Here is a 202,496-nt window from a genome sequence, read left to right on the forward strand (position 1 = left end):
GGAAGCACAATGGGCCGTTCGATCAATCTGGAAGGCAAGGTCGCGCTGATTACCGGCGCGTCCAGTGGACTTGGAAAGCGTTTTGCGCAAGTACTGTCGCAAGCCGGCGCGAAAGTGGTGCTGGCGAGCCGTCGCACCGAGCGTCTCAAGGAATTGCGCGCGGAAATCGAGGCATCGGGTGGCGCGGCGCATGTCGTGTCGCTGGACGTGACCGACTATCAGAGCATCAAGTCCGCGGTCGCGCATGCGGAGACGGAAGCCGGTACCATCGACATCCTCGTGAATAATTCGGGTGTTTCGACGACGCAGAAGCTGACCGACGTCACGCCCTCCGACTACGAATACGTCTTCGGCACCAATGTGCGCGGCGCGTTTTTCGTGGCGCAAGAAGTGGCCAAGCGCATGATCATGCGCGGCAGCGGCGCGGCCAAGCCGGCGTATCGCATCATCAACGTGGCTTCGGTGGCGGGACTGCGCGTGTTTCCGCAGATCGGCCTCTACGCCATGAGCAAGGCGTCGGTCGTGCAGATGACCAAGGCCATGGCGCTCGAATGGGGCCGCCACGGCATCAATGTGAACGCCATCTGCCCGGGTTATATCGACACCGAAATCAATCACCATCACTGGAAAACCGAGCAAGGCCAGAAGCTCGTGTCGATGCTGCCGCGCCGCCGCGTGGGTTCGCCCGGCGACCTCGACGGCCTTCTGCTCTTGCTCGCCGCCGACGAATCGCAGTTCATGAACGGCGCGGTCATCTCGGCGGACGACGGTTTTTCGCTCTGAGCGCGCGCGCTTTCTCGAACAGGCAAACATGAGCAACAACCCTTTTCACACCGTCTTCGAACTTTCCATGCCTATCCGTTGGGGTGACATGGACGCCTTCGGGCACGTCAACAACACCGTCTACTTCCGCTACATGGAGCAGGTGCGAATTTCGTGGTTCGAAGAGCTCGGCATCGTCGGATCGAACGCCGAGGGACAAGGGCCGGTGATCGTCAATGCGTCGATGGAATTCCTGCAGCAACTGCATTATCCGGGCAACGTGATCGGCCGCATGTCGGTCGGCAAGCCCGGACGCAGCAGCCTGGAAACGCACTTCGAGCTGTATCGCGACGACGCGCCCGGTGAGCTCTTTGCAAAGGGCGCGGCCAAGATCGTGTGGGTGGATTACAAGGCGGGCAAGTCCGTGCCGCTGCCGGACTTGCTTCGTCAGATCATCGAGACGGCTGCGCCCGCACTATGAGCGTGCGCGCTCAGTTGCCGAGCAGGCGCTGCAGCAACTCCGTCGCGTTGCCCGTATCGTATTTGCGCATGAGCCGCGCGCGGTAGATATCGACCGTGCGCGGGCTGATGTCGAGCACGCGGCCAATTTGTTTGCTCGTCTTGCCGGTCACGAGTTGCGCGGCGATCTCCCTTTCGCGCGGCGTCAGTTCTATGGCCACACGCCGCGTCGCGCTCAAATCCTCGAAAGTCCAGACGCCTGCCGCATGCGGTGCGTCGCGCTCCAGCGCGCGGCCGGTGACGTGGCACCAGAACATTTCCCCATCCGAGCGCTTCATGATGCGATCGTCGCTGTAGGTGCCTTGCGTGCTGATATGCGCGGCAATACGCTCGCCGATGCGCGCAAACTCGTCCGGACTCGGATAAAGCACCTGAAACGACTCGCCGATGAGCGCCGCGCGCTCGAAGCCGAACATGGCGCAGACCTGCTCGTTGCAGTCCTCGATGATGCGCTCGCGCGAAAGCACGAGGCCAACGGGCGCGAGATGAAACGCGGTTTGGTAGTCCAGTTCAGGCATGAGGAAAAGGTGCGCCCGTGCTTCGCTCCCGGACGGAACCAAAGGGCGCGGGCAGAGACTTATGTATTTTTGCGTATTGTGCCGGATGGATCGCTAAGCGTAATCTTTGCCCAAGTCTAAACGCCGCCTTGCTTGCCACGGCGGCCAAGAAAAGCCGGTTTTCAGTCGGGTTCACAAATGGAAGGGACAATCAGATGAACAAGGTCTATCCCAGCGCGAAGTCGGCGCTCGATGGCATCGTCAAGGACGGGCAGACATTCGCCGTCGGCGGTTTCGGGCTGTGCGGCATTCCCGAAGCGCTGATCGCGGCGTTGCGCGACTCGGGCGTGAAGGACATCACCTGCATCAGCAACAACGCGGGTGTCGACGGCTTCGGGCTCGGCCTCCTGCTCGAAACACGTCAGGTCAAGAAAATGATTTCGTCTTACGTGGGCGAAAACAAGGAATTCGAGCGGCAATATCTGGCCGGCGAACTCGAACTCGAATTCACGCCGCAAGGCACGCTCGCCGAAAAACTGCGCGCGGGCGGCGCGGGCATCCCGGCGTTCTTCACGAACACGGGCTACGGCACCGTGATCGCGGACGGCAAGGAAACGCGTCAGTTCGGCGAAAACCATTACGTGCTCGAGCATTCGCTGACAGCGGACGTCGGTATCGTGAAGGCATGGAAAGCCGACAAATCGGGCAATCTTATCTATCGCCGCACGGCGCGAAACTTCAATCCAATGTGCGCCATGGCCGGCAAGATCACCGTGGCCGAAGTGGAAGAGATCGTCGAAGTGGGCGAGCTCGACCCCGATCACATCCATACGCCGGGCATCTTCGTGCAGCGGCTCGTCCTGAATGCGCACCCTGAAAAGCGCATTGAGCAACGTATCGTCCGCGCGAAAGGAGAATGACCATGGCTTGGACTCGTGACCAGATGGCCGCGCGCGCGGCGAAGGAATTGCAGGACGGCTTCTATGTGAACCTCGGCATCGGCTTGCCGACGCTCGTTGCCAACCATGTGCCGGACGGCATGGAAGTATGGCTGCAATCGGAGAACGGCCTGCTCGGCATCGGCCCGTCGCCGACCGAAGAAGAAGTGGACGCCGATCTCATCAACGCCGGCAAGCAGACGGTGACCACGCTGCCGGGCTCGTCGATCTTTTCGTCGGCGGATTCATTCGCGATGATCCGCGGCGGCCACATTAACCTGGCGATTCTCGGCGCCATGCAGATCAGCAAGACGGGCGACCTCGCCAACTGGATGATTCCCGGCAAGATGATCAAGGGCATGGGCGGCGCGATGGACCTCGTAGCGGGCGTGAAGAAAGTCGTCGTGCTGATGGAACACGTCGCGAAGGGCGACCAGCACAAGATTCTCGAAGAATGCTCGCTGCCGCTGACGGGCGTGGGCGTGGTGGATCGCATCATTACGGACCTCGGCGTGATCGACGTGACCGAGAATGGTCTCAAGCTCGTCGAACTGGCCGATGGCGTCAGTGCCGAGGAGATTCAGCAAAAGACCGGCGCGCCGTTGGATGTCAGCGGCGTGAAGTAATCGGCTTGAGTAAAGCGGCGTCTTTCGACGAGGAAAGGCGGGCGGGGCTGCGAGGCTTCGCCCGCTTTGTTTTTGATCACCGTGGTCAAGGGGTCGTCCGTTCGGCCGATGTTCAGTCGGTTTCGCGCGCGGCGCTTACAATCGATTCGACATCTTCCTGCGAGGAATACCCATGAGCACATCCATCGTCGTCGAAGCGCCACATCCGGCGGCCGCCGTGCCGCGCCAGCGTTTCGTGCAGTGTGCGAGCCCGGCCGGCCTGCATCGCATGGCCTACACCGAATGGGGCGATCCCGCCAATCCGCGCGTGCTGATGTGCGTGCATGGCCTGACGCGCTCGGGCCGCGATTTCGACAAGGTGGCGCAGGTGCTCGCAAACGAGTATCGCGTGGTGTGTCCGGATGTCGTCGGGCGTGGCCTGTCGGACTGGCTCGCCGACCCGCGCCATTACGGCGTGCCGCAGTACGTCGCGGACATGGTGACGCTCATCGCGCGTCTGAACGTGGAAACGGTGGACTGGTTCGGCACCTCGATGGGCGGACTCATCGGCATGGCGCTCGGCGGCTTGCCGAATACGCCGATTCGCAAGATGCTCATCAACGACGTGGGACCGCATATCGAGCCCATCGCGCTCACGCGTATCGGGGAATATCTCGGCAAGCCCACGCGCTTCGCCTCGCTCGATGAAGGCGTGCGGCACGCCGCCGCGCTTGCGGCTTCGTTCGGCAATCTCACGGACGAGGAGTGGGCAAGCATCAATACGCCGCTTCTGCACGAGAAGGACGGCGCGTGGCGCTTTCGCTACGACCCGGACATCGCGAAGCCGTTCAAGGCGTCGACGCCCGAACAGAACGCGGCGGGTGAAGCGTACTTGTGGCATGCGCTGGCCTCGTTCAAGACGCCGGTGCTCGTCGTGAGAGGAGAGCATTCGGACTTGCTGTCGCGCGAGACGGTCAAGCGAATGGTGTCGAAAGGGCAGGCGGTCACGAGCGTCGAAGTGGCGGATACCGGACACGCGCCGGCCTTCCTCGCGGCGGACCAGATCGCCACCGCGCGCGCCTTCTTTCTCGGAAATGACGCGGGCGCGGCATAATATCGGGCTGAGCGCCTGGCGCTTTATCCCAATTTGCATCTTTATCGAACAGGAACGCATATGGCAGTTACTCGTCATCACGTCGGCGCACGGCTTTCGGAAATCGCCATCCACAACGGCACCGTGTATCTCGCGGGCCAGATCGCCGAGGACACCGACCAGGACATCACCGGCCAGACGCGCGAAGTGCTCGGCCATATCGACCGTTTGCTCGAAGAAGCGAACAGCGACAAGTCGCATCTGTTGTCGGTGCAAATCTACGTCTCCGACATGGTGCACTTCGCCGCGATGAACGCCGTGTGGGACTCGTGGGTCGCCGCGGGCAACACGCCGCCGCGCGCTACCGTCGAAGCGAAGCTCGCGAACCCCGCATGCCTGGTGGAAGTCGTCGTCGTGGCGGCGCAGCGCTAAGCAGATTCGCCGAAGAGCAGTCATTCGCGCATGACCGAGTCCGCCGTTATCGCCGACACCTTGCCGGAGCCATCCATCGATGATGCGCTCGCGTTCATCCGCGAGCACGCGAAGGATGCGCGCGTCTCGACGGGCGAACTGCTCACCGAGCACGCGGAAGGCACGGCGCGCATCATGCAGACGCTCAACGTCGACGCTCACGCGATCGCCGCTGCGGCGCTCTTCGTGTTGACGCCGCATCTGGACGACCCGGAGAAGGTCATCGAGGAGCGCTTCGGCGCGGAAGTGCAGCGGCTCGTCGGCGATGTGCGCAAGCTCTTGCGTCTCGGCTCCGTCAGTTCGCGCGCCACGCTCGCGGACTTGCCCGAGAACACGCGCGACGCGCAGGCCGCGCGGCGCGCGCAAGTCGAATCATTGCGCAAGATGTTGCTTGCTTTCGCGCAGGATATTCGCGTGGTGCTGATTCGCCTCGCGTCGCGCCTGCAAACCTTGCGCTATCACGCGGCCAACAAGATCGATCCCTCGCCCGATGTGCCGCGCGAGACCATGGAAATCTACGCGCCGCTCGCAAACCGTCTCGGCATCTGGCAACTCAAGTGGGAGCTCGAAGACCTGTCGTTCCGCTTCGAGGACCCGGTCACGTACAAGCGCATCGCGAAGTTGCTCGACGAGAAGCGCGTGGAGCGCCAGTCCTATGTCACGGACGCCATCGCGCGGCTGCAAACTGAACTCGATACCGCGCAGATCAAGGCCGAAGTCAGCGGCCGGCCAAAGCACATCTACAGCATCTGGAAGAAGATGCGCGGCAAGCATCTCGACTTCTCCGAACTGAACGATGTGCGCGCGTTTCGCGTGATCGTCGGGGACATCAAGGACTGCTATACCGTGCTCGGCATCGTGCACAACTTGTGGCAGCCGGTGCCGCGCGAGTTCGACGACTACATCTCGCGGCCCAAGCCGAATGGCTACAAGTCGCTGCATACGGTCGTGATCGGCGACGACGGGCGCGCGTTCGAAGTGCAGATCCGTACCTACGAGATGCATCAGTTCGCCGAGTATGGCGTGGCGGCGCACTGGCGCTACAAGGAGGCGGGCACGCGCGGCTACGCGGGCCAGGTCACGGCAAGCGAGAAGTACGACGAGAAAATCGCCTTTCTGCGCCAGTTGCTTGCCTGGAAGGACGATGTCGAAGGCGAGCAGCCCGGTTGGCAGCAGTTGCGTGACGCCACCCTCGACGACGACCACATCTATGTGCTGACGCCCCAGGCGCGCGTAATCGCGTTGCCGCACGGCGCGACAGCGGTCGACTTCGCGTATCACCTGCATAGCGAGCTTGGGCATCGCTGTCGCGGCGCACGTGTCGATGGCGTCATGGTGCCGCTCAACACGCCGCTGCAGAACGGGCAGACGGTCGAGATCGTCGCGGTGAAGGAGGGCGGCCCGTCGCGCGACTGGCTCAATCCGCAGCTCGGCTATCTGCACAGCCCGCGCGCGCGGCAGAAGGTGCGCGCGTGGTTCAACACGATCGATGCGGCGGAGAACATCGCGGAAGGTCGCGCGATCGTCGAAAAGACGCTGCAGCGCGAAGGGAAGACCTCGGTCAATCTCGATCAGCTCGCGAGCAAGCTCGGCTTCAAGGCGCCCGAGGATCTCTACTCGGTCGTCGGCAAGGACGAATTCAGCCTGCGCAATATCGAACAGGCCTTGAGCGATACGCCGCCCCCCGAGCCCGAACTCGAGACGCCCGAGCAGTTCGAAAAGCGCAGCAGCGGACAGAGCGTGGCGCTCGGGGCATCGACGGGCGTGCTGGTCGTCGGCGTCGATGCGTTGCTCACGCAGCTCGCGCGTTGCTGCCGCCCGGCGCCGCCGGACCCTATCGCGGGGTTCGTCACGCGCGGCAAGGGCATGTCCATTCATCGGTCCGATTGCGCGACGTTCCAGCGCATGGCGCAGCGTTCGCCCGAGCGCGTGCTGCATACGACGTGGTCGGCGCAGGTGATGAACGGGCGTGGGTCGTCGGTGTATCCGGTGGATTTGTCGGTCGAGTCGGCGGATCGGCAGGGACTATTGCGCGACATCACTGAAGTCTTCGCGCGCGAGAAAATCAACGTGATAGGCGTGAAGACGCAAAGCCGGCGCAACGTGGCCTACATGCAGTTCACCGTGGAAGTATCCAACGCGATGCAGATTCAACGTGCGTGCACCTTGCTCGGGGAAGTCGTGGGCGTGATCCGCGCGGCGCGCCGAGCCTGAACGCAAGCTACGGCCGGGAGCGTCGCTGCGCGAAAAGTTGAACGGATCGACGAATAATTTTTCGATTCATCGCACAGATGCACTTGCCAAAAATCGAAACGCTCCATATAATCTCACTTCTTTCAGGCTCGTAGCTCAGCTGGTTAGAGCACCACCTTGACATGGTGGGGGTCGTTGGTTCGAGTCCAATCGAGCCTACCAACGAAAACGAAGCCTCGGTCCGCCGAGTCTTCAATCCGCAAGAAGCGCATTGCGCACAAGGCGAAAAAATATGGCACGTCGAACGTTGACCGAAACAACTTCGGAGCGACGCTAGTCGAGGACCTAATTCGCCTTCTGCCAATCTGTTTGCGGTATGTGTGAAAAGTGAATGCGGCCCCTCGATAGCGGGGCCGCATTTTTTTTGTCTCTCGGATTTTGCACGGTATCGAGCGGCATGTTTTAGTCGAACTCGCCTGGCGTGAGCTGGCGTCTTGGAGAACGAAATGGTTTCGGTACGTTTGCCTGATGGGTCGGTCCGTCAATACGACCACCCGGTGACCGTCGCGGAAGTCGCGGCATCGATCGGCGCGGGTCTCGCCAAGGCGGCGCTTGCCGGCAAGCTCAACGGCGAGCTCGTCGACACGTCGTTTGTCATCGACCAGGATTCGTCGCTCGCCATCGTCACGGACAAAGACCCGGAAGGCGTCGATGTCGTTCGTCACTCTGCCGCGCACTTGCTGGCCTACGCGGTCAAGGACTTGTTCCCCGAGGCGCAGGTGACCATCGGGCCGGTCATCGACAACGGCTTCTATTACGACTTCGCGTACAGCCGTCCCTTCACGCCCGAAGACCTCGAGAAGATCGAAAAGCGCATGCAGGACCTCGTCAAGAAAGACGAGCCTGTGTCGCGGCGCGTGGTGTCGCGCGACGAAGCGGTCGAGTACTTCAAGAGCATCGGCGAGAAGTACAAGGCGGAGATCATCGAATCAATCCCGGCTTCGGACGAAATCAAGCTCTATTCGCACGGCGGTTTCACCGACCTGTGCCGTGGTCCGCACGTGCCGTCCACCGGCAAACTGAAGGTTTTCAAGCTCATGAAGGTCGCGGGCGCGTACTGGCGCGGCGACTCGAAGAACGAGCAGTTGCAGCGTATCTACGGCACCGCCTGGACCAAGAAGGAAGACCAGGAAGCGTATCTCCACATGCTCGAAGAAGCGGAGAAGCGCGATCATCGCAAGCTCGGCAAGCAGCTCGACCTGTTCCATTTGCAGGACGAAGCGCCGGGCATGGTGTTCTGGCATCCGAAGGGCTGGTCGCTGTGGCAGCAGGTCGAGCAGTACATGCGCCGTCGGATCAATGAGGCCGGCTATCTCGAGATCAAGACCCCGATGGTCATGGACCGCTCGCTGTGGGAAGCGTCCGGTCATTGGCAGAACTATCGCGAGAACATGTTCACGACCGAGTCCGAGAAGCGCGACTATGCCATCAAGCCGATGAACTGCCCGGGCCACGTGCAGGTGTTCAATCACGGGCTGAGGTCTTATCGCGATCTGCCGCTGCGCTACGCGGAGTTCGGATCGTGCCATCGCAACGAGCCGTCGGGCGCGTTGCATGGTCTCATGCGCGTGCGCGGTTTCGTTCAGGACGACGCGCACATCTTCTGCACGGAAGATCAGTTCATCGCCGAATCGATCGCGTTCAATACGCTCGCGATGAGCGTGTACAAGGACTTCGGCTTCGATCACATTGACATCAAGTTGTCGCTGCGTCCGGAGCAGCGCGCCGGTACCGACGAAACCTGGGATCGCGCGGAGCAAGGCCTGCGTGACGCGCTCACCGCGTGCGGCCTGCAGTGGCAAGAACTCGCGGGCGAGGGCGCGTTTTATGGTCCGAAGATCGAGTACCACATCAAGGACGCGCTCGGCCGGTCCTGGCAATGCGGTACGCTGCAGCTCGACATGGTGTTGCCGGAGCGTCTCGGCGCGGAGTACGTCGGCGAGGACAACAGCCGTCGCCGTCCGGTCATGCTTCACCGCGCGATCGTCGGGTCGATGGAGCGTTTCCTCGGCATTCTGATCGAGCACCATGCCGGTGCAATGCCGCCGTGGCTCGCGCCTGTGCAGGCAGTCGTGCTGAATATTGCCGAAAGTCAGGCCGAATATGCGGCTTCTCTGGCCCAATCGTTGCAAAAACAAGGGCTTAGAGTTGAGAGCGATTTGCGCAATGAGAAGATTAACTATAAAATACGCGAGCACACGTTGCAAAAGGTTCCGTATTTGCTGGTCGTCGGAGACAAAGAGCGTGATGCACAAACCGTAGCCGTGCGTGCTCGTGGCGGTGTCGATCTGGGCGTGATGCCGGTCGACGCATTCCTCGAACGTCTGCAGCAGGAAGTGCGGGCGTTCAAGTAAGTCACTCGCAGCGCGGCTTGTTTTTTCATTTTTAGAGGAAACGTAACATCGCTACTGATAAGTCGTCACATCGCATCAACGGTGAAATCACTGCGCCGGAAGTGCGCTTGGTCGGAGTGGACAACGAGCCGCTCGGAATCGTGAAACTGGCCGAGGCTTTCCGTCAATCGGAACAGCTCGACGTGGATCTGGTCGAAATCGCGCCGCAGGCTTCACCGCCTGTCTGCCGTTTGATGGATTACGGCAAGTTCAAGTACTCGGAAGCGAAGAAGCAGCACGAGGCGAAGCTCAAGCAGAAGATCGTGCAGGTGAAGGAAGTCAAATTCCGCCCCGGCACGGACGACGGTGATTACAACGTCAAGCTGCGTAACCTCACGCGCTTCCTCGAAGACGGCGACAAGACGAAAATCACGTTGCGTTTCCGCGGTCGGGAAATGGCGCACCAGGAAATCGGCATGCGCATGCTCGAACGTCTGAAGACGGATCTGGACGAATACGGCCAAGTCGAGCAAATGCCGAAGATGGAAGGGCGTCAGATGATCATGGTGCTTGCCCCGAAGAAAAAGGGTAAGTAACGAGCGTCGTAAAGCGTTGGATCGCGCGCCGTTGAAAAGCGTGAGCGCGGCATCGCAGGTGGTTTCAGGGCTGGCGTCACTTTGGTGACGCCGCTCATGAAAAGCGGTAGCCACAAAAGGCTGTCCGCACATAAGTGGAGCGTGGGTTTCGAAGGGCGGCAAGGGGTCCGATGTTTGTTTGACGGATCATCCGCACACCCATGACCATCTAATAAACTGGAGTAGTTTCATGCCGAAGATGAAGACCAAGAAGAGTGCTGCAAAGCGCTTCGTGGTGCGTCCGGGCGGTACCGTCAAGCGCGGTCAGGCCTTCAAGCGCCACATTCTTACCAAGAAAACCACCAAGAACAAACGCCATTTGCGTGGCACGACGGCCGTTCATGAGTCAAATCTGAACTCCGTCCGCGCAATGTTGCCGTTCGCTTAACCCTTTACCGACACTCATAGGAGCGCAACATGCCTCGAGTAAAACGTGGGGTTACCGCACGGGCCCGTCACAAGAAGATCATCCGTCTGGCCAAGGGTTACCGCGGCCGTCGCAATAACGTCTATCGCATCGCCAAGCAAGCGGTAATGCGCGCAGGGCAATACGCCTATCGCGATCGCCGCAACAAGAAGCGTGTGTTCCGCGCATTGTGGATCACGCGTATCAACGCGGCGGTGCGTCAGCACGACATGACGTACAGCGTGTTCATCAACGGCCTGAAGAAGGCTTCGATCGAACTCGACCGTAAGGTGCTGGCCGACATGGCTGTGTTCGACAAGGCTGCTTTTGCTGCGATCGTGAATCAGGTGAAAGCCGCCGTTGCAGCCTAATTGCGAAATTAGTACTGCGTGGTTCGCCTGAGCGTCGTCCGGTTGTTCGGGTGGCGCGAAGGTAGAAAACGGGGCTCTCACCGAGCCCCGTTTTTGTTGGTCGGACGGTTTTGCTTATCGCATGTGAGGCGTACGAACCAATCGTGCGCATAAGCCAAACCGTAATTCAGTTAGAACTTCGACGTTGAAAAGATGGGATCAATGGATCTGGACCAGATTGTCGCCGACGCAAAAAGCGCCTTTGAAGAAGCCTCCGACGCCGCCGCGCTCGAAAACGCGAAGGCCCGCTTTCTCGGCAAATCCGGCGCGCTGACCGAACTGCTGAAGGGTCTCGGCAAGCTCGATCCGGAGGCGAAGAAGACCGAAGGCGCGCGTATCAACGTGGCCAAGCAGCAAGTCGAAGCGGCGCTCAACGCGCGTCGTCAGGCGCTGGCCGACGCGCTCCTCAACCAGCGGCTCGCTGCCGAAGCTATCGACGTTACCTTGCCCGGACGCGGCGCGAGCACGGGCACGCTGCATCCGGTCATGCGCACGTGGGAGCGCGTGGAGCGTATCTTCGGCACGATCGGCTTCGATGTCGCGGACGGTCCCGAGATCGAAACCGACTGGTACAACTTCACGGCGCTCAATAGCCCTGAGAACCATCCGGCGCGCTCGATGCAGGACACCTTCTACGTCGACGGTAAAGATGCCGAAGGCCGCCCGCTGTTGCTGCGCACGCACACGAGCCCGATGCAAGTTCGCTACGCGCGCATGAACAAGCCGCCGATCAAGGTGATCGTGCCGGGCCGCACGTATCGCGTGGACAGCGACGCCACGCATTCGCCCATGTTCAACCAGGTCGAAGGCCTGTGGATCGAAGAGAACATCAGCTTTGCGGACCTGAAGGGCGTCTATACCGATTTCCTCAAGAAGTTTTTCGAGCGCGACGACATTCTCGTGCGCTTCCGCCCGTCGTATTTTCCGTTCACGGAGCCGTCGGCCGAGATCGACATGATGTTCGAACACGGCAAGAACGCGGGCAAGTGGCTGGAAATCTCCGGCTCGGGTCAAGTACATCCGACCGTCATCCGCAACATGGGCCTCGACCCGGAGCGCTATATCGGTTTTGCGTTCGGTAGCGGCCTCGAGCGTCTCGCCATGCTGCGTTACGGCGTGCAGGACTTGCGTCTGTTCTTCGAGAACGACCTGCGTTTTCTGCGCCAGTTCGCTTAAACGCCGCACGGCCCGCGGAGCCCGGTTTGGCAACAGCAACCGGGCGAGAGACACCACCTCATTCGAACGTAGACACACATGCAATTCCCAGAATCCTGGCTCCGAAGCTTCGTCGATCCCGCACTCACGACCGACGAACTTGCGCACGCACTCACGATGGCCGGTCTAGAAGTCGAAGACCTGAGGCCGGTCGCGCCGCCGACCAAGAAGATCGTCGTCGGACGAGTGCTGGAAGTGGCGAAGCATCCGGACGCCGACAAGCTCAACGTCTGTCAGGTCGATGCCGGCACGGGCGAGCAGTTGAACATCGTGTGCGGCGCGCCGAACGTGACGCCCGGCATCAAGGTGCCAGTCGCGCTGGTCGGCGCGGAGTTGCCGCCTGCCGAAGCCGGTGGCGCGCCTTTCGCGATCAAGCTCTCGAAGCTGCGCGGTGTCGAAAGCCAGGGCATGCTGTGCTCGGCGCGCGAACTGAAGCTCTCGGAAGACCATAGCGGCTTGCTGATCCTTCCGGCCGATACGCCGATCGGACAAGACATTCGCGAAGCGCTCAATCTCGACGACACTGTCTTCGAGATCAAGCTCACGCCGAACAAGGCGGACTGCCTTTCGGTTTTTGGCGTCGCGCGCGAAACCGCCGCGATCACGGGCGCGACGTTGAAGTCGCTCGACATGCCGCCGGTCGAGGTCAAGCTCGACGAAAAGCTGCCAGTGAAGATCCTCGCGCCGGATCTGTGCGGCCGCTTTTCAGGTCGCGTGATTCGCGGTGTGAACGCGCGCGCGAAGACGCCGCAATGGATGGTCGAGCGCCTCGAACGCGCCGGTCAACGCAGCATCTCGGCGCTCGTCGATATCTCGAATTTCGTGATGCTTGAACTCGGCCGTCCCTCACACGTGTTCGATCTCGACAAGATTCACGGCGGTATCGAAGTGCGTTGGGGCAAGAAGAGCGAATCGCTCAAGCTGCTCAACGGCAACACTGTCGAACTGGATGAAACCGTCGGCGTGATCGCGGACGGCGCGCAGGTCGAAAGCCTCGCGGGCATCATGGGCGGCGACAGCACGGCTGTCACGCTCGATACCACCAACATCTATCTCGAAGCCGCCTTCTGGTGGCCGGACGCCATTCGCGGCCGTGCGCGCAAATACAACTTTTCGACGGACGCCGCGCATCGCTTCGAACGCGGTGTCGATTACTCGACCACTGTCGAGCATATCGAACGCATTTCGCGACTGATCCTCGACATCTGCGGCGGCGAAGCCGGCCCGGTGGACGATCAGACCGTCAACGTGCCCGAGCGTCATCCGGTGACCATGCGCGTGTCGCGCGCGCACCGCATTATCGGCGTGGACATTAGCGTGGACGAGATCGCACAGATTTTCACGCGTCTGAATCTCGCTTTCGAGCGCGACGGCGATACCTTCAGCGTGACGCCGCCGGCTTATCGCTTCGATATCGAGATCGAGGAGGATCTGATCGAGGAAGTCGCGCGCATCTACGGTTTCGAGAAAATTCCCGCGCGCCCGCCGGTTGCTGCCAGCGAAATGCGGCGCACGAACGAAACGAGGCGCTCGATTCACACATTGCGTCATGCCGTGGCCGCGCGCGACTATTCGGAGACCGTGAACTTCAGTTTCGTCGATGCCGACTGGGAGAAGGATTTCGCCGGCAACGACAATCCGGTGAAGCTCATCAATCCGATCGCGAGTCAGCTTTCGGTCATGCGCACGACGCTGTTCGGCAGTCTGATCGACGTGCTGCGCTACAACCTGAACCGGCGCGCAGACCGTATTCGCGTGTTCGAAGCAGGGCGTGTGTTTCTGCGCGATGCATCGGTCACGGCGGGCGAATTGGCTGTCGAAGGTTTCGCGCAACCGAAGATGATCGGCGGTCTCGCCTACGGTCCCGCGCTCGACGAGCAATGGGGCGCGCCGTCGCGCAGCGTCGACTTCTTCGACGTGAAGAGCGACGTCGAAGCGCTGTTCGCTCCCGTCGTACCGCGCTTCGTGAAGGCGGAGCATCCGGCGCTGCATCCGGGACGCAGCGCGCGTGTTGAAGTGGCGGGCCGGGCGGTGGGCTGGATCGGCGAACTGCATCCGCGCTGGCAGCAAAAGTACGACCTGCCGCATGCGCCGATCCTCTTCGAAATCGAAGCGGACGCGTTGATGGATCGCGCGCTGCCGGCGCCTTCGGAAGTGTCGAAATTCCCGCCTGTGCGGCGTGATATCGCCGTCGTCGTGGATCAGAAAGTACCGCTCCAGGCGTTGCTCGACGAGCTTGAAAATGCCCGTTCGGAACCTGCCTGCAAGCACGTCACAAGGGTTGCGCTTTTCGACGAATTTCGTCCAAAATCAAATACTTCCGGAGGGTTGGCGGAGCACGAGAAAAGTCTTGCCTTCCGTGTTACGTTGCAAGATACTGGCGGCACGCTTCAGGATGAAACGGTCGATACGGCCATCAAAACGCTGGTGGATCGCCTGGCTCGAGTACACGGCGCGCGGTTGCGCGGATAGCCTGCGGTTGGGCATGTAGTTGGCCTGCAGTTGGCTTAGTCCGTCTTCATCGTCGTCCGCCGTTTTACCGATATGAACCAAATGAACTCGAGTGATTTCGAAGCCCTTCTTTCGGCGCAGCGTAGCGCCATGACCCGAGATATCCCGACTTCGGGCGCCGTGTCCAATGACACGCCCACGCTCACGAAAGCCGAACTGGCCGAGATGCTGTTCGACCACGTCGGCTTGAACAAGCGCGAAGCGAAAGACATGGTCGAAGCCTTCTTCGAAGTCATTCGCGACGCGCTCGAAAGCGGCGATAGCGTCAAACTCTCCGGCTTTGGCAACTTCCAGTTGCGCGACAAGCCGCAGCGTCCGGGACGCAATCCGAAGACTGGCGAAGCCATTCCTATCGCGGCACGGCGTGTCGTCACATTTCATGCAAGTCAGAAGTTGAAGGCGCTGGTGGAAACGGGAGCGGAGTCAGGTCTCACGCGTTGAATTCGCTCATGCGCTGAACATCGCGCGAATCGCTTTTGCTTGCCGTGCTTCATCGACATCACTCACCAAGATGGTTGATCGACGATGGAAAAAGTCGTCTTGCCTCCGATCCCGGCCAAGCGTTATTTCACGATTGGCGAAGTCAGCGAGCTGTGCGGTGTCAAGCCGCACGTGCTGCGCTATTGGGAGCAGGAGTTTACGCAGCTGAGGCCGGTCAAGCGGCGCGGCAATCGGCGCTACTATCAGCATCATGAAGTGCTGCTGATCCGGCGGATTCGCGAACTGCTATACGAGCAGGGATTCACCATCAACGGCGCGCGTAATCGGCTTGATTCGCAAGGCCGCCCGATCAGCGATGACGCCGAAGCCGAAGATATCGAGGGCGTAGCGGCTGCGCCTTCAGCGGGCGTCGATGTCGATCAGTTGCGCAAGGAGATCACGCAGGTGATCGATTTGCTCGGTGGCTGAATGCCGCTTGTCTTGTAGGAATGACCAATGCCGCGACGGACTCGCGGCATTTTTTTGGTTTGGGTGCATTGCGTTCCGAGTGCGACTGCGCGAAGAACATGGGCTGTATGGTGCCGGTCTACTCGCACAATGGCGAATCACAAAGCATGGGTTGGATCTATCAGCCGACGGTCAGGTTCGCGCTTGGCGCCTCTACACCAACCGACCAGTACACAAGGCTCGGCCCCATACCCATAGGCGGATAGATACGCCAGTCATCAGGTCCGTGATGGAAGAAGTACAGCGCAAAGCGCCCGCCATTCTTGTATGCGCTCACACATACATAGCGGCTCCCGCCCAGATAGATGCGGCCGAACCGTGTAACGCGCGCGGATGACACCGAAACGAACCATCTTGCGACTTCGAGACGCAAGCTGGAAGTTCGGGCTGACAGCGGTTGCCTTTGAACGACAGGCGCGAGAGCAAGCGAAGGCATCAGGCGGCGTTCCTTATACGTCACTTTAAGATTAGAGCTTAAGGGCCTGAGTTACAAGTGGTTTTTGTGCCTTTTAAGTCTGAGTAAAAGCGGGCAATTGCTTTAGGGAGAGGATACTTTCTCGTTTCTGATCTGCAGTGAGAGCCGATGAATCAATCGCTTCGAACAAACTACAGACGGTTTCGGCGAGCATACCGCAAACGTTTGCTTTGCGAACTACTTTTCAGCGTGCAAAGTCATGCGCAATTGAGAAAAGCAGCGACTAGCTTTCACGTGCTGTTAAGCAAGCGGTGCCATAGCGCTTTGGAAAGCTCGATTAGGACGACAGTATTGTCAAATGCGTCGACTGTTCTTCGTTATCCATACGCCGCAGAAATCGCGATGCATCGACCGGACAAAATAGCGCTTCTGTGCGGACTAACGGCGGATGAGTCCGTCGAGGTTCTAACCGCCGGTTCGGTGCCTTGCTTTTTTATGCGGTGAACGGGTCGCTGAGCGTCGCGTCAAAATCGCGTTAAGGCAGGCACGGCTAATCATCGCGAACGCCGCAAGTTCGGTGCTAATTGCATTGCATGCAGCGCGTGAACCTATCTGAAGGTTTTAGCGCGCCCATTTTCGCGTATGAACTTCGGCATGGCGACTGCCGCCCATTTTTCCGCGCACGTGCGGGAGAGCACGGTGAGAAGAGGATAAGCAACTCTCGGGTTTCGCACGACGAGTTGGCCCATCTCGAGCAGCACGGCAATTCTCTGGCGGCGATGCATTCGTAAAGTCCAGGATGTGCGACGGTGGTCCTTGCCCGACGGTCGATTGACAAAGGACGGTATTCGCTGAGCAAGAGGCTTCATCACTACAGGCGCCTGGCGCCGAGTGACCATTGCATTACGACAACGCTTGCAATCGCTAGATCAGCTCTGTTGAGCAAGACGGCACTGTCGACTGACCACCTGATGTGCGGCGTCGATAGCTTCCAGGAACTGTTGCATGCCTGCCTGACGTGCCTCGCCATTGGCGATGAATTGCAAGGCTTCAAGAGCATCCACTTGCAGCAGATTGCCGGACGTGTTCGCCAGGTCTTTGATTTCAGCTTGCTTGCGTTCTAGTTCCTCAAGCACGGCCTTGGGCCAAGGCCGTTCAGGATCAGTCTGATACATGACTCGGAACACAACGCCCGAAAGCTCGGCGAGCGTTCCGAGCACTTCACGATAGACATGTGCGAGTGCATCCGCTGTCACCTCCGGCTTCTTGTCTCGACGCCCGAGATAGTGGAGGCTGGCGGTGGCACCGCGGACGACAACTGAGAGAATGGCTGACACGGCACGCCCCGATTTTTTATTTAATGATCATGATCGGAATATGAGGCAGTCTGGTTAGAAGTTGAGTGCGCCACTTAACGAAACGCCGCAATCAGCGTCAGGTCTGTCGAAAGTTTGGCGTGATTTGCATGACACTCGCGTGCCTCGCAGTCTTTTAGGTGGCGATCAAGGTGCAACGGCAAACACTGCGTGTGCCTAACAATCGTGGCCGCTCGAACTGATCCGATGATTTGTCGATAGATTGCGCGAAGAAGCGGTTGTCCGCATCGAAGCATGGGTCAAATGATTTTTGGCATTAGGATCTGCTCGGCGATAACGGGCAAGGCGTTTCCGCACAAGAGAGTACAGCTAGGATCGGCAAAGCGTCGATGCCGCAAGCGGAGCCGGTATCGGACACGCCTACAGGAGTTTGTAGAGAGGGCAATGCGGCTTCATCACCCGTGGTCCTTTAGAGACGCATTCCTCATCGTTGAACGAGAAGCGAATGAACAAGACGCCAAACGAATTCGCCATCCCTCAAACCGAATTCTCAAACAGCATCAGAAAATCATTTATATCTGTGCTCTTCATCAAGAGCGGATTCAACGTCTCCGGATTGTGTTCCCACCAACGTGAGTCGAGTAATCGGGCTATCACGTCTGGCTCGAAGCGATAACGCAGAACGCGCTGCGGATTACCGACGACTATCGCGTAAGCAGGAACATCTTTGCTGATCGTGGCGCCCGCCCCGATGATCGCTCCGGTGTGGATCGTAACGCCTGAAACGATGGTGGTGTTTGCGCCGACCCAGACATCGTTGCCAATGACGACGTCTCCCTTCCATCTATTGGAAGCATTTATTTGATGCAGCGTCGTGTTCGTAGACAACGAAAGCTTCGGATGCTCGCCGCCTAACACGAATGTTGCTCCCTGAGCAATTGAGCAGTAATTCCCAACCTCAAATGCACACGGAGCCCCCCAGTAATAAACGGTTGGTCGGTTTATATGACTGTGGTTACCGACCGCGACTCTGATTTCCTGAACTGGGAAAAAGAACCGTCCGTCAGTCACTTCCGGTGGCGGTAACGGAACCTCGACTGCTGGTTGCGGGGCCTTTCTCGAAAAAAATTTAGATAGCGGCTTCATGCTTCATCACCTGTCTCGCGCGCTGGGGCCGTTGTGAAAGTCGTCGTTGTCAAGCCGATTAGCCGGACGGCGCTGTGCACACGAATCCTTCGTATCCACACTGTTGGCCCGTGCTAGAAGACACTTGAGCTTGGCTTGTGGCGCTACTACGAGCCGCCGTCACGCAGGCAGGCATGATAGCAAGCGGGCCGAAATGACTTTGACTTCCTTGATGTGCGGGACAGAGCGGATCTTCCTCTCGCCATGACAAAGCCCGCTGCAAAGCGTGAACGGTTCCTCGCTATTGCGGGCGAAAGTATCTGACGGTCGGTGGCGCACAAAACGATGCTGCGGAAGCGGCGCGGCGGAAGGTAAAGAGGCGTCTCACGCCTGGCTGGACGCGGAAGTGCGCAGGCATCCGACTATGAAACCGCTCATCCCGCTGCTAGTTATCAAATATGAGTTCTTCGAGGTTGATGGCTATCAGTCAGCTCGGGGGAGACTACGAACGCAGCGACTTGCTGATCTTCCGTCGCCCAACACAACGACTAGCCTTAAAGTTCGGAGGCCCGGGCCAGTGCAAGCGTGTCGATGTACTCGCGGATGCTCGCGACCTTGCCATTGCGAACGGTGATGGCAAAGATCCAGTGGTCTTCGAAGGTCTTGTTCGTGGCTTTGATTCTGCCCGTCGCGAAGCCGACGACCAGAACCCGGTCACCCTGAGCAACGAATTCGGGCGGGGCGGGGTAGGACGTATCCACCATCTCGGAAGCCTTCTGCAACAGGTTCGCCAAGTCCGCGTGCCCACGGTGGGTGCCGGCCAGCGCCCACTCGCCCGGAACGATCCACTCGATGTCCTCTGCGGAAATGGCCAGCAAAGCTTGCTTATCGCCGCTGCCCAGCGCGGCAAAGAAATCCTTCACGACCTGGACGTTCGCTTGTGTGCTCATCGGTATCTCTCCATGTTCGTGACACAGGCCCGCAACTGAAACAGGTCGCGCCCTTACGTCGGACGGCCTCTGCTCAGCGATGTGCCGCGCGTTTCGCAGTCCAACACGCGGCACTTAGGACCCACGCTTTCCGCCGTCGACCAACAAGCCCACTGAAGGGGCCCTGCGAAGGACGTTAGCCAGAGCCGCCACAACACATCAAAGCTGCGCCAAGCCGCCGTCGACGGCCACCTCGCTGGCGGTCATGAAGCTACTGTCCGACGACGCGAGAAAGGCAGCCACCGCTCCGATCTCGGCCGGATCGGCCATGCGCTGAAGTGGAGTCATCGAGGCGAAAGCCTTCTGGCCTTCCTCGCCCAGCGCTTCCTTCGCGAGTTCGGTTGCCGTCGCCCCGGGTGACAACACGTTCACACGGATGCCGGTGCCTTTCAGGTCCTCCGCCCACGTTCGCGCGAGGTTGCGCACGGCCGCCTTGCTCGCGCTGTAGGCGCTCATTCCAGGAGCGCCCGTAGTGCCGGCGCTCGATCCGGTCAGGATGATCGAACCGCCATCGCGCATCAGCGGCAACGCCTTCTGGACCGTGAAGATCGAACCCTTCACATTGGTGTCGAAGGCTTCGTCGATGTGCTCGGCGGTGATCTTGCCGAGCGCTAGCTGGCTTCCCGCGCCGGCATTCGCAAAGACGATATCGAGGGTCCCGCGCTCGTCCTTCACGGCAGCATAAAGTCGGTCGAGGTCGGCCTCATCCGAGACCGAGCCCTCTACCGCGCGGGCATTGGGCCCGAGGTCGGCCACGGCATCGTCGAGTGCGTCTTGCCGACGGCCGAAGATGAAGACGAAAGCGCCTTCCTCGATGAAGCGCTTCGCTGCCGCGCGGCCAATGCCCGTGGCGCCACCGGTGATGACAGCCGTCTTTCCATTGAGTCTGGTCATGTCGTGCATCCTTCTTTCAAGTTGTACGGAAGCAGGAATTGCTTGCTTGAAACAAGTATGCAGTTGGACTAACCTAAGAACAAGTATGCACCTTTTGGTAACCACGAAAATGACCGACTGTTCTCCGACCTGCGGTGGCCGCTACTCTTACGGGCTAGCCGCGACCCTCAGCATCATCGCGGGCAAATGGAAGCCACTGATCTTGTACTTCCTGCTCGACGGCCCGAAGCGCTACGGCGAACTCAAGCGCAATGTCCACGGCGTCAGCGCCAAGGTGCTGATCCAGCAATTGAAGGAACTCGAAGCCGATCGCGTCCTCGCGCGGACCGACTATCAGGAGGTGCCACCGCGCGTGGACTACACGCTGACGCCGCTCGGTCGAAGCCTGGCCGACAATATCGTCCCGCTGTGCACTTGGGGAACCGAGAATATGGCCGAAATGGTGAACATGCTCGCTGAGCGCGACAGGTTAAGATAAAAGACAGCCGACATCCACGTTCAACGCCATCAAAACGTGCCCGCGCTGTTTTCGCCACTCAAAGAGCAGGGAAGTAGTGGCCATTGTCGAGGTCCTCGATCAGGCCGGGCTGGGCAGGCTTCCAGCCGAGAGCCTGACGCGTGATGAGATTGGACGCCGGAAGGTCCAGCGTGACCAGGTTTGTCAGGAAGCCAAAGTATCCCGGCAGCATCAGCACATCGATGGGAATGCTCACGGCCGGCAGGCCCAGACGGCTGCCGATGGCCTCGGCGATCTCGCGCAAGGCGATGCCCTCGCCCTCGATGCCGTGCCAACTTTTGCCAGCCGGACCTTTCTCCAGCGCGAGACGGAACAAGGTGGCGAGGTCGCGGCCATGCACGGCCGGCCACAAGTTTGCGCCGTCTCCCGGATAACCGATGACGCCCTTGTCCTTTGCGAGCGCAATCAGCAACGGGAGGAAGCCTGCATCGCTCGTGCTGTGCGCGATGGGAGGAATCCGCACGACCGAAGACCGCACGCCCCGCTGCGCGAGTGCGATCACGGCGAGCTCCACGACGTTACGAACTCGCAGCGTTCCTTTGTATGCATCGCCGGCCGGAAGGGCAGGGTCATCCTCGCTGACGGGCCGGCCGAGGCTTTCCCATCCGGGTGAGCCGATGCTCGCCGACACGACCAGCGGCTTGCCGGTTCCGGCCAGTGCGTCGCCATACGCGAGCATGATCCGGAGTTCCGCGGCGGCCACGGCATCGAGCCCGCCAGAGGGAAGCAGGTCTTGTCTATGCGCGACATGGATGACACCGTCTGACTCCGACGCCGCGGCCTTCAGTTCACTGAGATCGGAGATATCGCCGCGACGCACCTTTGCGCCGAGCGCGGATACCGCCGCCGCGGATTTGTCCGACCTGGCGAGGCCGGTTACCTCGTGGCCGGCGGCGATGAGCTCGGGAATGATGTACGAACCGATATGGCCGGTCCCGCCCGTGACGAAAACGTGCATGTTATTGCTCCCTCCAGAAAATGTGATGCGAGATGTCGTGGCGCTGGTGCAATCAGCCGAACAGGCTGACGCCGATTGAGAAGTTGGCGTGCTTGACGGAGTGAGTGAGCAGTCCCAGCGACAGCAGGCTGACGTGCTCCAGCGTCTTCGCCATGAGCAGCGGCCCGGTATCCATCGGGCGCAGTCCGAGGCTCGCGACGAATGCCGAGACGCGTGCTTTCGCTTGTGCGTCGTCCCCAGCGATGAACACGTCGAACAGGCGGCCCTCTACTGGATCGGCAGCCAGGACGTGAGAAAACAGGGTGTTGAACGCCTTGACGATTTTCGCGTCGGTAGGCGCGGCCTTGGCGATCTCCCGCGCGCCGAAGCTGTCGCCCGGAGTCACGAAGCTCACGTGATCGGAGGCAATGGGATTGGTGATGTCCACGAGAACCTTGCCTGCAAGCTCGTTCCCGTATTGCTTCACCACATCGAGAACGGCTGGGTAGGGAAGCGCCAGGATGACCACGTCCCCGGCCGGGGCGACGCCGAACGTTCCTGTCGTCGCGTTGGCTCCAAACTCTTCGGCAAGCGCCCGCGCCTTGGCAGCGTCGCGACTCATTACCTCGACTGTGTGTCCCGCCTTGGCGGCAAGGCCGCCGATCGCTGCGGCCATGCCGCCTGTGCCAATGATGCTGATCGTGCTCATGCAGTCTCCTGGTGAGTTGGGTGGTGCTCGTAACCACTAGCAACCATCCTATTCACATAACTTGCAAAAAACAAGTAAACGAGGAAATTTACTTGCTTCATGCAAGCGATGTTAATATTTGGCCATGAAGACGACATCCAAAGAAGACCTTCGATCCCATTGCGCGGTGAACTACGGCGTGGAGATGTTTGGCGACCGGTGGTCGCTCTTGATCATTCGCGACATCGTTTTTGTTGGCAAGAAGACGTATGGCGAGTTTCTGAGATCGGAAGAGGGAATCGCGACCAATGTCCTTGCGTCCCGCCTTGCGTTTCTTGAGGAGCAAGGAATTCTCTCGAGGGCGCCCAGCCCCGACGATGGGCGCCGTGACTTCTACACGCTGACCGAGAAGGGCTTGGACCTCATCCCTGTCGTGCTGAACATCGTCCTATGGAGCGCGAAGTACGATTCAAAGTCGTACGTTCGGCGAAGTAAGGCTTTCATTGCCCGATTAAGACAAAGCCCCCTGCTGGTGAGCGAAGAGGTGAAGACGCTGGTTCGGAATGGCGGATGTATGTTTCCGGAGAGCAAGGAATAGACAGGGCGGCAGGCATGCCGTGCTACGTCGATAAACGATGCGCGCATGGCTAGCCGAGAGGTGCGGCGAATAGCGGCCCGATGTCGAGAACGGTTCTGGAGACCGTGACTGAGGTTCAGCGGCCTGAGCGGGCGAAAAATCGCGCCGGCTTCAGTTCCATTCCGTACGCGATCTAAGACATTACGGCGAAAGCGATAACGGATGCAGAGAAAGCGCGACCACTACATCGACGCTCGTCAGTCCGCCGTAGCACATGCCACGCGCGCGCAGGACGGAGATGACGATTCAGCCGCGCAGGAGTTTCATCTTGACTGTACGCAATGCGCTTCGGCGGCGTTCTTTTGGAAGCCGTCAGAATCGCTTCTTTCGCCATGGACATACAAATGAGAAAGCCCGCGTAATCAAAAGATTACGCGGGCTTAATTTGGTCGGGGCGAGAGGATTTGAACCTCCGACCACCTGCACCCCATGCAGGTACGCTACCAGGCTGCGCTACGCCCCGAAAGAGCGAAAGTATATCAGAGCGAAACGAATAGTAGAACTGCTTCGACGAAATTCGTGTTCGGACTCGTCGAATCTACTCGAAAATGCTCACAGCCTGAGTTCAGATTGCGTGTAAGGGGAAGTCTTGATCGTAACAGGCGCGTCATTGTTACGCAGCGTCGGCACGCGCCGCTTGCGCGCAAGCGCTGCGCGCTGACGCTTGCGAAAGCGCTGTGCCAACAACGCCGACACGACACAAGGAATCAGGTAACTCAGCACGCGTTCGCTCCACTTGCTCCGCGTTGCGATGCTTTCATACTGCGTGTGATCATGAAAACTCGCGGACGCAAAGACCATCGTCAGTACGAAGTCGAGAGCCATTGCCAGAAAGCAGAAGATGAAGAACACGAGTGCGCCATTCCACAGCAGCTTGCCGTGACTTGCGTTGATCGTGCGGCAGACGAACATCACCACGCACAGAAGCAAGAGGTTGAACAACAAGGGGAGCCAGGGAAAGAAGTCCATGTGCGCTAAGCCAATGATGATGCGTGAAAGAGCCAGCCTCCCCAGCGGCGATCGTCACAATCCGTGATAACCAGATCGTGGAAGGCCAAACCGGGAATTGGGCGCGATATTCACACACGGCAAGCAGCGCTTGAATACGAGTATTCTTAATCTACGACTAATCCGAATTCTGTCGTGATTCGGTCACTTCCTTGGTTCTTGATCGCTCAGCGAGTCCGACAAGAAATCGATGAAGGTTCTGACCTTCGTCGTCATGTACTTGCGGCTCGTGTACACCGCATACACCGACGGCGCGAACGCTTCGTAGCCCGGCAGCACGCGCAGCAAGTTGCCCGCGCCCAGTTCGGGATCGACGATCCACGCCGGCAGATACGCCATGCCCATCCCGGCGCGCACGAGTTGGAGCGCCATCGACGTATCGTTGGTCTTCAGCACCGGCTGATTTCTGACCGTGAACGCGCCGTCCGCGCCCGTCAGCGTAACCGTCTCGATATTGGTGTAAGTCGGCAGCACGACGCGATGCCGCGCCATGTCGTTGGGATGCCGCACCGGCCCATGCCGTTCGATATACGCAGGCGATGCCGCCAGCACGAACGGCATCCGGCACAACGGCCGTACGATGAGCGAGGGCGACGGCTCGGACGTCGCGCGCAAGGCCATGTCGTAGCCTTCCTCGACCAGATCGACGAAGCGGTTCTCAAGGCGCAGATCGACGAGCACATCCGGATAACGCGCCTGATAAGCCACCAGCAAATCCGCGAACTTACGATTGGCGAACCAGCCCGGCGCGGTCACCTTGAGCACGCCATGCGGCTGCGCCGTCTGCGTGCCGACCGCGGCTTCTGCCGCACGAAGGATGTCGAGCGCCTCGCTGCACTGTTCGTAATAAACGTTGCCGGCTTCGGTCAGGCTGAGATGCCGCGTCGTTCGATTCAGCAACCGCACGTTCAAATGGCGTTCGAGGTTGGCGACGTGTTTGCTCGTCATCGCGGTCGAGATGTCTAGCCGTTCGGCCGCCTTCACGAAACTTCCAGCTTCGACGACCTCGCGGAATACGCGAAGACTGGTGAGCGCATCCATCGATCATTTCCTTCGAGGAAACAAAACGCCAATGTTAGCCGGATTTATCCGCGGATGAGGGCCACTCGGACGCAAGCCGGAGCGGGCGTTAGACATCGCCGCACGTCGAGGAAAAGCTGCCCGTCACTTCGGCCATTCGTCGAGTGCGTCGTTGAAGAGCGAGGCGACGACGCCACGCAGCCAACTCGTGCGTGTATCGTTATGAAACTTGCGATGCCAATGCTGCCGCAGATCGAACCTCGGCAGCGCGAGCGGCGGCTCGGCGAGCGTGATCGACGCGTGTTCGGCCACATACGCGAAGCCGATCGCATGCGGCACCGTCGCGATGAGATCCGTACGCGACAAAATGAACGGCAAGCTCATGAAGTGCGGCGTCTCCAGCACGGCGCGGCGCCGCACGCGTTCCTTGTCGAGATGATTTTCGAGGATCTCCTGACTGCGTCCCTCGGCGCGCACGACGGCGTGGCCGCATGCGCAGAAGCGTTCGAGCGTGAGAGGCTCGTGCGCGAAGGGATGATCGCGCCGCATGAGACAGATGAACCGGTGCGAAAAGAGCCGCTGCTGGAAGAAGTTGTTGCCGCGCAGATCGGGAAAATAGCCGACCGCCAGATCGATCGAGCCGGCTTCGAGTCCGCGCTCGACATCGCCGTGTGAAGCCGACACAGACCGCAGATTCGCTTGCGGCGCCTCGGTTGCGAACGCCTGCAACAGGCGCGGCAGAAACACGATCTCGCCGACATCCGACAGCGCTATCGAGAACGTGTCGGTGCTCGATGAGGGATCGAAGTGCTGCGTATCGAGCAAACCGCGTTCGATCCGCCCGAGCGCCTCGCGCGCCGCCGGCACGAGCGCCAGGGCGCGCGGCGTCGGCTCCATGCCGCGCGAGGTCCGCACGAACAGCGGGTCGTTGAAATATTCGCGCAACCGTCCGAGCGCCGTCGACACGCGCGGCTGACTCACGCCGAGCCGCTCGGCGGCGCGGCTCACGTTGCGCGTCTCCTCTATCGCGACGAGGAACGGGATCAGATTCAGGTCGAGGTCGGTCATGCGGCCGTCGTTATCGTCCGGCGAAATAGTGCGTCATGCGGCATTCGCCTTCGCGGATAGTGGAGTGTCGCGCGGATCATCCACGCCGCGCAACCATGTCCGACACGCGCTGCGCCGCTTCCTGCAGCGGCGTCAGGAACGACTTCACCATTTGCTTCGCGCTCTTGCGCTGCGCGTTGCCGGAGAGGTTCAGCGCGGCGATCACGCGGCCTTGCCGGTCGCGAATGGGCGCCGATAGCGAGATCAATCCTTCTTCCAGTTCCTGATCGACGATAGCCCAGCCCTGGCGCCGCACGAGCGCGATCGATTCCCTGAGCGCAGTCTTGTCGACGATGGTGTGCGGCGTGCGCGCGACGAGTTCGCTGGCATCGAGTGCTTTGTCGAGTTGTGCGTCGTCGAGCGCGGCGAAAAGCACGCGGCCCATCGACGTGCAGAACGCGGGCAGACGGCTGCCGATCGACAGATTTTGCGTGATGATCTTGTGGGTCGGCACGCGCAGCACGTAGACGATCTCCGCGCCGTTCAACACCGCCGCCGAGCAGCTTTCGTGAACTTGCGCAACGAGCTCTTCCATGACCGGCTCGGCGAGATTCCAGAACGGCATCGACGTGAGATAGGCGAAGCCCAGGTCGAGTATCTTCGGTGTGAGCTGGAAGAGGCGGCCATCGGCTTCGACATAACCGAGCGTCTGCAACGTAAGGAGAATGCGCCTTGCGCCTGCGCGCGTTAAGCCGGTCGCGGCGGCGACATCGGTGAGCGTCTGCGCCGGGCGGTTCGCGTCGAACGAGCGGATGACCGAAAGCCCGCGCGCGAACGATTGCACGTAGGCGTCGCCGGGACGCGCGGGGTTATCGGATGAATCCGCGTCGGCATTCGTTGGAGTGGACATATTGAAAGCGTGAAGACCCGTACAAACCCGCACTTCGCGCATGCTTCGTTGACACGACAAAGAACCGGGGACTAACATGCCGATGTTCGCTTAACGAATCCATGTTCGCATATCGAACATTTCGAAGCAAGCTTGTCGGCGCACAGGTAAACCCCGAGATGCGTTTGCTTCAAGCAGCCGCTGACACGCAAGTCGGTTCGACACAGGAGAAAGTACGGCAATGATCAACAAGATTTTCGACTCGCTCGCGTCGGCGGTGGCGGATGTGCAGGACGGCGCGACCATCATGATCGGCGGTTTCGGCACGGCGGGCATGCCCTCGGAACTGATCGACGCGCTCATCGAACAGGGCGCGCGCAATCTCACCATCGTCAACAACAACGCGGGCAATGGCGACACGGGTCTCGCCGCCTTGCTGAAGGCGAAGCGCGTCAGCAAGATCATCTGTTCGTTTCCGCGTCAGACCGACTCGCACGTCTTCGACGCGCTCTACCGCGCGGGCGAAATCGAACTCGAACTCGTGCCGCAGGGTAATCTCGCGGAGCGCATTCGAGCGGCGGGCGCGGGCATCGGCGGATTCTTCACGCCGACCGGCTACGGCACGAAGCTCGCCGAAGGCAAGGAAACTCGCGTGATCGACGGCAAGCACTACGTGCTCGAAGCGCCGCTACACGCCGACTTCGCGCTCGTGAAGGCCTATAAGGGCGACCGCTGGGGCAATCTGGTCTATCGTAAGACGGCGCGCAACTTCGGGCCGATCATGGCGAGCGCCGCGAAGACCGCCATCGTGCAGGTGTCGAAGGTCGTGCCGCTCGGCGAGCTTGACCCCGAGAACATCGTGACGCCGGGCATCTTCGTGCAACGTGTGGTCGAAGTGCCGCAGGCGGTGCATGCCGCCGAACTCGAAGCTGAACTTGCATCCTGAAGGATCGAAGCCATGAAGAAACTTTCCCGTGACGAAATGGCCCGCCGCGTGGCCGCGGACATTCCCGAAGGCGCGTATGTGAACCTCGGTATCGGCGTGCCGACGCTCGTCGCCAATCATCTCGCGGCGGATCGCGAAATCTTCCTCCACAGCGAAAACGGCCTGCTCGGCATGGGTCCCGCGCCCGCGAAGGGCGAAGAGGACGACGAACTCATCAACGCCGGCAAGCAGCACGTCACGCTCTTGACGGGCGGCGCGTTCTTCCATCACGCCGATTCCTTCGCGATGATGCGCGGCGGCCATCTCGACTTCTGCGTGCTCGGCGCGTTCCAGGTCTCGGCGACGGGCGACCTCGCCAACTGGCACACCGGCGCACCCGATGCGATTCCCGCCGTCGGCGGCGCAATGGACCTGGCCATCGGCGCCAAGCAGGTGTACGTGATGATGGAACTGCTCACGAAGCAAGGCGAGAGCAAGCTCGTGGCCGAGTGTTCTTATCCGGTGACGGGCGTACAGTGCGTGGATCGCGTATATACGGACCTCGCCGTGTTCGACGTGACGCCGGAAGGCTTCGTCGTGCGCGAGATGGTGGAAGGTCTGTCGTTCGACGAACTGCAAAAGCTGGCCCAGGTGCCGCTGCAATACGTGCCGCTGTCCGAGGCTGCATAAACGCTTCGACTGAGAGATAACTGGAGTTGACCGATGAAAGAAGCTTTCGTATGTGATGCCATCCGCACGCCGATCGGCCGTTACGGCGGTTCGCTGTCTTCCGTGCGTGCCGACGACCTGGGCGCCGTGCCGCTGCGCGCGCTCGTCGAACGCAACAAGGAAGTGGACTGGGAAGCCGTCGAGGAAGTGATCTACGGCTGCGCGAATCAGGCGGGCGAAGACAATCGCAACGTCGCGCGCATGTCGGCGTTGCTTGCCGGCTTGCCTGTGGGCACGCCCGGTTCGACGGTCAACCGCCTGTGCGGTTCGGGCATGGATGCGGTCGGCATCGCGGCGCGCGCCATCAAGTCGGGCGAGGCGAGCCTTTTGATCGCGGGCGGCGTCGAGAGCATGAGCCGTGCGCCGTTCGTGATGGGCAAGGCGACGAGCGCGTTCTCGCGTCAGGCCGAGATTCACGACACGACCATCGGCTGGCGCTTCGTCAATCCGCTGATGAAGAAGCTCTACGGCGTCGACTCGATGCCCGAAACCGCCGAGAACGTCGCCGACGACTACAAGGTGAGCCGCGCCGATCAGGACGCGTTCGCGCTGCGTAGTCAGCAGAGGGCATCGCGCGCGCAGAAGGACGGCACGCTTGCGCAGGAAATCACGCCGGTCAGCATCGCGCAGAAGAAGGGCGACGCGCTCGTCGTGTCGCAGGACGAGCATCCGCGTGAGACGAGTCTCGAAACGCTCGCGAAGCTGAAGGGCGTGGTGCGTCCGGACGGCTCGGTGACGGCGGGCAACGCTTCGGGCGTGAACGATGGCGCCGTCGCCATGCTGATCGCCGACGAAGAAAGCGCGAAGCGTCATGGCCTCACGCCGCGCGCGCGCATTCTCGGCATCGCGACCGCGGGTGTCGAACCGCGCGTGATGGGTATTGGACCGGCGCCCGCATCGCAGAAGCTGTTGGCGCGCCTTGGCATGACGATCGACCAGTTCGATGTGATCGAACTGAACGAAGCCTTCGCCTCGCAAGGGCTCGCCGTGCTGCGCATGCTCGGCATTGCCGACGACGATCCTCGCGTCAACCCGAACGGCGGTGCGATCGCGCTCGGACATCCGCTCGGCGCGTCCGGCGCGCGGCTCGTGACGACCGCGAGCTATCAGTTGCAGCGCACGGGCGGGCGCTTCGCGCTCTGCACCATGTGCATCGGCGTGGGCCAGGGCATTGCGATGGTCATCGAGCGTGTCTAAGGACATGTTCGCCTCGACCGGTCGTCTCACGGATCTCATCTGCGGCAACGAGACCGCCAACGCGCTATGGTCGGCGCGCGCGACGGTGCAGGCCATGCTCGATGTCGAAGCGGCGCTCGCGCGTGCATCGGCGGAGCATGGCGTGATTCCGGCGAGCGCGGTCGATGCGATCGTCGCCGCGTGCAATGCCGACAACATCGACGCCGGCGCGTTGATGACCGGCGCGGCCGCCGGCGGCAATCTCGCGATTCCGCTCGTCAAGCAATTGACCGCCGTGGTGAAGGCCGGCGACGCCGAGGCCGCCAAGTACGTGCATTGGGGCGCGACGAGTCAGGACATCATCGACACGGGCGTCATGCTGCAACTGCGCGCCGCATTCGAACTGATCGATACGGATCTGCGCGAACTCGCCGCATCGCTCGCGCAGCAAGCGCAGAAGCATCACGCGACGCCGATGATCGGCCGCACATGGTTGCAACAGGCGCTGCCAATCACGCTCGGTCTCAAGTTCGCGCAATGGCTGGATGCGGTGACGCGTCATCGCGGGCGTCTGTACGAACTGAAATCGCGCGTGTTCGTGCTGCAATTCGGCGGCGCGGCGGGCACGCTGGCGAGTCTGCGCGACAAGGCCTTGCCGGTGGCGCAGTCGCTCGCCGATGAACTTCAGCTCGCCCTGCCCGCGCTGCCTTGGCATACGCAACGCGATCGCATCGCGGAGGCGGCGGCGTTTCTGGGCATGCTCACGGGCACGCTTGGCAAGATCGCGCGCGACATCTCGCTCATGATGCAGACCGAACTCGGCGAACTGGCCGAGCCGGCCGCGGCAGGCAAGGGCGGGTCGTCCACCATGCCGCACAAGCGCAATCCCGTGGGTTGCGCGGCGGTGCTTACTGCCGCGACGCGCGCGCCCAATCTCGTCGCGACGATTTTCGCGGGCATGGTGCAGGAACACGAACGCGCACTCGGCGGCTGGCAGGCGGAATGGGAAGCGCTGCCCGATCTCGCGCGGCTTACGGCGGGCGCGTTGTCGAATATCAAGGGCATCGTGCCGGGTCTCGAAGTGAACGTCGCGCGGCTCGCGCGGAATCTCGACGCGACCAACGGTCTCGTGCTCGGCGAAGCGGTCATGCTCGCGCTCGGCGACGCCATCGGCCGGCTGGATGCGCACAAGCTCGTCGAGCAGTCGTCGAAGGCGGCGGTGGCAAGCGGCCAGTCTCTCTTCGAAGTGCTCGCCGCGAACGAAACCGTCACGCAGCATCTTTCGCAACAACAGTTGAAATCCTTGCTCGATCCGGCGAATTACGCCGGTCAGGCACAGGCCTTCGTCGACGCCGCGCTCGAGCTTCATCGCGCGAACGCGTGAGCGCACAAGATTCAGGAGCGATACAGCATGCCCCTTGCCGCTATCAACGGTACCCGGATTCACTATCGAGTCGATGCCCGCGCGGGCCATGACGCCCCGTGGCTCGTGCTGTCGAATTCGCTCGGCGCCGATGTCTCCATGTGGACGCCGCAAGTCGAAGCGTTCGCCGAGCACTACCGCGTGGTGCGTTACGACACGCGCGGCCACGGCCATTCGGACGCGCCAGCGGGGCCGTACACCATCGATCAGTTGATCGGCGATGTCGTCGGGCTGCTCGATCATCTCGGTATCGAACGCGCGCATTACTGCGGTCTGTCGATGGGCGGGCTCACGGGCATCGGGCTCGCCGCGCGTCATCCCGAACGTTTCTCGCGCGTGGTGCTGTCGAACACGGCGGCGCTCATCGGCTCGGATGCGGTGTGGACGCCGCGCGCCGCGAAAGCGCGTGAAGCAGGCGGCATGTCGTCGCTGACCGACGCCGTGATCGCGCGCTGGTTCACCGCGCCGTTCATCGAGCGCGAGCAGCTCGTGCTCGCCAACATCCGCGATGTCTTCCGGCATACGGAGGGCGAAGGCTACGCGTCGAATTGCGAAGCGATCCGCGACGCCGACCTGCGCGCCGAAGCGAAGACCATCGCGCTGCCGGTGCTCGTGATCGCAGGCACGCACGATCTGTCGACGACTGCCGAGCAGGGCCGCGAACTGGCGGGTTATATCGAAGGCGCGCGCTACGTCGAACTGGACGCGGCGCATTTGTCGAACATCGAGAAGCGCGACGATTACACGCGCGCCGTGCTCGACTTTCTCGGAGAACAACCATGACTGATGACGAACGTTACGAAGCCGGCATGAAGGTGCGCCGCGCGGTGCTGTCCGATGCGCACGTGGACCGCTCGCTTGCCAACCGCACCGATCTCACCACGGATTTCCAGAACTTCATCACGCGCTATGCGTGGGGCGAAATCTGGACGCGCGATGGCTTGCCGCGTCATACGCGCAGCCTTCTCACCATCGCGATGATGGTCGCGCTCAATCGTGGCGAGGAACTCGCGTTGCATCTGCGCGCCGCGAAGAACAACGGCGTGACGCAGGACGAGATCAAGGAAGTGCTGTTGCAGACGGCCGTGTATTGCGGCGTGCCGGCCGCGAACTCAGCGTTCCATCTGGCGCAGAAGATCTTCGAGGAAGAGGCGCAGAAGAAGTAAGTAGCTTTCCGCCTGTTGCGGCATGTCAAGCCGAGGGCCGTTCATCGCGAACGGCCCTCGGCTTTTCAGAACGCGTAATACGGCCCGTTTCCTGCGGGCGTCGCGCGTCCTTCGAGCGCCGTGAACACGCGTCTCCCAAAGAAGAATGGCAAGCCCCAGTCGAAGTAACCGCTCGACGGTCCGGCGAGATTGCTGAACGCGAAATTGCCGCTTGCGATCAACGTGGTCGATTGCGCGACGCTGAACGAGACGTCGGTCGTGATGCCGCTCGTCGAACGCACGGTCGCGCTCAAGGCTTGCGTCGCCGCCGGGCAATACCACGCGCCGCATGTCGTGATGCTCGTCGAAGGGAAGAACAACCCATTCGATCCGCTGTCGATGAAGCTCGTCCCATACTGACTGCCGCCGAAGCTCGTCGACACATAGCCGGAAGACGAACTCGATTTCAACACCGTCGCCGAGCCAAGCAGATTGTTCGCCTGCGTACCGATGCCGAAGGTCATCGTCCCCGTGACCGCGGATGCGCCTGCGGCTGGAATGGCGGGGAGTTCGATCAGCACGCCGTTGTTGTCGGCGGCGAAATTGGCGACCGGATTGGTCACCTGCTGCGCAACCGGCAAGCTGCTCGCCGTGCAACCGCCGCCCGCGTTGCAGGTGTAGTACCAGCGCGGCATGGCGGAGGCGGCGCAGCCCGCGCCGCAATCGGCGGTGAACGGACCGACGCCGAGAATGCCGTTGCCGCGCAGCTTCGATGCGTCGAGCATCGGCAGGCCGGACTGTGCGCAATCGGCGGGCGCCGTGGGCGTCGATGCATCGGCGATCAACTGCACGGAGGTTGCCCCCGCGACTTGGCCAGCGAGCCGCACATCGGCGGTGCGCACGGCGCCCCATGTGTAGCCCGTGCCGAACACCGAGCATTCGGCGACGAACCCATTCGAACCGCTTGCCGCGACGAGCGGCAGCGCGATTTGCGAGTTCAGCGCCGACGCCAGCACGCGCAGCCCGTGCGAGCCGGTATCGACCTGGATGTTGTCGATGGTCTGGCAAGTATTCGTGCCCGGCACGCAGATAGTGACGCTCGTCTGCAGCATGTTGCGCGTGCGAGTTGGCGTGCTGGTCACGGTGATGGTTTGCACGTTCGGCGTGGTCGATTGCACGACGGTGGTGGAGTCGGCACTCGGTGCGGATGCCGCGCTGGCGCTGCTGGCGGCGCTTGCCGCGGCCGGGACGCTTGCCGGGCCCGGCGCGCTGGCCGTCGCGGGCGCGCTGGCTTGTGCAGGTGCCGCGGGTGCCGGCGTGGCGCTGTCGGATCCGCCGCCGCCGCATGCGGTCAAGGTCAGTGCGGTGACGATAAGAAGCGTGAGATGCGTGCGAATAGGCATGCGTGCCTCCATCGTCATTGAATATCGGCGGTGGATACGCCAACTGGAAGCGCGCTCACGAGCCATGCGCGGCCACTGAACTCACGCAGCCGCACGTGATTTTCGACGACGAGATCGCCATTCGCGATGCGCGTCGCGTGCAGACCGGCATCGCCCGACGAAGCGTTCGCGCCGTCCTTGAAGCGCTGAAAGTACGCGCCGAGCAGCGCTTCGGTGTCGGGCATGGCCGGTCCGCGCCAGGAGATTGCGTACACGGCGCCGCTGGCCGCGACGTATTCGCGCACGACGATGCCGTTCGCGTCCGTCGTTTCGACGTAATCGAGCAGGCCGTGCGTCGATCGATGCGCGACGACACCTGGCGAAAATACGGCGCTGCGCGCTATCGCGCCGAGTTGCGCTTGTGCAGGCGCGGCCATCGATCCGCCGAGCGCGATGCAGGCCGCCGCGAGGTAATGAGGATTTCTTAGCGTATGTCTTGGCGTAGTCACGTGTTCCTCTCTCAGTTTCACTCAGATAAGTCTTAATTTTGAGAGCGATTCTAGAGGGAAGAAGGGGATGGGCGATACCGTCGCCCGAGGCACTCGAAAGCCGCGAAAAGCCTTCGAAAGACGGGCGTGGTGCCTTGAAAATCAGTACGTTACGAAGCTCGAAAAGCCAAATCGCCTATTTTTGAGACTGTCATAAATTGTCATTTCGAGGCGAAGACGATTTAATGGCTTGGGTGCATCCATGCCTTTTGACCGCAACAAAAGCGCATTCGCTGCCGATGGCGAATTGCCAACAAATCTCGGCGACAAAAAGCATCCAGTTTCCGTGGATCAATATCGCGACGAGCGTCGCGGAAAACGAAACCGGCCTCTTTTTGCCAGAGACACCGCCAGACCGGTAAAATGCTGGGTTGATCCACGGAAGAACCCGTGGCGTTGCGGAAGGACTTTCCAGACATGACAGATTTTCGTGTAACCAGGCGGGTTGCTGCGGTCGTCGCAGTGGCAGGAATCGTGGCGGGTTGCGGCACGTCTTCACCTAACGCGATCAACTACAAGAGCGATCAGCGCTCCAAGCAGGAAACTCTCGCGAATCCGCCGAACCTGCTCGACGAAGCCGTCGATCAGCGTTCGCTGCCGCCACAGGGCGGGCAGACATCCCTTTCCGATCTGCAGCAAGTCCAGAAGGTCGCGCCCACCGCACCCACGGTGGTGCCGCCAATCACGGGCATGCGCATTCAGCGCGATGGCGCCGAGCGCTGGCTCGTCGTCGACGACCGCGCGCCCGATCAGGTCTGGCCGCAGATCCGCCGGTTTTGGCAAGAGCAGGGCTTCTTGCTCGTCGTCGATCAACGCGATAAGGGCGTGATGGAAACCGACTGGAACGAAACGCATCCGCAAATTTCAGATGGCCTGATTCGCGACACGCTCTCCAAGGCCACGGGCAATTCCTATGTCACGGCCGAGCGCAACAAATACCGCACGCGTCTCGAAGCGGCGCCCAACGGCGGCACGTACGTGTTTATCAGCCAGAAGGGCATGCGTGAAGCGTTGACCGGCGTGAACAACGACACGAGCCAGTGGCAGGCGCGTCCGAACGACCCCGCGCTCGAAAACGAATACCTGCGCCGTCTGATGACTTCGCTTACCAACGCGGACACGCGTCAAGCGGGCGGCACGTCTTTGCCGGGCGCGACCGCCGCGGCGGCGAGCGCCAAGGCTGGCGACAAGAAGGCTGCATCGGTTGCCGCGCAGAACGCGGTCAACGCAGGCAACAGCCCCATTCGCAACGAAGCCGTACCCGAAGCCACGACGTCGGAGCTGACCCTGCCCGAAGCCTACGACCGCGCGTGGCTGCGCGTGGGCATCGCGCTGGATCGGGCGAACTTCACCGTGGACGATCGCGACCGTGGGCGTGGCGTCTACTACGTGCGTTACGTCGATCCGAACGACAAGACATCGGCCGAGCAGGGCTTTTGGAGCCAAGTGTTCCACGGCCGCAAGGAAATGGTCGCGAAGCAATATCAGGTCAACGTGCGCGCGGTCACCGAACAGCAAACACGCGTCGCAATCGTCGACGACAAAGGTCAGCTCGATTCGTCGCCACAAGCGCGACAGATCATGGCCTTGTTGGCCGGTCAGATCGGCTGAACATCGCGTTCGCAGCCTTCGGGCTCTCATCGTGTGCAAACCGCCTCGTCATCGAGGCGGTTTTTTTTCGTCAACCTTTCTCGGCGCGACAAGTTAAGCCGATAGCGAAAAAATCGGTCGTGCGATTGAACGCATATGCGAGCGTTCCGCCCTTATTGCGCAGAGGATTCTTTCTATCGCGCTATGTGCGCAAAAGCTTATAGAAAATGACCGAGTGGACAGTACATTACGTCATCGGCGAACACGGCACCGCGAAGCGCCGAAACAGGACAAACGAATAATGGTTCGCGTTCTCGCGAACCCCGATGGCCCCGTCGCCTATCCTCGTAGGGCGACGGTTTTTACCCGCGTTTCATTCGGAACGCGGGTTTTTTCTTTGTGGATCGAAAACGGCAAAGTGCGCCGCGCGCGGTTATGCTTCGCGTTCCATCCCAACATTGAAACGAGGAGAACACTTATGTCGGAAGTCGCTGTCGTCGCTATTTTTGTCGCGAAGCCAGGCAAGGAAGAGGAACTCAGGAAAGCGCTCGAAGCGAATGTCGAGCCGACTCGCAAGGAACGCGGCGCGTTGCAATACGACTTACATCGCGATGTGAAGGAACCGCGCCGCTTCATCTTCGTCGAGCGTTGGGAAAGCGAAGAGGCGCTCGCCGAGCACGGCAAGTCCGCGCATATCCAGGCGTTTCGCGCCAAGTCGCCGGAACTGGCCGAGCACGGCGAGGTTCACGTCGCAGGCAAGATTCTCTGAACTGCGGCGTGAATGAACGGCGCGGATGCCGTTGGGTCGTTAGTGTGTTTCGTGCGGGACGTCGAGGATCAGAATGATGGTCCAGTCCGCATCGCCGTCGTGATGATATTGACGCTCGGCCACGATAAACGGTTGCTGCTTGCCTGACGGCCCAAGGAAAAGCACATCGCCTTCCATCGGCAAACATTCGACCGGCGGCAGTGCCAGATAGGCGTCCTTGCTGGCGTTGCGCGGCATCAGTTTCTCGATTTTGCGCGATGCCGCCTCGGTCCATTCGATATCGAGCTGGATATTGCTCATGCTGTCGTTCGCACGGTCAGTGCGCTCCACGGTTGAATCGTTAAAAAGACGATGCGCAATGTAGCACACGCCATGCGCGATTCGTTCGCCACGTCTCAATGAACAAACGGCCCGCAGGCCGTTTGTTCGCAATGCACGTTTCGCAATGAACGACTCAACCTTCGCGGGTCAGATCGCCTCGTAAAGCGGCAGGGTCAAAAATTCGGTGAACTGCGCCGAAGTCGACATCTCTTCGAAGATCTTGGCCGCGCGTTCGTAAGGCTTGGTATCGCTGCCCGCGCCGCCGACCAACTGCTTCACCTTCTCGAGTTCGTCGATGGTGATCTCCCGCACCATCGCTGCCGTGACCTTGCGGCCATCGTCGAGCTTGCCCTTCGGCGAACGAATCCACTGCCACACTTGCGAACGCGAAATCTCGGCGGTCGCGGCATCTTCCATCAGATTATGGATCGGCACGCAGCCATTGCCCGCGAGCCACGAACCGAGATAGTGGATGCCCACGTTCACGTTATTGCGCAAACCGGCTTCGGTGATCGGTTCTTCGGGACGGAAATCGAGCAGATCGTGTGAGCTCACCTGTACGTCGTCACGTTGCTTCGCGATCTGATTCGGCTTGTCGCCGAGCACTTTCACGAATTCTTCCATCGCAATGGGCACGAGTCCCGGATGCGCGACCCAGCCGCCGTCGTAACCGTCGGTGGCATCGCGCGCCTTGTCGGAACGTACGCCGCCCATCGCTTTTTCGTTCGCGGCGGGATCGTTCTTGATCGGAATCAGCGCCGCCATGCCGCCGATAGCCGGTGCATTGCGCTTGTGGCACGTCTTAAGTAATTCGAGCGCATACGCGCGCATGAAGGGCACGGTCATCGTGATCTTCGCGCGATCGGCGAGGCAGAAGTTTGGATCGTTCTTGAACTTCTTGATCGCGGAGAAGATGTAATCCCAGCGGCCTGCGTTCAGGCCGGAGCTATGTTCGCGCAGTTCGTACAGAATCTCGTCCATTTCAAAGGCGGCGAGAATGGTTTCGACCAGCACGGTCGCGCGAATCGTCCCGCGCGCAATGCCCACGCTTTCCTGCGCCGCGATGAAGATGTCGTTCCACACACGCGCTTCGAGATGGCTCTCCATCTTCGGCAGATAGAAGTAGGGGCCGCTGCCGCGCGCGATCAGTTCCTTCGCGTTGTGATACAGGAACAGCGCGAAGTCGAAGATGCCGCCCGAGACGCGCTCGCCATCGACCGTCACGTGTTTCTCATCCAGATGCCAGCCGCGCGGACGCACGATCAACGTGGCGACCTGGTCGTTGAGGTTGTATGACTTGCCGTTCTGTTCGAGCGAGATGGTGCGGCGCACGGCCTCCATCAGATTAAGCTGGCCGGTGATCTGGTTGTCCCAACTCGGCGCGTTCGAATCCTCGAAGTCGGTCATGTACGAATCCGCGCCGGAGTTGAGCGCGTTGATGATCATCTTGCGCTCGACCGGACCGGTGATCTCCACACGACGGCATTGCAGGTCCTTCGGCAACGGCGCCACTTTCCAGTCGCCTGCGCGAATCGATTCGGTCGATGCGAGGAAGTCGGGACGCTCGCCTGCGTCGAGCCGCCGGGTACGTTCGATACGCGCGGCGAGCAGTTCGCGGCGACGCGGCTCGAAACGGCGATGCAGCGATGCAACGAGCGCGAGCGCCTCGGGCGTGAGGACGGTTTCGAAGCCCGGCTTGATCTCGGCCGCGATGCGCATGCCCTCGGGCAACGACAGCGGATGCGATTGCGATGTCTGCGTCATGTTCAAATCTCCTTGGTCGGTCAGACGGTTTTGCTTGTAGCGGTGAAGCGGTAAATCAGTTGCGCGGCGCCCGGCGCGCACCACGTAAGGGAATGTCCTGTGGCTTGCATCCACCTTCGATGAATTCGATCAGTTCGGCCATGCCGCGTCCCGTTGCACGTGGCGCGAGCCCGAGTTCTTCAACCGGCAAGCCGGCGCGATTGATCCAGAACGTCGTGTAGCCGAACCAGGTCGCGCCCGCGATATCCCAGCCGTTCGACGACACGAACACGATCTCGCGCGCCGCCGCGCCGAAAGCGCGCGTGCCGAGTTCGTACGCGGCGGCGGCGGGCTTGTAGGCGCGCACCGCATCGACGGAAAGCACGTGGTCGAAGAGGCCCGTCATGCCCGCGCTTTTGATGGCGATATCGAGCATCGGCGGATTGCCGTTGGACAGGATCGCGAGGGGAATGCTTGCGCGCTCGCGCCATTGTTTGAGCGCGGTCACGGTATCGGGGAACGCGGAAAGGCAGGCGTATTCGTCCATCAGACGCTTCTCGGCGGCGCTGGTGAGCGCATCGGCAAGACCGAGGCGGGCGGCGGCGTGGCGCAGGGCATCGATCGTGATGTCCCAGAACGGCGCGTAATGGCTACCCGACGGATCGGCGAGCGTGCGCAACTGCGTGTATTCGATCTGCTTTTGCCGCCAGAGCTGCGAGAGCGGCTCGCCCTTGCCGGGAAACAGTTGCTCGGCCACGGAGACGACCGAGTGAACATCGAAGAGCGTGCCGTAGGCGTCGAAAATCACTGCGCGGGGAGATGGGTGTGTCGTTATGGCCGACATAGCCGTGCGCTCCATGTAGAGGTCGGGTTGGATTGTATTGGTGATCGTAGTGAAGGAAAAAGCATCGCCGGATCACTTGATCTTTTACTTTTTAATACCTAATCTGAGCGCGAGTCCCGCATTTGACGACAAAAACGCATGGATCGATTCAAGCAGATTGAGACGTTCGCGGCCGTCGCGGCAAAAGGCAGCTTGTCGGCGGCGGCGCAGGCGGAAGGCATCGCGCCCGCAGTGATCGGCAGGCGGCTCGACGCGCTGGAAGAACGGCTCGGCGTCAAGCTGCTCGTGCGCACGACGCGCAAGATCACGCTGACGTTCGAAGGCTCGGCGTTTCTCGAAGACTGCCAGCGCATCATCAACGACATGCAGAACGCGGAATCGAGCGTGTCGGCGGGCGGCGTGAAGGCGAGCGGGCATCTGCGCGTGTCGGCGCCGGCGGGCTTCGGGCGGCGTCACGTCGCGCCGCTCGTGCCGAAATTCACGTCGCTGCATCCGGACGTTTCCGTGAGCCTCGATCTCACCGACCGCATGGTCGATCTCGTCAACGAAGGCTTCGATTGCGCCGTGCGTCTCGGCGAGTTGCCGGATTCGTCGCTCGTGTCGCTCAAACTCGGCGAGAACCGGCGCGTGTGCGTGGCGTCGCCCGACTATCTCGCGAAATTCGGCGAACCCGCGGACCTCGCGGCGCTTGCGCATCACAACTGTCTCGCGCTTGGGGCATCGGCGAATCAGCAGCGCGGCTGGGTGTTTCAGCAAGATGGCAAGGTAGTGACGATCAAAGTCTCCGGCACGATGGAGTGCTCGGACGGCGCCGTGCTGCACGAGTGGTGCATGGAAGGGCGCGGGCTCGCGTGGCGGTCGTGGTGGGAGGTGGGCGACGATATCGGCGCGGGACGCCTCGAGAGCGTGCTCGATGCGTTCGCCGCGCCGCCTATCGGCATCCACGCCGTTTTTCCGCAACGCCGGCACTTGCCGTTGCGCGTGCGTCTTTTTCTCGATCTGCTCAAGCATACGTATAACGCTTCGGGATACTGGGGATGAACCGCCCTTGATCGCGCGTTTGCGGCACTAGAATGAAAGCACGCACCGACGCCCGAAGGAGGACGCCATGTTCAAACACATCCTTGTGCCGACGGACGGTTCCGAACTGTCGCAAAAGGCCATCGACGGCGCGATCGACCTCGCGCAATCCGTTGGCGCACGCATCACGGCTTACGCGTGCCTGCCGCAATACCCTTATTCGCCTTTCGCCGATGTCGCCGTCGAACCACCCGACGACTTCCACACGCGCGCCGAACGCGAAGCCCGCGATCATCTGCGCGCCGTCGAACGCGCGGCGATCGCGGCAGGCGTGGCGTGCGACAGCGTGACGAGCATCGACGCGGCGCCGTATATCGGCATCATCGAGGCGGCGGAGGGCAACGGCTGCGACGTGATCCTGATGGCCTCGCACGGCAGACGCGGGCTCGGCAGTCTCCTGATCGGCAGCGAGACACAGCGCGTGCTTACGCATACCAAGATTCCGGTCATCGTCTATCGGTGACAGGTCACGGTGAAATGAAAAACGGCGGCCATGTCGCCACGGCCGCCGTCGGTTTCACTGCGCTCCCTGATTCAGCCTGCCGCTTTTACGCGACCTTTTTGTCGAAGAACTGCTCGTCTTCCGTCGATCCATGCAGCGCGGTCGTCGATGCGTCGCGTTCGACCGTTTGCGTGACGGCATCGAAATAGCCGGTGCCCACTTCGCGTTGATGCTTGACCGCCGTGAAACCCTTGTCGGCGGCAGCGAATTCCGCTTGCTGCAGTTCGACGAATGCGCTCATCTGCGAGCGCGCGTAGCCGTGCGCGAGGTTGAACATCGAGTAGTTCAGCGCGTGGAAACCCGCGAGCGTGATGAACTGGAACTTGTAGCCCATTGCGCCGAGTTCGCGCTGGAACTTGGCGATGGTCGCGTCGTCCAGATTCTTCTTCCAGTTGAACGACGGCGAGCAGTTGTACGAGAGCATCTTGCCCGGGAACTGCTTGTGGATGGCTTCGGCGAATTTCTTCGCGTATTCCAGGTCCGGCTTGCCGGTTTCGCACCATACGAGGTCCGCATACGGCGCGTAGGCGAGGCCGCGCGACACTGCCTGATCCAGCCCCGGACGCGTGCGATAGAAGCCCTCCACGGTGCGCTCGCCGGTCAGGAACGGCTTGTCGTTGTCGTCGATGTCGGACGTGACGAGATCGGCGGCTTCGGCATCCGTGCGCGCAATGACGAGCGTCGGCGTGCCGCAGACGTCGGCGGCGAGACGCGCGGCCGTCAGCTTCGCGACGTTCTCACGCGTGGGCACCAGCACCTTGCCTCCCATGTGGCCGCACTTTTTCACCGACGCCAACTGGTCCTCGAAGTGCACGCCCGCTGCGCCGGCTTCGATCATCGCCTTCATCAGTTCGAAGGCGTTGAGCACGCCGCCGAAACCGGCTTCGGCATCCGCGACGATCGGCGCGAAGTAATCGACGTAGCCGGCATCGCCCGGATTCTTGCCTTCGGACCATTGAATCTGATCGGCGCGCGTAAGCGTGTTGTTGATGCGCTTCACGACGAGGGGCACCGAGTTCGCCGGATACAACGACTGATCCGGATACATCTCGCCCGCGACATTGGCATCGCCCGCGACTTGCCAGCCGGACAGGTAGATGGCCTTGAGGCCGGCTTTCACCTGCTGCATCGCCTGATTGCCAGTCAATGCGCCAAGCGCGTTGACGAACGGCTCTTCATGAATCGACGCCCACAGCTTTTCAGCGCCACGCCGCGCGAGCGTGTGCTCGACCGGCACGGAGCCGCGCAGACGCACCACGTCCTCCGCCGAATAGCTGCGCTTGACACCTTTCCAGCGCGAATCCGTTTCCCATTCCTGATGGAGTTGTTGGGCTTGCTGTTGACGTGAGGTCATGGCGTTTCTCCTTGAGATTGAACTGAGTTCCTTGGCGATTTGAGCTTCGGTGCGCCGAGGTCGGCGGTTTCGTTTGCTCAACTCTTATATAAGAGTCTAGGCAAATTGCCGCCCGCAACACAGTCCCTGCAGAGAGATTTTCGGATAATAATTTTCGTTAAAATACAATGAGATGGAGCAATATTTCCACGATGCGAAACACGGTTTTCCATCTTGCAACGCCCGACGTTGTGCCGCGCAGCACATCTTTTGCGACGCAAAAGATCATTGCACATCATGAAATATGGCGAGCGACGAAAAAAAACCGACGCGCGTGGCATCGGTTTTTTTTGTGCTATCGGGCAAAGTGGCTCGAAAGCCGCCTTGCCGTTTAAGCGATCAAGGCTTAGCTGCCGCGGCGCGGGGCGCGCGGACCATCGCTGCGGCGGGCGAAACCGTCACGCTGGCCACCAAAACCGCCATCGCGCGAACCGCCACGATAACCGCCTTCGCTGCCGCCGGCGTTGGCGCCGCGATAGCCGCCGCCTTCACCGCGATAACCGCCTTCGCGCGAACCGGTGCTCGGCTTGTTACCGTAGCCGCTGGCGTTGGACGCGCCGTAGCCGCGGCCACCGCCGTTACCGCTGCCGCCATTGCCACCGCCGCTGCCGAAGCGACGACCGCCGCCATTGCCGCCGCCCGGACGACCACGGCCGCCAGCGCCGCCACCGAAACCACCCTTAGGCGGCGACTTGCGCGGCTCGAAGCCGACCACGACGTTCACCGGCAGCGGCGAACGCACGAAGCGCTCGATACGCTTCAGCGCGCCGATTTCAGCGTAATGCACGAGGCTCACCGCGATGCCGCTGCGGCCCGCGCGACCCGTGCGGCCGATACGGTGCACGTAGTCTTCCGCGAACTTCGGCAGATCGTAGTTGAACACGTGCGTGATGCCGGGAATGTCGATACCGCGTGCAGCCACGTCGGTCGCGACCAACACGCGAACGCGCTTTTCGCGCAGCGCGCGGATCGTGCGATTGCGTGCGCCTTGCGGCAGGTCGCCGTGCAATGCGGCGGAATCGAAGCCAGCGTCCGACAGGCGGTTGGCGATCAGGTCCGCGTCGCTCTTGGTCGCCGTGAAGACGATTGCCTGATCGAGGCCTTCGTCGCGCAGCAGATGGTCGAGCAGACGATCCTTGTGATCGCGGTCATCGACGTAATGCACGTGTTGCGCGATGTTGTCGCGCGCTTCGAGCTTCTGAACGATCTCGATGCGCTCAGGGTCCTTCAACAGACGGCCGGTAAGTGAAGCGATCTTGCCGTCGATGGTGGCCGAGAACAGCAGCGTCTGACGCGAAGCCGGCGTGGCGGCAACGATCGTTTCGATGTCGTCGATGAAGCCCATGTCTAGCATGCGGTCGGCTTCGTCGAGCACGAGCATGTCGAGAGTCGACAGGTCGATACGGCCACGTTCGAGGTGATCGATCAAACGACCCGGCGTGGCGACGAGAATCTCAGGGTTCTTCGCAAGCAGCATCAATTGCTGGCCGTAAGCCACGCCGCCGAGAATGCTGACCGTGCGCAGACGCTTCAGATGACGGCCATAGGTCGTCGCGGCAGCGGAAACCTGCATGGCGAGTTCGCGGGTCGGCGTGAGCACGAGCAGACGCGGGCGCGCGACGGGTTGCTGACGGCGCACCGGCTTGGCATTCGGGTCACGCGGGGCGCGCGGTTGCTGCGCCTGGAGCTTTTCCATTTGCGCGAATTTTTCGATGGCGGGCAGCATGAACGCGGCCGTCTTGCCCGAACCGGTCGGGCTGGAGACGAGCAGATCGCGGCCGGCGAGCGCTGCGGGAATCGCGCGCTGCTGAACCGGCGTCGGCGACTGATAGCCTGCGGCGGTCAGCGCGGAGACGATGTCGGCGGACAGGCCAAGCGACTCGAACGTCGGGCCTTCGGGTTGTGCCACGGCTTGTACTGCGGGTGCTGCGGGGAGGTCTAGTGCTTGTGCTGCGATGTTGTCCAACGGGCTGGGGGTAATGCTCGAAGTCATGTCGATCCTTGAAACGGGAAATGAGGCGTCGGCGCCAATCGGCATACCCAGGTCGTTGGATTCAGCGAGCGAAGAAACAGCGAGCAAATCGAAAAACGGGGGCCACTCGCACGCATAAGCGGCGAGAATCTTTTTAGAAGCTGTATAGGATACGGCAGACCCGAGGGGCGCTGACGTCAGCCTGATGCATGACGGGCCGATAGATGCGAACAACACAACGCGCTAATACAACACGCAGACGGCCTGGCAGGGAGGGGACAGTTTCTAAACTGGATTGGAGCAAAACGCTACGAAACGCTTTGTTGCTCGGAGGATCACCGATCTTGCTTGGGTCTTTCTCGGGTGATGCAACTTACAGTCAAGCGCTGACCGCTAGTATATCGTAGTTTGTTGCACCGCGCCACATGATGAAGCACCTGCGCGCCAATTTCGGGCATTAAAGCGCGCCGGCATACTTGGTTCGTGAATTAGTCAGCGTCGCCGCGTCTGAGCGAATCGACCAATTCCACGTAACGCCGCTTGGCGTCGTCGGCGGGTGTGCCTTTGAGCGCGGCCCAGGCTTCGTACTTGTACTTGCCGGCGATATCGGTGAAGCCTGGCTTGTCGCCTTGAACGTCGCCGAGACTGCCTTGCTTGAATAGCGCATACAGGCGCAGCAGCGTGAGATTGCCGGGGCGCTCGGTCAACTGCGTGACATCATTCTGCGCCTGGGCGAATTGCTGATCGATCTCGGTCATGCGCGTTTCTCCTGCGAGTCTTTGGGCTGCCGATCTTAGCAAGCGCATTCTCCCGAATGGGTCGAGGTTTTCTTCGAACCGAGCGAAGCCTCCAGAGCCCACGCATCGCCGAAACGCGTCGCGCCGATTCAGATGGCGCGAAAGCGTCGCGGGTCCCGCATTACAATACCGGCTATGACACGCACCGTTCTGCTCGCCCTCGATACCTCGACGGAGTTCTGCTCCGTTGCGCTCTTGCTCGCCAATTCTTCTTCTCCTTCCGATACCGTCGCCCCGCAATACCTACACGACGATCTACGCGTCTGGTATCGCCACGAGGCGACGGGCGCGGTATCCAGCACGCGGCTGCTGCCCGCGGTGCGCGAGTTGTGCGAGGACGCTGGCGTCACGCTTGCCGAATGTTCGGCGATCGCGTTCGGCGCGGGTCCGGGCTCCTTCACGGGATTGCGCACCGCGACAGGCGTCGCGCAGGGTTTGGCGTTCGGCTTGAACGTGCCGGTCGTGCCCGTGAGCACGCTCTTCGCATGCGCACAAGCGGCGCGCCTGCACGACGCAGCGCTGCCAGCGCGCGTGCTCGTCGCACTCGATGCACGCATGGACGAAGTCTACTGGGCCGACTTCGAGTTCGACGATGCAACGGGCGCGTGGCGCACGCTGCATCCCGCATCGCTCGATGCACCGGCGGCCGTACCGCTTCCCGATGTCCCCTTTGCGCTCGCGGGCAACGCCGCAACGGCTTTTGGCGAGCGTTTTCCCGCGCTTGCAGCCGCGACGGTCGTCGATCGTCATGCCTTGCCGCACGCGCTTCCCGTCGCGCTGATCGCGTTTCGCGAATGGCGCGCGGGACGGGCGATTGCACCTGAACTGGCCGCGCCCGACTATATCCGCGACAAGGTGGCGCAAACGACGGCGGAGCGCATGCAGGCGCGCGCCGCATCGGGCGAGGGGGCGCTGCGGTGAGCGGCGTGCTGCTGGCGGACCGGTATCTGACGCCGATGACCGAGGCCGATCTCGACGAAGTCGCCGCCGTCGAAAAGATGGCGTACGAGTTTCCGTGGAGCCGCGGCAATTTTCAGGACTCGTTGCGCAATGGTTATTACGGCGTGTGCTTGCGGCATGTGACGGGCACGCTCATCGGCTATTGCGTGCTGATGCCGGTCGTCGATGAAATGCATCTGCTCAACCTGTGCGTCGCGCCGAGTGCGCAGCGCGCTGGAGCGGGGCTCACGCTGTTGCGCGAGGCGGTGCGCATCACGCGTACGGAAAAGCTCGAAGGCGTGTTGCTCGAAGTGCGGCCGTCGAACCCGCGTGCCATTCAGCTTTACGAGCGCTTTGGCTTCGTGGCCATCGGGCGCCGGAAAAATTATTATCCCGCGCGGCACCGTTCGCGCGAGGACGCAATCGTCATGCGTCTGTCGTTTCCGAAGGAGAGTGCGCATGGCGCTCGATGATCTGCTTGTGGAAGAACTCGGCTTTGGGCCGGTGTGGGTGCGGCGGCGGGTGAGCGAGGCGGGTGGCGCGTCTTCGGCTTCCTTGACGTTGCCATCGGAAGTTGCAGTCGAGGCGCGGCTTTCGCGTTCGTCGCGTGGCGAAGTGGCAAGTCCGGATGCGGACGAGGCGGCATCGTTGGCTTCGAAAACATCGGAGGCGCGGTTGACGCCTCTTCCGGCGGCCAATCCACGCGACGCATCAGCGACGCGTCGGGGAGATGTGGCGAGCCCAACCACTGGCGATGCGCTGCCGGATCAAGCGCCTGAGGGTCGTGCGCAAGACGCATCGCCTGATGCCTTGGCCCACCAACCGCGCTTACGCGAAGCCGAAGCCGAAGCCGAAGCCGTCACTCGCGCCGATCGCGAACCGGCACGCGCCGCACGCGAACCAAGCCCGCCTCAAGACCACGAAGCCCCTTTCGAAGCCTACGACGATCTCCCGTGGACCGACGATGCGCCGTTTTACGCACCGTCGCCCGCCGCAGCCGACGCCCCGAGCGACATCCATACGCTCGATTGGGACACGCTCGCCGCGCGCGTTGCCGATTGCGAACGCTGCCGCCTGTGCGAGCGCCGCACCAACACGGTGTTCGGCGTCGGCGACCGCGAAGCGGATTGGCTGCTCATCGGCGAGGCGCCCGGCGAGAACGAGGACAAGGAAGGCGAACCGTTCGTCGGCCAGGCCGGCAAGCTGCTCGACAACATGCTGCGCGCGCTCGAACTGTCGCGCGAGTCGAACGTCTTCATCACCAACGTGTTGAAGTGCCGTCCGCCCGGCAATCGCAATCCGGAACCCGAGGAAGTCGCGCGCTGCGAGCCTTATCTGCAACGTCAGGTCGAGCTCGTCAAGCCGAAGATCATCGTCGCGCTCGGGCGCTTCGCGGCGCAGAGTCTTCTCAAGACGGACGGCAGCATCGCGTCGATGCGCGGCCGCGTGCATGAATATCGCGGCGTGCCGGTGGTGGTCACGTATCACCCCGCGTATCTGCTGCGCAGCCTGCCCGACAAGGCCAAGGCCTGGGCGGATCTGTGCCTCGCGCGCGGCACGTACCGGGATGCGCTCGCCGCGCTCGGCGTCGAGGCGGGCGCGCAGGAAGGACGAAAGGGCGGCCGCTGATGTCGGCGCCATCGCCGGATTTCGCGCGCATCGTCGATGGTTTCGGCGACACGACGGTGCGGGATCTGGCGTGGCTGCTACTCTCGCCGGACTTGCTCGACGAGCATCATGCGGGCGCGCGGCTCGCTCATCCCTTCGACTCGGAAGCAATGCGGCGAACGACGCTCGCGTGGCTCGCCGAACTCGATGCCGCGCCCGACGCGCTCCACGCCCACACGCGCAACCCAAAGAGCACTCGGCTCGGCATCTATGCGGAAAGCCTGCTGGAATTCTTCCTGGCGCACGGGCCGGCGGCGCGCCTGATCGCCGCGAACGTGCAGATACGGCGTCAGCGTCGCACCATCGGCGAATGCGATTTTCTGCTCGAAACGGCGGACGGCGCGCGGCTGCATTGGGAACTCGCGGTGAAGTTTTATCTGCATATCGGCAAACCTGTCGCGCAAAGCGGTGGCGAGATCGACGCGCCGTCCGGTGCGCGTCTGCCGGATCGCTTCGCCGGTGAACACGCCGCGCAAGGCGGTGTCGATATCGACGCGTCGTCAGGCGCGCGTCTGCCAGGCCGCATTGTCGGTGAATGCGCCGCGCAAAACGTCGGCGCTGACGCCGCGTCGCCAAGTTCACGACTTTCCGACTACGTGGGACCGAACTTGCAGGATCGCTTCGATCTGAAACATGCGCGCTTGCTGACGCATCAGTCCACGCTGACGGCGCGTCCTGAGTTCATCGCGCTGGGTTACGAAGGACCGTGGGAGCCGCGCTTGTTCATCAAGGGGCGGCTCTTCTATCGCGATGAAGGCGTCGCGAGCGCGCCTGAAATCGGCGAGCAGCATTTGCGCGGCTGGTGGATGACGGTATCAGACTGGCGCGAGAAGCGTGGCACGGCAAGCAATGCCTGCGATGAGCGCGCGTGGATCGTGCAGCCACGACTCGCGTGGCTGGCTTCGCGGCGGCTCCGCGCAGACGATGCGAACGCGTTGTTGGCCGAGGCATCGGTGATTCATGCGCGTCTGCAAGAGATTGCCATGCCGACGATGATCGCGGCTTATCGACGCGATGATGCGGGCAACTGGCGCGAGGAATCGCGCGGCTTCATCGTGCCGGACGATTGGCCGGAGCGCGCGCGGATCTTTGCGGCGGCGCGGTTATAGAGCGTTCAGGCGCGCGCCGACCGCTACCACCAGCGATAAAAATGATGCACCGGCCCGACGCCGTGCCCGACATCGAGCCGCGCGCTCGCTTCGATCGCGCCCGTGAGATAGCGCTTCGCTTCAGCCGCCGCGCTCGCGAGATCGTCCGTTTGCGGAATCAGCGCCGCAATCGCCGACGACAACGTGCATCCCGTCCCGTGTGTATTCTTGAGCGGCACGCGCGCACCGTTAAGCCGCATCGAACCGCTTGCCTCGACGAGCCAGTCGGGACTATCGGCCGAAACAAGATGGCCGCCTTTCATCAGCACCGCGCGCGCGCCGAGCGAGCGCAACGCTTCGCCCTGACGGACCATTTCGTCTTCGGCGACGGCTGGCGTCGAGCCGAGCAGCGCCGCCGCCTCCGGCAGATTCGGCGTCACCAGCGTGGCAAGCGGAAGCAGTTCGTCGCGCAACGCCGCCACCGCTTCCGGCGCGAGGAGCGCGTGATTGCTCTTGGAAATCATCACGGTATCCAGCACGACATGCGTCGGCTTATGCCGCCTGAGCGCATCGGCGACGGCGCGCACGATATCCGCGTTCGCCAGCATGCCGATCTTCACCGCGTCGATGCGAATGTCGTCGAACACGGCATCGAGTTGCGCGGTGATAAACGCCGCTTCCGGCGCATGCACGGCCGTGACGCCGCACGTGTTCTGCGCCGTGAGCGCCGTGATGACGCTTGCGCCGTACGCGCCGAGCGCGGAGAACGCTTTCAGATCGGCCTGGATGCCCGCGCCGCCGCCCGAGTCGGAACCGGCGATGGTGAGCACGTTGGGGATGGTTTTCGTATCGGCCATAAGGTGACGGTGAGGTTCAGGCGCGTTCGATGATCTCGCGCAAGACGCGCGACGCGTCGCGGGGATCGGCCGCCTTGCAGATTGCGGAGACGACGGCAAGACCCGCGGGTTTCGCGCGCATGACATCCGCGGCACTGTGCGTCTGAATGCCGCCGATCGCCACCGTGGGCAAACACGCATCGGCGACGAGCGCAGCCAGGCCATCGATACCGCATGGCGCCGATGCATCGGTCTTCGTCGGCGTGGCGTACACCGGTCCCGCGCCGAGGTAATCGACGGTTCCTCGTAGCGCGTTCGCCGCGTCGAGTTCGGCGCGATCGGCCACCGACAAACCGATGATCGCATCCGCGCCCAGCAAGCGCCGCACGGCGTCGGCCGGCAGATCGCGCTGCCCGACATGCACGCCATCGGCCCCGACTGCAAGCGCGACATCCACCTGATCGTTGATGATGAGCGGCACGCCATGCGCACGCGTGAGCGGCAGCAGATCGCGCGCGAGCTCGTACCACGCGCGCTTGTGCCACTCGGGCGCGCGTAATTGCAAGATGGTCGCGCCGCCTTCGAGCGCCGCGCGCGCCACGGCAAGCGCCGCAGCGTGTCCGCCGCACTGCACGGGATCGAGCACGAGATAAAGCGAAAGATCGAAGGAAGGCCGCATTTGCCGAGCGATCAGGAAAGCGCGACGTCACGCGTGACGAGCGTCTGCCCGAACGCGTTCTCGTCGAGTGAGGCCAGCCGGTCGAGATACGCGACCGCGAAACTGCCGGGCAGGGCGGCATCGCGCGCGGCGAGTTCGCCCGCAATCGTCGTATGGGCGATGGCCGCGACCGTCGCCGCGAAGTGTTCATCGCGCGATGTCGCGGTGGCGATGAACGCCGCGACCGTCGCCGAGAGCGCGCAGCCCACGCCGGTTACGCGCGTCATCAGCGGCGAGCCGTTCGACAGCGCGACGACCTGCCGGCCATCGGTGATGTAGTCGGTGGCGCCCGTCACCGCGACGACTGCCTGTGTCCTGAGCGCGAGGATCTGGGCGGCGTCGAGCGCGGCGTCGGTGGCGGCGGTGCTGTCCACGCCGCGTCCGCTTGCAGCGCCGCCCGAGAGACTGATGATCTCGGATGCGTTGCCGCGTATGACCGCTGGCGTGAGATCGAGCAGTTCGAGCGCGAATTCCGTGCGGAACGTGAGCGGGCCGACCGCGACCGGGTCTAGCACCCACGGCTTGCCGGCGCCGTTGGCGGCATCGACGGCGGCACGAATCGCGCGGGACTGCGGGACATCGAGCGTGCCGAGATTGACGGAGAGCGCGCCCGCGATCGGCGCGAATTCACCGACTTCCTCGCGCGCGACGACCATGGCCGGCGCGGCGCCGATGGCAAGCAGCACGTTGGCCGTGAAGTTGGTGACGACGAGATTCGTCAGGCAATGCACGAGCGGCGCATGACCGCGCACGCGCGTGACGAAGGAATAGAGATCGGCGGAAAGCATGATGGAAGAAGATTAGCCGATGCTACGAGCAAAGCGTGCCGCGCGCCTTCAATGCCGCGCTTCGCCGATCAGCGCGACGGAATCGAACGCGCGCTGATTCGCCTGATGCCGCCGCATGACGAAGTACATCATCAGGCACACGAAGGTGCCGAACAGCACGATCACGAACTGGATCGGCACGTCGAGCCACACCAGCACGGCGTAGAGGCACAGCATGACGAGCACGGAGAGATTCTCGTTGAAGTTCTGCACGGCGATCGAATGGCCCGCCGACAAGAGCACGTGCCCGCGATGCTGGAGCAGCGCGTTCATCGGCACGACGAAGAAGCCCGACAAGCCGCCGACGATCATCAGGAACAAATAGGCGACGAGCAGATACCCCGGAAAGTGCATCTTGCCGAAGTAGATGCCCCAGTGCGCGGGAAAGAGGTGGCGCGTGTAGAACGCCATCAGCATGACGGCGATGCCCATCATGATGCCCACCGGCAACACCGACAGCGAGCGCTTGAGCGGCACGCGCGCCGCCGCGAGCACCGCGCCGACCGCGACGCCCACCGCGATCACCGCCTGCAAGATGGCGGCCTGCGAGAGCGTCATGCCGAGCGACACTTCGGCCCATTTCAGTACGATGAACTGCAAGGTCGCGCCCGCGCCCCAGAAGAGCGTGGTGACCGCGAGCGAGATTTGTCCGAGCTTGTCGTGCCAGAGCGTCACGAAGCAACCGGCGAAATCGGTGATGAGCTTGATCGGCCGCGTTTCCTGCTTCGGATAACGCGCGCCGGTGTCGGGAATGCGCAGGTTGAAGATCGCGGCGATCACATACATCAGCACGATCACGAGCATGGCGGCTTCGGCGGGCGTATTGACTTTCGGAATGTGCAGACTGAGCAGATGCCCGGCAATATGCGGACTGATGAGCGCGCCGCCCATGACCGTGCCCAGGATGATCGACCCGACCGTGGTGCCTTCTATCCAGCCATTGGCGGCAACGAGCCGGTCGGCGGGCAGCAGTTCGGTGAGAATTCCGTACTTCGCGGGCGAGTAGGCCGCCGCGCCGAAGCCCACGATGCCGTAGGCCAGTAGCGGATGTGCGCCCACCAGCATGGTGATGCAGCCGACGACCTTGATGGAATTGGTGACGAACATCACCCGGCCCTTGGGCCGCGAGTCCGCGAAAGCGCCGACGAAAGCCGCGAGTACCACGTAGGAGAGCACGAAGAACAGCTTCAGGAGCGGCGTCATCCAGTTCGGGGCGTGAAGGTCTTTCAGCAGTGCAATGGCAGCAATCAGGAGAGCGTTGTCAGCCAGCGATGAGAAAAACTGCGCGGCCATGATGGTGTAAAAACCTTTTTTCATCTGATCCGAAGCTTTCCTCACTGCGGGTGATCCGCCCCGCCCGCCGGACATGCCGCTTGTCTTGCGATCGGGCTTATGCCTTTCGAAATGGGTTGTGCGCACGGCTTTATAACACGAAAATAGGCGCATTCTGACTAGCAGTAATCTCGATGACGCTCGAAAAACAGACGATCGTCCGCGAGTTTGTTCTTAAGATACTGATTCGCAAGGCGTCTTTGAGACCCGCAGCACGCAATGCCACGCTGGCGTATGCTCGCCCTTCCGACTGCCCGAACCGCAATTCCACACACGCTCATGCCGCGCCCCCTTTCTGCCACCATTCACACCGCCGCACTCGCCAACAATCTCTCCGTCGCACGAAAGCACGCGCCGAAATCCAAAATCTGGGCTGTCGTCAAGGCCAATGCTTATGGCCACGGACTTGCGCGAGCGTTCCCCGGACTTCGGGCAACGGACGGCTTCGGGCTTCTGGACCTCGAAGAAGCCGTAAAGTTGCGTGAATTGGGTTGGGCCGGGCCGATTCTTCTGCTCGAAGGCTTCTTCCGGCCGACCGATATCGACGTGATCGACCGCTACAGCCTGACCACGGCCGTGCATTGCGACGAGCAATTGCGCATGCTGGAAATGGCGCGGCTGTCCAAGCCTATCAATATCCAGTTGAAGATGAATAGCGGCATGAACCGGCTCGGCTACGTGCCCGAGCGGTTCCGCGCCGCGTGGGAGCGGGCGCGGGCGGTGCAGGGCATCGGGCAGATCACGCTCATGACCCATTTTTCCGATGCCGACAGCGAACGCGGCGTGGCGCATCAGCTGGCGGCGTTCGAACGCGGCGCGGAAGGCATTGCGGGGGCGCGCAGCCTGTCGAACTCGGCGGCGGTCCTGTGGCATCCGGCCGCGCACTTCGACTGGGTGCGGCCCGGCATCATTTTGTATGGCGCGTCGCCGTCGGGCGTGACGGCCGATGTCGCGAATCTCGGGCTGCGTCCGGCCATGACGCTTTCGTCGGAGCTGATCGCCGTGCAGACGGTCGAGGCGGGCAGCAGCATCGGTTACGGTTCCACTTACACGGCGGGACAGGCCATTCGCATCGGCGTGGTGGCGTGCGGTTATGCGGACGGATATCCGCGCGTGGCGCCGGAAGGCACGCCCGTTATCGTCGATGGCGTGAGGACGAAACTCGTCGGCCGCGTGTCCATGGACATGCTCACGGTCGATCTCACGCCGGTTCCGCATGCGGGCATCGGCTCGCGCGTCGAGCTGTGGGGCCCGAATCTGCCTATCGACGATGTCGCCTCTTCGTGCGGCACCATCGGCTATGAGTTGATGTGCGCGATCGCGCAACGCGTGCCGGTGCGCGCGGAATAATCCAGGCATCGAACTTCAACCGGACTTATAGCAAGGCAGCGCGTGGCAAAAGCAGCGAAAGCAAAGACGCTCTATATCTGTAGCGAATGCGGCGGACAAGCGCCGAAATGGACCGGCCAGTGTGCCGCGTGCGGGGCGTGGAATACGCTCGTGGAGTCGGTGGAGCAGGGCGCTTCGGCGCATCGCTTCCAGGCGCTCGCGAAGAGTTCGCCGGTGCAGCGGCTCGCCGACATCGAGGCCTCCGACGTGCCGCGTTTCACCACGGGCGTCGGCGAATTCGACCGGGTGCTCGGAGGCGGTCTCGTGCCCGGCGGCGTGGTGTTGATCGGCGGCGATCCGGGCATCGGCAAATCGACGTTGCTCTTGCAATCGCTTGCGGAAATCGCCCGCGAGCGGCGCGCGCTCTACGTGAGCGGCGAAGAATCCGGCGCGCAGATCGCGTTGCGCGCGGCGCGGCTCGGCCTGACGGGCGCGCGGGACAGCGCCGTCGGCGACCTCGGCTTGCTCGCGGAAATCCAGCTCGAAAAAATCCAGGCGACCATCGACGAGCAACGGCCGGAAGTCGCGGTCATCGATTCGATTCAGACCATCTATTCCGAAGCGCTCACCTCCGCGCCCGGCTCGGTCGCGCAGGTTCGCGAGTGCGCGGCGCAGTTGACGCGCATCGCCAAGCAGACCGGCACCGCGATCATCATGGTCGGCCACGTGACCAAGGAAGGCAGCCTCGCGGGGCCGCGCGTGCTGGAACATATCGTCGATACGGTGCTGTACTTCGAAGGCGATACGCACTCGTCGTTCAGGCTCGTGCGCGCCTTCAAGAACCGCTTCGGCGCGGTCAACGAACTCGGCGTGTTCGCCATGACCGAGCGCGGCTTGCGCGGCGTGGCGAATCCCTCGGCGCTCTTTTTGTCGCAGCACGAGCAGAGCGTGCCGGGGTCGTGCGTCCTGGTGACGCAGGAAGGCTCGCGGCCCTTGCTCGTCGAGGTACAGGCGCTCGTCGACACCGCGCACGTGCCCAATCCGCGACGCCTCGCGGTCGGGCTCGAACAGAACCGGCTCGCGCTCTTGCTCGCGGTGCTGCATCGGCATGCGGGCATCGCGTGTTTCGATCAGGACGTGTTCCTGAACGCCGTCGGCGGCGTGAAGATCACCGAACCCGCGGCCGATCTCGCCGTGCTGCTCGCCATCCATTCGTCGATGCGCAACAAGCCGCTGCCGAAGGGCCTCATCACGTTCGGCGAAGTGGGACTCGCCGGCGAGATCCGGCCTTCGCCGCGCGGACAAGACCGGCTCAAGGAAGCGGCCAAGCTGGGCTTTTCGGCCGCGCTGATTCCGAAGGCCAACGCGCCGAAGCAGCCTATCGACGGGCTGAACGTGATCGCGGTGGATCGGATCGAGGAAGCGATCGACCGCGTGCGCGACCTGGAGTGAGCTCCTGGCGCGCTTGGTCAGAGCTTCGTAATGCGGCGTAAAAATGTCGCGTCGATATGTAACCTGATTCGCGCGCGATCTTCTTATCCTTACAGGGCTACGGAACCGGCCGGCTTCGTCTGCTGTCTCGACACAGGCGAAGTGATTGCAAGGATCGAGAGGACCACGCTTTGAACCACATCAAATCAACGCGGCCCAAGCCCGCGTTTCATCTGCGCGGGTGCCGTGTCTCCGCGCCGCTGCAGCAGCCTTTCGGTGGCGGATGCCGGATCGTCGAATGGATCGACGGTGAAGGGCAGATTTCGCGTCGTGTCGTCGCGGCCGATGCCACCGAGGACGAAGTCGTCGCGACTATCCGCCGCCATGTGACGGGGCGCAAGCACGTGCTCGTCGACGACGAACGGCAACCAAGGCAGACCTTGCCGCGAAGGTGAAATTCGTGGCGGCGGCGTGGGCGAACGTGTTGCGTGTCGATCAGTGAAGGGTTCGCGCTTCCTACGAAGCACGGTGGCGTTCGAAGGCTTGCGGCGCGCCAGGCACGCGAAGCTACGTGAGTCCGGCCGCTCGATCAACGCGCCGCAAAGTCATCACCCGATCTGCTCAAGCTCTTCATGCGCTTCCAGCCACTCCATTTCGAGCGCCTCCAGCCGCGCGCCGACTTCGCCTTGCCGGCGAATGGTGTCGGTTAGCTTCGTTTTCATCGCGGCCTCGTAACTCGCGGGATCGGCCACGAACGCATCGAGCGTGGCTTTCTCCGCGTTCAGCGCATCCATTTCCTTTTCTATCTTCGCAATGCGCGACTGCAGCGGCTTCTTCAGATGCGCGAGCTTCTGCCGCTCCTGCGCCTCCAGACGGCGCTGTTCCTTGCGGTTCTGCGCGCTGTCCTGCGTGTCTGCGTTCGTGGACGACGCGCCATTCGCGTCCTTTGCCGCCGCGCGCGTTTCGGCGGCGTGTTGCAGCAGCCAGTCGCGATAATCGTCGAGATCGCCGTCGAACGGACTCAGACGATGCTTCGCCACCAGCATGAAGGTGTCGGTCGTCGCGCGCAGCAAGTGCCGGTCGTGCGACACGAGGATCAGCGTGCCTTCGAACTGCGCGAGCGCCATGGTGAGCGCGTGGCGGGTTTCGAGGTCGAGGTGATTGGTCGGCTCGTCCAGCAGCAGCAGATTCGGCTTCTGCCAAATGATAAGCGCCAGCGCGAGCCGCGCCTTTTCGCCACCGGAAAACGGTGCGATCTTCGCGGTCGCCATTTCGCCCGAAAAGTTGAAGCTGCCGAGAAAGTCGCGCAGTTCCTGCTCGCGCGTGTCGGGCGCAAGCCGCGCGAGATGCTGAAGGGCGGAGTCGTCGGGACGCAGCGTTTCGAGCTGATGCTGCGCGAAGTAGCCAATCTGCAAGCCCTTGCCTTGCCGCACGCTGCCGGACAGCGCGGCAAGCGTGCCGGCGAGCGTCTTGATGAGCGTCGATTTACCCTGCCCGTTCGCGCCGAGCAAGCCGATGCGCTGACCGTTTTGAATCGACAGCGTCACGCCTTCGACAATCGGAATCTCGATGCCCTCGGTCCGATAACCGCAGCGCACGTCTTCCATGACCATCATCGGATTGGGCGCGGCGTCGGGCGCGCGGAACTCGAACGTGAACGGCGAGCTCGCATGCGCGGGCGCGATCAGCTCCATCTTCTCCAGCGCCTTGACACGGCTTTGCGCCTGCTTGGCCTTGGTCGCCTTGGCCTTGAAGCGGTCGATGAAACTCTGCAGATGCGCCACCGTTCTCTGCTGCTTTTCGTAGGCGTTCTGCTGCAAGGCGACCTGCTGCGCGCGCAGCACTTCGAACTGGCTGTAGTTGCCGCCGTAGCGCTTGATCTGACGATTCTCAAGATGCAGCGTGACATTGCAGACCGCGTCGAGAAATTCGCGGTCGTGCGAAATCACGACGAGCGTGCCGGGATAACGGCCGAGCCAGTCTTCGAGCCAGATGATTGCATCGAGGTCCAGGTGATTCGTGGGTTCGTCGAGCAGCAAGAGGTCGGACGGACACATCAGCGCCTGCGCCAGATTCAGGCGCATGCGCCAACCGCCCGAGAAGCTCGTCACCGGTTCGCGTGTCTGCGCGAGCGTGAAGCCCAGGCCGAGCAACAGCGTTTCAGCGCGCGCGGGCGCGGTGTAGCCGTCGGCATCGGCGAAAGCGGCGTGGGCTTCGGCTTCGGCCGCGCCGTCATGCGCCGCCGAAGCCGCCGCGATGCGTGCCTCGATAGCCCGCAGTCGCGTGTCGCCGTCGAGCGTGTAGTCGAGCGCCGTGCGGTCCACGGCGGGCATTTCCTGTGCGACATGCGCAATGCGCCACGAAGGCGGCAGCGCGAAATCGCCGCCGTCCGCGTGCAACTCGCCGCGCAACACGGAGAAGAGCGTGGATTTGCCCGCGCCGTTCGCGCCGACGAGACCGGCTTTCTCGCCCGGATTGAGCGTGAAACTGGTCTCTTCGAAAAGCGGCTTGGTGCCGCGGGAGAGGCTGAACTGGTTGAAGCGAATCACGGGAAATGGCGGCGCGACATGAGGGAAAACGCTATTTTAGACTGCGGCCACGAAGCGCCGGGGGTCGTCCGTTCGGCCAATGGCGGTAAGTGGCGCGCGGTAGTAGCATCGCCTTTCTTCGAATCTTTCCAGCGGGAGCAACTCATGACTGCAGCAAGCGACGACATTTACGCGTTCAAGGCCGAGACGCTGGGCGGCGAGACGGTGAACATCGACCAGTATCGCGGCAAGGTGCTTTTGATCGTGAACACCGCGAGCGAATGCGGCTTCACGCCGCAATACAAGGGTTTGCAGGAAGTCTATGAGCGCTTCGCGGCGCGCGGTTTCGAAGTGCTCGGTTTTCCCTGCAACCAGTTCGGCGCGCAGGAACCGGGCGATGCCACGCAGATCGGCAGCTTCTGCGAAAAGAACTACGGCGTCACGTTCCCGATGTTCGCGAAGATCGACGTCAAGGGGCCGCATGCGCATCCGCTCTTCAAATATCTGACATCGAAGGAACCGGGCGTGCTCGGCACCGAGGTCATCAAGTGGAACTTCACGAAGTTTCTCGTGAACCGCAACGGCGACATCCTGAAGCGCTACGCGTCGCTGACGAAACCGGAGTCGATTGCCGAGGACATCGAAAAACTGCTGTAGCGCCTTAGAGGATAGGCGAGAAGAGGCGCGCGACATGCATGGCCATGCGTCGCCAGGACGCCGCGCCGCGATAGTCCTCGCGGTCGATCTCATACGAGAGCGCGAAGTCGGCGAGCAGCATGCTTTCGACTTCACGCGCGAAAGCGTTGTCGACGGTCAGCACCATGACCTCGAAGTTGAGGCGAAAGGAGCGGTTGTCGAGATTGGCGCTGCCTATGGCCGCGCCGACATCGTCGACGAGCACGACCTTTTGATGCAGAAAACCCGGCTTGTAGCGGAAGATGCGCACGCCCGCCTGCAACAGATCGTAGGCATACAGCTTCGATGCCGCGAACACCACGCGATGATCGCGCCGGCTCGGAATCAGGATGCGTACATCGACGCCACGCATCACGGCAAGGCGCAGCGCGGAGAACACGGCTTCGTCGGGAATCAGATAGGGCGAGGTGATCCAGACACGTTGGCGCGCCGCGTTGATCGCCTCGACGAAGAAGAGCGAACAGGTCTCCTGTTTGTCGGCCGGGCCGCTCGACAACACCATGCAGTGCATGTTTTCGTCCGAATGCGGCGCGGGGCCGAGCTCGGGCAGGCGTTGCGTGGCCCAGTACCAATCTTCCGTGAAAACGAACTGGATGCTCGCCACGGCGGGGCCGCGCACCTCGACGTGGGTATCGCGCCAGGGTGTGAGGCGTGGATTGCCGCCGAGATACTCGACGCCCACGTTGTGTCCGCCGACGAACGCGCGCTTGCCGTCGACCACCACGATCTTCCGGTGATTGCGGAAGTTGATCTGGAAGCGGTGCACGAACTTGCGCTTGGCCGCGAACGGATGCGCCTGTACGCCGCTCGCACGCAGCGCATTCACGTAGCGATGCGGCAAGTCGAAGCTGCCGATGCTGTCGTAGAGAAAATAGACGCGCACGCCCGCTTTCGCCCGCGCGATGAGCATTTCCTTGAGCAACTCGCCGAGCGCATCGGCGCGCACGATGAAGAACTGCACGACGACATAGTGCTCGGCCGCTTCGATGGCGGAGAGAATCGCGGAGAACGTGGCGTCGCCGTTGACGAGCACGCGCACCGAGTTGCCGCGCAGGAACGGCATGCCCGAGAGGCGCTGCAAAGTGCGAATGGTCGGATTGCCGAGATAGCTCGCCGGTCCCGGCGCGATCTCGCCGCGCACGCCTGACGCGTCGAGCAGCGCGCCGGCTTCGTCGCGATGAATCGGGAGCGGCTGAGGCGCGTCGCTGCGATCCGTCGAGTCCCATTCGGCGGGTTTCGAGCGGCTGCGCAGAATCTCGATTTCGAGCCGACGCGCGTCGATATAACCCGCGAACTTGCTGCGGCCGAGAAACAGATAAGGAATGAGCGTGAAGTAAGGCATGGCCACGAGCGACACCGCCCACGCCACCGCGCCCTGCGAGGTGCGCGTATTGATGATGGCGTGAATCGCCGCGATCACGCCGAGCACATGCGCGGCTATCACGAGCGTGCCGAGGTGTAGCCAGTCTGCTGCTTGCATGGAATGCCGTTGGTCCGATGACGACGCGTGCAGCCTGCACGGCGCGACAGCAAATGCGCTGCCGCGAGGATGCGTCATATTACCGAACCTTGGGCGCAAGTCGCGGCCCGAAAAGGACCGCGCTTGCGTTGAAACAACGCCGCTGAAGGCTCAGGCCGGCAGGTCGGCGGCCTGGATCAGGAACACGTTGTCGTCGCCGGCGCTGGTCGAGAGCCAGATCAGATCGAGACCGCCGAGCGCCGCTTCGACATTGGCGCGTTCGTTGCCGATCTCGACGACGAGCACGCCGTCTTCGGTCAGCCACTTGCTCGCCTCGTGCACGATACGCCGCACCACGTCCATGCCGTCCGCGCCGCCCGCGAGCGCGAGTGCCGGCTCGTGGCGATATTCCTCGGGCAGCGACTGCATGGCGGTGGCGTTGACGTATGGCGGGTTCGTGATGATCACTTCGTAGCGCGCGTCTTGCGGCAGCGGCGCGTACAGGTCGCCTTCGTAAAGCGAGATGCGTTCGTCGAGTTCGTAGTCGTCGACGTTGCGGCGCGCGACCGCGAGCGCATCGGCGGAGATGTCGACGGCATCGATATCGGCGTTTTCGAACGCCTGCGCCGCGAGCACGGCGAGGCAGCCCGAACCCGTGCAGAGTTCGAGCACGCGCGTGACCTGGTCGGGGTCGGCCACGTAAGGCTGCAAGCCGTCCTGCAGCAATTCGCCGATGAACGAACGCGGCACGATCACGCGCTCATCGACGTAGAAACGGTGTCCGTGCATCCACGCTTCCTGCGTGATGTAGGCGGCGGGCACGCGTTCCTTCGCGCGGCGCTCGATCACTTTCATGACGGCGTCGATTTCGGTGTCGAGCAGGCGCGCGTCGAGAAACGGGTCGAGCGTGTCGAGCGGCAGATGCAGCGTATGCAGAATCAGATACGCGGCTTCGTCATAGGCGTTGGTCGAACCGTGGCCGAACGAGAGTCCGGCCTCTGTGAAGCGCGTAACGCCAAAGCGCAGCAAGTCGCGCAGGGTGGTGAAGGGCAGCGCCATCGAATGGCTCCTTGTGTGACGGGTAGAGGCTTTAAGCGACGAGTTGTTCGAGCACGCGGCGGTAGATGTTCTTCAGCGGCTCGATGAATCGCACTTCGACATGTTCGTCGATCTTATGGATGGTGCCGTTCGGCGGACCGAATTCGATCACCTGTTTGCAGATGCGCGCGATGAAGCGCCCGTCCGACGTGCCGCCCGTGGTCGACAGTTCCGTCGCCACGCCGGTTTCGTCGCGGATCGCTTTTTCGAGCGCCTCGGAGAGTTCGCCGCGCGGTGTCAAGAAGGGCAGGCCGCTCACCGTCCAGGTCAGGTCGTAATCGAGGCCGTGCTTGTCGAGAATGGCTTGCACGCGGCTTTGCAGACCTTCGACCGTGCTCGCGGTCGAGAAGCGGAAGTTGAACATCAGGTCCGCGTGGCCGGGAATGATGTTGGTCGCGCCCGTGCCGGAATGCAGGTTCGAGACTTGCCACGTGGTCGGCGGAAAATATTCGTTGCCGTCGTCCCAGCGCTCCGCCACGAGTTCGGCAAGCGCCGGTGCGAGCGCATGCACCGGATTTTTCGCGAGATGCGGATACGCGATATGCCCTTGCACGCCCTTGACGACGAGCTTGCCTGTCATCGAGCCGCGCCGGCCGTTCTTGACCATGTCGCCGAGCGTGGCGTTCGAAGTCGGCTCGCCGACGATGCAGTAATCGAGTCGCTCGCCGCGCGCCTTCAAGGCTTCGACGACCTTCACGGTGCCGTCGGTGGCGGGGCCTTCTTCGTCGCTCGTGATGAGAAAGGCGAGCGAGCCGCGATGCAGCGGATGGTTCGCGACGAACTCTTCGCTCGATACGACGAACGCCGCAAGCGAGGCCTTCATGTCCGCCGCGCCGCGCCCGTAGAGCTTGCCGTCGCGCTGCGCCGGGGCGAACGGCGGAGAGGTCCATTGTTCGAGCGGGCCGGTGGGCACGACATCGGTGTGGCCGGCGAAGGCAAGCAGCTTGCCTTGCGATCCGTCCGTGCCGCGCTTGACCGCCCACAGGTTCGTGACGCCGCCCGAGGCGATGGTTTCGCAGTGAAAGCCGATCGCGGCGAGGCGTTCGATCATCAGCGCCTGACAATGCTGGTCGTCGGGCGTGACGGACGCGCGTTCGATCAATGCTTCGGTGAGGGATAAGGTGCCGGACATGGTGTCTTGACGTTGATGCGATAAAAAATGCCGGCGCAGGAGGCCGGCACTCGTGGCGCGTCAGTGACTCGGAAGAGCGAAGTCACCGCACGCGATCATGCGAAGATCGTCTCGTACTGCTCGGCCGAAAAGCCGAGCGTCTTCACGCGCCCGTTCACGACGACGACCGGCCGCTTGATGATCGACGGCTTGTGGATCATGAGCGCAATGGCGCCCGAGGTGGTATCCGCTTCGGCCTTGTGCACGTCCGACAGCCCGCGCCAGGTCGTGCCGCGCTTGTTGATGAGCTGGTCGAGCGGCACGTCCTTCAGCCAGTCCTGCACCAGCGCGTTCGACACGCCGGCTTTCTTGAAGTCGTGAAACTCGAACGGCACGCCATGTTCCTCCAGCCACACGCGTGCTTTCTTCACCGTGTCGCAATTGGGAATGCCGTACACGACCGTTGTCTTCGCCACGATCAGTCGCCTCGCAGCAGTTCGTTCAGGCCAACCTTGGCGCGCGTCTTGGCGTCGACCTTCTTGACGATGACCGCGCAATACAGGCTATGCGAACCGTCCTTCGAAGGCAGGTTGCCCGCAACCACCACCGAGCCCGCCGGAATGCGGCCGTAGCTCACCTGACCGGTTTCGCGGTCATAGATCTTAGTGCTCTGGCCGAGATACACGCCCATGGAAATGACCGAATTTTCCTCGACGATCACGCCTTCCACCACTTCCGAGCGCGCGCCGATGAAGCAGTTGTCCTCGATGATGACCGGATTCGCCTGTAACGGCTCCAGCACGCCACCAATGCCCACGCCGCCCGACAGATGCACGTTCTTGCCGATCTGCGCGCACGAACCGACGGTGGCCCAGGTATCGACCATGGTGCCTTCATCGACATAAGCGCCAATGTTGGTGTACGAGGGCATCAGCACCACGTTCTTCGCGATGAACGAGCCGCGCCGCGCGATGGCCGGCGGCACCACGCGGAAACCGCCTGCCGCGAAGTCTTCGGGCGTGTAGTTCGCGAACTTCGAGGGCACTTTGTCGTAGAACTGCGAGTAGCCGCCGGCGGGCATCGGCGCGTTGTCTTCCAGACGGAACGACAGCAGCACCGCCTTCTTCAGCCATTGATTCACGACCCAGTCGCCGTCGCGCTTTTCGGCGACACGCAACGCGCCCTTGTCCAGTTGTTCGATGGCATGGGCAACGGCTTCGCGGACTTCCGCGGGCGCGGCCTTGGGCGACAGTTCAGGGCGGTTTTCCCAGGCTTGATCGATGATGCTCTGAAGTTGTTGCGACATAGTTGGTATCGAGGATGATGGAGAGATGGACTGGCCGCGCCCGTCACGGCGAGGCGGGTGCCGTGACCGGCGACAGCGTGCGGCAGAATTCGACGATGCGGCGGGCGCCTTCGACACATTCCTCGACGCCGGCGACGAGCGCGATGCGCACGAAGCCTTCGCCCGGATTTGTGCCGTGCGCCGTGCGGGCGAGAAAGGACCCCGGCAGGACCGTCACATTATAGTCGGCGTACAGACGCGCGGCGAACTCGGTATCCGTGAGACCGGTCTTGGCGACGTTGGCCCACAAATAGAACGCGGCGTCGGGCAGACGCACGTCGAGCACCTCGGCGAGCATGGGCGTGACGGTTTCGAACTTCCGCAGATACTTCGCGCGATTGTCGCGAACGTGCGTTTCATCCTGCCACGCGACCACGCTCGCTTTCTGAAACACCGTCGAAAGCGCCGCGCCATGATAGGTGCGATACAGCAGGAAACTTTTGAGGATAGCGGCGTCGCCAGCGACGAAGCCCGAGCGCATGCCGGGCACGTTCGAGCGCTTCGACAAGCTCGACAGCATGACGAGACGCTCGAAACCGCGATTCAGCTTGTGCGCGGCTTCGAGGCCGCCGAGCGGCGGATTGGCTTCGTCGAAATAGATTTCCGAATAGCACTCGTCGGAGGCAATCACGAAGCCGTGCTTGTCCGACAGCGCGAAGAGTTCGCGCCAGTTGTCGAGCGTGAGCACGGCGCCTGTCGGATTGCCCGGCGAACACACGTAGAGCAGTTGCGTGCGCGCCCAAATTGCTTCGGGCACCGTCGAGTAATCGCACGCGAAGTTGCGCGACGGGTCGCTATTGACGAAGTAAGGCTCGGCGCCCGCGAGCAGCGCCGCGCCTTCGTAGATTTGATAGAACGGGTTCGGACAGAGTACGATGGGCGGCTCGCCCGACGCCGCCGCGTGACTCGCGCCGCGGCTGTCGACAACGGTTTGCGCCAGCGCGAACAAGGCTTCGCGCGAACCGGAAACGGGCAGCACCTCGGTGGCGGGATTGATCGAAGGCAGACCGTAGCGCGTCATCACCCACTTGGCGATGGCTTCGCGCAAGGGCGCGCTGCCGAGCGTTGCCGGATAGCTCGCCATGCCGTCGAGCGAATCGATGACGGCGTCGCGTATCAGCGCGGGCGTGGGATGCTTCGGCTCGCCAATACCGAAGCTGATCGGCGTGAATCCGGCGCGCGGCTCGATGCCCTGAAAAAGCAGACGCAGCTTTTCGAACGGATACGACTGAAGTTTCTGGAGTAGTGGATTCACGGCGTGACCGGTTTTGCGGTTATGCGGTTATGCGTCTGTACGTATGTATGAGCGAACGGCATCCGACGCATGCGTGCAGCGGGCTTGAAGAAGAGCTTCGTCGCGACACGACGAACACGCGAAATGCACACGCAAGAGCACGAGATTATAGCGCGCGGCCTTATGCCGGACGCGTTGCAGCAAAGGACAAACGAATAATGAGCCTCATGAAAGGCGCACTGGTACAGCCGGTTGATCACGATGAGATGCGCGCAATCGCGCAGCCGGCCGGAGTAACACGATGAGCAGCCGCTTCCACGACGCCGGCCCGACGCTCGCCATCATGATCGGCGCATCGGTCTGGGGCCTCGTGTGGTATCCCATGCGCATGCTCGCCGCCATGGGCCTTTCCGGCACCGCCGCCAGCGCAAGCACGAGCGCGGTCGCCTGTCTCTTCGTGCTGCTGTTCCGGCATCGCTCGATCAAGAGCCTTTCGTGGCATTGGCTGCTCGTCGCGCTTGGACTCGCGGCGGGCGTGACGAGCATCGGCTTCGTCTGGGGCGCTATTCACGGTCAGGTGATGCGCGTGCTGCTGCTGTTCTATCTCACGCCCGCCTGGACCGCGATCTTCGCGCACTTCATCCTGAAGGAACGCCTGACTCGCGTGGATGCCGCGCTGTCCTTGCTGTCGCTCGCGGGCGCGGTCACCATGCTGTGGTCGCCCGAACTCGGCCTGCCGTTGCCCGCCAATCTCGCGGAATGGGCGGGGCTCGTGGGCGGCATGGGCTTTTCCATCAGCAACGTGCTGGTGGTGCGCATCACGCGCACGCTTCCGGCAATGAAGCCGGAGATGCGCACGGCGGTGATCTTCGGCGGCGCGGCTATCGTCGCTTCGCTCGTCACCGTGTTCGAGCCGATGCCCGCGCCGCCTTCAGCCGCGCAATTGGGCACGGTCGCGTCGATCGTGCTGGGCCTCGGCGTCGTGCTCGCGGTGAACAACATGATCGTGCAGATCGGCCTGGCGCGCGTGCCCGCCAATCGCGCGTCGATCATCATGCTGTTCGAACTCGTCGTCACCGCGCTGTCGTCGTGGCTCTTCGCGCATGAAGTGCCGGGCCCGCGCGAGTGGGCCGGCGGCGCGTGCATCGTGGCGGCTTGCGTGCTGTCGGCATGGGTGCATCGGCAGCGAAAAGAAGCCGCTGAAAATACATCGCGCGATGAAGGCGCAGGCAAAAAGAAATCGAGACGGGCGATGGTATGATGGTGACCGCTCGCCGGGTAGGGCTTTAAGCTCATGCCCGGGCCTCGACTGCCTTCAAGGCGAGCATGATCGACGGGCCGCTGTGCGGCCTGTCTGCTATTTACCTCCGTATTCATCTCAAACAGCGAAATCGCCGTGCGTCTGACCTCGATCAAACTCGCTGGCTTCAAGTCCTTCGTCGATCCCACGCATTTCCAGGTCCCCGGCCAGTTAGTCGGCGTGGTCGGTCCGAATGGCTGCGGCAAGTCAAACATCATCGATGCCGTGCGCTGGGTGCTCGGCGAATCGCGCGCGTCCGAACTGCGCGGCGAATCGATGCAGGACGTCATCTTCAACGGCTCCACGGCGCGCAAGCCGGGCAGCCGGGCAAGCGTCGAACTGATCTTCGATAACGGCGACGGCCGCGCCGCCGGGCAATGGAGCGCTTACGGCGAGATCGCGGTCAAGCGCGTGCTCACGCGCGACGGCACCTCCAGCTACTACATCAACAACCTGCCCGCGCGACGCCGCGACATCCAGGACATCTTCCTCGGCACGGGCTTAGGTCCGCGTGCTTACGCGATCATCGGCCAGGGCATGATCGCGCGCATCATCGAGGCCAAGCCTGAAGAACTGCGCGTGTTTCTGGAAGAAGCCGCGGGCGTGTCGAAGTACAAGGAGCGCCGCCGCGAGACGGAGAATCGTCTGCACGATACACGCGAGAATCTGACGCGCGTGGAAGACATCGTCCGCGAGCTCGGCGCGAATCTCGAGAAGCTCGAAGCGCAGGCGGTCGTCGCGACGAAGTACAAGGATCTGCAGGCCGAAGGCGAGGAAAAGCAGCGCCTGTTGTGGCTTTTGCGCAAGAACGAAGCGGGCAACGAGGCCGAGCGGCAGCAACGCGCTATCCGCGACGCGCAGATCGAACTCGAAGCGCAGACCGCGCGTCTGCGCGAAGTGGAAGCGCAACTCGAGACGCTGCGTGTCGCGCACTACAGCGCGAGCGACGCCATGCAAGGCGCGCAAGGCGCGCTCTATGAAGCCAACGGCGAAGTGAGCCGGCTGGAAGCGGAGATTCGCTTCATCGTCGAATCGCGCAATCGCGTGCAGGCTCAGATCGCCGCGCTCAACGCGCAGCGCGAGCAATGGCAAATGCAGGCGCAAAAGGCGCGCGACGAAATCGAGACGGCATCGGAAGCGCTCGCGGAAGGCGAAGAGAAAGCAGTCATCGCGCGGGAAAACGCTGCCGCAAAGCATGACGAACTGCCGGCGCTCGAAGCCCGCTGGCGCGACGCGCAGACGCATCTGAACGAAGAACGCGCAGGCATCGCGCGCGCGGAGCAGGCGTTGAAGCTCGAAGCGGCGCATCAGCGCAATGCGGATCAGCAGCTTCAGCAGTTGCAGCAGCGCGAGGAGCGGCTCAGGACCGAATCGAAAGGACTCGACGCACCCGACGAAGCACAACTCGAAGAACTGCGCATGCAGCTCGCCGAGCATGAGGAAGTACAGAGCGAAGCGCAGGCGCGTCTCGCCGATGCGCAGGAAACCGTGCCGCGTCTGGATGCCGAGCGCCGCGCGGCGCAGGAGCGTGTACAGGCCGAAAGCGCGCAGAACCACCAGCTCGAAGCGCGGCTTGGTGCCTTGCGGCAGCTTCAGGAAAGCGTTCAGACCGAAGGCAAGATCCAGCCGTGGCTCGACAAGCACGAGCTCGGCGCGCTGCCGCGCCTCTGGAAGAAGCTGCATGTCGAAGCGGGCTGGGAAGCGGCGCTCGAATCGGTGCTGCGTGAGCGTCTGGCGGCGCTCGAAGTATCGAATCTGGACTGGATCAAGGCTTTCGCCGCCGACGCGCCGCCCGCCAAGCTCGCCTTCTATTCGCCGCCCGTCGCCGGCAAGCCGCTCGACACGCCGCAAGGCTTGCGGCCGTTGCTGTCGCTCGTGCGCATCGACGACCCGGGCTTGCGCGCGGTGCTGAACGAGTGGCTCGCCACGACCTTCATCGCCGACGACATCGGCCAGGCGCTCGCGGCGCGCACGCAATTGCCGGAAGGCGGCGCGTTCATCGTGAAGGCAGGGCATGTGGTGACGCGTGTCGGCGTGCAGCTGTACGCCGCCGATTCCGAGCAGTCGGGCATGCTCGCGCGTTCGCAGGATATCGAAAATCTCACGCGGCAAGTGCGCGCGCAGGCATTGCTCGCCGACGAAGCAAAGGCCAACGCGGTACGCGCAGAAGCCGCGCATACCCAAGGCTCGCAAACTCTTGCCGATGCCCGCGCCGCCGCCGAACGCGCGACGCAACGCGTCCACGCGCTGCAACTCGATGTGCTGAAGCTCGCGCAGGCGCATGAGCGCTACACGCAGCGCAGCACGCAGATTGGCGAGGAACTCGAGGAAATCGTCGCGCAGATCGAGGAACAACGCGCGCTGCGGGCCGAATCCGAGGCGGCGTTCGAACATCACGATACGGAGCTCGCGCAATTGCAGGCGCGCTTCGAAGACAACCAGATGGCGTTCGAAGCGCTCGACGAAACGCTAACGGCCGCCCGTCAGGAACTGCGCGAACTGGAACGCGCCGCGAGCGACGCGGGTTTCGCCGCGCGCGGCCTTGCCGCGAAGATCGAGGAATACAAGCGCAATATCGACACGGCGCACGACCAAAGCGAACGCGTGGCGGCATCGCTCGAAGATGCGCGCGCCGAACTCGAAACCATCAACGAACAGACGGCGCAGACGGGCTTGCAGGACGCGCTCGAAGTCCGCGCGGCACGCGAGGAAGCGCTGCACGCCGCGCGCGTCGAACTGGACGATCTGACGGCGCGTCTGCGTGCCTCCGACGAACAGCGGCTACTCGCCGAACGCTCGCTGCAGCCGCTGCGCGACCGCATCAACGAATTGCAGTTGAAGGAGCAGGCCGCGCGCATCAGTGGCGAACAGTTCGTGGAACAGTTGCAAGCAGCGGGCGTCGACGAAGCCGAACTGCAGGCGAAGCTCACGCCGGACATGAAGCCTTCGTATCTGCAAGGCGAAGTCACGCGTCTGAACAACGCGATCACAGCGCTTGGGCCGGTCAACATGGCGGCGCTCGAAGAACTCGTCGCGGCCACCGAGCGCAAGCAGTTCCTCGACGCGCAATCGGCGGATCTGAACGACGCCATCGGTACGCTGGAAGATGCAATCCAGCGAATCGACCAGGAAACGCGCGCGCTGTTGCAAGGTACGTTCGACGAAGTGAACCGACACTTCGGCGAACTGTTCCCCCGGCTGTTCGGCGGTGGCCAGGCCAAGCTCATCATGACGGGCGACGAAATCCTGGACGCTGGCGTACAGGTGATGGCGCAGCCGCCCGGCAAGAAGAATTCGACCATTCACTTGCTGTCAGGCGGCGAGAAAGCGCTTACCGCGACCGCGCTCGTGTTTGCGATGTTCCAGTTGAACCCGGCGCCGTTCTGTCTGCTCGACGAAGTGGACGCGCCGCTCGACGACGCCAACACGGAACGCTTCGCGAATCTCGTGCGCGCGATGTCGGTCAAGACGCAGTTCCTGTTCATCTCGCACAACAAGATCGCGATGGAAATGGCGCAGCAACTGATCGGCGTGACGATGCAGGAGCAGGGCGTATCGCGCATCGTCGCCGTGGACATGGAGTCGGCGGCGGGCTTCGCCCAAAACGGCTGAAGCGCGCGACGCAGCACCAGGATTTGAATGAGTGGCAGGCCGGACGCTGATCCGGCCAGGCGCGCAGGCGCGGAGTGGTGCGCAAAAGACCCGAGGCGTGATGCCGGAACGCGGTCCGATGCGTGCGACAGATCGCGCGGCGCTTCGTAACCCAAAAGAACGATGGAGCGTGCATGGACGAGTTGACACTCGGTTTGATCGGAGCAGGAGCCGTGGTGGTGGGCGGCGTGGTGGTGTACAACGCGTGGCAGAGCGCCAAGGTGCGCCGCAAGATGCCGCGTCCGATGCCCGACGAGGCAGCCGACGCGCTCGCGCGTCAGGAGACGGACGACGAGCAACCGTTTATCGAACCGGTGCGCCAGCCGCGTCGCGAGCCGGTTTCGAGCGAGAGCGAAGCGCGCGTCGAGCCGAGTTTTGGCGGCGTGAGCCTTGCGGCCGAGCCGGCGCCCGTCGCGCCCGCGCCTATCGCTCCGGCTGACACCGCCGTCGATCTGCAGGCTGAAGCCACCGCCGCTGATGAAGCGGAACTCGCGAGCATTGACGAAGACGGACGCAACGAGCCGACCTTGCCCGCCACGAACACCATTTCGTCGGCGCCGCCGGCGCTGGTCGATCGCCGCATCGATTGCGTCGTGCCGATTCGCCTTGGTGGACCCGTTGCGGGAGACCGCGTGTTGCCGCTGGCGCAGCGTCTGCGTCGCGCGGGCACCAAGCCCGTGACGATAGAAGGCAAGCCCGAGGGCGATTCGACCTGGGAATTGCTGCGCAACGGCGCGCGTTATGAAGAGTTGCGTGCCGCCGCGCAACTGGCAAACCGCAGTGGCCCGCTCAACGAACTCGAGTTTTCCGAATTCGTGACCGGCGTGCAGCGTCTGGCCGATGCCATCGATGGTTCGCCCGAGTTTCCGGACATGATGGAAACCGTGGGCATGGCGCGCGAGCTGGACGCCTTTGCCGCCCAGTGCGACGCGCAGCTCTCCATCAATATCCTGTCCGACGGCGCGCCGTGGTCGGCCAACTACGTGCAGGCGGTGGCCTCGCAAGACGGGCTTTTGCTCTCGCGCGACGGCACGCGTTTCGTGAAACTGGATGCGAAGCAGAACCCGGTTTTCATGCTCCTTTTCGGCGATACCAACTTCCTGCGTGACGACCTCACGTACAAGGGCGGCCAGATGATCACGCTGGTGCTCGACGTGCCGGTGGCGGACGAAGACATCCTGCCGTTCAGGCTCATGTGCGATTACGCCAAGTCGCTGTCCGAGCGTATCGGCGCGCGGGTCGTGGACGATCAGCGCCGGCCGTTGCCGGAATCCGCGTTGCTCAACATCGAAAAGCAATTGATGACGCTGTACGCCAAGCTTGAGCAGGCGGGCATGCCAGCAGGCTCGCCCGCCACGCGGCGGCTCTTCAGCCAATAAGCGCGAGGTCTCACGGCGCGCTCGTCTTTTAGCGTGCAGCGGGCTTCGAAATTGCGCCCCCGACCGGGGCGCTTTCTTTTGCGCGCGCGGCATCGCACGTTTCGTCACATCCTGGCCGTTTGGCCGATGCCACGATTTACCGATCTTCTGAGACAATCGAACGGTCGTTGGCAGACTTAATTCACTTTCCCAAGTATTTGTCGCATGTCCGCTAAAACGAAAGCCGAATCCGCCGCTGCCAGAAAGTCGGGCGCAGCCGTCCCCAGTGCCGATCGTCCGGCCGAGCGCGCGGCGTGGTTGCGCTCGGAACTCGAACGCGCGAATTACGCCTACTACGTGCTCGACCAGCCGGATCTGCCCGACGCCGAATACGACACGCTCTTCAAGGAATTGCAGGGAATCGAGACGGACCGTCCCGATCTCGTCACGCCCGATTCGCCGACGCAACGCGTGGGCGGCAAGGCGGCGGAAGGTTTTGAGCCCGTGGTGCACGACGTGCCAATGCTTTCGCTCAACAACGGTTTCGCCGACGAAGACATCGCCGCGTTCGACAAGCGTGTGTCGGACGCGCTCGCGCACGCGCCGGTGCAATATGCGTGCGAACTGAAATTCGATGGCCTGGCCATTTCCCTGCGTTACGAGGACGGCCGCTTCGTGCAGGCGTCCACGCGCGGCGACGGCGCGACCGGCGAAGATGTGACGGCCAACGTGCGCACCATCCGCTCCATTCCGCTCACGCTCAAGGGCAAGGACGTGCCGAAGCGGCTCGACGTGCGCGGCGAAGCACTGATGTTCAAGCGCGACTTCGAGCGGCTCAACGCACGTCAGCGCGATGCCGAGCAGCGCGAGTTCGCCAATCCGCGTAACGCCGCGGCGGGCAGTTTGCGTCAACTCGATCCGAAGATGACCGCGCAACGGCCGCTATCCTTTTTCGCGTATGGCATCGGCGTGCTTGAAGGCGCGGAGATGCCGGATACGCACGCCGGTCTGCTCGACTGGTACAAGGAAATGGGCTTGCCGGTGAACGCGGAACGCGGCGTGGTCGATGGCGCGGAGGGTCTGCTCGACTTTTTCCGCAAGACGGGCGAAAAGCGCGAGCAGCTGCCGTACGACATCGACGGCGTGGTCTACAAGGTCAACCGGCGCGACGAACAGGACAAGCTCGGCTTCGTTTCGCGCGCGCCGCGCTTTGCGCTCGCGCACAAGTTTCCGGCGCAGGAAGCGCTCACGCAGCTGCTAGCCATCGACGTGCAGGTGGGTCGTACGGGCGCCATCACGCCGGTCGCGCGCCTGGCGCCGGTCTTCGTCGGCGGCGCGACCGTCACGAATGCGACGCTGCATAACGAAGACGAAGTGCGCCGGAAGGACATCCGTATCGGCGACACGGTGACCGTGCGCCGTGCGGGCGACGTCATTCCCGAAGTGGTGGGCGCGATTCTCGACCGCCGTCCGGACGACGCGCGCGAGTTCGTCATGCCGACCGAGTGTCCGGTGTGCGGCTCGAAGATCGAACGTCTGCCCGACGAAGCCATTGCGCGTTGCACGGGCGGCCTTTTTTGTCCGGCGCAGCGCAAGCAGGCGCTGTGGCATTTCGCCCAGCGGCGGGCGCTCGATATCGACGGCCTCGGCGAGAAGATCATCGATCAACTGGTCGAAGAGAATCTCGTGCGCACGCCCGCCGATCTCTTCAGCCTCGGTTTCTCGACGCTCGCCGCGCTCGACCGGTTCGCCGACAAATCCGCGCAGAACCTGCTCGATTCGCTCGACAAGGCGCGCCACACGACGCTCGCGCGTTTCATTTACGCGCTCGGCATCCGCCACGTGGGCGAGTCGACGGCAAAAGATCTCGCGAAGCATTTCGGCTCGCTCGACCCAATCATCGCCGCTTCGGTCGAGGAATTGCTGGAAGTGAACGATGTCGGGCCGGTCGTCGCCGAAGCCATCCATAATTTCTTCAGCGAAGAGCACAACCAGCACGTCATCGAACAATTGCGCGTCAAGGTGTCGTGGCCGGAAGGTCCGCCCGCACCGAAAGCGCCGCTGGGCGTGCTGGCGGGCAAGACCGTGGTGCTTACGGGCACCTTGCCCACGCTCACGCGCGAAGATGCAAAGGAGATGCTGGAGGCGGCCGGAGCGAAAGTGGCCGGTTCGGTATCGAAAAAGACCGACTACGTGGTGGCGGGCGCGGAAGCAGGCAGCAAGCTTGCGAAAGCGGAGGAACTCGGGGTTCCCGTTCTCGACGAAGACGGCATGAAGAAGCTTTTGGAAGGAGTCACCCCATGATCCGAGAAATCCTGAAGATGGGCGATCCGCGGCTGTTGCGTATCGCCGAGCCGGTCGAGCATTTCGACACGCCGGAACTGCACACGCTGGTGCAGGACATGTTCGATACGATGCGCGACGCCAATGGCGCGGGCCTCGCCGCTCCGCAGATCGGCGTCGATCTGCAAGTGGTGATCTTCGGCTTCGGACAGAATCCGCGCTATCCCGACGCGCCGTCGGTGCCGGAGACGGTGCTCATCAACCCGATCATCACGCCGAACGGTCACGACATGGAGGAGGGCTGGGAAGGCTGCCTGTCCGTCCCCGGCCTGCGCGGCGCGGTACAGCGCTTTTCGATGATCCGCTACCAGGGCTTCGATCAGTACGGCAACGCCATCGAGCGGCTGGCGGAAGGTTTTCACGCACGCGTCGTGCAGCACGAGTGCGACCATCTGATCGGCAAGCTTTATCCAATGCGTATTACCGACTTCTCGAAGTTCGGCTTCACGGACGTGCTGTTTCCTGGGCTCGATCCGGTTGGCGACGACTGAGAACGTGCGGACGCGCGAGGGCGCGTTCCGCATTTGCACACACTAAAAAGCCGCTCCTTGCGAGCGGCTTTTGTTCAGGCGAAGGACTTGGGCGTTCCGCTAACGGCCGGCTGGCGGAACAGCGCGACATGTTCAGGGTTCGCGGACGCTTGCAGACGTCCGTCCGGCAGGCGCGCAACCACGATTTCGCCGATGCCGGGGCTCATGACGACCACTTCATCTCGCAGGGCGAGCAAGGCGTCGAGCCGTCGACGGCCGCTGACGATTTCGAGGCCGCTTTTCGTTTCTCGGACAATGATCTCGACTGACATGGCGATTCTCCTTCGATCAGTTAAATGCTGAATCCTTGGTGCGCTGCAGGACGGTAAAAAAGTCTCTGCGTCACACTTGCCTAACGGAATAATGACTTATTTTCTTTAGGCGGTAATCAGCAAAAAAATAAAACTGGCGATCGATGTGGCGCCATCAGGGGTTGCAAGTCGAGACGTCGCTTTTTTGCGACGCAGCCGCGAAGCGGAGAGGATTGCGAGAACGGTCGTTCGTGGTTCGCTCCGAACGATGATCGTCCGGAGCGAAAACGCGCAATCAGAAGCTCTCGTCGGCGCCGAGATAGCGCCAGTGACCCGGCGGCAGCGCGCCCAGCGTGACGCGGCCCATGCGGATGCGTTTCAGACCGACGACTTCCAGTCCGACCAGTTCGCACATCCGGCGAATCTGGCGTTTTTTGCCTTCGTGCAGCACGAAGCGCAACTGCTCGCCGTTCTGCCAACTGACTTGTGCGGTCTTGAGCGGGACGTCGTCGAGCGACAGGCCGTGACGCAGCAGCGCGAGTTGTTCTTCCGGGAAGTGCTGATCCACATCGACTTCGTGTTCGCCGTAGCGCACGCGCACGAGGTACTCCTTGTCGACTTCGGAATGGTTGCCGATCAATTGCTTCGCGATGCGGCCATCCTGCGTAAGTACGAGCAGCCCGGTCGAATCGATATCGAGTCGGCCGGCCGGCGCGAGCGTGCGCAGATGACCCGGTGCGAAACGAATGCCGCTGCGGTCGTCTTGCCAGTGATTGGCCGGATTGATGAGCGTGACGGCGGGCTCGTAGCCGTCTTCTGCCTGACCCGATACGTAGCCGACCGGCTTGTGCAGCAAGATCGTGACGAGCAGCGACTGTGCGGAACGCGCGGCGGGCAGGACATCGATTTCCTGATCCGGGCGGATACGCGTGCCGAGCGTATCGGTGACTTCGCCATCGACGAGCACCCAGCCTTTTTCGATCCACTCGTCCGCTTCGCGGCGCGAGCAGAGGCCGAGTTCGGACATCACCTTCGACAGGCGGACGAGGCCGTCGTCGTGAGCGCGGGGCTTGTGGGCGGGTTCGGTGGATGCCGGGATGGCTTCGGCGTGGAGTGGGCGGTCGTCGCGTGATGCGGGACGACGGTCGCCCGCGCCGCGCTTGTCGAAGCTTGGGCGTGAATCGTCGCCACGCGGTTTGAACGTGCGTCGTTCATCGGTGCCGGGCGTGCGGTCGTCGCGCGTAAACGGACGGCGTTCGGAACGGTCGCTCGGGCCGCGCTTATCGAAGCTCGGACGCGAATCGTCGCGCGGCTTGAAAGGGCGTCGTTCATCGCCACCGGGCGTGGGGTCGTCGCGGGCAAACGGCCGACGCTCCGACCGATCGCTCGCGCCGCGCTTGTCGAAGCTCGGACGCGAATCGTCGCGCGGCTTGAAAGGGCGTCGTTCATCGCCACCGGTTGGGCGCTCATCGCGCGCAAACGGACGGCGTTCGGAGCGATCGCTCGCGCCGCGTTTATCGAAGCTCGGACGCGAATCATCGCGCGGTTTGAAAGGGCGTCGTTCATCGCTGCCGGGCGTGCGGTCGTCGCGGGCAAACGGCCGACGCTCCGACCGATCGCTCGGGCCGCGCTTGTCGAAGCTTGGGCGTGAATCGTCACGCGGTTTGAAAGGGCGTCGTTCACCGCTGCCGGGCGTGCGGTCGTCGCGCGCAAACGGCCGGCGCTCCGACCGATCGCCCGCGCCACGCTTATCGAAGCTCGGACGCGAATCATCTCGCGGTTTAAACGAACGTCGTTCATCGCCACCGGTCGGGCGCTCATCGCGCGCAAACGGCCGACGCTCCAACCGATCCCCCGCGCCACGCTTATCAAAGCTCGGACGCGAATCATCGCGAGGTTTGAAAGGGCGTCGTTCATCGCTGCCGGGCGTGCGCTCATCGCGCGCAAACGGCCGACGCTCCGACCGATCGCCCGCGCCGCGTTTATCGAAGCTCGGACGCGAATCATCACCACGCGGTTTAAACGCGCGTCGCTCGTCGCCGCCCGAAGAACCGGGCCGACGCTCCGACCGATCCCCCGCGCCACGCTTATCAAAGCTCGGACGCGAATCATCACCACGCGGTTTAAACGCGCGCCGCTCATCGCCGCCCGAAGAACCGGGCCGACGTTCCGACCGATCCCCCGCGCCACGCTTATCGAATCCCGCGCGCGAATCGCCCCCCGCACCGCGTGGTGTCGACGGCCGCTCGTGCGGCGTTTCAGGCCGCGTGGTCTTGCGGGCGGTGGAACTACCGGTGCGAACCGGCGACCGCGTCGACGATGTCGGACGCGGATGTTTGGCTGTCAGTTTGACGCGCATAAAATTTCAGGCTGCGATCGCGCGCAGCAGTTCGGTCTCGATCTGGATCTGGGTGCGATTGTTCGACAAGCTCTTGCCGTCGAGCAAAAACACGTCCTCGACGCGTTCGCCAAGCGTGTTGATTCGCGCTGCCTGCACGCCGATCCGGTGTTGCGCCAGAACGCGCGCGATCGAATAAAGAAGGCCCTGCCGGTCGTTGGCCGACACGGAAAGGATGTAGTACTGGCCACGCTCGTCCGGGCGCAAATCCACACGCGGCGTGACAGGAAAGGTGCGCACGAGCCGCGATACGCGGCCCTTCGACGGCTCGGGCAAAATGCGCTCGTCCGCCAAAAGCGTGCTCAATTGTTGTTCGACGAGATTCGCGATGTCGCGATAACTCCCATCGTGATCGGGATGCGCCACGAGAAAGTTATCGAGCGCGTAGCCATGTCGCGTCGTCGTCACGCGGGCATCTAGCACGGAAAGGCCATTGCGGTCGAAGTACGCGCAGATGCCGGCGAACAGATCCGGCCGGTCCTTCACGTACACCAGTACCTGCAGCGCCGCGCCGATGGGCGACGGGCGCGCGCGCACGATCGGCGCGTCGCTTTCGACATGCCGGTACAGCACACGCGTTTGCCACGCAATATCCGCGGCATCGTGACGCAAGAAGTAGCCGACATCCAGTTTGTCCCACAGCTCGCGCTGCGCATTCTCCGGCACGGTTTCCAGACGCAGGAGCGCGAGCGCCGCCTCCTGACGCGACTTGAGTTCCGAGTGCGCATCCGGCTGTGCGCCGCCGAGCACGGCGAGCGTCGCGCGGAACAGGTCTTCGAGCAGCTTGCCCTTCCAGTTGTTCCAGACCTTGGGCGACGTGCCGCGAATGTCCGCCACGGTCAGAAGATAAAGCGCGGTCAGCCGCCGCTCGGTCTTTACCACGGAGGCGAACTGCTTGATGACTTCAGGGTCGCTCGTGTCCTGCTTCTGCGCGACATGGCTCATCGTCAGATGCTGCTGCACGAGCCATACGACGAGGTCGGTGTCTTCCTGACACATGTCGTGTTCGCGGCAGAAGCGACGGGCATCGGCCATGCCGAGGGTCGAATGATCGCCGCCGCGACCTTTCGCGATGTCGTGGAAGAGCGCCGCGACGTAGAGCACCCACGGGCGCTCGAAATTGCCCATCAACTGACTGCAAAACGGATACTCGTGCGCATGTTCCGCTATCGCAAAGCGGCGCAGGTTGCGCAGCACCATCAGGATGTGTTGATCGACCGTATAGACATGGTAAAGGTCATGCTGCATCTGTCCGACGATGCGCCGGAAGTTCAGCAGATAACGCCCGAGCACGCTCGTCTGGTTCATGAGACGCAGCGCGTGCGTGATGCCCTCGGGCTGCTTGAGAATCTCCATGAAGAGACGCCGGTTCTCCGGGTCGCGCCGCCAGTCGCGGTCCATGAGTTCGCGCGCGTTGTAGATCGCGCGCAGCGTGCGCGCCGAGAGTCCCTTGATGCCGCGGGTCTGCTCGTAGAGCAGGAACGCTTCGAGAATGGCGTGCGGTTCGCGCTCGAAGACGTCGTCGCGGGCAATTTCCAGCATGCCCTGTTTCTCGACGAAGCGCCCCGAAATGACGCGCGTGATACCGCTCGTCGACGGGAACAACTGCGCCTCGACGTTCTGAATCAGAATGGTCGCGAGCTGCGTGACGGCCTTTGCCGCCCAGTAGTAGCGGCGCATCAACTGCTCGCTCGCGCGCTTGGCGGTCGTCGGTTTGAAGCCGAAACTCTCGGCGAGCGGCGTCTGCAAATCGAAGACGAGAATGTCCTGGCGACGTTTCGCAATCACGTGCAACCGCGCACGCAAGGTCTTGAGAAACGCTTCGTTGCGGCGCAGTTCGCGCGCTTCGCGGTCGGTAATGAGACCGCGCAGGTCGAGTTCGCGCCAGCTGCTGCCGAAACCGGCCGCGCGCGAAATCCAGAGAATGAGCTGAAGATCGCGCAGACCGCCCGGACTTTCCTTGATGTTCGGCTCGAGGCTGTACGGCGTGTCCTGAAACTTCGCGTGGCGCTGACGCATTTCCAGCACCTTCGCCTGGAAGAAGCCGCGTGGATCGAGCGTCTCCTTGTAGCGCGCGGAAAAGCGTTCGAACAGTTCCGCGCTGCCGAAGATGCGCCGCGCCTCCAGCAGCGACGTGAGGACGGTGACATCGCCGCTCGCTTCCGCGATGCATTGCTCGACCGAACGCACGCTGCTGCCGATATCGAGCCCGAGATCCCACGCCATGCCGATAAACCGCTCGACGCGCGCGTTGAGCGGGCCCACGTCTTCCTGATCGCCGCCGGCATCGGGCAGAAGCACGAGGATATCGACGTCCGAATACGGCGCGAGCTCGCCGCGCCCATAGCCGCCGACCGCGACCAGCGCCGCGTCCGCCGGCATCTCGCAGGCGGCCCAGGCGCCCTTGAGCGCGTCGTCGGTGGCGCGCCCGAGCGCGTGCATCAACGGTTCGACGTTCGAAGCCGTCTGAAAGCGTTCGATGAGCGCCGACTTCGCCGCCTTGTAGGCAGCGCGCAGCGTTTCACACGGCGTGGCGACAGGGACTGTGACGCTCATGGGCTCGGATTCAGGAAGGAAGAAGGCCGCGCACGCAAGCGCGGCCGGGGAGCGGCGGAGCTCAGGAAGCCGTGGCCGCGATCAAATGCGAGGGCGCCTGCGTGCCCGCGGACACGGTCAGGACTTCGTAACCGGTCGGCGTGACGAGAACGGTATGTTCCCACTGCGCGGAAAGGCTGCGATCACGCGTCTTGACGGTCCATTGATCCGGCATCGTGCGGATTTCGCGGCGACCGGCGTTGATCATCGGCTCGACGGTGAAGATCATGCCCGCTTCCAGTTCGATGCCCGTGCCGGCGCGCCCGTAATGCAGCACCTGCGGCTCTTCATGGAAGACCTGGCCGATGCCGTGACCGCAATATTCGCGCACCACGCTGTAACCTTGCGCCTCGGCATGCTTCTGGATAGCCGCGCCGATGTCGCCGAGGTGTGCGCCCGGACGAACCTGATCGATGCCGAGCCACATGCAATCGAAGGTGGTTTGCACCAGACGCTTCGCCAGAATGGACCCTTCGCCGACGATGAACATGCGGCTCGTGTCGCCGAAATAGCCGTTCTTGATGACGGTGACGTCGATATTGAGCGCGTCGCCGTTCTTGAGCACTTTTTCGCCGGGAATGCCGTGGCAGATTACGTCGTTGACGGAAATGCAGGTGGCTTTCGGGTAAGGCGGATAACCCGGCGGCTGATAGTTGAGCGGTGCGGGCACCGTGCCCTGTTCCTTCACCATGAGTTCGTGGCAAAGGCGGTCGAGTTCTTCGGTGGTCACGCCAGCAACGATATGCGGCGTGATGAAATCGAGCACTTCGCTGGCGAGCCGGCAGGCGACGCGCATTTGCGCGATATCGTGATCGTTTTTCAGCGTAATGGACATGACTAGGCTCAGAAATGCGAGTATGCGGCCGTGAGCCGCGAAATCGGCATTATCGCACCTTAGAGAGGGCGCCGCAGCCCGAATCAAAGGCATGCGGGGCATGGATCGGGCTTCCCCAAGCGCTTTCGGGCACCTGCAAGCGGCTTGAGCTAGTCAATCCTCACATGCTATAGTTACGGGCTAAGTCCTATCCACACTTTTATCTAGGTGTAGTAGGGCTTGGAAAGTAGGTTGAAAGTTAGGGTGGCGGGACGTCTCGCTTCTCTTACAGACAATCGTTCGATTCGCAAGCCGGCGCACCCAGGGTGTCCGGCGTCCGGTTAGCTAGAAGCACCGGGCGCGGGATGCGGCAGCCGGCTTAAGACCCAACCCTCGCGGAGAATTTCATGGCAGTCACGATGCGTCAAATGCTGGAAGCAGGTGTCCACTTCGGTCACCAAACGCGCTTCTGGAACCCCAAGATGGCCCCGTTCATCTTCGGTCATCGCAACAAGATTCACATCATCAACCTCGAAAAGACGCTGCCGCTCTACAACGACGCGCTGAAGTACGTGCGCCAGTTGGCAGCGAACCGCGGCACGATCCTGTTCGTGGGCACGAAGCGTCAATCTCGCGACACCATCGCTCAGGAAGCCGCCCGCTCGGGTATGCCTTTCGTCAACGCCCGCTGGCTCGGCGGCATGCTGACCAACTTCAAGACCTTGAAGGTTTCGATCAAGCGCCTGAAGGACATGGAAGCATCCGTCGAATCGGGTGAAACCGAGCGCATGAGCAAGAAGGAAGCGCTTCTGTTCGAACGCGAAATGCAGAAGTTGCAGAAGTCGATCGGCGGCGTGAAGGACATGGGCGGCATTCCGGACGCGATCTTCGTGATCGACGTCGGCTACCACAAGATTGCCGTGACCGAAGCCAAGAAGCTTGGTATTCCGGTCATCGCCGTGGTCGACACGAACCACTCGCCGGAAGGCATCGACTACGTCATTCCGGGTAACGACGACGCCAGCAAGGCCGTCGCGCTGTACGCCGAAGGCGTGGCCGACGCGATCCTCGAAGGCCGTGCGAACGCGGTGAACGACGTGGTCCAGGCTGTCCGCGAAGGCGACGGCGACGAGTTCGTCGAGGTCAACGCAGAGGCGTAATCGAGCCCTGCGGCCGACATAAAAGGGGGCTTTGCGAAAGGCCCCTTTTTTTTAAGCCGCGGCACTCGGGAGCGCGGCATTGCGTTCCCGCACGTCCAGTACCCTTTCCCGTGGCGGATTCAAGCGGCGGGACGTATCAAACAGACTCAAGGAGCGAATGATGGCGGCAATTACCGCAAGCATGGTGGCAGAACTGCGCGCGAAGACCGACGCGCCGATGATGGAATGCAAGAAGGCGCTGACGGAAGCCGACGGCGACATGGCGCGCGCCGAAGAGCTGCTGCGCGTGAAGCTCGGCAACAAGGCGAGCAAGGCGGCATCGCGCGTGACGGCTGAAGGCATCGTCACGTCGTATATCGACGGCGGCGTGGGCGCGCTCGTCGAACTGAACTGCGAAACCGACTTCGTTGCCAAGAACGACGACTTCCTGGCCTTCGCCAAGACGATCGCCGAACTCGTGGCCAAGAACAATCCGGCTGACGTGGCCGCGCTCTCCGCGCTGCCGCTCGAAAGCTCGACGGTCGACGCCGTGCGCCTCGCGCTCGTCGGCAAGATCGGTGAAAACCTGTCGATTCGCCGTTTCGTGCGCTTTGAATCCGCGAACAAGCTGGCCTCGTATCTGCACGGTGCGCGTATCGGCGTTCTGGTCGAGTTCACCGGCGCGGACGAGCAAGTCGGCAAGGACGTCGCCATGCACGTCGCGGCCATGAAGCCGGTCTCGCTGTCGTCGGACGAAGTGCCGGCCGACCTGATCGCGAAGGAACGCAGCATCGCCGAGCAAAAGGCCGCTGAATCGGGCAAGCCGGCTGAAATCGTCGCCAAGATGGTCGAAGGCAGCGTCCAGAAGTACCTGAAGGAAGTGTCGCTCCTGAACCAGCCGTTCGTGAAGAACGACAAGCAGACGATCGAACAGATGTTGAAGGCCGCAAACGCGTCGGTGCAGAAGTTCGCGCTGTTCGTGGTGGGCGAGGGCATCGAGAAGCGTCAGGACGACTTCGCGGCCGAAGTGGCTGCGCAGGTTGCTGCCGCCAAGCAAGGCTGAGTTTTGAAGTGAAGGCGCTCGGCGGTATGACGGCGCCGGGCATCGAAAGGCAGTGAGGCGGCAAGCATCGCGCGGGCGCGGCGAATTCGGGAAAACCCGTATACGTCGCGCCCGTCGCCCGATCCGGCCGCTTGCGGTAAATATTGTTTCACCCCTACAGTTCTACGTTGTTGCAACCCTCCTCGGCGCGATCGGAAACTCATATGCCCACAGCCTACAAACGCGTACTCCTCAAACTCTCCGGCGAAGCCCTCATGGGCGACGATGCCTTCGGCATCAATCGCGCAACAATCGAAAGGATGGTGGCGGATGTCGCTGAAGTAGTGCGGATGGGCACGCAAATGGCCGTCGTGATCGGCGGCGGCAACATCTTCCGTGGCGTGGCGGGCGGCGCGGCCGGCATGGACCGGGCGACGGCCGACTACATGGGCATGCTCGCGACCATGATGAACGCGCTGGCGCTGCAAGACGCCATGCGTCACGCCGGCATCGAAGCGCGCGTTCAGTCCGCGCTGCGCATGGACCAGGTGGTCGAGCCGTACATCCGCCCCCGCGCGATTCGCCAGCTCGAAGAAGGCAAGGTCGTGATCTTCGCGGCCGGCACGGGCAACCCGTTCTTCACAACCGACACCGCTGCCGCCTTGCGTGGCGCGGAAGTGGGCGCCGAAGTGGTGTTGAAAGCAACCAAGGTCGATGGCGTATACTCCGCCGACCCGAAGAAAGATCCGAGCGCCACGCGCTACAGCACGATCAGCTTCGACGAAGCGATCGGCCGCAATCTGCAAGTCATGGACGCCACGGCTTTCGCGCTGTGCCGCGACCAGAAGCTGCCGATCCGCGTGTTCTCGATCACGAAGCCGGGCGCGCTCAAGCGCATCGTGCAAGGCGACGACGAAGGTACGCTCGTCCACGTGTAAACTCTCGCGTTGAGAGTGGTCAACGAGAAGTTCAGCGACGTTGAAAGGGCGCCGCGCCGCGGCCGGTGTGGAGCACGCCGGAAGATCGCGCGAAGGCGCCTAGATTGCCAGTAACCCAAGGTTTCGGAGGTTCAAATGAGTGTGGCTGACATTAAAAAAGGCGTCGACCAGAAGATGACGCGGTCGATCGAAGCGTTCAAGGCCGATCTCGCGAAGATCCGCACGGGCCGCGCCCACACGGGTCTGCTCGATCACATCCAGGTCGACTACTACGGCTCGAATGTGCCCATCTCCCAAGTGGCGAACATGACGCTCGTCGACGCCCGCACGATCGGCGTGCAGCCGTGGGAAAAGAAGATGGTCGGCGTCGTCGAAAAGGCGATCCGCGAGTCGGACCTCGGTCTGAACCCGGCAACGCAGGGCGATTTGATCCGCGTGCCAATGCCCGCGCTCACCGAAGAGCGCCGCCGCGAGCTGACCAAGGTCGTGAAGAGCGAAGGCGAATCGGCGAAGATCGCTGTGCGTAACCTGCGCCGCGACGCGAACGAGCAACTGAAGAAGCTCGTGAAGGACAAAGAGATTTCGGAAGACGACGAGCGCCGCGCAAGCGACGACGTGCAGAAATTCACCGACAAGTTCGTCGCCGAAATCGACAAGCTCGTCCAGACCAAAGAAGCCGAAATCATGACGGTGTGAGGCCGTAGATACGGTCTTGCCAGCCTCGACCATTTAGATTGAGGCTGGCTCTCACTTCTGTCGATTTCAAGATTCAACGGCCATGACCTATACCAGCTCTACCGTTCGCGTGCCCGATGTCGCGGCTGTCCCGCGCCACGTCGCGATCATCATGGACGGCAACGGCCGTTGGGCGACCGAGCGGCGCCTGCCGCGCGTCGCCGGTCACACCCGCGGCGTCGATGCGGTGCGCGCCACCGTCGAAAGTTGCGCGCGGCGCGGCGTCGAATTCGTCACGCTGTTCGCGTTCAGTTCCGAAAACTGGCGCCGTCCGACCGAGGAAGTGTCGTTTCTCATGCGCCTGTTCGTGACCGCGCTCGAGCGCGAAATCGGCAAGCTGCACGCCAACGGCATCCGTCTGCGCGTGGTCGGCGACACCGCCATGTTCGACGACCGCATCCGCGCGCTCATTCAGCGTGCCGAGACCAAGACGGCGCGCAATACGCGTTTGACGCTCACCATCGCCGCCAATTACGGCGGGCGCTGGGACATCATGCAGGCGACGAAGAAGCTCATCGCGCAATCGCTTGAGCAGGGCGTGCCGGCGCGCGTGGACGACGAATCCTTCGCCGAGCATCTCGCCATGGCTTACGCGCCCGAGCCGGATCTCTTCATCCGTACGGGCGGCGAGCAGCGCATCAGCAATTTTCTGCTGTGGCAACTCGCCTACACCGAGTTCTATTTCACCGATACCTACTGGCCCGATTTCGACGCCGAAGCGCTGGATCGCGCCATCGCGTCGTATGGCGAGCGTGAACGCCGCTTCGGGCGCACCAGCGCACAAGTCGAAAACCAATCGCAGAAGGCCGACACCCTTTCATGCTAAGAACCCGTGTCATCACGGCAATCGTCCTGCTTGCGGTCCTCGTGCCGGTCACGTTGTTCGCGCCAATCGGCGTATTCGGGGCGTTGATCGGTTTTGTCGTCGTCTTCGCCGCATGGGAATGGGGACGGCTCCTCAAGCTCAACGGCGCGGGTCCGGTGGCCTACGCGCTCATTGCGGGACTTGCGCTCATTTTCAGCACGTTTCTCGGCGTCGCGCCCAAGGCGCTCTTCGAAATGGCCGCTATTTTTTGGGTGTTGGCCGGGCCGTATGCGCTTTTGCGCAAGCCCGCGCTTTCGGCGGGTGCGTGGCGCGGCTTCCTGCTTTTTGCCGGAATCGTCGTGTTCGTGGCCTGCTGGCACGCGGTGGTCGCGGCCCGCACCGTGGGCGTGGCTTTCGTGCTATCGCTTCTTCTAGTAGTCTGGCTGGCCGATGTGGGCGCATACTTCGCCGGCAAAGCCCTTGGCCGCCACAAGCTGGCCCCGTCCATCAGTCCGGGCAAGACCTGGGAAGGCGCGATCGGCGGCTGGGTCGCGGTGATGGTCATCGGCACGATTGCCGCCGCCACCGCTTTCGAGGCGCCGACCGTCTTCAGCGCGTTCGTCGAACATCTAGGCTGGGCGCGCGCGCTCCTCGCGCTGACCGTGCTGGTTGCGTTCAGCGTGGTCGGCGACTTGTTCGAATCGCTCCTTAAGCGCCAGGCGGGCGTCAAGGATTCGAGCGGTTTGCTGCCGGGTCACGGCGGCGTACTCGACCGGATCGACGCGTTGCTGCCCGTACTGCCGATTGCATTGCTGATGCTCGGCTAGAGAAGAATTCATGCAAAAACGTCTTACATTGCTCGGCTCCACGGGCTCGATCGGCGATAGCACGCTCGACGTCGTGGCGCGGCACCCGGACCGTTTCTCGGTCTACGCGCTCACCGCGCATCGCAACGGCGACAAGCTCGTCGAACAGTGTCTGCGCTTCACGCCCGAAGTGGCCGTGGTGGGCGACGCGGAAACGGCCGCGCACGTGGCGGGCGCCCTGAACGCCGCGGGCTGCAAAACCGAGGTGACGCACGGCGAAGCCGCGCTGGTCGAGGTGGCGCGGGCGTCGCAATGCGACACCGTGGTCGCGGCCATCGTCGGCGCGGCGGGCCTTGCGCCTACGCTCGCGGCGGCGCGCGCGGGCAAGCGCATCTTGCTTGCCAACAAGGAAGCGCTCGTCATGTCCGGCCAGATTTTCATGGATGCGGTGCGTGACAACGGCGCCATCCTGCTGCCGGTGGACAGCGAACATAACGCCGTATTTCAGTGCCTGCCGCCCTGCGCGGACAGCGAGGCAAAGCTGCACGGCGGCGTATCGAAGATCATCCTGACCGCATCGGGCGGCCCGTTTCGCACGCGCGAGCCGGCAACGCTCATCGACGTCACGCCGGACGAAGCCTGCAAGCACCCGAACTGGGCAATGGGCCGCAAGATTTCCGTCGATTCCGCGACCATGATGAACAAGGGCCTCGAAGTCATCGAGGCTCACTGGCTCTTCAATTTGCCCGGTTCGCGCATCGAGGTGCTGATTCATCCGCAAAGCGTGATCCATTCCATGGTCTCGTATGCGGACGGCTCCGTGCTCGCGCAACTCGGCAACCCGGACATGCGCACGCCGATCGCACATGCGCTGGCGTTTCCGGATCGCGTCGATTCAGGCGTCGCGCCGCTCGATCTCGCACAGATCGCCACGCTCAGTTTCGAGAAGCCGGACTTCACGCGCTTTCCGTGTCTCGCGCTCGCAATCGGCGCGCTGGAAGCGGGCGGTCTGGCAAGCGCGGCGCTGAATGCCGCAAACGAGATCGCGGTGGAAGCGTTCCTCGCGCGCCGCATCGGTTTCATGGCGATCGGCGATGTCGTCGATCGCGTGCTGAACTCCTTGCCAAACGGCAGCGCTGCATCGCTCGACGACGTCCTCGCCGCCGATGCGAACGCGCGCCGTCTGGCGCATCGGTTTGTCGCGGAACTCACCGCCAGCGCGCCAGGCGCCGAGTCCATCGCCCATTGAGGCCGTCATGAACTTTCTGACCGAAATCGTCGCCTTCGTCGTTGCGATTGGCGTACTTGTCGTCGTCCACGAATTCGGTCACTACAGCGTCGCGCGCATGTGCGGCGTCAAGGTGCTGCGTTTTTCCGTGGGCTTCGGCAAGCCGCTCGTGAGCTGGGTCAGCAAGAAGACCGGCGTCGAGTGGACCATTGCCGCGTTGCCGCTCGGCGGTTACGTGAAGATGCTCGACGAGCGCGAAAGCGAAGAGAGCATCGCGCCCGAGGACCTGCCACGCGCCTTCAACCGGCAGCCGGTCGCCAAGCGCATTGCGATCGTCGCGGCGGGGCCTGTCGCGAACTTCATTCTTGCCATCGTGCTGTTCGCGGCGGTATTCGCGGGCGGCGTGTCGGAGCCCGAAGCAATCGTCGCGACGCCCGTGGCGAACACGGCAGCCGCGCGCGCGGGTTTCGAAGGCGGCGAAAAGATCGTTTCGATGCGCGACGCGGACAACGGCGGCGAAACGCACGCTATTCGATCGTGGTCGGATCTGCGCTGGAAGATTCTGGATGCATCGTTCGATCATCGCCGCATCGTGCTTTCGGCGAAGACGCACGAAGGCACGTACGACTTTCCGCTGAGTGTCGGCACCATTTCGGATGCGGACGCCGAGCAGGACTTCATGGACAAGCTCGGCTTCACGCCGGGCGGCGGCACGCTCACGGTCGCGGGTGTGGAGGCGGGCAGCGCCGCGCAAAAGAGCGGTCTGCAGGCGGGCGACAAGCTGCGCGCAATAGACGGCCATAACGTCGATAACGCGACGAGCTTCATCGACTACGTGAAGGCGCACGGCGCGAAAGCGGTCACGCTCACGATCGAGCGTGCGGGCAAGCAGCAGACGGTGCAGGTGACGCCCGACGTCAAGCACGATGCGGCGAGCGGCAAGGATATCGGCCGTATAGGTGCTGCGCTCGCCAATCAGTTGCCTAGCGTCGACGTGCGTTACGGACCGGTGGAAAGTCTGCGTCTCGGCGTGAATCGCACGTGGGACATCAGCATGTATTCGCTGCGCATGTTCGGGCGGATGATCACCGGCGAGGCATCGCTCAAGAACCTTTCGGGACCGGTCACCATTGCGGACTATGCAGGAAAGAGCGCGCGTTTGGGTCTGACGGCTTTCGTTTCCTTTCTCGCGCTCGTGAGTATCAGCCTCAGTGTGTTGAACTTGTTACCGATTCCGGTTTTGGACGGTGGGCATCTGTTATATTATTTGGTTGAAGCCGTTACCGGCAAGGCGGTGTCCGATCGCTGGCAGCTGGTTCTGCAACGGGCGGGGCTGGTGTGCATCGTCGCTTTGTCGATGATCGCGTTGTTCAATGACCTGGCTCGCCTGATCCGTTTCTGATCCACTTTGACAATCTCTGGCGGCGTTGTTCGAGCGACCGCCGGAATGAATGCAGCTTTAAATACTGGGGAAGCACGTTGTTCAAACCTCATCGCTTTGTTCCTAAGACGGCTGTAGCCGCGGCGCTTGCCGCAACGGGTATCACGGCACACGCCGTTACGCCGTTCGTCGTGCAGGATATTCGGATCGAAGGTCTTCAGCGCATCGAACCGGGTTCCGTGTTCGCCTATCTGCCGATCAAGCAAGGCGACACGTTCACCGACGACAAGGCCTCCGAAGCGATTCGCGCCCTCTATGCAACGGGCTTCTTCAACGACGTTCAAATCGCAACCGAAGGCAATGTCGTGGTCGTGCAGGTGCAAGAACGGCCGGCCATTTCGAGCATCGATTTCGCGGGTCTGCACGAGTTCGACAAGGACACCATCACCAAGGCGCTGCGCTCGGTCGGCCTGTCGCAAGGTCGCTCCTACGACAAGGCGCTGCTCGACAAGGCCGAACAGGAACTGAAACGTCAGTACCTGACGCGCGGCTACTACGCGGCCGAAGTCACCACCACCGTCACGCCGGTCGACCGTAATCGCGTCACCATTCTGTTCTCGGTGGCCGAAGGTCCGAGCGCGAAGATTCGCCAGATCAACTTCGTCGGCAACAAGGCCGTGAGTTCGAGCACGCTGCTCGGCGAAATGCAGCTCTCCACGCCGAACTGGTTCTCCTGGTACACGAAGAGCGATCTCTACGCGAAAGAAAAGCTCACGGGCGACCTCGAAAATGTCCGCTCGTACTATCTGAATCACGGTTACCTCGAGTTCAGCATCGACTCCACGCAGGTGTCGATCTCGCCGGACAAGAAGGACATGTACCTGACCGTCGCCTTGCATGAAGGCGAGCCGTACAAGGTCAGCAGCGTCAAGCTGTCGGGCAATCTGCTGAGTCGCGACGCCGAGTTGAGCAAGCTCATCAAGATCAAACCGGGCGAACTGTTTTCGGCCGAGAAGCTGCAGTCCTCGACCAAGGCCGTCGTCGACAAGCTCGGTGAATACGGCTACGCGTTCGCACAGGTCAACGCGCAGCCGGAAATCGATCAGGCGCATCACACGGTGGCGCTTACGCTGCAAGTCGATCCGAGCCGCCGCGTGTATGTGCGCCGCGTGAATATCGACGGCAACACGCGTACGCGGGACGAAGTCGTGCGTCGCGAAATGCGTCAGCTGGAAAGCTCGTGGTTCGATTCGAGCCGCCTCGCGCTCTCGAAAGACCGCATCAACCGTCTCGGTTACTTCACGGATGTCGATGTCACCACCACGCCGGTGGAAGGGACCAACGACCAGGTGGACGTGGACGTGAAGGTCGCGGAAAAGCCGACCGGCGCCATCACGCTGGGTGCGGGTTTCTCGTCGACGGACAAGGTGGTGCTCTCGGCGGGCGTCTCGCAGGACAACGTGTTCGGCTCCGGCACGAGTCTCTCGGTGAACGTGAACACCGCAAAGACCTACCGTACCTTGACGGTCACGCAGGTCGATCCGTACTTCACCATCGACGGTATCAAGCGGATCACGGACGCCTACTACCGCACGTATCAGCCGCTCTACTACTCGACTGATTCGAGCTTCAAGATCGTGACGATGGGCGCGGACACCAAGTTCGGCATTCCGTTCTCCGAGCAGGACACGGTCTTCTTTGGCGTCGGCGCCGAGCAGAACACCATGGACGTCGACTCGGCCACGCCGCAGTCGTACATCAACTACGTGAACGAATTCGGTCGCGTGGTGAACAACTATCCGCTGACGGTTGGCTGGTCGCGCGACAATCGCGACAGCGCGCTCGTGCCGAGCCGCGGTTACTACCTGCAATCGAACGCAGAATACGGCACGCCTATCGGCAACACGACCTACGCTAAATTCGACGCGCAGTTCCAGTATTACTACTCGTTCGCGCGCGGCTTCGTGCTCGGCTTCAACCTGCAAGGCGGTTACGGCAAGGGCCTCGACGGCCAGACGTACCCGATCTTCAAGAACTACTACGCGGGCGGTATCGGCTCGGTGCGCGGTTACTCGCCGAGTTCGCTGGGTCCGCGTGACGCGAAAACGGGCGACCCGATCGGCGGTTCGCGCATGGCTGTGGGTAATATCGAACTCACGTTCCCGCTGCCGGGAACGGGTTATGACCGCACGTTGCGCGTCTTCACCTTCCTCGACGCCGGCAACGTCTGGGGCGACCCGAATCAGGGCGGCACGAGCGCCGGCGCGAACGGCTTGCGGTATGGCTATGGTGTCGGTCTTGCATGGATCTCGCCAATCGGCCCGCTCAAGCTGAGCCTGGGCTTCCCGCTGCAGAAACATGAAGGCGACCAGTATCAGAAGTTCCAGTTCCAGATCGGCACGGCGTTCTAAGCTGCGTCGCGACGAGAACAGAGGCTTCATTCATTTCGACGTAACGTGAGGAACACTTTGCGAACCGGTAAGCTTTCGAAACATATGGCGCTGGCGCTTGCGTTGTCGATGGTTCTCGGCCTGGGTGCGGCTGCGAGCGCGAGCGCTCAAGAAGCGCGCATCGCCGCGGTCAACTCCGACCGCATCCTGCGCGAGTCGGCGGCGGCGAAGGCTGCGCAGTCGAAACTCGAGCAGGAGTTCTCCAAGCGCGACAAGGCGCTGCAGGACATGGCGCAGCGCATGAAGGCCATGTCCGACAACATGGACAAGAATGGCGCCTCGCTCGCGCCAACCGACCGCGCCGCGCGCCAACGCGATCTAGCGCAGCTCGACGCCGACTTCCAGCGCAAGCAGCGCGAGTTTCGCGAAGACCTGAATCAGCGTCGTAACGAAGAACTCGCGGCGGTGCTGGATCGCGCGAACAAGGTCATCAAGCAGATCGCGGAACAGCAGCATTACGATCTGATCGTGCAGGAAGCGGTGTATGTGAGCCCGCGCATCGATATCACGGATCAAGTGCTGAAGGCGCTGGCTGCGAGCACGCAAAATGGTGCGAGCGGCGCGAGTGGCGCAAGCTCGAACTGACACGGAGTAATTGAACGCATGGCATCAGGCATGGCGATCACGCTCGACGAACTGGTCAGCCGCTTTGGCGGCGAGATAGTCGGCGCGGGCACGCAAAAGGTCGAGGCGCTTGCGCCGCTCGACAAAGCCGGCCCCGCGCAACTCGCGTTTCTCGCCAACCAGAAGTATCTGGCGCAAGTCGAGACGACGCGCGCCGGCGCGGTGTTGATCTCGCCCGCCGATCTGGAGAAGGTGGGCAATCACGCGGGCACGAATTTCATCGTCACGGCGAACCCTTATGCTTATTTCGCTCGCGTCGCACAGGCGTTTATCGATCTTGCAACGCCCGTCTCGAAGCCCGGCGTGCATCCAAGCGCGTATGTCGATCCGGCTGCGCACGTCGCGGCGAGCGCAGTGATCGGGCCGCATGTGACGGTGGAAGCGGGCGCGGTCGTCGGTGAGCGCGTGAAACTGGATGCAGGCGTGGTCATCGGACGCGGCGTGAAGTTGGGCGACGACGTGCATCTGTATCCGAACGTCACCGTGTATCACGGCTGCAAGCTGGGTGCGCGCGTGATCGTGCACGCAGGGGCGGTCATTGGCGCGGATGGCTTCGGCTTCGCGCCGGATTTCGTGGGCGAAGGCGATGCTCGCACCGGTACCTGGGTGAAGATTCCGCAGGTGGGCGCGGTGGACATCGGCGAGGACGTGGAAATTGGCGCGAACACCACGATCGATCGCGGCGCCATGGCGGATACCGTCATCGAAGAAAGCGTGAAGATCGACAATCTCGTGCAGATCGGGCACAACTGCCGCATCGGCGCGTACACGGTTATCGCCGGTTGTGCGGGTATCGCGGGCAGCACGAATATCGGGCGGCATTGCATGATCGGCGGCGCGGTGGGCATCGCAGGGCACGTCACATTGGCGGACTACGTGATCGTCACGGCGCAGTCGGGCGTCTCCAAGTCGCTAACGAAGCCTGGCATGTACACGAGCGCTTTCCCGGCGGTGAATCATGCCGACTGGAACAAAAGCGCAGCGCTGGTGCGCAATCTGGACAAGCTGCGTGATCGCATCAAGGCGCTCGAAACGGCGTTGGGCGAGAAGGCAGGTAAGGGCGACGCGGGCGGCGCGGAGTAAGCAAGCCAAGATCCGCTGGTTCAAAGCACTGGTGGTCAATCTTGATACGGGCAGTAAGCCGGCGACGTCAGCAATTTCAGCAGCGCAAGGGGTTGGTATTCTCACCGAGGCAGCGTCGAAACGTGCCGTGAGCAGGCCGAGTCAAGCAGTGTAAAAGCGTCGAGGGTTCGTATCATCGCCGGCGCATAAACGAAACGCGCAGTAAGCGAGCGCGGTTCAACGGTTTCAAAAGGCGTCGACGGTCCATCCCATCATCGAGGCAGCAACAAAACACGCAGCAAGCCGCATCGAAGATAAACACAAAGGCATTTCCGGCTGGCGCAAGATTCGTTCAACGCGTCCGCAGTCAATTTCCGCGCACAACACGCGCGCGAGCAGAACGACCATGAGCACAGAAAAAATCAACCTCGATATTCACAAGATCCTCACGCTGCTGCCGCATCGGTATCCGATCCTGCTCGTGGATCGCGTACTCGAACTCGAGCCGCACAAGAGCATCAAAGCGCTGAAGAACGTGACGATCAACGAGCCGTATTTTCAGGGTCACTTCCCGACGCGGCCCGTCATGCCCGGCGTGCTGATTCTCGAAGCGCTCGCGCAGACCGCGGCGCTCCTGACTTTCGCCGAGGAACCGCACGATCCGTCGACCACGCTGTATTACTTCGTGGGTATCGACGGCGCGCGCTTCAAGCGCGTAGTGGAACCGGGCGATCAACTGATCCTCAACGTCAACTTCGAGCGGTACATGCGAGGCATCTGGAAGTTCAAGGCGCGCGCCGAAGTTGACGGCGTGACCGCTGCCGAGGCCGAGCTCATGTGTACCGTGAAGAACACGGCCGCCTAAGGCCGCGTTCACCGTCAAGACACAGGCAGCACGAACAGCTTGAGGCGATAAGCGCATGAGCAAGATTCACCCTACCGCGATCATCGAGCCGGGCGCTCGACTCGACGATACCGTCGAAATCGGACCGTACGCGATCGTCGGCCCCCACGTCGTGATTGGCGCGGGCACGACGGTCGGTTCGCACAGCGTGCTCGAAGGGCACACGAGCATCGGACGCGACAACCGCATCGGCCACTATGCGTCGATCGGCGGGCGCCCGCAGGACATGAAATACCGCGACGAGCCCACGCGTCTCGTGATCGGCGACCGCAATACCATCCGCGAATTCACCACGCTGCATACCGGCACCGCGCAGGATCAGGGCGAGACGTCCATCGGCGACGATTGCTGGATCATGGCTTACGTGCACGTCGGCCATGATTGCCGGCTCGGCAACAACATCATCATGTCGAGCAACGCGCAACTGGCGGGCCATGTGACGGTCGGCGATCACGCTATCGTCGGAGGCATGTCGGGCGTGCATCAGTTCGTGCGTATCGGCGCGCATTCCATGCTGGGCGGGGCTTCCGCGCTCGTGCAGGACGTGCCGCCGTTCGTCATCGCGGCGGGCAACAAGGCCGAGCCGCACGGTATCAATGTCGAAGGGTTGCGCCGGCGCGGCTTCACGCCCGACGCCATTTCGGCGTTGCGCCAGGCGTATCGCATCGTCTACAAGAGCGGTTTGTCACTCGAAGAAGCGAAATTGCAACTGAAGGATCTGGGCAAGGCAGGCGGCGAGGGCGATGCTCCGGTCAAGGCGTTCTCCGATTTCATCGCGACGTCGCAGCGCGGCATCATCCGCTAAGCGCGCCCGATGACGCCAATCACCCACTCGCCACGCATTGCGATGGTCGCGGGCGAGCCTTCCGGCGACCTGCTCGCGGCGTCGCTGCTTCAAGGTTTGCAAGAAAGGTTGCCTGCCGATACGCGTTACAGCGGCATCGGCGGTCCGCGCATGACCGCGGCGGGCTTCGAAGCCCACTGGCCCATGGACAAGCTGTCCGTGCGCGGCTATGTCGAAGCGCTGCGCCATATTCCCGAAATTCTCGGCATTCGCAACGAACTAAAGCGGCAACTGCTCGCGGAGCCGCCGTCGGTGTTCATCGGCGTCGACGCGCCCGATTTCAATTTCGGTCTCGAAGAGCCATTGCGTGCAGCGGGCATTCCGACGGTGCACTTCGTCTGCCCGTCGATCTGGGCGTGGCGCGGTGGCCGCATCAAGAAGATCGTGAAAGCGGTCGATCACATGCTGTGCGTGTTTCCGTTCGAAATCGCGTTGATGGAAAAGGCGGGCGTGGCGGCGAGTTATGTCGGCCATCCGCTTGCCGATGAAATCCCGCTCGAACCGGATGTCGCCGGCGCGCGACGCGAACTCGGTATCGCACAAGGCGGTCCGGTGATTGCCGTGCTGCCGGGCAGCCGCCGCTCGGAGATCGCGCTGATCGGCCCGACCTTTTTCGACGCCATGGAACTCATGCAGTTGCGCGAGCCCGGCGTGCGCTTTCTGATGCCGGCCGCGAACCCCGCGCTGCGCGAGCTTCTGCAGCCGCTCGTCGATGCGCATCCGAGTCTCTCGCTGACGATTACCGACGGCCGTGCGCAAACCGCCATGACCGCCGCGGACGCCATCCTCGTGAAAAGCGGCACGGTCACGCTCGAAGCCGCGCTGCTCAAGAAGCCGATGGTCATTTCCTACAAGGTGCCCTGGCTCACGGGTCAGATCATGAAGCGTCAGGGCTATCTGCCCTATGTCGGCTTGCCGAACATTCTCGCGGGGCGCTTCGTGGTGCCGGAGATCCTGCAGCACTTCGCCACGCCCGAAGCGCTCGCCGACGCCACGCTCAAACAGTTGAACGACGAAGCGAACCGCCGTACCCTGACGGAGATTTTCACGGACATGCATATCGCGCTGCGTCAGAACACGTCGCAGAAGGCGGCCGACGCGGTCGCGCGAGTGCTGCAAACGCGGAGAGCCGGATAATGGCGCGTGAGACAAAGGCGGTGCGGGCGACACTCCAAAGCGGGCTGGACTTCAGTTCGCCTTTCGACATCGTCTGTGGCGTGGATGAAGCGGGGCGCGGTCCGCTGGCGGGGCCGGTCGTGGCCGCCGCGGTGATCTTCGATCCCGCGAAGCCGCGCATCAACGGTCTCGACGATTCGAAGGCCTTGAGCGCGAAACGCCGCGAGGAGCTTTACGAGAAGATCGTCGATCGCGCGCTTGCTTTTTGCATCGCGTCGGCAAGCGTCGAGGAAATCGACACCATCAACATCCTGCATGCTTCCATGCTCGCCATGAAGCGCGCGGTCGAAGGGCTTGCGGTTGCGCCGACGCTCGTGAAAGTGGATGGCAACCGCTGCCCGACGCTGTCGATCCGCTCGGAAGCCGTGATTGGCGGCGACGCACTCATCAAGCAGATTTCGGCGGCATCGATTCTGGCCAAGGTCACGCGCGACCGCATGCTGCTGGAATTGCACGACGTTCATCCTGTCTACGGATTCAATGCACACGCGGGCTACGGCACGCCGCAACATCTGAAAGCGCTTCATGAGCATGGGCCGTGCGAGCATCATCGGCGTTCGTTCGCGCCGGTGCGCGAGGCGCATATCCGTTTCGGCTCGATGCTGCCGGCCATCGCGCCCGAGGTGCTGCAAGCCGCCGCGACCATCAACGACGACCCCGATGCACGCGCGTTCTGAATCTTGAAATCGATCACCTCGCGGGACAACCCGCTCTACAAGCGTCTCAAGGCGCTCGCCGGTTCGACCGCGCAGCAGCGCCGCAGCGCTCACGCGCTCCTCGAAGGGCTCCACCTCGCTTCAGCCTTTCTCGACGCCGCCGGCCAGCCGGAAACCTGCGTCGTGACCGAAGGCGCGCTCTCCCATGCCGAAGCGCGGGAGATCGTCGCGCGCATCGAGGAAAAACGTGTGATCGTGCTGCCGGATGCGCTCTTCGGCCAATTGTCGAGCGTCGTGCACGGCGTTGGCATGTTGTTGCTCGTTGAGAAGATCGATGCCGCGCTGCCCGACCGCGTCGAGGCAACCTGCGTGATTCTCGACGGCATTCAGGACGCGGGCAACGTCGGTTCCATTTTGCGCAGCGCGGCGGCGGCGGGTATCACGCGCGTTTTCTGCGCGCCGGGAACGGCTTACGCGTGGTCGTCGAAGGTCTTGCGCTCGGGCATGGGCGCACACTTTTTGCTCGATATCTTCGAGGATGTCGAACCGGCAAACCTGATTGCGCGCCTGGATGCGCCCGTGACCATCACCGACTCACATGGCGCGGTCGCGCTTTACGATTGCGATCTCGTGGGTCCGCTCGCATGGGTCTTCGGCAACGAAGGCGCGGGCGTGTCGCAGGTCTGGCGCGATGCAGTCACGCATCGCGTGACGATTCCACAGCCGGGCGGCATGGAATCGCTGAACGTGGCGGCTGCGGCGGCAATTTGTCTTTTCGAACAATGCCGCCAGCAGCGGCGCTGATCAGTAGTACGACGGCCGCTCCGGCTTGATCTCCTGCAGAATCGTGGTGGCGATTTCCTCGATCGACTTGTGTGTCGACGAAAGCCATTTCACGCCTTCGCGCTTCATCATCGATTCGGCTTCGTTGATCTCGTAACGGCAGTTTTCGAGCGCCGCGTACTTGCTGCCCGGCCGGCGTTCGTTGCGAATCTCCGAGAGCCGCTGCGGGTCGATGGAAAGACCGAACATCTTCTCGCGATGTTCCAGCAAGGGCGTCGGCAGTTTGCCGCGCTCGAAATCTTCCGGAATCAGCGGGTAGTTCGCCGCCTTCACCCCGTATTGCATTGCCAGATAGAGGCTCGTCGGCGTCTTGCCGCTGCGCGAGACACCCACGAGAATCACGTCCGCTTCCGTGAGATTGCGGTTGGATTGACCGTCGTCGTGCGCGAGCGAGAAGTTGATGGCCTCGATGCGGTTCTTGTATTCCTCGGTGTCCGCGTTCTGGTGGACGCGGCCCATGGCATGCGTCGACTTGATTTCCAGTTCGTGTTCGAGCGGCTCGATGAAGGTCTGGAACATATCGAGCACGAGCGCATTGCAGCCCTTGACGATCTCGTTCGACGCGCTGTCGACGAGTGTCGTGAAGACAATGGGCCGCCGTCCGTCCAGTGACACCACTTCGTTGATCTTCTCGACGGTCGCATGCGCCTTGTCGATCGAGTCGACGAACGGCACGCGCACCAGCCGGAATTTCTGGTCGAACTGGGCGAGGATCGAATGCGCGAACGTCTCGGCGGTGATTCCTGTACCGTCGGAAACGATGAATACGGATGGCGGCATCGGCGATATGGGGAACGAGTTGGAAGGCACGTGCTCGAAGGTAACGCGCGAGCACGGGAGCGGAAAAGGCCTGTGTTAAGGTAACTGGATTCGGGGTGTGCGCCGCCGAACCATCGGGCGTCAAAGACCTCGATTTTGCCGTCTATTTGCTGATTATGCCGGGACAAAATTGAGAAATGGCACGGTAGAATAGCGGCAACCTGTTCGATAAGCAATTGCGTATGGATTGATTGGGATTTTCGTCAAAACGAGGTTGCTTCGCTTATTTTTGCTTCAAAGAAGCATGAATCCGAGCAGTTTCAGACGTCCCTATCCATACCGCGATGGCTTATCAAACAGGTTGTACGAGATGCGTCTCGCGCTTCCAATGAGCGCCGCCGCATATGAGCCCACTCGTGCGATCGTGAATTTCATCCACCTTAGGGGCTTGTATGACTAACGCAGTTAATGTTGCGAACGATGTCGCAAAGGATCAGGCGTATGTAGTTCCATTCGAGCAGTTGCGAATGACCGACGTGGAAATCGTCGGTGGCAAGAATGCGTCGCTCGGCGAGATGATCAGCCAGCTTTCCGAAGCCGGCGTTCGCGTGCCCACGGGCTTTGCCACAACTGCACTCGCGTTTCGCGATTTCCTGCATCACAACAATCTGACCGAACGCATTGCGAAGCGTCTGGAGACGCTCGACGTCGACGACGTGAAGTCGCTCGCCGAAGCCGGCAAGGAAATCCGCCAGTGGATCGTCGACGCGCCCATGCAGCCGCGTCTCGAAGACGAAATCCGTCGTGGGTTCGACGTCCTTCAAAACAGCTCGCCCGAAGAGCTTTCGTTCGCCGTGCGTTCCTCGGCGACCGCTGAGGATTTGCCCGACGCATCGTTCGCGGGTCAGCAGGAGAGCTATCTGAACGTCGTCGGCATCGAAGACGTGCTCGACCGCATGAAGCACGTGTTCGCGTCGCTATACAACGACCGCGCCATCTCTTATCGCGTCCACAAGGGCTTCACCCACGCCGAAGTCGCGTTGTCGGCGGGCGTGCAGCGCATGGTCCGTTCGGACGTGGGCGCGGCGGGCGTCATGTTCACCATCGACACGGAATCGGGCTTCAAGGAAACCGTGTTCATCACGTCGAGCTACGGTCTCGGCGAAACGGTGGTGCAGGGCGCGGTGAATCCGGACGAGTTCCACGTCTTCAAGACCACGCTCGCGCAGAACAAGTATCCGATCATCCGCCGTTCCATCGGCTCGAAGCTCATCAAGATGGAGTTCACGAAGGCCGGCGAAGCGGGCCGCGTGAAGACGGTGGACGTGCCGCACGAGCAGCGCAACCGCTTCTCCATTTCCGATGAAGACGTGATCGAGCTCGCGAAGTACGCGGTGATCATCGAGAAGCACTATCAGCGTCCGATGGACATCGAGTGGGGCCGCGACGGTCGCGACGGCAAGATTTTCATTCTCCAGGCGCGTCCGGAAACGGTGAAGAGCCAGGCCGCGGGCAAGGCCGAGATGCGTTTCAAGCTGAAGGGCCAGTCGAACGTGCTGACCACGGGCCGCGCAATTGGCCAGAAGATCGGCGCGGGTCCGGTGCGCGTGATTCACGACCCGTCGGAAATGGAACGTGTGCAACCGGGCGACGTGCTCGTCGCCGACATGACCGACCCGAACTGGGAACCGGTGATGAAGCGCGCATCGGCCATCGTGACGAATCGCGGCGGGCGCACGTGCCACGCGGCAATCATCGCGCGTGAATTGGGCGTGCCGGCAGTGGTTGGCTGCGGCGACGCAACGGACTTGCTGAAGGACGGCGCGCTCGTCACGGTATCGTGCGCGGAAGGCGACGAAGGCAAGATCTACGACGGCCTGCTCGAAACCGAAGTGACCGAAGTGCAGCGCGGTGAACTGCCGAAGATTCCGGTCAAGATCATGATGAACGTCGGCAATCCGCAACTTGCGTTCGACTTCTCGCAGTTGCCGAACGCGGGTGTGGGCCTGGCGCGGCTCGAATTCATCATCAACAACAATATCGGCGTGCACCCGCGGGCTATTCTCGAGTACCCGAATATCGACGCCGATTTGAAGAAGGCCGTTGAAAGCGTTGCGCGCGGTCATGCGTCGCCGCGTGCGTTCTACGTCGACAAGCTGACCGAAGGCATCGCTACGATCGCGGCGGCGTTCTATCCGAAGCCCGTCATCGTGCGTCTGTCCGACTTCAAGTCGAACGAGTACAAGAAGCTGATCGGCGGTTCGCGCTACGAGCCGGACGAAGAAAATCCGATGCTCGGTTTCCGCGGCGCATCGCGCTATATCTCGGACGACTTCGCCGAAGCGTTCCATATGGAATGCATCGCGCTGAAGAAGGTGCGTGAAGACATGGGACTCCACAACGTCGAGATCATGGTGCCGTTCGTGCGCACGCTGAAGCAGGCGGAGCGCGTGGTCGGTCTGCTCGACAAGTTCGGGCTCAAGCGCGGCGTGAACGGCCTCAAGCTCGTGATGATGTGCGAAGTGCCGTCCAACGCGATTCTCGCCGAAGAATTCCTGCAGTTCTTCGACGGCTTCTCCATCGGTTCGAACGACTTGACGCAGCTTACGCTCGGCCTCGACCGCGACTCCGGCATGGAACTGCTCGCCGCCGACTTCGACGAACGCGACGAAGCCGTGAAGTTCATGCTGAAACGCGCAATCGAGACGTGTCTGCGGCTCAACAAGTACGTCGGCATTTGCGGCCAGGGCCCGTCGGATCACCCGGACCTCGCCGAATGGCTGGCAAAGCAGGGCATCGAATCCATGTCGCTGAACCCGGACACCATCATTGACACCTGGCAGCAATTGGCGACTACTTTGTCAAAATAAGTAAGCCGTGCCTTTCCGTGTGCTGACGGAGAGGCGCATCATGCTATAAAAAACACCCCGGACCTTTCCGGGGTGTTTTTGTTTGGAGACGAGCATGGCGACGAATGGACTGATCTGGTGGATCGCAGCCGGTGCGTTGATCGTAACGGAGTTGTTTACCGGCACGTTCTATCTGCTGATGATCGCGCTCGGGTTGATCGCGGGCGGTCTTGCGCATGCAATGGGCGCGTTGCCGCACGTGCAGTTCGGCGTGGCGGCGGTCGTCGCGCTGGTCGCGGTCGCCGTGTTGCGGCGTTCGCGCTTCGGCAACTGGAAGCGGCGCGACGCCACGCGCGATGCGGCGGTGAATCTCGACATCGGCGCGACGCTCGAGGTCGACGAATGGCGCGATGGCCGCGCGCGGGCGATGTATCGCGGCGCGCAGTGGGACATCGTGCTGGCGCCGGGCGAGTCGGAAACGGCGCGCTGGTATCGCATCACCGCGCTCGACGGCAGCCGGCTCGTCGTTGCCGCAAAAGGCTCCTGAGCGCAAACCGGTCGAAACTCGATCAACAAGAACCCAAGGAGTAGAAAATGATTTTCGCGCTAGTCTTGCTCGTCATCGCAATCGTGATTGTGGTGAACACGGTCAAGATCGTTCCGCAGCAGCACGCATGGGTGCTGGAACGTCTCGGCCGCTATCACGCGACGTTGACGCCGGGCCTGAACATCGTGCTGCCGTTCATCGACCGCATTGCGTACAAGCACGTGCTCAAGGAGATTCCGCTCGAAGTGCCGAGCCAGGTCTGCATTACGCGCGACAACACGCAATTGCAGGTGGATGGCGTGCTGTACTTTCAGGTCACGGATGCCATGAAGGCGTCGTATGGATCGAGCAACTTCGTTTTTGCCATCACGCAGCTCTCGCAGACGACGTTGCGTTCGGTCATCGGCAAGCTGGAACTGGACAAGACTTTCGAGGAGCGCGATTACATCAACCAGAACATCGTCGCTTCGCTGGACGAAGCCGCGTCGAACTGGGGCGTGAAGGTGCTGCGCTACGAGATCAAGGACTTGACGCCGCCGAAGGACATCCTTCACGCGATGCAGGCGCAGATCACCGCCGAGCGCGAGAAGCGGGCGTTGATCGCGGCATCCGAAGGGCGCAAGCAGGAGCAGATCAACATCGCTTCCGGCGCGCGCGAGGCGGCGATTCAGAAGTCCGAGGGCGAGCGTCAGGCGGCGATCAACCAGGCGCAGGGCGAGGCAGCGGCCATTCTCGCGGTGGCCGAGGCGAACGCGCAAGCCATCGAGAAGATCGGCGCGGCGATTCAGACGGCGGGCGGCATGGAAGCGGTGAACCTCAAGGTCGCCGAGCAGTATGTCGGCGCGTTCGGCAATATCGCGAAGGCGGGCAACACGCTCATCGTGCCGGGCAACATGTCCGACATGGGCTCGATGATCGCATCGGCGCTCGCTATCGTGAAAGGCGAGGGCGGGGGCGGCATCATCAGGAAGAGCTAAAGCAGAAGGGGCGCTTTGGGGCGCCCCTTTTTGCATGCGGAATCAACGCGCGGCCGTTCGCATGAGACGCGCGCGTTCGCGGTCCCAGTCGCGCTTCTTCTCCGTCTCGCGCTTGTCATGCAGCTTCTTGCCCTTGGCAAGCCCGATCTCGCATTTCACGCGGCCTTCCTTGTAGTGGAAGTTGAGCGGCACGAGCGTATGCCCACGCTGCTCGACCTTGCCGATGAGCTTGTCGATCTGATCGCGATGCAAAAGCAGCTTGCGCGTGCGCACCGGGTCCGGGTTGATATGCGTCGAGGCTTCGGGCAGCGGGCTGATATGCGTGCCAATCAGGTACAGCTCGCCTTGCTTGATGACGACGTAGCCTTCCTTGATCTGCCCGCGGCCCGCGCGCAGCGCCTTGACTTCCCAGCCTTCGAGCACGAGACCCGCCTCGAAGCGTTCCTCGATGAAGTAATCGAAGAAGGCTTTTCTGTTGTCGATGATGCTCATGAATGGAAAGTGCCCAACTCGTTTAAAATCACAATTTTAGCAGCGCGCCGTCTGTGGGACGATCCCATGCGTCCAGCGCAGTTGCCGCCCAATCAAGCCACCCGCCGCGCCCTTTATGGCAGACGTCCAAAAAACAGTATTGATCCGCCATTCAGCGGAAGAAATGTTCGACCTCGTCACCGATGTCGCCGACTACCCCAATTTTCTGCCGTGGTGCGGCGGCGTGGAGATCGGGCGGCAGGACGAGAACGGCATGGAAGCGAAGATCGACATCAGCTTCAAGGGCATCAAGCAGCACTTTGCCACGCGCAACGTGCAAAAACGTCCGACCAGCATCGATATGGTGTTCTTAAGCGGCCCTTTCAAGAAGTTCACGGGCTATTGGCGCTTCACGCCCCTGCGCGCGGACGCCTGCAAGATCGAGTTCGCGCTCCACTACGAGTTTTCGAACCTCATTCTGGAGAAGCTGATCGGGCCGGTGTTCAGCCATATTGCCAATACCTTCGTCGATTCCTTCGTGAAGCGCGCGGATCAACGGTACGGCAAGAAATGAGCCTTCGTATCGACGTTTGTTACGGTCTTGCCGATGGCGCGAGCTTTCTCGCGCATCTCGATCTGCGCGAAGGTGCGACGGTGCGAGAGGCCATTGAAGTGAGCGGGGTCTTGAAGCAGCATCCGGAAATCGATTTGTCGACACAAAAGGTCGGCGTGTTCGGCAAGGCCCAGCCGCTCGATACGGCGTTGTCGGACTTCGATCGCGTGGAGATTTATCGGCCGCTCAAGGTCGACCCAAAAACCGCGCGTTCGCGCCGGGTGGCGAAGACACGCAAGGCCGGTTCGATCGAAGGCCGCAAGTGGCAGTCGAAGGATTCGCGTTAGCCGGCGCCTTTCAATGCGCAGGCGCTTCCTTGCTGACGCGAGGCGTCACGACGCTGTGCTGACGCACCGACCAACTCACGCCCGCAGTCAGCAAAGCGACGGCGCAGAGTTCCGGCACGCGCGGCCAGCGGCCGTCGTAGACAAAGGCATAGAGCAGCGCGAAGAGCGTTTCGAACGCAATCAGCTGACCGGACAGCGTCAGCGGCAAGCGCTTGGACGCCGCGTTCCACAAGATGTTGCCGACCCACGAACCGCCCGCCGCCAGGGCAAAACTCACGAGCCAGAACAACTGCCAGCGTTCGGGCGACACGGCGGCCTGCACGCTGCCTGCGGGCAACATCCACATGATCGCGCCGACGATTGCGCCCAGCACGCCCGTCACGATTCCCCACAGCACCGACCATTCGTTGCCGTCGAAACGATGGTTCGCCTGCACGTAGCGCGCGTTGACGACCGCATACCAGGTCCACGCGGCGAGCGCCCCGAGCGCGCATGCGAGGCCGGCAAGACGTGTCGGCACGCTGCTCGTCTCGACGCTGCCATGCTGCAAAAACACGTCGCGAAACACATCCAGATTGATGCACGCGATGCCCGCCAGGATCATCGACAACGGCCCGGCGAGGCGCCGCAATTCCACCGCGCCATCATCGCGCCGCCCCGCGAGCGTGACGGTGACGGGCAGGATGCCGACGATCAGCGATGTCGGCGCTACGCCGACCAGTTGCACCGCGCTTGCAAGCAGCATGTAGTAAAGAAGGTTGCCGACGAGCGCCAGTTTTACGAGCGCGAGGAGATCGGCGCGCGTGAGCTTGGTCATCAACCGCCGCGCGATAGGCAGCGCCACCGCGAGCGACACGGCGCCATACATCAGATACCGTCCGACGCTCAAAGCAAGCGGCGAGAAATCGGGCAACAGCCGCGGCGCCAGAAAAATGAAACCCCAGATTGCTCCGGCCGACATTCCGTACATCACACCGCGCTGCATCCCGACTCCCTGACCCGCGTCCATTCGATGTAGGCGAGGGTAAAGGCGCGCGCCAGCCACGTCTTGTCTAATTCTGCATATGCCAGGAGCGGTCAGAACGCCCGCACGCCCGGCCCATAACTTGCGTGCGTTCGGGCTAAGCCGCTGTTCGGGCAGTGAAAACCCGAGGAACTATCGGTATAATCTGCTTTTGCGCCCATAGGATTTGCCATGCGTCTGATCCAGAAAGCACTCACGTTCGATGACGTGCTCCTCGTGCCTGCGTTCTCCAGCGTACTTCCGCGCGATACCAGTCTGAAATCCCAGCTGACTCGCAACATCTCCCTGAATATGCCCCTCGTGTCCGCCGCCATGGACACGGTCACCGAAGGCCGGCTCGCCATCGCCATGGCGCAGATGGGCGGCATCGGCATCGTTCACAAGAATCTCACTGCCAAAGAGCAAGCGCGCGAAGTCGCCAAGGTCAAGCGCTTCGAGTCGGGTGTGGTGCGCGACCCGATCACCGTGCCGCCGGAAATGCGCGTACGCGACGTCATCGCGCTCACGCAGCAGCATGGCATCTCGGGCTTTCCTGTCGTGGAAGGCGCGAAGCTCATCGGCATCGTCACTAACCGCGACCTGCGCTTCGAAGAGCGCATGGAAGAGCCCGTGCGCAACATCATGACGCCGCGCGAGCGCCTCGTGACGGTCAAGGAAGGCACGCCGCTCGCGCAAGCCAAGGCGCTGATGCATAGCCATCGCCTGGAACGCGTGCTCGTGGTCAATGACGCGTTCGAACTGCGCGGCCTGATGACCGTGAAAGACATCACGAAGCAGACCGAGAATCCGGACGCGTGTAAAGACGAAGACGGCAAGCTGCGGGTGGGCGCGGCAGTGGGCGTGGGCGCGGACAACGAGGAGCGCGTCGAGCTGCTCGCGGCGGCGGGCGTGGACGTGATCGTCGTCGATACCGCGCACGGCCACAGCCAGGGCGTGCTCGAACGCGTGCGCTGGGTGAAGCAGAACTACCCGAAGGTGCAGGTGATCGGCGGCAACATCGCTACGGCGGCTGCCGCCAAGGCGCTCGTCGAATACGGCGCGGACGCGGTGAAGGTCGGTATCGGTCCGGGCTCCATCTGCACGACGCGCATCGTCGCGGGCGTGGGCGTGCCGCAGATCACGGCAATCGCGAACGTCTCGGAAGGATTGCGCGGCAGCGGCGTGCCGGTGATCGCGGACGGCGGCGCGCGCTTCTCGGGCGATGTCGCCAAGGCGCTTGCGGCCGGCGCGAACGTCGTCATGATGGGCAGCATGCTCGCGGGCACGGAAGAGTCGCCCGGCGACGTGTTCCTGTTCCAGGGCCGCCAGTACAAGGCGTATCGCGGCATGGGTTCGGTCGGCGCGATGAAGGACGGCGCGGCGGACCGCTACTTCCAAGACAACTCGGCGAACATCGACAAGCTCGTGCCGGAAGGCATCGAAGGCCGCGTGGCCTACAAGGGCTCGGTCAACGCCATCCTGTTCCAGGTCATCGGCGGTGTGCGCGCGAGCATGGGTTATTGCGGCTGCAGCACCATTGCCGAGTTGCACGACAAGGCTGAGTTCGTGCAGATCACGGCGGCCGGCATGCGCGAGTCGCACGTGCACGACGTGCAGATCACGAAGGAAGCGCCGAATTACCACGTCGACTGAACATATTGACTAACCCGGGGATCGATCATGAAACCGTTGCTGCGGGCCGTGCTGACCGTCAATGCGCTGATCTTTCTGGCGTTCGGCGTATTGTTCCTGCTGACGCCGTGGACCGGCCTGTACGCCGCGCTGCAACTCGACCCCATCCTCGTTCAGCCCGCCTTCGCCGGGCAATTGCTCGGCGTGGCGTTGCTCGGACTGGCGTGGCTTTCACTGCACGCGGCTATCGACGGCGCGTTGACGGCGCGGGCCGCAAGAGTTTCGGGCCATGTGGAGTGGCTTTCCGGCGTCATCGTGCTGGTCTGGCTGCTTGGGTTGCGCACGCCGGAAGTGGCCGGCTTCGGGCAGGTGAGCGCAACGCTCGTTGGCATCGTGCTCATGGTGCTAGGTCTTGGCAGCGTGCGTTTGTCGTCGGCCGTGCGGCGGCGTGAGCGTCTGGCGGCGGCAGGCAAGGCTTCGGCCACGCGGGCAGAACAGAAGGCGGCGGACAAGCGCGAGCAAGGCATACCGTTGGACACCGCGACACGTCCGTTGGCGCGCGCGCCGGAAGCCACGGCCATCGATCCAGTTTCAGGCCGCACGGTCGATTCGTCCGGGCGTCCGCTTGATACCGCGACGCCGCTGTCTCGCACGCGTATGGACGGCGGCGCGGTCGATCCGGTCACGGGCCGCACGTTCGACCCCGTCGGTGGCCGCGAAATCGATCCGGTGACGGGCAGGCGCATCGAGCCTGTAATTAGCGGCGATATCGATCCGGTCACGGGCAGACGCGTCGATCCGCTGACCGGTGCCGATGTTCGCCAGACGCCGCTCTGATGGCGTGCAGACGGCAGATCATCGTCGGGCAGTACCGCAGTAAGACAAGCACGGTCGGCCTTTGCGCCGACCGTCGATTTATTGGCAGCCGGACTTCGCGCGAGATTCGCGCGCAGCCGGCACAAGACCCATTCGTTCACTTAGCCTTTGGCCGCAGCCATGCACGACAAAATCCTGATCCTCGATTTCGGCTCCCAAGTCACGCAACTGATCGCGCGGCGCATCCGCGAATCGCACGTCTACTCGGAAATCCATCCGTACGACGTCGATGAAACCTTCATCCGCGAGTTCGCGCCGAAGGGCATCATCCTGTCGGGCGGCCCGAACTCGGTCACCGAGGCGGGCTCGCCGCGCGCGCCGCAGGTTGTGTTCGATCTCGGCGTGCCGGTGCTCGGCATCTGCTACGGCATGCAGACGATGGCCGATCAGCTTGGCGGCAAGGTCGAACTCGGCAGCGTGCGCGAATTCGGCTATGCGGAAGTGGCTGCGCTCAACCACACGGGCTTTCTTGAAGGCATCGAAGACTTCAAGAGCGCCGAGGGCGAGGCGATGCTGAAGGTGTGGATGAGTCACGGCGACAAGGTCGCCGACTTGCCGGCCGGCTTCAAACTCATGGCCTCGACGCCTGCGTGTCCGATCGCCGCGATGGCCGACGACGACCGCCGCTTCTATGGCGTGCAATGGCATCCCGAAGTCACGCACACCGTGCAAGGCCGCGCGATGCTCGATCGCTTCGTGCTTGGACTGTGCGGCGCGAAAGCGGACTGGGAGATGGGCCATTACATCGACGAAGCGGTCGCCAAAATTCGCGAGCAGGTTGGCAGCGAGCATGTCATTCTGGGCTTGTCGGGCGGCGTGGATTCGTCTGTGGCGGCGGCGCTGTTGCATCGCGCGATCGGCGATCAGCTGACTTGCGTGTTCGTCGATCACGGCCTCTTGCGTCAGAACGAAGCCGAGCAGGTGATGTCCACGTTCGCCGATCACCTAGGCGTGAAGGTCATCCACGTCGATGCGAGCGCGGAGTTTCTCGCGAAGCTCGCGGGCGTGACGGACCCGGAGGCGAAGCGCAAGATCATCGGCGCCGAGTTCGTCGAAGTGTTCGATGCGGAATCCCAGAAGCTCACGGATGCCAAGTGGCTCGCGCAGGGCACCATATATCCCGACGTGATCGAATCGGCGGGCAAGGGCAAGAAGGGCGCGCATACGATCAAGAGCCATCACAACGTCGGCGGCTTGCCGGAGACGCTGAACCTGAAGCTGCTCGAACCGTTGCGCGAGCTGTTCAAGGACGAAGTGCGCGAGTTGGGCGTGAAGCTTGGTTTGCCGCACGCGATGGTGTACCGCCATCCGTTCCCGGGACCGGGACTTGGCGTGCGTATTCTCGGCGAAGTAAAGCGCGAGTTTGCTGACCTTTTGCGTCAGGCGGACGCGATCTTTATCGAAACGTTGCGCAATACCATCGACAAGGAAACGGGCAAGTCGTGGTATGACCTCACGAGCCAGGCGTTCGCGGTGTTCTTGCCGGTGAAGAGCGTTGGTGTCATGGGCGATGGGCGGACTTATGAGTATGTCGTTGCCCTGCGCGCCGTGCAGACGCTGGACTTCATGACTGCGCATTGGGCGCATCTGCCGCATGAGTTGCTTGGGCATGTGTCCAATCGGATCATTAATGAAGTGCGGGGGATTAACCGGGTGGTTTATGACATCTCGGGGAAGCCGCCAGCGACGATCGAGTGGGAGTGAATCGACGTGTCTTTATGGGCCATCGCCGGGTAATTAACCCTTTACGAACCGGCGGACGATGCCCTGACAGCTGAACAATCTTGGGTGGCGCGGGATCAAAGCTTTTGGGAGGGGACGGGTTGACAAGCCCGTCGCTGCCTTGAGCTCTATGCTGGAGTGCCACCGCTAGAGCAGACGTGCAGCTTGCCCTTGCTTCGTCAGCAGTGATACCGCTTTTTTGTCGAAAGAAACGAAGGTCTCCGCCCCAAGCCAGCTACCATCGTAGGCGATGACCCCATCAGCAAAATCTCCGCCCGCATCCAGTAACGCAAGTCCTGCCTCGGCGCCCGGACGATTAACCACGACATTGCTTGTGCTCAACAGCGTGCGAATTGCGAAAGCGATATCCGCACGAGCAACGCCGTATTGGCCGCGCAGCACCCAAACAACCTCGCATAGCGTTTGCAGGCTAACCGCCACCATGTCGGCCGTATCCAAAAGTGCGACAGCGCGCGTTGTTTGAATTGCGTCATCGTCCACAATGGTGCGAAGCAGGACGTTCGTGTCAGCTGTCACCTTCATGCCTTGCCAGCCCCTCGGGCCGCGCCACAAGCGGCAATCGCGTCGTTAATTTCCTCGACAGTTAATCGAGCGCCGTTCGTCTTGCCCTTAAGAATGCCCCGCAGTTCCCGAAATGAACCCTTTGTTTGAGCGGCCGTCAATTCGGCCCGGCCGTCCGGCAGCAGGTTCAACTCGATTCTCTCGCCGGGCTTGATACCCAAGTGCTGCAGTACCTCTTTCCGAAACGTGACCTGGCCCCGCGCGGTGACCGTCAGTGTGCTCATGAGATACCTCCATCAGTTGATGATCGATTGTAATGCAAAACTGCATTACAATCGAGTTTGAGACAGCGTCAGCGCTGCCACTTCCACCGGCACAAACAAAACCGGCACCCCGAGGTGCCGTTTCTTGGCTTTACGGACTTTGCTTTCAAAACAACCTCAACAACCCATCCAGCCCAACAAAATTAAACGCGAGACTAGCCGCCTCCCTCACCACCGGCTTCGCGCGAAACGCCACCGACAGACCCGCTTCCGCCATCATCTTCAAATCGTTGGACCCATCGCCAATGGCGATCGCGCGTTTCGGATCGATGCCGATCTCCAAGCAGGTCTCGCGCAGCGTGCGCGCCTTGACATCCGCGTTGACGATCTCGCCGAGCACCTTGCCCGTCAATTTGCCATCGACGATTTCGAGCGTATTCGCGCGCGTGTAGTCGAGGCCGAGTCGCGCTTTCAGCCGCTCGGTGAAGAACGTGAATCCGCCCGACACCAGCAGCGTTTTCAAGCCCGCTGCCCGCGCGCCGGCGAGCATGCGTTCCGCGCCCGGCGACAACTGCAGACGCTCGTCGAACACGCGTTGCAATGCGGTCGCCTCCAGTCCCTTCAACAGTGCGACGCGGCGCGTGAGACTCTCGTTGAAGTCCTTGATCTCGCCGCGCATCGAGGCTTCCGTGATCGCCGCGACTTCCGCCTTCAGCCCGCAGAAATCCGCGATCTCATCGATACATTCGATCGTGATGAGCGTCGAATCCATATCCATCGCGACGAGGCCGAAGTCGGTCAACTTCGCGTTTGCGTCGATGAACGCGTAGTCGAGCGCGTGCGTGCCGCAATAAGCGTCGACGTCGGCGCGTTGCAGCGGATCGGCATCGGTCAGGCGCAAGAGCGTGTCGTCGATACGCTGCGTTTCGCGCGAACGGGCGAGGGCGGCGAGCGGCTTCAGATGCGCATCGGAGATAAGACTGGGGCTTTGAATGACGAGGTTCATCGCAGGCGGATTGTGATAAGCGCGAAAACCGACATTGTACGGGCCACACGCGAGTGAAGACCGGCTAGCCTGTCCCAAAGCCAAAGCCAAAGCCAAAGCCAAAGCCAAAGCCCAAGCCCAAGCCCAAGCCCAAGCCCAAGCCCAAGCCCAAGCCAAAGCCCAAGCCCAAGCCCAAGCCCAAGCCCAAGCCCAAGCCCAAGCCCAAGCCCAAGCCCAAGCCCAAGCCTACCGCTGCACGCTTGCCGGATCGACGTCCCAATACGGCGGCTCGCCGAAGCGCTCGGCCAGAAAATCGATGAAAGCCAGCGTCTTCGGCGGCACGAACGCGCGACTCGGATACACCGCCCAAATCGCGACCGTCTGCGCGCACGGATAATCATCGAGCAGCGTCACGAGTTCGCCGCTCGCGAGCAGCGGCGCCACGCTCCACGTCGACTTCAACGCGATACCGACGCCCGCCGCGATCGCGTCCCGGATCACTTCGCCGTTGTCGGTCACGATGCGCCCCGACACGCGTACATCGATCACGCCCGTCGGCGTATGAAAGCTCCAGTCGCGCTGGTCGGATAGGATCACGCACTCGTGCTCCGCAAGCTCGGCCGGGTGCCGCGGCCGGCCATGCGCCTCGATATACGCAGGCGACGCGCACAGCACGCGCCGGTTGCTCGCCAGCTTGCGCGCGACGAGCGTCGAGTCCTTCAACGCGCCGATACGAATGGCGAGATCGATGCCCTCATCGACGAGATCGATGATCTGATCCGTCATGCGCAGCTCGATGCTCACACCCGGATACAACCGCAAAAACGCCGGAATCAGCGGCGAAACATGCTGACGCCCAAGCGACGACGGCATGGTCACCCGCAGCCGTCCGTGAGGCCGTTCGCGTGCGCGGCCCACCGATGCACGCGCGGCCTCGGCGGCATCGAGCAGTTCACGCGCGTGGGCCGCGAAAATCTCGCCTTCCTGCGTGACGCTCACGCGCCGCGTCGTCCGATGCAAAAGCCGCGCGCCGAGCATGCGCTCCAGCCCCGCGATGCGCGCGCTCGCCACCGCCGGGGAGAGGCCGAATTCACGCGCCGCCGCCGACAAACTGGCAAGCGCCGCCGCGCGCACGAACAAGCCGACGTCGAGCAGATCGAGACGTTCGCGCGCGTCGGAATCGGCATGGCTGGCAAGCGGTTCGCTACTCATTCGATGGATTTCCCAAAAAATGTTTCAACGATTATGACGGTTTTACGGAACGCCGGCGGCGGCTAAGATGACTACACCTCATGCAATTCAAACACGGAGCTCAAACATGAAAGCCATTGGACTGACTCGCTATCTGCCGATTTCGAATCCCGAATCGCTCGTCGATATCGAGCTCGACAAACCTGCACCTTACGGGCGCGACCTGCTCGTGAAAATCGAGGCGATCGCCGTCAACCCCGTCGACACGAAAGTGCGCGCGCCAAAGGACAAGACCGAGGCCACGCCGCGCGTGCTCGGTTGGGACGCGGCGGGCGTCGTCGAAGCGGTCGGCCCCGAGGTCACGCTCTTCAAGCCGGGCGATGCCGTCTATTACGCAGGCGACATCACGCGGCAAGGCGCGAACAGCGAATTTCATCTGATCGATGAACGCATCGTCGGCGCGAAACCGAAGTCGCTTGATTTCACGTGCGCGGCGGCGTTGCCGCTCACGACCATCACCGCATGGGAAGCGCTCTTCGACCGCCTGAACGTGTCCGCCGAAGGCAAGGACGCGGGCAAGACGGTGCTGATCATTGGCGGGGCGGGCGGAGTGGGGTCCATCGGCATTCAGTTGGCCAAGCAGGTTGCGAAGCTGAACGTGATCGCCACCGCATCGCGGCCGGAATCCGCGCAATGGGCGAAGGAGCTGGGCGCGGATCACATCGTCAATCACTTCGAGGAAATCCCTAAGCAGCTGAAGGACGCGGGCTTCCCGCAAGTCGATTTCGTGCTGATCTTCAACGACACCGACAAGCATTTTCCGGCAGCGGCGGAAGTGATCAAGCCGCAAGGCGGCATCTGTACGATTGTCGAGAATGCGAAGCCGATCGCGGTCGAACTGCTGAAGGCGAAAAGCGCGGCGTTCCACTGGGAGTTCATGTTCACGCGCGCGATGTTCCATACGCCCGACATGATCGAACAACACAAGCTGCTCACGGAAGTGGCGCGGCTGATCGACGCAGGCGCGATCCGCACGACGCTCGGCCGCGACCTCGGCAAGATCAATGCGACGAATCTGCGCGAGGCGCATCGCCTGCTGGAAGAAGGGCGCGCGATCGGCAAGCTCGTGCTGACCGGTTTTTGACGAACTTCAACGAAGCGGGCCATCGTTCAAGTGCACACGGGTTTTCCATTAGGAGACCCGGGCATGCTCGGCGCTAGACTGAATTCGCCTTCAGTCATCCGGCGCGTCGTTCGCGGCGCGCCGGAATTCCCCAAGCGTTTAAACGGAGGTGCCGGCATGAATCGTCGCCCGAATTTCAGTCGCATCGTTTCAGCGTTTGCGCTCGCGTTGGGCGTGATGGCGAGCGCGCATGCGACGCCAGGCATCAAGGTTCTCTCCGAAGCGCCCAATGACGGGCCGATCAAATACAGCGTGAAGATGGTGTCGAAGAGCTTCGGCAACGAACAGGAAACGCGCACCATCCGCTCGGGGCAGAGCGACGACTTTACCTGGCAGGGCGCGGCGCCCGCTGGCGCGCAGCCAGTGCCGGATGGCTGTCCGCAGGCGGCATCGGTGCCGCATAGCGCGGACGGCGCGGCCGTGCGCCAGGTGCAGATTCGCTTTGCGCCGGTCATCGCGGATAACGGCGCGGCCAATGTGCAGATCAGCTTTCGAGCTTATGCGCCGAAGGGTGTAAATAAGGTCACGGTCGGCGGCAAGAGCTTGCAGTGTCCCGTCGATAACCGCTTCAGCCAAGTCGTGCGCTTTTCCATGTCGACTTCGACCGGCTCCAAGAAGACCGTCACGCTCGATGATGGAACGCAACTGACGATCACGGCGAGTCGGAAGTAGGGCGCTGATGGCGCGGGCTTGTTTCGCGCTGATCGTGACTCGCTGCTTTGATCGGCATGTAAACGGCGGGGCGGTGGCTTAAGCATCGGCCCCGACGATGATCTCAGTGCAATCGGTCCGCGTGCGTCTCAGGTGAGGTCAACGAGGCTCTTGCCAGAGGCGATGTCGCAACCGCAATGCACAAGCGCACTCAAGCGCACTCAAGCGAAGCAACTAACCGTCCATTTCCTCGCCATCTAACTACTTCGACGTACACCGCTGTCACCGATACATCTCCGTAAAGCTTACAGCCAGCAGCGCCATCCGCGGATCAGATCCAACAACGCAATCAAAGCCCGCCGCCAACCTACCTGATTTGGCACGCTTCCTGCGGTACACCCCGATGCCCGCTTCAAACGCAGCTTTCAACCGCGCGTGAAGCGCACCCCATCGACCGTTCCGCCAGCGAGGTTTCGCGATGCCGCACATGATCTGGAAGGGTGCGATCAGCTTCGGGCTGGTCCACGTGCCCGTGCAACTGTATCCCGCCACGCAGTCGGACAAGGTCGGCTTCAATCTGCTCGACAAACGCTCGATGGACCCCATCGGCTACAAGCAGATCAACAAGAACACCGGCAAGGACGTGACACGCGACAACATCGTGCGCGGCTTCGAGTACGAGAAGGGCAAATACGTCGTGATGACCGATGCCGAAATCCGCGCGGCCAATCCCGAGTCGACTCAAACGGTCGATATCCTCGCTTTCGTCGATGCCCCCGAAATCTCGTTCCTCTCGCTCGACACGCCGTACTATCTCGCGCCCGATCGGAAAGGCGAAAAGGTTTATGCGCTTCTGCGCGACGCCTTGAAAGACACAGGCAAGGTCGGCATCGCAAGCGTCGTGCTGCACAACAAGCAGCATCTGGCCGCATTGATTCCCGTCGGTCCCGCGCTTGCGCTCAATACCTTGCGCTGGGGCGACGAAGTACGCGATTTCACCGACTTCAAGTTCCCCAATGAAGACACGAAGAAAGCGGGCGTATCGCCGAAAGAACTCGACATGGCCAAGCGCCTGATCGACGACATGAGCGACTTGTGGGACCCGACGAAGTATCACGACACCTTCAAGGACGACATCATGGCGCTCGTCGACCGCAAGGTGAAGGAAGGCAAGGTCGCGGAAGTCATGAAGATCGACGAGGGTAGCGGCGGCGAAGGCAAGGCATCCGCCGATATTCTCGACCTTTCCGAACTGCTCAAGCGCAGCCTGAAGAAGGGCGGCGCGGCGCCGGCCAAGCGCGGCGCGGCTGCATCGAAAGACGACGATTCGGGTGAAGAACCCGCCGCGAAGCCCGCGCGCAAGACTACGCGGCGCAAACGTGCCTGAAGCGTGAGGCGTGCCGGCCGCACCCATGAGCTGCGCGACGGCACGTTACGCGGTCTGATGAAGCAGACAGAGCGTGGCGACCAACCCCACAACATCGGCGACGTTTGACGCAATCACACACAGCACCACGACTACCAAGCCTCCCATAAACGGAGCCACGAAAAACGATGGCCGGCAAACTCGAAACCTATCAGCGCATGCGGCGTTTCAACGAGACGCCTGAGCCGTCCGGGACGCAGAAGGCTGCCGCGAAGAAACGCGCAGCCAAAAAAGCCGCCGCGGTCGAGACGCTCTCGTTCGTGATCCAGGAACACGATGCGCGCCGCCTGCACTACGACTTCCGCCTGGAGCTCGACGGCACGCTCAAGTCGTGGGCCGTGCCGAAAGGCCCGAGTCTCGATCCCACGGTCAAGCGCCTTGCGGTTCATGTTGAAGATCATCCGATCGATTACGGTTCGTTCGAAGGCGATATCCCCGAAGGAAATTACGGCGCGGGCAGCGTGATCGTCTGGGATCGCGGTCGCTGGGCGCCGCAAGCCGGCAGCTTCGACGAAGCCCTGGCCGAATATGAAAAAGGCAAGCTCAAGTTCGTGCTCGATGGCGAAAAGCTGCAAGGCGGCTTCACGCTCGTGCGCAGCCACATGCGCGGTAGCGGCGACAAGGAACAGTGGCTACTCATCAAGGAACGCGACGACGAAGCGCGTCCCGAAAGCGAATACGACATCCTTCTGAAGCGGCCCGGCAGCGTCTTGTCGGAATCGCTCGGCGCGCGGGGGAAGGATGGCGCGGTCGTCGAGCGCACCGAACGCAAGACCAAGCCTGCCGCCAAGAAAGCGGCCACCAGAAAAACCGTTAGCAAGACAGCGAATGGGCGCGAGCATCCGGATATCGTCGCGAACCGGAACGCGGAGTCGTTGCGCACGCTCTCGCATGACCCGGCGATAGAAGGCGCGGTCAAGGCCAAGCTGCCCGCGACCTTCAAGCCGCAACTGGCCACGCTCGTCGATACCGCGCCGCCCGGCGAAGACTGGGCCTATGAGATCAAGTTCGATGGCTATCGCGTGCTCGTGCGGATCGAGACGATCAAGGGCAAACGCGATATCCGCATTTTCACGCGCAACGGCAACGACTGGACGGCGAAGTTCAGCAAGCAGGTGAAGGCGCTCGAAGCACTCGACATAGAACACGGCTGGCTCGATGGCGAAGCCGTCGTGCTCGACGATCGCGGCCTGCCGGACTTTCAGGGGCTGCAAAACGCGTTCGATGTCGGACGTCCGCAAGATATCGTCGTGTACTTCTTCGATCTGCCTTATTTGAACGGGTACGACTTGCGCGAGGTGCCGGTCGTGCAGCGCCGCGCCATTCTGAAAGCGATCGTCGAACCGCTCGCCGATCCCGTGCTGCGCTACTCGGAAGACTTCGCTTTTCACGCCGACGATCTCCTCAAAAGCGCCTGCGACATGGCGCTGGAAGGGATCATCGGCAAGCGGATCGACTCGACTTATGTCTCCGGGCGCAGCGCGTCGTGGATCAAGCTCAAGTGCCGGCGCCGGCAGGAGTTCGTGATCGGCGGCTATTCGGAACCGGCGGGCACGCGCGGCGAGTTCGGCGCGTTGCTGCTCGGCGTGTACGACGCCAAGGGCAAGCTGCAATACGCGGGTCGCGTCGGCAGCGGCTTCGATCACGCCACGCTCACCGCCGTAAAGAAGGAACTAGACAAGCGCGAAACCAAAAGCATGCCGTTTGCGAGCGAGCCGCAGGAGCGCAGCCGCACGCCGGTGCATTGGGTCAAGCCCGAACTCGTGGCGGAATGCAATTTCGCGGAATGGACCAAGGAGCGCATCGTGCGACAAGCATCGTTCGTCAGTCTGCGCGACGACAAGCCGGCCCGGCAGATCGTCAAGGAAGAAGCGGTATCGGCGCAAAAGGTGGAAGACGAGGGCGCGCCGAAGAAGACGGCTGCCAGGAAAACCGCCGCGAAGAAAGCGCCCACGAAAACCGCGGCCAAAAGCAAATCGACCGCCGAGGTCGAAGGCGTCAAGATCAGCCATCCGGATCGCGTCATCGACAAGTCCACGGGGCTTCGGAAAATCGATGTCGTCGAGTATTACGCGTCGGTCGCTCAATGGATGCTGCCGCATCTGCACGACCGGCCCGTGTCCCTCGTGCGCGCCCCGGAAGATATCGGCGGCGAATTGTTCTTTCAGAAGCACAGCGCGAGGCTCGCGATTCCGCACATCACGCAGCATGCGGATATCGATCCGGGACATCCGCCGCTGCTCACCATCGAATCGGCGCAAGCGCTCGTCGGCACGGCGCAGATGGGGACGATCGAACTGCATACGTGGAACGCGCTGGCGTCGAACATCGAGAAACCGGATCGCATGGTGTTCGACCTCGACCCCGGCGAAGGCGTCGGCTGGAAGCGCATGGTCGAAGCCGCGAAGCTCACGAAGGAACTGCTGGCCGAACTCGGACTTACTTCGTTTTGCAAGACGAGCGGCGGCAAGGGCTTTCATGTGGTCGTGCCGCTCGCCAAACAGTCGGGCTGGGACGAAATGAAGGGCTTCTCGCAAGCCGTCGCGCAGCATATGGCGAGTACCTTGCCCAAGTTCTTTTCCGCGAAGATGGGCATGCAGAATCGCAAGGACAAGATATTCATCGACTATCTGCGCAACAACCGCGGATCGAGCACGGTGGCGGCGTTTTCGTTGCGCTCGCGGCCGGGACTGGGCGCTTCGATGCCTATTGCCTGGGACGAAATCGACGAGGTCACGAGCGGCGATCAATGGAACATCGGCAACGTGGCCGAGCGCATGAATTCATTGCGCGCCGACCCGTGGGCCGACTACGCGAAGGGCCGCCAGCGTCTTACAGCGGCAATGAAAAAACAGCTTGGCATCGACGCTAAAAGCAAGACCAAGTGAACGCATCAAGGAGAGGGACCATGAAGCCAGTCAAGACAGCACCCGAAAGCGCGCCCGAACGCGGCCGCGAAATGTCGAGCAAGGACGAACAGACGCAAGTGGACGACGATTCATCGAACGCGGCGCTGCCGCACGAGGCGGATCAAAGTGTCGACTCGCAGGATGAGCACGAGCCGCGCGAAGTCGGCAAGCAGGCGCATGACGATGTAAAGCGCGGTCTCGTCGATACCGACCGGCGCGGTGGCGGCGCGTATCAGGAAGCCACGCAGCGCGACGATCACGTGAACGAGAATAGCGGCGGCGGCAGCGGCGGCCCAGGCGCGAATTGAACCAGATGGTGAAACCACGAGTCTTGCACTGACATTGCGTGAGACGGTTGCGTAAAATGATTTTTGTTTCGAAAGCAGAACACGTCGATCATGCGTTTTCTACCGGATCATTCAGTGCCGCGCGCGTTTCATCCGGTAAGCGCTTCCGATGCAAGCCTCGTTTGCTTGCTTGAACATCCATAGCGTCCTCAGCCAACCCGACGGAACATGTCCCAAGATCTATTGTCCCGGCTCAAAAACGAAACCGCCGTATGCCATACGCGGCTCGAGAACGCGCTCGACCTCATGCAGGACAGCCTGCAACGCGCCGAATACATTGCGCTGCTCGAACGCTTTTACGGCTATATCGCGCCGTGGGAAGACGTCGCGGGCGTGCAGATGCCCGAATCGCTGCAAGTATTTTTCGATGAGCGCCGCAAGGCGCCGCTCATCGCCGCCGATCTCGCCGTGCTCACCGGCGAGCGCGTGCCCGTGGGTTCGGTCCCGCGTGCTCACGCGCTTTACGATCTGCCGCAGATCAAGAGCGTCGCGAGCGCGGTCGGCTCCATGTACGTGATGGAAGGTTCGACCCTGGGCGGGCGTTTCATCGCGCCGCATATTGCCAAGCTGCTCGATCTCGAACCCGGTTTCGGCAACGCCTATTTCGAAGGTTACGGTTCGCACACCGGCAGCATGTGGAACGCCTTTCGCACGACCGCCGCGGCGACGGTGCCCGAGGCGCAATACGACGAAGCCGTGCATGCCGCCATCGCGACTTTCGAGAGCATGCAGGCGTGGCTGTGCCCGGAATCCGCGGAGGTCGAAGACCTGCAGGCCGTGAGCGGAGTGGCCACATGAGCGAGGCGGCAAGCGGACCAGCCGGTTCTGCGTCCTTTCACGGCGACTCGCAAGGTCCGCCGGATGCCGTCGCGCGCCGCCTGACGCTCGACTCCGGCGTTGCGAGCAAGGACTGCGACGCCGAGCCCATCCATGCACCCGGTGGCATCCAGCCGCATGGCTATCTGCTCGTGCTGGACGACGCTCTGCGCATTCTGCAGGCAAGCGAGAATCTGGCTGCGCTCACGGGCCGCGACATCGAGACGCTGCCTGGCGAATCGCTCGAAACAGTGCTGGGCGATGTGGGCGCCAAGCGCATTGCGAAAGCCGCCGCGACGGCGGAGATCGACGACGCGCCGCTTTACGTCGGCCCGGTGGATGCCGCCAAAGCGGACCACGCTTCCGTGCGCCTGGATGTCACGGTGCATCGCCATGAAGGCGCGCTCATCGTCGAGATGGAAACGGCTGCAATCGGCGACGCCGCTTTCGCGTCCATGTATCCGCTCGTGCGCACGTTCGCGCGCGGTTTGCAGGATGCCGGCACCGTGCAGGAACTCGCGGAACTCGCCGTGCAGGAAGTCCGCGCGATCACCGGCTTCGGTCGCGTCATGCTTTACAGCTTCGATGAGGAAGGCCGCAGTCATGTGCTCGCGGAAAATCGCGACGAAAGCTACGCGTCCTTTCTGCATCAGTTCTTTCCGGCTTCCGACATTCCGCGTCAGGCGCGCGCGCTGTATATGCGGCACCGGATTCGCCTCGTCGCCGATGTGAACTATCGCCCCGCGCGCCTCGTGCCGGCGCTCAATCCGCTGACCGGCCGCCCGACTGACCTCACTTACGCAACGCTGCGCAGCTTCTCGCCCGTGCATCTGGAATACATGCGCAACATGAATACGCATGCGTCGATGTCGGTGTCGATTGTCGTGCGCGGGCGCTTGTGGGGCCTCATTTCCTGTCACGATCACGATCCGCGCATCGTGTCGTTCAATACGCGGCTGGCGGTCGAACATCTGGGGCACATGCTGTCGCTGCAGATCGAGGCAAAGGAAGAGCGCGCCGAGGGCGAATATCTCGCCGGGCTGCGTCGCACGATGGGCCGTCTCGTCAGCGCGATGGGCGAGCACACCAATTTCGTGGCCGGCCTGCAGGCGGCGCCGAAGGACGTGCTGGGCTTCGCGCGTTCGGCGGGCGCGGCTATCGTCTTCGATGAAAACGTCACGCTCATGGGCGCGACGCCCGATGAAGACACGGTGCGCGCGCTCACGCACTGGCTCGCGGAAAACACCACGGGCGTGTGGGCAAGCGACTCGCTCGCGCGCGAATGGCCGCCCGCCAAGGCGCACGAGGACAAGGCGTGCGGCGTGCTCGCCGTGCCGGTATCGCAGATTTTTCGCAACTATTTGCTGTGGTTTCGCCCCGAGGTGATGCAGACCATCAAGTGGGCGGGCGAGCCGGTCAAGATTCGCGACGCGGAAGGCGCCAGCGCCCCGCGCACGAGCTTCAGTCCCTGGCTCGAAACGGTGCGCGGGCATTCCGCCATGTGGCGTCAGGGCGAGATCGAAATCGCCAACGAATTGCGCGGCGCGCTTCTGAATATCGTGCTGCGCCGTGCCGAGGAACGCGCGGAACTCGCGACCGAACTCGCACGCGCGAACAAGGAACTCGAAGCGTTTTCGTATTCGGTATCGCACGACTTGCGCGCGCCGCTGCGCCATATCGCGGGTTACGGCGACCTGCTGCGCGAACTGGAAGGCGAGCGCATGTCGGAAAAGAGCCGGCGGTTTTTGAACAACATGCTGGATTCGGCGCGCTTCGCGGGCACGCTCGTCGACGATCTTCTGACCTTCTCGCAGATGGGCCGCGCGGCGCTCAGACCCGCTCCGGTCGACCTGAACCAGCTCGTCGGCGTGATCGTGCGGGAGTTCGAAATGGATGCCTCCGAGCGCCGGATCGAGTGGGTCATCGGCGATCTGCCGCGCATCACGGGCGACGCCGCCTTCCTGCAACTGGCGCTACGCAACCTCATTTCGAACGCGGTGAAATATACGAGAACGCGAGAATCGGCGAAAATCGAGATATTCGCCCACAAAAGCGGCGACGAGTACATCGTCGGCGTACGGGACAATGGCGTTGGCTTCGACATGAAATATGGAGCCAAGCTGTTCGGCGTGTTCCAGCGGCTGCACCGCGCGGAGGAGTTCGAGGGCACCGGTATCGGCCTCGCCAACGTGCGGCGGATCATCGAACGGCACGAGGGACGCACGTGGGCGGAAGGGCGGCTCGGAGAAGGCGCGGTATTCTATTTCTCCCTGCCGGTCGTGTTTCGACATGTCACGGGCCGCGAAGGCGTCCGCCTGGGTTCCGGCGCGCCGTCGGGAATCTGAATATCAGCGTCAATACCAGACCATGCTTAAACCGATTTTGCTTGTCGAAGACAATCCGAACGACCTCGAACTCACGCTCGTGGCGCTGGACAAAAGCCAGCTTGCGAACGAAGTGATCATCGCGCGCGACGGTCAGGAAGCTATCGACTATCTCACTTGCGAAGGCGACTGGAAGGAGCGCACGCCGGGCAATCCCGCCGTCATTTTGCTCGACTTGAAACTGCCGAAAATCGACGGGCTCGAAGTGCTCGACACGATCCGCTCGACCCCGGTTCTGAAAAGCGTGCCGGTCGTCATGCTCACGTCCTCGCGCGAAGAGCAGGACCTCGTGCGCAGCTATGAACTCGGCGTCAATGCCTATGTAGTCAAGCCCGTGGAGTTCGCGGAATTCGTCGAGGCGATCAGCGATCTCGGCGTGTTCTGGGCCGTGCTCAACGAGCCGCCGCCGGGTTCCACGCGCTTTCGCCGACCGCCGTCCGCGCAATGACCGACGTGAACCTCGTGAACTTCGTGACTGCCAATATCGACCGCATCGTGCGCCGCCGCGCGTTTTCTCGCGAGGCCGCCTAGACCATGCAGCCCCTGCATCTGCTTCTCGTGGAAGACAACGCACTCGATGCGGAGCTGACCATCGCTCAGCTCGAGCGCGCCGATTACGCGGTGGATGCGTCCATCGTCTACGACTCGGCGAACTTCATCGCGGAGCTCGCCGCCAAGCGCTTCGACGTGATCCTCGCGGACTTCGTCATGCCCACGTTCTCCGGCATCGAGGCTCTGAGCATCGCGAGCGAGCGCGCGCCGGATACCCCGTTCATCTTCGTGTCCGGGCTGCTCGGCGAAGAACACGCCGTCGACATGCTCAAACGCGGCGCGACCGACTATGTGTTGAAGCAGCGTCTGCAACGGCTGCCCGCGGTGGTGCGCCGCGCCATGCGCGAGAGCGACGAGCGTGCGCAACGCATTGCGGTGGAGCGCGCGCTGCGCGAGACGGAGACGCACTTTCGCATGCTGATCGACGCGCTGAAGGACTACGCCGTCATCACGCTCGACCCGGAAGGGCGCATTCGCACGTGGAATGCGGCGTCGGAGCGCATTCTCGGCTTTCCGGCGCAAGACGTGCTCGGCCAGAGCGCGAGCATCTTCTATAACCAGGAAGACCGCGAAACCGGCGTATTCGAGGACGAACTCGACATCGCGCGGCGCGAGGGCAGCGCCAGCGACGACCGCTGGCTGTGGCGCAAGGACGGCCACTCGTTCTTCGCCTCGGGCGTGACCACGGCCATCCGCACGGAAAACGACGAACTGATCGGCTTCTCGAAGATCGTGCGCGACGCCACCGACGCTCACATGGCCGCCGATGCCTTGCGGCTCGCCAAGGATCAGGCGGAATCCGCGAATCGCGCGAAGGACCATTTCCTGGCGGTGCTGTCGCATGAATTGCGCACGCCGCTCACGCCGATTCTCGCCGCCGTGCGTCTGCTCGAAATGAAGCATTCGCTGTCGCACGAGGCGCATCCCACGCTTGAACTGATTCGCCGCAATGTGGAACTGGAGGCGCGTCTGATCGACGATCTGCTCGATCTGACGAGCATCGCGCGCGGCAAGCTGAGTCTGAATTTCGCGAGCGTCGCGCTCGATACCTTGCTCACGAGCGCACTCGACATGTCGGAAGCCGACATGCGCGCGAAGAATCTCACGCTCGACACGCGCTTCGACGCGCACCAATTCGTCGTTTTCGGCGATGCCGCGCGGCTTCAGCAGATCGTCTGGAACCTGATGAAGAACGCGGTGAAGTTCACCCCGGCGGGCGGGCGGCTCGAAGTACGGACGTGGAATCCGGATCGCGCGACCATCGCGGTATCGGTGACGGATAGCGGCATCGGCATCAGCGCCGAAGCATTGCCGCGCATTTTTTCCGCGTTCGAACAGGCCGACGATTCCATCACGCGTTCCTTCGGCGGGCTGGGCTTGGGCCTGGCTATCGCCAGCACGCTCGCGCAGAAGCATGGCGGCACGCTCTCGGCCTACAGCGAAGGCCGCGATGCGGGCGCGCGTTTCACGCTCACGTTGCCGCTCGCGAAAATGGAGCCGCAGCACGAGGCCGAGCCGCTCGTCGAGGCAAAGCGGCACGAACACGGCCGTTCGCTGCGCGTATTGCTCGTGGAGGACAACGAGCAGACTTCATCGGCGATGGCGGAAGTGCTGGAGATGCTCGGTCACGTCGTTACTGTCGCCAGCACGGTGGCAGTTGCGCTCGAACGCGCGAAAGAGGCGTCGTTCGATCTTCTTGTGAGCGACATCGGCTTGCCGGATGGCACGGGTCTCGACATCGCGCGCGCGTGGCGCGAGCTGCAGCCCGACAAGCCCGCCGTGGCCATCACGGGCTACGGCATGGACGAAGACATTCGACGTTGCCGGGAAGCAGGTTTTCGGGATCATCTGACGAAGCCCGTCAACTTTTCGCGGCTCGAAGGGCTCATTCAGACGCTGGCCGAAACGCCGGACGCCTGAGCTGCAAAAAATCCGGCCGAAGTCCGGATCGATGTCGATTGACGCCTGGCTTGCACGTTGTAGGGTAGGAGAGCGGCGCCGATTCCCGGCGCGTCTCGTCACTTCTACGGAGCCAGCCATGTCCACACCCGCCGTCAACCCCATTCCGCCCGGCATGCGTTCGCTGACCCCGCACCTCACGTGCGCGGGCGCGGCGGAGGCGATCGACTTCTACGTGCGCGCCTTCAACGCCGTCGAACTGGGCCGCCTGCCCGGACCGGACGGCAAGCTCATGCATGCCATGGTCAAGATCGGCGATTCGGTGCTGATGCTCGTCGACGAGAACCCGACCTTCGGCATGCTCGGCCCGAAGGCGATCAAAGGGTCGCCGGTGACCATCCACCTTTATGTCGAAAATGTCGATGCCACGTTCACGCAGGCCATCGATGCCGGCGCCGAAGTCACCATGCCGGTTGCCGAGATGTTCTGGGGCGACCGTTACGGCCGGCTCGTCGACCCGTTCGGGCATCAGTGGTCGTTGGCATCGCACGTACGCGACGTGAGCCCCGAGGACATGCAAAAGGCGATGACCGCGCCGCGCGAATAACGCGCCTTTCAAGGAGAGACTCATGAACAAGATATCGCCATGCCTATGGTTCGACGGCAACGCGCAGGAGGCCGTCGATTTCTATCTGAGCGTGTTCAAGGACGCGCGCATCGTTGAAACCATGCTGCATAACGAGGCCAGTCCGGGCACGCCGGGCAGCGTGCTCGCCATTCTGTTCCAGTTGGAAGGCGAAGACATCATGGCGCTCAACGGCGGCCCAGAATTCAAGTTCACGCCCGCCCTGTCGTTGTTCGTCAAATGCGACAGTCAGGCCGAGATCGACCGCTACTGGGACAAGCTTCTCGAAGGCGGCCAGGCGATGGCCTGCGGCTGGCTCACGGACCGTTTCGGCGTGACGTGGCAGATCGCGCCCAGAAAGCTGCTCAAGATGCTGCAGGACCCCGACCCGGACAAGGCCAATCGCACGATGACCTCGATGAGAACGATGGTGAAGCTCGACCTCGACGAACTGGAGCGGGCATACCGCGGAGCGTGACGCGAAAAGGAAGCGCTTCAGGCAGAGCGCTTCTTCGCCTTCCTCTCCACGAGTTTCGCGGCCATGAAGCGGTGATCCGGCGAGAACAGCCGCCGATACGTCAACACGACTGCGCCGACCACGCCGAGCGCCGAAGCCGCCGCGATCAGAAACATGATGACGATCTGATAGCGCACCGCCTGCAATGGCGATTGTCCCGCCAGCACCTGACCGGTCATCATCCCCGGCAGACTGACGAGGCCCACGACGGTCATCTGGTTGAGCGTCGGAATCATGCCCGCGCGCACGGCCTGCCGCGCGGGCCCTTGCGCGGCTTCCCAGCGCGTCGCGCCTAATGCGAGCGACATCTCCACGGCCGCGCGTCCGGCGGTCAGTTCCTCCGTCATGCGTTCGATGCCGAGCGACACGCCTGTGAGCGTATTGCCGAGAATCATGCCGAGAATGGGTATGGCGTATTGCGGCTCGTACCACGGATGAATGCGGATCACGACGAACAGCCCGAATGCGCCGATCAGCCACGAACTCGCCCAGATCGACACGATGCTGTCGGCGCGTTGTCCGGTGTAGGTGCGCCGTCCGCGATTCGAAGCGGACAATCCCGCGATGATGGTCATCAACGCCATGAGCGGCAGCACGACATACCACCGGCTGAAGGCAAACACCCAGCCGAGCACATAGCCTATCAGCAGCAATTGAACGACGGTGCGTATGGCCGCGATCGCGAGCTTGCGTTCGAGCCCGAGATTGAGCGCGACCGACAACGCGGCGTTCACCACGATCAGCGCCGCCGCAAGCGCGATATCGAGGAGACTGAGGTTTTGATAACCGTTCATGGCGCGCTCGCTTCGGTGAGGACGCCCGCGTTCATCGACAAATGACGCGTGGCCACGCGCGCGGCCTGTTCGGGGTCGTGCGATACCCAGATGCTCCCGCGCTTGTTGCCCGGTTTGCCGTCCGCTTTGTCCGCCGATTCGAACCACGCGCTGACCAGCGCTTCGATCGAACGCGCCGAAGCCGGATCGAGCGATGCCGTGGGCTCGTCGAGCAGCAGCACGTCGGGCGCGAGTTGCAGTACACGCACGAGCGCGGCGATCTGCGCCTCACCGCCGGACAACTCGCTCGCGACCTTGTCGAGAAAGTCCGCGCCGCGTCCCGCCGCTTCCGCAAGTTGCGTGGCCATCGCGCGATCGAAGCGGGCATCGCGATAAGCCTTGAGTGTGTACGGATAACGCAGGTTGTCCTCGACACTTCCGTCCAGCATCGCGGGCCGTTGAGCGATGTAGGCCACGCGTCGTCGATAAGCCGGAATGCCCGCGCGCGCGATACGCTCGCCGCGCCACGTCACGTAACCCTCGTCGCAGGCATCGAGCAGCGCGAGGGTACGCAAGAAGACGCTCTTGCCCGATCCCGACGGTCCCGTGATCGCGGCGCGCTCGCCTTCGCTCAGCACGAAATCCGTGGGATGCAAAAGGACGGTGCCGCGCGCGGTATCGCGCCGTGCGACGCCAACGGTTGCGACGAGTGAAGAAGAAGGCATCGGGCCTCGTGGGGCATTTATCGAGCCGTCATCTTACGGAAAAGGCCGGGCGTTGCCCATGACATGCGGCGCACATGACACACGTCGACCGTCACGCGGGCACACTCTGTGCTGCGCCACACACAATCAGAAAAAATGGATGGAGAGGTCATGGCGCAGGCCCGCACGAGCAGAAAAATCGGAAAGATCGTCGCATGGTTTTTTGCCGTTCTGGCGGTACTGATAGCGGTGAGCGTGGTTATTTTCCTGACGTTCGACTGGAATCGCCTGAGGCCGTGGGTCGATGACAAAGTCTCGCAAGCTATTGGGCGGCAGTTTCATATTACCGGCGACCTGAAGGTGGGCTGGCGCCGTCCGCCTAACGAAACGGGCTGGAAACGCTGGGTGCCGTGGCCGCGCTTCTCGGCTGAAAAGATCACCATCGCGAACCCGGACTGGGCGCGCAACCAGTATTTCGCCACGCTCGACGAAATCGACTTTCAGGTGGCCGTGCTGCCGCTGCTCGCGCACGACATCGTCATTCCCGCGATCAATCTGGTGAATCCTTCCATCGATGTCGAGCGGCTCAAGGACAACCGCAACAACTGGACGTTCAAGTTCAAGCAGTCCACCGAACCTTCGACGTGGAATCTCAAGCTTGGCGATATCTCGCTTGCAAAAGGCACGGTCGGCGTGCACGACGAAGTGACCAAGGCCGAGATGCAGGTCGATATCGATACGCTCGGCCAGGCCGTGCCGATCGGCGAAGTGATGAAGCAGCAACAAGAGGCGTCGAGCAAATCGTCGGCGGAGATGGTCGGCAAGAGCGGCGCGGCCAAGCTCGAAAAGCAGACGGATGCAGCGGCGGCTTCGGAGGCGTCCGCCGCTTCGGCTGCATCCGCGGCTGCGGCGGCGAATGCATCGGCGCCGAATCCGGCGAGTACGTCGGCCAATCAGAGCATCACGACGAAAGAAGGCGTGAAGCCGCCGATTCCGCCGTATGCCTTCGGCTGGACGGTCAAGGGCACCTACAACGGCGGCAGGGTTTCCGGCGACGGCAAACTCGGCGGCGTGCTCGCGGTGCAGGACGCGGCGCGCCCGTTCCCCGTTCAGGCCGATGTGCGCCTGGGTGACACGCATATCGCGTTCGTCGGCACCGTGACCGATCCCGCGCATCTCGCGGCGCTCGATCTGCGGCTGTGGATTCAGGCGGTCAGCATGGCGCATCTGTATCCGTTCACGGGCGTGACGCTGCCGGAAACGCCGCCTTTTGCCACGGAAGGGCGCCTCACCGGTCAGTTCAAGGAAGACGGCAACGTGTTCCACTACGAGAACTTCACGGGCCGCGTGGGTGGCAGCGACATCAACGGCTCGCTCGTCTATGCGGGCAGGAAGCCGCGACCGCTGCTTCAGGGCGAACTCGTGTCGCATCTGCTGCGTTTCGCGGACCTCGCGCCGATCATCGGTGTGGATTCGAACGCGAGCAAAGCCAAGCGCGGCGAGACGGAAAAGCAGCCGTCGGCGAAGGCGTTGCCGACCGAGGAGTTCAAAACTGATCGCTGGAAGGCCATCGATGCCGACGTGAAGTTCACCGGTCAGCGCATCATCAAGGACCCCGACCTGCCGATCACGGATCTCTATACGCACGTCGTGATGAAGGATGGCGTGCTGTCATTCGAACCGCTCAAGTTCGGCGTGGCGGGCGGCGCGTTCTCGTCGAACATTCATCTGGATGGCAGTGCGGCGCCTCTTAAGGGACGCGTGTCGGCGGAGGCGCGGCATCTGAAGCTCAAGCAGCTGTTCCCAACCGTGAAGACCATGCAATCCGCGCTCGGTGAAGTGAACGGCGACGCGGCTTTGTCCGCCACCGGCAATTCGCCCGCCGCGCTTGCCGCAACGTCCAACGGCGAGATCAAGGCGCTCGTGACGCAGGGCACCGTGAGCCGGCTGTACATGGAAGCGGCGGGCCTGAACGTGGCGAACGTCGTCTACGAGAAGCTCTTCGGCAAGCGCGATGTGAACATCAACTGCGCCGCGACCGATTTCGTCGTCACGGATGGCGTGCTCGACTCGCGCGTCTTCGCACTCGATACCGACGACGCGGTCATCAACGTCGATGGCAACATCAATCTGAAGAGCGAACAGATGGATCTGGGGATTCATCCGCATACGAAGGGCTTCCGCATCTTTTCGTTGCGTTCGCCGCTGTATGTGAAGGGCACGTTCAAGGACCCGAAGGTTGGCGTGAATGTCGGCGCGTTGGCGGTGCGCGGCGGTGCGATGGTCGGTCTTGGACTCATCAACCCGTTTGCCGCGTTGATCCCGCTGATCCAGCCGAGCAACAACAAGCCGTTGCCGTGCGCGCAGATGCTGGCCGACATGCGCAATGCGCCGACAGCGCCGCCTGCCGGACAGAAGCAGACGACCAAGGCGGCGCCGGCTTATATGTCGTCGGGTGCGGCTGCGGGCTCGGCTTCCAAGCCGCCGCCGAAGAAGGCCGTGCCGGCCAGTGCGGCGCAGTATCGCGGAAGCTAAGAGCAACGTACTGCACAGGCTTGTCCACAGAAACTGTGGACAAGTCGGGCAAGGATCGAGCTATTCGTTTGCCACGTAGAGCATGACCTGATCCGCGCCGCACGGCGTTTTGCGAACAGAATCAAGAAATTAACTGAGTCGCCAAGCGCTTTTCCACAGGCATTTCCCCGTTTGCGGGGGATAAGTTATGCAGAGGGCGCGGGCAGGTTGGCGCGACTTGAAGCGCAGGGTGTTTTTCGTTGCGCGTCAAATGCTTAGACGAGTTCACAGCGGGTTTTCAACAGGGTGGTCCCCAATTGCTGGGGACAACTTCGGCGCTTTGATACGCCCTGCCTAGACCGAGATTCCCGGACCGCCATTGCTTCCGAGCAACTGCTCGACGGAATTCGCATCCTTATAGTCTTGTTCGGGCAGACCATCGAAAACAGCGATCACATCGTTGCTGACACCGGCTTCGCGCGCGGCATTCACTAGTGTGTCCTTGTTGGCTGGGAACGTGGCATAACGCAGGACTTCGGCGATTTCATCGTCGATGGGTTCGTCGTTCAGGCTCTGAGTTCCGGGTGTATCCGACATGGAATTCCTGTAGATGAAGAAGTGAGCGCTTCAGGTCTGTACCTGAATCGTCTGGCTTGCCATGCCGTGACTCGGCGTACGCGATTTCGGCAGCGGCACATGACGCCAGTGCGCGTGGTCGAGACTATCTGCCGCAATTTCGGGTGCGGGCGGCGCGACCGGCCCGGCGTTCACACGCAGGGCAGCGCGCGTTGCGGCCACTACGGCCGAATCGTCAGTCGAACTCGTGTGCAGAGGCGCGGCGTAACACGACGCCGAAACCAATGCCATCGTCAACAACGTTGAGGTCTTCATCGGGCAACCCCTCCTCACGTAGGCAGCGAGAAGCATCAAGCAAAGCCTATGCCGATACGTCCCTCGCGCACCGTTCGTGCGTGGATGCCAAAGAAGCAGACCTCGCACGGGCGCAACGAGCGGTGCTCGCGCGCAAACACTTCGCGTGATTTCTAACTTATGAATAATCCGCTTCCACCCAGCGCTGCGGATCGGCACGCGCCGCGAAATTGCACAGCCGCGCACTTTCAGCGCTGCGTCGGATTCAGACGGAAGTATGCGTCGAGAAGAGAGGTTTTGTACACGACACCGAGCAGCAGCGGCTCGCTCTTTTTTTCGATGACGGGAAGCCGCTCGCCCTGGAAAGCGAGGAAGTGCTGCAGTGCTTCGCCGAGCGACATGTCGGGTGTGAGCACGTCGAATTGCGGCTGGAGGTAATCGGCGGCGGTACGCGTGGATGTGTCTTGCTTGTCGAGAAGATCGGACGTGATGTCCTTGAGTGCGACCACACCGCGAAAGCGCCCCGCGTCATCCACGACATACAGATACTTCACGGGATATTCGAGGAACACGCGCGTCATGTCGTTCACGTTTGCATCGAGCGGGACGACGGTATCGGGCGGCTTGACGAGTTCGCGCATCTGCGTGGCCGCGAGGCGCAGACGCTCCTTCTCTTCGCGCGTGCGACGCAGGGTGACTTCGTACATCGACGTCTGCTCGGAGGTTCGGGCAATGAAATACGCCACCACGCACGAAAGCATGAGCGGCAACACCACCGAGTACGACAGCGTCATCTCGAAGATCATGAGGATCGCCATGAGCGGCGCGTGCGTGGCCGCGGCGAGAAACGCGCCCATGCCCACCATGGCGTAGGCGAATGGCTGTGAAGTCGAATGCGGCCAGATGGCGTGAACGCCGAGACCGAAGAGACAGCCGAGCACGGCGCCGACGAAAAGCGTGGGCGTGAAGATACCGCCGACCGCGCCCGAGCCGGCCGTCGCGGCGGTGGCGAGGAGCTTGAAGACGAGCACCAGCAAGAGCGCGGACCACGTCCACGGCTGATGCAGAAGCGAGTTCACCACTTCATAACCGTTGCCCCAGACTTCGGGCCACCAGATCGAAATGACGCCGACGATCAGTCCGCCGAGCGCGAGACGAATCGGCAAGGGCAGCGGCAACTTCGCAAAGCGCTTGCGCGACTCTGCGAGCAGCCGCAGGAAGTGTGGCGCGAGCGCGCCGCACAGCAAACCGAGCACGACGAAGAGCAGCACTTCGAGGCCCGCGATGGGCGGAAACACCGGCATCTGATAAGGCGGCCGATACCCGGCGAACTCGCGCATCGTGATGTTGGCGACGACCGACGACACGACGATCGGCCCGAAGCTCTCCATGACCATGGAGCCCAGCACGATTTCGGTGACGAAGAACGCGCCCGCGATCGGCGCGTTGTATGCGGAGGTGATCCCGGCCGCCGCGCCGCACGCCACGAGCAGTCGCAGGCGCGGCGGATCGAAGTGGACCCAGCGTCCGATAAGCGATGAAGCGAGCGCGGCGAGCTGCACCATCGACCCTTCGCGGCCGATGGAGCCGCCGCTCGTGATCGTGAAAAGCGACGACAGGCTGCGCCAGATGCTTTGCCACACGGGCACGACGCCATCGCCGATGGTCACCGCTTCCATGTAATCCGTGTTCGCGTGCTTGTCTTGACGAACCCGTGCGACGATCAGACAGAAGCCCGCGATGAGCCCGCCCGCCGCTGGCAACACGATACGCAGCGGCCACGGCAGGCTTTCGGCCATCTTGACGAAGTTGCCGGGTTCGCCGCCGAACGCCCGTTGCAGCGAATCGATGCCTTCACGAAACGCCGATGTCGCGAACGCGCCCGCAACGCCGACGACGACTGCCCAGATGAGCATGGTGTGCGCATCCGACAAACGGAAGAGTTGTTGAGCGCGCGTGCGCAGCCGAAGCAGGAACGAAAGCACGGATTATCGTGGAAAGCTTAGAAGCAAATGGAATAAGGCCGACGCAAGGATAGCATTGCGCATCATCCGTCCACTTTCGAGCGCGCGAAAAAAAGCCCGGCTATCGAAGACAGCCAGGCTTTTCAAGTGATGCATCCAGCGCTTCGGTCTACGCGCTCACCACTTCGGCGCGAACGAAGGATTCGCGTTGCGCTTGCCTTCGTCGAGCTTGTCGATCTTCGCGATGTCGTCGGCGTCGAGCTCGAGCTTTTGCGCATCCCAGTTGATCTGTTGATGCTCCGGATTCGTCGATGCCGACAGCACCACGATATCGCGCGCCAGAAGCCATGCGAAGGTCACTTGCGCGGGCGTCGCGCCGTGCTTCTTCGCGATGGCCTTGATGGTCATGTCGTTATGCGCGCGGCCTTCGCCGAGCGGCATATAGGCGGTCACTTTCACGCCGAGCCGTTGGGTGGCTTCGACCAACGCGCGGTTCGCGAGGAACGGGCTCACTTCGATCTGGTTCGTCACGATCTCCTTGCCGCCCGGCGCCTCGAGCGCTTGTTCGAGCAGCGGCGCGGTGAAGTTCGACACGCCGTAATGACGGATGAGGCCGAGCTTCTGCGCTTCCTGAAACGCGCCAAGCGTTTCGGCGATAGGCACCGCGCTCTCGGGCGACGGCCAATGCACGAGCGCGAGATCGATCGTGCCGATATCGAGCTTTTCGTGACTGTCCTTGAGACTCGCGATCAGCTTGTCGTGCTGCAGCCGGTCCCACCAGACTTTCGTCGTCACCCAGACGTCTTCGCGCGGAATGCCTGACTCGCGCACGCCCGCGCCGACGGCGGCTTCGTTGTTGTAGAACTGTGCGGTGTCGATATGACGAAAGCCGATCTGCAATGCGCTTCTGACGGCTTCGGTGGTCTTCGCGGCATCGACACGGAATGTGCCGAGGCCGAAGGAGGGAATCGTTTCGATCATGCTGGCTCCTTGTTTCGTTGAGGCGATCAGTGAACTCAGTGACGCGTCTTACTTCGCGTCCTGATCGAGTTCGGGATAGTGCCTGAAAATGCCGGATTCGTTGAACGGGATGCGCCGTTCCGAATCGACATAAGCGGCGATATTGGGCCGTTGCAGCACGGCGTCATGCAGCGCCGCGACATGCGGATAGTGCTTGCCGAAGGTCTTCATCGCGCGCGGGAAGGCGTAGTGCAGGCCATCGACGAGCTGAAAGACGGAGAGATCGACGTAGGTCGTCGTGTCGCCGACCATTTGCGTGTCGCCGTGCGGATTCTGCTTCAGCACGCGCTCGAAATAACCCATGAATTTGGGCACGCGCTGGTCCAGGAAATTTTTCGAGCGCGTTTTCGCGGCTTCTTTCTGGTCTTCGTAATAGAGATCGGTCGCGAGCGGATGATGCGTGTCATGCACTTCCGCGACGATATCCGCGATGGTCAACTGCAAGCCATGCGCTACGTAGCGCAAGCCTTCGTCCTTCGGTGCGAGCTTCAGCTTCGGGCCGAGATACAGCAGGATATTCGCGACATGCGGCACGATCAGATCGCCGTCCTTCAGAAACGGCGGCGCGAACGGAATATGCGGCTCGGTCTTGCTGCCGAGGAGCTTCATCATCGCGTCCATGCCTTTCTTCGAACGCGCGACATCGATGTATTCGGCGCCCGCGTCTTCGAGCGCGAGGCGCACATATTCGCCCCGGCCTTGCAATCCGTCCCAGTAATAGAGTTCGTAAGCCATGCGTGGGCTCCTTGTCAAACGTGCGGTGCTTTTGACGCCATGCGCGGCGGACGCTTGAGTTGGCAAGCTAATCGCGTGCTGCTTGCCGCGCGGTCGAGCACGCGAACGAGTGTTCAGGCGAGCAACACGCGTACCCGCTTGGGGCCGTGGCGGCGCGGGCCGCGATGTAAAATGAATCCTTTGCTCGAGGGCTGATTCGCGATGCCCGTCAGAGAGCGAACGACTTCGAAGCGGAGAGAAGATGGACAAGCAAGGCTTCACCACTGGCATCGTACACGGCGATCGTGACGCGGGCGTCGAGCATGGCGGCGTGCGTCAACCCATCCATACGTCGGTTCAGTATGGCTTCGAACGCGTGGAAGATCTCATCGGCGTGTTTCAAGGCACGAAGAAGGGCGGGTTCAACTATGCTCGTCAGGGCACGCCGACCACTGCGGCGCTCGAGCGCAAGATCACGAAGCTCGAAGGCGGCGCGGGTTCCATCTGCTTCAGCACCGGCATGGGCGCAATCTGCGCGGTGTTTCTCACGCTTTTGCGCGCGGGCGATCATCTCGTGTCGAGCCAGTTCGTCTTCGGCAATACCAATAGCGTGTTCGGCACGCTGCGCACGCTCGGCATCGAAGTGACGGTGGTCGATGCAGGCGATGTCGCTAACGTCGCCAACGCGCTCAGGGCCAACACGCGCATGGTGTTCGTCGAGACCATCGCGAATCCGGGCACGCAGATCCCGGAGCTGAGGGGTATCGGCGAACTGTGTCGCGAACGCGGGCTCGCTTATGTCGTCGATAACACCATCACGTCTGCGGCGCTTTTCAGGCCGAAGGATGTCGGCGCGAGCCTCGTCGTCAACTCGCTGACAAAGACGATTGCGGGACACGGCGCGGCGCTCGGCGGTGCGGTCACGGACACGGGCGTCTTCGACTGGAGCACGTACCCGAATATCGCCGATGACTACCGGCGCTCGCCCGCGAAGGAGCAAGGGCTTCTGCAGATTCGCAAGAAGGGTCTGCGCGACATGGGCGCGGCGTTGTCGTCCGAGCAGGCGCATCAGATTGCGCTGGGCGCGGAGACGTTGGCGTTGCGAGTCGGCAAGAGCAGCGATAACGCGCTCGCACTGGCGCAGTTCCTGGAGAAACACGAAGCGGTGGGTCGCGTGCTTTATCCGGGTTTGCCGAGTCATCCGCAATATGAAGTCGCGAAGAGTCTGTTCAAAAACGGCTCGTGGCTCTTGTCATTCGAGTTGCGCCATCCCGAACGCATGATCGACTTCGTCAACGCGCTGCAAATCCCGATCAAGGCGACCGGTCTCGGCGATACACGCACGCTCATCATCCCCGTTGCACCGACCATCTTCCACGAAGCCGGTCCGGACGTACGCCGCGCAATGGGCATTTCGGACGGCATGCTGCGCTTGTCGCTGGGTATCGAGGAAATCGACGATCTCATCGCCGATTTCGAACAAGCGTTGAAGCACGCGTAAGCCGAGAAAGCGGGCTTCGAATGCAAAAAAGCCGTCGGTTCAGTCGACGGCTTTTTTGTGTCCAGCATCGATACGATCAGCCGAAAAGACGCTCCACACCATACGTGATCGCAAGTCCACCGCCGATCAACCATGCATACAGGATTGCGCCGGTTGCAATCGCACGCGGACCCGCTTCGCGAATCTGCGCGATGCGCGTTTCCATGCCGAGTGCGGTCATCGCCATGGTGAGCGCGAAGGTATCGAGCGTGTTGAGCGTGCTGGTCGCGCTGGCGGGCAACACGTGCAGCGAATTCACCACCACGAGCGCGAGGAAGCCGAAGGCGAACCAGGGCACCGCGAGCTTGCCCGTGCCGCTTTGTGCGCTTTGATCATGACGCTTGCGATTGATCCAGAAGCCGACCACGAGCAGGACCGGCACGAGCAACATGACGCGCGTCATCTTCACGATAGTCGCGATATGCGCCGCTTCCGGGCTCACGTTGCTTGCCGCGCCAACGACCTGCGCGACTTCGTGAATCGTGCCGCCGAAGAAAAGGCCCGTGCCGAGCGTGTCGAGATGCAACCAGCCTGCGTGAATCGCGAGCGGATAGAGGAACATGGAGAGCGTGCCGAACAGGACCACGCTGCCAACGGCCATCGCGCTCTTGTGGGGCTTCGATTGCAAGGTCGATTCGAACGCGAGCACGGCCGCGGCGCCGCAGATGGCGCTGCCGGCGGCCGTGAGCAAGGCGGTATCGCGGTCGAGCTTCATGACCTTCATGCCGAACCATGTGCCGATGGCAAGCGTACTCACGACCACCAGCACAGATACCGCGAAACCCGACAGCCCGACGTGCGCGATTTCTTGCAGACTCACGCGCAACCCGAAGAACGCCACCGCGATGCGCAGCAATTTGCGCGCGGAGAAGTTCACGCCCGCCGCCCAGCTTTCGGGCATGCCGTGGCGCAGCGCGTTGCCGTAGATCGTCCCCGCGGCAATGCCGACGATCAACGGGCTGATGCCCAATCCAGCGATGAACGGCAGCGCGGACAGATGCGTCACGGCTGCCGCGAACAGCGCGACGAAAAGAATTCCGTTGAGCTGCCCACGCGTGGACGATGCTTCGGCGATTGACGGTGCGGCGGGTACGGCGGACATGGGGGCGTCCTTTTGAGATTGCGTTGCGATGTGCTAATCCTAAATCACTCATATGCATATGAAAAATCGTGATTTAGGATGCAATGTATCGGTTGATCTGATAGTTTGGCGAGATGACCCCGGATCAGCTGATAACTTTCGCTATCGTTGCCGAGCACGGCAACATCAGCCGCGCGGCTGTTGCGTTGCATTTGTCGCAGCCTGCCGTGTCGGGGCAGCTTCGGCTTTTGCAGGACGAATTCGGCGAATCGCTCTATTTGCGCGACGGCCGGGGCGTTCGCCTGACCGCAGCCGGCAAACAGCTGCTCGTCCACGCGGAGCGTGTGCGCGAGAGCTTCCGGCAAGCACACGCGCTGCGGGACGCGTTGCGCGGGCTCGAGCGCGGCACATTGCGTATCGGTGCGAGCACGACGCCCGCGAGCTACCTGCTGCCTTATCTGATCGCCGCATTCCACAAGCGCTATCCCGACGTGACGCTGACGACCATCGACGGGAACACGGCGGAAATCGTCGCTGCGCTAGGTTCGCTCGATATCGCGCTCATCGAAGGCCAGCCAAGTGGCGAGTTGCCGTCGGGCACTACGGTGACTGCCTGGCGCGACGACGAGATCGTGGCTATCGTTCCGCGCGGTCATCCGCTCACTGAAAGACAAAACGCCACGTTGGATGAAATCGGCGGCTATCCGCTCGTGCTGCGCGAAAGCGGCTCGGGCGTGCGGCAGATCGTCGAGCGCGCGTTCGCCCAGGGCAAGGTGGCCGTGCGCGTCGCGCTCGAAATCGCGGGCGTCGAGGGCGTCAAGGAAGCGGTGCGGGCGGGCATGGGTATCGGCTTCGTCTCGGCAATGTCGATCCGGCATGAGGACGGCATGCTGCAACGCGTACACGTCGGCCCGGCGCCGCTCACGCGCCGCTTTTCAATCCTGTTTCCTCATGCCGACACGCCTTCGCGTGTCGCCGCGCGCTTTCTCGAACTTTGCCAGGACGCCTCGATTCTCGGCTAGGGAATTCCACTATGGCGCAACGCGCACCGCCAAGAGCACTATTCGTCTTCATTGGGGCGCCGCGGCGTCCTTTTCAAACAGCAGTAATGGAACCGGTTCCAACCACTAGTTTTTGTCAGTTTTCAATGGAAAAGAGGCGTGATTTCATCTGATGTTTCAAAAATCGGCATGCGCCCGGATGTCGTCGTAGTCGCCAGCGCCTTCGGCTTGGACACGGTTCGCACCGATGGTCACGCGGTGTGCGCCGAAGCCGCCGCGCGCGCTGGCGCCCAGGGTTTCGAAGTGCGCCGCGAACTTTTCGCCGACGAATCCGATGCCAGTTTCGACGCGCTCTCGCGTCTCGGCGCGCGCATCCGCGCACTCGGTTTGTGGGCCGTCCACTCGACGCCCGCAACCTTGTTTCGCGACGATGGCGCTCTCGATGACAGTGCGCTCGCCCAGGCCATCGGCGAGGCACATGCGCTGGGCGCGCGCATCGTGAAGCTGCAATTGGGCGGCACGGAACGCGGCGTTGCGACCGATGCGGCAACGCTCGATCGGTTGCTGAACGCGGTGGCGTCGTCACCGGCGCGGGTGGTCGCCGAAAACGGCCAGTTGAAGGCGGGCGGCACGATCGGCGCGTTCGAGGCGTTGTTCGCGGCTTTGCCCGCGCAGGCGCAAAACGGGCTTGCGATGACCTTCGACACTGGCAACTGGCGCTGGCCGGATCAAGACCCGCTCGATGCCGCCGTGCGTCTCGCGCCGCACGTGGCCTATATCCATTGCAAGGCAGTGACAGGCGAGGGCGCGCGACGTTTCGCCATAGCCCCGTCGCAAGACGATGCGCACTTCGCCGCGCTCCTCGCGCAATTGCCGCGTGACGTGCCGCGCGGAATCGAATATCCCTTTCTCGACGCCGATGACGCCGCCGTTCAGGTCGCGCGTATCGCGGCATTTTGAATACAAGGTACCGCATGCAATCACAACGAAACGCCCTCGACATCGTTACGTACGGCGAGGCGATGACCATGTTCGTCGCCGCCGAAACCGGCGATCTGGCAAAGGTCGGCCAGTTCACCAAACGCGTCGCGGGCGCGGATCTGAACGTGGCTATCGGGTTGTCGCGGCTCGGCTTCAAGGTGGGCTGGATGAGCCGTGTCGGGCGAGATTCCTTCGGTCAATACGTGCTCGATGTGCTCGCGGCCGAAGGCATCGATGCGCGCCGCGTGAGTATCGACGAGCGCTATCCGACCGGCTTCCAGTTGAAGGGCAAGTGCGACGACGGCAGCGATCCGGCAGTCGAATACTTCCGCAAGGGCTCGGCCGCAAGCCATCTTTCGCTTGACGATTACGCCGCTGATTACGTGCTCAACGCGCGGCATCTGCACCTGACGGGCGTGGCGCCAGCCATTTCCGCGAGTTCGCGTGAACTGGCTTTCCACATGGCCCGCGAAATGCGTGCAGCAGGCAAGACTATTTCCTTCGATCCGAATTTGCGTCCGACACTCTGGCCGTCGCGCGACGCAATGGCGCAATCGCTCAACGCGCTCGCGGCGCTTGCCGACTGGGTGCTGCCGGGCGTGAGCGAAGGGTTGACGCTGACGGGCTACGAGAAACCCGAGGACATCGCGAAGTTTTATCTCGATCAGGGCGCGAAGGGCGTGGTCGTGAAACTAGGCGCATACGGCGCGTATTTCCGCACCGTCGATGGCGATGCCGGCATCGTGCCCGCGGTGCCCGTCGCGAAGGTCGTGGATACCGTCGGCGCGGGCGATGGCTTCGCGGTCGGCGTTGTAAGCGCGCTGCTCGAAGGCCGCGACGTGCGGCATGCAATCGCGCGCGGCAACCGCATCGGCGCCCTGGCGATTCAGGTGATCGGCGACAGCGAGGGCCTGCCCACGCGCGCCGCGCTCGACGTGCTCGAAGCGCAGGATGTGGGCGCTGCCCTCGACGCCGCGTGATCCTCAGAGACTCAATCGAACTGTGTTCGGAGACAACCATGCAAGCATCTTCAACCCCGACTCTCGCCGTGCGCCGCTGGTGGATGATCATGCCGATCGTCTTCATCACGTATAGCCTTGCGTATCTGGATCGCGCGAACTATGGCTTTGCGTCGGCGGCGGGCATCAATCAGGATCTGGGCATCAGCAAGGGACTGTCGTCGCTGATCGGCGCGTTGTTCTTTCTCGGCTACTTCTTCTTTCAGATTCCGGGCGCGATCTACGCCGAACGCCGCAGCGTGAAGAAGCTCGTCTTCTGGAGCCTGATTTTATGGGGCGGTTGCGCCGCGCTGACGGGCATGGTGAGCAACATACCGTCGCTGATGGCGATCCGCTTCGTGCTCGGTGTCGTCGAAGCGGCGGTGATGCCCGCGATGCTCGTCTTCATCGCGAACTGGTTCACCAAGTCGGAGCGTTCACGCGCGAATACGTTTCTGATTCTCGGCAATCCGGTGACAGTGCTGTGGATGTCGGTCGTCTCGGGCTATCTCGTGAATTCGTTCGGCTGGCGGCACATGTTTATCGCCGAAGGTTTGCCTGCGGTGGTGTGGGCGGTGATCTGGTGGTTCATCGTGAAGGACAAACCCGCGCAGGTGACGTGGCTCACGGACGCGGAAAAGCGCGATCTCGATGCCACCTTGCGCGCCGAGCAAGCGGCGATCAAGCCGGTGAAGAACTATGGCGAGGCATTCAAGTCTCCCGCTGTCATCAAGCTGTGCGCGCAATACTTCTGCTGGAGCATCGGCGTGTATGGCTTCGTGCTCTGGCTGCCGTCCATCCTCAAGAGCGGCTCCACGCTCGGCATGGTCGAGACGGGCTGGCTTTCCGCAGTGCCTTATCTCGCCGCGACCATCGCCATGCTGCTCGCTTCCTGGGCCTCCGACAAACTGCAGGCGCGCAAGGCCTTCGTATGGCCATTCCTGCTGATCGGCGCGGTGGCGTTCGCGGGTTCGTATCTGCTTGGATCCAACCACTTCTGGGCTTCGTACGTCTTGCTCGTGATTGCGGGCGCGGCGATGTACGCGCCTTATGGGCCGTTCTTCGCGATCGTGCCTGAACTGCTGCCGAAGAACGTCGCGGGCGGTGCCATGGCGCTCATCAACAGCATGGGCGCGCTCGGTTCGTTCGTGGGTTCCTATGTCGTCGGATACCTGAACGGGGCCACTGGATCGCCGGCTGCGTCATACGTCTTCATGAGCGCGGCCTTGCTCGTGGCCGTGGCGTTGACGCTGGCCGTGAAGCCGCCAGCGGTGGTGAGTCCGCGCGTCGCCGTGGGGTCGTGATGTCCAGAGCTCCAGAGCGCTGCCGCTGTCTATGCTTTAATGGAAAGCACGAACGCAGCGGCCGTCATCCACTCTTACCATGAGCCTGCAAAGGCCTGAAAACTCCATGAGCCGAAAGAAAATCGTAGCCTACAAGTCTCTGCCATCCGATGTCGAAGCGTACCTTCGCGAGCATGCGGATGTCGTACATGTCGATCCGGCCGATCATGATGCATTCGTGGCGGCGCTCAAGGATGCCGACGGCGCCATCGGTGCGAGCGCGAAGATCACGCCCGCGATGATCGAAGGCGCGACGCGTTTGAAGGCGCTTTCGACGGTCTCGGTAGGCTTCGATGCATTCGATGTCGACGACCTGACCAAACGCGGCATCGTGCTCACGCATACGCCTGACGTGCTCACCGAATCGACCGCGGATACGGTCTTCGCATTGATCCTCGCCAGCGCGCGCCGCGTGGTGGAACTCGCGGAATGGGTCAAGGAAGGGAACTGGAAAGCGAGCCTGGGCGAAGAAGGTTTTGGCGTGGATGTGCAGGGCAAGACGCTTGGTATCGTGGGGCTCGGTCGCATTGGTGGCGCGGTGGCAAGACGCGCGTCGCTGGGCTTTCGCATGAACGTGCTTTACACGAATCGCAGTTCCAACGAGCAAGCAGAGAAGGACTACGGCGCGAAGCGTGTCGAACTCGACGACCTCCTTGCGCAATCCGACTTCGTGCTTCTGCAAGTGCCGCTCACGGCTCAGACGCGTCATATCATCGGCGCGGCGCAGCTCAAGAAAATGAAGAAAAGCGCAATTCTCATCAACGCATCACGCGGACCGACCGTCGATGAAGCGGCGCTCATCGAAGCTCTCAAAGACGGCACGATTCGCGCGGCAGGCCTCGACGTGTTCGACAAGGAACCGCTGCCCGTCGATTCGCCCTTGCTCAAGCTGAAGAACGTCGTCGCGTTGCCGCACATCGGCTCGGCCACGCATGAAACGCGTCACGCGATGAACCTCAACGCCGCCGAGAACCTCATCGGCGCGCTCGATGGCACGCTCACGCAGAACATCGTGAATCGCGAAGTCCTCGAGCGCTGAACGCGGATCGGATCGACGGGCAGCCACGATGCGCTAACATGCGCATGCCGAGGCCAACGACAACGATGTCGATACCGCTCGCCCGATGTCGGGCGTTCGTCAAGCCATCACGACCACCATGTCCGACGATCCCACTTCAAGCAACCGGCCGCGCGTTTTCGGGGCGCGCCGCGCGACCATCACCGATGTCGCGCGCGAAGCCGGCACCGGCAAGACCAGCATCTCGCGTTATCTGAACGGCGAGACGGGCGTGTTGTCGCCCGATTTGCGCGAGCGTATCGAGGCGGCTATCGCGCGGCTGGACTATCGACCGAATCAGATGGCGCGCGGCCTGAAGCGCGGGCGCAATCGACTGATCGGCATGTTGCTCGCCGACCTGACCAATCCGTACTCCGTCGAAGTGCTGCAAGGCGTGGAAGCCGCGTGCCATGCGCTTAACTACATGCCGCTCATCTGCCACGCGGCCAATGAAGTCGACATGGAGCGGCGTTATCTGCAATTGCTTACGACGTATCGCGTCGAAGGCGTGATCGTGAATGCGCTCGGCGTGAAGGAAGCGTTGTTGCAAGGCTTCACGCAAGGCGGTATTCCGGTCGTGCTGGTCGATCGTTCGGTGGAAGGCATCGTCACCGATATGGTCGGGCTCGACAATCCGGCGGCCGTTGCACTGGCAACCGGACATCTCATCGATGAAGGCTTCGACGAATTGCTCTTCATCGTGCAGCCCGTCACGCATGTCAGTTCGCGGCGTTTGCGCGAGGCCGCGTTTCGCGAAAGCGTGAGCGCGCGTGCTGCAAACGGCGCGACGCTCGTGATCGATCTCGCCGATGCGGCATCCACGCTCGAAGAAATCGATCGGCGCATCGAAGGTGCGCGCGCGGCGAACCGGCGCGTCGCGTTGTTCGCGGCGAACGGTCCTGTGGCTTTGCGCGTCGCGGTGCATCTCAAGGAACGATACGGCGCGGACTGGCAAGCGGGCGTCGCGCTGATGTCCATCGACGATTCCGAATGGGCGCAACTCGCCGGCATGACGACGGTGCGGCAGCCGACTTACGATATCGGCCGACGCGCGGTGGAGTTTCTTCATGAGCGGCTCGGCGGCGCGGTCATGCCGCCACGCGAATGTCTGTTGCCGGGAGAACTCGTCGTGCGCGCATCGACGACGAGAGCAAGACACGAAGCATCACAAGGAACCTGAATGGTCAGTCTAACGACGTTGCTGTGCGTGGGGTTCGCCACGCTCATCATCGCTGCATTGCCGGTTGTGTTGTATAAGCTCGCGAGGCCGCGTTTTCAGCTCGTGCCGCGCGAGGCGATACTCGGCATTGCCGTGTTTGCGCTTTTCGCCATGGTGATCGAGCGCGCGCTACATGGCTTCATGCTGGGCAATCCGGCCACGTCCGCGTGGTTGATGAATCCCGCGGTCTTCGTGGTCTATGGCGCCATCACTGCGGGCCTGTGCGAGGAAGTGGGCCGCTTCCTGGCGATGAAGTGGATCATCTCGCGCGAGCCCGGCGCGCTCGATCGTCCCGGTCCGGCGCTCGGTTACGGCATCGGACATGGTGGCGCGGAGGCGTGGATCGTCGGCGTGCTCGTACAGGCGCAATGGATCGTGTATGCGATCCTGGCCAACAACGGTACGCTCGATGCGCATTTCGAAAGCGCGCCGCTCGATGCAGTAGCGCGTATTCACTTGGTGCTGATGAGTCTCTCGCCTGTGTCGGCGGCTATCTTCGTGGTCGAGCGGGCGAGTGCGTTTGCCTTCCAACTCGGCTTCTCGGCACTGATGTGGCAGATGCTGCGCGAACGGTCGCGTCATGCGCTTGGCGTGCTGATTGCGGCCCACGCGCTCGTCGGCATGCCGGCCGCGCTCTTTCAAGCGCGCCTGATTCCGCTCGCCGCCGCCGATGCCGTGTATCTCGTGCTCGGCGTGATCGTCACCGTGGCGCTCGTGCGCTACTATCGCGCCGCAGTCACGCGCCAATCCTGATTCATCGAGTATCCATGGACGACTACCAATACGACTGCCCGAGCGCGGACATCGACATGCTTGCGCATGTCATCAGCGATCTCTTCCCCGAGCAGACGCAATTCGCCGAACGCCTCGACGACGAAGGCCGTACCTCGCTGACGATTCATTACATCGCGATGCGTTTCGGTTCGACGGCGCGGCGCATTGCCATCGACGTGCGTTTCGATGCTGCCGCGCTGGCACGATATCGAGCCATGCCGGTGAGGATGCATGCTCGAAGCTATGCAGTGTTACGTGCCTATGTGGAGGCGACGCTGGGTTCGCTGGAAGAAGCATACGCGAATGGCGAGGCGGTCCCGCGGCAGCTTGAAATCGAGATGGGAGAGGATTTCGCGTGAAGGGGCAGGTTGTATTCTGTATGCCGACAGGTTGCGTTTTGTATTCGAGATTTGAGCGAGGTGGGGCGGAACGGGTGATCGATTCAGATGCGAGTTGGCTGTTCGCTTTCGCATCTTGCACTCGGATGTGCGTGCGCTATGCGGCTGTCCGCGTCGGATGCGGCTGTCTGAATTCTGTATGCCACGCCTTGGCATTTCGCATTCGAAGTCTGCGTGGATTTATTGAACCTGGTTGAGGCTGTCTTCGGCATACGTGCGATTTGAATTCCGCATGCCACGCTTCTGCACTTCGCATTCGAATTCCGCGTGATCTGCACGCTCGTTGAGGCCATCCCCGTCAAACGCAGCAACTTGCATGCTGCGTGCCGCGTCCCTGCATAGCGCCTTCAAACTTCGCGATAAACCTTGGCGAAGCGTGCCGCCTTCACGACGCCATAGTCGCCCGGCGCATACTGCATGACCCAATCGCCCGCGTCGCCGGTGAGCACGTCGCCATCGTCTGACCGCGCGATGGAAAAAGGCTCATGCATCTCCCGCGCAAGAACCACGCTCGGCTTGTTGCGGTAGGTTCCAGCCTCGCCATGCGCGATGCCGCCTTCCGGCACGTACTTGGGATCGAACCGGTCACGCGACACGACCCAGCGTTCACCCGTCGCGCCAGTGACGATAGCGTCATCGGGCGCATAGCGATTCGGGCCTTCCAGGCTCATCAACTCGCCCGGCGCAGCGGCGAATTCCACGGTCACGGCTTCGTCCTTGACGACGCGGCGCGCGGCAGCATCTGTTGTGAGATCGAGGCGGGATAGATGGAGCATGATTAGTCGGCCAATGCGGTTGCGGTGCGGGATCGTAACGGCAATCGGATGATTTTGCATCCAGAATACGAAAAACCCGCTTCGTTCGCCATGATGACGCCCGATGCGGGTTTTGGCAAAGCCGCCGAATGCCAAGCATTCAAGCGCTTACGCGCTGCGGCTTAAGGCTTCGTCGTCGATGCCGGTTGTGCTGCGCCCGCGTGCGACGGATGACGAGCGCGTGCATTCTTTGCGCGATCATGATGCTCTTGACGGAAGCTCGTATCGGCAAGCTTCTTCTGCTCCGGCGAAAGGCTTGCGTAAAGCGGCTCGAAAGCCTCAACCAGACGTTTTGTGCCGTCTGCATTGGCCTGCGTGATCTGCTCGTATTGCTTCATGTCATCGAGCGCGGACATGGTGTCGCGTTGTGCAACGCGTTGGCGGTATAGATCGCCCACCGTGTGCGCGTTGTCGCGCATCACGTCGGCGAACTTCGACCACTGATCTTCCTGCTGCGATGTGATCTTGAGGCTTGCATGCAATTGGGCGATACGTTCTTCCACGCGAGCTTCGCGCTTCGTGGCGCCGGGCGCCGATGCCGCCGTCGTGGCGGAGGCAGATGCCGCGGAGGGCGCCGCAGTCTGTGCGAACGCGGCGCTAAGCATGCAAGATGCGGCCAGTGCTACGAATGTTTTTTTCATTCTGAAACCTTAGTCGAAGTAAGAGAAAGCGCGCTTGCTGGTTGATCTCAGTCAAGGCAGAAACGTCGTCGGCGGTTATTAGTAACACGCCCGCCTGACAATTCGCCTCGATTGCCACAACTGCTTACATCCGATACTTCTCTGGAAAATTCCGTCAAGGAAGCTCAAGCAAGATCGGGCGGTGACGTCGGCGATAATCCTGCTTGCGGCCGATTGCATACCGCATGCGGTACACAAAACGCATAACGCAATACAAACGCCAAACATCACAGCGAGAAGGACGACATGAGACCCCCGCGCCTCGACCAGCTCGACGACATCGACCGTAACCTCGTCGCGCTATTGCAGACGAACGCGCGTGAAAGCGTTGCCGATCTCGCGCGTCAGCTGGGCGTGGCGCGCACCACAGTCATCGCGCGCATGGCGCGGCTCGAAAAGAACAACGTGATAGCGGGCTACGGCGTACGGCTAGGCCAGGACGTGCTCGACGCCAGTATTCAGGCTTACGTCGGCATCAAGCTCGCGCCAAAGTTCGGCCGCGACGTGCAGAAACGCTTCGCGCGCATGCCGGAGATGCAACTGCTTTGCGCGGTAAGCGGCGAGTTCGATTACGTCGCTTGGTTGCGTGCGGACTCGCCCGATCGCCTGAACGACTTGCTCGATGAAATCGGCGCACTGGAAGGTGTGGAACGCACCACCACCTCGATCATTCTGGCGCGCAAGATCGACCGTTCGAGTTAGGACGATACAAAACGCAGCGATACATCGTCAAAACGTCGAAAATTATCGTCGATACGCATCATTTTGCGTCTAGGATCAATATTCGTCGGTCCCTAAACTGTATTCAGCATGCCTTCCCAGGCGATACAAAATGCAAAATACACTAGGAGAACAACGATGAAAATAGCGTTAGTCGGCGCCGGATTGATCGGCAAGAGCATCGCCCACTTGCTTCGTGACACAGGAGACTTCGAAGTCGTTGCATTCGATCGCGACGAACAGGCGCTCACCGCGCTCGAAGCGGAGGGAATCGCGACTCGCCGCGTCGATTCCGCCGAGACGCCCGCGCTGCGTCAGGCGCTCCACGGCTTCGACGCACTCGTCAACGCCTTGCCGTATTACCTTGCCATCAGCGTTGCATCGGCGGCCAAGGCGGCGGGCGTCCATTATTTCGATCTGACCGAGGACGTGCGCGCAACGCATGCAATTCGCGCCATCGCGGAGGGTTCGGACGTGGCCTTCATGCCGCAGTGCGGGCTCGCGCCGGGTTTCATCGGCATCGTCGCGCATGATCTGGCCGAGCGGCTCGATAACGTGCGCGAAGTGAAAATGCGCGTCGGTGCGCTGCCCGAGTTTCCGACCAATGCGCTCAAATACAACCTGACATGGAGCATCGACGGACTCATCAACGAGTACTGTCAGCCATGCGAAGCGATCCGCGATGGCCGCACGCAATGGGTCCAGCCGCTCGAAGGCGTCGAACATTTTTCGCTGGATGGCATCGAGTACGAGGCCTTCAATACTTCGGGCGGGCTCGGCACGTTATGCGAGACGCTGGCGGGCAAGGTGGAATCGCTCGACTACAAGTCGGTTCGATACCCCGGCCATCGCGATCTGATGAAGTTCCTCCTCGACGATCTGCGCATGTCGACCGATCGCGACGGTCTCAAGGCAATGCTCAAGCGCGCGGTGCCATCGACTTCGCAGGACGTGGTGCTGATCTTCGTCACGGTAACGGGCATGCGCGGCGGCCCATCGGGACAACTCGTGCAGAACGTCTTCACGCGCAAGGTCTTTGCCAAGGAAGTCGGCGGCATGCCGATGAGCGCAATCCAGATCACGACGGCGGGCGCCATCTGTGCCGAGCTCGATCTGTTCCGCGAAGGCGTGCTGCCGCAAAGCGGGTTCGTGCGTCAGGAACAGGTGCCGCTCGCGGCGTTTTTGAATAACCGTTTTGGAAAGCTCTATCAAGGCGCGAATATGGTTTCGAGCGCGCCGCGGATGGCGACGCTCTGAACCAGCCACTTCAGATACGCCTCGTCGGTCTGCGAGGCAATAGCGGACATGAGAGCGGACATGAAGACAGCGCCACTTCGGCATTTTGCATGCACGCTGCCACACCTCAAGCCTGATCGATTACACGCTGATACCGCTTCATCAAGGGCGTCGCCGTGACGCCATGAATGATCACCGACGCCACGATCACCGCGATGACAAGCGGAACGAGCGGCTTGGCCACGTCCTTCGGCGCCTGCTCGATTGCATACAAGAGATAGTAGAACGAGCCGACACCGCGTATGCCGAACCAGCTCATCAGCCGCCGTTGCGCGCCATGTGCGCCCGATCCGATGAGCGATGCCTCCACCGACAGCGGCCGCGCCACGAAGAACAAGCAGCCGATCAGCAAGGCCGCTTGCCACGTGAATAGCTCACGCCAGATAGTGGCGAGCACGGCGCCGACCATCAGCATGATCGCGACTTCGGCGATACGTTCCAGTTCGATCGTGAAGCCATGCACGCGCTCGGCCATGAAGGCGTGCGCGCGGGCCGGATCGGATGCAGTGGCGCCGACATCGTCGGCGTCGATCGTGCCGACCGCTTCGCGCGCGGACTTGTCGCCGCTCGCTTTCTGTTCTACGCGTCGCATGGCGAGTCCCGCCGCGAATACGGCGAGAAACGCATACGTGTGCAGCAATTCGGCCACGCCATACGACAAGGCGATCAGTCCTAGCGCATAAAAACCTTCCGGACCGAGCGCCTGTCCGTGGCGCGTGCGCAGATAAGCCACGAGCCGCACAGCCAGTTCCCCGAGGAACCAGCCGCTGCCGAGCGCGCCGGCAATGCCCCACAAAGCCTGCAACGCGAAGCTCCAATGCAGCACCGCTGCAGGCGACGCTTCGAAACGGCATACCGCGATGCCGAGCAGCGCGAAGGGCAACGCGATGCCATCGTTCAGTCCGCCTTCGCCCGTCAGCGAAAAGCGCAACAAGTCGATGTCGCCAGGCTTTTCGACCTGGACATCATGAGCGAGGACAGGGTCCGTCGGCGCGAGCATCGCGGCGAGCAGCAGCGAAGGCCCCCAGCTGAAGCCGAGTACATACACGCAAAAGACGGTGAGCAGGGCGACGGTCAAGACCATCGCGACCACGCCGAGCCGTAGCGGCAGTATCCAGATGCGGTCCGTGGGCGGCACGCGCAGACGCAAACCGATGGCAAAGAGCGACGCGAGCATCGCGACTTCGGTGATGCGTCGCAAAATCGTGGCATCGGTCGCGAGATCGAAATGCAGCATGTTCGCCGCGCCCGGCCCCAGCACGAAGCCAATGGCGAGGTAGCACATCGCGGTGCTGATCGGCAAATGCCGGAATGTCGAACTGGCGAGCCCCATGAAAATGAGCACGCCGCCGACGATGAGAAACCACATCGTCTCGGTCATGGAAGCCCTGTTCGATTGTTTCGAGGATGGCGGGGAGCCGTCTGGATCCTCGTTTGCATTCTGCATGCAGGATCAATGCAAGCGGCTGAGAAGACAACAGCAAGCACGTCACATGCCCATGCTTGCAGCAAACCTGCTTGGGCCCGACGATCCGCGTAATATTGGCTGGCTAATTTGCGTTTTGCATGCTGTATCCATTTGGTTCGGCGACACCGGTCCAGCGTGCGCATTTAGGAGATCAAGGCATGTCACAGCACTTCGATGCGGTCGTCGTCGGTACAGGTCAGGGCGGCTCGCCGCTCGCCGTGCGGCTGGCACAGAGCGGAAAACGAACCGCCGTGATCGAGCGGCATCTTTTTGGCGGCACGTGCGTGAATGTCGGCTGCACGCCGACCAAGACCTATGTGGCGAGCGCGCGCGCCGCGCATGTGGCGCGCACGGCGGCAAAGTACGGCGTGATCGTCGGCGGCGACGTGAAAGTGGACATGGCGCGCGTCAAGGCGCGCAAGGACGAGGTCATCGCCGGATCGCGCAATGGCATCGAGGCGTGGCTGCGCGGCACGCACGACATCACCGTATTCGACGGACACGGGCGCTTCACCGGTCCGCATGCGCTGCAAATCGAAGCCGCCGATGGCTCGAAGCAGGACATCGACGCGGACATGATCTTCATCAACACGGGCACGCGAGCGTCGGTGCCGAAGGTCGACGGGCTCGACGGCGTGCCCTATCTCACGAATTCATCGATTCTCGAACTCACCGAAGTGCCCGAGCATCTCGTCATCGTGGGCGGCAGTTATATCGCGCTCGAATTCGGGCAGATGTTCCGACGCTTCGGCAGCCGCGTCACGCTTCTGGTACGCGGCGAGCGCATCCTTGCGCGCGAAGACGAGGACGTCGCGCTTGCGATGCAGGACGTGCTCCAGCGCGAAGGCATCGAGTTTCGCTTCGGCACGGAACCGCGTCGCGTGGAAACGCAAAACGGCGGCGTGCGAATCGTCACCGAGGGCGAAACGATCGATGCCTCGCATCTGCTGTTCGCCACCGGCCGCACGCCGAACACGGACGATCTCGGTCTGGAACACGCTGGCATCGAGCCGGACAAGCACGGCATCATCGAAGTGGATGGGCAATTGCGTACGCGCGTCGAGGGCGTATGGGCGCTGGGCGACGTGAACGGACGCGGCGCGTTCACGCATACGTCGTGGAACGATTACGAGATTATCGCGGCCAACTTGCTGGATGGCGAAACGCGCAGCGTCGATACCCGCATCATGGCTTACGCCGTGTTCGTCGATCCGCCGTTCGCGCGCGTCGGCATGAGCGAGGCGGAGGTCAGGAAGGACGGGCGTGAGGCGCTCATCGCCACGATGCCGATGTCGCGCGTAGGCCGCGCGAAGGAACGCGGTGAAACGGATGGCTTCATGAAGGCGCTCGTCGATGCCCGCACCGAGCGGATTCTAGGCGCGCAGATCTACGGCATCGAAGGCGACGAGGTCATTCATACGTTCATCGACATCATGAATGCCGACGCTTCCTACAAGACGCTGCAGCGCGCCATGCACATTCATCCGACGGTGAGCGAACTGGTGCCGACGCTTCTCGGCATGCTCAAGCCATTGAAGTGACTATCAAACCTTGACGGATGGTTCGGCGGTGCCGGCCTCGGCTTTCTCCGCTCCGCGCGTCTCCGGCATCGCGAGCCAGACGAGCAAGACGGCGAGCGCGCCCGCAGCGGCGAGGCCGAAAAAGCTCATCGACGTGCCGAAGCGATCGGCGGCAAAGCCTGCGGCCGCGGTCGACAAGGTTGCTCCGACGCCCGCTGCCAGCCCGAAGAAGCCGATGGTCAGGTTGTAATGCCCGCGCCCGCCGGCGACATCGGCGGCGATGAGCGGCAGCATCACGCCGAAGACGGCCGCGCTGATGCCATCGAGCATCTGGACCGGCACGAGCAGATAAGGGCTGCTGACGCCGGCGAAGAGAATCGCGCGCAGGGGCAAGGCGCAAAATCCGATGATCAGAACCGGCCGGCGTCCCCAATGCTGCGCCTTGCGCCCGACCCACGGCGAGAGCGCCGCCACAATGAACTGCGGCACGATGATGCACGCCGCGATCACCAGTTGAACGTTGTCGCCCATGTGCGCGGTGACTTCGCCGGCGGCGAGATTCAGCATCGCCGCGTTCGAGAGATGGAACAGCACCACGCAAGCCGCGAAAATCAGCAGGCGCCGGTCTTTCAGAAGCTCGCGCAAGGACTCGCGCTCTTCGCCTTCCGGCGTCAGGTTCGGCTTGCCCGCAGGCATGCGCGGCACGACGGGCGGCGCATCGTAATGAATCATGCGCAAGGCGAAGATTGCCGGCAACGCGAGCGCCGCCGTGAGAAAGAACACCGAGCGCAAGGACAGATATTCTCCGAACGCGCCCATCAACGCGGCGGTCAGCGCGGAGCCTATGGACGCCCAGCGCGCGTTGCGGCCGAGCCGGTCGCCGAGATCGGCACGCGAGACGAGTGCGAGCGAAATCGCGGCCATCGCCGGGACCAGCATGCAGCTCGCGAAGCCGTGCAGCACTTCGGCGGCGAACACCGGAATGAAGGTCGGACTCGCCGCGAGCAACAACGCACTCGCGATGATCGCGACGATGGCCGAAAGCGCGGCGAACTTCTTGTTGCGCATGGCATCGACGAGCGCGCCCGCGGGCAGCTGGCTCGCCATCGCGCTGATGGTGCCGACCGACAGCATGAGGCCGATCTCACCCTGCGTCCATTTGTTGGCAGCGAGATAAGAGGCGATGAAAGGGCCGAAGCCCGTCTGCACGTTGGCGACGAAGAAGTTCAGCCAGTCGAGCGCGCGCAGACTTCGTGCAATTACCATGTTGTGATTCGGTTATCGATCTCGTGAATCTTCATGTGCGTCTTTTGCGTCTTTTGCGTCATGTGCGTCGTCTGCGTCATTTGTTCGGGCGCGCGCCGGACGATGCCGACGACTGCGCCGCCACGGACCCGGATGCGGTCGTGCCGGTGGACGAGTTCGAGGCCGGCGCGCCCGCCGATGCCGCAGCCGCCGGCGAAGAAACAGGCGCGGCGGGCGCGGCTACGACCGGCGAAACGATCTTGATCGGTTGCTCGGGCGAGTAGGTCGGCGAGGCCTTCAGTTGCGCTTCGGTGAAGTCCATCTGCAAGCTCGCTTGCTTGTTGCGCGTCACGACGTGCAGATCGCCCCAGTTCGCGGCCACATGGCGCTTGTCTTCCGCGAGCGAATTGCTCAGGTCGAGCACGAGCGCTTCTGGCTCGCCTTGCGAATCGACGAGCACGTCGACCACCCGTCCAATACGCGCGCCGGTCTTCTGGGTCACGGTCGAATCGACGAGTTGCAGGTAGCTCGGCGGCGCTTCCGCGACCGGTTGCGGCTTCGGCGCGGGGTCGGCGGGCTTGCCCTTGACGGCGGGCGCGGGCGGCACGAAGGTGATCGGCGCGGTCTTCGAGTTGGGCGCGAAGCGGAACGCGGTCCACGGGAAGTTGACTTTTCGGTCGCCTACGCCGAGGAAGCCGGCGAGGTTCACCATCATGAGCTTCGGCTTGGCGGCGGTATCGATATACAGGTCCACCGCGCGGCCCACGACCTTGCCATCGGCGCGCTGTACTTCGGCATCGAGCAGGCCGTGCAGCTGATCGTGCTGCAGGATACGCGTGGAGATGATCGGCGGGGGCGGAGGCGGCGGCTCGGGCGCCTCTTGCGGCTGCACGATCACCGGCTCCGGCGGCTTCGGTTTGACGATACGGCGTTTGGGCTTTGGCGCGGGCGCGGGCTTCGGCGTCGATGCGGGCTCGGGCACGGCGGCGACAGGCGCGGGTTCCTCGGGCTCGGTGCTCTCGGTTTCGTCCGGCGTCGGAATATACGAATGCTCGACGATGGGCGCGGGCGTCTGCACCGGCAAGAGTCCGCAGGCGGACAGGGCGAAGGCCGCGAAGATCACCGCCAGCGTTGCAAGCGGGAATCGCTCATGCCGCGCAGGGTGCCGCATCAGCGATGCGACAGCGCGCCAGGCGAGGCGCACAGCGAGCATCCCCGCTACGAGGCCGAGTGCGGCGAGGCCGGTCGTCGACGCATCGCTTCGATGCGAGAGTCCGCCTGTCATCACAAAAGCTCCATGGTTCCGTGTCACCTGTCGATCGGAGCGGGCACTGCGCGCCTCGCTCCGGTGCCATGCAAGAGGGCGGGTTCGTTACCGTGCATTCAGCGCGGGCCGTGCCAAGGGCGTGTCATGCGCGCCGTCACACATCGGACGGGCGTGTGTGCGTGCTCGCCGCCTGCGCAAGACGCGCGGCGGTGTCCGGCGCGCCCATTTTTTCGGCGGCGTCGCGTGCGGAGAAACCGCCCTTGTCGCGCGCATCCGGATTGGCTCCACGCGCGATCAGATATTCGACGATCTCCACGCGATTGAACATGGCCGCGATCATCAACGCCGTGCGTCCGTCAGGCGATGCGCCTTCGACATCGGCGCCATGTTCGAGCAGCGTCTCGATTACAGGCTTGTAGCCCTTGAAGGCCGCGCCCGCGATTGGCGACTGGCCGTTATCGTTGCGCAGGTTCGGGTCGGCCTTGTGTTGCAGCAGCACGCGCACGGCATCGGCGTGGCCGTGATAGCTCGCGAGCATGACGAGGCTGTCGCCCTTGTCGTTGCGCAGGTTCGGCGGCAGGCCCTTGGCAAGCAGCGCGTCGAGCATGGCGGCGTCGCCTTTGCGCGCGACTTCGAAGACTTCGGTCGCGAAGGCGATCATTTCGTCGTCCGGGCCGTCGGCGGGGCCATTTGCCGGCGAAGCGTGCTGCGGGGCGTTGCCCGAAGGCGTATCCCTGGTTGGGTCGTGCGGCATGGTCAGCTCCATGGTTTCGCGTTATCTGAATCGCGCTGCGGGCAACCGGCTGCTCATCGGGTAAGCTTGAGCGCCGCGCGGAAATCTTCCGGGAGCATACACGGGGTTGCGTGCGCGCTTCATAACTCCGGCGCGCGGCGGGCTTGGCAACGCTCGTGCGACGGGGCGGGCAGCAGGAATCGCGCCAACTCTTTAAGCGTGTGCCACCGAAGCCCTGACGCTCAACGAATCCAAACTCAACCGCGCTCTTCAATGACGACCACTTCCCCCGATGACGATGCCCGCGTGCGCCGCCGCGCTCCCGCCGCCGAACGCAATCGCGGTGCGATTCTATCGGTCTTGACGCGCGTGCTGCCGTCCGCTGGCGTCGTGCTGGAGATCGCGAGCGGCACCGGTCAGCATGCCGTGCATTGCGCGGCGGCTTTACCCGGCATCGTGTGGCAGCCAAGCGATGCGGATGCCGCCGCGCGCGCATCCATCGACGCGTGGCGCGAGCATGCGTGCCTCGCGAACCTGAACGCGGCGCTCGCGCTCGATGTGCGTGAGGACGACTGGCGCATCGGCGAGGACGCGGGAATCGCGGCGGTCGTGTGCATCAACATGATCCACATCGTGCCGTGGGAGGCCGCCGAGGCACTGTTTCGCGGCGCGTCGCGGCATATTCCGGCGGGGGGCGTACTTTACCTGTATGGGCCGTATCGGCGCAATGGCGCGCATACCGCTCCGAGCAACGAAGCGTTCGACACGGAGTTGCGCGCACGCGATCCGCGCTGGGGCGTGCGCAATCTGGAGGCGGTGGAGGCGTTGGGTAGATCGGTGGGCTTTGCGCTCGAGGAAGTCGTGCCGATGCCGGCGAACAACTTCAGTCTGGTGTTTCGGCGCGGTTAGATCAGGTCGATCGGTTTGCGAGGCCCGACCGCGCCGCGAACCATCCGCGCCAGGGCACTGTCGCCATCAACGAGGCGAGGACGATCAGGCCGCCGCCGATCCATCCCGTCGCCGATACATGCTCGCCCAGCCAGACGCTTGCGAAGAGCGCGCCGAACGCGGGTTCGCTGCCCATCAAAAGCGATACGCGCGTCGGACTGCTGCGGCCAATCGCATAGTTTTGCGCGAAGAACGCGAAGAGCGTGCACGCGATCACGAGATACATCACCGAGCCCCAGAACGCGCCGTGTCCCGCGAACGACGGCAAGGGCTGCCATTGCGACGGCACGAAGAAGAACGCCAGCAACGCACTGCCGCTCGCGACGACGCCCGCCTGCACCGCCGTCACGGTGAGCGCCGGAAGCGGCGAGGCGCGCATCACGCGCTTGGTCACGCACACCGAGAGCGCGCGCAGCACGGCGGCGACCAGAATTAGCGCATCGCCGGGATTGAAGCTGAACGCGCCATCGCCAGCTAGCAACCACGCACCGCCGAGCGACACCGCGACCGCGAGCCACTCGGTCGCGCCGGGTTTGCGACGCAGCATCGCCCATTCGACGAGCGGCGTCATCACCACGCACAGACTGATGAGAAACGCGGCGTTCGCGGCGCGCGTGAGCATCACGCCAAAGGTCTCCGCGAGGAAGATGGCGAGCAGCAAGAGGCCGCAAGTCAGCACACCCATGAGCGTTTTCAGGTCGACACGGCGCAAGTGGCGCAGGTTCACGCTCAACAGCACGAAGGTAATGCCGAACCGCAACGCGATGAGCGCCAGCACCGGATAAAACACGAGCGCGTTTTTGACGACGCCATAGCTGCTTCCCCAAACCATCGCCACCACGAAAAGCAGCAAATCGGAGACAGGAAGCAGGCGGCGAACAGGCGATGCGAGGGTCATGCGACGTCTCCGGTAAGTGCTGACTGGCAGTGCCCAGCAGCGAGCCGTCATTGTCGAATGATGCGTTCATCGCGATAATCGGGTCTGGACGCACAGATTAATTGTCGCGGATGCACAAATGAACCCTTCGGATCTTTTCGACTTGCTGCCGGACATGGCGGTATTCGCACGCGTGGTCGATGCCGGCAACTTCTCGATCGCGGCGCGGCAATTGGGCAGCACGCCATCGACGGTGAGCCGGCAAATCAAGCGGCTCGAAGACGCGCTCGCCACGCGCCTGCTCGAACGTTCGACGCGCAAGGTGCGCGTGACGGAATCGGGATATCAGGTGTATCGGCATTGCCGCGACATGGCGACGGCCGCGACCGGCGCGGTGGATGCCGCCGGGCAACTATCCGGAAAGCCACAGGGCAAGGTCTCGCTATCGGCGCCCACGGCATATGCGAAGTCGGTGATTCATCCGCTCGTGCCGGGCTTTCTCGCGGCTTATCCCGAAGTGGATTTGCAGCTCGTGTTCAGCGATCACGACATCGATCCGCTCGCGAGCGACGTCGATCTCGTCATTCGCGCCACCGACGATCCGCCGCAAGGTCTCGCGGCACGGCGCATCGGCCGCGTGCGATGGCTGCTGTGCGCGGCGCCTCGTTATCTTCAGACGCGCGGCGAGCCCGCGCATCCGCGTGATCTTGCGCGTCATGATTGCATTCCGCTCGGCGAGACCGTGGACGATCATCGCTGGCGGTTTGCGCGCGGCGGTGAGACGGCGACGGTCGCGGTGCACGGCCGGTACATTGCCAATCACGCGGGCGCGCGGCTCGACGCGGCTGAGAACGGCATGGGCATTGCGACTCTGCCGGAGTTCGCGGCGCGCGAAGCGCTCGCGAGCGGCCGCGTGCAAGCCGTGCTGGTCGATTGGGAGGTACAGGCGCGCGCGTATCGGGGACCGGTGTGGCTGCTTTATCCGCCCAATCGCTTTCTGCCGCCGAAGGCGCGCGCGCTGATCGATTATCTGCACGCCCATCTCGGCGAGTCAGACTGACCGAACCGGCTTGACATGGCCCACATTGACGAAACGCAGGCTGCACGCGCACCGAATCGGGCCGCGCCGTGTAGACTGCCAAAGGTCGTTCATCGCGCCGCGCATCATGCGTGGCGCTCAATCCGATCTCCTTTTCCGGAGGCGTCGTACATGCACGCAGCGTTGCCGCAGGGCGAACAGGAAGCCGGTTCGGTCGATACAACAACAAGAGCGCCGCGCGATCTGCGCCGCGTCGATATTCATCCGGATCACTGGTATCCGCTTGCATGGTCGCGCGAGGTCAAACGCGGCAAGACGCACGCCGTGAAGTTCGCGGGCGATCCCATCGTGCTCGTGCGCAGTGAGTCGGACAAAGTGTTCGCGCTGGAGGACCGCTGCGCGCATCGGCAAGTGCCGTTGTCGGCGGGTGTCGTGGATGGCGAATCCATCCGCTGTTGCTATCACGGCTGGACTTACGACTGCACCGGCCGTTGCACCGACATTCCGTATCTCGGCCGCGAACGCTTGCCCAACGGCGTGCGTTCCTATCCGTGCCGCGAGGAAGCGGGGCTCATCTTCGTCTTCACCGGCGACCCGGCCAAGGCCGACGACGCCAAGTTTCCCAACCTCGTCTCGGCGAGCGACAAAGCCTACAAGACACGCCGTTTCGGCAAGCCCGTGAAGTGCCATTACAGCTTCATGCATGAAAACCTGATGGATATGAACCATCAGTTTCTGCATCGGCGGCAAATGGGCAGCATGCGCGCGCGCTCGGTCGGACGACGTCGCGGCGACGACTGGATCGAAGTCGATTACACCTTCGCGCGCGAGGCGGGCAAGCAGCCTATCGGGGAGGCGCTCGTGTTCGGCCAGAAACGCGGCACCAAGGCCGACGATTCGCACAAGGACGTGATGACGATTCGCACCGAGTATCCGTACCAGACGCTCAAGATCCACACGAAGGACGAGACGATGGTAATGGACCTGTGGATCGCCTATGTCCCGCTCGATGCCGAACAGCGCACCAACCGCACCTTCGGCTTGCTGTCGATCCGCCGCCCGAAACTTCCCGGCGTGCTCGATGCCGCGTGGCCGTTGCTCGTGTGGTTCACCGAGCGCATCTTCAAGGAAGACCGGTGGATCGTCGAGCGCGAGCAGGAAGCGCATGACAGGCAGGGCGCGGATCACAACCACGAAGTGTTTCCGGTCATTCTCGAATTGCGCGCTTTGCTGACCGAGCATGGCGTGGCGCACCGCGCCGGTTATGGCGATGCCAAGCGCATCCATTTCATGCAGCCGGTGATGGACTTGCCGACGTCGTGATGCCACCGATTGCGGCGGCATCGCCACGGCGCTATACAAGAAGAAGGCCATTCGTCTGGAGGACCATCACATGAACGGCGACCCGACTGATCCGCGCAATCTGAACGATCCGCGCGCAACCGACCCGGCGGTTGGCGAAGCGCATCCTGGCGTCGAGCATTTCGATGCGGCGCTTTCACACGTCGATGAATCCGTCGCGGCAGGCAGGATGGCGGCCGGCGCGGCAAAGGGCATTCTTTACAGCATCATCGAGACGCTCGGCACGCTCGTCGGCGACCCGGATTTGCCTGCGCATGCGCGTTCGGGCTATGAAGGTTTGCTGGAAACAGCGCGCGAACTGCGCTCGAAAATCGACGACTGAGCCATCCGCGCGCAGTCTCATGAACCGCATGGTGACCATCCATGCGGCTTTCCCAACAATCGATTAGTGATTTACATATTTCCTTCGGCACCGTAACGGCTTTCGTCGGGCCGTAAGCCGTGATCAAACTCAGTCGCGCCGCGTGACTGGCACTGTGCAAATCCTTTCAGTCGTGTCTTCGGCCCAGGCCGAATCCTCGGGCACGCTTCCCTTCTCCGCGTATCAAATTTTCACATCGAGCCTTATCCAGTAGGGCTTTGAGGCGATCGCGCCGGCTTCGTCACAACCTTTCCCCGCTCTCGTCACATCTCGATATCCGTCCCGCAGTTGTCAGCTACCGGTCAGTTTCATGACCGGATGCCCAATATTTGCGCGCCAGAAAATACTGGTTAACCACACAGTGCAAAAAAAAGACACGAATCTGCCTGATTCTTTCGCATTGCATCCGTAAGCCATACACTTGCCAGCGATGAAATGTTACGAATTTATAAGGCGGTTCAGCGTTAAGCGGCATCCGTTACCGGCTCACTAAAGATCAGAAGATTTGCCATTCGCACACAGGAGAAGAAATGAAGGGTTTCCGCTTGACCAAGGCTGCCATCGTCGCCGCCACCGCCTTTGCCGCAGCAGTTCCGGCGTTCGCTCAAAGCAGCGTGACGCTTTACGGTATCGTCGATGACTCGATCGTCTACCAGAGCAGCCAGGGCGCACTTGGCTCCAACAGCGGCGGACGTTCGAACGTCAAGCTGGCATCGGGCATCTGGGCGGGTAGCCGCTTCGGCCTGAAGGGCGCCGAAGATCTCGGCGGCGGCAATAAGGCAATCTTCCAGTTGGAATCGGGCTTCAACATCAACAATGGCGGACAGCAATACGCCAACGCGATGTTCGGTCGCCAGGCTTGGGTCGGTCTCACGAACCCCACCTACGGTACGTTGACTCTCGGTCGCCAATACACGTCGTATTACACGCTGATGGCGCCGTATAGCCCGACGAACTGGCTGACCGGATACTTCGGCGCGCACCCGGGCGATCTGGACGAACTGGATACGATCTACCGCGCGAACAACTCGATCGTCTACACGTCGCCGAAACTCTTCGGCTTCACGGCAAGCGGCTCGTACTCGTTGGCTGGCACGCCGGATAGCGCCTATCGCGGATCGACGTGGTCGGGCGCCTTGCAGTACGCGCAAGGCCCGATCGGCGCGACGGTCGCGTTCACGCGTATCAACAACTCGACGATTGGCGGCGGCGTGTACGGCGCGGATTCGACGACCAACACGGGCGGCCAGTCGGGCATCTCGGCAGTCACGAACGGTTATCAGGGCGCGCAAGCTCAGAACCGCTTCGCGGTTGGCGGCGGCTACACGTTCAACAGCCAGTGGGATATTTCGGCGACGTACACGAACGTTCAGTACATCCCGGGTATCAACTCGAAGTTCACCGACACGGCGATCTTCAATACGGCTGGCACCGTGCTGCACTGGAAGGCAACGGCGGCATGGGACTTTGCCGCTGGCTACAGCTACACGTGGGCAAGCAAGGCGAACGGTATCGACGATGCAGCGTCCTACCATCAGTTCAACCTGAGCCAGTACTACTCGCTGTCCAAGCGCACGGGTCTGTATGCACTGGAAGCATTCCAGCGCGCCAACGGCCGCACGCTCGGCACGCCGACGTTCACCGCTGCGGGCGCGACGAATCGCCAGATCAACGCCACGGCTTCGATCGGCGACGGCTTCCAGAGCGCTCCGTCGACCTCGCGCAGCCAGTTCGCGGCAGGCGTGGGTATCATTCACCGCTTCTAAGCTTTCGGGCTGCGGAGCGGGTTGTACAAAGCTGCATGCAGAAAACCGGGCGCTTCGGCGTCCGGTTTTTTCGTTTACGTGGTCGATGCCGGGTTCATGTCGGGTTGCCGGGTTGCCATATTGCCGGGTTGCGGGCTTGCTGGCGCAGCCTTTGCTGCGAATGGTATTTCGCATGCAAACGTCGGCATTGAGTCTCGCTCAAGGGCCCGGTAACGGAGATACGGACATGACCACCAAAGACGAATCACTCGATGAACAGTTGTTTCGCCTCTTCGCCGTCGAACAGCGCGTACTGGCACAGAATGTCGACGGCAAGGTTATCGACATCGGTGCGATCGAATCCAAAGACGGCGAGTATTGCGCGAGTCTCGATGTAGGCGAGATTTCAGTGGAGCCCAAGCGCAGCCCGGAACTGGCGCTCAAGGCTTTGGTGGAAGAGCTGTCGTTCGATTATCTCGATGGACTGTTCACCAGCGAAGGCGAGACGGAAGTGAGCGGGCGGTTGCAGGATTATCCGAACGTGGAATTTGCGCTCGATGAACCGCTGCCGCGTGGTTTGACCGATGGAACGCCACCACAGGTGTTCTGATGAGCATTTGCATGCTGCATTCTTAATGCGGCATGCAGCATGCAAAATCACGCGTGCCCTCGCGGCGATTCACCACCTTCGACAGACCGGGCCGCGGCGCTGCCAGCCGAAATTCTGGTCTTACCGCCAGACAGCGTTCCAGAAGCATGCCCCCGGGCCGGCGGTGCGTCGCGCGGGGGAAACATCGCGCCGACGAGGCGATCGACGAAATAGAAGAACTTGTCCGACGCGTACCCCGCAATGAACGCCAGCGCAAGCGGCGATACGTCCTTGCCGCCCTCCAATAGCTTGCTGAAGAGTCCAATGGAAATGCCGACGATGATCGCGCTCGTCACATGTGCGCGATTCGCCACTTTCGAATGCTCGGGATGAAACGTGCTGGCAGACGACTCCGCGCTCAACTGCCGCAAGATCGCGGCGCACGCACCGAGCCATGCATACAGCACGGGCAGCAAGAAGCCGGTCACAGCACCCACAATGGAAAGAATGATGTCGTTTGCATACAGCGCCATCGCGCGGATGTCCTGATAGACGGCGATCTTCTGAAACCCTTGCTCGACAGCGTCGAGATCGGTCGGCGGATGCTCGTCCCAGGTCTGCGCGCGCGGTTTGGCCAGTAGCGGCAGTGTGATTTCGAGCACCTTCCGGGCGACGTCCGGATTGCATTGCCAGTCGCTGTCTACATTGCCGCCGGTGTATCGACGCGAATGCGAAGTGCGGTACGCGCTCTGAAAATTAAGCACGCTCTCTTGATCGTCGCAAGGCCGCTTATAAGGGCTGCGGATGACGCCGAGTCCAAGGCCGGTGGTCAACGCACTAATGCGGGACACGTCCGCGAAAAGCTGCCGGTTATTGGTCGCGAAGTTCTGCAGTTCCTCCTTGATCTGCAGAGCGGGCTGCGAGTTCTGCAGCGCGATGAGAGCGGCATCGTCCTTCTTTTTGACAGCCTCGGCGATAGCCACCGCATGCGCCTGCAACTGGTTGTGCAGTGTGAGCGCGGCCGCGTCGTTGCTCTTCACGACGTTGGCGATATCGCTCGAAATCTGATTGCCCACGAAGAGCAGGCACGACAACGACACCACCAGCACGGTGAGCGCAATCGCCGAGCGCGTATAGATGCGGATTGCACGACGCGCGCCTTCGCGTGCTTCGTTGCCGGCAGTCGCGGCGACGACAGGCGTCACCGCATGCGCGATACGGCTCATCGCGGCATAGAAGGCGCTCTCCGTTTCCGCGTTCCACGTGCGATTTTGCTGGGCGGCGCGTGCCCTCGACATGGCTTCGACATCGTGTTCATCGAGCGGTTTGCCGTTTTGTGCGCCATACGAGACCATGTCGCGGCAGTGATCGAGATCGGCGACGATGCTGCTGCCCGGATAATGCGACGCTGCCGCGATACGGCTCATCGCACCATAAAACGCACTGGCGGTAGCGCGGTTCCACACGCCGCGACCGAAGGCGCAGCGCGCGTTACGCACGGCGTCGACGTCGGCGTTGTCGAGGATCGTACCGGTTGCGGCAGCGCGCGAGATGAGTGCTTCGCATTTGGCAAGATTCTCGGCCGCGCGCGGCCCGGGATCGCCGTGCCCGGCTTCCGTATCGCTCGGCTCGATATCTTCGCGCTCGCCTGCGCGGAGTTGCGGTGTGGACGGTACGCTCATTACGGTCTCCCGTCGATCAAACCGAATAGGCGACAGCCCTGACGCTGGGATCGCCAATTGATCGGATTACTGATCGATCGACTGCTTGCTCATTGACCAACTGGCAGCCTGCGAAGCTGTGCGCAGAGTTGCGGATAGATGTCCAGAAAACCGGGCGTATCGAGCCGCTTGGAAAGGCTTGGATCGATCGTCTCGTTGAGCGCCGTACCTGCAACACGTGGTGCCTTTGCGCAAACATCCCTTAGCACGGCGCTTTTGCTAATGAACTCGGCGTATGAATCGATTGGTTCGCACGCGTAAGCGGCTAACGGAATATCGATTGGCTTGTCGAACACGAGGCCATGCGATGCCGCCTTCTCACGCAGCCATTCGGCGGGAATCAGCGGTAGCAGATCTTCGGGCGTGCGTGGTGGACTCAGGTAGCCGCCGCCGACATTGGCATGCGCGCCCATGAACCAGCGCTGCTCGAGCGGCAAGTTGCCACGATCCTCGGAACCTTGCGTCCACAACGTCGGCGCATAGAGCGAGCGATATTCGTTGGCCGCGATCGCGTGATACGCGGCCTTCGTCGTGTTGGACAGCGTCGTATCGTGGAACTTGTAGTAGCTCGAAAATCCCGGCACCGGCAATGTGCCGACTGGAATGCCCAGCTCGCCGACCGTATCCCAGACGCCAACGAATGCGATATCCACATCGCGCGAGAACTGCTTGCGATACGCGACGACTGCGTCATCCGTGGCGCTCGCATTCTGATCACGATAGATGCCGTATGCCTGATCGATCGAATCTTGTCCCGTGTCGGTGGCGAGCCCGCATTTGCGGATCAGCCCGGCAAGACTGCGCGCCGAATAGGCGCCGCGACTGAAGCCGAGAATGAAGATCGATGCGCCCGGTTTGTAGCGTTCGCAAAGCCACGCATAACCGGCCTTGATGTTTTCCGATAACCCGTCGCCGAACGCGCCGCCGAGGAACTTGCTGGCCAGCGCGAACAACCCGTTACCTTGTGTCCCGACGCCTTGAACGTAGAGCGTTTCCTGCTCGTCCGTCTCGGGTGCGAGCTTGTAGAGCAGATATGCGTTGGTGCGATCGTTGGGTTCGTTCCAGGTGCCGTCGAAAAAGATGGCGAGATTCATGATGAAGGGTCTCCTTACCAAGTCTCGATACGCTCTCATACGTTGTCAGCGGTCTGACAAAAGCGCCTTGAGTAAGGGATAGGAAATCGCGGGGCAAGCTGCAAGCATCGGATACGCGAAAACGGCGCGCGGGCATGGAGCGGCTGTATTTTGGCGGATACGAGGGGGACCCATGCATCTTGCGCACGGACGGATCGACATGAATGTGCCATCCTTGATCCACGGCCGATGCGATAGGGCGTGATCGGGCCGTCGACTATTGCGGGGGTGAATCATGAAGAAAACGTTTCTTGCCATGATCGGTTTTGCATGCGCTGCAACACTCGGTGCACCGGCATTCGCACGCGACGATGGTCCACGCTTCGCGCAGGACCATCTCGATCGGTTGGTCGCGCAGCATGCGGACGCGAATCGGCATATCCGCGGTGGGACGCATGGCGCGGCGGCATCGGGAACGGTGTCATCGCAAAGTTTTGGCAACGACGCTTCCAAGTGATCGCTCGCGGCTTTCGCGACGGCTTGTGTGCCGGCCGGGTGCAATAGGCACCAACATGTACGGCGCCCGAAGAGAGACGCTTTCGTGCAAGGCGAGAGCGGAGAGGCATTACGCATTGGGTCGACCGCATGCAAAATGCAAATCGTTAGGGCGCGCCTAACAGCAACATGAGACGCTCCGAAGGAAAGCCACGTTCGTGCGACGCGAAGATGGCGCAGGTTCCAGGCATCCGGTTCACCGCATTCAACATGCAATCGGTTGGCAAAGGTATGAATTTTGCGACAACCGCCCGAATGTTCCGCGGCGACATGCCGACGATCCTCCCCGTCAATTCCCCTGAGAGCCATGACACGGAAAGCCCTATCGATAGCTGTACTCTCTGCATCTTTTCTGGCGGCAGGCTGCGCGGGTATCGGCCCGAGCCGTCTAAAAGCCGATCAGGTCGACTATTCACGCGCACTCGGCGATGCCAAGAAGCGCGAAATTCTTGCCGCAATCGTCGGTTTGCGCTTCGCAGATTCGCCTTCATTCCTCACGGTGAGCAGCATCATTGCCGCCTACACGTTCGATACCACCGCTGGCGCCACGCTCAATGCGGGTTCTGGCAGCGTGCCGAACTACGCGGCAGCCACCGGAAGCGTGTCGTATTCGAACCATCCGACTTTCACCTTCACCCCTACCACGGGCGACGCCTACGCGAGCGCATACATCCGCCCGCTCGCACCCGCGCTCGTGATGCCGCTTGCCGAAAGCGGCATTCCGGTCGATCTGCTCTTGCGCATCACGGCGCAATCCATCGGCGGGTTACAGAACGGCACGGCGCTCGGCGGCCCGAATGGATCAGGCGCGCCTGAATTTTTCATGCTGATTCAAGCGCTGCGCCGTCTGCAACTGGCCGGCGAATTGAATATTGAATCACGTAATGGAAAGGATGGCGGCGTGTTCATCACGCTCGGCGCAACGCGCAGCGGCACTAACAAGCAGACCGTCGGCGATCTCACGCTCGTGCGCAAGCTGCTCAAGTTGTCCCCGAAGATGAAGACGTATGAACTCGTCTACGGCCAGGCGGCGGATCATGATCGCATTCCGATGGTCACGCGTTCCGTGCTTGGGATCCTGACCGATATCGGCGCGCAGATCACGGTGCCGGACGAGCAGGTGGGAACGGGAGCAACCAAGCCGACCATCGGGTTGATCGGCGGAGAGACGCGTCCGACCATCATCGTGCAAGTGGGCGAGAAGCCGCCGCAGGATGCGTATGTCAGCGTGCCCTACGACAAAACGAACTATTGGATCGACAGAAGGGACTTCGATTCGAAGTACGCATTTACCGTCGTGCAGAACCTGATGGCGCTAGCCGAAGTGACGGACACATCGAAAGCGCCGGTCGTGACGATCCCGGCCAACTGAGTTTGTGCGCGCGCTCGGCGTCTGCTCGTTATTGCTCTTCTAAAAGGCAGGTCGAGTGGCGCCGCCGCTATGAATGTCCTCGTGTCGCAATGTCGCGAAGCGCGAAATGAGATTGCCAGCACGGATAGGCCGGGTGCATTTGCCTTGGCTTTGCATTCTGCATCCAATGACGCGCCAAGCAACACAAGCAACACAAGCACACGCCAAGCGCAGACAACCCCAGCGCTTACTGCCCGAAAAACGTGCCGAACGCGCGAGGTTGAGTGCTCGCCGTGCGACCAGCTTGCGACGACCCAGCCGTGACCGAACCATAGTCATTCGACCGCGCTGACGCTTGCGCAACGGATTGCGTGCTCACACGCGCTTCGGCTGCCTGAATATTCGACGGATAGGTAGGATCGGCTGCGACCGGGTTGTAGCCGGCGTTCTCTAGTTGCGCGAGTTCGGCGCGAACCTGCGCGCGAGTAAGCGGCGCATCTGTTTGCGCGTAAGAAAGGGCGGGGACGGCAAAAGCAGCGGCGATGGCGATCGCAGAGAAGAACGGTTTCATGGATGTCGGCTCCGTGGTGGATAGGTCGTGCTCTTCGAATAGCTTTCGGGACAGCGTTTGCACGGAGTGTAGAGAGGGCTGAGTCGCGGATCATCTATCGATCCGTTGAAGGATCTTTCTAGGGATGGCAACAATCCATGGATGCGCTTGAATTAAAAATACCACTCACTGGCATACAAAATTAGGGTTTCACCTAGCCTATCGGCGTTCAAGACGTTAATCTTAAAATTAATCAACCGGACGGTCGGTTAATCGATATACTCGCTGCATCGCTTCTCAAAATAGAGCGGAGTCTCGCATGTACACGCAATCCCTCGATCTTCCGGGTCAGCCCGCGGTTTCGGACGCGACAGCCGAGGCTTCGTCGCAACAGCAACATTTCGATGCGGTGATGCAGGCGGATGGCAAGATCGAACCGCAAGACTGGATGCCCGAGGCGTATCGCAAGACGTTGGTGCGGCAGATATCTCAGCACGCGCACTCGGAGATCATCGGCATGCAGCCCGAGGGCAACTGGATCAGTCGTGCGCCTAGCCTGAAGCGCAAGGCGATCCTGCTCGCCAAGGTGCAGGACGAGGGCGGCCACGGCTTGTATCTCTACAGCGCGGCTGAAACGCTCGGCGTCTCGCGCGACCAACTTACCGACGCGCTGCATGCAGGCAAGGCCAAATATTCGAGCATCTTCAACTATCCGACGCCTACATGGGCCGACGTGGGCGTGATCGGCTGGCTCGTGGATGGCGCCGCGATCATGAATCAGATACCGCTGTGCCGCTGTACTTACGGCCCTTACGCGCGCGCGATGATCCGCATTTGCAAGGAAGAGTCGTTCCACCAACGGCAGGGCTTCGATGCCCTGCTCGCGATGATGAAAGGCACGCAAGCGCAGAAAGACCTCGTGCAGCAAGCCGTGAATCGCTGGTGGTGGCCCGTGCTGATGATGTTCGGACCGAGCGACAAGGATTCCATTCATAGCGGCCAGTCGTTCGCGTGGGGCATCAAGCGAATTTCGAACGACGACCTGCGGCAGAAGTTCGTCGATGCCACCGTCGAGCAAGCGAAGATTCTCGGCGTAACGTTGCCCGATCCCGATCTCAAATGGAACGAAGCGCGCGGTGCGCATGACTACGGCGAGATTGACTGGGACGAATTCTGGCGAGTGGTCAATGGTGACGGTCCGTGCAACAAGGAACGGCTTGCGACTCGCGTAAAGGCGAATGACGATGGCGCGTGGGTGCGCGAAGCGGCGCTCGCTTATGCCGACAAACAAGCGCGCAAAGCGCAGGATCAGCAGAAACAGGCCGCATGAAGGAGACGACGATGAGCAAGGAATGGCCGATCTGGGAAGTGTTCGTCCGTAGCAAGCAGGGTCTAGATCACAAGCATTGCGGCAGCCTGCATGCGCCCGACGCGGGCGCTGCGTTGAGAATGGCGCGCGATGTCTATACGCGGCGTCAGGAAGGCGTGAGCATCTGGGTGGTGCCATCATCGGCTATCACGGCATCGGCCCCGGCGGACAAGGGCGAATTGTTCGAACCCGCGATCGACAAGATATATCGGCATCCTACGTTCTTCGTGCTGCCGGACGAAATCAATCACATGTAAAGGCGGGACATGACGACGCTCATTCCGACGCGCGAACATCTCGCTTACGTCCTGCGCCTCGCCGACAACGCGTTGATCCTCGGTCAGCGAAACGCCGAATGGTGCAGCCACGGTCCCGCGCTCGAAGAAGACATCGCGCTCGCTAACATGAGTCTCGATCTCATCGGACAGGCGCGCTTGCTTTATTCGCATGCGGCAACGCTCGAAGCCGAGATGACCGGCACGCAGAAAACCGAAGACGACTACGCGTACTTTCGTGGCGAGCGTGAGTTCGCCAACTATACGATTGCCGAGCTGCCGCACTATGGACCGTTCGCGGGCACGGTGCGAACCGAGCGCGATTATGCAGTGACCATCGTGCGCAACTTCCTCTATTCGGCGTTGATGGCTGAACTATGGACGGCCTTGCAGGCATCGGCCGATGCGCAGCTTGCCGCCATTGCCGCGAAGTCGATCAAGGAAGTCCGTTACCACTTGCATCATGCACGCGACTGGCTCGTGCGCTTCGGCGACGGCACGGAGGAATCGCATCGACGCGCACAGGCTGCACTCGACTATTTGATGCCTTACACACGCGAGTTTTTTGCGATCGATGCAATCGAGCGCGCCGTTGCACAAGCAGGCATCGCGCCGCTTGCAAGCGATTTCGAAGCGGCATGGCGCGCACAACTGGACGACGCTTTAAACGAAGCCACACTCACCGCGCCCGCCGATGTAAAGCATGTCAGCACAGGCAAACTCGGCGAACACTCCGAGCATATGGGTTATCTGCTCGCGGAGATGCAAAGCCTCGCACGTCAGCACCCGGGCGCAAGCTGGTGAACACCATGCACGCCGATACTGTCTTGCAACACGTATGGTCCGTGCTCGAAGCCGTGCCGGACCCGGAGATCCCCGTCGTATCCATACGCGAACTGGGCATCTTGCGCGACGTGCGTCATGGCGCGGACGGCGTGCTCGAGGTCGTGATTACGCCGACTTACTCGGGATGTCCCGCCATGTCGCAGATCGCCGAGGACATCGCGTATGCAATCCATACCGCGAAGCTCGGGGCGCATCGCATTGAGACGGTGCTCGCGCCGGCATGGACCACCGACTGGATCACCGATGAAGCGCGCGACAAGCTACGACGTTATGGCATCGCGCCGCCGACGGGGCAACGTGGAACTGCTGCACCGAATCAGGAGCAACCGCTGCGTTTCGTGCCATATAAGCCTATGAAGCAGGAGACGGTCGCGTGTCCTCGTTGCGGTTCGACGCATACGGAAAAGCTCGCGCAATTCGGCTCGACGGCGTGCAAGGCGCTGTACCGATGCGTCGATTGCCGCGAGCCGTTCGATTACTTCAAGCCGTACTGATCCGTTTCTTTTTTATCGATTCGACGCTCATGGCCACTCCGCAATTCCATCCGCTGCGCATTCGCGAGGTTCGTCCTGAAACGGCCGACGCGGTCACCGTCTCGTTCGATGTACCGCCACTGCTGCGCGACGCGTTCCGCTTCACGCAAGGGCAGTTCGTGACCTTGAAGACGCATATCGACGGCGAAGAGACGCGCCGGTCCTATTCCATCTGCGTAGGTGTCACGGATTACGATCGCGATGGAGAATTGCGTATCGGCATCAAGCGCGTGCGCGGCGGGCGCTTTTCGAACTTCGCATTCGACACGCTGAAGCCCGGCCACGAGATCGAAGTCATGACGCCCGATGGCCGTTTCTTTACGCATCTGAATGCGGACCACGCCAAGCATTACGTGGCGTTTTCAGGTGGCTCGGGCATCACGCCAGTGCTCGCCATCGTCAAGACCACGCTCGATACGGAACCCACGAGCCGCTTCACGCTTGTGTACGGCAATCGCAGCGTGGATGCGATCATGTTTGCCGAAGAGCTCGAAGATCTCAAGAACCGTTATATGAGCCGCTTTTCGCTCTATCACGTGCTCTCGGACGACTTGCAGGATGTCGAGCTCTTCAACGGCGTGCTGGACGAAGCAAAGTGCCGCGCGTTCCTGCAAACGCTGCTGCCTCCGCAAGAAATCGATGAAGCCTTCATTTGCGGTCCTGGGCCGATGATGGATGCGGCTGAAGCCGCGCTCAAGAGTTCGGGCATCGCACAGAAACGGATCCATGTAGAGCGTTTCGGTACAGCCTTGCCGCAAGCGGGCGTTCCGGCCGTCGAAATTACCGACAACACGCCTGCGGCCGACCTTGAACTCGTCATCGACGGAAAACGGCGCAAACTGCGTTTGCCCTATGAAGGCGTGAGTGTGCTCGACATCGGACTCAAAGCGGGTTTGGCGCTGCCCTATGCGTGCAAAGGCGGCGTGTGCTGCACGTGCCGCGCAAAGGTGCTTGAGGGAGAGGTAAAGATGGACCGGAATTTCACGCTCGAACAACACGAGATCGATGACGGTTTCGTGCTGACGTGCCAGTGTCATCCGGTTAGCGAACGCATAGTCGTGAGCTTCGACGAACGCTAGACACTTCTTAGCGTGGCTTTAGAAAAACAATTCAGGAAATATCGGAAGAATTCTTTACGCATAAACCCTCGCAAGCGTTTGCACAAATTGTTTTGTAAGCTTTGTTTGTGTCATCGTACGGATGCTTTCAGCGCTTAGTTGGCGCTTAGCGAAAAGTATTCGAATAGCGAACATCAAACGGGGCAAGCGAAACTTCGATGTGGATCGTCAGACTCGCGCTTAAGCGCCCGTACACGTTCATTGTCCTGTCGCTGCTGCTGCTTATCATCGGCCCGCTCGTGATCATGCGCACGCCGACCGATATCTTTCCGAACATCGACATTCCGGTCGTTAGCGTAATCTGGTCGTACACGGGCTTGCCTCCCGATCAAATGGAGCGCCGCATCACGCTCAATTACGAACGTGGGCTTTCGGTGGCGGTCAACGATATCGAACATATCGAATCGGAATCGCTGCCAGGCATTGCGGTCATCCGCATATTTTTTCAGCCGAACGCAAACGTGGATGAAGCGATCGCGGAAATTACCGCGCTTTCGCAGACGCAGCTTCGTCAGTTGCCACAGGGCATCACGCCGCCGAACATCTTGCGCTTCAATGCGTCGACCGTGCCGATCTTGCGGCTTGCGTTGTCGTCGTCGGAACTCACCGAGCAGCAGCTCTACGACTTCGGCAATAGCTTTCTCAAGACGCAGCTTGCGACAGTGCAGGGTGCATCCGTGCCGTTGCCCTATGGCGGCAAGCAGCGGCAGATCATGGTCGATATCGACTCGCGCCGGCTGCAGGCAAAGAATCTCGCGCCCACCGATGTCGTGAATGCCATCAGCGCGCAAAACCTGATCTTGCCGACGGGCACGACCAAGATCGGACCGACCGAATATCAAGTGGGACTCAATGCGAGCCCGGATACGATCGAAGGTCTCAACGACATTCCGATCCGAACAGGGCCTGGCGGCACCATCTATATTCGCGACGTGGCGCACGTGCGCGATGGCTTTCAGCCGCAAACGAATATCGTGCGACTCGATGGCACGCGTGCGGCGCTTCTGACGATCAACAAGAGCGGCAATGCATCGACGCTCGATATCGTGTCGCGCGTGAAGAACCTGTTGCCGACGCTGCGTGGCATGGTGCCCGAATCTTTGAAGATAGAGCCGGTCGCCGACCAATCGCTGTTCGTGCGGGCATCGGTAGAGGGTGTGTTGCGCGAGGCCGTGATCGCGGCGGGTCTGACCGCGCTCATGGTGCTGCTGTTTTTAGGTAGCTGGCGCGCGACGCTTATCATCGCCATCTCCATTCCGTTGTCGATGCTCACGTCGATCGTCGCACTCTCGGCGATCGGGCAGACCATCAACATCATGACGCTCGGCGGACTGGCGCTCGCAGTCGGTATTCTCGTGGACGATGCGACCGTCGCTATCGAAAACATCAGCCAGAATCTCGAAGAAGGCAAGGAACTGGAGCAAGCGATTCTCGATGGCGCGCAACAAATTGCCGTGCCAACGCTCGTTTCCACGCTTTCCATCTGCATCGTTTTCATTCCGATGTTCCTGCTTACCGGCGTTGCGCACTACCTCTTCGTGCCGCTGGCCGAAGCAGTCGTTTTCGCCATGATTGCGTCGTACTTCTTCTCGCGCACGCTCGTTCCGACGCTTGCGAAGTATCTGTTGCGCAACCACGAACACATGGGTGGCGATGTCGAATCGATGAAGGGTTCGCGCAACCCCTTCGTGCGTATTCATCTCGGTTTCGAGAGGCGCTTCGAAGCGGTGCGCGGACGCTACCGCGCCTTTCTCGAAGCTCGGCTCGCGCATCCCGCGCGCTTCGCGTCGTTGTTCCTCATCTGCTGTCTGCTCTCGCTCGCCCTCGCACCGTTTCTTGGCCGTGACTTCTTTCCTTCCGTCGATTCGGGCGTGATCGCACTGCACTTGCGCACGAAAACCGGCACACGTATTGAGGAAACAGCGGCATTGACCGATCGTGTCGACAAGCGCATTCGCCAACTCATTCCGTCGCGCGAGGTGCATTCGATCATCGACAACATGGGCTTGCCGGTATCGGGCATCAATCTTTCGTATAGCAACACCGGCACCATCAGTTCCGCCGATGCCGACGTGCTCATTACGCTCAACGAAGATCACGCGCCCACCGACGACTATATCCGCCAACTCCGCAAGCGCCTGCCGCAGGAGTTCCCCGGCGTGGCGTTCTCGTTCCTACCCGCGGATATCGTGAGCCAGATTCTCAACTTCGGTGTGCCGGCGCCGCTCGATATTGCCATCACGGGCCGCGATGTGCGTGGCAATCGCGCCTTCGCCAATCACTTGCTCGAGAAGATTCGTCGCGTGCCGGGTCTCGTCGATGCACGCATTCAGCAGCCTTCCGATCTTCCATTCGTCAACGTTGAAGTAGATCGTACGAAGGCGCTTCAGGCAGGCTTTACGCAACGCGATGTCGCAAGCAATCTGCTCATCACGCTGTCGGGAAGTCAGCAGACGACGCCTACGTTCTGGCTCAATCCCGCGAATGGCGTGAGCTACAACGTTATTACGTCCGCGCCGCAATACGATATGAACTCGTTGCAATCAGTCGCGAATATTCCAGTGACATCGGCTAGCGGCAAGACGAATATTCTCGGCGCGCTTGCTTCATTGTCTCGCGGGTCGCGCGATGCCGTCGTGTATCACTACAACGCGCAGACCACCATCAATCTTTATGCAAGCACCGAGCGGCGCGATCTGGGCGCGGTGTCGGATGACGTTCAACGCATCATCGACGAAGCGCGCGGCCAATTGCCCAAAGGCTCGTCAATCGACATGCGTGGACAAGTCGAAACGATGAACGGGTCTTTCTCGGGCCTGGCGTTTGGATTGATTCTCGCCGTCGTGCTGGTGTATCTGCTTATCGTGGTCAATTTTCAGTCGTGGCTCGATCCGTTCATCATCATCACCGCGCTGCCGGGTGCGTTAGCGGGCATTGTCTGGATGCTCTTCCTCACGCATACGACGCTGTCCATTCCCGCATTGACCGGCGCGATCATGTGTATCGGCATCGCGACGGCCAACAGCATTCTCGTCGTGAGCTTTGCGCGTTCTGCATTGCAGGAACACGGCGATGCCATGCGCTCGGCGCTCGAAGCCGGCTACTCGCGTTTCAGGCCCGTGCTGATGACCGCACTCGCGATGATGATCGGCATGGTGCCCATGGCCATCGGTCTCGGCGAGGGCGGCGAACAGAATGCGCCGCTCGGCCGCGCGGTGATCGGCGGCCTGATGGTCGGCACCATCGCCACGCTCTTCTTCGTGCCCGTGGTGTTCTCGATGATCTATAAGCGTATCGAAGCGAAGCGCGGCGGCGCAAAGCACCTGGATGGCAAGCCGCAAGGCCAGTCGTGATGCCGATATATACGGAGTTCGAATGAACGAGCAGTCAAACGAACGATCGACACGCAAGCGCGGGCGCATGTGGCTCGTGATCGCGCTCGTGGTCGTCGTGTTGCTGGTGGCGCAGGGTATCTGGTCACGCCATTCCGCGCACGCGGAACTGGAACGCGATGCCGGCGAGCACAGCGTCCAGACCGTCGAAATCATCAAGCCGACGCGCATGAAGCCGACACAGGACCTCGTGCTCGCAGGCGATATCCGTGCCTTCTCCGATGCCCCGATTTTTGCGCGCACCAATGGCTATCTGAAACGCTGGACCGCGGATATCGGCACCAAGGTGCGCAAAGGACAGCTTCTTGCGGAGATCGATGCACCCGAGATCAATGATCAGTTGCGCCAGGCTCGCGCCGATGCGCAGACGGCGCGCGCCAATTATCTGTTGGCGAAGACCACCGCCGATCGTTGGGTGCAGATGGCGAAGAACAACTCGGTCTCGCGGCAGGAGACAGATGAAAAGACCGGCGACATGCTCGCCAAGGAAGCTGCGTTCAACGCCTCGCAGGCGAACGTGTCGCGACTGGAGCAGATGGTTTCGTTCCAGAAGATCTATGCACCGTTCGATGGCGTCGTGACGGCCCGCAACACCGATGTCGGCCAGTTGATCGATGCGGGCAGCGCGGGGATCGGCCGCGAGCTCTTCCATATACAAGATGCCACTACGCTGCGCGTGTTCGTCGATGTGCCGCAAGCCTATGCGCGGCTCGTGACCCCCGGCTTGCCAGCGGAACTGATCCTCAACGAAGAGCGCAATCGCAAGTTCGAGGGCGTCACGGTGCGAACGGCGGGAGCGGTCGATCCGGTTGCACGCACCATGCGTGTCGAAGTCGGCGTGAAGAATCCGAGCGGGGAATTGCTGGCAGGCGCCTATGCGCAAGTGCGCTTTCATCTCACCAACGCTAGCGCGTCGTACACGCTACCCGGCAATGCGCTGCTGTTTCGTCCGGATGGCGTGCATGCGGCGAGCGTCGATGCGAACAATCGCGTGAAGCTGCTGCCGATCACGCTTGGAACCGATTACGGCACGCGCGTTTCGATCGCAGCCGGATTGTCGGGCGATGAGCGTGTGATCGTGAATCCGCCGGATTCGATCATCGATGGAGCGGCGGTGCGTATCGGACGCGCGAACGCCACGCCTGGTGCGAGTCAACCGAAGCAGGGCGGCGAAGCATCATGAGCATGCTGCATGCAAAATGCCGAATGCCAAGTGTGACGGCGGTGCTGGCGCTAATGTTAAGCGGATGCGCGGTCGGGCCGGATTACAGCAAGCCCGACGTGGCGATGCCCGTTGCATACAAAACGGCAGAACCCGCCGATGCGCCCGTTCATGCGGACACACTGCCGCAAAACTGGAAAGCCGCGCAGCCCGCCGATGCCAGGCAACGCGCTCCCTGGTGGGAAATCTACGGCGACCCGCAATTGAACGCTCTGGAGGAACGCGTCGCGAGCGCGAACCAAACGGTGGCGGCGGCATCCGCGCGGTTTCGCGGCGCGCGGGCGGCCGTCGCGCAGGCGCGTTCGGCGTACTTTCCGACTGTCACGGCGAATGCTGCATTCAATCAGTCGCGGGCGTCGTCGAACATACTGTACAAGTCGAGCGCGGGCGTGACCGTGCCGGACTATCTGGTCGATGCGCAAATCTCGTGGGAGCCCGACTTGTGGGGCCGCATTTCCCGCGCCGTCGAAGGCGGACGTGCGGGAGCGCAGGCAAGCGCAGCCGACTTGCAAAGTGCGATCCTGTCGATGCAGGCCGAGCTTGCAAGTAACTACTTCGAGTTGCGCGGCACGGTGGAGGAAGAGCGGCTTTTAAAGGAGACGCTGCAAGCCTACGACAAGGCGCTCGTGTTGACGCGTGACCGGTTTGCAGGCGGCATCGCGGCCGAGTCCGATGTTGCGCAGGCGGAGGAGCAGTTGCGCTCGACGCAGGCGCAGTTGATCGATCTCGAAACCGCGCGCGCGAGCCTCGTGAATGCAATCGCGATTCTCGTTGGCGAGCCGCCGTCGAGTTTCACGCTCGATGTCGAGCCGCTCGATGAAGGGCATGCGCCGCGCCCATCGGCGGCACTCGCTGCGCTGCCGCTTTCCGTGCCTTCCGCGTTGCTGGAGCGACGGCCCGATATCGCGGCGGCCGAGCGCCGCGTCGCTGAGGCCAACGCACGCGTCGGCGTGGCGACGGCCGCGTTCTTTCCGAATCTGCTGCTTGCCGCTACGGGTGGCCTCGAAGCCACCAATTTCAGTTCCTGGTTGATGGCGCCAAGCCGCTTCTGGTCGCTCGGGCCGCAGCTCGCTTTCACCGCACTGGACTTCGGTGGCCGTGCCGCGGCACGCGATGCGGCACGCGCGACTTATGACGAGAGCGTCGCTGATTATCGTCAAACGGTGCTCACGGCTTTCGGGCAAGTGGAGGACAACCTCAACGCGCTGGAGGTTTTGCGCCGTGAGAGCGAAGCGCAACGCGACGCGGTCGATGCAGCGAAGCGCGCGTTATCGAAGGTTGGCAATCGCTACGAGAACGGCGCGATCACGTATCTGAACGTAGTGGTGACGCAGGCTATCGTGTTATCGGATCAACGCACTGAGGTGCGTATCGAGCGGCGGCGCATGGCGGCCAGCGTCGCGCTGATCAAGGCGCTCGGCGGCGGATGGACGACCGCCGCGTTACCAGATGCGGAAGAAGTATCGCGGCAAGAGTGAGTGCGCATTTTGCATTCAGTCTTTTGCATTCAGTCTTTTGCATGCCGAATGCAATTGCCTGGCAGAAGCGCTCGCATGTGAAACGCCGGGCCGCATTCGTCGCGTTCCCGGCGTATCGCCCAGCAGTCGAATACCTCAACCTTGCGCTTTCGGCCTGCAGATCATGAAGTATTGCGAACTCAACCACCAAGGCATATGCGGCACCGGGCTCATATGCACGGCATCGATATCGAAGCCCACGCTTACGAGATCGCGCAACTCACGGAAGTCGAAACCCTTATGCGTGATGCGCGGATTGATCGGCCGGCTTACGGACATGCCGACCATCGACTTGAGCACTTCGGAAGGCGTGTATTCCGACTTGAAGGAACGACTGCGGAGCATCCAGTTCGATACCTTCGGCGCGATTGCGAGGCCGTACATGATCGGCACCGAGATCACGAGCGCGCCGCTCGGCTTGAGAATGCGCGCGGCGTCATCGAGCAGCATGGCCAGTTCGTTGTCGTAGAGATGCTCGCAGACTTCGAAGGCGGTCAGCACGTCGACGCTTTGCGGCGTTACGTTGTTCAGCGACTCCGCATATTTGACTTCGGGAAAGGTGGGCGCCATGTACGGATCGTGACCGACGAGCGTCACGTCCGGGCGCGCTTCGCCGAGCGTGTGCAAAAAGAGTCCAGGGCCCGCACCGAAATCGACCACCGTGCCGCGTTTCGCACATAGTCCGGTCACCATATCGATCGCCATGTTCATGCGCGTTCGATGTGCATAACGCGCTAGCGGATTGCCGGATTTGACGGTTTGTTCTTCGTATGAAATTTCGCGCATCGGTGTGCTCCCCCTCGTTCGACTAGGCCATTTGTTCCTGGAATTTTCTGCGCCGCGTTCTTTTATTTTTATCGTTATGTCGGTTGATATTGCCGGGACTGACTGAGTCACGCAATCGACGACAGTAGGCCTTTAGCGCCTAACTTCTGCCGGCGTCCGCCACGTGCATCGGCCCTTGAGGCCTGTCTTGCAGCAGCGGAATCCAGACTACACGAAGAGCCACGCGCCGCATGCGATGAGGGCCACACTCCAGAGCCAATCGACGTTGACCCACCCCGTGCGTAGAAACCCGAGCCCCACACGCTCATGCACCGTCACGGCCAGCATGGAGATGACGGCAATGACGGCAAGCATCGACGCCGTGTGGATGGCGAGCGCGAGGGCGCCCGCTTCGAGCGCGCCGCCGGCAAGCTTGCCCGAGCACAGGGGCAAGAGCGCCGGCACGAGCATGAGGCCCGCGCCGTGGGCGCTCGACATCACGAACGACCACAACGCGAGGCCCGCGAGGCCCGTGCGCATGCCAACCGAAGGCCGTCCACGATGACCGCGCCACAGCCGCCATATGCCCCAGCCGATCAGCACCAGGCCTGCACCACGCGCGAGCATCTCATGTCCAAGCATGGTCCCGAGCGTAAGCGCGCCAACCAGCACGAGCCCTACCGATAACGCATGACCGAGCGCAATCGGCACGAGCGAGATCAGAACGACGCGCCTGCTATGCGCATAGAGTCCGAGCGCGACGGCAAAGAGCCAGCCCATTGCGGGATTGAGTCCATGAAAGGCGCCCAATCCCGCAGCCGTGAGCCATAACGCCGACGAGGAGGTCACGGATAGCAGAACGAATCCGACGAGCAATCGCCGCCTTGCAGCCTGATCTGATGCGGCCTGTGCCCCTTCGGCCAGTCGATGAAGAAGTTCTTGTCGGTGCTAAGGCCGCCGTTCGGATCGGCGTCGAGTTTCACCATCCAGCCGTCGATACCTTCGGGATAAAACTGCGCGTCCACCGCGCCATAAAGCGAATTGGTGAAGTAGACGCGCCGACCATCGCGACTGACTTCGACCATTTGCGGTCCGCCATTGAGTGCACCGTTTTTAGCGCCGGGATGAGTGGCGCGCGACACGATCCCACCGATGCGGACCTTACCCGTGAGCTTGGGCGAGAAGGGATCGGAGACGTCATACTGAAGCATGTCGCCCGTGCCCCAGCAGGACACGTAGAGGAAGCGATCATCCATCGAGAGATCGATGTCGGAGACGAGCGGCGGCACCGCGCCGAAGCCTTGAAGAAGCGGCGGCAGAACCGAGGCATCGGCAGGTTCCGCGGGAATGTCGATGATCTTCTTGACGGCCCACTTGTCCTTGTCGCGATACCAAGTCCATATCGACGAGGACAGATCCTTCAAGCTGATGACGCAATTCACGAAGCCGTATGCCTTGGTCGGATCGTGCGCGGGGCGCAGTTCGAACACGAGTTGATACTCGTCGCCAAAGTCGATTTCCTGAATATGCTTGCGCTTGGTGAAGTCCCAGAAATGCAGTTTTCTGCCGTATTTCGCGCCTAAAAGAAGTTCGGGTACGAGGCCGCTCTCGAAGGTATCAGGCGTGCCCCATTCGCTCGTCACCATCGTGTCGTAACCGAGATGCCACCAGCCATCGTAGGCAAGCTGTTGCGGGCCGCGGTCCACTTCCCATCGGCCTAGTGGATCGAAGCTCTGTTGATCGAGCATCAGCACGCCGCCAGGCGCTTTGCCTTCTGCATTGCCCAATGCCGTGATGTAGATGCCTCCCGGTCCGCAATGCACGGTATGCGGACGCGTATAGCCCGTTTTCTCGGCGAGTTCATCGGGCTCGATCGTGCGCACGATCTTGAGTTGCTTTGGATCGGGCTTCGTATCGACGATATGAATGCGCGACGAGCGCAGCCCCGGCACCACGAGATAACGCCTTTCCATATGCGGATGCGGCGCATTGGGGCAAAGACACGAAGAGCAGGCGTTCCAGCCGAAGTGATGCAGTTCGTCGCCGGTATCGGGCATGGCGAGTTCGCCGACGATCTTCGTGTAGTCCGGCGAATCGGGATCGACATCCACGACCGCCAGCTTGTCGGGCGTATTGCGCTCGGGGTCGAATGTCGCGACATAGGCGAGTGTTTCTCGCGGAGCCTTGGCTGCAAGGCGAGGCGAAGGATAGAAGCTCGGGTCGGGTTTCCATGTTGCCATGTTGCACGTCTCCGGTTAGCGGTCCTTGAGCGGCTCTTCTAGAGCATTCTTGCGACTCTCTTACGTCTCTTCAAGTCTCTTCATCATAGGACAAGCGTGCGCGACTCGTTTTGTCAAGCTTCGAAGTATTTGCGCAATACAAAGCAACGTGCGCTTAAGGATCGCTCGATCGCTCCAAGCTTTACCTCAGGCTGGCTTGAAAAATTCCATCGGCATGCACTGCGCCGTGAAGTTCGTTTAAGCGCATGATGCCTGGAAGCGCCGCACGCTCTCAAGCAGTGCAAGCGTCGCCCCTTGTTCCGCTAAGGAGGTTGCTTATGACCGAACCGATGATCAGCCTGATGGTGGGCATTGTCGTGCTGCTATGCGCCGCGGTGATTCTCGTGATGCATCATCGTCATCCGCATATCAACGTCCCCAAGGCACGCTGGCTCGATACACATCCGCCGCGCGACTGGATGCGTCACAGACATTAAAGCTCACAGTGTTTTAAGCACATGCGGCGCCGGCTGATTACCGGCGCTTTTTATTGCCTTGGCCTCGCTGTTACGAATCGCTTTAGCGTCTTGGCCCTTTCATCACTTCGGCTTCCATGGCGGCGTGCCATTCCTCGTTGTGCTCTATCGGGTCCATGTCTTCGTCGATGAACGCCGATGCACGCTCGGCCACGGAGCGCGTTTCCTCTTCATCGTCGATATCGGCGGTATTGTCGTCATCGCCAGGAGGGTCGAGCATGTCCTTGATCATTGCGTTGAGTTCGGGCGTATCCCACGGCTCGTTCCGCTGCTTTTTCTTCTTGATGTAATGCCGCACTTCGGCGTCCTGCTCGGTGGTCAACGGCAGCCCGCGGAAGGTGCCTTGCGCGTCCAGGTCATCCATGATCGGTGCTCCTATTGCTGAGGCATTCAAGCGTTTTTGAGCCGTTCTAGTGTAACGCGCTTCGACCTCGTGCCACGTCGTATAAAATGGCGCGCTTTTCCCGAACGCATCGATACCTCGCCATGTGGTTCAAAAACCTCCAGCTTCACCGTCTGCCCGCACCGTGGAACATCACCCCTGAAAAGCTGCAGCAGTGGCTCGCGCCACTTGGCTTCAGTGCTGCATCGAGCGTCGAGAACGAACGGCGCGGCTGGGTTTCGCCGCGCGGCGACGACTCGCTCGTCTATGCCGTCAACCGACAGATGCTCATTACGTATCGCGCCGAGAAGAAGCTCTTGCCCGCTTCGGTCGTGACGCAGTTCACTAAGGAACGCGCGCTCGAAGTGGAAGAACAGCAGGGCTTCAAACCCGGCCGCAAGCAGATGCGCGAGCTCAAGGAGCAGATCACCGACGAACTCTTGCCGCGCGCGTTCAGCATCCGGCGCGATACGCGCGTGTGGATCGACCCTGTAAATGGCTGGCTTGCAATCGACGCTGCGTCGGCGACGCTATGCGACGACATCATCGGTCTGCTCGTCAAGTCGGTGACCGATCTTCCGTTGATGAGCGTGCGCGTGGCACGGTCGCCCGTTTCCGCGATGACCGAGTGGCTCCTAACAGGCGAAGCGCCCGCGGGCTTTACGCTTGACCGCGATACCGAGCTGCGTTCTGCTGGCGAGGGCAATGCAACGGTCCGCTACGTGGGTCACGCGCTGGAAGCGGAAGACATGCGCCGTCATATCGAAGCGGGCAAGCAGTGCATGCGGCTTGCCATGACGTGGAACGACCGCGTTTCTTACGTCTTGACGCCATCGCTTACGTTGAAGCGGGTCAGCGCGCTCGACGTCATCAAGGAAGCCGCCGATCCCACCGCGACCAACGACGATGAACGCTTCGAATCCGACTTCACGCTGATGACAGGCGAACTCGCGCGCATGCTCGCCGACCTGACCGATGCGCTCGGTGGCGAGGAAGACCTTCGTGCAGCGGCCTAGATAGAAGCGGAAGCAGATGCAGCGGGTGCGAGAGAGGCGAAGGCATAGTTGTTCTTGCCGTTACGCTTGACTGTGTACATGGTGTCGTCGGCGACCGCGACGAGGCGCCAGTAGTCGCTCACCCGGTCCGGGTAGCTCGCGATGCCGATACTTGCTCGCACCAGCGAAAGACGCATCTGCATGTCGGTTTCGGTCACGCAATCGATGATCCGTTGCGCGATCGCGGCCAGCTCCTTGTCCCCGGAAAACTCGCGCACGAGCACGGCGAACTCGTCGCCGCCGATACGCGCGACGACGTCGCCACTACGCACGGTCTGGCGAAAGCGTCGCGATATCGCAATCAGGAACTCGTCGCCGATACGGTGACCGTGCGTATCGTTGACGCGCTTGAAGCCGTCGAGATCGATATACAACACGGCGATGCGTGCCGGTTCGGCGCCGTTCGCAAGGCGCGCGGCCGACTCCTCCAGCGACGCGAACAGCTTGCGTCGATTGGGCAGGCCCGTCATCGCGTCGTGCAGTGAAGCGTGTTCGAACTCATGCGACATGCCAACCAATTGTCGATTGCGTTTTGCATACATTCCGATCGCCGTGATCAACACGCCGAACACGATCGCCGATAACGCGATGAGCGTATGCGACACGCTCACGATGCGCTCGCGCAGATCGGCGCTGGCGCGGTCGCGCTCGGTGCGCCAGTAGGCATAGACGGAATCGAGCGCGCTGCTGGCCGCGCGAAAATCGGCAGCAGGCGAGAGGACGTCAGCGGGCATCGGCGGCGCGGGCATCGGGCTCGAACCGATGAGCGCGTGCAGGCTTCCGAGCCGCGCGGCAAACTCGATGCGCGCCTGGCGGTACGCAATGTGGTGCTGTGCATCGCTCGCCGGCGTGCCCAGCAGCACCACCGAGGCGCTACGCGCGGCATCGGCACGCTCGACTGCTTCGAGCACGAGCCCGATGTATTCCTGATGCAATTGCACCGAGAAAATGGTGCGGACCTGAACCGCAAGAAAGAGCAGGCCGATGAGCAGCAGCGACAATGCCACGGCTGCAAGCGGAGCTGGCCCGCGAATGCCCGCACGCCGGGCGAGCGCCTGAACGGTATTCAAAATGCGATGCGGCAGCGGCCGATCCACGGCGTCTTCATCCGCGGGCATCGGTGGCGCTGCCGATGCTTCACGGACGGGAATATTCCTCTCGCTGACCGGCTGTTGCATTGCGTCGATAACTCACTCGATGGAAGAACGCGCCCACGCGCGCGAAGAGGCCGGTGTCCGTTCTGGCGCGCGCCGCGCGCCGGCGTGCAGCCTGAGTCTGGCCGGCGCTAGCCTGGGCCGAAGCCGCGCGGTTTCCGCGCGCCGAGGCAGTTTGCGACTGAGGTCGCGTTGCGGCCACCGCGCTCGGACGTTGCACGGTCGGCGCCGCTTGCGTTGGAGCGGCGGCGATGGCGGCGGCATCCACTGTGTCCGCGCCATAGACGGCGGGTGCAGTCGTGCTCACGGACGCATCGCGAACGGAGACGGGCGCCGCTTCCACTGTGCCAACGGCTTGCGTCTGCGTTTGCACCTGTGCAGGCACCTGAGCCGCGACAAAAGTCGGTTGATCGACACCTAACGTCTGGCGTGCGCTGGACATCGCTTCAGCATAGACGCGTTGATCGTGCGAGAACCACATGCTGTAGGCGATGGTTCCCAGCACGCCGACGGCCAACGCGCCCGCCGACGCGCTCCACAAGGCGAGACGCCCAAAGCGCAATGGTGTGCGCTGCGCCACGGGCTCATCCTCCAAATCGAGCGGCGGTGTTTCCATGGCAATGACAGTGGGATCATTCGCGGGTCGTGCGTGACCCGCGATGCTCTCCTGGGGTAGTTCAGCGTGGTGAGGCATGACAGCGCTCTCCGGAACGTGATCGTCGGGCGGTGTCCAACTAGCGTTACACAACACGCTCGACACCGCCGTATAACAGTGGAATGGCGCGCGTGCGATATGAAGGCCCGCGTGGCGCACCCATTCAAACGAATGGCCCACTGGATGATGAGTACAGCCTTGAAGATCGATGGCTATGCAGCGACAGCCGACTGATCCTTCTCGCCGCAATAAAGCATGCCGAACGCCCGCGTTACCTGGCGCTCAACGATGGATGCAATTCAGTTTGCTTCGCACGATGCCCGCGTAAGGAGGGCTGGCGCCGCATTTTATAGGCGAAGTGCTTGGAGCGGCACCATGCCATCGACATTTACAGGACGTGTCGCTCGCATTTTGAATACTACCGTAGCAGAGTTCACGCCCGCGCATCGAAATGGGGAATTTAGCGCTATTTGTCGGACGAGAAAGTCAGACTTATGTGCGATAGCGCACATAAAATGCAATCGGACTATCAGGCGAATACGTTCAGCCCGTGCCAGTGTGGAACGGTTGCGGCTCGGTGGCCTGAGGCAGGCCGAAGCGCTCGAACTCGGAGATTACTTGCGCACCGAAGAGCAATAACGTGGCGAGTGCCTCCAGACTAAACAGCACGACAATCGACGTCGTCAGCGATCCGTACACCACGCTTACCTGCGAAAGCGTCGCGAAGTACCAGACGAGCACGTGGCGCGTGATTTCCCAAAGAATGGCAGCGGTCACGCTGCCTATCAACGCGAGCCGCAGTGACGGTCGTCCCACCGGCATCACGAGATAGATCGATGTAAGCACGAAAACCTCGCCCGCGAAGCCGAGCAAATACAGCAAAAGGCGCGACACGCCTTTGAGCGATATTTCGATGCCGAGGAAATAGAGGCTGTTCGTGCCCATCGCCTGAAGCCCGTTCGAGACGAAAGTCACGATCAGCATGCCGACGCCCAAGAACAGGATGTAGCAGTACGGCAGCAAGGCGGACAGGAGAAAGTGCCGACGGCGGATCGCCACGCGATGCACGAAGATCACCGACATCGCGTTCTCGAGCACGGTGAAGGCGAGCGAACTGAAGAAGATCATCGTGATGAGAAGAAGCCAACCGATGACCGCGCGATGCGTCAAAAAATTCGCGAGTTCACGCACGACTGCGCGTGCCTGTCCCGGCACGAGCCATTCGAGTAAATGGGAGAGCGTGTCGAGCAGTTCCTTCTGTCCGATGAATTTCGACAGCACGATCACGATGAGAATCAAAAGCGGCACGATCGACAAAAGCGCGTAATAAGCCACCGCGCCCGCGAGCAGCATGCCCTGATTGGCGCGAAATGCCTTGATCGTGCGCATGACGAAGCCGAACGGGTGACGTGCGACGTTCGCTACGTGCGGGCCCAGAATCGGGCCGAGTATCTTCGACATGGAGCCTCCGCGGCGCGTGGCCCACGGCGCCATGTCGTTCTGAAAAGCAAGTAATGCTCCCGTCCGTGAATACTCTTGCTCAGCCGGGACGGCGCGCCTCGCTACGGGCGGCCGCTTGCTGCGCGGCTTCTTCGAAGGCGAGGTCGAGCAGTGTATCCACGTCCTGGGCGGGCAAGTCGGCGGCATCCACGTTGCGCAGCCGGCAAAAAAGGGCAAGCGCCTCGGCGGCTGCGGCGAAGGCGTTGTTCATATCGCGGGAGTGTAGGCGTTTCTTTCTCATGCACCGCATAACGGCATGCGGATCACCTGACTTTAGCGTGTGGTGAGCGTGTCGTTGCTCGTCGGTGCAATGATGCGCGCGGTCGTAAGCCAACACGGGCGTGGTGGATATGGACCTCGCGCCGTCGATGAATTTGCTCGGCTCAACGCAGCCACTTGCGCACGTCCTGCTCCCAGTCGGGTTGTCCGCAGTTCGGCGGGTTTTCCGGGCCTAGAACGGTGATGTAGCCTTTGCTCTTCATACAGGATTCGTAGGCGCGCACCTGTGTGCAGCGGTCCGCGCCTGCCTGTCGCGACTGCGTCTTGCAGGCGTTCATCGAGTTGTCCATGCCGCTGAAGTCGGCGGGACCGTCGTTGTTGGAAGCGGGTGGGTTGGCGCTCGCGGAAAATTCGACCGGACCGGTCTGTGCGCAAGCCGAAAGGAATAGGGCGGTCGCGATTGAAAGCGCTCGGAACGGCAGACCCAGCGGGAAAGTTCTCATCTTCTCGATTCTCCAGGCGTTATCGATGTTTTGCGTGGTTGTTGTCGTGCACGTTCGAGGTGACATGGCCCGGTGCGCTGGCGTGCTTGATGGCTGTGGCGCAAAACGGGCAAAGTTGCCGGCGACGCTGATGATCAAAAAACGCTGGCATTTGGTGTTTTGCATGCGGTGCACCTAATGCCAAGGGTGTTATTCGCAGTGACGTTTGGGATGATGCCGTCGTGTCTATTATCCGCGCGGAGGTTACTGCGTGTCCCGGATCGTGACGTGATGGCTTTCTGCGTTTGACACGCGGCGGACTTGGCGCCCGCGCCTGTTTTGCCGCAGTCCCTCCTTGGTGGGATGCCGTCGGCTGCATTGTTCTTGTGAGTAGAGCGGATCTGCTTTGCGCTTGGCATTTTGCATGTGGTGCTTTGCATGCCATCCGCATCATTCGCCATCCCTGCGCCAGGACTGTGTGCAAATCTCCGGTCCAAAGACAGCCCATTTTCGCCGATACCTCTTGTCTTTGAGACGATCGAGTAGTCAATCGAGACGCTGCGACATTCGCGCAACGGCCTGACGGACCTAAGCTTTCTCCATCGACGGACACAAGAGCGCACCACGCGTTCTTACCCGCGCATTCACGGAGAAGGGCAATGGACACCAATGATCGTATGAACAAGCGTCAACCGATGCCGGTCGCTTTTTTCGGCATCGCGGTGGGCCTTCTGGCCTTGGCGGGCGCATGGCGAGCGGCGGCGCATGTCTGGGCGATTCCGGCCGTCGTGCCGCCGCTCTTGACCGCGGGCGCGCTGTCGGTTTGGCTCGCTTTGATGATCGCGTATGCACGCAAGTGGCTTGTCGAGCGCGACGCGGCCATCGCCGAGATGGCGCATCCCGTGCAGTCGTCGTTCGCCGCGCTCGCGCCTGTATCGACGTTGCTCGCGGCGCAAGCGGTGCAGACCTATTCGCGGGAGTTGGCGATCGCGTTGTTCGTCGCGGGTGTGGTGAGTCAGCTCGGCCTCGGCGCTTATCTTCATGGACGCTTCTGGCAAGGCGGCCGGAAGCCCGAACTGACGACGCCGGCCATCTATCTGCCGACCGTCGCGCCGAGTTTCGTCGCGGGAACGGCGGCAGCGAGTCTGGGTTGGACGCAGATCGGCGCGTTGTTCTTCGGGGCGGGTGTGTTCTCGTGGCTCGCGATCGAATCGATCGTGATGCATCGCGCGGCTGTACACGATCCGCTGCCCGACGCGCTGCGTCCCACGCTCGGCATCCAGCTCGCGCCGCCGGTGGTGGGAGGCGTGTCGTATCTCGCGATCACGCATGGCGTGCCGGATCTCTTCGCTGACATGCTGCTCGGCTACGGTCTGTATCAGGCAATGATGCTCACGCGGCTCCTGCCGTGGATTCGTCAGCAATCGTTCACGCCTTCGTACTGGGCGTTCAGCTTCGGCGTGGCAGCGTTGCCGACGATGGCGATCCGCATGCTGGAACGCGGCGCAGCAGGTCCGCTGCTTTGGCTGGCTCCGGCATCTTTCATCGTGGCGAACGTGGTATTTGCGAGTCTCATCGTCGGGACCGTGCTGGCCCTGTTCAAGGGTAAGCTTTTTCCGATAGTGGCGACGCACGTCAAGACAGTTTGAGACGACGAGCCTGCGAGGTGCAGGCTCGCTCAGCACCAACATGCAACTAATGGTCGGCTTTTTGAACATCCACATTCAACTGTCGACGTCGTACCGTTCTCCAAAGCTAGCTTCAAGTTTGGTCTCGACGTAATCACGCAGAAACGCTACCCAAGTCTTGATCTTCGCATCGAGGTATTGGCGCGAAGCGTACATCGCATACACCGTCATCTTTTGCAGTTCCCAGTCCGGCAGCACGCGCACCAGCGCGCCATTCGAAAGCGAGGGCAGGGCAGACAACATCGGCAAAGGCGCGATACCCAGACCATTGGCCACCGCGACGGCGAGTGCATCGGCGGAATTCACGCGAAGGCGGCCAGGCGGAAGTTCGACATCGACTTTTCCTTGCGCGCCTTCGAACGTCCATCGATCCACCGGAAAGAATGTCGTGACGAGTTGAAGGCACGCGTGCTTCGAAAGATCTTCCACGGTCATCGGCATGCCGGCCCGCCGCAAATAGTTCGGCGATGCGCACAGCACGCTCGGCATCGTGCAAATACGCGTGGAGACGAGCGCGGAGTCGGGCAGCGTCGAACTCGTGACCTGCAGGAAGACGTCGTAGCCTTCGTCGAGCATGTCCGGAACCTGCTGCGACAAGGTCAACTCGACGCGCACGAGCGGATGCTCTTCCAAATACTGAGAAAGCGCCGGCACGACATAGTGATGACCGAAAGTGATCGGCGCGTGCATGCGCAACACGCCGCTTGGCGACACTTGCGCGTCGCTGGCTTCCGCTTCAGAGAGGTCGACCAGCGAGATCACTTCCTTGCAGCGCGCCAGATAGCGATTCCCAGCATCGGTCAATGCGACGCGGCGCGTCGTGCGATTCAAAAGACGCGTGCGCAGGTGCGACTCGAGTTCGGTGATCGCGCGCGACGCTTGCGCGGTCGTAATGTCCATGTGCTGCGCGGCGACGGTAAAGCTTGCCGCCTCGGCTACCCGGACAAAGATTCGCATGCTGCGCAAGAGGTCCATTGGCCGGCATCCTTTTTATCGAGCCGGAAATATCCCATGCACGATACGAGCGCGCAACCCGCTGACGGGTTCAATAGGGCACTGCAAGCTTCATTTCAGTGTTCACATCTGTTACAGCGCTTGTAACTCAAGCCTGCGAATGCGTCGCTAACATGGATTCATGGCTGCGATGCGCGGTCGCTTCGGACGAGGAAAACATGAACGTGAAGAGTCTCATCGGACTGGGTATCGCGTCTTGTGCGGGGCTTGCTTGTGGATCGGCGCTGGCGGGTGTGAGCGTCGGCGTCAATCTGGGTGTACCGGTGCCGGTCTATGCGCCGCCTCCGCCCGTATATGTGGCGCCCGCCGCGCCGGTTTATGCCGCGCCGCCTCCGCCGCCTCCGGTCGTGTATCAATCGCCGCCCGTGGTCGCTTATCAACCGGCGCCCGTTGTGGTCGCGCCTGGGCCTGCTGTCATCGTCGGATGGCATGGCGACCGGTATTGGGACGGCTATCGGTACTGGAACCGGCGTGACTGGTACGCGCATCACGGTGGATATGGATATCGCCGCTGGTAAGCGAGACGAACGGGGAGTCGCATCGATCATGAAAAACATTAATCGACAACACGGTAAGCGAGGTGCGGTTCGAACGCTCGCGACTGCAACTTCGATAGTCATCGCGGCGGGGCTTGGCGGCTGCATCTATGCGCCGCCTTACGGCTATGCGCCTGCGCCCGCTTACGGCTATGCACCGGCGTATGGCTATGCCTACGGCCCCGGTTATTACGCGGCGCCGGCGGTTTCAGTGGGGATCGGCGTGGGCGGTTATGGGCATTGGCACGGGCATTGATGCGTGATGGTTGTGAGGGCGGCAGGAGACGCCGTGACTTCGTTGGAACACACGTTGCTCCTCCGTCGTCAGACCCGGAGGATCACGTCATGTCCCATGAAACCAAAACCTCACTTGCCGCCAACGCGCGCTGCGAATCTTTCATGCTGGCGCAAAACGGCTGGGTACCGAATAACACGCGCTTGCCGGTTCTCGTCTGGCGTAATGCAATCGACTCGCGCGAGTTCGACATCGCCGGCCGTTTCGAATCTCTCTTTCAGCAAAACGGCTGGCCGCCGCAATGGCGCGACGGGGTCTTCGACTATCACCACTTTCACTCGACCGCGCACGAAGCGCTCGGCGTGATCTCTGGCGAGGCGGAATTGATCATCGGCGGGCCGAAAGGCCGAGTCATCGCGATCCGCGCGGGCGATGCCATCGTTCTTCCCGCCGGCACCGGGCACTGTCTTTTGACGAGTGGTCGTCGCTTTCAAGTGGTGGGCGCCTATCCGCCGGGACAGCAGTGGGACATCCGCCGCAAAGGCATCAGCAAGGCGGAGCGACAAGCGATGGAAGCGTTGCCGTTTCCCCATGACGATCCCGTGGCCGGCGAAGATGGCCCGCTCGTCCATCTCCGGCGGTAAAGCCACGCGCTCCTGGCGTCACTGCTTCGCCCCGGCTGCGCGTCGTGCGCGCGGCCACGCTATGCGCTTGACCACGCCCGTTGCAAGCCCTGTCCCGATCAGCACGATTCCGCACGCCACCGCCATCCCGACCGATACACGTTCGGCGAGAAATAGCGCGCCCCACAGAATTCCGAAGATTGGAATGACGAAGGTCACGGTAATCGCGCGAGCGGGCCCGGCCACGGCGATCAAATGGAAGAACAGCATGTAAGCGACGCCTGTGCATGCCACGCCCAATCCGAGCACCGCGCCCCACGCGTGCGTCGACACGCTCGCTGTCGGCCACCAGAACAGCGCAAACGGCAGCAGGACGAGCGTCGCGGCGCTCATGGTGCCTGTCGCGACGATCAACGAATCGACACCCATGAGATGCCGCTTGGTGTAACTGGCGGCGATCCCATAGAACAATGTCGCGCCCAGTGCGGCCAGGGCGGCGAGCGCAGTGGCGAGCGGTGCAACGGTCGCGGCGCCGGCATCGTGGACGAACATCTGATCCCAAACCAGCGCGAGCACGCCCGCAAAGCCGATGGCGAGTCCCGCAATGCGTAGCTTGCTCAGGCGATCGTCGAGCCAGATGTAGGCGACGAGCGCGCCCCACAGCGGCGTGGTCGCGTTGATGACGGAAGTGACGCCAGCCGACAGCGTCAACTCCGCATAGGCGAAAAGGCAAAACGGCGCGGCCGAGTTGAGGATGCCGACCATCAGAAGCGGCCATGCGCGCTCGCGCATCGCGGTGAGTGCCTGACGCATGCGGCCGCGAAGCATGAGCACCGCAAACAAAAACACTGCGCCGATGCCGACGCGCAAGGCCATCAACGGCGCCACGCCGAAATCCGTTACGCCGATACGAATGAAAAGGAACGAACCGCCCCACAGCGCGGCAAGGATGAACAACTGGACCAGATTGACGGGATTCATGGCGGGCTTCGCAAGAGAGGGAAGAGCGAAGCCATGGTATCGGCGCTTGTTGGGCGGATGCTTCCGCGCGGCGTGAAACGAATCATGCAGCATCAAGCCCGCATTACCGATAAACGCTTCGTTCTTGTTCGCCGAATCGTAGGCTGGCCGTGTGGGCGTGGCAAACGAGCAATTCTCACGGATAAGTGAGCCAGATTGCGATTGAGTCGATATCGCGTGGCGCCATATCGTCAGGAGCGAGTTGCCGCCGCGCCCATTCGGTGCGACTCTTGCGTAAGGGTGACATGGGCTTCACGACAGGCTTGATGACTTGGTGGGACGACGTAAAAAGGAGAGCGCCATGGACAATGCAAACGGCAACAAGAAGGGAGTTGCGGCATCGGGCGAATCGCTGCCGCTTCGGCAAAGGCGCGTGCAGGGCGCACTCGGGTCCGCGCTCACGCCCGGTCTCGAACAGCATCAGGGCGTGATTCCACTCTCGCCCGGCGCGCCGCACAAACCGGCGCACGCTGCGTATCCGTCGCATCCGTCGCGGCACGTGCATGGCAGCGTGCTGGAAGGCGGCGACAGTCCGGCCGTGCTCGCGCAGCCCGCAGCAGTCACGGCGCAGCATCTAGGTAGCCGGTTTCATCCGCAGGCGGCCAAGAAAAAGTTCATCGAGCATGGGCGGCGCGCAAAGGACGCCGTTGCGATGCGCTATCGCGACGTCACCGAAGGCGCCGACGATTACGTGCACTACAACCCGTGGAAGTCGATTGCACTAGCGGCAATTGGTGGACTGATCGTCGGCTTGCTGGCCGCCCGCTGAACTTTTGTCGAAGTGCGGGCCTCGTCCTTGCTAAATCACCTAAATGGCGCGGTGCTTATCATTGCGTCATTCCGACATGAACCGACGACCCTTCAACACGCGCCCCGGGCGCAGCGAAATCTGGAATCAGCGTACCGCCGTGGAAAGCGATCCACGACGCGTAATGCTCGTGCATTCCGAGTCCGATGTCGGCGAGTCTTTCGCGATGATGCTTGCCATGCGTGGCTTCGATGCCGTGCAGATCGCGGATGCGCAAAGCGCGCTTCATTTTGCTCACATGTGGCGGCCGCAGGTTTTGTTCATCGATACACGCGTGAACGAGGCGCACGAGGTGCTGGCAAAGCACGACCATGCGCTTGTACGCGCGTTGCGCGAATGTGGCAGGGAGGCATCGCTGGATCAGATGTTGATTGCGTTCGCGGCCGAGGAGAGCAGCGACCCACGCGACGTTTTGTTGAGCGCCGGCTATGACGGATTCTTCAGAATGCCGTGCCCCGTGTGGCGGCTTTTCGATGCAGTGACGCGTTTTTACGTGCACTGATAAGTGCATCGAGCGTCGATTCGTTCACCGAGGCGGCGGCGCCGCCCCGGTGCAACGCGTACGCGTTTTGCTATTGCTTCGTGCTGTTCCTGAAGTCGCCGGTTTCGAGTTCCACGGACTGGCCGTGATTGCGTTCGAGCGCTCGCCGCGCTGAATCTTCGATTTCGACGCGTCCGCCTTCGAACGCGCTGAGGATGGCATGGGAAGAGGTGCCGGTATTGCCGAAGTGATCGTTGAGCGCATCGAGAGAGACGCTGCACCAGACTTCACGTCCATCTACATTGGCTTCGAACGCAACTCGCGCTGCCGCCACGACGTGACGCCGCCCACTGAACTCTATCGTCATCCTTATTACCTCCGGTTGTTCGTTTGAGGCACGTGGACCGCAATGCTCGTGATCCACGCTTCAGGTCGCGCAACGGCAATGACGCTGGTACTCGACTCAAGCTGCACAACTACGCGCCTGTCCCGTGCATCATACGCCGCCCGCCACGGGTTCGTGCTTTTGCAATGGCCGTGCCCGAACGCATGTGGACACGCGTGCAACGATCAGCCACAACACGCACAACCGCCGCGATGGCGCATGCCGTAGCTCCCCGAATCTTCGCTCACGTTGGCGCCGCCGTTACCGCCGCGTCCAAGCGATGGCGCGCCGATGGTGACGCGCGCGCTAGTCTCACCGCAGCGTGGACAGGCTGCGGGTTCATCGCGTTCGGCGATACGGCGATTTGCTTCGAAAGTGCCGCAGTCGCCGCATTCGTAATCGTAGACAGGCATGGCTTCTATCGGGCAGAAGATGGAATGAACGACCAGTTTATCAAGTTCGAGCAAGCGACATTCCGCTTCACGCATTCTCGAATCTGCCAGAAAAACATTGAGTGGCACCTGCATTGCTGACAACAGGTAGCACCAATCGCCACAGGAGGCCACATGAAACGCAATATCGTTATGATCGTCACCGCGCTTGCAGCAGCCGCGCCAATCGCGAGCTTTGCACAGACCGAAGCTGCCAGCACCACGCTTGCCAACGACCTTACGCAACCGGACAAGGATTTCGTGCAGGGCGCGTCGTCTTCGGGATCGACGGAAATCGATGCCGCCAAGCTTGCTCAGACGCACTCGCAGGACAAGGACGTGAAGAGCTTCGCGCGTCATATGATCGTCGACCATACCAAGCTGACCGTGCAGCTAAAAATGGCGGCGCCCAAAGGCGTGACCGTGCCCAAGGACAATTCGGATACTTCCGCGATCGATTCGCTCAAGGCATTGCACGGCAAGGCATTCGATACCGCATATATCCAGAAGGTTGGCGTGCAGGGCCACCAGGAGGCAGTGGCGCTATTCCAGAAGGAAGCAGACGGCGGCCAGAACGCGAAGCTGAAGGAAGCGGCGCAAAAGGCGTTGCCGACGATCCAGGATCACTTGAAGATGGCTCAGGATCTCGCGTCGAAGAAGGGCGTGCAGTAATCGTTCGTTGCGGCGTCAGCCCTATTGACGCCGCCATTCTCATGTATTTTCAACGCGCCTGTTCGCGTAACAGGCGCAAGCGCGCTTCGGCAATCGACTGGAAGCCGCCCCCGTGTTCGTCGAAGATCGATACCTTTCCCTGCCCGATGTCATATACCCAACCCTGCACTTGAAGCTGGCCAAGCGCGAGCCGTCCCGCGACTGCCGGATGCGTACGCAAATGCGTAAGTTGAAGGCGTATGTTTTCTTCGACCATCGCCTGAACCATGCGCTCGTGTTCGAGTTTTCGCGCCCGTACCACACTGCGCGCCGCTTCTGCGTTGCGTAACCACGCGTGCACGGTAGGCATTTCATCGGCGATGGTTGCGCCCGAGGCGAGGCCTTTCATCGCGCCGCAGTCGGAATGGCCGCAGATCACGATCTGCCGCACGTTCAATGCGAGCACCGCGTACTCGACTACCGCCGACACGCCGCCGAGCATCTCCCCATAAGCCGGCACGATATTGCCGATGTTGCGGCACACGAAGAGCTCGCCGGGCCGCGTCTGCGTGATCATCTCGGGCGACACACGCGAGTCCGCGCACGTGATGAAAAGCGTGTGCGGTGCTTGCCGTCGCGCAAGACTCTTGAAAAGCGCTTCGCTATCGGGGAAGACGAAGTGGCTGAAATCGTCCGCGCCCTGAAGGAGATAGAGGAGGTCGGGCGTGTCGGAGCCGTTGCGTTCTTCACTCATCGATTTATCGGACATGGGCGCCTCGGGTTCTGGACAATGCGCGGCGTTGGTTCGCGCTCAGGCGAGAGCTTGCGGGGTTTTGAGATAGATCGCAAGTCGAAGGAGCGAAGGGCGGTGCCCAGGAGAGGGCGTGAGTGGGGGAATCGCTTTGCAGGCGAGGACGTTTCTTTATAGTTATTGACGAATTCGGACCGGTGGTTTGTTATCTTTGGGTCCGTTTTCTTTTGCGTGCCCGAGCATGTCCGCCAAATCCGATTCATACGGCGCAGCAGCGGCGTTTTACGCCAGCGAGCGGTTCGTTGAAGCGCTTGAAGCGCTGGAATATCAAATAAATCAGCCGTATGCGGATATCGAAGCGCTGAATCTCGCCGCGGTGTGTTGCTATCGGCTGAATCGACTCGACGAGGCCGAATCGCATTGGCGTCGTGCGGTAGCGCAAGATCCTCAATACGCCGGCGGTTATGCCAACCTCGGTAATTTGCTGATGCTGCGAGGCAGATTGGAAGATGCGGAAACTGTCTATCGCGAGGCGATTGCCATTCGTCCTGATTTCGCGGAGGCTCATTACAATTTCGGTAATCTGCTCGTCAAAAAGGGACGTCTTGTGGAGGCAGAGGCCGCGCTTCGTCAGGCGTGCGCCGCGCGCGCCGATTTTGCGGACGCACATTTCAATCTCGCGAATCTTTTGAAGAGTCAAAGTCGATTGGCTGAGGCTGAAATTGCCTTTCAACGCGCAATTGCTGCTAGAGGAAATTACGCGGACGCATTCAACAATCTGGGTAATTTATTGCGCGAATCAGGACGCCTCGTGGAAGCGGAGGCGGCTTTGCGGCAAGCCGTGGCGTGTCGCCCCGATTTTGCTGAAGCAAATTTTAATCTCGCTCAGGTTTTGAACGATCTGAAAGACTTTGCGCAAGCTGAGGCGTTTTACCGGCGCGCCATCGAACTACGATGGGACTACATGGAGGCACACGTCGGTCTCGGCGCGTTTTTACATAAGCTGCAACGCGTGCAAGAAGCGCAAGCGGTATTTCTCGCGGCATTGTCGATTTGTCCAGACGACACGAATGCGCTTATGGGGCTGGCCAATGCCTACCACGCACTTGATTCGTTGGAGGATGCGGAACGCATATATCGTCGAGTTCTCATTCTGGAGCCGGATAACATACAGGCAAGAACCACACTCGGTTATACGCTTCAAAAGCTGGAGCGCCTTTGCGATGCCGAGGCTGAATACCGCGAGGCGTTGATTCTCGCGCCCGATGCTGCCGATATCCACTACAACCTCGGCATACTTTATGGTCATCAAGATCGCCTGAACGACGCTGAACGGACATATCGCCGGGCAATAGAATGCTGTTCGGATCACGTCGAAGCGCATAACAACCTTGGCCGCATTTTGCAAAGCCTTGGTCGCCTTGAAGAGGCTGAATCAGTCCTGCGCCGGTCGATTGCAATCCGAGACGATATTCTCGAGGCTCATAATAACCTCGCCGGCGTACTCAAGGATATGGGCGCAATGGAAGAGGCAATCCAAAGCTTCCGTCGCGCCGTCGATTGCGGACCGAACGATGAATGTGTGCATCGAAATCTCAACTACGCGCTGACCTATCACGCAGAAACGCCACGCGAAATTCTCGAAGAATGTTTGCGCTTCGCCGCGCGACACGAAGCGCCGCTGCTTCGCCATGACATCGTCCATACCAACAATCGCGATTCTGAGCGACGGCTCAAAATTGGCTACGTCGCGCCAGACTTCGACGGACACTGCCAGGCCATGTTCACCGCGCCGGTCTTCGCGCAACACGATCACGCGGCGTACCACATCTTTTGTTATTCCAGCGTTAAAACGCCCGACGCGATAACACACCTGATCCGTCCGATGGCCGACACCTGGCGCGACGTTCACGCGCTCGACGACGAGCAATTGGCGCAACTCGTTCGCGACGATGGCATCGACGTATTGGTCGATCTGACGATGCACATGTCGCGCGGCCGGCCATTATTGTTCGCACGCCGACCGGCGCCTGTGCAAGTGCAATGGCTCGCGTATCCGGGCACGACGGGCAGCAGCGCCATCCGCTATCGCCTGACCGACCCGTGGATCGATCCGCGCGACACGGCCGATCTCGCGGATCGCTATAGCGAAGAGACCGTGTGGTTGCCCGAGACGTTCTGGTGTTTCGATCCGCGCGTCACGTCGTCGCGGGCGCGCCAGGAGCCATACGCGGCGGCGGTGGCGGAAGCCAGTCGGCGGTGGCCTCGTCGTGATGAATCTTCGCCAACTCGACCCGGGTATTGGCTGTCTTCACGGCATTGGCCACGCGTCCCCACAGGTCCGGTTCCCAGGAGGCTCTGGTTTCGATCGAATACTGGCTGCCTTTGATCGATTGCTGCCCAAGCGCTAGGCCGAACGGGGTATTAGGCGAAGTGCGAGAGTAGCCAATGCCGGCGTCGGCATCAAGACGCGGTAGTGATGTGGACGAGACGGCATTGACCTGTTCGCGGGCAGCACGCAAGCCGAGATCATGGTAATGCGGCACCCAGCAGACGAGCTTGCTGTCGTCGTCATGCCCCAGTCCCTGATCCCATTGCTGCAAATTACTGAGGATGTTTCGGTGCGACAGCATGACTCCCTTGGGCATGCCCGTGGAGCCAGACGTGTATTGCAGCAATGCAATTGCTTCGGGAGACGGCATGTCGAAGCTTAAGTCGGACAACGAATCCCATTCGTCGAATCGATCGACTTCCAGCCACGTCAGGTTTCCATATTGGGGATACCGTCCCACGAAGAGCGCCGAATTGCCGATACTCTTGCTGACACCCAGCACTAGCGATGGCTGGCAATCCTCCATGATCGCGAGCATTCGCCGAACCTTGTTGGAGTCGCCCGTGAGCGGCACCGGTGCAACCGGCACCGCTATAACATTCGCCATGAGACACGCCAGAAACGCTTCCACGAACTCCAAGCCAACTGGGAACACCATGATGGCGCGCTTACCCGAGAAGCCCTTCTGCTTCATCCACCCTGCCAACGCTCTGGCACGCTGGAGTAGTTCGACGTGAGTCAATGTGCGTTCGACGGTTTCTCCGTCCCGTAGACTGGTGTAAGAGGCTGCTACTCCACGGTTTGTATTGCGGACGAAGACTTCGATTAACGAGCCGGAATTCATCTCTTCTTGTTCCTCTTTGACTGATTCTAGTTGCGCACGTCGATTCATTTGGGATGCTCGCGTGCTAAGCGGCGATCTGTTCGGATAAATGGACTCGTGCGCGCTCAGAAAAATTGACCTTCCATGCGCGTTTTGTTTAGCGTCTGGAATCCATCGCGTCACTTGCGAGGACTACAGTTCTTACACTGTTGTCGGCGAGTCGCGCCTGCTCTCGAATCACGTTTATTTGAATTCGACGGCTTAATTCTTATTCGACACGGACAGGGTTTTAATAGGGGGAAGCGATAGATGTTGATTAGGACATTTCTAGTTGTGATTTTCGAGCACTGCCGAATATGTCTGATTATCCGAAGAAAAAGTAAGCTAAGACTGCTAAAGCAACGGTGTCGATTGCTGGCGCGTGTCGCGTACTTGGCGGTGCGGCCTAAAGGCGCCGGACATGGATATCTCGGAAATGATCTCTTTCGTCGTTGGAAAACCAATCGCGCTAAACTTTACCTGCTCCGTTACAAGCGGAAAGATCAATGATTGGCAGCCTATCACGTGAGGTGAAGTATTGAAGCTGTAATTTCACGTCCTTTGCACTCGATCAAAATACGGGAAAAGCTGAATTACGTAATTGCCATAGGGCATTTTCAAAAGATAGATTACTGCTAGAAATGAAAATAACTTGATCGCAGTTAATATCTCCTTGCAGTTCGATCGTCTGTTTCGCGCCGACTTTCACGCTTTCGTAAGCACCATCGGCACCGCCTGAAACGCGCCGATGGTCGCCGAATGCACCGGACGTGAATGCATTGCCAGCGTGGCACAACGGTCATATTACATTCGGATGCCTGAATAATCCGTGCAAGGCGTCCGAGCGCACGTTGCGCATGTGGGCGGCAATACTCGCCGCCGTGCCCAATGCGCGCTTCATTCTGCTAGCCGGTCCGGGCCCGCGCGAACGATTCAGTGCGCGTCTCGGCGCGTTGGGCGTCGATCTGTCGCGCGTTCGGTACGTGGGATATCAGTCGCGCGTCGATTATCTGCGGACCTATCAATCAATCGATATCGGCCTCGACACCTATCCGTACAACGGCCACACGACGAGCCTCGACGCCTTGTGGATGGGCGTGCCCGTGCCATCGCGCGCGGGCGACACGTCGGTCAGCCGCGCGGGTCTGAGCCTGCTGATGAATCTTGGCATCGGCGAGCTCGTGGTTCATGACGACGCGGCGTACGTCGATGTCGTGACTCGCCTCGCCAACGATCTGCCGCGTTTGACCGAGTTGCGCTCGACGCTGCGCGCAAGGCTCGAACGCTCACCGATGATGGATGCACCGCGCTTCACGCGTAATCTGGAAGCGGCGTATCGGCAGATGTGGCGCGCGTGGTGCGCTTCGCCAGGCGCTTGAAAAAGAGCGTCACTTCGGTTTTTACGAACCGAAGCCTCTGAAAATTCACGTTTTTCAATGTCGAATGCTGCGATAGGCTTGGGTCATCGTAAGCAAAAAGAAAGGATTCGACATGAAATGCCCCGTGTGTCCCGCGACGGATCTCCTGATGACCTCGCGCGAGAGCATTGAAATCGATTATTGCCCGTCCTGTCGCGGCGTGTGGCTCGATCGCGGCGAACTCGACCGGCTCATTCAGCGCGACGAACAGGTCTCGCCGCAGCAAACGGCAGGGCGCGAAGCGTGGCGCGACAAGGGCGACGATCGCGACCATCGCGACCATCGCGTGCGACCGCGCTATGACGACCATCGCTATGGCGACTCGCACTCGAACTATGGACATTCACGCAAGAAGAAGTCGTTTCTCGGCGATCTGTTCGACTTCGGCTGAACCCGTCGTTCCAACTTTTCAGGCAATCCGACCCAACCGCGCGCTGCGCGAAGGAGATCAAGCATGGCAACGGTAAAGCAAGTACTCAAGGCCAAGAGCGATGACATGGTGCATACCATCGACGTCGAAGCGAGCGTGTTCGATGCGGTCGTGCTGATGTCGAAGGCCGGCGTTGGTGCCGTCGTGGTCACGGTGGGAGGGCGCGCGGACGGCACGGTGTGCGGGATCGTCACCGAGCGCGACTACGCGCGCAAAGTCATCTTGCAGGACAAGGCATCCGTCGAGATTTAAATGCGGAAAGAGCACGCGCCGCGCTTCTGGCGACGACCACCATCGATGCATCGCCGCAACCCCGTGTTCGATGCCTTGCAGCCGCATCTGGCTGCGTGCCTGGTGATGACCGAGCACGTAGACTGAATGCTCGTCGACGCCATCCGCATTTAAATCGAGTACGCGTTGATCCTCGCCGAGATAGTGCCAGCCGTAGACGCGCCACAAAAACGCGCCGATGGCCTGCGTCGTCGGCTTCTTTCCGAAGTAATCGATGGCGGTGAGCGCCGTTTCCTTCAGTCCCAAGTGGGAGCAGGCATCGGCGAGACAGTGAATCTGGTAGCCGAAGACATCCGACTCGCGCGTTAGATAAAAACAGATGTCGAGCGCCTTCTCGAATTGCTGCGCGCGCAAATGCGTTACCGCGCGCCAATGCCAATAATCGGCGCTGTTGCTGTCAGCGGCGCGGCGTGCATCGAGAAACTCGAAGCATTCGTCGATGTCGCCGGCATATAGTTTCGGCGGAAGGTCCTGGTAGTTTTCGATCATGCGATGACTCTGTCGTTTGACGCGGACGCGCTCAATTGGCGTAACGGGGTAGTCTGGCACTTCGATGTAACTGTGTTTCGAAATTTCGATTAATCTTTGAGAAAGATGACAATTTTTGAATTAATCGGTGACGAACGGCTATTAAGTATAGGTGGATGTTGCATGCAAAAACACGGCATCTCCTTATAGTTTTGCCGTTGAATGGTGCTACTTCTAAGTCTTACCAAGTAATTGGCAACGGATTCGGTGTTGGCGCATTGCGTGATCATGGCCGCGAAGGGAGACTCGATGGATGGCCAGGATGGACGACGCTGCCCGCCAGCGGGTGCGAGCCGCTCCGTATGTTGTCGGGCTTGACGCCATCCGCGTAGCGCCTAAAAAACACGCAGAATCTCATCGCGCTACGAGATCGACTTGTCAGACTGCGACCTTCGACAGCGCACAACAGAATGGCTGCGAATGCGGATTCTGCGTCATCAACGCGAAGCAGCCCTTCACTCCGGGCCGCGTGGCGCATAGACCTTTTGTCCAAGGTCCGAAAATCAATTCCGCTTCGACGACACGAAAGGTGGCGAGCATGTACTTCTAAATGCGGAGCGCAATCGGGATATTGCAGTCGAGACTCACTGGGACGGGCACGACACGAAGATCATCGGAACAACGAAACCACCGTCGTGAAGCACGACCGGACCGAGTCGGTTGGCCATGACGATACGATCACCATCGGTATTGATCGTAGCGAGCGGGGGAACAACAACGAGAAGATTCCCATCGGCGCGAACCGGACCGATACCGTAGGCGAGAAGAAGCCATCACCGTTGACGCCAAGCGCACAATCCTCCTCAAGCCATGGAGACCGCGACCGTGCTCTTGCAACGCACACTGTGGGCGTCGATGAAGCCGTTTGGGTGGACGCGAAGCAGGGAGGTGATCCTTTCGCGACGTCCTGATCTGGCAGCGAGTGCGCAGGACATCCGGGCGGCGATTGCCGATCGAAACATCGCTGAAACGGCGTTTTACCCGACGATCAAACTGACGGGAGATTTTGGATTCGCGTCCAGGGATCTTGGTTCGCTGCTCAGCGGTCAACAGTTGTCATTCGGCCCCCTGGCCATCTCCTTGCCGATTTTTGACGGCGGCAGGAACAAGGCAAACCTCGCGGCGGCGGATGCGCGCTACCAAGAGGCTGTGGCATCGCACAAGAGCAAGCTGTTGCTGGCGCTGAAAGAAGTCGACGATGCGCTGACTGAAATCGCGACGAATGAAACCGCTGTGACGGCACGACAGCAAGCGCTCGATGCTGCCAGACGAGCAATTGCAGTCGCCAAGGCCCGTCAGAAGAGTGGCTTGACCAACTACCTGGATGTGCTGGAGTCGGAGCGCACGATGCTGACCATCGAACGAGCCAGCCTGCAAAACCGCATGCGGGCACTCGTCGCTAGCGTCGAACTAGTGCGTGCGGTAGGCGGGGGATGGGACGCAGGGAGTGCGGTAACTCCCGGCCAGTTGGAGTGATGGCGTCGCCAGGATGCGCGTTGAGGCGCCTCCTGGCGACGCGACGCTTCTACGACGATGCCAACGGCTTCGCCTTCTGGGCGGCGATCTTCTCCACAAGACCTGCGAGCCAGCACATGGGACACCCCTTGAGCAGGAAGAGGGCGGTGACAAAGCAAACCATGGAAAACAGCTTCACTGCCAAGGCGGAAAAAATCAGGAGATACATGCCCGCGCCGATGAGAAGGAGCGCTAGAACTCCCCTCAACAGATGAATGGTGATAGATCGACTGCAATACATGGATGCCTCCGAAATGAGTGTTGTCGATGCGTCTTCGGGAAGATTCGAACGGAGTTCGTTATCCCTTAAGTCTTCGGCCCACCATCGCGCACATTGGACAAAAACCGACGAAACCCATCACGACGAACGACACGCCCGCAACGACAAGCAGCCACTTGAGCCACGGCTCCATAGGGATGACGAACGCGACGATGGCGACAGCCACGCCAACGCTGGTTCGAAGGGCACGCTCCCACAGAGGCAGGTTTTTCTGAAAAAAAAGTGCAGACATATGCGTTTGTTCTCTTGTTCGATTAATGAGTTAAGACGGCAAGCTTTCTGTTGAGATGTGTGCGAAAAAGCTAAATTGAAGCTATCTTGAGCAGCTGATTCTGCGCCGATGGGAATACTTGCGCTCGCAAGAAATACATTTGCCACTTGCCAGCAAATCCGCTTGAAATTCGTTATGCGAAGCAAATATTCAATGCTAAGGATATGCGTCATACATGAACGATGTCAATGAGTTGATCGCGATCTTATTATGAGATAAAAAATGATTAGGTATTCTTATATACGTCATTTTTATCGATAGGAAAGGGAGATTGCCAGGGCGCACGCAAACTCGGCGATTCGCGGATTTTCACCGCCTGTGTTGTCGCCGATGTTTGCTTTAGTCAAGGCAAGGCAACGCACGCGTCGCCGACGTTGCGCTTAACTCGAGAATTGCTCGTTAGCATCAGGCGGCAATCGGCCACCTAAACTCTTTGCCGAGATAAAAAACGTCAGGCAGGTCAAAGGACGATCTACCCTATAGCTTTTTCAATTCCCGGATTGTGTCGCAGCAAGTTCGGAAGAGGTCGGGTCGGCCTTAAGCCACGTCATCAACATTTCATCGATTGGCGGCTAACGGGCGGCGGCCGGTTCGGTCGTGTATTCATCGACAAAGTTCGCGGTCAAAGGCATCACAGAAGCCATGCATGCCAAATTGGAGCCGCTGGACAGTCACACGACGGTGGTCGAGTTGGGCTATCTCCGCCCGGAGTTTCTTGATACGTCCTCGCTGCTCGCCACGCCCGACGTGATCGATAAGTACTACGAAACCCCGGGCGCAGTTCGACGCACGACATTAGAATATGCGCGCTACATTCATGTCGAGGCCCATTTGAAATGTCCGATATCCGGCTAAATTGAAATGTCCGGTTTGGGGTCGGTTCCTGCTTCCAAAGAAGACAGTTTC

193 protein-coding genes, 2 tRNA genes and 3 pseudogenes are annotated in these 202,496 nt (G+C 61.7%); 121 read left to right on the top strand and 77 right to left on the bottom strand.

The annotated features are described in order from the left end of the window. Nucleotides 1–9 precede the first annotated feature (9 nt). Both NCR40_RS05175 and NCR40_RS05180 read left to right on the top strand, forming a co-directional pair. Entirely contained in the window at nt 10–783 is a 774-nt protein-coding gene (locus tag NCR40_RS05175; protein WP_244827691.1) for an SDR family oxidoreductase, read from the top strand. Between the two features lie 28 nt (nt 784–811). After that, nucleotides 812–1,243 (top strand): acyl-CoA thioesterase, encoded by a 432-nt coding sequence (locus NCR40_RS05180; RefSeq protein WP_250464412.1) that lies wholly within the window; start codon nt 812–814, stop codon nt 1,241–1,243. A gap of 10 nt (nt 1,244–1,253) precedes the next feature. Here NCR40_RS05180 and NCR40_RS05185 read toward each other — a convergent pair whose 3' ends face one another. Further along, complete coding sequence (locus tag NCR40_RS05185) at nt 1,254–1,799, bottom strand: LuxR C-terminal-related transcriptional regulator (protein WP_250464414.1); 546 nt, start codon at nt 1,797–1,799, stop codon at nt 1,254–1,256. A gap of 194 nt (nt 1,800–1,993) precedes the next feature. On the opposite strand from NCR40_RS05185, the gene NCR40_RS05190 reads away from it, so the two are divergent. From NCR40_RS05190 to NCR40_RS05255, 14 genes are all read left to right on the top strand, one after another. Then, nucleotides 1,994–2,698, top strand: coding sequence for a CoA transferase subunit A (locus NCR40_RS05190; protein WP_250508894.1), 705 nt, complete (start codon nt 1,994–1,996; stop codon nt 2,696–2,698). Between the two features lie 2 nt (nt 2,699–2,700). Beyond that, a complete protein-coding gene (locus NCR40_RS05195) occupies nt 2,701–3,342 on the top strand; it encodes a CoA transferase subunit B (RefSeq protein WP_244827695.1) in 642 nt (213 codons plus the stop codon). A 172-nt stretch (nt 3,343–3,514) separates the two neighbouring features. Then, a complete protein-coding gene (locus NCR40_RS05200) occupies nt 3,515–4,435 on the top strand; it encodes an alpha/beta fold hydrolase (protein ID WP_250464415.1) in 921 nt (306 codons plus the stop codon). Nucleotides 4,436–4,495: 60 nt separating this feature from the next. After that, nucleotides 4,496–4,846 (top strand): RidA family protein, encoded by a 351-nt coding sequence (locus NCR40_RS05205; protein WP_244827697.1) that lies wholly within the window; start codon nt 4,496–4,498, stop codon nt 4,844–4,846. A 30-nt stretch (nt 4,847–4,876) separates the two neighbouring features. After that, nucleotides 4,877–7,099 carry a RelA/SpoT family protein gene (locus NCR40_RS05210; RefSeq protein WP_250464417.1) on the top strand — a complete coding sequence of 741 codons (2,223 nt, stop codon included), beginning with the start codon at nt 4,877–4,879 and terminating at the stop codon, nt 7,097–7,099. A 124-nt stretch (nt 7,100–7,223) separates the two neighbouring features. Next, nucleotides 7,224–7,300, top strand: a tRNA-Val gene (locus NCR40_RS05215). A 284-nt stretch (nt 7,301–7,584) separates the two neighbouring features. Beyond that, nucleotides 7,585–9,492, top strand: a complete 1,908-nt coding sequence (thrS, locus tag NCR40_RS05220; RefSeq protein ID WP_250508895.1) for a threonine--tRNA ligase — start codon at nt 7,585–7,587, stop codon at nt 9,490–9,492. 47 nt (nt 9,493–9,539) lie between these two features. Next, nucleotides 9,540–10,067, top strand: coding sequence for a translation initiation factor IF-3 (infC, locus tag NCR40_RS05225; RefSeq protein ID WP_074168877.1), 528 nt, complete (start codon nt 9,540–9,542; stop codon nt 10,065–10,067). A gap of 229 nt (nt 10,068–10,296) precedes the next feature. Then, nucleotides 10,297–10,494 carry a 50S ribosomal protein L35 gene (rpmI, locus tag NCR40_RS05230; RefSeq protein ID WP_244827700.1) on the top strand — a complete coding sequence of 66 codons (198 nt, stop codon included), beginning with the start codon at nt 10,297–10,299 and terminating at the stop codon, nt 10,492–10,494. 29 nt (nt 10,495–10,523) lie between these two features. Beyond that, entirely contained in the window at nt 10,524–10,883 is a 360-nt protein-coding gene (gene rplT, locus NCR40_RS05235; protein WP_050454097.1) for a 50S ribosomal protein L20, read from the top strand. A gap of 201 nt (nt 10,884–11,084) precedes the next feature. Then, complete coding sequence (pheS, locus tag NCR40_RS05240) at nt 11,085–12,098, top strand: phenylalanine--tRNA ligase subunit alpha (protein ID WP_244827701.1); 1,014 nt, start codon at nt 11,085–11,087, stop codon at nt 12,096–12,098. Nucleotides 12,099–12,176: 78 nt separating this feature from the next. Next, entirely contained in the window at nt 12,177–14,609 is a 2,433-nt protein-coding gene (gene pheT / locus NCR40_RS05245; protein WP_250508896.1) for a phenylalanine--tRNA ligase subunit beta, read from the top strand. 72 nt (nt 14,610–14,681) lie between these two features. Then, nucleotides 14,682–15,089 carry an integration host factor subunit alpha gene (locus tag NCR40_RS05250; RefSeq protein ID WP_244827703.1) on the top strand — a complete coding sequence of 136 codons (408 nt, stop codon included), beginning with the start codon at nt 14,682–14,684 and terminating at the stop codon, nt 15,087–15,089. Between the two features lie 84 nt (nt 15,090–15,173). Further along, the gene (locus NCR40_RS05255; protein ID WP_244827704.1) at nt 15,174–15,557 is read left to right on the top strand and encodes a MerR family transcriptional regulator; all 384 of its coding nucleotides are present in this window, start codon (nt 15,174–15,176) and stop codon (nt 15,555–15,557) included. Between the two features lie 1,383 nt (nt 15,558–16,940). Here NCR40_RS05255 and NCR40_RS05260 read toward each other — a convergent pair. From NCR40_RS05260 to NCR40_RS05275, 4 genes are all read right to left on the bottom strand, one after another. Beyond that, entirely contained in the window at nt 16,941–17,348 is a 408-nt protein-coding gene (locus NCR40_RS05260; protein ID WP_250508897.1) for a hypothetical protein, read from the bottom strand. A gap of 516 nt (nt 17,349–17,864) precedes the next feature. Further along, nucleotides 17,865–18,473: a CatB-related O-acetyltransferase gene (locus tag NCR40_RS05265; protein ID WP_250508898.1), complete on the bottom strand. Its 609-nt coding sequence runs from the start codon at nt 18,471–18,473 to the stop codon at nt 17,865–17,867. A 533-nt stretch (nt 18,474–19,006) separates the two neighbouring features. Then, nucleotides 19,007–19,402 carry a nuclear transport factor 2 family protein gene (locus NCR40_RS05270; RefSeq protein WP_250508899.1) on the bottom strand — a complete coding sequence of 132 codons (396 nt, stop codon included), beginning with the start codon at nt 19,400–19,402 and terminating at the stop codon, nt 19,007–19,009. A gap of 198 nt (nt 19,403–19,600) precedes the next feature. After that, a complete protein-coding gene (locus NCR40_RS05275) occupies nt 19,601–20,335 on the bottom strand; it encodes an SDR family NAD(P)-dependent oxidoreductase (protein ID WP_250508998.1) in 735 nt (244 codons plus the stop codon). Between the two features lie 109 nt (nt 20,336–20,444). Between NCR40_RS05275 and NCR40_RS05280 the strand changes: the two genes are divergently transcribed. Continuing rightward, nucleotides 20,445–20,813: a winged helix-turn-helix transcriptional regulator gene (locus NCR40_RS05280; RefSeq protein WP_250508999.1), complete on the top strand. Its 369-nt coding sequence runs from the start codon at nt 20,445–20,447 to the stop codon at nt 20,811–20,813. A 58-nt stretch (nt 20,814–20,871) separates the two neighbouring features. On the opposite strand, the gene NCR40_RS05285 is transcribed toward NCR40_RS05280, so the two are convergent. Both NCR40_RS05285 and NCR40_RS05290 read right to left on the bottom strand, forming a co-directional pair. Next, nucleotides 20,872–21,810 (bottom strand): SDR family oxidoreductase, encoded by a 939-nt coding sequence (locus tag NCR40_RS05285; protein ID WP_250508900.1) that lies wholly within the window; start codon nt 21,808–21,810, stop codon nt 20,872–20,874. Between the two features lie 52 nt (nt 21,811–21,862). Next, nucleotides 21,863–22,498 (bottom strand): NADPH-dependent F420 reductase, encoded by a 636-nt coding sequence (locus NCR40_RS05290; protein WP_250508901.1) that lies wholly within the window; start codon nt 22,496–22,498, stop codon nt 21,863–21,865. A 124-nt stretch (nt 22,499–22,622) separates the two neighbouring features. Here NCR40_RS05290 and NCR40_RS05295 point away from each other — a divergent pair, with 124 nt between their 5' ends. Beyond that, a complete protein-coding gene (locus NCR40_RS05295; RefSeq protein ID WP_250508902.1) occupies nt 22,623–23,075 on the top strand; it encodes a winged helix-turn-helix transcriptional regulator in 453 nt (150 codons plus the stop codon). Nucleotides 23,076–23,500: 425 nt separating this feature from the next. On the opposite strand, the gene NCR40_RS05300 is transcribed toward NCR40_RS05295, so the two are convergent. From NCR40_RS05300 to NCR40_RS05320, 5 genes are all read right to left on the bottom strand, one after another. Then, nucleotides 23,501–23,577: transfer RNA gene (locus tag NCR40_RS05300), tRNA-Pro, on the bottom strand. A gap of 89 nt (nt 23,578–23,666) precedes the next feature. Continuing rightward, complete coding sequence (locus NCR40_RS05305; protein ID WP_250508903.1) at nt 23,667–24,083, bottom strand: hypothetical protein; 417 nt, start codon at nt 24,081–24,083, stop codon at nt 23,667–23,669. 183 nt (nt 24,084–24,266) lie between these two features. Continuing rightward, nucleotides 24,267–25,163 carry a LysR family transcriptional regulator gene (locus NCR40_RS05310; protein ID WP_250508904.1) on the bottom strand — a complete coding sequence of 299 codons (897 nt, stop codon included), beginning with the start codon at nt 25,161–25,163 and terminating at the stop codon, nt 24,267–24,269. Between the two features lie 123 nt (nt 25,164–25,286). Beyond that, complete coding sequence (locus NCR40_RS05315) at nt 25,287–26,210, bottom strand: LysR family transcriptional regulator (RefSeq protein ID WP_250508905.1); 924 nt, start codon at nt 26,208–26,210, stop codon at nt 25,287–25,289. A gap of 76 nt (nt 26,211–26,286) precedes the next feature. Further along, the gene (locus tag NCR40_RS05320; RefSeq protein WP_250464436.1) at nt 26,287–27,099 is read right to left on the bottom strand and encodes an IclR family transcriptional regulator; all 813 of its coding nucleotides are present in this window, start codon (nt 27,097–27,099) and stop codon (nt 26,287–26,289) included. Between the two features lie 220 nt (nt 27,100–27,319). Between NCR40_RS05320 and NCR40_RS05325 the strand changes: the two genes are divergently transcribed. From NCR40_RS05325 to pcaC, 6 genes are read left to right on the top strand one after another with little or no spacing between them, the layout of a single operon-like run. Continuing rightward, nucleotides 27,320–28,024: a 3-oxoacid CoA-transferase subunit A gene (locus tag NCR40_RS05325; RefSeq protein WP_244827716.1), complete on the top strand. Its 705-nt coding sequence runs from the start codon at nt 27,320–27,322 to the stop codon at nt 28,022–28,024. A gap of 12 nt (nt 28,025–28,036) precedes the next feature. Continuing rightward, a complete protein-coding gene (locus NCR40_RS05330) occupies nt 28,037–28,693 on the top strand; it encodes a 3-oxoacid CoA-transferase subunit B (protein ID WP_244827717.1) in 657 nt (218 codons plus the stop codon). A 33-nt stretch (nt 28,694–28,726) separates the two neighbouring features. Further along, nucleotides 28,727–29,929 carry a 3-oxoadipyl-CoA thiolase gene (gene pcaF, locus NCR40_RS05335; protein ID WP_250492243.1) on the top strand — a complete coding sequence of 401 codons (1,203 nt, stop codon included), beginning with the start codon at nt 28,727–28,729 and terminating at the stop codon, nt 29,927–29,929. 4 nt (nt 29,930–29,933) lie between these two features. Further along, nucleotides 29,934–31,292, top strand: a complete 1,359-nt coding sequence (locus NCR40_RS05340; RefSeq protein ID WP_250508906.1) for a 3-carboxy-cis,cis-muconate cycloisomerase — start codon at nt 29,934–29,936, stop codon at nt 31,290–31,292. A gap of 27 nt (nt 31,293–31,319) precedes the next feature. After that, entirely contained in the window at nt 31,320–32,114 is a 795-nt protein-coding gene (gene pcaD, locus NCR40_RS05345; protein ID WP_250508907.1) for a 3-oxoadipate enol-lactonase, read from the top strand. After that, nucleotides 32,111–32,497 carry a 4-carboxymuconolactone decarboxylase gene (gene pcaC / locus NCR40_RS05350; RefSeq protein WP_244827721.1) on the top strand — a complete coding sequence of 129 codons (387 nt, stop codon included), beginning with the start codon at nt 32,111–32,113 and terminating at the stop codon, nt 32,495–32,497. The genes pcaD and pcaC overlap by 4 nt, the downstream gene beginning before the upstream one ends. 65 nt (nt 32,498–32,562) lie before the next feature. Here pcaC and NCR40_RS05355 read toward each other — a convergent pair whose 3' ends face one another. Both NCR40_RS05355 and NCR40_RS05360 read right to left on the bottom strand, forming a co-directional pair. Then, a complete protein-coding gene (locus tag NCR40_RS05355) occupies nt 32,563–33,879 on the bottom strand; it encodes a DUF3443 domain-containing protein (protein WP_250508908.1) in 1,317 nt (438 codons plus the stop codon). A 14-nt stretch (nt 33,880–33,893) separates the two neighbouring features. Next, entirely contained in the window at nt 33,894–34,367 is a 474-nt protein-coding gene (locus NCR40_RS05360; RefSeq protein ID WP_244827723.1) for a DUF2844 domain-containing protein, read from the bottom strand. Nucleotides 34,368–34,823: 456 nt separating this feature from the next. Between NCR40_RS05360 and bamC the strand changes: the two genes are divergently transcribed. Continuing rightward, on the top strand, nt 34,824–36,017 hold the full coding sequence (bamC, locus tag NCR40_RS05365) for an NlpB/DapX family lipoprotein (protein WP_250508909.1): 1,194 nt from the start codon (nt 34,824–34,826) through the stop codon (nt 36,015–36,017). Nucleotides 36,018–36,474: 457 nt separating this feature from the next. Then, nucleotides 36,475–36,765, top strand: coding sequence for a putative quinol monooxygenase (locus NCR40_RS05370; protein ID WP_250508910.1), 291 nt, complete (start codon nt 36,475–36,477; stop codon nt 36,763–36,765). Nucleotides 36,766–36,804: 39 nt separating this feature from the next. On the opposite strand, the gene NCR40_RS05375 is transcribed toward NCR40_RS05370, so the two are convergent. The 3 genes from NCR40_RS05375 to NCR40_RS05385 all read right to left on the bottom strand — a co-directional run bounded on the left by NCR40_RS05375 (nt 36,805) and on the right by NCR40_RS05385 (nt 39,673). Further along, nucleotides 36,805–37,065 carry a DNA-binding protein gene (locus NCR40_RS05375; protein ID WP_244828011.1) on the bottom strand — a complete coding sequence of 87 codons (261 nt, stop codon included), beginning with the start codon at nt 37,063–37,065 and terminating at the stop codon, nt 36,805–36,807. 168 nt (nt 37,066–37,233) lie between these two features. Then, nucleotides 37,234–38,850 carry a malate synthase A gene (gene aceB, locus NCR40_RS05380; RefSeq protein ID WP_250508911.1) on the bottom strand — a complete coding sequence of 539 codons (1,617 nt, stop codon included), beginning with the start codon at nt 38,848–38,850 and terminating at the stop codon, nt 37,234–37,236. Between the two features lie 55 nt (nt 38,851–38,905). Further along, on the bottom strand, nt 38,906–39,673 hold the full coding sequence (locus NCR40_RS05385; protein ID WP_250464453.1) for a haloacid dehalogenase type II: 768 nt from the start codon (nt 39,671–39,673) through the stop codon (nt 38,906–38,908). 138 nt (nt 39,674–39,811) lie between these two features. Between NCR40_RS05385 and NCR40_RS05390 the strand changes: the two genes are divergently transcribed. Together NCR40_RS05390 and NCR40_RS05395 are read left to right on the top strand one after the other, a co-directional pair. Next, entirely contained in the window at nt 39,812–40,714 is a 903-nt protein-coding gene (locus NCR40_RS05390) for a LysR family transcriptional regulator (protein ID WP_250508912.1), read from the top strand. 67 nt (nt 40,715–40,781) lie between these two features. Continuing rightward, nucleotides 40,782–41,216, top strand: coding sequence for a universal stress protein (locus tag NCR40_RS05395; RefSeq protein ID WP_244827729.1), 435 nt, complete (start codon nt 40,782–40,784; stop codon nt 41,214–41,216). 85 nt (nt 41,217–41,301) lie between these two features. Here NCR40_RS05395 and aceA read toward each other — a convergent pair whose 3' ends face one another. The 3 genes from aceA to NCR40_RS05410 all read right to left on the bottom strand — a co-directional run bounded on the left by aceA (nt 41,302) and on the right by NCR40_RS05410 (nt 45,378). Then, entirely contained in the window at nt 41,302–42,609 is a 1,308-nt protein-coding gene (gene aceA / locus NCR40_RS05400; RefSeq protein WP_244827730.1) for an isocitrate lyase, read from the bottom strand. A gap of 385 nt (nt 42,610–42,994) precedes the next feature. Next, the gene (locus NCR40_RS05405; protein ID WP_244827731.1) at nt 42,995–44,641 is read right to left on the bottom strand and encodes a DEAD/DEAH box helicase; all 1,647 of its coding nucleotides are present in this window, start codon (nt 44,639–44,641) and stop codon (nt 42,995–42,997) included. Nucleotides 44,642–45,108: 467 nt separating this feature from the next. Next, complete coding sequence (locus NCR40_RS05410) at nt 45,109–45,378, bottom strand: acyl-CoA-binding protein (RefSeq protein WP_244827732.1); 270 nt, start codon at nt 45,376–45,378, stop codon at nt 45,109–45,111. Nucleotides 45,379–45,552: 174 nt separating this feature from the next. On the opposite strand from NCR40_RS05410, the gene tsaB reads away from it, so the two are divergent. Genes tsaB through NCR40_RS05430 form a run of 4 tightly spaced genes read left to right on the top strand, consistent with a single transcriptional unit; the run spans nt 45,553 to nt 49,133 of the window. After that, entirely contained in the window at nt 45,553–46,338 is a 786-nt protein-coding gene (gene tsaB, locus NCR40_RS05415) for a tRNA (adenosine(37)-N6)-threonylcarbamoyltransferase complex dimerization subunit type 1 TsaB (RefSeq protein WP_250508913.1), read from the top strand. Further along, nucleotides 46,335–46,829: a ribosomal protein S18-alanine N-acetyltransferase gene (rimI, locus tag NCR40_RS05420; protein ID WP_244827734.1), complete on the top strand. Its 495-nt coding sequence runs from the start codon at nt 46,335–46,337 to the stop codon at nt 46,827–46,829. The genes tsaB and rimI overlap by 4 nt, the downstream gene beginning before the upstream one ends. Continuing rightward, nucleotides 46,816–47,985, top strand: a complete 1,170-nt coding sequence (locus tag NCR40_RS05425) for a uracil-DNA glycosylase family protein (protein ID WP_250508914.1) — start codon at nt 46,816–46,818, stop codon at nt 47,983–47,985. The genes rimI and NCR40_RS05425 overlap by 14 nt, the downstream gene beginning before the upstream one ends. Continuing rightward, nucleotides 47,985–49,133 (top strand): DUF1853 family protein, encoded by a 1,149-nt coding sequence (locus NCR40_RS05430; RefSeq protein ID WP_250508915.1) that lies wholly within the window; start codon nt 47,985–47,987, stop codon nt 49,131–49,133. Before NCR40_RS05425 ends, NCR40_RS05430 begins: the two co-directional genes overlap by 1 nt. A 23-nt stretch (nt 49,134–49,156) precedes the next feature. Here the strand turns inward: NCR40_RS05430 and thiD are convergent, their stop codons facing one another. From thiD to lplT, 4 genes are read right to left on the bottom strand one after another with little or no spacing between them, the layout of a single operon-like run. Next, on the bottom strand, nt 49,157–49,969 hold the full coding sequence (gene thiD, locus NCR40_RS05435) for a bifunctional hydroxymethylpyrimidine kinase/phosphomethylpyrimidine kinase (protein ID WP_250508916.1): 813 nt from the start codon (nt 49,967–49,969) through the stop codon (nt 49,157–49,159). A 16-nt stretch (nt 49,970–49,985) separates the two neighbouring features. After that, on the bottom strand, nt 49,986–50,627 hold the full coding sequence (gene thiE, locus NCR40_RS05440) for a thiamine phosphate synthase (protein WP_250508917.1): 642 nt from the start codon (nt 50,625–50,627) through the stop codon (nt 49,986–49,988). An 11-nt stretch (nt 50,628–50,638) separates the two neighbouring features. Continuing rightward, nucleotides 50,639–51,454: a hydroxyethylthiazole kinase gene (gene thiM, locus NCR40_RS05445; protein WP_250508918.1), complete on the bottom strand. Its 816-nt coding sequence runs from the start codon at nt 51,452–51,454 to the stop codon at nt 50,639–50,641. A gap of 48 nt (nt 51,455–51,502) precedes the next feature. Further along, on the bottom strand, nt 51,503–52,810 hold the full coding sequence (gene lplT / locus NCR40_RS05450; RefSeq protein WP_244827740.1) for a lysophospholipid transporter LplT: 1,308 nt from the start codon (nt 52,808–52,810) through the stop codon (nt 51,503–51,505). A gap of 294 nt (nt 52,811–53,104) precedes the next feature. On the opposite strand from lplT, the gene alr reads away from it, so the two are divergent. From alr to NCR40_RS05465, 3 genes are all read left to right on the top strand, one after another. Further along, nucleotides 53,105–54,175: an alanine racemase gene (alr, locus tag NCR40_RS05455; protein ID WP_244827741.1), complete on the top strand. Its 1,071-nt coding sequence runs from the start codon at nt 53,105–53,107 to the stop codon at nt 54,173–54,175. Nucleotides 54,176–54,217: 42 nt separating this feature from the next. Next, nucleotides 54,218–55,606 carry a DNA repair protein RadA gene (gene radA, locus NCR40_RS05460; RefSeq protein ID WP_244827742.1) on the top strand — a complete coding sequence of 463 codons (1,389 nt, stop codon included), beginning with the start codon at nt 54,218–54,220 and terminating at the stop codon, nt 55,604–55,606. A 170-nt stretch (nt 55,607–55,776) separates the two neighbouring features. Then, a complete protein-coding gene (locus NCR40_RS05465) occupies nt 55,777–56,040 on the top strand; it encodes a DUF2866 domain-containing protein (protein WP_244827743.1) in 264 nt (87 codons plus the stop codon). Nucleotides 56,041–56,193: 153 nt separating this feature from the next. Here NCR40_RS05465 and NCR40_RS05470 read toward each other — a convergent pair whose 3' ends face one another. Further along, nucleotides 56,194–58,134: an ATP-binding cassette domain-containing protein gene (locus NCR40_RS05470; RefSeq protein ID WP_250508919.1), complete on the bottom strand. Its 1,941-nt coding sequence runs from the start codon at nt 58,132–58,134 to the stop codon at nt 56,194–56,196. A gap of 144 nt (nt 58,135–58,278) precedes the next feature. On the opposite strand from NCR40_RS05470, the gene NCR40_RS05475 reads away from it, so the two are divergent. Beyond that, nucleotides 58,279–58,770 (top strand): glutathione peroxidase, encoded by a 492-nt coding sequence (locus NCR40_RS05475; protein WP_250508920.1) that lies wholly within the window; start codon nt 58,279–58,281, stop codon nt 58,768–58,770. A 4-nt stretch (nt 58,771–58,774) separates the two neighbouring features. Here the strand turns inward: NCR40_RS05475 and cls are convergent, their stop codons facing one another. From cls to dapC, 6 genes are all read right to left on the bottom strand, one after another. Next, the gene (cls, locus tag NCR40_RS05480; protein WP_250492264.1) at nt 58,775–60,289 is read right to left on the bottom strand and encodes a cardiolipin synthase; all 1,515 of its coding nucleotides are present in this window, start codon (nt 60,287–60,289) and stop codon (nt 58,775–58,777) included. Between the two features lie 150 nt (nt 60,290–60,439). Next, nucleotides 60,440–61,327 carry a 50S ribosomal protein L3 N(5)-glutamine methyltransferase gene (prmB, locus tag NCR40_RS05485; RefSeq protein WP_244827747.1) on the bottom strand — a complete coding sequence of 296 codons (888 nt, stop codon included), beginning with the start codon at nt 61,325–61,327 and terminating at the stop codon, nt 60,440–60,442. Between the two features lie 31 nt (nt 61,328–61,358). Next, a complete protein-coding gene (gene dapE / locus NCR40_RS05490) occupies nt 61,359–62,498 on the bottom strand; it encodes a succinyl-diaminopimelate desuccinylase (RefSeq protein ID WP_250508921.1) in 1,140 nt (379 codons plus the stop codon). Between the two features lie 95 nt (nt 62,499–62,593). Beyond that, nucleotides 62,594–62,953 carry an ArsC family reductase gene (locus NCR40_RS05495; RefSeq protein WP_370652105.1) on the bottom strand — a complete coding sequence of 120 codons (360 nt, stop codon included), beginning with the start codon at nt 62,951–62,953 and terminating at the stop codon, nt 62,594–62,596. 2 nt (nt 62,954–62,955) lie between these two features. Continuing rightward, nucleotides 62,956–63,783: a 2,3,4,5-tetrahydropyridine-2,6-dicarboxylate N-succinyltransferase gene (dapD, locus tag NCR40_RS05500; RefSeq protein ID WP_250508922.1), complete on the bottom strand. Its 828-nt coding sequence runs from the start codon at nt 63,781–63,783 to the stop codon at nt 62,956–62,958. Nucleotides 63,784–63,826: 43 nt separating this feature from the next. Further along, on the bottom strand, nt 63,827–65,077 hold the full coding sequence (dapC, locus tag NCR40_RS05505; RefSeq protein WP_244827750.1) for a succinyldiaminopimelate transaminase: 1,251 nt from the start codon (nt 65,075–65,077) through the stop codon (nt 63,827–63,829). A gap of 280 nt (nt 65,078–65,357) precedes the next feature. On the opposite strand from dapC, the gene NCR40_RS05510 reads away from it, so the two are divergent. The 5 genes from NCR40_RS05510 to def all read left to right on the top strand — a co-directional run bounded on the left by NCR40_RS05510 (nt 65,358) and on the right by def (nt 74,199). Beyond that, entirely contained in the window at nt 65,358–66,317 is a 960-nt protein-coding gene (locus NCR40_RS05510; RefSeq protein ID WP_250508923.1) for a DMT family transporter, read from the top strand. Between the two features lie 135 nt (nt 66,318–66,452). Beyond that, a complete protein-coding gene (gene smc, locus NCR40_RS05515; protein ID WP_250508924.1) occupies nt 66,453–69,968 on the top strand; it encodes a chromosome segregation protein SMC in 3,516 nt (1,171 codons plus the stop codon). A 173-nt stretch (nt 69,969–70,141) separates the two neighbouring features. Then, on the top strand, nt 70,142–71,386 hold the full coding sequence (locus NCR40_RS05520) for a cell division protein ZipA C-terminal FtsZ-binding domain-containing protein (protein ID WP_244827753.1): 1,245 nt from the start codon (nt 70,142–70,144) through the stop codon (nt 71,384–71,386). A 204-nt stretch (nt 71,387–71,590) separates the two neighbouring features. Then, complete coding sequence (gene ligA / locus NCR40_RS05525) at nt 71,591–73,669, top strand: NAD-dependent DNA ligase LigA (RefSeq protein WP_250508925.1); 2,079 nt, start codon at nt 71,591–71,593, stop codon at nt 73,667–73,669. Continuing rightward, complete coding sequence (gene def, locus NCR40_RS05530) at nt 73,666–74,199, top strand: peptide deformylase (RefSeq protein WP_244827755.1); 534 nt, start codon at nt 73,666–73,668, stop codon at nt 74,197–74,199. The genes ligA and def overlap by 4 nt, the downstream gene beginning before the upstream one ends. 74 nt (nt 74,200–74,273) lie before the next feature. Here def and NCR40_RS05535 read toward each other — a convergent pair whose 3' ends face one another. The 4 genes from NCR40_RS05535 to map all read right to left on the bottom strand — a co-directional run bounded on the left by NCR40_RS05535 (nt 74,274) and on the right by map (nt 80,317). Beyond that, on the bottom strand, nt 74,274–74,510 hold the full coding sequence (locus NCR40_RS05535; RefSeq protein ID WP_244827756.1) for a hypothetical protein: 237 nt from the start codon (nt 74,508–74,510) through the stop codon (nt 74,274–74,276). Between the two features lie 274 nt (nt 74,511–74,784). Continuing rightward, the gene (locus NCR40_RS05540; RefSeq protein ID WP_250508926.1) at nt 74,785–76,848 is read right to left on the bottom strand and encodes a pseudouridine synthase; all 2,064 of its coding nucleotides are present in this window, start codon (nt 76,846–76,848) and stop codon (nt 74,785–74,787) included. Nucleotides 76,849–76,854: 6 nt separating this feature from the next. After that, complete coding sequence (locus NCR40_RS05545; protein ID WP_244827758.1) at nt 76,855–79,443, bottom strand: [protein-PII] uridylyltransferase; 2,589 nt, start codon at nt 79,441–79,443, stop codon at nt 76,855–76,857. A gap of 61 nt (nt 79,444–79,504) precedes the next feature. Further along, entirely contained in the window at nt 79,505–80,317 is an 813-nt protein-coding gene (gene map, locus NCR40_RS05550) for a type I methionyl aminopeptidase (RefSeq protein WP_244827759.1), read from the bottom strand. A gap of 386 nt (nt 80,318–80,703) precedes the next feature. Between map and rpsB the strand changes: the two genes are divergently transcribed. From rpsB to NCR40_RS05630, 16 genes are all read left to right on the top strand, one after another. Beyond that, entirely contained in the window at nt 80,704–81,456 is a 753-nt protein-coding gene (gene rpsB / locus NCR40_RS05555; protein WP_244827760.1) for a 30S ribosomal protein S2, read from the top strand. Between the two features lie 160 nt (nt 81,457–81,616). Then, nucleotides 81,617–82,498: a translation elongation factor Ts gene (gene tsf, locus NCR40_RS05560; protein ID WP_244828013.1), complete on the top strand. Its 882-nt coding sequence runs from the start codon at nt 81,617–81,619 to the stop codon at nt 82,496–82,498. Between the two features lie 203 nt (nt 82,499–82,701). Next, nucleotides 82,702–83,415 (top strand): UMP kinase, encoded by a 714-nt coding sequence (pyrH, locus tag NCR40_RS05565; RefSeq protein WP_244827761.1) that lies wholly within the window; start codon nt 82,702–82,704, stop codon nt 83,413–83,415. Between the two features lie 135 nt (nt 83,416–83,550). Continuing rightward, nucleotides 83,551–84,111, top strand: a complete 561-nt coding sequence (frr, locus tag NCR40_RS05570; protein WP_244827762.1) for a ribosome recycling factor — start codon at nt 83,551–83,553, stop codon at nt 84,109–84,111. A gap of 82 nt (nt 84,112–84,193) precedes the next feature. Then, nucleotides 84,194–84,976 carry a polyprenyl diphosphate synthase gene (gene uppS / locus NCR40_RS05575; protein WP_244827763.1) on the top strand — a complete coding sequence of 261 codons (783 nt, stop codon included), beginning with the start codon at nt 84,194–84,196 and terminating at the stop codon, nt 84,974–84,976. Next, nucleotides 84,970–85,782, top strand: a complete 813-nt coding sequence (locus NCR40_RS05580; RefSeq protein ID WP_250508927.1) for a phosphatidate cytidylyltransferase — start codon at nt 84,970–84,972, stop codon at nt 85,780–85,782. Before uppS ends, NCR40_RS05580 begins: the two co-directional genes overlap by 7 nt. 10 nt (nt 85,783–85,792) lie before the next feature. Then, nucleotides 85,793–87,010 carry a 1-deoxy-D-xylulose-5-phosphate reductoisomerase gene (locus NCR40_RS05585; RefSeq protein WP_250464499.1) on the top strand — a complete coding sequence of 406 codons (1,218 nt, stop codon included), beginning with the start codon at nt 85,793–85,795 and terminating at the stop codon, nt 87,008–87,010. Nucleotides 87,011–87,017: 7 nt separating this feature from the next. Continuing rightward, the gene (rseP, locus tag NCR40_RS05590; RefSeq protein WP_250508928.1) at nt 87,018–88,391 is read left to right on the top strand and encodes an RIP metalloprotease RseP; all 1,374 of its coding nucleotides are present in this window, start codon (nt 87,018–87,020) and stop codon (nt 88,389–88,391) included. Nucleotides 88,392–88,468: 77 nt separating this feature from the next. Continuing rightward, the gene (gene bamA / locus NCR40_RS05595; protein ID WP_244827767.1) at nt 88,469–90,781 is read left to right on the top strand and encodes an outer membrane protein assembly factor BamA; all 2,313 of its coding nucleotides are present in this window, start codon (nt 88,469–88,471) and stop codon (nt 90,779–90,781) included. 84 nt (nt 90,782–90,865) lie between these two features. Next, nucleotides 90,866–91,405 (top strand): OmpH/Skp family outer membrane protein, encoded by a 540-nt coding sequence (locus tag NCR40_RS05600; protein WP_244827768.1) that lies wholly within the window; start codon nt 90,866–90,868, stop codon nt 91,403–91,405. Between the two features lie 30 nt (nt 91,406–91,435). Then, nucleotides 91,436–92,527 carry a UDP-3-O-(3-hydroxymyristoyl)glucosamine N-acyltransferase gene (lpxD, locus tag NCR40_RS05605; RefSeq protein ID WP_250509000.1) on the top strand — a complete coding sequence of 364 codons (1,092 nt, stop codon included), beginning with the start codon at nt 91,436–91,438 and terminating at the stop codon, nt 92,525–92,527. 385 nt (nt 92,528–92,912) lie between these two features. Next, nucleotides 92,913–93,371: a 3-hydroxyacyl-ACP dehydratase FabZ gene (gene fabZ / locus NCR40_RS05610; RefSeq protein ID WP_244827769.1), complete on the top strand. Its 459-nt coding sequence runs from the start codon at nt 92,913–92,915 to the stop codon at nt 93,369–93,371. A 55-nt stretch (nt 93,372–93,426) separates the two neighbouring features. After that, nucleotides 93,427–94,215 (top strand): acyl-ACP--UDP-N-acetylglucosamine O-acyltransferase, encoded by a 789-nt coding sequence (gene lpxA / locus NCR40_RS05615; protein ID WP_244827770.1) that lies wholly within the window; start codon nt 93,427–93,429, stop codon nt 94,213–94,215. Nucleotides 94,216–94,224: 9 nt separating this feature from the next. Beyond that, entirely contained in the window at nt 94,225–95,391 is a 1,167-nt protein-coding gene (gene lpxB, locus NCR40_RS05620; protein WP_250464503.1) for a lipid-A-disaccharide synthase, read from the top strand. Next, nucleotides 95,391–96,107 carry a ribonuclease HII gene (rnhB, locus tag NCR40_RS05625; protein ID WP_244827772.1) on the top strand — a complete coding sequence of 239 codons (717 nt, stop codon included), beginning with the start codon at nt 95,391–95,393 and terminating at the stop codon, nt 96,105–96,107. The genes lpxB and rnhB overlap by 1 nt, the downstream gene beginning before the upstream one ends. Nucleotides 96,108–96,110: 3 nt before the next feature. Next, nucleotides 96,111–96,890, top strand: coding sequence for a TrmH family RNA methyltransferase (locus NCR40_RS05630; protein ID WP_250508929.1), 780 nt, complete (start codon nt 96,111–96,113; stop codon nt 96,888–96,890). On the opposite strand, the gene ppsR is transcribed toward NCR40_RS05630, so the two are convergent. Then, a complete protein-coding gene (gene ppsR / locus NCR40_RS05635; protein WP_244827774.1) occupies nt 96,891–97,709 on the bottom strand; it encodes a posphoenolpyruvate synthetase regulatory kinase/phosphorylase PpsR in 819 nt (272 codons plus the stop codon). It lies immediately after the preceding gene. Nucleotides 97,710–98,140: 431 nt separating this feature from the next. Between ppsR and ppsA the strand changes: the two genes are divergently transcribed. From ppsA to NCR40_RS05650, 3 genes are all read left to right on the top strand, one after another. Next, nucleotides 98,141–100,558, top strand: a complete 2,418-nt coding sequence (gene ppsA, locus NCR40_RS05640; protein ID WP_250508930.1) for a phosphoenolpyruvate synthase — start codon at nt 98,141–98,143, stop codon at nt 100,556–100,558. A 94-nt stretch (nt 100,559–100,652) separates the two neighbouring features. Next, entirely contained in the window at nt 100,653–101,084 is a 432-nt protein-coding gene (locus NCR40_RS05645; RefSeq protein WP_250464507.1) for an NfeD family protein, read from the top strand. A 47-nt stretch (nt 101,085–101,131) separates the two neighbouring features. Further along, nucleotides 101,132–102,061 carry an SPFH domain-containing protein gene (locus NCR40_RS05650; protein WP_244827777.1) on the top strand — a complete coding sequence of 310 codons (930 nt, stop codon included), beginning with the start codon at nt 101,132–101,134 and terminating at the stop codon, nt 102,059–102,061. Between the two features lie 42 nt (nt 102,062–102,103). On the opposite strand, the gene smpB is transcribed toward NCR40_RS05650, so the two are convergent. Next, nucleotides 102,104–102,553, bottom strand: coding sequence for an SsrA-binding protein SmpB (gene smpB / locus NCR40_RS05655; protein WP_250464509.1), 450 nt, complete (start codon nt 102,551–102,553; stop codon nt 102,104–102,106). A gap of 115 nt (nt 102,554–102,668) precedes the next feature. Between smpB and NCR40_RS05660 the strand changes: the two genes are divergently transcribed. Both NCR40_RS05660 and NCR40_RS05665 read left to right on the top strand, forming a co-directional pair. After that, nucleotides 102,669–103,106, top strand: a complete 438-nt coding sequence (locus NCR40_RS05660) for a type II toxin-antitoxin system RatA family toxin (protein WP_244827779.1) — start codon at nt 102,669–102,671, stop codon at nt 103,104–103,106. Next, entirely contained in the window at nt 103,103–103,432 is a 330-nt protein-coding gene (locus NCR40_RS05665; protein ID WP_250508931.1) for an RnfH family protein, read from the top strand. The genes NCR40_RS05660 and NCR40_RS05665 overlap by 4 nt, the downstream gene beginning before the upstream one ends. 10 nt (nt 103,433–103,442) lie before the next feature. Here NCR40_RS05665 and NCR40_RS05670 read toward each other — a convergent pair whose 3' ends face one another. After that, complete coding sequence (locus NCR40_RS05670; RefSeq protein WP_250508932.1) at nt 103,443–104,417, bottom strand: DMT family transporter; 975 nt, start codon at nt 104,415–104,417, stop codon at nt 103,443–103,445. Between the two features lie 210 nt (nt 104,418–104,627). Here NCR40_RS05670 and guaB point away from each other — a divergent pair, with 210 nt between their 5' ends. The 3 genes from guaB to guaA all read left to right on the top strand — a co-directional run bounded on the left by guaB (nt 104,628) and on the right by guaA (nt 108,647). After that, nucleotides 104,628–106,088 carry an IMP dehydrogenase gene (guaB, locus tag NCR40_RS05675; protein ID WP_244827782.1) on the top strand — a complete coding sequence of 487 codons (1,461 nt, stop codon included), beginning with the start codon at nt 104,628–104,630 and terminating at the stop codon, nt 106,086–106,088. A gap of 27 nt (nt 106,089–106,115) precedes the next feature. Beyond that, nucleotides 106,116–106,904: a hypothetical protein gene (locus NCR40_RS05680; RefSeq protein WP_250508933.1), complete on the top strand. Its 789-nt coding sequence runs from the start codon at nt 106,116–106,118 to the stop codon at nt 106,902–106,904. A 159-nt stretch (nt 106,905–107,063) separates the two neighbouring features. Continuing rightward, nucleotides 107,064–108,647: a glutamine-hydrolyzing GMP synthase gene (guaA, locus tag NCR40_RS05685; protein ID WP_250508934.1), complete on the top strand. Its 1,584-nt coding sequence runs from the start codon at nt 107,064–107,066 to the stop codon at nt 108,645–108,647. Nucleotides 108,648–108,812: 165 nt separating this feature from the next. Here guaA and NCR40_RS05690 read toward each other — a convergent pair whose 3' ends face one another. From NCR40_RS05690 to NCR40_RS05705, 4 genes are all read right to left on the bottom strand, one after another. Beyond that, entirely contained in the window at nt 108,813–109,208 is a 396-nt protein-coding gene (locus NCR40_RS05690; protein ID WP_250508935.1) for a type II toxin-antitoxin system VapC family toxin, read from the bottom strand. Next, the gene (locus tag NCR40_RS05695; RefSeq protein WP_250508936.1) at nt 109,205–109,471 is read right to left on the bottom strand and encodes an AbrB/MazE/SpoVT family DNA-binding domain-containing protein; all 267 of its coding nucleotides are present in this window, start codon (nt 109,469–109,471) and stop codon (nt 109,205–109,207) included. Before NCR40_RS05695 ends, NCR40_RS05690 begins: the two co-directional genes overlap by 4 nt. 145 nt (nt 109,472–109,616) lie before the next feature. Beyond that, nucleotides 109,617–110,456: a phosphoserine phosphatase SerB gene (serB, locus tag NCR40_RS05700; protein ID WP_250508937.1), complete on the bottom strand. Its 840-nt coding sequence runs from the start codon at nt 110,454–110,456 to the stop codon at nt 109,617–109,619. 225 nt (nt 110,457–110,681) lie between these two features. Next, on the bottom strand, nt 110,682–111,647 hold the full coding sequence (locus tag NCR40_RS05705) for a LysR family transcriptional regulator (protein WP_250508938.1): 966 nt from the start codon (nt 111,645–111,647) through the stop codon (nt 110,682–110,684). Between the two features lie 106 nt (nt 111,648–111,753). On the opposite strand from NCR40_RS05705, the gene NCR40_RS05710 reads away from it, so the two are divergent. The 11 genes from NCR40_RS05710 to NCR40_RS05760 all read left to right on the top strand — a co-directional run bounded on the left by NCR40_RS05710 (nt 111,754) and on the right by NCR40_RS05760 (nt 124,896). Further along, the gene (locus NCR40_RS05710) at nt 111,754–112,770 is read left to right on the top strand and encodes a zinc-binding alcohol dehydrogenase family protein (RefSeq protein WP_250508939.1); all 1,017 of its coding nucleotides are present in this window, start codon (nt 111,754–111,756) and stop codon (nt 112,768–112,770) included. 156 nt (nt 112,771–112,926) lie between these two features. Next, the gene (locus NCR40_RS05715; RefSeq protein WP_250464526.1) at nt 112,927–113,481 is read left to right on the top strand and encodes a DUF6013 family protein; all 555 of its coding nucleotides are present in this window, start codon (nt 112,927–112,929) and stop codon (nt 113,479–113,481) included. Nucleotides 113,482–113,938: 457 nt separating this feature from the next. After that, nucleotides 113,939–114,847, top strand: a complete 909-nt coding sequence (ku, locus tag NCR40_RS05720) for a non-homologous end joining protein Ku (protein WP_250508940.1) — start codon at nt 113,939–113,941, stop codon at nt 114,845–114,847. Nucleotides 114,848–115,014: 167 nt separating this feature from the next. Then, the gene (gene ligD / locus NCR40_RS05725) at nt 115,015–117,774 is read left to right on the top strand and encodes a DNA ligase D (RefSeq protein ID WP_250508941.1); all 2,760 of its coding nucleotides are present in this window, start codon (nt 115,015–115,017) and stop codon (nt 117,772–117,774) included. A 20-nt stretch (nt 117,775–117,794) separates the two neighbouring features. Continuing rightward, entirely contained in the window at nt 117,795–118,103 is a 309-nt protein-coding gene (locus NCR40_RS05730; protein WP_409014935.1) for a hypothetical protein, read from the top strand. Between the two features lie 207 nt (nt 118,104–118,310). Continuing rightward, nucleotides 118,311–118,940, top strand: coding sequence for a biliverdin-producing heme oxygenase (locus tag NCR40_RS05735; RefSeq protein WP_250508942.1), 630 nt, complete (start codon nt 118,311–118,313; stop codon nt 118,938–118,940). Further along, nucleotides 118,937–121,303 carry an ATP-binding protein gene (locus NCR40_RS05740; protein WP_250508943.1) on the top strand — a complete coding sequence of 789 codons (2,367 nt, stop codon included), beginning with the start codon at nt 118,937–118,939 and terminating at the stop codon, nt 121,301–121,303. Before NCR40_RS05735 ends, NCR40_RS05740 begins: the two co-directional genes overlap by 4 nt. A gap of 22 nt (nt 121,304–121,325) precedes the next feature. Continuing rightward, entirely contained in the window at nt 121,326–121,790 is a 465-nt protein-coding gene (locus tag NCR40_RS05745; RefSeq protein ID WP_244827795.1) for a response regulator, read from the top strand. Between the two features lie 86 nt (nt 121,791–121,876). Then, nucleotides 121,877–123,814, top strand: coding sequence for a hybrid sensor histidine kinase/response regulator (locus NCR40_RS05750; RefSeq protein ID WP_244827796.1), 1,938 nt, complete (start codon nt 121,877–121,879; stop codon nt 123,812–123,814). Nucleotides 123,815–123,932: 118 nt separating this feature from the next. Next, the gene (locus tag NCR40_RS05755) at nt 123,933–124,400 is read left to right on the top strand and encodes a VOC family protein (protein WP_250508944.1); all 468 of its coding nucleotides are present in this window, start codon (nt 123,933–123,935) and stop codon (nt 124,398–124,400) included. A gap of 22 nt (nt 124,401–124,422) precedes the next feature. Further along, nucleotides 124,423–124,896, top strand: a complete 474-nt coding sequence (locus tag NCR40_RS05760; protein ID WP_250492455.1) for a VOC family protein — start codon at nt 124,423–124,425, stop codon at nt 124,894–124,896. A gap of 17 nt (nt 124,897–124,913) precedes the next feature. Here the strand turns inward: NCR40_RS05760 and NCR40_RS05765 are convergent, their stop codons facing one another. Together NCR40_RS05765 and NCR40_RS05770 are read right to left on the bottom strand one after the other, a co-directional pair. Then, nucleotides 124,914–125,729, bottom strand: coding sequence for an ABC transporter permease (locus tag NCR40_RS05765; RefSeq protein ID WP_250508945.1), 816 nt, complete (start codon nt 125,727–125,729; stop codon nt 124,914–124,916). After that, nucleotides 125,726–126,433, bottom strand: a complete 708-nt coding sequence (locus NCR40_RS05770; RefSeq protein ID WP_250508946.1) for an ABC transporter ATP-binding protein — start codon at nt 126,431–126,433, stop codon at nt 125,726–125,728. The genes NCR40_RS05765 and NCR40_RS05770 overlap by 4 nt, the downstream gene beginning before the upstream one ends. 150 nt (nt 126,434–126,583) lie before the next feature. On the opposite strand from NCR40_RS05770, the gene NCR40_RS05775 reads away from it, so the two are divergent. Continuing rightward, entirely contained in the window at nt 126,584–128,947 is a 2,364-nt protein-coding gene (locus NCR40_RS05775; protein ID WP_250508947.1) for an AsmA family protein, read from the top strand. A 333-nt stretch (nt 128,948–129,280) separates the two neighbouring features. Here NCR40_RS05775 and NCR40_RS05780 read toward each other — a convergent pair whose 3' ends face one another. From NCR40_RS05780 to NCR40_RS05800, 5 genes are all read right to left on the bottom strand, one after another. Then, the gene (locus NCR40_RS05780; RefSeq protein ID WP_250508948.1) at nt 129,281–129,523 is read right to left on the bottom strand and encodes a DUF2795 domain-containing protein; all 243 of its coding nucleotides are present in this window, start codon (nt 129,521–129,523) and stop codon (nt 129,281–129,283) included. Between the two features lie 30 nt (nt 129,524–129,553). Beyond that, entirely contained in the window at nt 129,554–129,817 is a 264-nt protein-coding gene (locus tag NCR40_RS05785; RefSeq protein WP_244827803.1) for a hypothetical protein, read from the bottom strand. A gap of 227 nt (nt 129,818–130,044) precedes the next feature. Further along, nucleotides 130,045–131,781 carry a ClcB-like voltage-gated chloride channel protein gene (locus NCR40_RS05790; RefSeq protein ID WP_250508949.1) on the bottom strand — a complete coding sequence of 579 codons (1,737 nt, stop codon included), beginning with the start codon at nt 131,779–131,781 and terminating at the stop codon, nt 130,045–130,047. A 156-nt stretch (nt 131,782–131,937) separates the two neighbouring features. Then, complete coding sequence (locus NCR40_RS05795) at nt 131,938–132,741, bottom strand: aldo/keto reductase (RefSeq protein ID WP_250508950.1); 804 nt, start codon at nt 132,739–132,741, stop codon at nt 131,938–131,940. A gap of 48 nt (nt 132,742–132,789) precedes the next feature. Continuing rightward, complete coding sequence (locus NCR40_RS05800) at nt 132,790–133,515, bottom strand: glutathione S-transferase (RefSeq protein WP_250508951.1); 726 nt, start codon at nt 133,513–133,515, stop codon at nt 132,790–132,792. Between the two features lie 241 nt (nt 133,516–133,756). On the opposite strand from NCR40_RS05800, the gene NCR40_RS05805 reads away from it, so the two are divergent. Further along, nucleotides 133,757–134,995, top strand: a complete 1,239-nt coding sequence (locus NCR40_RS05805; RefSeq protein WP_250508952.1) for a cystathionine gamma-synthase family protein — start codon at nt 133,757–133,759, stop codon at nt 134,993–134,995. A gap of 76 nt (nt 134,996–135,071) precedes the next feature. On the opposite strand, the gene NCR40_RS05810 is transcribed toward NCR40_RS05805, so the two are convergent. Further along, nucleotides 135,072–136,136 (bottom strand): YeiH family protein, encoded by a 1,065-nt coding sequence (locus NCR40_RS05810; RefSeq protein WP_250464556.1) that lies wholly within the window; start codon nt 136,134–136,136, stop codon nt 135,072–135,074. Between the two features lie 113 nt (nt 136,137–136,249). On the opposite strand from NCR40_RS05810, the gene NCR40_RS05815 reads away from it, so the two are divergent. The 8 genes from NCR40_RS05815 (at nt 136,250) to NCR40_RS05850 (ending at nt 143,847) form a co-directional block, all read left to right on the top strand. After that, complete coding sequence (locus NCR40_RS05815) at nt 136,250–137,137, top strand: LysR family transcriptional regulator (protein WP_250508953.1); 888 nt, start codon at nt 136,250–136,252, stop codon at nt 137,135–137,137. Nucleotides 137,138–137,305: 168 nt separating this feature from the next. Beyond that, a complete protein-coding gene (locus NCR40_RS05820; RefSeq protein ID WP_250509002.1) occupies nt 137,306–138,076 on the top strand; it encodes a sugar phosphate isomerase/epimerase family protein in 771 nt (256 codons plus the stop codon). A 14-nt stretch (nt 138,077–138,090) separates the two neighbouring features. Beyond that, nucleotides 138,091–139,077, top strand: a complete 987-nt coding sequence (locus NCR40_RS05825; RefSeq protein ID WP_244827810.1) for a sugar kinase — start codon at nt 138,091–138,093, stop codon at nt 139,075–139,077. 38 nt (nt 139,078–139,115) lie between these two features. Continuing rightward, complete coding sequence (locus tag NCR40_RS05830; protein WP_250464560.1) at nt 139,116–140,399, top strand: MFS transporter; 1,284 nt, start codon at nt 139,116–139,118, stop codon at nt 140,397–140,399. Nucleotides 140,400–140,505: 106 nt separating this feature from the next. Then, nucleotides 140,506–141,477, top strand: coding sequence for a 2-hydroxyacid dehydrogenase (locus tag NCR40_RS05835; RefSeq protein ID WP_250508954.1), 972 nt, complete (start codon nt 140,506–140,508; stop codon nt 141,475–141,477). Nucleotides 141,478–141,595: 118 nt separating this feature from the next. Then, nucleotides 141,596–142,675 (top strand): LacI family DNA-binding transcriptional regulator, encoded by a 1,080-nt coding sequence (locus tag NCR40_RS05840; protein ID WP_250464700.1) that lies wholly within the window; start codon nt 141,596–141,598, stop codon nt 142,673–142,675. Then, a complete protein-coding gene (locus NCR40_RS05845) occupies nt 142,676–143,467 on the top strand; it encodes a YhfC family intramembrane metalloprotease (protein ID WP_250508955.1) in 792 nt (263 codons plus the stop codon). A gap of 14 nt (nt 143,468–143,481) precedes the next feature. After that, nucleotides 143,482–143,847 (top strand): DUF3022 domain-containing protein, encoded by a 366-nt coding sequence (locus NCR40_RS05850; RefSeq protein WP_250464566.1) that lies wholly within the window; start codon nt 143,482–143,484, stop codon nt 143,845–143,847. A gap of 386 nt (nt 143,848–144,233) precedes the next feature. Here NCR40_RS05850 and NCR40_RS05855 read toward each other — a convergent pair whose 3' ends face one another. Both NCR40_RS05855 and NCR40_RS05860 read right to left on the bottom strand, forming a co-directional pair. Further along, the gene (locus NCR40_RS05855) at nt 144,234–144,662 is read right to left on the bottom strand and encodes a PGDYG domain-containing protein (RefSeq protein WP_250492444.1); all 429 of its coding nucleotides are present in this window, start codon (nt 144,660–144,662) and stop codon (nt 144,234–144,236) included. Between the two features lie 161 nt (nt 144,663–144,823). After that, nucleotides 144,824–145,342 carry a Spy/CpxP family protein refolding chaperone gene (locus NCR40_RS05860; protein ID WP_250508956.1) on the bottom strand — a complete coding sequence of 173 codons (519 nt, stop codon included), beginning with the start codon at nt 145,340–145,342 and terminating at the stop codon, nt 144,824–144,826. A gap of 285 nt (nt 145,343–145,627) precedes the next feature. Between NCR40_RS05860 and NCR40_RS05865 the strand changes: the two genes are divergently transcribed. Both NCR40_RS05865 and NCR40_RS05870 read left to right on the top strand, forming a co-directional pair. Next, a complete protein-coding gene (locus NCR40_RS05865) occupies nt 145,628–146,083 on the top strand; it encodes an Lrp/AsnC family transcriptional regulator (protein WP_250464575.1) in 456 nt (151 codons plus the stop codon). A 156-nt stretch (nt 146,084–146,239) separates the two neighbouring features. After that, nucleotides 146,240–147,358, top strand: coding sequence for a saccharopine dehydrogenase family protein (locus NCR40_RS05870; RefSeq protein ID WP_250508957.1), 1,119 nt, complete (start codon nt 146,240–146,242; stop codon nt 147,356–147,358). Nucleotides 147,359–147,464: 106 nt separating this feature from the next. On the opposite strand, the gene NCR40_RS05875 is transcribed toward NCR40_RS05870, so the two are convergent. Next, on the bottom strand, nt 147,465–148,778 hold the full coding sequence (locus NCR40_RS05875; RefSeq protein ID WP_250508958.1) for a cation:proton antiporter: 1,314 nt from the start codon (nt 148,776–148,778) through the stop codon (nt 147,465–147,467). A gap of 245 nt (nt 148,779–149,023) precedes the next feature. On the opposite strand from NCR40_RS05875, the gene NCR40_RS05880 reads away from it, so the two are divergent. Beyond that, nucleotides 149,024–150,406 (top strand): FAD-containing oxidoreductase, encoded by a 1,383-nt coding sequence (locus NCR40_RS05880; RefSeq protein WP_250508959.1) that lies wholly within the window; start codon nt 149,024–149,026, stop codon nt 150,404–150,406. A gap of 3 nt (nt 150,407–150,409) precedes the next feature. Here the strand turns inward: NCR40_RS05880 and NCR40_RS05885 are convergent, their stop codons facing one another. The 3 genes from NCR40_RS05885 to NCR40_RS05895 all read right to left on the bottom strand — a co-directional run bounded on the left by NCR40_RS05885 (nt 150,410) and on the right by NCR40_RS05895 (nt 153,558). Beyond that, nucleotides 150,410–151,651, bottom strand: coding sequence for an MFS transporter (locus tag NCR40_RS05885; RefSeq protein WP_244827821.1), 1,242 nt, complete (start codon nt 151,649–151,651; stop codon nt 150,410–150,412). A 76-nt stretch (nt 151,652–151,727) separates the two neighbouring features. Beyond that, nucleotides 151,728–152,915 carry a PRC-barrel domain-containing protein gene (locus NCR40_RS05890; protein WP_250508960.1) on the bottom strand — a complete coding sequence of 396 codons (1,188 nt, stop codon included), beginning with the start codon at nt 152,913–152,915 and terminating at the stop codon, nt 151,728–151,730. A gap of 136 nt (nt 152,916–153,051) precedes the next feature. Then, nucleotides 153,052–153,558 (bottom strand): ankyrin repeat domain-containing protein, encoded by a 507-nt coding sequence (locus NCR40_RS05895; RefSeq protein WP_250509003.1) that lies wholly within the window; start codon nt 153,556–153,558, stop codon nt 153,052–153,054. A gap of 345 nt (nt 153,559–153,903) precedes the next feature. On the opposite strand from NCR40_RS05895, the gene NCR40_RS05900 reads away from it, so the two are divergent. Further along, nucleotides 153,904–154,539 carry a DUF938 domain-containing protein gene (locus NCR40_RS05900; RefSeq protein WP_250508961.1) on the top strand — a complete coding sequence of 212 codons (636 nt, stop codon included), beginning with the start codon at nt 153,904–153,906 and terminating at the stop codon, nt 154,537–154,539. 1 nt (nt 154,540) lies between these two features. Here the strand turns inward: NCR40_RS05900 and NCR40_RS05905 are convergent, their stop codons facing one another. Continuing rightward, nucleotides 154,541–155,476: a DMT family transporter gene (locus tag NCR40_RS05905; RefSeq protein WP_250508962.1), complete on the bottom strand. Its 936-nt coding sequence runs from the start codon at nt 155,474–155,476 to the stop codon at nt 154,541–154,543. A gap of 118 nt (nt 155,477–155,594) precedes the next feature. Here NCR40_RS05905 and NCR40_RS05910 point away from each other — a divergent pair, with 118 nt between their 5' ends. The 5 genes from NCR40_RS05910 (at nt 155,595) to NCR40_RS05930 (ending at nt 160,572) form a co-directional block, all read left to right on the top strand. Then, nucleotides 155,595–156,515 (top strand): LysR family transcriptional regulator, encoded by a 921-nt coding sequence (locus NCR40_RS05910; protein ID WP_250508963.1) that lies wholly within the window; start codon nt 155,595–155,597, stop codon nt 156,513–156,515. Nucleotides 156,516–156,665: 150 nt separating this feature from the next. Beyond that, entirely contained in the window at nt 156,666–157,817 is a 1,152-nt protein-coding gene (locus tag NCR40_RS05915) for a Rieske 2Fe-2S domain-containing protein (protein ID WP_244827826.1), read from the top strand. 70 nt (nt 157,818–157,887) lie between these two features. Further along, a complete protein-coding gene (locus NCR40_RS05920) occupies nt 157,888–158,178 on the top strand; it encodes a hypothetical protein (protein WP_244827827.1) in 291 nt (96 codons plus the stop codon). A gap of 569 nt (nt 158,179–158,747) precedes the next feature. Further along, nucleotides 158,748–159,983 (top strand): porin, encoded by a 1,236-nt coding sequence (locus NCR40_RS05925; RefSeq protein ID WP_244827828.1) that lies wholly within the window; start codon nt 158,748–158,750, stop codon nt 159,981–159,983. Nucleotides 159,984–160,209: 226 nt separating this feature from the next. Beyond that, nucleotides 160,210–160,572 (top strand): hypothetical protein, encoded by a 363-nt coding sequence (locus NCR40_RS05930; RefSeq protein ID WP_250464590.1) that lies wholly within the window; start codon nt 160,210–160,212, stop codon nt 160,570–160,572. A gap of 47 nt (nt 160,573–160,619) precedes the next feature. Here the strand turns inward: NCR40_RS05930 and NCR40_RS05935 are convergent, their stop codons facing one another. Both NCR40_RS05935 and NCR40_RS05940 read right to left on the bottom strand, forming a co-directional pair. After that, nucleotides 160,620–162,233 (bottom strand): hypothetical protein, encoded by a 1,614-nt coding sequence (locus tag NCR40_RS05935; protein WP_250508964.1) that lies wholly within the window; start codon nt 162,231–162,233, stop codon nt 160,620–160,622. A gap of 89 nt (nt 162,234–162,322) precedes the next feature. Further along, a complete protein-coding gene (locus tag NCR40_RS05940) occupies nt 162,323–163,366 on the bottom strand; it encodes a T6SS phospholipase effector Tle1-like catalytic domain-containing protein (protein WP_250508965.1) in 1,044 nt (347 codons plus the stop codon). Between the two features lie 274 nt (nt 163,367–163,640). Here NCR40_RS05940 and NCR40_RS05945 point away from each other — a divergent pair, with 274 nt between their 5' ends. Beyond that, entirely contained in the window at nt 163,641–163,862 is a 222-nt protein-coding gene (locus tag NCR40_RS05945) for a hypothetical protein (protein ID WP_250492432.1), read from the top strand. Nucleotides 163,863–164,207: 345 nt separating this feature from the next. Beyond that, on the top strand, nt 164,208–165,272 hold the full coding sequence (locus NCR40_RS05950; RefSeq protein WP_250464599.1) for a hypothetical protein: 1,065 nt from the start codon (nt 164,208–164,210) through the stop codon (nt 165,270–165,272). A gap of 226 nt (nt 165,273–165,498) precedes the next feature. On the opposite strand, the gene NCR40_RS05955 is transcribed toward NCR40_RS05950, so the two are convergent. Then, nucleotides 165,499–165,822 carry a DUF4148 domain-containing protein gene (locus tag NCR40_RS05955; RefSeq protein ID WP_250508966.1) on the bottom strand — a complete coding sequence of 108 codons (324 nt, stop codon included), beginning with the start codon at nt 165,820–165,822 and terminating at the stop codon, nt 165,499–165,501. Between the two features lie 298 nt (nt 165,823–166,120). Here NCR40_RS05955 and paaA point away from each other — a divergent pair, with 298 nt between their 5' ends. The 8 genes and pseudogenes from paaA (at nt 166,121) to NCR40_RS05995 (ending at nt 176,034) form a co-directional block, all read left to right on the top strand. Then, complete coding sequence (paaA, locus tag NCR40_RS05960; RefSeq protein ID WP_250508967.1) at nt 166,121–167,131, top strand: 1,2-phenylacetyl-CoA epoxidase subunit PaaA; 1,011 nt, start codon at nt 166,121–166,123, stop codon at nt 167,129–167,131. A gap of 11 nt (nt 167,132–167,142) precedes the next feature. Further along, complete coding sequence (gene paaB / locus NCR40_RS05965) at nt 167,143–167,427, top strand: 1,2-phenylacetyl-CoA epoxidase subunit PaaB (RefSeq protein WP_250508968.1); 285 nt, start codon at nt 167,143–167,145, stop codon at nt 167,425–167,427. 9 nt (nt 167,428–167,436) lie between these two features. After that, on the top strand, nt 167,437–168,249 hold the full coding sequence (paaC, locus tag NCR40_RS05970) for a 1,2-phenylacetyl-CoA epoxidase subunit PaaC (protein WP_250508969.1): 813 nt from the start codon (nt 167,437–167,439) through the stop codon (nt 168,247–168,249). A 35-nt stretch (nt 168,250–168,284) separates the two neighbouring features. Then, nucleotides 168,285–168,785, top strand: a pseudogene (gene paaD, locus NCR40_RS05975) (1,2-phenylacetyl-CoA epoxidase subunit PaaD); the annotation flags it as partial. 29 nt (nt 168,786–168,814) lie between these two features. Beyond that, the gene (paaE, locus tag NCR40_RS05980) at nt 168,815–169,903 is read left to right on the top strand and encodes a 1,2-phenylacetyl-CoA epoxidase subunit PaaE (RefSeq protein WP_250464608.1); all 1,089 of its coding nucleotides are present in this window, start codon (nt 168,815–168,817) and stop codon (nt 169,901–169,903) included. A 197-nt stretch (nt 169,904–170,100) separates the two neighbouring features. Further along, on the top strand, nt 170,101–173,295 hold the full coding sequence (locus NCR40_RS05985) for an efflux RND transporter permease subunit (protein WP_250508971.1): 3,195 nt from the start codon (nt 170,101–170,103) through the stop codon (nt 173,293–173,295). A 22-nt stretch (nt 173,296–173,317) separates the two neighbouring features. Beyond that, on the top strand, nt 173,318–174,517 hold the full coding sequence (locus tag NCR40_RS05990; protein WP_250464612.1) for an efflux RND transporter periplasmic adaptor subunit: 1,200 nt from the start codon (nt 173,318–173,320) through the stop codon (nt 174,515–174,517). 23 nt (nt 174,518–174,540) lie between these two features. Then, nucleotides 174,541–176,034, top strand: a complete 1,494-nt coding sequence (locus tag NCR40_RS05995; RefSeq protein ID WP_250508972.1) for an efflux transporter outer membrane subunit — start codon at nt 174,541–174,543, stop codon at nt 176,032–176,034. A gap of 135 nt (nt 176,035–176,169) precedes the next feature. On the opposite strand, the gene NCR40_RS06000 is transcribed toward NCR40_RS05995, so the two are convergent. The 3 genes from NCR40_RS06000 to NCR40_RS06010 all read right to left on the bottom strand — a co-directional run bounded on the left by NCR40_RS06000 (nt 176,170) and on the right by NCR40_RS06010 (nt 179,078). Next, on the bottom strand, nt 176,170–176,859 hold the full coding sequence (locus tag NCR40_RS06000; RefSeq protein ID WP_250508973.1) for a class I SAM-dependent methyltransferase: 690 nt from the start codon (nt 176,857–176,859) through the stop codon (nt 176,170–176,172). 207 nt (nt 176,860–177,066) lie between these two features. Further along, nucleotides 177,067–177,687 (bottom strand): hypothetical protein, encoded by a 621-nt coding sequence (locus tag NCR40_RS06005; protein WP_250492424.1) that lies wholly within the window; start codon nt 177,685–177,687, stop codon nt 177,067–177,069. Continuing rightward, complete coding sequence (locus NCR40_RS06010) at nt 177,684–179,078, bottom strand: selenium-binding family protein (protein ID WP_250508974.1); 1,395 nt, start codon at nt 179,076–179,078, stop codon at nt 177,684–177,686. The genes NCR40_RS06005 and NCR40_RS06010 overlap by 4 nt, the downstream gene beginning before the upstream one ends. 317 nt (nt 179,079–179,395) lie before the next feature. Here NCR40_RS06010 and NCR40_RS06015 point away from each other — a divergent pair, with 317 nt between their 5' ends. Continuing rightward, on the top strand, nt 179,396–179,554 hold the full coding sequence (locus NCR40_RS06015; RefSeq protein ID WP_244827846.1) for a hypothetical protein: 159 nt from the start codon (nt 179,396–179,398) through the stop codon (nt 179,552–179,554). A gap of 82 nt (nt 179,555–179,636) precedes the next feature. On the opposite strand, the gene NCR40_RS06020 is transcribed toward NCR40_RS06015, so the two are convergent. Next, nucleotides 179,637–179,957 (bottom strand): hypothetical protein, encoded by a 321-nt coding sequence (locus NCR40_RS06020; RefSeq protein ID WP_250508975.1) that lies wholly within the window; start codon nt 179,955–179,957, stop codon nt 179,637–179,639. 122 nt (nt 179,958–180,079) lie between these two features. On the opposite strand from NCR40_RS06020, the gene NCR40_RS06025 reads away from it, so the two are divergent. Then, nucleotides 180,080–180,991, top strand: a complete 912-nt coding sequence (locus NCR40_RS06025) for a recombination-associated protein RdgC (RefSeq protein WP_250508976.1) — start codon at nt 180,080–180,082, stop codon at nt 180,989–180,991. Here NCR40_RS06025 and NCR40_RS06030 read toward each other — a convergent pair. The 5 genes from NCR40_RS06030 to NCR40_RS06050 form a co-directional block, all read right to left on the bottom strand. Continuing rightward, nucleotides 180,988–182,148: a GGDEF domain-containing protein gene (locus NCR40_RS06030; RefSeq protein WP_250508977.1), complete on the bottom strand. Its 1,161-nt coding sequence runs from the start codon at nt 182,146–182,148 to the stop codon at nt 180,988–180,990. The two genes, NCR40_RS06025 and NCR40_RS06030, sit on opposite strands and share 4 nt — an antisense overlap. A gap of 19 nt (nt 182,149–182,167) precedes the next feature. Beyond that, complete coding sequence (locus NCR40_RS06035; protein WP_250508978.1) at nt 182,168–182,878, bottom strand: hypothetical protein; 711 nt, start codon at nt 182,876–182,878, stop codon at nt 182,168–182,170. Between the two features lie 504 nt (nt 182,879–183,382). After that, a complete protein-coding gene (locus NCR40_RS06040) occupies nt 183,383–184,300 on the bottom strand; it encodes a YihY/virulence factor BrkB family protein (protein ID WP_244827851.1) in 918 nt (305 codons plus the stop codon). Nucleotides 184,301–184,379: 79 nt separating this feature from the next. Next, nucleotides 184,380–184,550 (bottom strand): hypothetical protein, encoded by a 171-nt coding sequence (locus NCR40_RS06045; RefSeq protein WP_250464626.1) that lies wholly within the window; start codon nt 184,548–184,550, stop codon nt 184,380–184,382. Nucleotides 184,551–184,722: 172 nt separating this feature from the next. Then, the gene (locus tag NCR40_RS06050; RefSeq protein ID WP_350029289.1) at nt 184,723–185,226 is read right to left on the bottom strand and encodes a hypothetical protein; all 504 of its coding nucleotides are present in this window, start codon (nt 185,224–185,226) and stop codon (nt 184,723–184,725) included. Between the two features lie 473 nt (nt 185,227–185,699). On the opposite strand from NCR40_RS06050, the gene tehA reads away from it, so the two are divergent. Beyond that, complete coding sequence (tehA, locus tag NCR40_RS06055) at nt 185,700–186,689, top strand: dicarboxylate transporter/tellurite-resistance protein TehA (protein WP_250508979.1); 990 nt, start codon at nt 185,700–185,702, stop codon at nt 186,687–186,689. A gap of 75 nt (nt 186,690–186,764) precedes the next feature. On the opposite strand, the gene NCR40_RS06060 is transcribed toward tehA, so the two are convergent. Beyond that, nucleotides 186,765–187,703, bottom strand: a complete 939-nt coding sequence (locus tag NCR40_RS06060; RefSeq protein WP_250508980.1) for a LysR family transcriptional regulator — start codon at nt 187,701–187,703, stop codon at nt 186,765–186,767. Nucleotides 187,704–187,900: 197 nt separating this feature from the next. On the opposite strand from NCR40_RS06060, the gene NCR40_RS06065 reads away from it, so the two are divergent. The 3 genes from NCR40_RS06065 (at nt 187,901) to NCR40_RS06075 (ending at nt 189,157) form a co-directional block, all read left to right on the top strand. After that, nucleotides 187,901–188,260 (top strand): hypothetical protein, encoded by a 360-nt coding sequence (locus tag NCR40_RS06065; protein WP_250464706.1) that lies wholly within the window; start codon nt 187,901–187,903, stop codon nt 188,258–188,260. 28 nt (nt 188,261–188,288) lie between these two features. Continuing rightward, complete coding sequence (locus NCR40_RS06070; protein ID WP_250508981.1) at nt 188,289–188,534, top strand: hypothetical protein; 246 nt, start codon at nt 188,289–188,291, stop codon at nt 188,532–188,534. A gap of 89 nt (nt 188,535–188,623) precedes the next feature. Further along, nucleotides 188,624–189,157 carry a cupin domain-containing protein gene (locus NCR40_RS06075; RefSeq protein WP_250509004.1) on the top strand — a complete coding sequence of 178 codons (534 nt, stop codon included), beginning with the start codon at nt 188,624–188,626 and terminating at the stop codon, nt 189,155–189,157. An 18-nt stretch (nt 189,158–189,175) separates the two neighbouring features. Here the strand turns inward: NCR40_RS06075 and NCR40_RS06080 are convergent, their stop codons facing one another. Beyond that, nucleotides 189,176–190,117 (bottom strand): DMT family transporter, encoded by a 942-nt coding sequence (locus NCR40_RS06080; protein ID WP_250508982.1) that lies wholly within the window; start codon nt 190,115–190,117, stop codon nt 189,176–189,178. A 340-nt stretch (nt 190,118–190,457) separates the two neighbouring features. On the opposite strand from NCR40_RS06080, the gene NCR40_RS06085 reads away from it, so the two are divergent. Continuing rightward, on the top strand, nt 190,458–190,925 hold the full coding sequence (locus NCR40_RS06085; protein ID WP_250508983.1) for an ElaB/YgaM/YqjD family protein: 468 nt from the start codon (nt 190,458–190,460) through the stop codon (nt 190,923–190,925). A 76-nt stretch (nt 190,926–191,001) separates the two neighbouring features. Then, on the top strand, nt 191,002–191,466 hold the full coding sequence (locus tag NCR40_RS06090) for a response regulator (protein WP_250508984.1): 465 nt from the start codon (nt 191,002–191,004) through the stop codon (nt 191,464–191,466). A 70-nt stretch (nt 191,467–191,536) separates the two neighbouring features. On the opposite strand, the gene NCR40_RS06095 is transcribed toward NCR40_RS06090, so the two are convergent. Together NCR40_RS06095 and NCR40_RS06100 are read right to left on the bottom strand one after the other, a co-directional pair. Then, nucleotides 191,537–191,812, bottom strand: coding sequence for a DUF1488 family protein (locus tag NCR40_RS06095; RefSeq protein WP_244827860.1), 276 nt, complete (start codon nt 191,810–191,812; stop codon nt 191,537–191,539). Between the two features lie 203 nt (nt 191,813–192,015). Continuing rightward, a complete protein-coding gene (locus NCR40_RS06100; RefSeq protein WP_250509005.1) occupies nt 192,016–192,243 on the bottom strand; it encodes an FmdB family zinc ribbon protein in 228 nt (75 codons plus the stop codon). Nucleotides 192,244–192,396: 153 nt separating this feature from the next. On the opposite strand from NCR40_RS06100, the gene NCR40_RS06105 reads away from it, so the two are divergent. Then, nucleotides 192,397–192,933, top strand: a complete 537-nt coding sequence (locus NCR40_RS06105; protein WP_250464641.1) for a DUF4142 domain-containing protein — start codon at nt 192,397–192,399, stop codon at nt 192,931–192,933. A gap of 49 nt (nt 192,934–192,982) precedes the next feature. Here the strand turns inward: NCR40_RS06105 and NCR40_RS06110 are convergent, their stop codons facing one another. Beyond that, nucleotides 192,983–193,681: a carbonic anhydrase gene (locus tag NCR40_RS06110; RefSeq protein WP_244827862.1), complete on the bottom strand. Its 699-nt coding sequence runs from the start codon at nt 193,679–193,681 to the stop codon at nt 192,983–192,985. Nucleotides 193,682–193,904: 223 nt separating this feature from the next. Here NCR40_RS06110 and NCR40_RS06115 point away from each other — a divergent pair. Beyond that, a pseudogene (locus NCR40_RS06115) lies at nt 193,905–195,842 on the top strand (tetratricopeptide repeat protein); the annotation flags it as partial. Between the two features lie 19 nt (nt 195,843–195,861). Here NCR40_RS06115 and NCR40_RS06120 read toward each other — a convergent pair. Further along, nucleotides 195,862–196,887 (bottom strand): AMP-binding protein, encoded by a 1,026-nt coding sequence (locus NCR40_RS06120; protein WP_250508985.1) that lies wholly within the window; start codon nt 196,885–196,887, stop codon nt 195,862–195,864. 740 nt (nt 196,888–197,627) lie between these two features. On the opposite strand from NCR40_RS06120, the gene NCR40_RS06125 reads away from it, so the two are divergent. From NCR40_RS06125 to NCR40_RS06140, 5 genes are all read left to right on the top strand, one after another. Beyond that, entirely contained in the window at nt 197,628–198,236 is a 609-nt protein-coding gene (locus tag NCR40_RS06125) for an O-linked N-acetylglucosamine transferase family protein (RefSeq protein WP_250508986.1), read from the top strand. A gap of 112 nt (nt 198,237–198,348) precedes the next feature. Further along, nucleotides 198,349–198,666 carry a TFIIB-type zinc ribbon-containing protein gene (locus NCR40_RS06130; protein ID WP_250508987.1) on the top strand — a complete coding sequence of 106 codons (318 nt, stop codon included), beginning with the start codon at nt 198,349–198,351 and terminating at the stop codon, nt 198,664–198,666. A gap of 156 nt (nt 198,667–198,822) precedes the next feature. After that, the gene (locus tag NCR40_RS06135) at nt 198,823–198,957 is read left to right on the top strand and encodes a CBS domain-containing protein (RefSeq protein ID WP_250509006.1); all 135 of its coding nucleotides are present in this window, start codon (nt 198,823–198,825) and stop codon (nt 198,955–198,957) included. A gap of 977 nt (nt 198,958–199,934) precedes the next feature. Beyond that, entirely contained in the window at nt 199,935–200,435 is a 501-nt protein-coding gene (locus NCR40_RS31605; protein WP_502800969.1) for a bacteriophage T4 gp5 trimerization domain-containing protein, read from the top strand. Further along, the gene (locus NCR40_RS06140) at nt 200,335–201,000 is read left to right on the top strand and encodes a TolC family protein (protein WP_250508988.1); all 666 of its coding nucleotides are present in this window, start codon (nt 200,335–200,337) and stop codon (nt 200,998–201,000) included. The genes NCR40_RS31605 and NCR40_RS06140 overlap by 101 nt, the downstream gene beginning before the upstream one ends. A gap of 49 nt (nt 201,001–201,049) precedes the next feature. Here the strand turns inward: NCR40_RS06140 and NCR40_RS06145 are convergent, their stop codons facing one another. After that, a complete protein-coding gene (locus NCR40_RS06145; RefSeq protein WP_250508989.1) occupies nt 201,050–201,208 on the bottom strand; it encodes a hypothetical protein in 159 nt (52 codons plus the stop codon). Between the two features lie 130 nt (nt 201,209–201,338). Further along, nucleotides 201,339–201,551: a YgaP family membrane protein gene (locus tag NCR40_RS06150; protein ID WP_284507706.1), complete on the bottom strand. Its 213-nt coding sequence runs from the start codon at nt 201,549–201,551 to the stop codon at nt 201,339–201,341. Between the two features lie 582 nt (nt 201,552–202,133). On the opposite strand from NCR40_RS06150, the pseudogene NCR40_RS06155 reads away from it, so the two are divergent. Further along, nucleotides 202,134–202,379, top strand: a pseudogene (locus NCR40_RS06155) (SDR family NAD(P)-dependent oxidoreductase); the annotation flags it as partial. Between the last annotated feature and the right edge of the window lie 117 nt (nt 202,380–202,496).

The sequence above is a fragment of the Caballeronia sp. GACF4 genome (genome assembly GCF_023631025.1).
Lineage (GTDB): Bacteria > Pseudomonadota > Gammaproteobacteria > Burkholderiales > Burkholderiaceae > Caballeronia.

Excerpts from the sequence above, each read along its gene's own strand:
- NCR40_RS05340 (WP_250508906.1), top strand. The coding sequence starts at position 29,934 with ATGTTCGCCTCGACCGGTCGTCTCACGGATCTCATCTGCGGCAACGAG.
- NCR40_RS05670 (WP_250508932.1), bottom strand. The coding sequence starts at position 104,417 with ATGCAGCGCGGTGTGATGTACGGAATGTCGGCCGGAGCAATCTGGGGT.
- NCR40_RS05405 (WP_244827731.1), bottom strand. The coding sequence starts at position 44,641 with ATGACTTCGAGCATTACCCCCAGCCCGTTGGACAACATCGCAGCACAA.
- NCR40_RS05775 (WP_250508947.1), top strand. The coding sequence starts at position 126,584 with ATGGCGCAGGCCCGCACGAGCAGAAAAATCGGAAAGATCGTCGCATGG.
- NCR40_RS05410 (WP_244827732.1), bottom strand. The coding sequence starts at position 45,378 with ATGACCGAGATCGATCAGCAATTCGCCCAGGCGCAGAATGATGTCACG.
- smpB (WP_250464509.1), bottom strand. The coding sequence starts at position 102,553 with ATGAGCATCATCGACAACAGAAAAGCCTTCTTCGATTACTTCATCGAG.
- NCR40_RS05680 (WP_250508933.1), top strand. The coding sequence starts at position 106,116 with ATGAAACCGTTGCTGCGGGCCGTGCTGACCGTCAATGCGCTGATCTTT.
- NCR40_RS06020 (WP_250508975.1), bottom strand. The coding sequence starts at position 179,957 with ATGGATGACCTGGACGCGCAAGGCACCTTCCGCGGGCTGCCGTTGACC.
- tehA (WP_250508979.1), top strand. The coding sequence starts at position 185,700 with ATGGACACCAATGATCGTATGAACAAGCGTCAACCGATGCCGGTCGCT.
- ppsR (WP_244827774.1), bottom strand. The coding sequence starts at position 97,709 with ATGCCGCCATCCGTATTCATCGTTTCCGACGGTACAGGAATCACCGCC.
- NCR40_RS05545 (WP_244827758.1), bottom strand. The coding sequence starts at position 79,443 with ATGAGCGTCACAGTCCCTGTCGCCACGCCGTGTGAAACGCTGCGCGCT.
- cls (WP_250492264.1), bottom strand. The coding sequence starts at position 60,289 with ATGCAAGCAGCAGACTGGCTACACCTCGGCACGCTCGTGATAGCCGCG.
- NCR40_RS05370 (WP_250508910.1), top strand. The coding sequence starts at position 36,475 with ATGTCGGAAGTCGCTGTCGTCGCTATTTTTGTCGCGAAGCCAGGCAAG.
- pyrH (WP_244827761.1), top strand. The coding sequence starts at position 82,702 with ATGCCCACAGCCTACAAACGCGTACTCCTCAAACTCTCCGGCGAAGCC.
- NCR40_RS05990 (WP_250464612.1), top strand. The coding sequence starts at position 173,318 with ATGAACGAGCAGTCAAACGAACGATCGACACGCAAGCGCGGGCGCATG.
- NCR40_RS06095 (WP_244827860.1), bottom strand. The coding sequence starts at position 191,812 with ATGACGATAGAGTTCAGTGGGCGGCGTCACGTCGTGGCGGCAGCGCGA.
- NCR40_RS05535 (WP_244827756.1), bottom strand. The coding sequence starts at position 74,510 with ATGTCAGTCGAGATCATTGTCCGAGAAACGAAAAGCGGCCTCGAAATC.
- map (WP_244827759.1), bottom strand. The coding sequence starts at position 80,317 with ATGTCCATTACGCTGAAAAACGATCACGATATCGCGCAAATGCGCGTC.
- fabZ (WP_244827769.1), top strand. The coding sequence starts at position 92,913 with ATGAGCACAGAAAAAATCAACCTCGATATTCACAAGATCCTCACGCTG.
- NCR40_RS05850 (WP_250464566.1), top strand. The coding sequence starts at position 143,482 with ATGGACGACTACCAATACGACTGCCCGAGCGCGGACATCGACATGCTT.
- NCR40_RS06085 (WP_250508983.1), top strand. The coding sequence starts at position 190,458 with ATGGACAATGCAAACGGCAACAAGAAGGGAGTTGCGGCATCGGGCGAA.
- NCR40_RS05585 (WP_250464499.1), top strand. The coding sequence starts at position 85,793 with ATGCAAAAACGTCTTACATTGCTCGGCTCCACGGGCTCGATCGGCGAT.
- lplT (WP_244827740.1), bottom strand. The coding sequence starts at position 52,810 with ATGAAAAAAGGTTTTTACACCATCATGGCCGCGCAGTTTTTCTCATCG.
- thiD (WP_250508916.1), bottom strand. The coding sequence starts at position 49,969 with ATGGCCGATACGAAAACCATCCCCAACGTGCTCACCATCGCCGGTTCC.
- NCR40_RS05190 (WP_250508894.1), top strand. The coding sequence starts at position 1,994 with ATGAACAAGGTCTATCCCAGCGCGAAGTCGGCGCTCGATGGCATCGTC.
- NCR40_RS06120 (WP_250508985.1), bottom strand. The coding sequence starts at position 196,887 with ATGAATCGACGTGCGCAACTAGAATCAGTCAAAGAGGAACAAGAAGAG.
- lpxB (WP_250464503.1), top strand. The coding sequence starts at position 94,225 with ATGACGCCAATCACCCACTCGCCACGCATTGCGATGGTCGCGGGCGAG.
- NCR40_RS05810 (WP_250464556.1), bottom strand. The coding sequence starts at position 136,136 with ATGTCCGCCGTACCCGCCGCACCGTCAATCGCCGAAGCATCGTCCACG.
- NCR40_RS05880 (WP_250508959.1), top strand. The coding sequence starts at position 149,024 with ATGTCACAGCACTTCGATGCGGTCGTCGTCGGTACAGGTCAGGGCGGC.
- NCR40_RS05425 (WP_250508914.1), top strand. The coding sequence starts at position 46,816 with ATGGCGCTCGATGATCTGCTTGTGGAAGAACTCGGCTTTGGGCCGGTG.
- NCR40_RS05205 (WP_244827697.1), top strand. The coding sequence starts at position 4,496 with ATGGCAGTTACTCGTCATCACGTCGGCGCACGGCTTTCGGAAATCGCC.
- NCR40_RS05320 (WP_250464436.1), bottom strand. The coding sequence starts at position 27,099 with ATGTCCACTCCAACGAATGCCGACGCGGATTCATCCGATAACCCCGCG.
- NCR40_RS06035 (WP_250508978.1), bottom strand. The coding sequence starts at position 182,878 with ATGCCTCACCACGCTGAACTACCCCAGGAGAGCATCGCGGGTCACGCA.
- NCR40_RS05745 (WP_244827795.1), top strand. The coding sequence starts at position 121,326 with ATGCTTAAACCGATTTTGCTTGTCGAAGACAATCCGAACGACCTCGAA.
- NCR40_RS05305 (WP_250508903.1), bottom strand. The coding sequence starts at position 24,083 with ATGGACTTCTTTCCCTGGCTCCCCTTGTTGTTCAACCTCTTGCTTCTG.
- bamC (WP_250508909.1), top strand. The coding sequence starts at position 34,824 with ATGACAGATTTTCGTGTAACCAGGCGGGTTGCTGCGGTCGTCGCAGTG.
- NCR40_RS05265 (WP_250508898.1), bottom strand. The coding sequence starts at position 18,473 with ATGAAGCCGCTATCTAAATTTTTTTCGAGAAAGGCCCCGCAACCAGCA.
- NCR40_RS05195 (WP_244827695.1), top strand. The coding sequence starts at position 2,701 with ATGGCTTGGACTCGTGACCAGATGGCCGCGCGCGCGGCGAAGGAATTG.
- NCR40_RS05730 (WP_409014935.1), top strand. The coding sequence starts at position 117,795 with ATGAAGCCAGTCAAGACAGCACCCGAAAGCGCGCCCGAACGCGGCCGC.
- NCR40_RS05995 (WP_250508972.1), top strand. The coding sequence starts at position 174,541 with ATGCCAAGTGTGACGGCGGTGCTGGCGCTAATGTTAAGCGGATGCGCG.
- serB (WP_250508937.1), bottom strand. The coding sequence starts at position 110,456 with ATGAACCTCGTCATTCAAAGCCCCAGTCTTATCTCCGATGCGCATCTG.
- NCR40_RS05860 (WP_250508956.1), bottom strand. The coding sequence starts at position 145,342 with ATGAAAAAAACATTCGTAGCACTGGCCGCATCTTGCATGCTTAGCGCC.
- thrS (WP_250508895.1), top strand. The coding sequence starts at position 7,585 with ATGGTTTCGGTACGTTTGCCTGATGGGTCGGTCCGTCAATACGACCAC.
- aceA (WP_244827730.1), bottom strand. The coding sequence starts at position 42,609 with ATGACCTCACGTCAACAGCAAGCCCAACAACTCCATCAGGAATGGGAA.
- NCR40_RS05795 (WP_250508950.1), bottom strand. The coding sequence starts at position 132,741 with ATGATCGAAACGATTCCCTCCTTCGGCCTCGGCACATTCCGTGTCGAT.
- NCR40_RS05710 (WP_250508939.1), top strand. The coding sequence starts at position 111,754 with ATGAAAGCCATTGGACTGACTCGCTATCTGCCGATTTCGAATCCCGAA.
- NCR40_RS05290 (WP_250508901.1), bottom strand. The coding sequence starts at position 22,498 with ATGAGCACGATCAGCATCATTGGCACAGGCGGCATGGCCGCAGCGATC.
- NCR40_RS06130 (WP_250508987.1), top strand. The coding sequence starts at position 198,349 with ATGAAATGCCCCGTGTGTCCCGCGACGGATCTCCTGATGACCTCGCGC.
- NCR40_RS05390 (WP_250508912.1), top strand. The coding sequence starts at position 39,812 with ATGGATCGATTCAAGCAGATTGAGACGTTCGCGGCCGTCGCGGCAAAA.
- NCR40_RS05760 (WP_250492455.1), top strand. The coding sequence starts at position 124,423 with ATGAACAAGATATCGCCATGCCTATGGTTCGACGGCAACGCGCAGGAG.
- NCR40_RS05355 (WP_250508908.1), bottom strand. The coding sequence starts at position 33,879 with ATGCCTATTCGCACGCATCTCACGCTTCTTATCGTCACCGCACTGACC.
- NCR40_RS05715 (WP_250464526.1), top strand. The coding sequence starts at position 112,927 with ATGAATCGTCGCCCGAATTTCAGTCGCATCGTTTCAGCGTTTGCGCTC.
- NCR40_RS05780 (WP_250508948.1), bottom strand. The coding sequence starts at position 129,523 with ATGTCGGATACACCCGGAACTCAGAGCCTGAACGACGAACCCATCGAC.
- NCR40_RS06135 (WP_250509006.1), top strand. The coding sequence starts at position 198,823 with ATGTCGAAGGCCGGCGTTGGTGCCGTCGTGGTCACGGTGGGAGGGCGC.
- paaC (WP_250508969.1), top strand. The coding sequence starts at position 167,437 with ATGACGACGCTCATTCCGACGCGCGAACATCTCGCTTACGTCCTGCGC.
- NCR40_RS05840 (WP_250464700.1), top strand. The coding sequence starts at position 141,596 with ATGTCCGACGATCCCACTTCAAGCAACCGGCCGCGCGTTTTCGGGGCG.
- rpsB (WP_244827760.1), top strand. The coding sequence starts at position 80,704 with ATGGCAGTCACGATGCGTCAAATGCTGGAAGCAGGTGTCCACTTCGGT.
- NCR40_RS05325 (WP_244827716.1), top strand. The coding sequence starts at position 27,320 with ATGATCAACAAGATTTTCGACTCGCTCGCGTCGGCGGTGGCGGATGTG.
- NCR40_RS05915 (WP_244827826.1), top strand. The coding sequence starts at position 156,666 with ATGCACGCAGCGTTGCCGCAGGGCGAACAGGAAGCCGGTTCGGTCGAT.
- NCR40_RS05845 (WP_250508955.1), top strand. The coding sequence starts at position 142,676 with ATGGTCAGTCTAACGACGTTGCTGTGCGTGGGGTTCGCCACGCTCATC.
- guaA (WP_250508934.1), top strand. The coding sequence starts at position 107,064 with ATGCACGACAAAATCCTGATCCTCGATTTCGGCTCCCAAGTCACGCAA.
- NCR40_RS05735 (WP_250508942.1), top strand. The coding sequence starts at position 118,311 with ATGTCCCAAGATCTATTGTCCCGGCTCAAAAACGAAACCGCCGTATGC.
- NCR40_RS05835 (WP_250508954.1), top strand. The coding sequence starts at position 140,506 with ATGAGCCGAAAGAAAATCGTAGCCTACAAGTCTCTGCCATCCGATGTC.
- NCR40_RS05175 (WP_244827691.1), top strand. The coding sequence starts at position 10 with ATGGGCCGTTCGATCAATCTGGAAGGCAAGGTCGCGCTGATTACCGGC.
- NCR40_RS05755 (WP_250508944.1), top strand. The coding sequence starts at position 123,933 with ATGTCCACACCCGCCGTCAACCCCATTCCGCCCGGCATGCGTTCGCTG.
- NCR40_RS05315 (WP_250508905.1), bottom strand. The coding sequence starts at position 26,210 with ATGACCGACCTCGACCTGAATCTGATCCCGTTCCTCGTCGCGATAGAG.
- NCR40_RS05395 (WP_244827729.1), top strand. The coding sequence starts at position 40,782 with ATGTTCAAACACATCCTTGTGCCGACGGACGGTTCCGAACTGTCGCAA.
- NCR40_RS05280 (WP_250508999.1), top strand. The coding sequence starts at position 20,445 with ATGACCGACTGTTCTCCGACCTGCGGTGGCCGCTACTCTTACGGGCTA.
- NCR40_RS05815 (WP_250508953.1), top strand. The coding sequence starts at position 136,250 with ATGACCCCGGATCAGCTGATAACTTTCGCTATCGTTGCCGAGCACGGC.
- ligA (WP_250508925.1), top strand. The coding sequence starts at position 71,591 with ATGTCCGCTAAAACGAAAGCCGAATCCGCCGCTGCCAGAAAGTCGGGC.
- rseP (WP_250508928.1), top strand. The coding sequence starts at position 87,018 with ATGAACTTTCTGACCGAAATCGTCGCCTTCGTCGTTGCGATTGGCGTA.
- NCR40_RS05200 (WP_250464415.1), top strand. The coding sequence starts at position 3,515 with ATGAGCACATCCATCGTCGTCGAAGCGCCACATCCGGCGGCCGCCGTG.
- NCR40_RS05180 (WP_250464412.1), top strand. The coding sequence starts at position 812 with ATGAGCAACAACCCTTTTCACACCGTCTTCGAACTTTCCATGCCTATC.
- NCR40_RS05945 (WP_250492432.1), top strand. The coding sequence starts at position 163,641 with ATGAAGAAAACGTTTCTTGCCATGATCGGTTTTGCATGCGCTGCAACA.
- rplT (WP_050454097.1), top strand. The coding sequence starts at position 10,524 with ATGCCTCGAGTAAAACGTGGGGTTACCGCACGGGCCCGTCACAAGAAG.
- dapD (WP_250508922.1), bottom strand. The coding sequence starts at position 63,783 with ATGTCGCAACAACTTCAGAGCATCATCGATCAAGCCTGGGAAAACCGC.
- NCR40_RS05250 (WP_244827703.1), top strand. The coding sequence starts at position 14,682 with ATGAACCAAATGAACTCGAGTGATTTCGAAGCCCTTCTTTCGGCGCAG.
- NCR40_RS05825 (WP_244827810.1), top strand. The coding sequence starts at position 138,091 with ATGCAATCACAACGAAACGCCCTCGACATCGTTACGTACGGCGAGGCG.
- pheT (WP_250508896.1), top strand. The coding sequence starts at position 12,177 with ATGCAATTCCCAGAATCCTGGCTCCGAAGCTTCGTCGATCCCGCACTC.
- NCR40_RS06025 (WP_250508976.1), top strand. The coding sequence starts at position 180,080 with ATGTGGTTCAAAAACCTCCAGCTTCACCGTCTGCCCGCACCGTGGAAC.
- alr (WP_244827741.1), top strand. The coding sequence starts at position 53,105 with ATGCCGCGCCCCCTTTCTGCCACCATTCACACCGCCGCACTCGCCAAC.
- NCR40_RS06065 (WP_250464706.1), top strand. The coding sequence starts at position 187,901 with ATGAACGTGAAGAGTCTCATCGGACTGGGTATCGCGTCTTGTGCGGGG.
- NCR40_RS05665 (WP_250508931.1), top strand. The coding sequence starts at position 103,103 with ATGAGCCTTCGTATCGACGTTTGTTACGGTCTTGCCGATGGCGCGAGC.
- NCR40_RS05785 (WP_244827803.1), bottom strand. The coding sequence starts at position 129,817 with ATGAAGACCTCAACGTTGTTGACGATGGCATTGGTTTCGGCGTCGTGT.
- NCR40_RS05310 (WP_250508904.1), bottom strand. The coding sequence starts at position 25,163 with ATGGATGCGCTCACCAGTCTTCGCGTATTCCGCGAGGTCGTCGAAGCT.
- NCR40_RS05820 (WP_250509002.1), top strand. The coding sequence starts at position 137,306 with ATGCGCCCGGATGTCGTCGTAGTCGCCAGCGCCTTCGGCTTGGACACG.
- rpmI (WP_244827700.1), top strand. The coding sequence starts at position 10,297 with ATGCCGAAGATGAAGACCAAGAAGAGTGCTGCAAAGCGCTTCGTGGTG.
- NCR40_RS05890 (WP_250508960.1), bottom strand. The coding sequence starts at position 152,915 with ATGACAGGCGGACTCTCGCATCGAAGCGATGCGTCGACGACCGGCCTC.
- NCR40_RS05800 (WP_250508951.1), bottom strand. The coding sequence starts at position 133,515 with ATGGCTTACGAACTCTATTACTGGGACGGATTGCAAGGCCGGGGCGAA.
- def (WP_244827755.1), top strand. The coding sequence starts at position 73,666 with ATGATCCGAGAAATCCTGAAGATGGGCGATCCGCGGCTGTTGCGTATC.
- NCR40_RS05520 (WP_244827753.1), top strand. The coding sequence starts at position 70,142 with ATGGACGAGTTGACACTCGGTTTGATCGGAGCAGGAGCCGTGGTGGTG.
- NCR40_RS05295 (WP_250508902.1), top strand. The coding sequence starts at position 22,623 with ATGAAGACGACATCCAAAGAAGACCTTCGATCCCATTGCGCGGTGAAC.
- NCR40_RS05695 (WP_250508936.1), bottom strand. The coding sequence starts at position 109,471 with ATGAGCACACTGACGGTCACCGCGCGGGGCCAGGTCACGTTTCGGAAA.
- NCR40_RS05875 (WP_250508958.1), bottom strand. The coding sequence starts at position 148,778 with ATGACCGAGACGATGTGGTTTCTCATCGTCGGCGGCGTGCTCATTTTC.
- NCR40_RS06105 (WP_250464641.1), top strand. The coding sequence starts at position 192,397 with ATGAAACGCAATATCGTTATGATCGTCACCGCGCTTGCAGCAGCCGCG.
- NCR40_RS05255 (WP_244827704.1), top strand. The coding sequence starts at position 15,174 with ATGGAAAAAGTCGTCTTGCCTCCGATCCCGGCCAAGCGTTATTTCACG.
- NCR40_RS06110 (WP_244827862.1), bottom strand. The coding sequence starts at position 193,681 with ATGTCCGATAAATCGATGAGTGAAGAACGCAACGGCTCCGACACGCCC.
- NCR40_RS05375 (WP_244828011.1), bottom strand. The coding sequence starts at position 37,065 with ATGAGCAATATCCAGCTCGATATCGAATGGACCGAGGCGGCATCGCGC.
- NCR40_RS31605 (WP_502800969.1), top strand. The coding sequence starts at position 199,935 with ATGGCTGCGAATGCGGATTCTGCGTCATCAACGCGAAGCAGCCCTTCA.
- aceB (WP_250508911.1), bottom strand. The coding sequence starts at position 38,850 with ATGACGCAGACATCGCAATCGCATCCGCTGTCGTTGCCCGAGGGCATG.
- NCR40_RS05580 (WP_250508927.1), top strand. The coding sequence starts at position 84,970 with ATGCTAAGAACCCGTGTCATCACGGCAATCGTCCTGCTTGCGGTCCTC.
- NCR40_RS05660 (WP_244827779.1), top strand. The coding sequence starts at position 102,669 with ATGGCAGACGTCCAAAAAACAGTATTGATCCGCCATTCAGCGGAAGAA.
- NCR40_RS05510 (WP_250508923.1), top strand. The coding sequence starts at position 65,358 with ATGAGCAGCCGCTTCCACGACGCCGGCCCGACGCTCGCCATCATGATC.
- NCR40_RS05830 (WP_250464560.1), top strand. The coding sequence starts at position 139,116 with ATGCAAGCATCTTCAACCCCGACTCTCGCCGTGCGCCGCTGGTGGATG.
- NCR40_RS05275 (WP_250508998.1), bottom strand. The coding sequence starts at position 20,335 with ATGACCAGACTCAATGGAAAGACGGCTGTCATCACCGGTGGCGCCACG.
- NCR40_RS06080 (WP_250508982.1), bottom strand. The coding sequence starts at position 190,117 with ATGAATCCCGTCAATCTGGTCCAGTTGTTCATCCTTGCCGCGCTGTGG.
- rnhB (WP_244827772.1), top strand. The coding sequence starts at position 95,391 with ATGGCGCGTGAGACAAAGGCGGTGCGGGCGACACTCCAAAGCGGGCTG.
- thiM (WP_250508918.1), bottom strand. The coding sequence starts at position 51,454 with ATGCTTTCCGCCGATCTCTATTCCTTCGTCACGCGCGTGCGCGGTCAT.
- pcaD (WP_250508907.1), top strand. The coding sequence starts at position 31,320 with ATGCCCCTTGCCGCTATCAACGGTACCCGGATTCACTATCGAGTCGAT.
- NCR40_RS05650 (WP_244827777.1), top strand. The coding sequence starts at position 101,132 with ATGATTTTCGCGCTAGTCTTGCTCGTCATCGCAATCGTGATTGTGGTG.
- NCR40_RS05430 (WP_250508915.1), top strand. The coding sequence starts at position 47,985 with ATGTCGGCGCCATCGCCGGATTTCGCGCGCATCGTCGATGGTTTCGGC.
- pcaF (WP_250492243.1), top strand. The coding sequence starts at position 28,727 with ATGAAAGAAGCTTTCGTATGTGATGCCATCCGCACGCCGATCGGCCGT.
- NCR40_RS05865 (WP_250464575.1), top strand. The coding sequence starts at position 145,628 with ATGAGACCCCCGCGCCTCGACCAGCTCGACGACATCGACCGTAACCTC.
- lpxA (WP_244827770.1), top strand. The coding sequence starts at position 93,427 with ATGAGCAAGATTCACCCTACCGCGATCATCGAGCCGGGCGCTCGACTC.
- paaE (WP_250464608.1), top strand. The coding sequence starts at position 168,815 with ATGGCCACTCCGCAATTCCATCCGCTGCGCATTCGCGAGGTTCGTCCT.
- NCR40_RS06150 (WP_284507706.1), bottom strand. The coding sequence starts at position 201,551 with ATGTCTGCACTTTTTTTTCAGAAAAACCTGCCTCTGTGGGAGCGTGCC.
- NCR40_RS05705 (WP_250508938.1), bottom strand. The coding sequence starts at position 111,647 with ATGAGTAGCGAACCGCTTGCCAGCCATGCCGATTCCGACGCGCGCGAA.
- NCR40_RS05885 (WP_244827821.1), bottom strand. The coding sequence starts at position 151,651 with ATGGTAATTGCACGAAGTCTGCGCGCGCTCGACTGGCTGAACTTCTTC.
- NCR40_RS05750 (WP_244827796.1), top strand. The coding sequence starts at position 121,877 with ATGCAGCCCCTGCATCTGCTTCTCGTGGAAGACAACGCACTCGATGCG.
- NCR40_RS05475 (WP_250508920.1), top strand. The coding sequence starts at position 58,279 with ATGACTGCAGCAAGCGACGACATTTACGCGTTCAAGGCCGAGACGCTG.
- frr (WP_244827762.1), top strand. The coding sequence starts at position 83,551 with ATGAGTGTGGCTGACATTAAAAAAGGCGTCGACCAGAAGATGACGCGG.
- ppsA (WP_250508930.1), top strand. The coding sequence starts at position 98,141 with ATGACTAACGCAGTTAATGTTGCGAACGATGTCGCAAAGGATCAGGCG.
- NCR40_RS06000 (WP_250508973.1), bottom strand. The coding sequence starts at position 176,859 with ATGCGCGAAATTTCATACGAAGAACAAACCGTCAAATCCGGCAATCCG.
- NCR40_RS05870 (WP_250508957.1), top strand. The coding sequence starts at position 146,240 with ATGAAAATAGCGTTAGTCGGCGCCGGATTGATCGGCAAGAGCATCGCC.
- pheS (WP_244827701.1), top strand. The coding sequence starts at position 11,085 with ATGGATCTGGACCAGATTGTCGCCGACGCAAAAAGCGCCTTTGAAGAA.
- ligD (WP_250508941.1), top strand. The coding sequence starts at position 115,015 with ATGGCCGGCAAACTCGAAACCTATCAGCGCATGCGGCGTTTCAACGAG.
- NCR40_RS05940 (WP_250508965.1), bottom strand. The coding sequence starts at position 163,366 with ATGAATCTCGCCATCTTTTTCGACGGCACCTGGAACGAACCCAACGAT.
- uppS (WP_244827763.1), top strand. The coding sequence starts at position 84,194 with ATGACCTATACCAGCTCTACCGTTCGCGTGCCCGATGTCGCGGCTGTC.
- NCR40_RS05935 (WP_250508964.1), bottom strand. The coding sequence starts at position 162,233 with ATGAGCGTACCGTCCACACCGCAACTCCGCGCAGGCGAGCGCGAAGAT.
- NCR40_RS06140 (WP_250508988.1), top strand. The coding sequence starts at position 200,335 with ATGGAGACCGCGACCGTGCTCTTGCAACGCACACTGTGGGCGTCGATG.
- NCR40_RS05925 (WP_244827828.1), top strand. The coding sequence starts at position 158,748 with ATGAAGGGTTTCCGCTTGACCAAGGCTGCCATCGTCGCCGCCACCGCC.
- NCR40_RS06030 (WP_250508977.1), bottom strand. The coding sequence starts at position 182,148 with ATGCCCGCGGATGAAGACGCCGTGGATCGGCCGCTGCCGCATCGCATT.
- NCR40_RS05330 (WP_244827717.1), top strand. The coding sequence starts at position 28,037 with ATGAAGAAACTTTCCCGTGACGAAATGGCCCGCCGCGTGGCCGCGGAC.
- NCR40_RS05900 (WP_250508961.1), top strand. The coding sequence starts at position 153,904 with ATGACGACCACTTCCCCCGATGACGATGCCCGCGTGCGCCGCCGCGCT.
- NCR40_RS05855 (WP_250492444.1), bottom strand. The coding sequence starts at position 144,662 with ATGCTCCATCTATCCCGCCTCGATCTCACAACAGATGCTGCCGCGCGC.
- lpxD (WP_250509000.1), top strand. The coding sequence starts at position 91,436 with ATGGCGATCACGCTCGACGAACTGGTCAGCCGCTTTGGCGGCGAGATA.
- paaB (WP_250508968.1), top strand. The coding sequence starts at position 167,143 with ATGAGCAAGGAATGGCCGATCTGGGAAGTGTTCGTCCGTAGCAAGCAG.
- guaB (WP_244827782.1), top strand. The coding sequence starts at position 104,628 with ATGCGTCTGATCCAGAAAGCACTCACGTTCGATGACGTGCTCCTCGTG.
- NCR40_RS06040 (WP_244827851.1), bottom strand. The coding sequence starts at position 184,300 with ATGTCGAAGATACTCGGCCCGATTCTGGGCCCGCACGTAGCGAACGTC.
- NCR40_RS05895 (WP_250509003.1), bottom strand. The coding sequence starts at position 153,558 with ATGATCGCCTTCGCGACCGAAGTCTTCGAAGTCGCGCGCAAAGGCGAC.
- NCR40_RS05985 (WP_250508971.1), top strand. The coding sequence starts at position 170,101 with ATGTGGATCGTCAGACTCGCGCTTAAGCGCCCGTACACGTTCATTGTC.
- NCR40_RS05690 (WP_250508935.1), bottom strand. The coding sequence starts at position 109,208 with ATGAAGGTGACAGCTGACACGAACGTCCTGCTTCGCACCATTGTGGAC.
- dapE (WP_250508921.1), bottom strand. The coding sequence starts at position 62,498 with ATGTCCGGCACCTTATCCCTCACCGAAGCATTGATCGAACGCGCGTCC.
- NCR40_RS05905 (WP_250508962.1), bottom strand. The coding sequence starts at position 155,476 with ATGACCCTCGCATCGCCTGTTCGCCGCCTGCTTCCTGTCTCCGATTTG.
- NCR40_RS05185 (WP_250464414.1), bottom strand. The coding sequence starts at position 1,799 with ATGCCTGAACTGGACTACCAAACCGCGTTTCATCTCGCGCCCGTTGGC.
- thiE (WP_250508917.1), bottom strand. The coding sequence starts at position 50,627 with ATGCGGCCTTCCTTCGATCTTTCGCTTTATCTCGTGCTCGATCCCGTG.
- NCR40_RS06070 (WP_250508981.1), top strand. The coding sequence starts at position 188,289 with ATGAAAAACATTAATCGACAACACGGTAAGCGAGGTGCGGTTCGAACG.
- NCR40_RS05950 (WP_250464599.1), top strand. The coding sequence starts at position 164,208 with ATGACACGGAAAGCCCTATCGATAGCTGTACTCTCTGCATCTTTTCTG.
- NCR40_RS05955 (WP_250508966.1), bottom strand. The coding sequence starts at position 165,822 with ATGAAACCGTTCTTCTCTGCGATCGCCATCGCCGCTGCTTTTGCCGTC.
- NCR40_RS05270 (WP_250508899.1), bottom strand. The coding sequence starts at position 19,402 with ATGAGCACACAAGCGAACGTCCAGGTCGTGAAGGATTTCTTTGCCGCG.
- NCR40_RS05385 (WP_250464453.1), bottom strand. The coding sequence starts at position 39,673 with ATGTCGGCCATAACGACACACCCATCTCCCCGCGCAGTGATTTTCGAC.
- pcaC (WP_244827721.1), top strand. The coding sequence starts at position 32,111 with ATGACTGATGACGAACGTTACGAAGCCGGCATGAAGGTGCGCCGCGCG.
- NCR40_RS05920 (WP_244827827.1), top strand. The coding sequence starts at position 157,888 with ATGAACGGCGACCCGACTGATCCGCGCAATCTGAACGATCCGCGCGCA.
- NCR40_RS05285 (WP_250508900.1), bottom strand. The coding sequence starts at position 21,810 with ATGCACGTTTTCGTCACGGGCGGGACCGGCCATATCGGTTCGTACATC.
- NCR40_RS05740 (WP_250508943.1), top strand. The coding sequence starts at position 118,937 with ATGAGCGAGGCGGCAAGCGGACCAGCCGGTTCTGCGTCCTTTCACGGC.
- NCR40_RS05765 (WP_250508945.1), bottom strand. The coding sequence starts at position 125,729 with ATGAACGGTTATCAAAACCTCAGTCTCCTCGATATCGCGCTTGCGGCG.
- NCR40_RS06050 (WP_350029289.1), bottom strand. The coding sequence starts at position 185,226 with ATGCAAAACACCAAATGCCAGCGTTTTTTGATCATCAGCGTCGCCGGC.
- NCR40_RS05600 (WP_244827768.1), top strand. The coding sequence starts at position 90,866 with ATGGCGCTGGCGCTTGCGTTGTCGATGGTTCTCGGCCTGGGTGCGGCT.
- NCR40_RS06075 (WP_250509004.1), top strand. The coding sequence starts at position 188,624 with ATGTCCCATGAAACCAAAACCTCACTTGCCGCCAACGCGCGCTGCGAA.
- NCR40_RS06015 (WP_244827846.1), top strand. The coding sequence starts at position 179,396 with ATGACCGAACCGATGATCAGCCTGATGGTGGGCATTGTCGTGCTGCTA.
- NCR40_RS06010 (WP_250508974.1), bottom strand. The coding sequence starts at position 179,078 with ATGGCAACATGGAAACCCGACCCGAGCTTCTATCCTTCGCCTCGCCTT.
- tsaB (WP_250508913.1), top strand. The coding sequence starts at position 45,553 with ATGACACGCACCGTTCTGCTCGCCCTCGATACCTCGACGGAGTTCTGC.
- prmB (WP_244827747.1), bottom strand. The coding sequence starts at position 61,327 with ATGGCGCTGCCCTTCACCACCCTGCGCGACTTGCTGCGCTTTGGCGTT.
- ku (WP_250508940.1), top strand. The coding sequence starts at position 113,939 with ATGCCGCACATGATCTGGAAGGGTGCGATCAGCTTCGGGCTGGTCCAC.
- NCR40_RS06100 (WP_250509005.1), bottom strand. The coding sequence starts at position 192,243 with ATGCCTGTCTACGATTACGAATGCGGCGACTGCGGCACTTTCGAAGCA.
- NCR40_RS05930 (WP_250464590.1), top strand. The coding sequence starts at position 160,210 with ATGACCACCAAAGACGAATCACTCGATGAACAGTTGTTTCGCCTCTTC.
- NCR40_RS06045 (WP_250464626.1), bottom strand. The coding sequence starts at position 184,550 with ATGAACAACGCCTTCGCCGCAGCCGCCGAGGCGCTTGCCCTTTTTTGC.
- paaA (WP_250508967.1), top strand. The coding sequence starts at position 166,121 with ATGTACACGCAATCCCTCGATCTTCCGGGTCAGCCCGCGGTTTCGGAC.
- tsf (WP_244828013.1), top strand. The coding sequence starts at position 81,617 with ATGGCGGCAATTACCGCAAGCATGGTGGCAGAACTGCGCGCGAAGACC.
- NCR40_RS06090 (WP_250508984.1), top strand. The coding sequence starts at position 191,002 with ATGAACCGACGACCCTTCAACACGCGCCCCGGGCGCAGCGAAATCTGG.
- NCR40_RS05210 (WP_250464417.1), top strand. The coding sequence starts at position 4,877 with ATGACCGAGTCCGCCGTTATCGCCGACACCTTGCCGGAGCCATCCATC.
- NCR40_RS05910 (WP_250508963.1), top strand. The coding sequence starts at position 155,595 with ATGAACCCTTCGGATCTTTTCGACTTGCTGCCGGACATGGCGGTATTC.
- NCR40_RS06060 (WP_250508980.1), bottom strand. The coding sequence starts at position 187,703 with ATGGACCTCTTGCGCAGCATGCGAATCTTTGTCCGGGTAGCCGAGGCG.
- NCR40_RS05770 (WP_250508946.1), bottom strand. The coding sequence starts at position 126,433 with ATGCCTTCTTCTTCACTCGTCGCAACCGTTGGCGTCGCACGGCGCGAT.
- NCR40_RS05540 (WP_250508926.1), bottom strand. The coding sequence starts at position 76,848 with ATGCGCGTCAAACTGACAGCCAAACATCCGCGTCCGACATCGTCGACG.
- NCR40_RS06145 (WP_250508989.1), bottom strand. The coding sequence starts at position 201,208 with ATGTATCTCCTGATTTTTTCCGCCTTGGCAGTGAAGCTGTTTTCCATG.
- NCR40_RS05805 (WP_250508952.1), top strand. The coding sequence starts at position 133,757 with ATGGACAAGCAAGGCTTCACCACTGGCATCGTACACGGCGATCGTGAC.
- NCR40_RS05645 (WP_250464507.1), top strand. The coding sequence starts at position 100,653 with ATGGCGACGAATGGACTGATCTGGTGGATCGCAGCCGGTGCGTTGATC.